General features: G+C 71.2%; 166 protein-coding genes and 3 tRNA genes (1 of these 169 running past the window's edge). 93 read left to right on the forward strand and 76 right to left on the reverse strand.

Annotated features, from left to right (window positions below):
- Positions 1-331 carry the final stretch of an alpha/beta fold hydrolase gene (locus EDF48_RS12740; protein WP_131880401.1) on the forward strand. Its footprint begins 812 nt before the window's first position, so 331 of the gene's 1,143 nt are visible here — the last part of the coding sequence; its start codon lies off the left edge, out of view; its stop codon occupies positions 329-331.
- A gap of 8 nt (positions 332-339) precedes the next feature.
- Positions 340-735 carry an ATP-dependent DNA ligase gene (locus tag EDF48_RS12745; protein ID WP_131880403.1) on the forward strand — a complete coding sequence of 132 codons (396 nt, stop codon included), beginning with the start codon at positions 340-342 and terminating at the stop codon, positions 733-735.
- 398 nt (positions 736-1,133) lie between these two features.
- Here the strand turns inward: EDF48_RS12745 and EDF48_RS12750 are convergent, their stop codons facing one another.
- The 3 genes from EDF48_RS12750 to EDF48_RS12760 form a co-directional block, all read right to left on the reverse strand.
- The gene (locus tag EDF48_RS12750) at positions 1,134-2,924 is read right to left on the reverse strand and encodes a flavodoxin domain-containing protein (RefSeq protein WP_131880405.1); all 1,791 of its coding nucleotides are present in this window, start codon (positions 2,922-2,924) and stop codon (positions 1,134-1,136) included.
- Positions 2,921-8,488 (reverse strand): glutamate synthase-related protein, encoded by a 5,568-nt coding sequence (locus EDF48_RS12755; RefSeq protein WP_131880407.1) that lies wholly within the window; start codon positions 8,486-8,488, stop codon positions 2,921-2,923. Before EDF48_RS12755 ends, EDF48_RS12750 begins: the two co-directional genes overlap by 4 nt.
- Positions 8,489-8,816: 328 nt before the next feature.
- Entirely contained in the window at positions 8,817-10,103 is a 1,287-nt protein-coding gene (locus EDF48_RS12760; RefSeq protein ID WP_243698102.1) for a bifunctional glycosyltransferase family 2/GtrA family protein, read from the reverse strand.
- Between the two features lie 131 nt (positions 10,104-10,234).
- Here EDF48_RS12760 and EDF48_RS19315 point away from each other — a divergent pair, with 131 nt between their 5' ends.
- Positions 10,235-11,065 (forward strand): helix-turn-helix transcriptional regulator, encoded by an 831-nt coding sequence (locus EDF48_RS19315; protein WP_131880411.1) that lies wholly within the window; start codon positions 10,235-10,237, stop codon positions 11,063-11,065.
- A gap of 56 nt (positions 11,066-11,121) precedes the next feature.
- Here EDF48_RS19315 and EDF48_RS12770 read toward each other — a convergent pair whose 3' ends face one another.
- The 9 genes from EDF48_RS12770 to EDF48_RS12810 form a co-directional block, all read right to left on the reverse strand.
- Positions 11,122-11,610: a hypothetical protein gene (locus EDF48_RS12770; protein WP_111084734.1), complete on the reverse strand. Its 489-nt coding sequence runs from the start codon at positions 11,608-11,610 to the stop codon at positions 11,122-11,124.
- 273 nt (positions 11,611-11,883) lie between these two features.
- A complete protein-coding gene (locus EDF48_RS12775) occupies positions 11,884-12,153 on the reverse strand; it encodes a hypothetical protein (RefSeq protein ID WP_123291791.1) in 270 nt (89 codons plus the stop codon).
- 108 nt (positions 12,154-12,261) lie between these two features.
- Positions 12,262-13,851, reverse strand: coding sequence for a HAMP domain-containing sensor histidine kinase (locus EDF48_RS12780; RefSeq protein WP_207906663.1), 1,590 nt, complete (start codon positions 13,849-13,851; stop codon positions 12,262-12,264).
- Entirely contained in the window at positions 13,848-14,570 is a 723-nt protein-coding gene (locus tag EDF48_RS12785; RefSeq protein ID WP_131880413.1) for a response regulator transcription factor, read from the reverse strand. The genes EDF48_RS12780 and EDF48_RS12785 overlap by 4 nt, the downstream gene beginning before the upstream one ends.
- 35 nt (positions 14,571-14,605) lie before the next feature.
- Complete coding sequence (locus EDF48_RS12790) at positions 14,606-16,765, reverse strand: glycosyltransferase family 39 protein (RefSeq protein WP_243698103.1); 2,160 nt, start codon at positions 16,763-16,765, stop codon at positions 14,606-14,608.
- Between the two features lie 210 nt (positions 16,766-16,975).
- Positions 16,976-17,788, reverse strand: a complete 813-nt coding sequence (locus EDF48_RS12795; RefSeq protein WP_131880415.1) for a fructosamine kinase family protein — start codon at positions 17,786-17,788, stop codon at positions 16,976-16,978.
- Between the two features lie 45 nt (positions 17,789-17,833).
- The gene (locus EDF48_RS12800) at positions 17,834-18,400 is read right to left on the reverse strand and encodes a PIN domain-containing protein (RefSeq protein WP_132099842.1); all 567 of its coding nucleotides are present in this window, start codon (positions 18,398-18,400) and stop codon (positions 17,834-17,836) included.
- Positions 18,401-18,428: 28 nt separating this feature from the next.
- On the reverse strand, positions 18,429-18,863 hold the full coding sequence (locus EDF48_RS19475; protein WP_131880417.1) for an excisionase family DNA-binding protein: 435 nt from the start codon (positions 18,861-18,863) through the stop codon (positions 18,429-18,431).
- A gap of 74 nt (positions 18,864-18,937) precedes the next feature.
- A complete protein-coding gene (locus tag EDF48_RS12810; protein ID WP_131880419.1) occupies positions 18,938-19,786 on the reverse strand; it encodes a LysR family transcriptional regulator in 849 nt (282 codons plus the stop codon).
- A gap of 71 nt (positions 19,787-19,857) precedes the next feature.
- On the opposite strand from EDF48_RS12810, the gene EDF48_RS12815 reads away from it, so the two are divergent.
- Positions 19,858-20,781, forward strand: coding sequence for a DMT family transporter (locus EDF48_RS12815; protein ID WP_111084731.1), 924 nt, complete (start codon positions 19,858-19,860; stop codon positions 20,779-20,781).
- Entirely contained in the window at positions 20,778-21,647 is an 870-nt protein-coding gene (locus EDF48_RS12820) for a UbiA family prenyltransferase (RefSeq protein ID WP_243692415.1), read from the forward strand. The genes EDF48_RS12815 and EDF48_RS12820 overlap by 4 nt, the downstream gene beginning before the upstream one ends.
- A 30-nt stretch (positions 21,648-21,677) precedes the next feature.
- Here EDF48_RS12820 and EDF48_RS12825 read toward each other — a convergent pair whose 3' ends face one another.
- Together EDF48_RS12825 and EDF48_RS12830 are read right to left on the reverse strand one after the other, a co-directional pair.
- A complete protein-coding gene (locus EDF48_RS12825; RefSeq protein WP_131880421.1) occupies positions 21,678-22,859 on the reverse strand; it encodes an NAD(P)/FAD-dependent oxidoreductase in 1,182 nt (393 codons plus the stop codon).
- 35 nt (positions 22,860-22,894) lie between these two features.
- Positions 22,895-23,467, reverse strand: a complete 573-nt coding sequence (locus tag EDF48_RS12830; protein WP_131880423.1) for a TetR/AcrR family transcriptional regulator — start codon at positions 23,465-23,467, stop codon at positions 22,895-22,897.
- 109 nt (positions 23,468-23,576) lie between these two features.
- Here EDF48_RS12830 and EDF48_RS12835 point away from each other — a divergent pair, with 109 nt between their 5' ends.
- Positions 23,577-24,482: an SDR family oxidoreductase gene (locus EDF48_RS12835; RefSeq protein WP_131880425.1), complete on the forward strand. Its 906-nt coding sequence runs from the start codon at positions 23,577-23,579 to the stop codon at positions 24,480-24,482.
- Between the two features lie 265 nt (positions 24,483-24,747).
- Here the strand turns inward: EDF48_RS12835 and EDF48_RS12840 are convergent, their stop codons facing one another.
- The 3 genes from EDF48_RS12840 to EDF48_RS12850 all read right to left on the reverse strand — a co-directional run bounded on the left by EDF48_RS12840 (position 24,748) and on the right by EDF48_RS12850 (position 27,212).
- Positions 24,748-26,046, reverse strand: coding sequence for an NAD(P)/FAD-dependent oxidoreductase (locus EDF48_RS12840; protein WP_111084726.1), 1,299 nt, complete (start codon positions 26,044-26,046; stop codon positions 24,748-24,750).
- Between the two features lie 103 nt (positions 26,047-26,149).
- A complete protein-coding gene (locus tag EDF48_RS12845) occupies positions 26,150-26,698 on the reverse strand; it encodes a dihydrofolate reductase family protein (protein ID WP_131880427.1) in 549 nt (182 codons plus the stop codon).
- Positions 26,699-26,717: 19 nt separating this feature from the next.
- A complete protein-coding gene (locus EDF48_RS12850; protein WP_131880429.1) occupies positions 26,718-27,212 on the reverse strand; it encodes a hypothetical protein in 495 nt (164 codons plus the stop codon).
- 83 nt (positions 27,213-27,295) lie between these two features.
- On the opposite strand from EDF48_RS12850, the gene EDF48_RS12855 reads away from it, so the two are divergent.
- Positions 27,296-28,042: an alpha/beta hydrolase gene (locus tag EDF48_RS12855; RefSeq protein ID WP_347812848.1), complete on the forward strand. Its 747-nt coding sequence runs from the start codon at positions 27,296-27,298 to the stop codon at positions 28,040-28,042.
- Between the two features lie 173 nt (positions 28,043-28,215).
- Here the strand turns inward: EDF48_RS12855 and EDF48_RS12860 are convergent, their stop codons facing one another.
- Both EDF48_RS12860 and EDF48_RS12865 read right to left on the reverse strand, forming a co-directional pair.
- Positions 28,216-28,602 carry a VOC family protein gene (locus tag EDF48_RS12860; protein WP_243698104.1) on the reverse strand — a complete coding sequence of 129 codons (387 nt, stop codon included), beginning with the start codon at positions 28,600-28,602 and terminating at the stop codon, positions 28,216-28,218.
- Positions 28,603-28,663: 61 nt separating this feature from the next.
- Positions 28,664-29,671: a LacI family DNA-binding transcriptional regulator gene (locus EDF48_RS12865; protein ID WP_131880431.1), complete on the reverse strand. Its 1,008-nt coding sequence runs from the start codon at positions 29,669-29,671 to the stop codon at positions 28,664-28,666.
- Positions 29,672-29,835: 164 nt separating this feature from the next.
- Between EDF48_RS12865 and EDF48_RS12870 the strand changes: the two genes are divergently transcribed.
- From EDF48_RS12870 to EDF48_RS12880, 3 genes are read left to right on the forward strand one after another with little or no spacing between them, the layout of a single operon-like run.
- Entirely contained in the window at positions 29,836-30,825 is a 990-nt protein-coding gene (locus EDF48_RS12870; RefSeq protein WP_235036018.1) for an ABC transporter permease subunit, read from the forward strand.
- Positions 30,822-31,748 carry a carbohydrate ABC transporter permease gene (locus tag EDF48_RS12875; RefSeq protein ID WP_123291805.1) on the forward strand — a complete coding sequence of 309 codons (927 nt, stop codon included), beginning with the start codon at positions 30,822-30,824 and terminating at the stop codon, positions 31,746-31,748. Before EDF48_RS12870 ends, EDF48_RS12875 begins: the two co-directional genes overlap by 4 nt.
- 5 nt (positions 31,749-31,753) lie before the next feature.
- On the forward strand, positions 31,754-33,376 hold the full coding sequence (locus EDF48_RS12880) for a hypothetical protein (RefSeq protein WP_131880433.1): 1,623 nt from the start codon (positions 31,754-31,756) through the stop codon (positions 33,374-33,376).
- 158 nt (positions 33,377-33,534) lie between these two features.
- Here EDF48_RS12880 and EDF48_RS12885 read toward each other — a convergent pair whose 3' ends face one another.
- Positions 33,535-34,188 carry a CatA-like O-acetyltransferase gene (locus EDF48_RS12885; RefSeq protein WP_131880435.1) on the reverse strand — a complete coding sequence of 218 codons (654 nt, stop codon included), beginning with the start codon at positions 34,186-34,188 and terminating at the stop codon, positions 33,535-33,537.
- Positions 34,185-34,877 (reverse strand): maleylpyruvate isomerase family mycothiol-dependent enzyme, encoded by a 693-nt coding sequence (locus EDF48_RS12890; protein WP_131880437.1) that lies wholly within the window; start codon positions 34,875-34,877, stop codon positions 34,185-34,187. Before EDF48_RS12890 ends, EDF48_RS12885 begins: the two co-directional genes overlap by 4 nt.
- 40 nt (positions 34,878-34,917) lie before the next feature.
- Here EDF48_RS12890 and EDF48_RS12895 point away from each other — a divergent pair, with 40 nt between their 5' ends.
- Complete coding sequence (locus EDF48_RS12895) at positions 34,918-35,472, forward strand: YbaK/EbsC family protein (RefSeq protein ID WP_131880439.1); 555 nt, start codon at positions 34,918-34,920, stop codon at positions 35,470-35,472.
- Here EDF48_RS12895 and EDF48_RS12900 read toward each other — a convergent pair whose 3' ends face one another.
- The 7 genes from EDF48_RS12900 to EDF48_RS12930 all read right to left on the reverse strand — a co-directional run bounded on the left by EDF48_RS12900 (position 35,473) and on the right by EDF48_RS12930 (position 46,069).
- A complete protein-coding gene (locus EDF48_RS12900; RefSeq protein ID WP_123292292.1) occupies positions 35,473-35,841 on the reverse strand; it encodes a VOC family protein in 369 nt (122 codons plus the stop codon).
- Between the two features lie 19 nt (positions 35,842-35,860).
- Positions 35,861-39,718 (reverse strand): ATP-dependent RNA helicase HrpA, encoded by a 3,858-nt coding sequence (gene hrpA / locus EDF48_RS12905; protein WP_131880441.1) that lies wholly within the window; start codon positions 39,716-39,718, stop codon positions 35,861-35,863.
- Between the two features lie 18 nt (positions 39,719-39,736).
- Entirely contained in the window at positions 39,737-41,581 is a 1,845-nt protein-coding gene (locus EDF48_RS12910; protein ID WP_131880443.1) for a DUF255 domain-containing protein, read from the reverse strand.
- Between the two features lie 90 nt (positions 41,582-41,671).
- Positions 41,672-42,211, reverse strand: coding sequence for an ATPase (locus EDF48_RS12915; protein WP_131880445.1), 540 nt, complete (start codon positions 42,209-42,211; stop codon positions 41,672-41,674).
- Positions 42,212-42,213: 2 nt separating this feature from the next.
- Positions 42,214-43,281 (reverse strand): NAD-dependent epimerase/dehydratase family protein, encoded by a 1,068-nt coding sequence (locus EDF48_RS12920; protein ID WP_131880447.1) that lies wholly within the window; start codon positions 43,279-43,281, stop codon positions 42,214-42,216.
- A gap of 31 nt (positions 43,282-43,312) precedes the next feature.
- On the reverse strand, positions 43,313-44,185 hold the full coding sequence (locus tag EDF48_RS12925) for a rhodanese-like domain-containing protein (protein WP_165932391.1): 873 nt from the start codon (positions 44,183-44,185) through the stop codon (positions 43,313-43,315).
- Between the two features lie 342 nt (positions 44,186-44,527).
- Positions 44,528-46,069: an MFS transporter gene (locus EDF48_RS12930; RefSeq protein ID WP_123291813.1), complete on the reverse strand. Its 1,542-nt coding sequence runs from the start codon at positions 46,067-46,069 to the stop codon at positions 44,528-44,530.
- Between the two features lie 169 nt (positions 46,070-46,238).
- Between EDF48_RS12930 and EDF48_RS12935 the strand changes: the two genes are divergently transcribed.
- On the forward strand, positions 46,239-46,901 hold the full coding sequence (locus EDF48_RS12935; protein WP_159574131.1) for a TetR/AcrR family transcriptional regulator: 663 nt from the start codon (positions 46,239-46,241) through the stop codon (positions 46,899-46,901).
- Between the two features lie 178 nt (positions 46,902-47,079).
- Here the strand turns inward: EDF48_RS12935 and EDF48_RS12940 are convergent, their stop codons facing one another.
- Complete coding sequence (locus tag EDF48_RS12940) at positions 47,080-48,711, reverse strand: phospholipid carrier-dependent glycosyltransferase (protein ID WP_123938396.1); 1,632 nt, start codon at positions 48,709-48,711, stop codon at positions 47,080-47,082.
- 66 nt (positions 48,712-48,777) lie between these two features.
- Between EDF48_RS12940 and rsmI the strand changes: the two genes are divergently transcribed.
- The 8 genes from rsmI (at position 48,778) to EDF48_RS12980 (ending at position 55,023) form a co-directional block, all read left to right on the forward strand.
- Entirely contained in the window at positions 48,778-49,599 is an 822-nt protein-coding gene (gene rsmI, locus EDF48_RS12945) for a 16S rRNA (cytidine(1402)-2'-O)-methyltransferase (protein WP_131880453.1), read from the forward strand.
- Positions 49,600-49,733: 134 nt separating this feature from the next.
- Entirely contained in the window at positions 49,734-51,311 is a 1,578-nt protein-coding gene (gene metG / locus EDF48_RS12950) for a methionine--tRNA ligase (RefSeq protein ID WP_131880455.1), read from the forward strand.
- The gene (locus EDF48_RS12955) at positions 51,308-52,216 is read left to right on the forward strand and encodes a TatD family hydrolase (protein WP_131880457.1); all 909 of its coding nucleotides are present in this window, start codon (positions 51,308-51,310) and stop codon (positions 52,214-52,216) included. The genes metG and EDF48_RS12955 overlap by 4 nt, the downstream gene beginning before the upstream one ends.
- The gene (gene rsmA / locus EDF48_RS12960) at positions 52,216-53,067 is read left to right on the forward strand and encodes a 16S rRNA (adenine(1518)-N(6)/adenine(1519)-N(6))-dimethyltransferase RsmA (RefSeq protein WP_131880459.1); all 852 of its coding nucleotides are present in this window, start codon (positions 52,216-52,218) and stop codon (positions 53,065-53,067) included. Before EDF48_RS12955 ends, rsmA begins: the two co-directional genes overlap by 1 nt.
- A 92-nt stretch (positions 53,068-53,159) precedes the next feature.
- Positions 53,160-53,432, forward strand: coding sequence for a hypothetical protein (locus EDF48_RS12965; protein ID WP_131880461.1), 273 nt, complete (start codon positions 53,160-53,162; stop codon positions 53,430-53,432).
- A gap of 2 nt (positions 53,433-53,434) precedes the next feature.
- Positions 53,435-53,968, forward strand: a complete 534-nt coding sequence (locus EDF48_RS12970) for a PIN domain-containing protein (protein ID WP_165932392.1) — start codon at positions 53,435-53,437, stop codon at positions 53,966-53,968.
- Between the two features lie 37 nt (positions 53,969-54,005).
- The gene (locus EDF48_RS12975; protein WP_131880465.1) at positions 54,006-54,545 is read left to right on the forward strand and encodes a hypothetical protein; all 540 of its coding nucleotides are present in this window, start codon (positions 54,006-54,008) and stop codon (positions 54,543-54,545) included.
- A gap of 52 nt (positions 54,546-54,597) precedes the next feature.
- The gene (locus EDF48_RS12980; protein WP_123291822.1) at positions 54,598-55,023 is read left to right on the forward strand and encodes a hypothetical protein; all 426 of its coding nucleotides are present in this window, start codon (positions 54,598-54,600) and stop codon (positions 55,021-55,023) included.
- A gap of 117 nt (positions 55,024-55,140) precedes the next feature.
- Here the strand turns inward: EDF48_RS12980 and EDF48_RS12985 are convergent, their stop codons facing one another.
- Positions 55,141-55,881, reverse strand: coding sequence for an SDR family NAD(P)-dependent oxidoreductase (locus EDF48_RS12985; RefSeq protein ID WP_131880467.1), 741 nt, complete (start codon positions 55,879-55,881; stop codon positions 55,141-55,143).
- A 102-nt stretch (positions 55,882-55,983) separates the two neighbouring features.
- Between EDF48_RS12985 and EDF48_RS12990 the strand changes: the two genes are divergently transcribed.
- From EDF48_RS12990 to EDF48_RS13010, 5 genes are all read left to right on the forward strand, one after another.
- Positions 55,984-56,826, forward strand: coding sequence for a helix-turn-helix transcriptional regulator (locus EDF48_RS12990; protein ID WP_111084701.1), 843 nt, complete (start codon positions 55,984-55,986; stop codon positions 56,824-56,826).
- Positions 56,827-57,005: 179 nt separating this feature from the next.
- Positions 57,006-58,004 carry an alpha-L-glutamate ligase gene (locus EDF48_RS12995; protein ID WP_123291824.1) on the forward strand — a complete coding sequence of 333 codons (999 nt, stop codon included), beginning with the start codon at positions 57,006-57,008 and terminating at the stop codon, positions 58,002-58,004.
- A 109-nt stretch (positions 58,005-58,113) separates the two neighbouring features.
- Positions 58,114-59,166 carry an LLM class flavin-dependent oxidoreductase gene (locus tag EDF48_RS13000; protein ID WP_131880469.1) on the forward strand — a complete coding sequence of 351 codons (1,053 nt, stop codon included), beginning with the start codon at positions 58,114-58,116 and terminating at the stop codon, positions 59,164-59,166.
- Positions 59,166-60,473 carry a PLP-dependent transferase gene (locus EDF48_RS13005; protein ID WP_131880471.1) on the forward strand — a complete coding sequence of 436 codons (1,308 nt, stop codon included), beginning with the start codon at positions 59,166-59,168 and terminating at the stop codon, positions 60,471-60,473. Before EDF48_RS13000 ends, EDF48_RS13005 begins: the two co-directional genes overlap by 1 nt.
- A gap of 9 nt (positions 60,474-60,482) precedes the next feature.
- On the forward strand, positions 60,483-61,415 hold the full coding sequence (locus EDF48_RS13010; protein ID WP_111084697.1) for a 4-(cytidine 5'-diphospho)-2-C-methyl-D-erythritol kinase: 933 nt from the start codon (positions 60,483-60,485) through the stop codon (positions 61,413-61,415).
- A 66-nt stretch (positions 61,416-61,481) separates the two neighbouring features.
- Here EDF48_RS13010 and EDF48_RS13015 read toward each other — a convergent pair whose 3' ends face one another.
- Entirely contained in the window at positions 61,482-63,134 is a 1,653-nt protein-coding gene (locus EDF48_RS13015) for a glycosyltransferase family 39 protein (RefSeq protein WP_131880473.1), read from the reverse strand.
- Positions 63,135-63,229: 95 nt separating this feature from the next.
- Here EDF48_RS13015 and EDF48_RS13020 point away from each other — a divergent pair, with 95 nt between their 5' ends.
- Genes EDF48_RS13020 through EDF48_RS13045 form a run of 6 tightly spaced genes read left to right on the forward strand, consistent with a single transcriptional unit; the run spans position 63,230 to position 68,518 of the window.
- The gene (locus tag EDF48_RS13020; RefSeq protein WP_165932393.1) at positions 63,230-64,300 is read left to right on the forward strand and encodes a HesA/MoeB/ThiF family protein; all 1,071 of its coding nucleotides are present in this window, start codon (positions 63,230-63,232) and stop codon (positions 64,298-64,300) included.
- A 53-nt stretch (positions 64,301-64,353) separates the two neighbouring features.
- A complete protein-coding gene (locus EDF48_RS13025; RefSeq protein ID WP_111084694.1) occupies positions 64,354-64,770 on the forward strand; it encodes a TOBE domain-containing protein in 417 nt (138 codons plus the stop codon).
- A complete protein-coding gene (gene modA / locus EDF48_RS13030) occupies positions 64,767-65,579 on the forward strand; it encodes a molybdate ABC transporter substrate-binding protein (RefSeq protein ID WP_131880477.1) in 813 nt (270 codons plus the stop codon). Before EDF48_RS13025 ends, modA begins: the two co-directional genes overlap by 4 nt.
- A 3-nt stretch (positions 65,580-65,582) precedes the next feature.
- Positions 65,583-66,383 carry an ABC transporter permease gene (locus EDF48_RS13035; RefSeq protein ID WP_123938382.1) on the forward strand — a complete coding sequence of 267 codons (801 nt, stop codon included), beginning with the start codon at positions 65,583-65,585 and terminating at the stop codon, positions 66,381-66,383.
- Complete coding sequence (locus EDF48_RS13040; protein WP_131880479.1) at positions 66,380-67,405, forward strand: ABC transporter ATP-binding protein; 1,026 nt, start codon at positions 66,380-66,382, stop codon at positions 67,403-67,405. Before EDF48_RS13035 ends, EDF48_RS13040 begins: the two co-directional genes overlap by 4 nt.
- Before the next feature lie 12 nt (positions 67,406-67,417).
- The gene (locus tag EDF48_RS13045; protein ID WP_131880481.1) at positions 67,418-68,518 is read left to right on the forward strand and encodes an ionic transporter y4hA; all 1,101 of its coding nucleotides are present in this window, start codon (positions 67,418-67,420) and stop codon (positions 68,516-68,518) included.
- A 117-nt stretch (positions 68,519-68,635) separates the two neighbouring features.
- Here EDF48_RS13045 and EDF48_RS13050 read toward each other — a convergent pair whose 3' ends face one another.
- The 3 genes from EDF48_RS13050 to EDF48_RS13060 are packed head-to-tail and all read right to left on the reverse strand — an operon-like array spanning position 68,636 to position 71,370.
- The gene (locus EDF48_RS13050; protein WP_123291834.1) at positions 68,636-68,875 is read right to left on the reverse strand and encodes a MoaD/ThiS family protein; all 240 of its coding nucleotides are present in this window, start codon (positions 68,873-68,875) and stop codon (positions 68,636-68,638) included.
- A gap of 3 nt (positions 68,876-68,878) precedes the next feature.
- On the reverse strand, positions 68,879-69,925 hold the full coding sequence (gene moaA / locus EDF48_RS13055) for a GTP 3',8-cyclase MoaA (protein ID WP_131880483.1): 1,047 nt from the start codon (positions 69,923-69,925) through the stop codon (positions 68,879-68,881).
- Between the two features lie 5 nt (positions 69,926-69,930).
- A complete protein-coding gene (locus EDF48_RS13060) occupies positions 69,931-71,370 on the reverse strand; it encodes a glycosyltransferase family 87 protein (protein ID WP_131880485.1) in 1,440 nt (479 codons plus the stop codon).
- 21 nt (positions 71,371-71,391) lie between these two features.
- Here EDF48_RS13060 and EDF48_RS13065 point away from each other — a divergent pair, with 21 nt between their 5' ends.
- The 4 genes from EDF48_RS13065 to pheA are packed head-to-tail and all read left to right on the forward strand — an operon-like array spanning position 71,392 to position 74,837.
- Positions 71,392-72,792, forward strand: coding sequence for a molybdopterin-dependent oxidoreductase (locus EDF48_RS13065; protein ID WP_185020889.1), 1,401 nt, complete (start codon positions 71,392-71,394; stop codon positions 72,790-72,792).
- Positions 72,789-73,253 (forward strand): hypothetical protein, encoded by a 465-nt coding sequence (locus EDF48_RS13070; protein WP_131880487.1) that lies wholly within the window; start codon positions 72,789-72,791, stop codon positions 73,251-73,253. Before EDF48_RS13065 ends, EDF48_RS13070 begins: the two co-directional genes overlap by 4 nt.
- A 28-nt stretch (positions 73,254-73,281) precedes the next feature.
- On the forward strand, positions 73,282-73,827 hold the full coding sequence (locus EDF48_RS13075; protein ID WP_123291838.1) for a MarR family transcriptional regulator: 546 nt from the start codon (positions 73,282-73,284) through the stop codon (positions 73,825-73,827).
- Between the two features lie 53 nt (positions 73,828-73,880).
- Positions 73,881-74,837 carry a prephenate dehydratase gene (gene pheA / locus EDF48_RS13080; protein ID WP_123338582.1) on the forward strand — a complete coding sequence of 319 codons (957 nt, stop codon included), beginning with the start codon at positions 73,881-73,883 and terminating at the stop codon, positions 74,835-74,837.
- Positions 74,838-74,959: 122 nt separating this feature from the next.
- On the opposite strand, the gene EDF48_RS13085 is transcribed toward pheA, so the two are convergent.
- Positions 74,960-76,036, reverse strand: coding sequence for a diacylglycerol kinase family protein (locus EDF48_RS13085; protein ID WP_123291840.1), 1,077 nt, complete (start codon positions 76,034-76,036; stop codon positions 74,960-74,962).
- 72 nt (positions 76,037-76,108) lie between these two features.
- Here EDF48_RS13085 and serS point away from each other — a divergent pair, with 72 nt between their 5' ends.
- From serS to EDF48_RS13110, 5 genes are all read left to right on the forward strand, one after another.
- Positions 76,109-77,371, forward strand: a complete 1,263-nt coding sequence (gene serS, locus EDF48_RS13090) for a serine--tRNA ligase (RefSeq protein WP_131880489.1) — start codon at positions 76,109-76,111, stop codon at positions 77,369-77,371.
- The gene (locus EDF48_RS13095) at positions 77,368-78,231 is read left to right on the forward strand and encodes an HAD-IIB family hydrolase (protein ID WP_123291842.1); all 864 of its coding nucleotides are present in this window, start codon (positions 77,368-77,370) and stop codon (positions 78,229-78,231) included. Before serS ends, EDF48_RS13095 begins: the two co-directional genes overlap by 4 nt.
- Positions 78,232-78,319: 88 nt before the next feature.
- Positions 78,320-78,407 (forward strand) — tRNA-Ser (locus EDF48_RS13100).
- Entirely contained in the window at positions 78,407-78,949 is a 543-nt protein-coding gene (locus EDF48_RS13105) for a GNAT family protein (RefSeq protein WP_131880492.1), read from the forward strand. The genes EDF48_RS13100 and EDF48_RS13105 overlap by 1 nt, the downstream gene beginning before the upstream one ends.
- On the forward strand, positions 78,946-79,509 hold the full coding sequence (locus EDF48_RS13110) for a GrpB family protein (protein WP_131880494.1): 564 nt from the start codon (positions 78,946-78,948) through the stop codon (positions 79,507-79,509). Before EDF48_RS13105 ends, EDF48_RS13110 begins: the two co-directional genes overlap by 4 nt.
- 42 nt (positions 79,510-79,551) lie before the next feature.
- Here EDF48_RS13110 and EDF48_RS13115 read toward each other — a convergent pair whose 3' ends face one another.
- The gene (locus tag EDF48_RS13115; protein ID WP_123938372.1) at positions 79,552-79,806 is read right to left on the reverse strand and encodes a hypothetical protein; all 255 of its coding nucleotides are present in this window, start codon (positions 79,804-79,806) and stop codon (positions 79,552-79,554) included.
- A 41-nt stretch (positions 79,807-79,847) separates the two neighbouring features.
- Positions 79,848-80,543, reverse strand: a complete 696-nt coding sequence (locus tag EDF48_RS13120; protein WP_131880496.1) for an SDR family oxidoreductase — start codon at positions 80,541-80,543, stop codon at positions 79,848-79,850.
- Between the two features lie 85 nt (positions 80,544-80,628).
- Here EDF48_RS13120 and EDF48_RS13125 point away from each other — a divergent pair, with 85 nt between their 5' ends.
- Complete coding sequence (locus EDF48_RS13125; protein WP_131880498.1) at positions 80,629-81,084, forward strand: helix-turn-helix domain-containing protein; 456 nt, start codon at positions 80,629-80,631, stop codon at positions 81,082-81,084.
- Between the two features lie 57 nt (positions 81,085-81,141).
- On the opposite strand, the gene EDF48_RS13130 is transcribed toward EDF48_RS13125, so the two are convergent.
- Together EDF48_RS13130 and EDF48_RS13135 are read right to left on the reverse strand one after the other, a co-directional pair.
- Positions 81,142-82,155 (reverse strand): LacI family DNA-binding transcriptional regulator, encoded by a 1,014-nt coding sequence (locus EDF48_RS13130; RefSeq protein WP_243692417.1) that lies wholly within the window; start codon positions 82,153-82,155, stop codon positions 81,142-81,144.
- A 74-nt stretch (positions 82,156-82,229) separates the two neighbouring features.
- The gene (locus EDF48_RS13135) at positions 82,230-83,465 is read right to left on the reverse strand and encodes a Gfo/Idh/MocA family oxidoreductase (RefSeq protein WP_123339021.1); all 1,236 of its coding nucleotides are present in this window, start codon (positions 83,463-83,465) and stop codon (positions 82,230-82,232) included.
- A gap of 197 nt (positions 83,466-83,662) precedes the next feature.
- Here EDF48_RS13135 and EDF48_RS13140 point away from each other — a divergent pair, with 197 nt between their 5' ends.
- From EDF48_RS13140 to EDF48_RS13155, 4 genes are all read left to right on the forward strand, one after another.
- Positions 83,663-84,640, forward strand: coding sequence for a sugar ABC transporter permease (locus EDF48_RS13140; RefSeq protein ID WP_228506149.1), 978 nt, complete (start codon positions 83,663-83,665; stop codon positions 84,638-84,640).
- A gap of 15 nt (positions 84,641-84,655) precedes the next feature.
- Entirely contained in the window at positions 84,656-85,597 is a 942-nt protein-coding gene (locus tag EDF48_RS13145) for a carbohydrate ABC transporter permease (RefSeq protein ID WP_123291849.1), read from the forward strand.
- 27 nt (positions 85,598-85,624) lie between these two features.
- Complete coding sequence (locus EDF48_RS13150; protein ID WP_123938368.1) at positions 85,625-86,998, forward strand: sugar ABC transporter substrate-binding protein; 1,374 nt, start codon at positions 85,625-85,627, stop codon at positions 86,996-86,998.
- Positions 86,999-87,095: 97 nt separating this feature from the next.
- Complete coding sequence (locus EDF48_RS13155; RefSeq protein ID WP_165932394.1) at positions 87,096-87,728, forward strand: ScbR family autoregulator-binding transcription factor; 633 nt, start codon at positions 87,096-87,098, stop codon at positions 87,726-87,728.
- On the opposite strand, the gene EDF48_RS13160 is transcribed toward EDF48_RS13155, so the two are convergent.
- Genes EDF48_RS13160 through EDF48_RS13180 form a run of 5 tightly spaced genes read right to left on the reverse strand, consistent with a single transcriptional unit; the run spans position 87,691 to position 92,384 of the window.
- A complete protein-coding gene (locus tag EDF48_RS13160) occupies positions 87,691-88,119 on the reverse strand; it encodes a BLUF domain-containing protein (RefSeq protein WP_123338593.1) in 429 nt (142 codons plus the stop codon). The two genes, EDF48_RS13155 and EDF48_RS13160, sit on opposite strands and share 38 nt — an antisense overlap.
- A gap of 12 nt (positions 88,120-88,131) precedes the next feature.
- Complete coding sequence (locus tag EDF48_RS13165) at positions 88,132-89,277, reverse strand: AI-2E family transporter (protein WP_123291852.1); 1,146 nt, start codon at positions 89,275-89,277, stop codon at positions 88,132-88,134.
- Between the two features lie 59 nt (positions 89,278-89,336).
- Positions 89,337-90,551 (reverse strand): MFS transporter, encoded by a 1,215-nt coding sequence (locus EDF48_RS13170; RefSeq protein ID WP_131880502.1) that lies wholly within the window; start codon positions 90,549-90,551, stop codon positions 89,337-89,339.
- 46 nt (positions 90,552-90,597) lie between these two features.
- Positions 90,598-91,218, reverse strand: coding sequence for a response regulator transcription factor (locus EDF48_RS13175; RefSeq protein WP_131880504.1), 621 nt, complete (start codon positions 91,216-91,218; stop codon positions 90,598-90,600).
- Entirely contained in the window at positions 91,215-92,384 is a 1,170-nt protein-coding gene (locus EDF48_RS13180; RefSeq protein WP_131880506.1) for a sensor histidine kinase, read from the reverse strand. Before EDF48_RS13180 ends, EDF48_RS13175 begins: the two co-directional genes overlap by 4 nt.
- A 150-nt stretch (positions 92,385-92,534) precedes the next feature.
- Here EDF48_RS13180 and EDF48_RS13185 point away from each other — a divergent pair, with 150 nt between their 5' ends.
- Genes EDF48_RS13185 through EDF48_RS13205 form a run of 5 tightly spaced genes read left to right on the forward strand, consistent with a single transcriptional unit; the run spans position 92,535 to position 96,415 of the window.
- A complete protein-coding gene (locus EDF48_RS13185; protein WP_131880508.1) occupies positions 92,535-93,668 on the forward strand; it encodes an ABC transporter permease in 1,134 nt (377 codons plus the stop codon).
- Positions 93,665-94,366 carry an ABC transporter ATP-binding protein gene (locus tag EDF48_RS13190; protein ID WP_131880510.1) on the forward strand — a complete coding sequence of 234 codons (702 nt, stop codon included), beginning with the start codon at positions 93,665-93,667 and terminating at the stop codon, positions 94,364-94,366. The genes EDF48_RS13185 and EDF48_RS13190 overlap by 4 nt, the downstream gene beginning before the upstream one ends.
- 10 nt (positions 94,367-94,376) lie before the next feature.
- Entirely contained in the window at positions 94,377-95,099 is a 723-nt protein-coding gene (locus tag EDF48_RS13195; RefSeq protein ID WP_131880512.1) for an MSMEG_4193 family putative phosphomutase, read from the forward strand.
- Between the two features lie 33 nt (positions 95,100-95,132).
- Positions 95,133-95,660, forward strand: coding sequence for a DUF3090 domain-containing protein (locus EDF48_RS13200; RefSeq protein ID WP_123291859.1), 528 nt, complete (start codon positions 95,133-95,135; stop codon positions 95,658-95,660).
- On the forward strand, positions 95,657-96,415 hold the full coding sequence (locus EDF48_RS13205; protein ID WP_131880514.1) for an SCO1664 family protein: 759 nt from the start codon (positions 95,657-95,659) through the stop codon (positions 96,413-96,415). The genes EDF48_RS13200 and EDF48_RS13205 overlap by 4 nt, the downstream gene beginning before the upstream one ends.
- 363 nt (positions 96,416-96,778) lie before the next feature.
- Here EDF48_RS13205 and EDF48_RS13210 read toward each other — a convergent pair whose 3' ends face one another.
- Both EDF48_RS13210 and EDF48_RS13215 read right to left on the reverse strand, forming a co-directional pair.
- Positions 96,779-98,779: a VWA domain-containing protein gene (locus tag EDF48_RS13210; protein WP_131880516.1), complete on the reverse strand. Its 2,001-nt coding sequence runs from the start codon at positions 98,777-98,779 to the stop codon at positions 96,779-96,781.
- Positions 98,772-100,157: an AAA family ATPase gene (locus EDF48_RS13215; RefSeq protein ID WP_123291862.1), complete on the reverse strand. Its 1,386-nt coding sequence runs from the start codon at positions 100,155-100,157 to the stop codon at positions 98,772-98,774. Before EDF48_RS13215 ends, EDF48_RS13210 begins: the two co-directional genes overlap by 8 nt.
- A 203-nt stretch (positions 100,158-100,360) precedes the next feature.
- Here EDF48_RS13215 and EDF48_RS13220 point away from each other — a divergent pair, with 203 nt between their 5' ends.
- The 4 genes from EDF48_RS13220 to EDF48_RS13235 all read left to right on the forward strand — a co-directional run bounded on the left by EDF48_RS13220 (position 100,361) and on the right by EDF48_RS13235 (position 104,697).
- Positions 100,361-101,815, forward strand: a complete 1,455-nt coding sequence (locus tag EDF48_RS13220) for an MFS transporter (protein ID WP_311316827.1) — start codon at positions 100,361-100,363, stop codon at positions 101,813-101,815.
- A gap of 170 nt (positions 101,816-101,985) precedes the next feature.
- The gene (locus EDF48_RS13225) at positions 101,986-102,666 is read left to right on the forward strand and encodes a GntR family transcriptional regulator (protein ID WP_123938362.1); all 681 of its coding nucleotides are present in this window, start codon (positions 101,986-101,988) and stop codon (positions 102,664-102,666) included.
- 170 nt (positions 102,667-102,836) lie between these two features.
- The gene (locus EDF48_RS13230; RefSeq protein WP_131880518.1) at positions 102,837-104,150 is read left to right on the forward strand and encodes an LCP family protein; all 1,314 of its coding nucleotides are present in this window, start codon (positions 102,837-102,839) and stop codon (positions 104,148-104,150) included.
- Positions 104,151-104,608: 458 nt separating this feature from the next.
- Positions 104,609-104,697: transfer RNA gene (locus tag EDF48_RS13235), tRNA-Ser, on the forward strand.
- Between the two features lie 141 nt (positions 104,698-104,838).
- Here EDF48_RS13235 and EDF48_RS13240 read toward each other — a convergent pair.
- On the reverse strand, positions 104,839-106,035 hold the full coding sequence (locus EDF48_RS13240; protein WP_131880520.1) for an MFS transporter: 1,197 nt from the start codon (positions 106,033-106,035) through the stop codon (positions 104,839-104,841).
- A gap of 171 nt (positions 106,036-106,206) precedes the next feature.
- On the opposite strand from EDF48_RS13240, the gene EDF48_RS13245 reads away from it, so the two are divergent.
- Complete coding sequence (locus EDF48_RS13245; RefSeq protein WP_111084650.1) at positions 106,207-106,656, forward strand: MarR family transcriptional regulator; 450 nt, start codon at positions 106,207-106,209, stop codon at positions 106,654-106,656.
- A gap of 64 nt (positions 106,657-106,720) precedes the next feature.
- On the opposite strand, the gene EDF48_RS13250 is transcribed toward EDF48_RS13245, so the two are convergent.
- Entirely contained in the window at positions 106,721-107,716 is a 996-nt protein-coding gene (locus EDF48_RS13250) for a LacI family DNA-binding transcriptional regulator (protein WP_131880522.1), read from the reverse strand.
- Between the two features lie 98 nt (positions 107,717-107,814).
- On the opposite strand from EDF48_RS13250, the gene EDF48_RS13255 reads away from it, so the two are divergent.
- The 5 genes from EDF48_RS13255 (at position 107,815) to EDF48_RS13275 (ending at position 114,874) form a co-directional block, all read left to right on the forward strand.
- Complete coding sequence (locus EDF48_RS13255) at positions 107,815-109,035, forward strand: Gfo/Idh/MocA family oxidoreductase (protein ID WP_131880524.1); 1,221 nt, start codon at positions 107,815-107,817, stop codon at positions 109,033-109,035.
- Positions 109,032-110,036, forward strand: coding sequence for a sugar phosphate isomerase/epimerase (locus tag EDF48_RS13260; RefSeq protein WP_131880526.1), 1,005 nt, complete (start codon positions 109,032-109,034; stop codon positions 110,034-110,036). Before EDF48_RS13255 ends, EDF48_RS13260 begins: the two co-directional genes overlap by 4 nt.
- A gap of 172 nt (positions 110,037-110,208) precedes the next feature.
- Positions 110,209-111,201: a MoxR family ATPase gene (locus tag EDF48_RS13265; protein ID WP_235035938.1), complete on the forward strand. Its 993-nt coding sequence runs from the start codon at positions 110,209-110,211 to the stop codon at positions 111,199-111,201.
- A complete protein-coding gene (locus EDF48_RS13270) occupies positions 111,201-112,532 on the forward strand; it encodes a DUF58 domain-containing protein (RefSeq protein ID WP_131880528.1) in 1,332 nt (443 codons plus the stop codon). The genes EDF48_RS13265 and EDF48_RS13270 overlap by 1 nt, the downstream gene beginning before the upstream one ends.
- On the forward strand, positions 112,529-114,874 hold the full coding sequence (locus tag EDF48_RS13275) for a DUF3488 and transglutaminase-like domain-containing protein (protein WP_131880530.1): 2,346 nt from the start codon (positions 112,529-112,531) through the stop codon (positions 114,872-114,874). The genes EDF48_RS13270 and EDF48_RS13275 overlap by 4 nt, the downstream gene beginning before the upstream one ends.
- Positions 114,875-115,017: 143 nt before the next feature.
- Here EDF48_RS13275 and EDF48_RS13280 read toward each other — a convergent pair whose 3' ends face one another.
- Both EDF48_RS13280 and EDF48_RS13285 read right to left on the reverse strand, forming a co-directional pair.
- The gene (locus EDF48_RS13280; RefSeq protein WP_159573171.1) at positions 115,018-115,626 is read right to left on the reverse strand and encodes a TetR/AcrR family transcriptional regulator; all 609 of its coding nucleotides are present in this window, start codon (positions 115,624-115,626) and stop codon (positions 115,018-115,020) included.
- 243 nt (positions 115,627-115,869) lie between these two features.
- Entirely contained in the window at positions 115,870-116,655 is a 786-nt protein-coding gene (locus EDF48_RS13285) for a trimeric intracellular cation channel family protein (protein WP_123291876.1), read from the reverse strand.
- A 69-nt stretch (positions 116,656-116,724) separates the two neighbouring features.
- Between EDF48_RS13285 and efeU the strand changes: the two genes are divergently transcribed.
- From efeU to efeB, 3 genes are read left to right on the forward strand one after another with little or no spacing between them, the layout of a single operon-like run.
- On the forward strand, positions 116,725-118,320 hold the full coding sequence (efeU, locus tag EDF48_RS13290; protein ID WP_131880534.1) for an iron uptake transporter permease EfeU: 1,596 nt from the start codon (positions 116,725-116,727) through the stop codon (positions 118,318-118,320).
- A complete protein-coding gene (efeO, locus tag EDF48_RS13295; protein WP_131880536.1) occupies positions 118,307-119,527 on the forward strand; it encodes an iron uptake system protein EfeO in 1,221 nt (406 codons plus the stop codon). The genes efeU and efeO overlap by 14 nt, the downstream gene beginning before the upstream one ends.
- The gene (efeB, locus tag EDF48_RS13300; RefSeq protein ID WP_131880538.1) at positions 119,524-120,825 is read left to right on the forward strand and encodes an iron uptake transporter deferrochelatase/peroxidase subunit; all 1,302 of its coding nucleotides are present in this window, start codon (positions 119,524-119,526) and stop codon (positions 120,823-120,825) included. Before efeO ends, efeB begins: the two co-directional genes overlap by 4 nt.
- Before the next feature lie 329 nt (positions 120,826-121,154).
- Here the strand turns inward: efeB and EDF48_RS13305 are convergent, their stop codons facing one another.
- The 3 genes from EDF48_RS13305 to EDF48_RS13315 all read right to left on the reverse strand — a co-directional run bounded on the left by EDF48_RS13305 (position 121,155) and on the right by EDF48_RS13315 (position 125,665).
- Positions 121,155-123,509: a bifunctional UDP-sugar hydrolase/5'-nucleotidase gene (locus EDF48_RS13305; RefSeq protein ID WP_131880540.1), complete on the reverse strand. Its 2,355-nt coding sequence runs from the start codon at positions 123,507-123,509 to the stop codon at positions 121,155-121,157.
- 66 nt (positions 123,510-123,575) lie between these two features.
- Positions 123,576-124,511 carry a sugar phosphate isomerase/epimerase gene (locus EDF48_RS13310; protein WP_131880542.1) on the reverse strand — a complete coding sequence of 312 codons (936 nt, stop codon included), beginning with the start codon at positions 124,509-124,511 and terminating at the stop codon, positions 123,576-123,578.
- A complete protein-coding gene (locus tag EDF48_RS13315) occupies positions 124,508-125,665 on the reverse strand; it encodes a Gfo/Idh/MocA family oxidoreductase (RefSeq protein WP_165932395.1) in 1,158 nt (385 codons plus the stop codon). The genes EDF48_RS13310 and EDF48_RS13315 overlap by 4 nt, the downstream gene beginning before the upstream one ends.
- A 76-nt stretch (positions 125,666-125,741) precedes the next feature.
- Here EDF48_RS13315 and EDF48_RS13320 point away from each other — a divergent pair, with 76 nt between their 5' ends.
- From EDF48_RS13320 to EDF48_RS13330, 3 genes are all read left to right on the forward strand, one after another.
- Complete coding sequence (locus EDF48_RS13320) at positions 125,742-127,163, forward strand: glucose-6-phosphate dehydrogenase (RefSeq protein ID WP_131880544.1); 1,422 nt, start codon at positions 125,742-125,744, stop codon at positions 127,161-127,163.
- A gap of 28 nt (positions 127,164-127,191) precedes the next feature.
- The gene (locus tag EDF48_RS13325) at positions 127,192-127,977 is read left to right on the forward strand and encodes a dienelactone hydrolase family protein (RefSeq protein WP_131880546.1); all 786 of its coding nucleotides are present in this window, start codon (positions 127,192-127,194) and stop codon (positions 127,975-127,977) included.
- 110 nt (positions 127,978-128,087) lie between these two features.
- Positions 128,088-128,160: transfer RNA gene (locus EDF48_RS13330), tRNA-Arg, on the forward strand.
- A gap of 97 nt (positions 128,161-128,257) precedes the next feature.
- Here the strand turns inward: EDF48_RS13330 and EDF48_RS19145 are convergent.
- A complete protein-coding gene (locus EDF48_RS19145) occupies positions 128,258-128,416 on the reverse strand; it encodes a hypothetical protein (protein ID WP_159572282.1) in 159 nt (52 codons plus the stop codon).
- 36 nt (positions 128,417-128,452) lie between these two features.
- Here EDF48_RS19145 and EDF48_RS13335 point away from each other — a divergent pair, with 36 nt between their 5' ends.
- Positions 128,453-128,827 (forward strand): HIT family protein, encoded by a 375-nt coding sequence (locus EDF48_RS13335; RefSeq protein ID WP_243698105.1) that lies wholly within the window; start codon positions 128,453-128,455, stop codon positions 128,825-128,827.
- 64 nt (positions 128,828-128,891) lie between these two features.
- On the opposite strand, the gene EDF48_RS13340 is transcribed toward EDF48_RS13335, so the two are convergent.
- From EDF48_RS13340 to EDF48_RS13370, 7 genes are all read right to left on the reverse strand, one after another.
- The gene (locus EDF48_RS13340) at positions 128,892-129,215 is read right to left on the reverse strand and encodes a DUF4190 domain-containing protein (RefSeq protein WP_165932396.1); all 324 of its coding nucleotides are present in this window, start codon (positions 129,213-129,215) and stop codon (positions 128,892-128,894) included.
- Positions 129,216-129,454: 239 nt separating this feature from the next.
- Entirely contained in the window at positions 129,455-131,581 is a 2,127-nt protein-coding gene (locus EDF48_RS13345) for an acyltransferase family protein (RefSeq protein WP_165932397.1), read from the reverse strand.
- A gap of 238 nt (positions 131,582-131,819) precedes the next feature.
- A complete protein-coding gene (locus tag EDF48_RS13350) occupies positions 131,820-132,911 on the reverse strand; it encodes an alkene reductase (RefSeq protein WP_131880555.1) in 1,092 nt (363 codons plus the stop codon).
- Between the two features lie 41 nt (positions 132,912-132,952).
- Positions 132,953-133,165, reverse strand: a complete 213-nt coding sequence (locus tag EDF48_RS13355) for a hypothetical protein (protein ID WP_173169183.1) — start codon at positions 133,163-133,165, stop codon at positions 132,953-132,955.
- Between the two features lie 52 nt (positions 133,166-133,217).
- Positions 133,218-133,658 (reverse strand): MarR family transcriptional regulator, encoded by a 441-nt coding sequence (locus tag EDF48_RS13360; RefSeq protein WP_111086213.1) that lies wholly within the window; start codon positions 133,656-133,658, stop codon positions 133,218-133,220.
- A 300-nt stretch (positions 133,659-133,958) separates the two neighbouring features.
- A complete protein-coding gene (locus tag EDF48_RS13365) occupies positions 133,959-136,634 on the reverse strand; it encodes an MMPL family transporter (RefSeq protein WP_131880557.1) in 2,676 nt (891 codons plus the stop codon).
- 75 nt (positions 136,635-136,709) lie between these two features.
- Positions 136,710-137,348 carry a TetR/AcrR family transcriptional regulator gene (locus EDF48_RS13370; RefSeq protein ID WP_165901448.1) on the reverse strand — a complete coding sequence of 213 codons (639 nt, stop codon included), beginning with the start codon at positions 137,346-137,348 and terminating at the stop codon, positions 136,710-136,712.
- 184 nt (positions 137,349-137,532) lie between these two features.
- Between EDF48_RS13370 and EDF48_RS13375 the strand changes: the two genes are divergently transcribed.
- The 6 genes from EDF48_RS13375 to EDF48_RS19150 all read left to right on the forward strand — a co-directional run bounded on the left by EDF48_RS13375 (position 137,533) and on the right by EDF48_RS19150 (position 142,480).
- The gene (locus tag EDF48_RS13375) at positions 137,533-139,014 is read left to right on the forward strand and encodes a mannitol dehydrogenase family protein (protein WP_131880562.1); all 1,482 of its coding nucleotides are present in this window, start codon (positions 137,533-137,535) and stop codon (positions 139,012-139,014) included.
- 107 nt (positions 139,015-139,121) lie between these two features.
- Complete coding sequence (locus tag EDF48_RS13380) at positions 139,122-139,829, forward strand: YafY family protein (RefSeq protein WP_131880564.1); 708 nt, start codon at positions 139,122-139,124, stop codon at positions 139,827-139,829.
- Positions 139,830-139,936: 107 nt separating this feature from the next.
- Positions 139,937-140,308, forward strand: coding sequence for a VOC family protein (locus tag EDF48_RS13385; protein ID WP_131880566.1), 372 nt, complete (start codon positions 139,937-139,939; stop codon positions 140,306-140,308).
- 38 nt (positions 140,309-140,346) lie between these two features.
- Positions 140,347-141,075 (forward strand): alpha/beta hydrolase family protein, encoded by a 729-nt coding sequence (locus tag EDF48_RS13390; protein ID WP_131880568.1) that lies wholly within the window; start codon positions 140,347-140,349, stop codon positions 141,073-141,075.
- A complete protein-coding gene (locus EDF48_RS13395) occupies positions 141,072-141,923 on the forward strand; it encodes an MBL fold metallo-hydrolase (protein WP_131880570.1) in 852 nt (283 codons plus the stop codon). The genes EDF48_RS13390 and EDF48_RS13395 overlap by 4 nt, the downstream gene beginning before the upstream one ends.
- A complete protein-coding gene (locus EDF48_RS19150; protein WP_165932398.1) occupies positions 141,920-142,480 on the forward strand; it encodes a TetR family transcriptional regulator in 561 nt (186 codons plus the stop codon). The genes EDF48_RS13395 and EDF48_RS19150 overlap by 4 nt, the downstream gene beginning before the upstream one ends.
- 105 nt (positions 142,481-142,585) lie before the next feature.
- Here the strand turns inward: EDF48_RS19150 and EDF48_RS13405 are convergent, their stop codons facing one another.
- Both EDF48_RS13405 and EDF48_RS13410 read right to left on the reverse strand, forming a co-directional pair.
- On the reverse strand, positions 142,586-143,152 hold the full coding sequence (locus EDF48_RS13405) for a GNAT family N-acetyltransferase (RefSeq protein WP_131880574.1): 567 nt from the start codon (positions 143,150-143,152) through the stop codon (positions 142,586-142,588).
- A 9-nt stretch (positions 143,153-143,161) separates the two neighbouring features.
- Positions 143,162-144,157 carry an alpha/beta hydrolase gene (locus EDF48_RS13410; RefSeq protein ID WP_131880576.1) on the reverse strand — a complete coding sequence of 332 codons (996 nt, stop codon included), beginning with the start codon at positions 144,155-144,157 and terminating at the stop codon, positions 143,162-143,164.
- A gap of 113 nt (positions 144,158-144,270) precedes the next feature.
- Here EDF48_RS13410 and EDF48_RS13415 point away from each other — a divergent pair, with 113 nt between their 5' ends.
- Genes EDF48_RS13415 through EDF48_RS13430 form a run of 4 tightly spaced genes read left to right on the forward strand, consistent with a single transcriptional unit; the run spans position 144,271 to position 147,981 of the window.
- Positions 144,271-145,182, forward strand: coding sequence for an ABC transporter ATP-binding protein (locus EDF48_RS13415; RefSeq protein ID WP_131880578.1), 912 nt, complete (start codon positions 144,271-144,273; stop codon positions 145,180-145,182).
- Positions 145,179-146,045 (forward strand): ABC transporter permease subunit, encoded by an 867-nt coding sequence (locus EDF48_RS13420; RefSeq protein WP_131880580.1) that lies wholly within the window; start codon positions 145,179-145,181, stop codon positions 146,043-146,045. The genes EDF48_RS13415 and EDF48_RS13420 overlap by 4 nt, the downstream gene beginning before the upstream one ends.
- On the forward strand, positions 146,042-147,328 hold the full coding sequence (locus tag EDF48_RS13425) for a histidine kinase (protein WP_165932399.1): 1,287 nt from the start codon (positions 146,042-146,044) through the stop codon (positions 147,326-147,328). The genes EDF48_RS13420 and EDF48_RS13425 overlap by 4 nt, the downstream gene beginning before the upstream one ends.
- Positions 147,325-147,981, forward strand: a complete 657-nt coding sequence (locus EDF48_RS13430) for a response regulator transcription factor (RefSeq protein WP_131880584.1) — start codon at positions 147,325-147,327, stop codon at positions 147,979-147,981. Before EDF48_RS13425 ends, EDF48_RS13430 begins: the two co-directional genes overlap by 4 nt.
- A gap of 27 nt (positions 147,982-148,008) precedes the next feature.
- Here EDF48_RS13430 and EDF48_RS13435 read toward each other — a convergent pair whose 3' ends face one another.
- Together EDF48_RS13435 and EDF48_RS13440 are read right to left on the reverse strand one after the other, a co-directional pair.
- Entirely contained in the window at positions 148,009-148,200 is a 192-nt protein-coding gene (locus tag EDF48_RS13435) for a hypothetical protein (RefSeq protein WP_131880586.1), read from the reverse strand.
- Positions 148,201-148,256: 56 nt separating this feature from the next.
- On the reverse strand, positions 148,257-149,627 hold the full coding sequence (locus EDF48_RS13440) for an NtaA/DmoA family FMN-dependent monooxygenase (protein WP_131880588.1): 1,371 nt from the start codon (positions 149,625-149,627) through the stop codon (positions 148,257-148,259).
- Positions 149,628-149,801: 174 nt separating this feature from the next.
- Here EDF48_RS13440 and EDF48_RS13445 point away from each other — a divergent pair, with 174 nt between their 5' ends.
- The 6 genes from EDF48_RS13445 (at position 149,802) to EDF48_RS13470 (ending at position 157,279) form a co-directional block, all read left to right on the forward strand.
- Positions 149,802-151,463, forward strand: a complete 1,662-nt coding sequence (locus EDF48_RS13445) for an ABC transporter substrate-binding protein (RefSeq protein WP_131880590.1) — start codon at positions 149,802-149,804, stop codon at positions 151,461-151,463.
- Positions 151,463-152,401: an ABC transporter permease gene (locus EDF48_RS13450; RefSeq protein WP_131880592.1), complete on the forward strand. Its 939-nt coding sequence runs from the start codon at positions 151,463-151,465 to the stop codon at positions 152,399-152,401. Before EDF48_RS13445 ends, EDF48_RS13450 begins: the two co-directional genes overlap by 1 nt.
- On the forward strand, positions 152,398-153,306 hold the full coding sequence (locus tag EDF48_RS19325; RefSeq protein WP_131880595.1) for an ABC transporter permease: 909 nt from the start codon (positions 152,398-152,400) through the stop codon (positions 153,304-153,306). The genes EDF48_RS13450 and EDF48_RS19325 overlap by 4 nt, the downstream gene beginning before the upstream one ends.
- Positions 153,303-155,021: an ABC transporter ATP-binding protein gene (locus EDF48_RS13460; RefSeq protein WP_207913265.1), complete on the forward strand. Its 1,719-nt coding sequence runs from the start codon at positions 153,303-153,305 to the stop codon at positions 155,019-155,021. The genes EDF48_RS19325 and EDF48_RS13460 overlap by 4 nt, the downstream gene beginning before the upstream one ends.
- On the forward strand, positions 155,018-156,223 hold the full coding sequence (locus EDF48_RS13465; RefSeq protein WP_131880599.1) for an acyl-CoA dehydrogenase family protein: 1,206 nt from the start codon (positions 155,018-155,020) through the stop codon (positions 156,221-156,223). The genes EDF48_RS13460 and EDF48_RS13465 overlap by 4 nt, the downstream gene beginning before the upstream one ends.
- Before the next feature lie 357 nt (positions 156,224-156,580).
- Positions 156,581-157,279, forward strand: a complete 699-nt coding sequence (locus tag EDF48_RS13470; RefSeq protein ID WP_243698106.1) for a pentapeptide repeat-containing protein — start codon at positions 156,581-156,583, stop codon at positions 157,277-157,279.
- Positions 157,280-157,293: 14 nt separating this feature from the next.
- Here EDF48_RS13470 and EDF48_RS13475 read toward each other — a convergent pair whose 3' ends face one another.
- The gene (locus EDF48_RS13475) at positions 157,294-158,223 is read right to left on the reverse strand and encodes an NADP-dependent oxidoreductase (RefSeq protein WP_131880601.1); all 930 of its coding nucleotides are present in this window, start codon (positions 158,221-158,223) and stop codon (positions 157,294-157,296) included.
- Between the two features lie 92 nt (positions 158,224-158,315).
- Here EDF48_RS13475 and EDF48_RS13480 point away from each other — a divergent pair, with 92 nt between their 5' ends.
- A complete protein-coding gene (locus EDF48_RS13480; protein ID WP_131880603.1) occupies positions 158,316-158,822 on the forward strand; it encodes a MarR family transcriptional regulator in 507 nt (168 codons plus the stop codon).
- Complete coding sequence (locus tag EDF48_RS13485) at positions 158,819-159,067, forward strand: hypothetical protein (RefSeq protein WP_123291903.1); 249 nt, start codon at positions 158,819-158,821, stop codon at positions 159,065-159,067. Before EDF48_RS13480 ends, EDF48_RS13485 begins: the two co-directional genes overlap by 4 nt.
- A 4-nt stretch (positions 159,068-159,071) precedes the next feature.
- On the opposite strand, the gene EDF48_RS13490 is transcribed toward EDF48_RS13485, so the two are convergent.
- The gene (locus EDF48_RS13490; RefSeq protein ID WP_131880605.1) at positions 159,072-159,311 is read right to left on the reverse strand and encodes a hypothetical protein; all 240 of its coding nucleotides are present in this window, start codon (positions 159,309-159,311) and stop codon (positions 159,072-159,074) included.
- A 62-nt stretch (positions 159,312-159,373) separates the two neighbouring features.
- Between EDF48_RS13490 and EDF48_RS13495 the strand changes: the two genes are divergently transcribed.
- Positions 159,374-160,330, forward strand: a complete 957-nt coding sequence (locus EDF48_RS13495) for a phosphotransferase (RefSeq protein ID WP_131880607.1) — start codon at positions 159,374-159,376, stop codon at positions 160,328-160,330.
- Here EDF48_RS13495 and EDF48_RS13500 read toward each other — a convergent pair.
- Positions 160,327-160,557: a hypothetical protein gene (locus tag EDF48_RS13500; RefSeq protein WP_123291906.1), complete on the reverse strand. Its 231-nt coding sequence runs from the start codon at positions 160,555-160,557 to the stop codon at positions 160,327-160,329. The genes EDF48_RS13495 and EDF48_RS13500 overlap by 4 nt on opposite strands.
- Positions 160,558-160,599: 42 nt before the next feature.
- Between EDF48_RS13500 and EDF48_RS13505 the strand changes: the two genes are divergently transcribed.
- Together EDF48_RS13505 and EDF48_RS13510 are read left to right on the forward strand one after the other, a co-directional pair.
- Positions 160,600-161,046, forward strand: coding sequence for an NUDIX domain-containing protein (locus EDF48_RS13505; RefSeq protein WP_131880609.1), 447 nt, complete (start codon positions 160,600-160,602; stop codon positions 161,044-161,046).
- A gap of 148 nt (positions 161,047-161,194) precedes the next feature.
- A complete protein-coding gene (locus EDF48_RS13510; protein WP_243698107.1) occupies positions 161,195-163,249 on the forward strand; it encodes a transglycosylase domain-containing protein in 2,055 nt (684 codons plus the stop codon).
- 99 nt (positions 163,250-163,348) lie between these two features.
- On the opposite strand, the gene EDF48_RS13515 is transcribed toward EDF48_RS13510, so the two are convergent.
- Genes EDF48_RS13515 through EDF48_RS13530 form a run of 4 tightly spaced genes read right to left on the reverse strand, consistent with a single transcriptional unit; the run spans position 163,349 to position 167,389 of the window.
- Positions 163,349-164,359, reverse strand: coding sequence for an ABC transporter substrate-binding protein (locus EDF48_RS13515; RefSeq protein WP_131880611.1), 1,011 nt, complete (start codon positions 164,357-164,359; stop codon positions 163,349-163,351).
- A gap of 11 nt (positions 164,360-164,370) precedes the next feature.
- Positions 164,371-165,240 carry an ABC transporter ATP-binding protein gene (locus tag EDF48_RS13520; RefSeq protein ID WP_123938321.1) on the reverse strand — a complete coding sequence of 290 codons (870 nt, stop codon included), beginning with the start codon at positions 165,238-165,240 and terminating at the stop codon, positions 164,371-164,373.
- Complete coding sequence (locus tag EDF48_RS13525; RefSeq protein ID WP_235035879.1) at positions 165,237-166,313, reverse strand: iron chelate uptake ABC transporter family permease subunit; 1,077 nt, start codon at positions 166,311-166,313, stop codon at positions 165,237-165,239. Before EDF48_RS13525 ends, EDF48_RS13520 begins: the two co-directional genes overlap by 4 nt.
- Complete coding sequence (locus EDF48_RS13530; protein WP_235035880.1) at positions 166,310-167,389, reverse strand: iron ABC transporter permease; 1,080 nt, start codon at positions 167,387-167,389, stop codon at positions 166,310-166,312. Before EDF48_RS13530 ends, EDF48_RS13525 begins: the two co-directional genes overlap by 4 nt.
- Before the next feature lie 28 nt (positions 167,390-167,417).
- On the opposite strand from EDF48_RS13530, the gene EDF48_RS13535 reads away from it, so the two are divergent.
- The gene (locus EDF48_RS13535; RefSeq protein WP_131880613.1) at positions 167,418-168,257 is read left to right on the forward strand and encodes a siderophore-interacting protein; all 840 of its coding nucleotides are present in this window, start codon (positions 167,418-167,420) and stop codon (positions 168,255-168,257) included.
- Between the two features lie 183 nt (positions 168,258-168,440).
- Here EDF48_RS13535 and EDF48_RS13540 read toward each other — a convergent pair whose 3' ends face one another.
- From EDF48_RS13540 to EDF48_RS13550, 3 genes are all read right to left on the reverse strand, one after another.
- A complete protein-coding gene (locus EDF48_RS13540; RefSeq protein WP_123938319.1) occupies positions 168,441-169,355 on the reverse strand; it encodes a carbohydrate ABC transporter permease in 915 nt (304 codons plus the stop codon).
- A 1-nt stretch (position 169,356) separates the two neighbouring features.
- Positions 169,357-170,328, reverse strand: a complete 972-nt coding sequence (locus EDF48_RS13545; RefSeq protein WP_111086244.1) for a sugar ABC transporter permease — start codon at positions 170,326-170,328, stop codon at positions 169,357-169,359.
- 84 nt (positions 170,329-170,412) lie between these two features.
- A complete protein-coding gene (locus EDF48_RS13550) occupies positions 170,413-171,768 on the reverse strand; it encodes an extracellular solute-binding protein (protein WP_111086245.1) in 1,356 nt (451 codons plus the stop codon).
- Between the two features lie 308 nt (positions 171,769-172,076).
- Here EDF48_RS13550 and EDF48_RS13555 point away from each other — a divergent pair, with 308 nt between their 5' ends.
- Positions 172,077-173,582 carry an alpha-N-arabinofuranosidase gene (locus EDF48_RS13555; protein WP_131880615.1) on the forward strand — a complete coding sequence of 502 codons (1,506 nt, stop codon included), beginning with the start codon at positions 172,077-172,079 and terminating at the stop codon, positions 173,580-173,582.
- A gap of 354 nt (positions 173,583-173,936) precedes the next feature.
- On the opposite strand, the gene EDF48_RS13560 is transcribed toward EDF48_RS13555, so the two are convergent.
- On the reverse strand, positions 173,937-174,971 hold the full coding sequence (locus EDF48_RS13560) for a LacI family DNA-binding transcriptional regulator (protein WP_131880617.1): 1,035 nt from the start codon (positions 174,969-174,971) through the stop codon (positions 173,937-173,939).
- A gap of 191 nt (positions 174,972-175,162) precedes the next feature.
- Between EDF48_RS13560 and EDF48_RS13565 the strand changes: the two genes are divergently transcribed.
- The 3 genes from EDF48_RS13565 to EDF48_RS13575 all read left to right on the forward strand — a co-directional run bounded on the left by EDF48_RS13565 (position 175,163) and on the right by EDF48_RS13575 (position 178,531).
- Positions 175,163-176,110, forward strand: a complete 948-nt coding sequence (locus EDF48_RS13565) for a sugar ABC transporter permease (RefSeq protein ID WP_111086247.1) — start codon at positions 175,163-175,165, stop codon at positions 176,108-176,110.
- Positions 176,107-177,096 carry a carbohydrate ABC transporter permease gene (locus EDF48_RS13570; protein ID WP_207913267.1) on the forward strand — a complete coding sequence of 330 codons (990 nt, stop codon included), beginning with the start codon at positions 176,107-176,109 and terminating at the stop codon, positions 177,094-177,096. Before EDF48_RS13565 ends, EDF48_RS13570 begins: the two co-directional genes overlap by 4 nt.
- 100 nt (positions 177,097-177,196) lie before the next feature.
- Positions 177,197-178,531, forward strand: coding sequence for a sugar ABC transporter substrate-binding protein (locus EDF48_RS13575; protein ID WP_173169216.1), 1,335 nt, complete (start codon positions 177,197-177,199; stop codon positions 178,529-178,531).
- The last annotated feature ends 149 nt before the right edge of the window (positions 178,532-178,680 follow it).

Consider the following 178,680-nt stretch of genomic DNA (forward strand, 5'->3'; position numbering starts at 1 on the left):
CGGGTTCGTCGTCGGTGCCGCGCTCCGGGCGATGGCGCTGCCGCTCGTGTGCCGCCTCGTCGGGCTCCGTTCACCCGTGGACGTCCGCGCGCTCTCCTGGTTGCACGCGCCGCGGAGCCTGCCGCCGACCCTGCTCATCCACTCGTCGGGGGACACCACCGTGCCGTTCGCCGTCAGTCGGGAGTTCGCCGACGCGCACCCCGACACCGTGACGTTGGCGGTCAGCGAGCCCGCCGAGCACGCCTGGGAGCGGAACGTCGACGCCGTCTGGTTCGACACCACCATCACGACCTGGGCGAGATCGCTCGACCACACCGGCACCATGGAGTAGAAGGGGCCATGGGTCAGCTCATCTACGACGGCCAGCCGCTCGACCTCCGCATCGACGACCGTGCCATGACACACCTGCAGATCGTGATCGTGAACATGCTCCGGCGTGATCACCGGTTCGCGTTCTCGTGGAAGGACGACGTCATCCACGGCAACGGCCGCAGCACGATCTGGCTGAACCCGAACGTCGGCCTGCACTTCAAGTTCTCCGGCAGCCGGGTGCCGTCGATCAACCGCAGTTGGCTCGAGGACCTCTACGCCTCGGCCACGTCCGGGTCGGGGCTCGTCCTGACGCCGGAACCGCCGGACACGAGCACGGCGGCCGACTCGGCGTGGTCGCGAGCGGTCGCACCGGGGGACGCCGACGACGCTTCGGGGACACCGAGCGGTAGCACGGCTGAGTGATTCCCGTCAACGGGTTCCGAAGATCCGCCGATCGTCGTAGCGTTTCTGTACCGCGGATCAGAGTCGTCCCTTCGGGCCGGCATCCAGGGAGCCGGTGACGGCAACGAACCGCGGCAGGAGGGGGACCCGAATGACCGTGACGCAGTGCGCGCCCGGCGCCGACCAACCATCGGCGATCGAGTGGCGAGCACGACGGGAGTCCCGGATCAGGAGACTCGTCGTCCAGGAAGCCGGGTCATCGCACCCGGGTCCTTGCGTCACGCCACTGGGCTCGTCGGTCAGGCCTCACTGACCGGCACCCTTCCACAGGACGCCCCGGCAGTCGGATTCGGGTTCCGCTACCGGGGCGTTCTGCTGCCCGGGCGTTCTGCTGCCCGGATCGGGCGGGCACTGCTGGCTCAGTAGACGTCGCGGACGTACCGCTTCGTGCGGCGCAGGTCGGCCAGGTACGACAGCGCGTCGTCCTCGTCGCGGCCGCGGCCGATGCGGATGACGTCGAGCAGCGCGGCCTCGACGTCCTTCGCCATCCGCGAGGCGTCGCCGCACACGTACACGTGGCCGCCGTCCTCGAGCCAGGCGAACAGCTCGGCGGACTGCTCGCGCATCCGCGTCTGCACGTAGACCTTCTCGGCCTGGTCGCGTGAGAACGCCAGGTCGAGGCGGTTCAGCACGCCCTGCTCCTGCAGCTCGGTGAGCTCGTCCTGGTAGACGAAGTCGGTGTCGCGGTGCTGGTCGCCGAAGAACAGCCAGTTGCGCCCCGTCGCACCGGCCGCGGCCCGCTCGTGCAGGAACCCGCGGAACGGGGCGATGCCGGTGCCCGGACCGATCATGATCATCGGTGCGGACGCGTCGGCCGGCACGCCGAACGACGCGTTCGGCTGCAGGTAGACGTCGACCGTACCGTCGGGGTCGACCCGGTCCGCCAGGAACGTCGACGCGACACCGGCGTACATCCGGTGCGGGTCGCCGTACCGGACGGACGCGATGGTCAGGTGGATGCGGTCCGGGTGCGCCAGCGGGCTCGACGAGATCGAGTACTGGCGTGCCTGCAGCGGGCGCAGGTTCGGCAGCAGCTCGTCGAGTCCGGGAGCGGCCGGTCCGGCGTCACGCAGCAGGTCGAGGACGTCACGGCCCCACAGCCACCGGTCCAGTTCGTGCTTGTCGCCGTGCGAGACGACCGCGGCGAGTTCGCTCGCCGGGGCGCGCTGCACGAGGTCCGCGATGAGGTCCTTCGACGGCGTGCGGACCTCGCGGTCGCTCCGCAGCACCTCGGTGATCGGTCGGCCGTCGAACGACTCGCCGCCGTTCGCGCCGACCTGCTCGAGCAGCTCCGCGACGAAGACCTCGTCGTTGACCGGCACGACCGCCAGGGCGTCGCCGGCGGCGTACTCGATGCCGGAGTCGCCGAGGTCGAACTCGTAGTGCCGGATCTCCTTCGCGCTGCGCGGCGAGGAGAGCAGCCGGTTCTCGGCCAGCCGCGACGGGTACGGGTTGCGCTTGTTCCACTGCGACCCCGGCCGGGAGGCACGGCCCGCGCCCGCCCCGCCGGTCACGGCGGCACCGCCGTCGGCACCACTGCCCGTGGTCGCGCCGGGTGCGCCCGTCGCGCCGGCCTCGGCAGCGAGCCGGTCGAGCACGGCGGCGCTCCAGAGTGCGGCGGCGTCCTCGAAGTCGACGTCGCAGTCCACGCGGTCGTGCACCCGGGTCGCGCCGAGCTGCTCGAAGCGGGTGTCGAGGAGCTTGCCGGCCTGGCAGAACTCGTCGTAGCTGGTGTCCCCGAGGCCGAGGACGGCGTACTGCAGTCCCTCGAGCCGCGGCACGGTGGACGCCTGGACCGCGTCCCAGAACAGGCCGGCGTTGTCGGGCATCTCGCCCTCGCCGTACGTCGAGGTGACGACGAGCACGTGGGTCATCTCGGCGAGCTGCTCCGGGGTGACGGCGTCGAGTGCAGCGGCACGGCCACCGAGCCCGCGGGCCTTCGCCCCGGCGACGAGCTCGTCGGCCAGGAACTCCGCGTTGCCGGTCTGCGTGCCGAACAGCACGTCGATCGTCGTCGTGGGGGCGGCGCCGGACGCCTTCTTGCCGGCGGCGGCGATGCCCGCGATGAACCCGGCCAGCCAGGACTCCTGGGCAGCCGAGAACGGTGCGTCGACGGGGATCAGCGATCCGGTCGGGGGGAGCAGGCTCACGCGGACACCGCCTCGGTCGGCGCCTGGGGTGCACGGCGGGCGATGTCCTCGAGCGCCGCGGTGGCGAGCAGCTCGTCGAAGCGGGCCTCGCGGACGCGGCCGTCGTTCTTGGCGTTCTGGTGCATGATCCACCCCGTGGTGCCCGGTGCGTCCATGCTGCGGTTGTTCCGCTGCGTGAGCGCACGCTTGTAGTCGTCGAGCCGCTTGATCGCGATGAGCGTCGCGAGCTGGTCGTCCGCGAACCGGTCGAGCGTGCCGCGCAGGTACTTCACGACGCGCTGCTTCACCGAGAAGTCCTCGGTCAGGACGAGGTTCTTCACCGCTTCGGTGACGCGGGGGTCGTTCGGACCCGCACCGGGGACGCGCTCGAGGGCGACGTCCTGGGCGACACCGAGCACCGTGTACGACGACAGCAGCGAGAACATGTCGTCGCCCTGGTCGCCGAGGGCCGGGGCCCGGCCGTCGAGGACGGTGCGCTGGTCGCGGTAGTCGACCTTGAACGCACGGAGCTTGTCCGTGGCGATCGAGGACGCGAGCTCGTCGAGCAGCTCGGAGCGGGTGGCCGCCGCGAGGATCTCGCCGGCGTCCTGCGAGAGCAGCAGGGCGCGCGGCATGCCGACGAAGACGTGCTGCCGGGTGGTCTCCCAGTCGGCGAGCAGCCGCTCGGCCAGCGCCGACCCGGTCGCCTCGAGATGCCACTCGAGCAGCAGGCGCGCGCCGGCCTCGTGGAACGCGCCGCGCTCGGTGTCGGTGACGGGGAACACGAGGAGCGAGTCGGTGCTGGCGCGCTGGGCGACCTGACCGGACGGGTCGTACTGGTACAGGAACCCGCCGGACATGCCGTTGCCGAGCCCCTTGCCGAACGCGCCGAGGTTGAACACGGCGCCGCCCGTCATGTACTCGCACCCGAAGTCGCCGACGCCCTCGACCACGGCCGTGGCGCCGGAGTTGCGCACGGCGAAGCGGTCTCCGGCCTCGCCCTCGACGAACGTGCGGCCGCCGGTGGCCCCGAAGAGCGCGAAGTTGCCGATCAGGACGTTCCCGCCCTGGTCGGCACTGCCGCCGCCCGGAGCGCGGACGATGATCCGACCGCCGCTCTGGCTCTTGCCGACGCCGTCGTTCGCGGTGCCGGTGTGCTCGAGCACGATGCCGTCGTTGTTGAACACGCCGTACGACTGACCGGCCGAGCCCTGGGTACGGATCGTGACCGCACCGTCGACCAGCCGGCGGCGCCCGCGGTCGTCGGTCGCCACGGCGGGCAGCCCCTGGACGTCCTCGGCGCGGAGCTCGTGGTTGAGCAGGCGCTCGACGTCGATGCCGAGCTGGCCGCCGACGGACTTGTCGCTGTTGCCGAGCAGGACCCCGTGCACGAGCACGTGCTCCTGGGCGTGGTCGACCAGCGCCGTGCGGATGCGCTCGAGCAGCGCGTCGTCGGTGTGGAAGTCCTTCTCCAGGTACTCCGGGTCCGTCACGACCTTCTCCGGCACCTGCGCGAGCAGGGCGCGGGCGTCCAGACGCCCGACGCTCGCCGGGTGGTCGAGGAGCTGCAGCAGGTCGGTGCGACCCCGTGCCTCGCGCAGCGAGCGCAGACCGAGGCGGGCGAGGATCTGCCGCACGTCGTGGGCGATGTTGAGCAGGTACTGCGCGAGTGCACGAGGGTCGCCCTCGAACGCCTCGGCGTTCGTGGTGAGGCCGGCCGGGCACTTCACGTTGCAGTTCTTCGCCATGACGCAGCCGAGCATCATGAGCGCGGTCGTGCCGAACTCGAAGCTGTCGCCGCCGAGCAGGGCGCTCGTCACGACGTCGGACCCGGTCTGGTGCGCACCCGAGCACCGGAGCGTGACCTTGGAGCGCAGGCCGTTCGCGACGAGGGCCTGGTGGACCTCGGCGACGCCGATCTCCGCCGAACGTCCCGCGTACTTCAGGCTCGTGACGGCCGCGGCACCGGTGCCACCGGTGTTGCCCGCGACGTTGATGACGTCCGCACCGGCCTTGGCGACGCCGACCGCGATGGTGCCGATGCCCTCGGAGGACACGAGCTTCACGATCACCCGGACACGGGCGGCCTTGCAGTCGTGGATGAGCTGCGCCAGGTCCTCGATCGAGTACGTGTCGTGGTGCGGCGGCGGCGAGATGAGCTCGACGCCGGGGGTGCCACCACGGGCCGCGGCGATGTCCACCGTGACCTTCGGCGCGGGCAGCTGACCGCCCTCGCCGGGCTTCGCGCCCTGACCGATCTTGATCTCGAGTTCCTCGAGCATGGGGTCGGCGAGGTAGCCCGCCCAGATGCCGAAGCGACCCGAGGCGAACTGCTTGATCCGCGAGCCGCGGATGGTGCCGTAGCGGGAGTGGTGCTCGCCGCCCTCACCACTGTTCGACATGCCGCCGACCATGTTCGTGCCGTGCGCCACCGCTTCGTGCGCGGTGGCGACGAGGGCGCCGTGGCTCATCGCGCCGGACGCCAGGGTCCGGGTGATCTCGTGCGCCGGCTGGACCTCGTCGAGCTCGACGCTGTCGGGCGCGCTCTCGAGCAGGGCGAGCAGCCCGACGGCCGCGCCGGTGGCGCGGAGCGTCACCTGGGTGGCGTCGACGGCGTCGACGTCGACCTGGCCCGGGTAGAGCAGCGCGAGGCCGTCTGCCAGGGCCTGGTGGCGCAGTGCACCCGTGGTCCCCGTGGACGCGAGGGCGAGGCGGAACCGCTCCGTGCCTCCCGGCAGGTCCTGGTCATCCGTCGGACGCGAGCCGGACAGCCCGCGCACGGTGACGCTGGCGTTGCCGGTCGTCGAGAACCGGCCCAGCTCGCGGGCGAAGTCCTCGGCCGTGTCGATGCCGGTGACGTCCGCGGGCAGCGCGAGCACGTCGCGGAGCGCAGCGGGACGGCGCGACCGCTCGTCGTGCGTGGTCTGCAGGAACGTGACGTAGCCCGGCGTGATCCGGTGCTGGTCGATCTCGGTGTCACTGAGGCGGTCGTAGCCGGTGTTGCGGTACGCGGCGTCGGTGATGCCGAAGGAGTCGTCGAGCTGACCGAGCGTCAGCAGGCGCAGTGCGTCCGAGTCGCCGGAGCGCTCGAAGGCCGGACGCTCCTCGGTCATCCCGCCGAACCCGCGGACGCTCGCGACGCCGAACGAGTGGCCGGCACCGTCCGAGCGCTCCTTGAACAGGCCGAGCAGGGGGACCTGGCCCTCGGCCGCGACCGAGCGGGCACGCTCGTGCCAGTCCGTCGCCGCCTGGGCGATGCGGGCGAAGCCGACGCCGCCCACGGGGGCCTGCATGTGCGGGAACACCCGCGCCAGGACGTCGTCGCCGGTGTCCAGGTAGTTCGGCTCGAAGAACGCGCCACCGATGTAGCTCTCGGCGGTGCACAGACCGACGCGGCCCATGGTCTTCGCCAGCGCCTTCTCGGCGGCCTTGCGGAACTGCTTCAGCGCGAGGTCCGTCGCGGTGAGCTCACCGGCGGGGGCCGGCGCGGCGGGGTACTTCTCCTCGGCACGCAGGCGCGCGCTCAAGCTGTACACAGCCGAGGCGCCGAAGCCCAGCGCCGTCGCCACGTGGTGTGACGATGGCAGCTGACCGCTCTCGGCGACGACGGACACCCGCAGGCGCAGCCCGGTCTCGATGAGCCGCTGGTTCACGGCGGCCACGGCCAGGATCACGGGCAGGGGCGCACTGGCCGACGAGACCTCGCGGTCGGTCAGCACGGCGATGCCGCCGGACGTCCCCGCGAACTGCTCCACGGCGTCGCACAGGGCGTCCACGGCGTCGCGCACGGCGTCGGCGTTCGCCTGCTCGTCGCCGAGCACCGGCACGTAGAGCATGTCGAAGCGCTCGAGCGGCACGATGTCCTGGTCGCGCAGGCGCACCATGTCCAGGTGGCCGAGGATCGGCGACTGCACGACGAGCTGTCGGCTCGTCGAACCCGTGCCGTCCGGCTTCGCGCCGAGCGCCACGCGCATGCTCATGCCGTCGGCTTCACGGATCGAGTCGAGCGGCGGGTTCGTCACCTGGGCGAAGCGCTGCGAGAAGTACTTCGCCATGCCGCCCTCGGTGTCGCTCAGGGCGTTGATGGCGTTGCCGTAGCCCATCGCCGAGATCCGCTCCGAGCCGTTCTGCAGCATCGGGTCGAGCATGAACCGGAAGCTCTCCTGGTTCAGCGAGTACGCCACGTACCGGCCGGCGAGCGACAGGTCGCCCTCGTAGCCCAGGGTGGTCGTCGTGCGCTCGTAGTCCGGAGCGGGCAGGTCGTCGAGGTTCACACGCGCAGCGTCGAGCAGCGTGCCGTAGTCGCGGCGGGCCGCGAGCATGCGCAGCACCTCGTCCGTGCGCATCCGGGTGCCGGTGCGGTGGTCGACGACGAGCATGCCGCCGGCCTCGATGCGGCCGCGGTGCACGACCTCGTCGGCGTCGAACGTGACCTGACCGGCCTCGGACGACACCATCAGGTACTCGGTGGTCTCGACGGTGCGCAGCGGACGCAGCCCCAGGCGGTCCAGGCGCGCGCCGACCACGTCGCCGTCGCTGAAGATCACGGCGGCGGGGCCGTCGTTCTTCTCCTCGTACAGCGAGAAGTACTCGAGCATGTCCCGCACGTCGGCGGTCAGCGTGCGGTCGTTCTCCCACGCCGGCGGCATGAGCGAGACCACGGCCTCGACGATCTCGAGTCCGTCGTCGAACACGCGGCTCTGCAGCGTCTGGTCGAGGCGGCTCGAGTCCGACTGCCCGGGCGGGCGGACGATGCTCCGGGTGCGGGCACGGGCGAGTGCCTCGTCCGACAGACGGTTCTTCCGGTCGGTGTTCAGCTCGCCGTTGTGCGCCATCAGCCGGAACGGCTGCGCCATCGTCGGGTGCGGCTCGGTGTTCGTCGAGAACCGGGTGTGGAAGTACAGCGTCCGCACCGAGTGACGCGGGTCACGCAGGTCCGTGAAGTACCCGATGACCTCGCCCGAGTTCAGGCGGCCCTTCAGGATCTGGGTCCGGGCGCTGAGCGACAGCGGGTACAGGGCCGCGTGCTCGGCGCGCTGCTCGGCGGCCTCGCCGTAGGACACCGACTCGATCGCGAGCAGGGCGCGGTTCGCCGCCGCGTCGACCTCGGTGCGGTCCCACTGCTCGGGCGCGCGGAAGACCCACTGCACGATCGGCAGCTGGTACTGCTCGGCCTCGGGCCGGGCGACGGAGTGGTCCACCGGGACGTCGCGGACGACGAGCAGCTCGAAGCCCTGCTGCTCGATGGCGTCCGTGACGGTCTGCCGCGCACGGGCGCGCTCGGCGTCCGCCGCCGCACCTGCGCCGCTCGGCACGAAACAGTTCGCGACACCGAAGTGACCGGCGCGGAGCTCCTGGCCGGTGATGGCGCTGAAGAACTCCACCGACAGGTCGATGCTCACACCGGCGCCGTCACCGACACCCTCGGCGGACTTGCCGCCGCGGTGGGGGATGGCGCAGAGCGCTTCGTCACCCTTGCGGATGACGTCGTGGTGGGGCGTGCCGTCGAGTCGGGTGATGAAACCGACGCCGCAGTCGCTCGATTCGCGGGCAGGGTCGTAGAGACCGAAAGATGTGGGGTTCACGTGTGCGGGTCCAGTGGGGCGTTGCCGGCAGCGGACGGCCAGGCTGCATCGATGGAGCGCTCGCCGCGGGCAGACCGGTGTTGGCAGTCGGGCCCTGTGGGGTTGTGGTGCGGTACGGCGATGCTACGGCGCGGTATACCGCCCACGCAACACCGCGCGGTGCGGCGCACCGTGCGCGCCTGTCCGGCTGGTGCGAGGTTGCCCGCTCGGTGCGCTGTTGTTGCGCTGCACGGAGCGTGCAACCTCGCACGGGATGGGCCACACCGCACGGTGCGACGGGCCGCGCGGGCCGAACGACCCCGCACCGAGTGGCCAGCCCGGCACGGTGTCAGGCCGCGCGCTCGCCGGTCCGTTCGTCGACGGCGATCGGCTCCGTCACCGCCGTGCTGGCGTCGGCGGCGGGGGTCGTGCCGGGGCAGATGAGCTCCGGGCGACGGCGGCCGCTGCGGAACACCCACGCCTTGAACAGCACGAACCGGACGCAGGTCGCGACCAGGTTGGCGGCCGTCAGCACCAGGATCTCGGCACCGTGCGACGCTCCCGGCGTCGTGCTGTGCAGCACCACGAGCGACCCCGACGTGATCGCCCAGGCGACGCCGAAGACCACCAGCCCCTGCACGTGGTGTCGCCCGGCTCCGGCACGCCCCCGCACACCGAACGTGAACCGCCGGTTGAGCGCGGTGTTGCCGATCGCCGTCAGCAGCAGGGCCAGGAAGTCCGCGGTCTGCGCCCCGATCGCCGGACGGAACAGTGCGTACAGCACCGCGAACGCGACGGTCGACAGCACCCCGATGGCGCCGAAGCGCAGCACCTGCCCGAGGAACCCGACGTGCGGTGGCGTGAACGGACGGCGGCCGATGGTCTCGTACACGGCACCCACCGGCACCCGCCCGCTGGCGATGCCCCGCGAGACGCGCCACATGCCCTTGAGGTCCTCGGTGGCCGTCGAGGCGATCTGCACGGACGAGTTCACGTCGTCGACCCAGTCCACCGGGACCTCGTGGATGCGCAGTCCCGCGTGCTCGGCGAGGACGAGCATCTCGGTGTCGAAGAACCACGCGTCGTCCTCGCACAGCGGCAGCAGCTGGTCGGCCGCCCGTTTCGTGACCGCCTTGAACCCGCACTGCGCGTCCGAGAACGACACCCCCATCGTCGTGCGGAGCAGCAGGTTGTACGAGCGGGAGATGAACTCGCGCTTGCTGCCCCGGACCACCCGCGACGAGTCCGCCAACCGCGTGCCGATCGCCAGGTCGGAGTGCCCGGAGACCAGCGGCGCCACGAGCGGCTCGAGTGCCGCGAGGTCCGTCGACAGGTCCTCGTCGACGTACACGAGCACGGTCGCCGGAGATGCACCCCACACGGCCTTGAGTGCCCGCCCACGACCCTTCTCGGGCAGGTGGACCGCGTGCACGCCGGGCAGCATGGCGGCCAGGTCGTCGGCGATCCGCGCGGTGTCGTCGGTCGAGGCGTTGTCGGCGATCGTGATCCGCCAAGAGTGGTGCAACGACGTCCGGCAGAACGTGTGCAGGCGTCGCACGTGGGCCGCGAGCGTGTCCTGCTCGTTGTAGCAGGGGACGACGATGTCGATGTCGAGGGTCTGGTTCGTCTCCGTCATGCCGCTCATGCTCGGCAGCGGGCACATGCGGACCGAGGCAGTGCGCTGTGCTCCCGGTAAGAACGGCGTTCGGCGACCGTTCACGTCACGGTCGAACACGACAGGTGTCGCGCGGATACGGTCGACGGACGATGACGACCGAGCGCGACGACGCACACCGATCGGCGGTGCTGCTCCCGGGGGAGCGGCTCGGCCTGGCGCTCGACGAGCGGTGTCCGGAGTTCGAGGAGCTCCTGCTCACGCCTCCGCTGCACGGCATCCGACCGGACGGCCACGACTGGCTGCGACGCCGGTACGCCGAGATCGTCCCGCTCGTGCTCCCCGCCGCGCTGCGTGCCGTGGAGCGCGGTGAACCCGTCGACCGCGAGTGCCTCGCCCAGCTGCGCGCGGTGGCGGCCGCGAGCGCGGAGGACCCCCGCGTCGACGTGTCGGTCGTGCTCCGCGGGGCCCTGCCGGCGATCCGGGTCTTCGCCCTCGTCATGCACACGGCCACCCGCGACCACGCCGTCACGCTCGACCACGCCGGCCGGACGATGCTCGCGATGAGCCGCGCCTCGCTCGTCGCCCATGAACTCGGCTCGTGCTGGGCCGAGGCCTGGGCCGAGCAGCGACGGCGATCGGCGGGCGAGTCCGCGGCGGCGGTCACCACCGGGGAGATCGACCTCGTCGCCCGTGCGCCTGGCCTCGACGAGACCGAGGAACAGATGCTCGCGCTCGCCGCGCAGGGGCTCTCCAACGACGAGATCGCGAAGGAGACGGCCTACAGTCGCCAGGCCGTCGCGTGGCACCTCGGACGGCTGATGAAGTCGTGGAAGGCGCCGAACCGGACGGCGCTGGTGTCGGTCGCCTTCGTGAAGGGGTGGATCCGTGCACGGCGCGAGGTCCGCGGTGCAGCACGGACCTGGCCCCCGGCGATCGAGCCCGCCGCCGAGCGTCCCGCCGCGCACGACGACGCCCCCTGAGACCGTGGTCCCCGGGGCGTCGGTGCAGCGCCGACGGACGGATCAGCGCTGGCGGATCAGCCGCCGTTCACGTGGATGACGTTGTCGATGCGTTCGATGTTGCCGAACGCACCCCAGTTCAGCCAGCCACCGTCACCGTTGTTCGTGATCGAGCCGGGGCCCTTGAACCAGTAGATGACGTAGTTGCCGCCCTTGATGTCGATCGACTGCGCGTCCGCGACGTCGCCGGACACCGTGATGTCCTGGTTCTTGTTGACCACCGCGACGGTGAGGCGGTCGGGGTTGCCCGCGTTCCAGTAGCCGACGTCGAGCGCGGCCTGCACGGCGCCGCCGCGGTCGCTCTGGTCGTTCACGGCGTCCTTGATCGCGTTGACGATCGCGACCGGGTCGAGGTTGACGTTGACGTTGCCGCCGACCGAGGCCGAGGTGCTCGGTGCGGGCTCGGCGGCCTGTGCGGGTGCCGCGACGAACGCCCCGGCGATGACGGCGCCACCGAGTGCGGTGCCGGCGAGGAGCTTGACGGACTTGCGCTTGAACGAGTTCATGATCGTGTTCCCATCTCTGCGGTGGTGACCCGTGTGGGTCGTCCAGCTCGGACAGGACCCAGCCTGCGTCGCCGGGTGCCGGGTTGCACGCGTTCGGCCCGGACGTTGGACGATCGTCTGATGATGCGGACGGTTGCGCCGGGCGCGTGCCATCCTCTGGCGCGGGCCCCATCCGGACGGTTGGGCGCTCGGGTCTTGCGCTTTCCCGGCGAGTTCTGCGGATCAGACGTCGACGTCCGTGACGACTGACCCGCAACGAGCACGCGGGTACCGTCAGGGTTGCAGCAGTATCTGCACGATCGCGATGACCGCGAGGACCGCGATCGGCACTCCCGCGATCCACATCCCTGCACGGACCTGGGTCCGGCGGATCGTCGGCGGCGCGTGGGAACTCCGGGCGAACTCGGTCGCTGCGACGAGCTCCGGTGCGGCCGCCGGCGGTGCAGGTTCGGGCTGCGGACGGTCGTCTTCGAACGCGGGCACTTCGACCACCAGTTCCGACGGGTCCGGGCGACCCGGCAGCTCGCCGTACTCCTTCGTCATGCGACCAGTATGCGTCGCCGTCGGGATCGGCGTCTTTCGTGAGCAGCAATGGTCGAGTCGCGCCAGAGGACTCGACCATTTCTGCTCACGAAGCGGGCGAGGCGGGCGTCACGAAGCGGGCGGCCCCGGCAGGTCCACCGTGAACGCCGTCCGACCGGGGCCGGAGGCCACCCGCACGCTCCCGCCGTGCGCCGACACCACGGCCTGCACGATCGCCAGCCCGAGGCCGCTCGTCCCCTGTCCCTGCGCACGGGTCCGCGAGGCCTCACCCCGGGTGAACCGGTCGAACAGGGTCGGCAGGGCGTCGGCCGGGATCGGCGGCCCGTCGTTGGCCACGACGAGGCGAGCGGCCGCACCAGCACCGGACGGTCCCACCCGCTGCAGCGACACCACCACCGCGGTCCCGGTCGGGGTGTGCGTCCGGGCGTTCGCGAGCAGGTTCGTCACGACGCGGCGCAGCTGCTCCGCGTCACCCGTCACGGTCAGCGGGTGGTCGTCGACGATCTGCAGGGTCCACCGGTGCCCGGGAGCGGTGGCGCGGGCGTCCATCGTCGCCTCGACCACGATCGAGGTCAGGTCGACGGGTTCGCGCACGATCGGGGACACCGGAGCCCCGGACGCCAGGGCCGTCGCGTCGAGCCGCGCGAGCAGCAGGAGCTCCTCGACGAGGTCGCCCATCCGCACGGCCTCCCGGCCGATCCGGTCGACGTTCCGGTGGATCGCGTCGAGGTCCGACGAGCGCGCGGTCAGCTCGGCGTAGGCCCGGACGGTCGCGATCGGCGTCCGCAGCTCGTGCGAGGCGTCGGCGACGAATGTCCGCATGCCGGCCTCGGCGTCGCGGCGCACCGTGAGCGCCCGGGCGACGTGCCCGAGCAGCCGGTTCAGTGCGGTGCCGACCTGCCCGACCTCGCGGTTCGCGGTGAGGTCGGCGTCGGCGACCCGCACCGGGATGTCGGTGTCGCCGCGTTCGAGGTCGAGGTCGGTCACCCCGGAGGCGACCGCGGCGACGCGTTCGAGCGGTCGGAGGGACCGCCGCACGAGCAGTGCGAGGGCCCACGCTGCGACGACGAGGCCCAGCACCGTGACGATCCCGATGACGAGCAACAGGCGGGCGATGGCGGCGTTCAGGTCGCCGAGGGGGAGTGCGGTGACGAACACGTCGCCGTCGTCCCCGACCGCCTGCACCCGGTAGGTGCCGAGCGAGCCGAGGTCGATCGTCGCGGGGGCGGCGCCGCTGTCGACCGCGGTGAGCGTCCGCCGTTGTGCCGACGAGAGCCCGTGCTGGTCGCCGTCGCTGTCGGTGTACCCGCCGAGCACCACGGTGCCGTCGCGGACGATCGCGACGACGGTGCCGGCGGACTGCCCCGGCGCCCCGATGAAGGCGTTGTCCGGATCCGGACGGTCCGACGACGATCCCGACGACGATCCCGACGACGATCCCGACGACGACCCGGGCGGCGGGCCGGTGGGTGCGTCCGCGCCGTCCCGGCCGCCGACGGTCCGGTTCGCCGCTGTCGACAGCTCCGCGTCGAGGCGGTCGACCAGGTACCCCCGGAACGCGACGACGGTCACCGCTCCGACGACGACGTTCGTCGCGACGAGCAGGAGCGCGACGGCAGCCACGACCCGCCACCGCAACGACGGCACCCGTCCGGCGCGGGTCGGACGGGCCCGGATCGCCTTCGTCGATCGGCTCACGTCGTCGGCCGCAAGACGTACCCTGCCCCGCGCACGGTCTGCAGCATCGGCTCGCGTCCGGCGTCGAGCTTCTTCCGCAGGTACGACACGTACATGTCGACCAGGTTCGACGACGACCCGAAGTCCATGCCCCAGACGCCCGCGAGCAGCTGTTCCCGCGAGAGCACCCGGTTGGCGTTCCGCGCCAGGTGCCGCAGCAGCTCGTACTCGGTCGGTGTGAGCTCGATCGGTTCGCCGGCACGGCTGACGGCGCGGGCGTCCTCGTCGAGGCGGAGGTCACCGACCACCACCTCGGCGCTCCCGCCCACCGCTGCGACCCGAGCGGAGGTCCGTGCGAGGATCCGCGCCCGGACGAGCAGCTCGTCGATGCCGAAGGGCTTCGTCAGGTAGTCGTCCCCGCCGCCGGTGAGTCCGGCGAGCCGGTCCTCGGGGGCGTCGCGCGCGGTGAGGAAGAGCACACGGACGGCGTCGCGGGAGTCGCGGAGCCGCTCGAGCACCTCGAACCCGTCGATGTCCGGCAGCATCACGTCGAGGACGATGACGTCGGGTTGGAACTCCCGCGCGGCGAACAGGACGTCGCGTCCTCGGTGCACCGCCCGCACGGCCCAGCCGTCCCCCTCGAACGCGAGGGCGACGGCGTCGGCCAGGGCGTGCTCGTCGTCGACGACGAGGGCGCGGACGGGTGAGCCGTCGGTGCGCTGCAGCGGTTGGCCGGTCACGTCCGCGAGCCTATCCACCGCGCCCTCGTCGTCGATCACTTCGTGCTGCTCAGGTCGTAGACGGTCTGCCCGCCGACCGTCGTCGACTCGTAGTTCGCCGCGACCCACTCCTGGATCGCCGATGCGGTGGACGACCCGCCGCCCATGCCGCCGCCACCGGAGCCGGAGCCGGAGGAGACGTAGTACCCGATGTCCCCGTCGGCGACGTACGCCTTGAACTGCGCGAGCGTGGGTGCCGGGTCGCTCGACCAGCCACCGATCGCCATGACGGCGGTGTCGGTGTCGAGTTCGAGCTGCGCGGCCGACTGCGATCCGTTGACGGCGGCCGCCCACTTCGCGTCGGACGCCTCGAGCAGCTTCTGCAGTGCCGACGAGGTCGACGCACCTTCGCCACCGCCCCCGGTCTGGAGGCCCGTCCCCGACCCACCCTCGGAGGTCGCGTCGTCCGTGCCGTCCTGGCCACTGCCCGGTGCCGTGCCGGACGTGCCGTCCGGCATCTCCGGCGCCTCGCCGGACGCGCCCTCCGGCGGGGTCCCGCCGGGACCCTGCTGGGAGTCGGACGTGCTGTCGGAGCCGCCGTCGTCGGAGCCGGAGGTCGACCCACCCGGTCCGCCCGTGCCTCCCGGGAAGCCGCCGGTGCCGCCGCCCATCCCACCGGAGCTGCTGCCCGCCGGACCGACGCTCGGGATCGAACCGGAGTGCGCGACGGTCGTCGTGGCGAGGGCGTAGGCCGTGGTGCCGATGAGCCCGAACAGGGTGCCCGCGAGGACGCCGACCGTGACCAGCTTGCGGAGCGACGGGACACTGCCCATCACCACGAGCGCTGCGGACAGCAGCCCGCCGGCCAGCATCACCCAGCGGAGCCACGGCAGCCACGTCGGGTTCTCATTGAGGAGGCACCAGCCCCAGAAGGCGGTGATGCCGATCATCGCGGCCAGGCCGAGCCGGCCGACGAACCGCGCTCGTGCGTGCCAGAGCAGCGCGCCACCGGTGCCGACGAGCCCGGCGATCGCCGGTGCCAACGCGACCGTGTAGTACGGGTGGATCGTGCCGGACATGTACGAGAACACCAGGCCGGTGACCAGGAGCCAGCCGCCCCACAGGACGAGTCCGGCGCGGGCCGGGTCGGCCAGGTGACGGCGTCCGACGACGACCAGACCGACCACCAGTGCGATGAGCGCTGCGGGCAGGAGCCACGAGATCTCGAGCCCCATCTCGGACGAGAACAGCCGGTTCAGGCCCGTCGAGCCACCGAAGGAGCCACCCGCTGTGCCGCCGGTCATGCCACCGCCTCCGCCACCGTTGCCCGAGCCGCCGAAGATCCGACCGAGGCCGTTGTAGCCGAACACCAGGTCGAGGACGGTGTTGTTCGTCGAACCGCCGATGTACGGGCGGGACTCGGCCGGCCACAGCCACACGGCGACGATCCACCAACCGGCCGACACCACGAGGGACCCAGCGGCGATGAGCAGCCCGATGACGCGCTTGCCCCAGGTGGTGCGGGCGGCGAACAGGTAGACGAGGCCGAAGGCCGGCAGGACGAGCAGCCCCTGCAGCATCTTCGTCAGGAACGCGAAGCCGAGGGCGACCCCGGCGAGGGCGATCCACTTCCAGCTGCCCCGCGGCAGTGCCCGGACCGTGCAGTACGCGCCGACGGTCATCAGGAACACGAGCATCGCGTCCGGGTTGTCGAAGCGGAACATCAGGGCCGCCGCCGGCGTGGCCGCGACGACGAAGCCGGCGAGCAGGGCGCCCACGTTCGCGGTGGTGGTGCCGACGCGGGCGAGGGTGCGACGGACCGTGCCCCACACCAGCGCGACCGAGCCCACGGCCATGAGTGCCTGGGGGAGCAGCAGACTGAAGCTCGAGAAGCCGAACAGCCGGGCCGACAACACCATCACCCAGAGCGACGCCGGGGGTTTGTCGACCGTGATGAAGTTCGACGAGTCGAGGGAGCCGAAGAAGAACGCCTCCCACGACTTCGTGCCGGCCTGCACGGCGGCGGCGTAGAAGCTGTTGGCGTACCCCGAGACGCTCAGGTCCCAGAGGTACACCACGGCGGTCACGGCGAGGAGCGCCCAGAACGCCGGCCGGAGCCAGCGGGCGTCCTCGCGCTCGCCGAGGAACAGGCGGGCGAGCGGCTTGCGACGCCGATCCTGCGCGTCGGTCAGCGCGGGGCCCCTTCGATCGGTCACGGGTATCGGGTACGTGGTCATGTCGATGAGCATCCGGGGCGTTCCCCGAGCGCGGCACTGCGCCGGCTGTGCGCGGCCTAAGGATGCACGGTGCGAGGTTGGCTGACTCGGCGCCGGCCGGGCTGGCGGGGCTGGGGCGGCGCACGGTGCGGCGCCGGTCCCCGGTCGAGCAACCTCGCACGGGCCGAGCGAGCCCGCACCGTGCGCGGGTCAGGCGTACCGCTGCGCCGCGTGCAGGGCCGCCCCCGTGTACGACCCACCGAACAGGAACACGTGCAGCAGCAGCGGCGCGAGCTGGTGGAGCTCGACGCGCTCCTGCCAGCCGTCGGCGAGCCGCGACTCCCGGTCGTAGGCGGCGAGCACCGTCTCCAACCGAGGCAGCCCGAACAGTCCGAGCAGCGCCAGGTCGGTCTCGGCGTGCCCGCCGTGCGCGATCGGGTCGATGAGCACCGCGCCGGTCGGTTCGGACGCGTCCGTCGGCCAGAGCACGTTGCCGGCCCACAGGTCGCCGTGCAGCCGCGCGGGCCGGTCCCCGACGAGTGCGGGCTGCGGCGACCCGAGCGTGCCGTCCTGCACCCGGTCGGCGACCCGCTCGAACACGGCCGCCTGGGCGTGGTCGAACCCGCCGGCGTCGACGATTCGGCGGACGAAGTCGCGGATCCGGTACTCGGCGAAGAACGCGCCCCAGGTACTCGGTGCATGCGCTGCGTCGACGAACGGGGTGCGGGAGCGTCCCATCCGGAGCGCGGAACCCGTCGTCCAGCCGGCGGGCGGTGCGCCCCAGTGGTCGGCGCCGGCGGCGTGGGTGTGCGCGAGGGAGCGTCCGAAGCGCTCGGCCTGTGCGGCGGTGGGGGAGCCGTCAGTGATCAGCTCGAGGTCGAGCACGGTCGTGGCCGGCCGGTCCAGCACCCGCGCGATCCTGGTGCCGCCAGCGTCTTCGGCCTCGGCGAGCCAGCCGAGGCCGGCGGCTTCGGCTGCCGCTTCGTCCGGGGTGGTGAAGGTCTTCACGTGCGTCTCGGCCATCGGTCCATCCTGCCGAGGGGTCCCCGTCGTCCGTTCAGCGCACGGTCATCCGGCGAGGAACCGCAGATGTCGTTCCACCCGCCCGGCGAACGTCGGACAATCGGCGTCACGGAGCGCCCCGGGCAGGCTCTTCCGTGCGCCGCGGGGACGGCTGGACCAGTACCGCGCCTGCTCGCGCACGACGTCGCGCACGATCCACGGCGCCGAGTCGTCGACCAGGCTGAAGAACTCGTCACAGCGGTACACCTCGTACATCGCTGCATCCGTCGCGCGGAGACCACGGTCCTGCGTGAGGAGGACGTGCGCCCCGCAGGCGATCGCGGCGGCGTGCACGTGCCGGTCGTCGGGATCGGTTCCGTGGTACTCGACCGTGGCGTCGAAGTCGTCGACGAGCTCGTCGATCGAGTCGAGGATCGCTGCTCGCAGCCGGGAGACGGCCGACCCCGGCCTGTCGGGGTGCAGTCGGCGGAGGGTGTGCGTGGTCTCGGCCAGTACGTCCTCGGTCGTGTGGAGCTGGAACATGCCGTCCGTGTGGAGTCGGAGCAGGCACGTCCAGTCTCGCAACGTCCGGCTGCAGAAGACGTTCGCGTCGACGAAGACCCGCTGAAGCATCACATATCAAGCCTACCTTGACCGGGTGTCAGTCGAAGGCCTCACCGGACTCGAGCAGTTCGCGAGCTGCCGCAGCGCGGGTGACCCGTCGTGCGTCTCGGGCTGCGAGGACGTCCGCGCGCCGGAGCCGGTGGTGGGTCCCGACAGTGTGTGCAGCGATCTCACCTCGGCCGATGGCCTTCATCAAGGTGGGTCGGGAGATCCCGATGACGTCGGCGGCGACGGTCGTCGTCATCTCGTCGGGGAGGATGCTCGTCGACACGCCAGCCCCGTCGGCCATGCTGCGGACGAGGTTCGCGACGAAGCCTCCGAGTCGCTCCGGGAGCACGAGTTCCGTGCCGTCGTCGAGGTGGAGCTCGACGGTCACGACCTGTCGATCGCCAGCGCGCTCGACGAGGTCGACGGCCTCGGCGCGAGCGACCTCGTCGACGCGGAGGGGCCGTGGCGTCGTGGTCTGGCGCATCGGGTCTCCGTCTCGCGTCCGTTGGTGGGCAACTGGCTCAACGGTACCGGGGTTGCACTTGCAAGTGCAACCCGTCAGACCGCGTCGACCAGCGCCCTCGCCAGCGGGTGCCACTCGCGCGACGACGGGCCGCTCAGCACCAGGGTCCGCTCGAGTCGCCGGGCCATCGGCACCATCACGAGGTCCGGCGGCAGCATCACCCGGCCGAGCGTCGGCACGATCGAGACGCCCTCGCCCCGTTCGATCATCCCGAACATGGTGCTCATCTCCCGCACGCGGTGGGCGTACCGGAAGGGGCGTCCGTCGAGCTCGTGCAGCTTCTGGATCTGGTACTCGCACCCGCCGCCGCCCGCGACCAGGCCGTCCTCGTGCAGGTCGTCGAGCGTGAGCGCGGGCAGCTCGGCGAGCGGGTGGTCGCGCCGGACGACGGCGGCCATCTCGTCCCGGGCGACGACGACGCCCCCGGCCGGCACCGGCGCGGGGTCGACGAGCACGGCAGCGTCCACGGTGCCGCTCTCGAGCCACTCGGGCATCTCGTCGTCGTCGCCCTCGTAGACCTGCACGTCGACGTCGGGCAACGTCACCGCCCACAGCTCGCGGAGCCGCGGCAGCAGGCCCTGGCAGACGGTGGGGACGGCCGCGAGTCGCACGGTGCCGCGCGCTGTGGCGGGCCGGACCACTGCCTCCAGGGCGTCGACCGAGGCGAGCACGCTGCGGGCGTGGGCGAGCAGGCGGTCGCCCAGGGGTGTCGGGACGGCGACCGCACCGCGCCGGACGACCGGCCCGCCGACCTCGCGCTCGAGCCCGGCGACGGCGTGCGAGACGGCCGACTGGCCGACGCCGAGCACGGAGGCCGCGGACGTGAACGACCCGGCGTCGAGCGTGGCGACGAACGCACGGAGCTGGGGGACCGAGACGGTCATGCGTGCTCCTCATGTCGGCATGAACCCCATGCGTTTGCCGCATGGGCGTTGGTGGTTCGACACTAGGCCACATGAACGCCCTCCTCTACGGTCTCGTCGCCCTCACCTGGGGCTCGAGCTTCCTCTTCGCGAAGATCGGCCTCGACGGACTCGCACCGCAGCAGGTCGCCACCGTGCGGACCGTCCTGGGCGGCGTGACGCTCGTCGTGCTGCTGCTCGCGACCCGTCGACGCTGGCCGCGGGAGCCCCGCGTGTGGGCGCACCTGGCAGTCGTCGCGTTCTTCCTGAACGCCCTGCCGTCGTCGCTGATGGCGTGGGCCGAGCAGACCGTGCCGTCCGGGCTCGCGAGCATCTACAACGCGACGACCCCGATCATGACGCTGGCGGCGCTCGCGGTGCTCGTGCCCTCCGAGCGGCTGCGGGGCCGGCAGGTGGCCGGGATCGTGGTCGGCATCGTCGGCGTGCTGGTGCTCGTCGGTCCGTGGGACCTGCTCGGCGACCCGGCCGTCCTGGCGAGCGTCCCGGGGCAGGTGGCGTTGCTCGGCATGACCGCGTCCTACGGCATCGGCCTCGCTTACCTGCGCCGCGTGGCGGTGGGCAGCGCGTACGACCCGGTCACGATCGCGACGGTGCAGCTCACGCTGGCGTCGGGCATGCTCCTGCTGGTCGCGCCCGCCATCGCCACCGGCCCGGTACAGCTGGACGGGAGGATCGTGGCCGCGATGGTCGCGCTCGGTTGCGTCGGCACGGGGCTGGCCTACGCGTGGAACACGCGCCTGGTCCAGGCGTGGGGCGCCGGTCGGGCGTCGACGGTCACCTACCTGACGCCGGTGGTCGGCGTGGCGCTCGGCGTGCTCGTGCTCGGTGAGCGCGTGCGGTGGAACGAGCCGGTGGGCGGACTGGTCGTGCTGCTCGGCATCGCGCTGGCCTCGGGGGTGCTCGGCCGTCGGAGTCTGCGTCGCCCGGCACGCCCCGCCCGTACGCTGGCCGGGTGACTTCCGGCCAGGACCCCCACGTGGTGCGACTGCTGTTCGCCTCGTCCCACCCCGGCCCGACCGTCACGGTCACGGTGCTCGCCGCCGTCATCGCCGCGGCGGTCGGACACCCGGTGTGGCTCGTGGTCCTGGTCGCGCTGACGGTGGTCGCCGGCCAGCTGTCGATCGGCCTGGCGAACGACTGGATCGACGCCGACCGCGACCGTGCCGTCGGCCGGAGCGACAAGCCCGTCGCCCGCGGGCTCATCGCGGTCGAGACGGTCCGCACGGCGGCGTTCGTGACCGCCGGGGTCGCCGTGGTCCTCTCGCTGTTCCTCGGGCCCGTCGCCGCCGTCGCGCACCTGGTGCTCGTCGCCGCGGGGTGGGCCTACGACGCCGGGCTCAAGCGCACCGTGTGGTCGGTCGTGCCGTTCGTCGTCGCGTTCGGGCTGCTGCCCGTGGTCGCGGTGTCCGCCGGTCCCGAGCAGCTGTGGCCGGCGTGGTGGGCGATCGCCACCGGCGCGGTGTTCGGCGTCGCGATCCACTGCACGAACGTCCTGCCCGACCTGGTCGACGACGCCGCCACCGGGGTCCGCGGGTTCCCGCACCGCCTCGGGCTCCGGGGAGCCGGGATCGTCGCGTTCGGGTCGCTCGTCGTCGCGGCCGGCCTGGTGCTCGGCGGACAGGTGCTCGGTGACGACCCGGTCCGCGGCGGCGGGGTCGTACTGGCCGTGGTCGGAGCGGTCGTCGTGCTGGCGCTCGCCGTGGTGGGGGTCCGGCTGGTGCTGGCGGGACGGGCGTCGCGGACCCTGTTCCGGCTCGTCATCGCGTCGTCCCTGGTGCTCGTCGTCGAGCTCGGTGTCGCCGGGGCGCGACTCGTCGCCTGACGCGAGCCGGCCGCGCGCCGACGCGAGCCGTCAGGCCCAGCGCATGGCGTAGAGCCGAGCCAGGCCGTGCGCGGTCGGCAGCGACAGGACCGTCCGGAGCAGCGCCTCCCGTCCGATGGTGGAGGCGGCACCGAGCGGACGACCGAGCCCCATGTTCGCCTCGGCCTGCCGGGCCGCACGGCGGGCGGCTGCCTGGCGGCGGGCGGCGTAGCCGGGCCACGGTCCGGCCACGCCGGTCCGGACCGCACCGGCGAGCAACGGCGCGAGCTCGGCCGCGTCGAGCCAGCCGAGGTTCATGCCCTGCCCGCCGATCGGGCTGATCTCGTGGGCGGCATCGCCGACGAGCACGACCCGGCCGACCCCGACGCGGTCGGCGACGCGGCGCCGCGCCCGGAAGCCGCTGAGCATCGTGCAGGAGGACGGATCCGGGACGACGCCGGTGCGTGCGGCGACGATCGCGGCCAGTCGTGCGGCCGTCTCCGGGTCGGGGGTCGCGCCGCTCGGGGCGAACGCCAGCGAGTCCGGCACCAGGGCGACGTACCGGCGCCGACTGTGCGGCAGGGGGAAGGACTCGACGACGCCTCCGGGGCCGACGTCCACCAGGGCCGCGGTCCGGGCGTCGGCGCCTTCGGGGTCGGCGAAGTCGCCCATCACGTAGCGGTCGGGGTAGTCGCGTCCGGTGGTGCCGATGCCGAGCAGGTCACGGACGATGCTCCGTGCGCCGTCGGCCCCGACGACGAACGCCGCTCGGACGGTGACCGGTGCGCCGTCTGGGCCGGAGCCGACCGCGTCGACGTGGTCACAGTGCCGGGACAGGGCGGTCACCGTCGTCCCGGTGCGCAGCGCTGCCCCATCGGCAGTGGCCAGCCGATCCCGCAGCAGGGACTCGGTGCGGTGCTGGTCGAGCGTCGCGACGTACGGGTGGGTGTCCGAGGCGCGGTCGAAGGTCAGCGTGCCGAGCGTCCGCCCGCGGCTCCGCGCGACGCCGGTGCGCACGAGAGTGGCCTCGGCGAGCACCGGGACGTCGAGCCCGATCGCGGCGAAGGCGTCGAGGGACGGCGGGTGGATGCCGATGGCGCGCGACCCCTCGGGTGGACCGGGGCGACGCTCCCACACCTGCACGGCGATGCCCTGCGCAGCCAGCAGCGCGGCGAGGAAGAGGCCGACGGGACCACCGCCGACGACGAGGACGTCGGTGCGCTCCGTGGTCACGGGCCGAGCCTACGGTCGGGCGTGCTCCGGGGCACTCAGCGAGCGGGGTGCACCAGCGTCGCCAGCGCGTCCAGCCGTTCGTGCACGATCGCAGCGAACGGACGCTCCTCACCCGGAGCGATCCACTGGGCGAAGGACAGGTGGAACACCGTCACGGCGGTCTCGGCGGCCATCGTCGCCGCTGGTTCGGGGACGCCGCGCTCGCGCATGACCTCGCCCAGGCGCGCCTTCAGGGTGGCGAGCTTGCCGAGCTCCCGTTCGCCGAGCGCTGCGTTCGCGTCGATGATCGTCTGCCGGGCCCGCGACCACGACCGGCGGTCCTCGGGGAAGAACCCGGCGGCGGCGTCGAGGGCGCGTCCGACCAGGTCGAAGGGCGCCGCGTCGGCCGGGGCGGCCGTGATCGGGTCGACGAACATCGCGAGGAAGTCGTCCTGGCCGGCGAACAGGACCTCGCGCTTGTCCGCGAAGTGCCGGAAGAAGGTGCGCTCGGTGACCTGGGCCTCGGCGGCGATCCGCGCGACCGTGGTGCCGTCGTAGCCCTCGGACGCGAAGAGCTGCAGCGCGACCGCCTGCAGTCGTTCACGCGTTCCGGGTTGCCAGCGAGCCATGTGGAGAGTCTACTGATCAGAACAACTTGATGACAGCGGCTGACATCGAGTGCTACGGTGATGTCAGTTCATGACATCACCGCCGTGGACGCCTGCGAAAGGACCACTCATGCACGTGTTCGTCACCGGGGCCTCCGGCTGGATCGGCTCCCACACCGTCGACGACCTGCTCGCCGCCGGACACACCGTCACCGGACTCGCCCGGTCCGACGCCTCGGCCGCAGCGCTCGACGCGAAGGGCGTCGACGTCGTCCGGGGCGACCTCGACGACCTGGACGCCATCCGCCGCGGCGCTTCCGAGGCCGAGGGCGTGCTGCACCTCGCCAACAAGCACGACTGGGCGAACGCCGCCGCCACCAATGCCAGCGAGCGGGCCGCCGTCGAGACCATCGGTGCAGCGCTCGTCGGCACCGACCGCCCGTTCGTCCTCGCATCGGGCGTCGCCGGGCTCGCCCAGGGCCGCCCCTCGACCGAAGGGGACGCCAACCCGTTCGTCGGCCCGGACAGCATGCGCGGCGGCAGCGAGAACCGCGGCTTCGACTTCGTCGGCCAGGGGGTACGCACGATCGCTGCCCGGTTCAGCCCCACCACGCACGGCACCGGTGACCACGGCTTCATCGCCGCGATCGTCGGCGCCGCCCGGCAGCGCGGCGTCTCCGGCTACGTCGGCGACGGCACCAACAGCTGGTCCGCCGTGCACGTCACCGACGCCGCCCGGCTCGTCCGCCTCGGTCTGGAGCAGGCGCCGGCCGGCACTCGGATGCACGCCGTCGCCGAGACCGCGATCCCGACCCGGGCGATCGCCGAGGCCATCGGCGAGGTCCTCGGGCTGCCGGTGACCTCGATCGACCCGGCGGACGCGGACGCGCACTTCGGGTTCATCGGCCGGTTCTTCGGCATGGAGATGTCCGCCACGTCCGACGCCACCCGCGAGCTCCTCGGGTGGGAGCCCACCGGCCCCGGACTGCTCGAGGACATCGCCGCCGGCGCCTACTCCGGCGTGCGGGTCGCGTAGGCGACCGGTCCCTGCGAGACTCCGAACGACGAGTTCGATGTCGCACGACGTCGACATGGTCGTTCCGAGTCGGCGCCAGCCCCACGCGCCCCGGCAACGGACGGGAGGCCCGTGGCGGCCCCGCCCCGCGCCTCCCGGCCGTCGCCGGTCCGAACCACGGCGCATGGTGAGCAGAAATGGTCGGGTTCAGTCACCGGACCCGACCATTTCTACTCACGAAGCGAACCGCGAAGCGACGCGCGACGCGCGAGCGCGTCGGCGCCGACTACTCGGACTTCTGCATCTGCCACGGCTCCGGCTCGCGGTCGCCGTTCGGGCGCACGGGCCGGACGTCGCCGACGATCGGGATCGCACGCTTCCGCATGAACCACAGGTAGCGGACGAAGAAGTGCGACAGCGTCGACAGCCGGTTGCCGTTGCCGAGCAGCGACGCGATGTGCACGGCCACCCACGCCAGCCACGCGACGGGCCCGACGAGCGTGATGCCACCCCGCAGCTGCGCGACCGCGGCGTTCGTGCCGATGGTCGCCATCGTGCCCTTGTCGAAGTACTTGAAGTGCTCGGTGGGCTTGCCCTCGAGCAGACGCTTGATCTGCTTCGCGACGTGCCGTCCACCCTGCAGCGCCGGCTGGGCCAGCTGCGCGAGGGCCTCGGACTGCGCCGCGATGTCGCCGGCCGAGAAGATCCGCTCGGCGCCGTTGACGCGCAGGTCGTCGCCGACCTGGATGCGTCCGCCGCTGGTCTGCGGCAGGCCCCAGCCCGAGACCTCCTTGTGGGCGGCGACGCCGGTGGCCCAGATGACCTGCGAGGCGGGGATGAACTCGCCGTCGGCCGTCATCACGCCGTCGGTCTTGACCTCGGAGACGCCGGTGTTCAGCCGGAGGACGACGCCGCGCTTCCGCAGGACCTTGGCCGCGTACCGGCGCAGGCGCGGAGCGAACGGCTTGAGCAGTTCGCCACTGCGGTGCACGAGGGTGATCGTGATGGCACCCTTGTCCAGCTCGGGGTACGCCCCCTCGAGTGCCTGGTCGCGGAGCTCCGCGAGTGCGCCGGCCATCTCGACGCCGGTCGCGCCGCCGCCCACGATGACGATCTTGATCTCGTCGGGGCCCTGGTTCGCGGCAGCCTCTTCCAACCGGGTGAACAGCTCGTCGCGGATCCGCAGGGCCTGCGAGCGGGAGTACATCGAGTACGCGTACTCGTAGGCGCCCGGGGTGCCGAAGTAGCTCGTGTTCACGCCGTTCGCCAGCACGAGGTAGTCGTAGTGCAGGTGCTCGCCGTCGGACATCTCGGCGATGCGTTCGTCGGTCCGGATGCCGGTGAGCAGGCCGTGCCGGAACTCGGCGTTGTCCTGCTTGGCGCGCAGGCTGCGGAGGAAGTACGTCACATCGCCGGCGTTCAGCCCGCCCGTCGCCACCTGGTACATGAGGGGCTGGAACATGTTGTAGACATGCCGGTCGACGAGCGTCACCCGGACGGGAGCGTCCGCCAGCTCGCGCATGGCAGCGACACCGGCGAATCCACCGCCGACGATGACGACGTGCGGGCGGGTGTCCTGGGGCATGCTGATCCGGCTTTCTTCGGTTCGTGAGGTGGTCACCCACGAGGGTACGCGCGCTGTGGACCGCTCCCGTCCACTGCCGACCGGGAGGCCCGGGTCGGCTCCGTCAGGCGTCGCGCCGTGCGTAGGTGCTCACGACGTTCCCCTTGCTCGTCACGGTGCTGTCGACCAGCCGCAGGCGCGTGGCCGGGTCGGTCGGCTCGAAGAGCTTCCGGCCGGAGCCGGCGATCGCCGGGTGCACCATCAGCTGGAGCTCGTCCAGGAGCCCCGCGAACAGCAGCTGCCGGACGACGCTCACGCTGCCGCACACCGCGATGTCGGCGCCGTCGCGTTCCTTGAGCTCGCGGACGAAGGTGTCGAGGTCGCCCGGGATCCTGGTGGTGTTCTGCCACGTCAGGTCGTCGCCGAGCGTCGTGGAGGCCACGTACTTCTCGATCGGGTTGATCCACTGCCCGAAGCCGTCGTCGGGGTGCGCCGGCCACCACTCGGACCACTCGAGGTAGCTGTTCCTGCCGAGCAGGACGGTGTCGGTGCGGGCCATGAACGCGCCCATCCCGGCCCCGAGCTCGTCGTCGAAGCTGTCGTACTGGAACGTGTACGGGTCCTGCACGACGCCGTCGACCGACGTGAAGAGCCCTGCGGTGACCTTGCGCATGGCCGGAGCGTACTGCGGATCAGCTGCCGGTGCCGCTGTCGCTGCTGCTGCCGTCCGTGCCGCTGCCGGATCCGTACCCGGGGAGCTGCCCGGTGCCGTTGCCCGGGAACTGGTTCGTGCCGCCGTTCGTCCCGGGCACCTGCGTGGTCGACTGGGACTGGTCCCCACCGATCGCATGACCGATGGCGAAGCCGATGCCACCCCCGACGAGCAGTGCTGCGAGTCCGACGATCGCAGCCAGGACGGGCCAGAACCACGGCGGCTTCGGTGTGCTCTTCCGGCTCGTCGGGGCCGAGGCGCCGTACCACGGGGTGGCGCCGTTCGGGTCGCCGGCGTTCCAGGATCCGGCGTCGGAGCGGTAGGGCTGCTGGGCGTACTGGTTCGGTGCGGGTGCGTCGAGGGTCGCCGTGGAGGTCGGCGTGGGTGCCGAACCCCAGCCGGCCGGTGCCGCTGCCGAGGGAGTGCGGGCGGCGTTGCCCGGCTCGTGGCCGTTCGTGGGAGTGGTGTCGCTCATGGAAGGCAGTGCACACCGCGCCCCTATGTGCAGCCGATGACGAGCCTGACGCAGTGCTGCGAACCGCCGCGTACCCTCGGGGCGTGCGCGATGAGCTGGAGACGGACCCGACCACGTTCCGCACGGAGCCGACGCGCACGGGTCGACCCGTGCCTCCCGGCATCCCGCTGGTGCGACGCGCGAGGTGGGCCGCACTCGACTGGTGGTACGCGATCTCGTGGCAGGTGCGGAGCCTCGGGCCCACCACCGCTGACGACTACCGGACCGGCGACGGCCAGCCCGTCGTGGTGATCCCCGGCGTCTACGAGACCTGGCACTTCATGCGGCCGCTCATGGACGCCCTGCACGACCGCGGGCACCCGGTGCACGTGCTGCCGGTGCTGCGGCACAACCTGCGGCCGGTGCCGGACTCGGCGCGCGACGTGTTCGCGTACCTCGAGGAGCACGACCTGCGGAACGTGCTCGTGCTCGCGCACAGCAAGGGCGGGCTCATCGGGAAGTACGCGATGACCCAGCTCGACGACCACGGCCGCATCGACCGCATGGTCGCCGTGTCGACGCCGTTCGCCGGGTCGGGCTACGCGCGACTGGCTCCGGTACGGCACCTGCGGGTGTTCCGGGCGGCCGACCCCGTGCTGGCCGGACTGGCGCGGGAGCTCGACGCGAACGCCCGCATCACCTCGGTCTACGGGGTGTTCGACACGCTCATCCCCGAGGGCAGTGAACTGTCCGGGGCGACGAACGTGCGGCTGCCGGTGGGCGGGCACTTCCGGATCCTCGGTGACGCCCGCACGCGCGCCGCGGTCCTGGCGGCCGCCACCCCGGCCTGAGCCGCGCCCGTCCCGTCTCTCCCCGTCCCGTCCCCGCGCCCGTCCCGTCCCCGTCTCGTCTCGTTCCCGAGGTTCCGAAATCTCGGCATGTCGGCGCTCGGATCGCCGCAGTTCGGAACCTCGACGGAGATCACCCGGCATGTTGTGGAACCTCAGAGCGCGGCCAACCTGCCTCAGGCCCCGGGCAGGAACAGGCAGAACGGGTGCCCGTCGGGGTCGAGCAGCACCCGGACGTCGTCCTGCGGTTGGAACGCGGCCTGTGTGGCACCGAGCTCCTCGGCGCGGGCGACGGCTGCCGGCAGGTCCTCCACCTGGAAGTCGAGGTGCAGCTGCATGCCGGGGGCGTCGGCGGTGCCGGGCCAGGTCGGCGCGACGTACTCGGGCTCGTACTGCACGGACAGACCGGGGCCCTCGGCGGGGCGGATGCGGGCCCAGGTCGGGTCGTCCTCGTACACGGTCCACCCGGTCAGGGCGCCGTAGAACCGGGCGAGGGCGATCGGCTCCGGGGACTGCAGGACGGTCGCGGCGAGCGTCGGCATCGAGGCGTCTTCGCTGGTCATGCGGCGGAGCGTACGCCGATCAGCGACCACCGATCAGCGGTCAGCGATCAGCGATCAGCGGTCAGCGGTCGGCGACGCTCGCGCGCTCGACGATGCGGTGCGGCACCACCACGGTCTCGGGCGGCAGGCTCCGGTCCTCGATCCGTCGGGTCAGCAGGTCGAGTGCTGCCGTCGCGAACGCCCGCCGGTCGAACGACACCGTGCTGAGCGCGGGGATCGCGTACGCCGCACCGTCGATGTCGTCGAACCCGATGACGCTGACGTCCTCGGGGACGCGGACACCTCGGGCGGCCAGGACGTGCAGCACGCCGAAGGCGATCGAGTCGGTGAACGCGAAAACGGCGTCGGGCAGGGGGTGCTCGTCGAGCCAGGCTGCGAACGCCGTCGCTGCCGAACTCGTCGTCCAGGACGGCAGCGGCACCCGCAGTGCGGGGTCCGGTTCGATCCCGGCGGTGGCGAGTGCGGCGAGGTACCCACGTTCCCGCAGCTCACTGGTGGCGGTGGGCTCGGACGCCCGGGCGGCACCGGCGACCGCGATCCGGCGGTGGCCCCGGGACACCAGGTAGGCGGTGACCTGCTCGGCGGCGGCCCGGCTGTCGACGTGCACCTGGTCGACGTGCTCGGGTTCGACCTCGCCGATCACGACGGTCGGCGGCAGCCCCTCGGTCGAGGCCAGGACGCTCGCGCTGAGCGAGACCGGGTTGAGCACGAGGCCGTCGACGAGGTGGGCGCGGGCTCGTGAGACGAGTTCGCGCTCGCGGGCCGGGTCGTTGCCGGTCTGGTCGAGCTGGACGACCCATCCGCGCTCGCGGGCGAGTTCGACGAACCACTGCGCGAGTTCGGCGGAGTAGGCGCTGGCCATCTCGGGAAGGGTCAGGGCGATCGCACCGGAGCGGCCGTTCCGCAGCCCGCGGGCGGACAGGTTCGGCACGTAGTCGAGTTCGGCGACGGCCCGTTCGACGCGCTCGCGGGTCTCCGGGCGCACCACCACGCCGCCGTTGATGACGTTGGAGACGGTCTTCGGCGACACCCCGGCGAGGGTGGCCACGTCCCGCACGGTTGCGCGCATCGGGACGAGCGTAGCGCGGCCGGTCTCCGGTGGAGTCGTCGTGCGGGGCTGCGGGTGTGCGCTCACTGGAGCGTTACAACGATGGAAACGTTTGGCAACGGATTGCCACGTTGTAACTCCGCACGCCAGGGTCGCTGCAGGAATCCAACGGAGGAGGCCACCGAGTGACGAAGCTCGACGTCCGCGCGACGACCACCGCGCACACCGCACCACCACCCGACCCCGGGCTCCGCCGACGGAGCACGTGGCAGCGGATCCGCCGCGACCGGGTGCTGCTGCTGATGGGCCTGCCGGGAGTCGCCCTGCTGCTCGGGTTCCACTACCTGCCGCTGCTCGGGAACCTCATCGCATTCCAGGAGTACCTGCCGTTCGTCCCGCTCGGCCGCAGCCCCTGGGTCGGGTTCGAGAACTTCTCGGTGGTGTTCGACGGCAACGGCGAGTTCCTCGGCGCGCTCCGGAACACCCTCGTGATCACCCTCGTGCAGGTCGTGTTCGTGTTCCCCGCGCCGATCATCCTGGCGCTCATGCTCAACTCGCTGCTGTCCGAGCGGATCAAGGGCGTCGTGCAGTCGATCCTGTACCTGCCGCACTTCCTGTCGTGGGTGATCGTCGTCGCGGTGTTCCAGCAGATCCTCGGCGGCTCCGGGCTCGTGAACAACGCGATCCGTGCCGCCGGCGGTGACGCGATCGACTTCCTCGGCAACCCCGACGGGTTCATCGCCCTGCTCACCAGCCAGGTGATCTGGAAGGACACCGGCTGGGCGACGATCCTGTTCCTCGCCGTCCTCAGCTCGATCGACGCCAGCCTGTACGAGGCGGCGAAGATGGACGGCGCCTCGCGCTGGCGCCAGCTGTGGCACGTCACCCTGCCCGGCATGCGCGGCATCATCATCCTGCTGCTCATCCTGCGGCTCGGCGACTCGCTCACCGTCGGCTTCGAGCAGATCATCCTGCAGCAGCAGGCCGTCGGTCGTGCCGCCAGCGAGGTCCTCGACACCTACGTCTACAACAACGGCGTGCTCGGTGGGCAGTGGGGTGTCGCCGCGGCCGTCGGACTCGTCAAGGGCGTCGTGGGCGTGCTGCTCGTGCTCGGCGCCAACAAGCTCGCGCACGTCTTCGGTGAAGCGGGCGTCTACCAGAAGGAGTCGCGATGACCGCCACGCACACCGTGACCGTCCCACGGGCGAAGAAGCGCAAGCGCGGTGGCCCGGACGCGGCTCCGCTGCCCGGACGGCTGCTCACCGGAGCGGTCCTGCTCGTGATCTGCCTCGTGGTGATCCTGCCGTTCGTCGGCATCGTGTCGACGAGCCTCGCACCCACCAGCCAGGTGAACGACGCCGGCGGGTTCGTGATGTGGCCGAAGGGCTTCGACCTCAGCGCCTACGAGAGCATCTTCGCCGGCGGTGTCGTCACCCGGGCCCTGGTCGTGAGCATCGGCATCACCACCGTCGGCACGCTCATCAGCCTGTTCGTGAGCGCGATGCTCGCCTACGCCCTCAGCCGTCCGGGCTCCTACGGGTCGGGCGCCGTGCTCGGCCTCGTGCTCGTCAGCCTGCTGTTCGCGCCCGGCCTCATCCCGAACTACCTCGTCGTCAAGCAGTTCGGGCTGCTCGACTCGTACTGGGCGCTCATCCTGCCCACCGCCCTGAGCGCCTTCAACGTCATCGTGATGCGGTCGTTCTTCATGGCGATCCCGCAGGAGCTCCTCGAGTCGGCACGCATCGACGGTGCCGGGGACTTCGCGGTGTTCTGGCGGATCGTGCTGCCGCTGTCGAAGGCCGTCCTCGCCGTCATCGGCCTGTTCTACGCCGTCGGGTACTGGAACGCGTTCTTCAACGCGCTGCTCTACATCAACGACACCGCGAAGTGGCCCCTGCAGCTGGTGCTCCGCACCTACGTGATCAACAACGCGCAGCTCGGCGGCGCCGACCTCGGGGCGTCCGCCGATGCCCTCCCACCCCAGGCCTCGATCCAGATGGCGATCCTCGTCGTCTCGATCGTGCCGATCCTCATCGTCTACCCGTTCCTGCAGCGGCACTTCGCCAAGGGTGTCCTGACCGGTGCGGTGAAGGGCTGACCAGCGTGACGAACAACGGAATCACCCGCCGCGCGCTCATCGCGGGCGGTCTCGGGGTCGCAGCCACGGGCCTCCTGGCCAGCTGCTCCACCGTGACCCGCTCGACCGACGTCAAGGCGATCAACCAGGCGGTCACGCTGCCGGACTACGTGCCGTGGGCCGGCGGGCCGGAGCCGGCGTTCCCGAAGACGAGCGCCCTCATGCCGAGCGCCTTCCGGAAGATCCCGGCGTCGCTCGTGCCCACCGACGGCAAGCCCGGCGACGGCTCGACCGTGCACGGCAGCGTGCCGACGAACTCGCCCGTGCCGCCCTCGAAGGGCAGCAACCCGTACTGGCAGGGGCTCGACCAGCGGATGGGGATCGACCTCGACCTCACCATCACGCCGAACGCCGACTTCGGCAACAAGTTCGCCACGCAGGTCGCGGGCGACACCCTCGGCGACGTGTTCACGGTGTTCGGGTCGTTCCCGTACCTGCCGCAGTTCCTCGAGGCCAAGGCCGCCGACCTCAGTCCGCACCTGTCCGGCAGTGGCGTCCGCGACTACCCCTACCTCGCCAACCTGCCGACCGCGTCGTGGCGCGGCACCGTCTTCTCCGGCGGCATCTACGGCGTCCCCGTCCCGCGCGGACCGTTGACGTCGCAGGCCCTGTACCGCCGGCAGGACCGGTTCGAAGCCCTCGGCGTCGACCCCGCGTTCTCGAGCGTCGACGAGTTCGTGCAGGTCTGCCGCGACGTCTCGGACCCGCACAGCAACCGGTGGGCGCTCGCCTCGGTGCCGACGAACATCCTCGGTCCGATGCTCGGGCTGCCGAACCAGTGGCAGGTCGAGGGTGGCCGGTTCACCCACATGTACGAGCTGGACGAGTACCAGGACCTGCTCGAGGTGTCGCGGAAGCTCATCGCCGAGGACCTCGTCCACCCGGACAGCATCACCGCCTACAACGGCAAGGTCTGGTTCGTGCAGGGCTCCGCCCTCATGCTCTCCGACACGTACAGCGCCATCCCCGGACTGCTGCAGCAGGCCACCCCGGGCAGCGGTTTCGAGCTGACGATCGCCCCCTTCGTCGGACCGTCCGGAGCGGAGTCGAAGCCGTGGCTCGGCGACCCGAACAACGCGATCGCGGCCGTCGCCGCCGGTGGTGAGGACCGCGTGAAGATGCTCCTCGAGGTCCTGAACTGGTGCGCGTCGCCCTTCGGCACCGAGGCCTGGATGTACCGCAAGTTCGGCATCGAGGGCCGCGACTTCGAGTACCGCGACGGATCGCCGGTCCTCACCAAGACGGGCAACAGCGAGACCGCGCTCGGCGAGTTCCCGTTGCAGTACTTCACCGAGTGCCCGTTGCCGCTGTACTACTCGGGCAACCCGACGATGACGGACACCGTCTACGAGTCGCTGTCGTCGTGGGTCGACCGCGGGCTTCCGAACCCCGCCTACGGCCTGTACTCGCCGACGAACTCGACGACCGGGCCGGCCCTCGGCACCTTCGCGACGAACGCGATCAACGACGTGCTGCTCGGGCGGGCGAAGGTGTCGTCGTGGAAGGGGACCGTGCGAGAGTGGCGTCGCCGGGGCGGTGACGCGATCCGCCGCGAGAACCAGCAGGCGTCGGCAGCGCGGTCGTCCTGACGCGCTCGTCGTCGCGTGGTGTGGCGCCCAGACGCCGCGCCGTTTGCCGGCGTCTCGCGCACACGACGGCGTCCTGCGCGGCCCTGGACTCGGGGCGAGCGGACGGGAGGCCCGTGGCGGGGTCCGCCACGGGCCTCCCGTCCGTCAGCGCGGCGCGCTCACACCAGCCACGACGGATCGGCGAACAGGTCCTCGAGCTCCTGGACCAACCGCGAGGTGTGGAAGCCGTCGGCCGCCGCGTGGTTGATCTGCAGCGCCAGCGGCATCACGGTGCGGTCACCCTCCGTCCGGTACCTGCCGAGCGTGATGATCGGCAACAGGTGGTCGTACCCGTCGCGGACGTGCAGCGCGAACCCGGTGAACGACGTGCGGGGGAAGGTGGAGACGTCGAACACGTTCCGGGGCCGGTCGTCCTGCGGGAACATCCGGACGTCGTCCCGGTACCGCTCCATCGTGTCGACCGCGGCGGCGTGGAACCGGCCGGGGTCCTCGTCGTAGGGCACGACCAACGCCGAGAAGGTCTCCGTGTCCGGGTGGAACACCGTGAACATCGGGTGCACGACGTCCCAGACGCCGGGGGAGCCGTCGTCGAGCAGCTGCATCCGGAACTCGGCGTGGCGGTTGACGACGGTCGCGATCGCCCAGATCTGGGACGCGTAGGTCTTCGCCGCGCTCGTGCGGACCGCTGCGACGAAGGCCGTGACGTCGACGTCGACGGTCACCTCGTAGGTGCACTGCACACGCTGCCGGTAGTGCTCGAAGTGCTCGCGGCGGGGCCAGGTGTCCAGGTCGATCGGTCGGATCTCCGTCATGGCACCAGTCTGGTCGCGAGTGCGGCGTCGAGTGCTGCCCGCTCACCGTCGATCGTCAACGCGACCTCGACGAGCGCCCGTCGCTTCCACAGGAGGAGCAGCACGTCCTCCGCCCGACCAGTGACGATGACGGCGGCGTCGCCACCGTCCGCGCCGTCGAGCGAGGCCTCGCCGGGTGCGTCGGAGAACGCGAACACGACGGTCCGCGCCAGCGCCGCGATGCGGCCGAGCCGCACCTGACGCGGGTACAGGTCACCGACGACCTCACGAACGCCGTCGGTCGCCAGCTCGACCGGGAGGCCCGGCTCGACTCCCAGCGCCCGCTGCGCATCCCACAGGTGGATCGCGGTCTCGTGCGCCTGGCGACGTGCCCAGGTCGCGGCCGTGTCCGGCGGGTAGATCGCCGAGCACGGGGTGTCCGAGGAGCGTGCCCGGAGCGCCGCGACGAGTTCGTCGGCTCCCGTGCGGAAGCGGTCCGCGAGGTCGTCGTGCGCGAGCGGTGCGGGCTCCGCACCGGTCAGCTGCCCGAGCGCCCACCGGTGCACGTCGGTCAGATGGACCCCGAGGTCCTCGACGGACCAACCAGGGCACGACGGCACCGGTGCCGCGCGGTCGCCGGACCGCAGGACGTCGTCGAACCGTTGCGCTGCTCCGGCGAGGGCGGTGAGGTGGGTGTCGTACGTCGACATGGAGCCAGCATGGTCACGAGGTGCTCCCTAGGGTGGAGCCATGCCGACGCTCGAACGGGTTCCTGCCCTGACCGCCCCGGAACTGCTGGCCGCACCGGTGGCCGCAGCGCTCGCCGCGTTGCCCGCCGATGTCGCCGCACGGATCGAGGCAGCTCCGATCGACCCCGACCTGGCCGACACCGCCGCGTTCTCGGAGGCCTACGGCTTCCCGCTCGACGGCGGGGCGAACTGCATCGTCGTCGCGGGCAAGCGCGGCGAGGACGTCCGGTTCGCCGCGTGCGTCGTGCTCGCCCACACCCGCCTCGACGTGAACCGTGTCGTCCGGAAGCTGCTCGACGTGCGGAAGGCGAGCTTCGCGCCGATGGACCAGGCCGTGGAGCTGACGGGCATGGAGTACGGCGGGATCACCCCGATCGGGCTCCCCTCCGACTGGCCGGTGTACGTCGATTCCCGCGTGCTCGATGCACCGGACGCGGTGATCGGAGCCGGACGACGCGGCGCGAAGGTGTTCCTGCCCGGCACCGTCCTCGGAGCGCTGCCGGGTGTGCAGGTCGTCGAGGGCCTGGCGACCGAGGGGCTCGCGACCGAAGCCTGATCAGTCGTTCGGGCGGATGAGGCAGAACGGGTGGCCCGCCGGGTCGAGGTACACGCGGAACGTCGGGGTCGCCGAGCCCGTCGCGGTCGCACCGATCGCCAGGACCGCTGCCTCGCCGTCGTCGAGGTCCTCGACCTTCACGTCGAGGTGGCTCTGCTGCGGGACGAGCTGGCCGGGCCACTCGGGTGCGCGGTAGTCCTCGACCTGCTGGAACGCCAGGAGCGGCCGCTGGTCGGTGAAGGGGAGCGCGACCTCCGCCCAGTCCTCGTCGAAGCCGACGATCTCGCCGCCGAGCAGCTCCGCGTAGAAGCGCGCGAGGCCGCGAGGGTCTGCGCAGTCCAGGACCACCATGTCGAGTGTGCCGATCATGGCCGTCACGGTAGACCGATCAGCGCGCTGCGGTCAGGGCCTTCGTGATCCGCTGCAGCGACACCGTCTCAGCGGTGCCGAGTTCCTGCGCGAACAGGCTGAGGCGGAACTCCTCGAGCATCCACCGCGCGTGCACGAGCTCGGGGTGCGAACCGACCGACGGCGGGAAGGCCCCGCCAGCGTCGACGTAGCGGTCGGTCGCGACGGTGACCTCGCGCATCCACGTGGCATCGCGCCCGGGGTTCTGCAGCAGCTTCTGCACGCGCGCCTCGATGCCCTGCAGGTAGACCCGGATGCGCCGGAGCCGGTCGGTCCCGGCGACGGAGACGAACCCCGGGGAGACGAGACGCTCCATCTGCTGGCGCATGTCCGTCAGCGCACCGAGCAGGGACATCGAGTTCGCCTGCTTGAGTGCTCGTTCGGCGGACCGTTGGGCGAGGAGCACGGCAGCGAGCTCGGACACTGCCGTGAACATCGTGTCGACGACCGTCGCCGACACGGCGTCACGAACCGCTTCGAACGCGGCCTTCGTGAACACGAGCCCGTCCGGGTGAGCGCGACGGATCACCGCGTCGACGACGGCCGCGAGCACGTCGTCGAAGAGTGCGTTCGTGGAGACGTACGGGCTCGCCGCGAGTGCGAGCTTCTCCTGCGCGGTCAGGTGCGACTGGATGTACGACACCGGCGACGGCACCGCGAGCATCACCAGGCGACGGACCCCGGCGGGCATGCGCACCTGCCGGTCGGACGGCGTCGCGAGCAACTGCACGCCGACGGTCGCCTTCGGGCCGGAGCCCTCCTCCACCAGGGACGGGTAGGCGCGGATGACACCACCGGCCTGCTTGGTGTCGAGGGTCTGCGGCAGGTCCTGGGCCGGCCACGTGGTGAGGCCGGACTGTTCCACCCCGGCACCGCCACCGGCGGCGGCGACGCGAGCCGCGCCTCCTGGCTGTCCCGCAGCCCGCACCGTGGCGGAGGCGACACTCTGCTGCGTGCGGTCCTTGAGCTTCGTCTGCAGGACCGACAGGTCCTTGCCGGCCTCGACCCGCCGACCACGTTCGTCGACGACCGCCCAGGTCGGCAGCAGGTGCGACGGCACGCGGGCCAGGTCGAAGTCGGACTCCGACACCGGGACGTAGGTCATACGCTGGATCGCCTTGGCCAGGGTCGCGCGGAACGACTCGGTCGGCTCGGTCGGGGCGTCGTCCGGCAGCTCGGCGACGATCTTCTCGGCCCAGTCGGCGGCGGGTACGACGTTCTTGCGGATCTGCTTCGGCAGCGACTTGATGAGAGCGGTCACGAGCTCCTTGCGGAGGCCGCGGACCTGCCAGTCGAAGCCCTCTTCGCGCATGCGGGGGAGCAGCGCGAGCGGCACCTGCACGCTGACGCCGTCGTCCTGCGCGCCCGGCTCGAAGCGGTACTGGATCGCGAGTCGCTGGTCGCCGCTCCGCCACTGGGTCGGGTACTCGACGTCGTCCTCCGCTGCCTCGGCAGCGGATTCGTCCAGGAGGTCCGCCCTGCGCATCGTGAGCAGGTCCGGCTGGTCGCGGCGCGTCGTCCGCCACCACCCCTCGAAGTCGCGGGTCGTCGCGATGTCGGCGGGGATGCGGGCGTCGTAGAACTCGTAGACGTTCTCGTCGTCGAGCAGGATGTCGCGCCGGCGCGTGCGCTCCTCGAGCTGCTCGAGTTCCTTGCGGAGCTTCCGGTTGGCACGGTCGAACGCCTGCTGCGACTCCCACTCGCCCTCGACCAGGGCGTGGCGGATGAAGAGCTCGCGCGAGTGCTCCGGGTCTATCCGGGCGTACTGCACGCGGCGCCGCTGCACGATCGGGACGCCGAACAGGGTCACCCGCTCGTAGGCGACGACCGCGCCCTGCTTCTTCTCCCAGTGCGGTTCGCCGTAGGTGCGCTTCAGCAGGTCACCGGCGAGGGGCTCGACCCAGGCGGGGTCGATCCGGCCGACGGTCCGTGCGAACAGTCGACTGGTCTCGACGAGTTCGGCCGCCATCACCGCGTCGGGCTGCTTCTTCGCGAGCACACTGCCCGGGAACACCACGAACCGGGTGTTCCGCGAGCCGAGGTAGTCGCGCTTCTCGCGGTCGCGCAGCCCGATCTGGCTGAGCAGACCGGCGAGCAGGGACCGGTGCACCGCGTCGCCGTCCTCGGAGCGGGACTGCCCCACGCGGACGTCGACCTGCTTCGCGGCGCGGGAGAGCTGGCGGTAGAGGTCCTGCCACTCGCGGATGCGCAGGTAGTTGAGGAACTCGGCCTTGCAGAGCCGGCGGAACGCGCTCGACGACAGCTCGTCCTGCTTGTCCTCGATGTAGTTCCACAGCGCGAGCAGGGTGAGGAAGTCGCTCGTCGGGTCGGCGAAGCGGGCGTGCATCTGGTCGGCGTGGGCGCGCTTCTCGAGCGGGCGTTCGCGGGGGTCCTGGATGCTCAGGGCACTGACGACGGCGACGACCTCGCGACCGACGCCCTGGCGCCCGGCCTCGAGCACCATCCGGCCGAGCCGCGGGTCGATCGGCAGCCGGGTGAGCTGTCGTCCGGACTTGGTGATCCGGCCGTCCTTGTCGACGGCACGGAGTTCGCGCAGCAGGTCCAGGCCGTCCTTCACGCCGCGGGAGTCCGGTGGCTGCAGGAACGGGAACGACTCGATGTCGCCGAACCCGAGCGAGATCATCTGCAGGATCACCGCGGCGAGGTTCGTCCGCAGGATCTCGGGGTCGGTGAACTCGTCGCGACGCTCGAAGTCGTCTTCGGAGTAGAGCCGGATCGCGATGCCGGCGCTCGTGCGGCCCGCTCGACCCGAACGCTGGTTGGCGCTGGCCTGCGAGATCGCCTCGATCGGCAGCCGCTGCACCTTGGCGCGCGGGGAGTACCGCGAGATGCGCGCGGTGCCGGTGTCGATGACGTACTTGATGCCGGGCACCGTCAGCGAGGTCTCGGCGACGTTGGTGGCGAGCACCACGCGTCGGCGGATCCCCGGCGTGGTGCGTCGGTCGAAGACGCGGTGCTGGTCGGCGGCGGAGAGCCGGCCGTACAGGGGCAGGACCTCGGTGCCCTGGTAGCGCTTGCCCTCGATCGCGTCCTGCGCGTCGCGGATCTCGTTCTCGCCGGACAGGAACACGAGCACGTCGCCGGGTTCTTCCCGCGCGAGTTCGTCCAACGCGTCGGTGATCCCCTGCAGGGTGTCGCGGTCGTCGGCGCCGTTCGCCCCGCCGCGGTCGGCCGTGCGCGAATCGGTCTCGTCGTCCTCATCGGTGTCGTCGGCGTCCTCGGACACGAGCGGGCGGTACCGGATCTCGACGGGGTAGGTCCGCCCGGAGACCTCGATGATCGGGGCGTCGCCGAAGTGCTTCGAGAAGGACTCGGGGTCGATCGTCGCGCTCGTGATGATCAGCTTGAGGTCGGGTCGCCGGACCAGGAGCCGCTTGAGGTAGCCGAGCAGGAAGTCGATCGTGAGCGACCGCTCGTGCGCCTCGTCGATGATGATCGTGTCGTACCGCTTCAGGTCGCGGTCGAAGTGGATCTCGTTCAGCAGGATGCCGTCGGTCATCAGCTTGATGCGGGTGTTCGACGACACCTTGTCGGTGAACCGGACCTGGTAGCCGACGAGGTCGCCGAGCTCGCTGCCGAGCTCTTCTGACACGCGCTCGGCGATGGTGCGAGCGGCGATCCGGCGGGGCTGGGTGTGCCCGATGTGCTCACGCCCCAGCTCGAGGCAGATCTTCGGCAGCTGGGTGGTCTTGCCCGAGCCGGTGGCACCCGCGACGATGACGACCTGGTTGTCACGGATGGCAGCCGCGATGTCGTCCCGCCGCTGCGAGACCGGCAGCTCGGGCGGGTACGTGATGACTGGCGGCGTGGGAGACATGAGCATTCCAGGATACCGTCACGCCGCCGGTGCTGCGAGCCCGGCGGCCAGGTCTCCTGCGGACCGAGCGGGCAGGGCGCACACGCGGTCGTGGCAGACGTACGCAGCCGGGTCGAGTGCGTCCCGTGCCTCGAACAGTTCGAACCCCGCAGCTGACCACTCCGCAGCCTGCGTCGGGGTCACACGAGCGATGACCGTGCCGGGTCGGCGCGCGGCGCGGACGGCATCGCGGAGTGGGTCGTGCGGGTCCGACGTCACGACCACGACCTCGCGCGAGGGCCGTTGCAAGCCGAGTGCGACACCGAGGGCGTCGGCGTGCCCGAGCGGTCGCTCGGTACCCGTCGTCGCGCGGTCGGCCACCAACCGCGCCGCCGCTGTCCGGTACGCGGAGTCCCCGGTCAACGCCGCGAGGCCGGCTGCCGCTGCGGCCAGCGCCACCGTGCCGGAGCGCATCGCGGTCTGCGGCTGTTCCCCGGTCGCCGTGCCCGCTCCGGCGAGCACGGCGTCGACGTCGAACCGGTTCGCCAGGCCGTCGTCGACCAGGGAACGAGCCGTCACGGCGTAGGTGACCTCGCCGGTCACCAGGGCGAGCTCGAGCAGACCCTCGGCCAGCAGTCCGACGTCCTCGATGGTCGCCGGTGCTGCTGACGCGCCGCGAGGCGTGCTCGAGCGGACCACGACGTGCCCGTCACGCACGTGCGACCGCAGCAGCGCATCGGCCGCATCCCGGGCGAGGCAGATCATCTCGGGGTCGTCATGGCGGTCACCGGCGATCGCGAGTCCGCGGATCGCCAGGCCGTTCCAACCGGTCAGGACCTGGTCGTCGAGTGGTGGCGGCTCGAGGAGCGCGCGCTCCGACAGCGGCCGCCGGTACCACTCGCCCTCCACCCGCTGGCCGTCGATCGTGGACTCGCTGTCCTGCGCGGCGACGAACGCCCCGTCGTCCTGGCGCAGGGTGTCGCGCAGGAAGTCCGCGATGCCGCGCGCCTGTTCGGCGCCGGCGACCGCGAGGAGTCCGGCGTTGTCGTAGAGCATCCGCTCGTAGTGCGGCACACTCCAGTCGCGCTTGGTGGCGTACCGGAAGACACCGCCGTCGGCATCGGTCAACTCGGAGGCCCGGATCGCGTGGAGCGACCGGTCCAGCAGGCCGTCGGCCTCGGCATCGCCGTCGCGTGCTGCGTCGGCGAGGAACTCCAGCAGCGGCGTGCTCGGGAACTTCGGAGCACCGCCGAAACCACCGTAGGTGGTGTCCTCTGCCTGCGACAGCTGACCGGTGACGGCCCGGATGCTGTCGGCGGACGGGAGGCCCGTGGCTGCTCCGCCAGCACCCTCGCCAGCGCGGGCGGTCGCGTCCGCCTCGGCCCCCTGCCGGATCGCCGTCGCGATGGCCGCGGCGTTCGCGTCGACCTCGTGCCGCCGCTCGGTCCACGCATCGAGCACCGCCGCCAGGATCTGCCGGAACGCGGGCACCTGACCGACGGGGGTCGGCGGGAAGTAGGTGCCGGCGAAGAACACGTGGCCTTCGGGCGTCAGGAACGTCGTCAGGGGCCACCCGAGCTGCTGCGTGAACGCGCTCGCGGCGGCCATCAGGCTGGCGTCGACGTCGGGACGTTCTTCGCGGTCGACCTTGACGGCGACGAAGTCCTGGCGGAGCAGTGAACCGATCTCCGGATCGGCGAAGCTCTCACGCGCCATGACGTGGCACCAGTGGCACGTGGCGTAGCCGACCGACGCCAGGACCGGGACGCCGCGCTCACGTGCCTCGGCGAAGGCTTCGGGGCCCCACTCGCGCCAGTCCACGGGGTTGTCGGCGTGCAGCCGGAGGTACGGGCTGACCGAGGTGCCGAGTCGGTTGTCGTTCATGGCTCCAGCGTGCCCCGTGGCGACTGAGCGGGCCAGCGACGGAGGCGATCTGTGGACGGATCGCGGAGTCCACAGGCCGCAGCGGGACGGTCAGCGGGGGAGCCACCCCGTCAACGCGGCGAGACGCTGTGCGACCTGGGTGGGGGTGAGACCGTCCGTGTCCACCCGGGTGACCGTGTCCCCGGAAGCCGAGTCGAGCCTCCCGGCCGTCCGCGTGCTGTGCGCGAGCTGCGCCTGCGGGACCTCGCCACCCGACCGTCGGGCCAGCCGCTCGGCGGTGGGACCGTCCGCCGCGCGCAGCAGGACCGTCGTGACCACGGGGTCGTCGCCCATGGCGGCCGCCAGACGCTCGTGTTCGAGCACGGAAACGGTGTTCGTGTAGACCAGCCGGTGGTGGCCGAGCTCGCGGTAGGACGTCCACAGGGCGGCGAGGTTCCGTTCCGCGAGCCGCGCCTCGGGGTGCTCGACGTGCGGTGCCGGGTGCGCCAGGTCGAGCAGGTCGCCCTCGATCACCGCGTGGCGCACGTCCGCGGCGACGAGCAGGTCGTGCAGCGCCTCGGCAGCGGTGGACTTGCCGACACCGGACCGCCCGCCGATGAACAGGACCTCGGAGCGGGGCGTGCTCGGCACCGTCACCCGAGGCCCAGCGACAGGAGCGCGAGGGCAGCGTCCTCGGGGCCGTAGTCGAACATGCGCTCCCAGAACGGGTCGTCGGCCCACGGCACGTCACCGTCAGCCGGTGTGGACTGCGCCGTCTCCACCAACCAGTCGAGTTCGGGCAGGACCGCGGCCGCGAAGGTCGGCGGCTGCCACCCGAGCGCGCGTGCCGCCGTCGTGTCGAGGACGAACGGTGACGGCGACGACCAGGGGGTGGTGCCGACGAAGGCAGGGGCGTCGGCGTCGAGCAGGACCTCGTCGAACCGGTGGTCGAGGTGTCCAGCGATGGTCCGCACGATCTCGAGCGCCGTCGGAGCGGTGTCGTCGGCGACGTTGAGGATGCGCCGGTCCGGAGCGTCCGCGACCAGTCGGACGAGCGAGCCGATGCCGCTCGCCGCCGTCGTGTGGTCCACACCGCGGCCGTGGTCGGCGAGCAGGATGCGTTCCCGGCCGTCGAGGACCCGGCGGACCACGAACCACTCTCGCGGTCGACCGATGCCGACGCCGTAGACCTTCGACGGGCGCAGCACCGTGACCGGGGCGCCGTGGTCGAGCAGCACTTGCTCGGACGCCACCTTCGCCGCGCCGTAGCCGTCACGGCTGGTCGGGTCGCCGTCGCCCGCCGTGACGGTCGGCTGGATCTCGGTGACCGCGGCGCCGAAGACCGGCTTGTCCGTCGAGTTCGCGTGCCGGCCCTGGTCGTCGACGTAGACCGCACGCGAGGAGACGAAGACGCTGGAACCGACGTCGTCGAGGAACGGCAGGAGCTGCGTCGCGTCGTCGCGGGTCAGCCCCACGGTGTCGACGAGCAGGTCCGCGCCGGGGCGGAGGAGGTCGCGCAGGGTGCTCGTGTCGCGGCGGTCACCCGCGGTGAAGGTCGCGCCGCGGGCGGTGAGGGAATCGGCTGCCGGGCCACCGCGGCGCGCGATGACGTCGACCTGCCAGTCGTCGCCGCCCCGCCCGGAGGCGTCGAGGAGTTCACGCGCGACGGCCGAACCGATCCCGCCGGTACCGCCGAGGATGACCGCGCGTCTGGAGCTCATGCGCCAACGCTAGCCGGGGCGCGCGTCGTCGTCAGGACGCCATGGCCTCGGGCTCGTGCCGCCACCAGTCCAGCAGCGAGCCGTCGTACACGGTGACCTTGTCGTGGCCGAGCACGGTCAGCGCCAGGGCATCGACGCACGCGGCGCTGCCGACCCCGCAGTACGTCACGATCTCGTCCTCGCCGACGACCGCGGCGAACGCCTCGGCGAGCTTCGGCCCGCGCAGGTACGCGTTGGTGTCCGGGTCGACCAGGGTGTCCACGGTGATCGGGGTGCTCCCCGGGATGATCGGCGGGTGGTCGTCGCCGAGGGCCGCTGCGGGCGCCGCGAACACCAGTGCCGCGGGCTGTTCACCCGTCACTGCTCGGCGGACACGGGCGTGGTCGGCCCAGAGCGGGCGTTCTTCACCGGCGAGGAAGGCGCTGTCGTCGTCGGGCGCCTTCGCCGGCGATGGTGAATGGCGCAGTGCACCGACGCGGACCGGCCGGCCCTCGTCGCGCCACTTCGTGAACCCGCCGTCGAGGACCGCGACGGAGTCGAAGCCGAACGACCGGAAGATCCACCACAGCCGCGCCGACCACTCGCCGATGCTGTCGTCGTAGACCACGACCGTCGAGGTGTTCGTGACGCCGAGGTCGCCAGCAGCTGCCTCGAACCGCTCGGCACTCGGGCGGGTGAAGGGCACCTCGGCGCCCGGCGTGGAGAACGCGTCGACGAGGTCGGCGAAGCGGGCGCCGGGGACGTGCCCGCGCTGCTCGTAGGAGGCGACCGCGGAGTGCCACATCGTCTCGAGGCCGGTCCCCACCGTGTGCACGGAGGCGTCGAGGACGACGAGCTCGTCACCACCGAGGTGGTCGGCGAGCCACTGCGTCGACACGAGCGGCGAGGTCAGGACGGGGGCCATGCCGCACACGATAATGCGGACCACTGACGGGTGACAGGGAAACCGACACACTGCGCAACCGGGGCGCGTGTGGTGGCTGGTGCGTGCGCATGTTCCGCCGATCCACGAGTTGTTCGACCGGTGGTTCGTCGCAACATGCACACGCAATGACTGCGGGTGCATGTTCCGACGATCCACGCGTTGAACGACTCGTGGAACGTCGCAAAACCCGCGCGACCCGGCACCCGCCCCGCACGCACCCGCCGGCGCCCCGCCCCGCCCCGCCCGCACCCCGCCCCACACACACGCACGAACGGCCCGCCCCGGCAGAACCAGGACGGGCCGTTCGGACGAGCTGACGCGTCAGTGTGCGGCGGCGGGGATGCTCCCGGTCGTCGTGGACGCGGCGTGTGCGAGTCGGTCGAGCCGCACCGACTGCCGGTTGATGAGCAGGCCACCCGCGAGGGCGACGAGCACGAGCACGCCGGCCGAGATGCCGAACGCCACGTGGTAGCCGTCGAGCGTGGCCTGCGCCTGCTGCAGCTTCGTGGGTGCCGCCGACAGCCCGGTCAGGCTGTTCTTCACGACGTCGGCGAAGATCGTCGACAGCAGCGCCGTGCCGATCGAGCCACCGATCTGCTGCATGGTGTTCACCGTCGCCGAGGCCACACCGGCGTCGGCTCGGGCCACCCCGGTGGTCGCGGTGTTCATCGCGGACGAGAAGATCGTGCCCATGCCGAGCCCGATGACGATCAGCGCCGGCAGGACGGTGCCCGCGTAGGAGCTGTCCAGGTCGGTGCGCAGCAGCAGGAGCAGGCCGATCGCGGCGACGAGGCCACCGGCGAAGATCAGGATCTTCGGGCCGATGCGCGGCAGCAGTCGCCCACCGATCTGCGTCGCCGAGATCATGATCGACAGCGGCATCGGCAGGAAGGCCAGACCGGTCTGCAGCGAGCTGAACCCGAGGGTCTGCTCGAGGTAGTAGGTCAGGAACAGGAAGATGCCGAACATGCCGATCGCCACCAGGCCGATCGCGATGAACGACCCACCGCGGTCACGGTCGAGCACGACCCGCAGCGGCAGCAGCGGGTGCGCCACACGGGTCTCGATGAACACGAACGCGGCGATCAGGACGACGCCACCGGCGAGCATCGCGATGGTGACGGGGGAGTCCCAGCCGTTGGTCTCGGCGTTCGAGAACCCGTAGACGACGCCGACCAGACCGGCGGTGATGGTGATGACGCCGGCGACGTCGATGCGCGGGCGATCGACCTTCGGCGGCTTCTCCATGAACACGAGCGCGCCGATCACGCCGAGCACGGCGAAGACGACGTTGACGTAGAGGCACCAGCGCCACGACGCGTACTCGGTGAGCACGCCGCCCAGGAGCAGGCCGATGGCCGCACCGGAACCGGCGATCGAGCCGAAGATGCCGAACGCACGACCGCGCTCCTTCGGGTCGCGGAACGTGGTGGTCAGCATGCCGAGCGCGGACGGTGCGAGCAGGGCGCCGAAGACACCCTGGAGGGCGCGGGCCGCGACGAGCAGGCCGAACGAGTCGGCGAGGCCGCCGAGCACGGACGCGACCGCGAAGCCGACCAGTCCGATGATGAACGTGTTCTTGCGGCCGAACAGGTCGCCGAGGCGCCCGCCGAGCAACAGGAGCGAGCCGAACGCCAGCGAGTACGCGGTGACGATCCACTGGCGTTGGTCGGTGCCGAACCCCAGGTCGGCCTGGGCCGAGGGGAGCGCGATGTTCACGATCGTGGCGTCGAGCACGACCATCAGCTGGGCGAGGGCGATGACCGCCAGGGCGATCCAGCGGTGGTTGCTCTTGGCGGGGGTGGTGCCAGAAGTCGTGGGTGCTGCCCCGGTGGGGGTCGGCACGGTGTGTTCTGCCGTCACGGCAGCCTCCTTCGAGAAGGTTGGAGGGGGAGCACGAAGCGCGCACCGTCGGGCGTTTCGAAGAGGGGAGGTGTCAAACGGATGCGCGGCATCCGTTTGTCGACAGTGTAGACCGAAACGGAAGGTCCGCATCCACTTATTCCCAGAAAGTTCAACTAGGTTCGGCATCGTGAGCACCACCGAGTCCGCGCCCGACCTCGAGCGCCCGCTGCGCGCCGATGCGGCACGCAACCGCGAGCTGATCCTGCAGACCGCTCGCAAGTGCTTCGCGGAGCGCGGGCTGTCGGTCACCCTGAACGACATCGCGCACGAAGCGGGGGTCGGTGTCGGCACCGTGTACCGACGTTTCGCCGACAAGGACTCCCTGATCGAGGCGCTGCTCGCCACCAAGTTCGAGGCGATGAACGACGCAGCAGCCCGCGCCGCCGACGTCGTCGACCCGCGCGAGGCCCTGCGGGTCTACCTGACCGGGGTGTTCGAGTTCCGCGCCCGCGACCGTGCGCTCGCCGACGCCATCGTGCGTGCCGGCAAGGCGCGTCCGTCGATCGTGCAGGAGCGTGACCGGCTGGAACGCCAGGTCTCCGCGATCATCGGTCGGGCCGAGACCGCCGGGGTGGTCCGCGCCGGCTTCGACTACCGCGACCTCCCGATGCTCACCGCCATGGTGGGGGCCGTCGCGGACGCCACCCGCGAGCACGACCCGAACGCCTGGCGCCGGTACGCCGAACTCCTCATCGAGGGCGTCCTGCCGCAGACCCGGACCGCGCCGAGCATGGTCGGCGACCCGCTCGACCGTGAGTCCATCGAGCGCGCGCTGCACGCGCAGTCCTGACGCGTCCCCGCGGACCGCGCGCGGCTCCGGTGCCAACCGACTGCGGATTGGAGGCCCGTGGCGGAGTCGACCCGTGCCTCCCGTCCGGCGGTCTGGTCGCGACCAGTGCGCCGGGCCGGTCACGACCAGGGCGCCGGGCCAGTCGCGACCAGCGCGACGGGCCGAAACTCGACGCGCGTTACAGCCAGCTCGGCAGCCAGTAGTGCGACCGGATGAAGTCCCACGGCACCTGGATCGCGGTCCACATCGGGTACCAGTACGCCGACGCGAGCACCACCACGACCAGGTACACGCCGACCCACACGATCGCCCGGGTCCGTCGGGGCCGTGGATCGGTCCGTGACCCGAGCACCAACCCGATCGCCGCCGCCAGCGCCATCACCATGAAGGGCTCGAAGGCGATCGTGTAGAACTGGAACACCGTCCGGTTGACGTACATCAGCCACGGCAGGTAGCCCGCGGCGACGCCGAGCAGGACGAAGCCGTACTGCCACTGTCGGCGCAGGATCCAGAGCACGAGCAGCGCCACGGTCGCGATGACCGCCGCGTACCAGATGAACGGGTTCGCGACGCCGGTGATCGCCTCGCCGCAGCGGCTCGCCGAGCAGCCGTCCTGGCCGGCATCGGTCCCGACGTAGAACATCGACGTGGGCCGCTGCATCACGAGCCAGAGCAGCGGGTTCGCCTGGTACGAGTGCGGCGTGTGCAGCCCGATGTTGAAGTTGTAGATCTCCGACTGGTAGTGCCACCAGTTCTGCAGACTGTCCGGCACCCACCGGAGCAATCCGGTCCAGCGTTCGCCGCCGGAGGCCAGCCAGTTCCGGTCCCAGCCGTCCTTCGACACGAACCAGCCGGTCCACGACGCGACGTAGGTGACGGCGGCGATCGGCACGGTGAGCAGGAACGACACGGGGGCCTGCTGCAGCAGCGCGCTGGACGACCAGAACTCGACCCCCGCACGGCGGCGCATCATCATGTCGCTCAGCACGGAGTACACGGCGAAGAACGCCAGGAAGTACATCCCCGACCACTTCGTCGCGGTGGCCAACCCCATCGTCAGCCCCATCGCGAACAGCCACGGACGCCACCAGAGCACGGGCCCCCACAGGGTGTCCCGGCCGGCGGCGACGCGCTCGGCGACCCAGTCGTCGAGCCGCCGCTGACTCCGGCGCCGGTCGAGCAGGAGCGCCCCGAACCCGAGCACGACGAAGAACGTCAGGATCCCGTCGAGCAGCGTGACGCGGGACATCACGATGGCCTGGCCGTCGATCGCGAGCAGGCCGCCGGCGAGCGTGCCGACCAGGGTGGAGCGGAACAGCGACCGGGCGATCACCGCGGTGAGGAACACCGTCGCGATGCCGAGCACGGCGACGGCGAACCGCCAGCCGAACGAGTTGTCCGCCCCGAACAGGAGCATGCCGAGCCCGATCAGGTACTTGCCGAGCGGCGGGTGCGCGATGAACTCCGCGGCGCTGGTGAAGATGTCCGTCTCACCACTCGAGAACCGGTCGTCGGTCGTCGGGGCGGAGTCGCTGCTCGGGTTCGCCGGCCAGGTGCCCTCGTAGCCGAGGTGGACGATCGACCAGCCGTCCTTGACGTAGTAGGTCTCGTCGAAGACCAGGGAGTGCGGGTTCCCCAGGTTCGCCAGGCGCAGCACGGCGGCGAGCAGCGTCACCGCGATCGGTCCGGCCCAGCGCCACACCGCGACGCGCTGGGCGGTGGAGAGCACCCGCCCCCACCAGTCGTCGAGGCGCGAGCCGACCGGCCCGTCGGACACGGCCGTGCGGTCGTCGGTCAGCTCGCTGGTCATCGTTGAGCATCCTACGGATCGACCGCATGTCCGCGCTGCGACCCCGCTGCGACGACAATGGGTGGCGTGATCGTCCTCGCAGCAACCCCCATCGGCAACCTCGGGGACGCCTCGCGCCGTCTCGTCGAGACCCTCTCCAGCGCCACCGTGGTCGCGGCGGAGGACACCAGGACCGCCATCCACCTCATGCGTGCCCTCGGCATCGAGAACCGTCCGCGGCTCATCGCCCTGCACGAGCACAACGAACGGGCGAAGGCGTCCGAGGTCGTCGAGCTCGCTCGTGACGAGGACGTCGTGGTCCTCACCGACGCCGGCATGCCCGCGATCAGCGACCCCGGCTTCCCGCTCGTCGAGGCAGCGGCAGCCGCTGGCGTCACGGTCACGGCACTGCCCGGCCCGTCGGCGGTGCTCATGGCGCTCGCCGTCTCCGGACTGCCGACGGACCGCTTCACGTTCGAGGGGTTCCCGACGCGCAAGGGCGGGGAGCGTCGCCGCGCGTTCCAGGCGCTCGCGGGGGAGCAGCGCACGATGGTCTTCTTCGAGTCGCCGCACCGGTTGGCCGAGACGCTCGCCGACATGGCCGTCGGGTTCGGGGGCGACCGTCGTGCCGCGGTCTGCCGTGAGCTCACGAAGCTGTACGAAGAGGTCAGGCGCGGTCCGCTCGACGAGCTCGTCACGTGGGCATCAGAGGGGGTCCGGGGCGAGATCTGCATCGTCGTCGCCGGTGCCGCCGAGGCCACCGAGGAGGCGACGCTCGACGACGGGGTCCGCCTCGTGCTCGAGCGGGTGGCCGCCGGCATGCGCATGAAGGAGGCCGCAGCGGCGGTCGCGGACGCGACCGGGCTGTCGAAGCGGGACCTGTACGAAGGGGCGCTCGCGGCGCGCTGAGCGGGGCTCGTCACGTTCGCGTCGGCCGGTCTGGAGGCGCGGGGCGGGCCCGCCACGGGCCTCCCGGATCCGGTTTTCCACAGTCCACCGCCGCGCGCGTCATCCGGGTTCCGCGCGCCCGTAGGATGGTCCGCATGTCCGCCGGGTCCTCGTTCAGCATCACCACGCCGATCTTCTACGTGAACGACGTGCCCCACATCGGGCACGCCTACACCGAGGTCGCCGCGGACGTCCTCGCGCGCTGGCACCGGCAGCGGGGTGACGACACCTGGCTGCTCACCGGCACCGACGAGCACGGACAGAAGATCCTGCGCACCGCCTCGGCGAACGAGGTCACGCCCCGGGAGTGGGCCGACCGACTCGTGACCGAGGCGTGGAAGCCGCTGCTCGACACCGTCGACGTGGCCAACGACGACTTCATCCGCACCACCGACGAGCGCCACGAGCGCGGTGTGACGGCGTTCCTGCAGAAGCTCTACGACGACGGCTTCATCTACGCCGGCGAGTTCGAGGGCTTCTACTGCGTGGGCTGCGAGGAGTACAAGCAGCCGAGCGACCTGGTCCCCGGCACCGGTGCGTACGAGGGGCAGCAGGTCTGTGCCATCCACTCGATCCCGGTCGAGGTGCTGTCCGAGCGCAACTACTTCTTCCGCATGTCGGACTTCGAGCAGCGCCTGCTCGACCTGTACGAGTCGAACCCGCTGTTCATCCAGCCGGAGAGCGTCCGCAACGAGATCATCTCGTTCGTGAAGCAGGGCCTCCGCGACCTGTCGATCTCGCGGTCCAGCTTCGACTGGGGCATCAAGATCCCGTGGGACAGCGACCACGTCCTGTACGTGTGGTTCGACGCCCTGCTCAACTACGTCACGGCGCTGGGCTACGGCACCGAGGACGACGAGGCCTTCAAGCGCCTGTGGCCGAGCGTGCACATCGTCGGCAAGGACATCGCCCGCTTCCACGCGGTCATCTGGCCGGCGATGCTCATGGCTGCCGGCCTGCCTGTACCCGAGCGCGTCTTCGGTCACGGCTGGCTGCTCGTCGGGGGCGAGAAGATGTCCAAGTCGAAGCTGACCGGCATCGCGCCGTCGGAGATCACCGACACCTTCGGCTCCGACGCCTTCCGCTACTACTTCCTCCGCGCCATCACCTTCGGGCAGGACGGCAACTTCAGCTGGGAGGACATCTCGGCGCGGTACCAGGCCGAGCTCGCGAACGGCTTCGGCAACCTGGCCTCGCGCCTGGTCGCGATGCTGCAGAAGTACTTCGACGGCGCAGTGCCGGCGCGCGGCTCGCTGACCGAGTCGGACCAGGCGATCGATGCCCTGGCGGTCTCGGTCACCGAGCGTGCCGACGCAGCCATCGCCGCGTTCGCCCCGCACGAGGCGATCGCCGCCGTCTGGGAGCTCGTCGATGCCCTGAACGGGTACATCACCGAGCAGCAGCCGTGGGCCCTGGCGAAGGACGACGCGAACCGCGAGCGGCTCGGCACCGTCCTGACCACCGCGCTCCGTGGGCTCGGCACCGTCGCGGTCCTGCTCTCCCCGGTGATGCCGAAGGCCACCGAGAAGCTGTGGGCGTCGATCGGTGCCGGCGGCTCGATCGCCGAGCAGCGAGTCGATCGTGCCTTCGAGTGGCAGGGTGCTTCGCACGTCGTGGCGCTCGAGAGCGGGCTGTTCCCGCGCATCGAGCAGGCGGAGCAGGGCGCCGCGTGACCGACGCCCACCTCCGCTCCCGTGGCGACGGGGACGGCTCCAAGCGCGACCTGACCTACCCGCCCCTGCCCGAGGCGCTCGTGGTCCCGGTCTACGACAACCACACGCACATGGAGATCGCCGACGGTGGCGACGGGGCGCTCGACTACCGCGAGCACCTCGGCCGTGCCTCGAGCGTCGGCGTCCGCGGTGTCGTGCAGGTCGGCACCGACCTCGCCACTTCGCAGTGGTCCGCGTCGATCGCCGCCCGTGAACCCCGCGTGCTCGCAGCGGTCGCACTGCACCCGAACGAGGCGCCGTCGCTGCAGGAGCAGGGGCTGCTCGACGAGCACCTCGCCGGGATCGAGGCGCTGGCAGCGTTGCCCCGCGTCCGGGCGATCGGTGAGACCGGGCTCGACTTCTTCCGCACCGGTGAGGACGGGCGCGACGCCCAGATCCGTTCGTTCGAAGAGCACATCCGCATCGCGAAGGAGCACGGCCTCGCGCTGACCATCCACGACCGCGACGCGCACGACGCCGTGGTCGAGGTGCTCGACCGCGTCGGGGCTCCGGAGCGCACCGTGTTCCACTGCTTCTCCGGCGGACCCGACCTGGCTCGGCTCTGTGCCGAGCGCGGTTGGTACATGTCGTTCGCCGGCACCGTGACGTTCAAGAACGCGGCACCGCTCCGCGAGGCCCTCGTCGTCGCGCCGCGGCACCTGATCATGGTCGAGACGGACGCGCCGTTCCTGACCCCGACGCCGTACCGCGGCCGGCCGAACGCCCCGTACCTGATCCCGATCACCCTGCGGTCGATGGCGGAGACCCTCGGCACCGATGCCTCGATGCTCGCCGCGCAGATCGCGTCGAACACCGAGCTCGTCTACGGTGCGTGGGACGCCGAGCCCGTGACGGTGGACGAGTAGTGGGCGCGCTGCTCGGCCCGGCCGAGATCCGGGAGCTCGCCGCCGAACTCGACGTGACCCCGACGAAGAAGCTCGGGCAGAACTTCGTGCACGACGCCAACACCGTCCGGCGCATCGTGTCGGTCGCCGGCGTGACGCCCTCGTCCCGGGTGCTCGAGATCGGACCCGGCCTCGGCTCCCTGACGCTCGGGCTCACCGAGACCGGTGCCCCCGTCACCGCCGTCGAGATCGACAAGCGGCTCGCGGCGCGGTTGCCGTCGACGGTGAGCGCGATGCAGCCGGAGGCCTCGTTGACGGTCGTGCAGCAGGACGCGATGACCGTCGCCGCTTCGGACCTCGACACCGAACCGACGCACCTGGTCGCGAACCTGCCGTACAACATCTCGGTGCCTGTGCTGCTGCACCTGCTCGCGACCTTCCCGTCGATCGAGCGGTCGCTCGTGATGGTGCAGGCCGAAGTCGGGTACCGCCTCGCGGCGGGCCCGGGCAGCAAGGTCTACGGGTCGCCGAGCGTCAAGGCCGCCTGGTACGGCTCGTGGAGCACGGCCGGGCTCGTCAGCCGACAGGTGTTCTGGCCCGTCCCGAACGTCGACAGTGTGCTCGTGGCGTTCGACCGGCACGAGCCCCCGGGGGACGAGCGGCTGCGGTCGCGGGTGTTCACCCTGGTCGATGCGGCGTTCCAGCAGCGTCGGAAGATGCTGCGGCAGAGCCTGTCCGGTGTGCTCGGCGGCAGTGCCCACGCCTCCGAGGTCCTGACGGCGGCGGGCATCGACCCGACGGCGCGGGGCGAGGCGATCGGGGTCGACGACTTCGTGCGGCTCGGTCGGACGGTCCTGGCCGCTGCGGAGTAGCTCGTCTCCCGTCTCGGATCGGCGAAATACGGAATGTTTGTTACCGTCCGTTCGGTGCTCCTACGGTTGATCACATCGACCAAGGAGACACCATGCAGCCGACCGAACCACGCCGACCGAACCGCCGCGGCCTGACCGAGGAACAGCTCACAGCGGGACGTCGTCGCGCATTGCTCAGCGCGGATCCCGGTCGGCAGCGGGGGCCGAAGATCTTCACCGAAGCCGAACGGCAAGCGCTGTTCGCTCGGACGCCGCGACCTGAAGGCACGTTCGAAGAACGTCGCGAGCGCCGACGGCGCGCGATTGAGTCGATCGATCCGGACTTCTGGGTCGAGCCGACCGTCTCGTTCCACACGCATCCCTGACCGTGTTCGAGCGACTCACGCCCGAGCATTTCGACCAGCACCGGGTCCTCGAGTTCAACGACTGCGCCGCCCGCCCGGACGCCGTCCTCGTCGAGTCGAGCTTCATCCGGAGCGCGCTGCGCCGGACCGATCGTCACAAGGTGGAGGCGGTCGCGTTCCTCGACCACCTCGACCTCGCAGGTACAGAGATGATGTACAGCGCCTACACGGAGTTCGAGGTTCTGCGAGCTGCTCACGGCATGGCCACGGAAGCCGCTCGTCGCCATGTCGCCGCATGGCGAGAACTGTTGCGGTCGACGCAACTGCACTGGGTCGGGATCGATGCCGTCAGCGATGAGGTCCCAGATCTCATGGAAGAATTCGGCCTGACCGTCTCGGGTGCATTGCACGTCGCAACAGCTCGGCATTGGGAAGTCGACGGCTTCGTGACGGTCGATCCTGCGTTCGGGGTCGTCGACAAGGAGCGCCTCCCGCTGATCATCGACGCCGAGGGTGCTCAGCTCGCGCGTCGCCTGCGGACCGGTTCCCAGCGCTGATCCGCGAGGGCGCTGTCCTCCGGCCTACGATGACGGCATGACCGACGGAACGGTTCGCTCGCACGCGCAGGGGATGGCGCCGGACCGTGTCCTCGCGGCGACGGGCAAGTCACCGGACGAGTGGCACGCGCTGATCGACACGGCGGGCGGAGCCACCATCGGGCACGCTGCGATCGCTTCGTGGATCGTGGATCAGGGCGTCGAGCCGTGGTGGGCGCAGGGCATCACCATCGGGTACGAGCAGGCTCGTGGGCTCCGCATCCCCGGTCAGCGCTCGGACGGCACCTTCGCGGTGTCGGCCTCGCGGCAGGTCCACGGTGAGCGCGAGGCGGTGCTCGATCGGATCGTGCCGGTGTTCGCGGCCGCACTCGGGTCCACGCCGACGTCCGAGCGCCGCGGCGGCAAGCGCCCGTCGGCGCGGTGGACCTTCCCCGACCGCGAATCCGTGCTGCTGAACACCGAGGACGGTCCCAAGCCCGACACGGTCCGCATCTCGGTGCAGCGGGAACGGCTCACCGGCCCCGAGCGGATGCCCGACGCCAAGGCCGAACTGCAGCAACTGCTCGCCGGACTCTGAGCCCGCGAACGGGGGAGCGCGCGCAGGACCCGCGGACCCCTACGATCGGCGGGTGCGTCGCATCACTCTTTCCCAGTGGCTCGCGATCGTCGCCGTGCTCGGCGGGCTCGTCATCGAGTTCTTCGCCGTACCCGCTGTCGTGCGGGACCCGGCGAACGACGCGGCGTGGGCGGGTGCGGTCCTCGGGGTCGCATTTCCGGTGTTCGGTGTCGCGGTCTCGGCGTTCCGAGACGATCCGAGCGACGTCGATGACGACTTCCGGCCGCCGATGCGCCTCGACCGGCTGGGCCGGGTGGCCGAGGGGGCACTGGCCGTGACGGCGTTCACCGCCGCCTGGGCGGTGACACGGCTGCACCACAAGCCCCTCGACTCGGCGTTGTACAGCGCGGTGATCGCCTCGGCGCTTCCGCTCGCGAGCCGTGCCCTCGATCGGCTCGCCCGTCGCCGTGGTGAGCAGGCCGACGGCGCTGACGACTGACGCGCTCCTCGCACCGTGCGAGGCACACCACGCGTGGTGCGAGGTTCCGTGGTCGGTGCGAGCCGAAGTGCCTCGCACGGAACGCGGAACCTCGCACCGTTCGAGGCGTCGCCCGGGTCAGTGCGCGCGCGACGCCATCGCCTCGAAGATCTGCTGGTGCGTGCCGTCGCGCTCGGCGAACCGGAGCGGCAGCACGTTCTGCACCAGGATCTCGGGCGAATCGCCGGCGGACAGCAGCCCGATGACCTCGTCGGCGAAGGCGTTCAGCGGCATGCCACCGAAGTCCGCTCCGCCCATCAGGTCGGTCGACACTGCCGGGGGAGCGAGTTCGAGCACCGACACCGGGGTGCCGAGCAGCTGCTGACGGAGCGACTGCGTGTACGAGTGGATGCCGGCCTTGGTGGCGTTGTACGTCGGCGTCGCGGTGAGCGGGACGAACGCGAGGCCGGACGAGACCGTGACGATGGTCGAGGTGGGCTGCGCCAGCAGGTGCGGCAGGAACGCGTCGATGAGGCGGATCGTGCCGACCAGGTTGGTCTGGATGATCTCGAGCGCGTCGTGGATGTGGTCGGGGGAGCGCAGGTCCTCGTTGCGCATGATCCCCGACATGGTGACGAGGGCGTCGAGCGACGGGTACGCCTCGAGGACGGAGGCGGCGGCCTTCTCGATGGATGCGGCGTCGCTCACGTCGATCTGCACGGTGCCGAAGCCGTGCTCGGCGGCGAGCGAGTCGAGGAGCGACTGGCGACGCCCGCCGATGACGACGGTGCTGCCCGCGGCCTGCAGGCGCTGGGCCAGGGCGAGGCCGATGCCCGAGGTCGCGCCGGGGATGAAGACGGTGGAGTTCGTGATGTCCATGTCCACCACCATGCGCCTCCGTCGGCAACCCATCCAGACCTCGGTCATCGGGGGATCGGCGATCCCTGGCACGGCGGCGCGAACCGGACGACAATCGGGACCATGGACCGCGCTGCACTCGCCGACTTCCTCCGCCGTCGCCGCGAACTGCTGCGCCCCGAGGACGTCGGCCTCGGTCAGGGACCACGACGCCGGACGCCTGGTCTCCGGCGCGAAGAAGTCGCTGCGCTCGCGGGCATGTCGGTCGACTACTACACACGCCTCGAACAGCAGCGCGGACCGCAGCCGTCGGAGCAGATGATCGCCGCGATCGCCCGGGCGCTCCGCTGCAGCCTCGACGAACGCGACCACCTGTTCCACCTCGCCGGACAGAACGCCCCGACCCGGTTGCACCGCGCCGACCACGTCGACCCCGCGATCCTGCGGGTGCTCGACCGGCTCGAGGACACCCCCGCGATCGTGGTCAGCCACCTGGGCGAGACGCTGGTCGAGAACCGGCTCGCGGCGGCGCTGCTCGGGTCGTCCGTCAGCCTGCCCGGCAACGAGCGCTACCAGGCGTGGCGGTGGTTCGTGACCGGCGACGAGCTCGCGAAGTACGCGCCGGAGCAACACGAGCGACTGGCCCGGGTCGTGGTGGCGTCGCTGCGGGCGGCAGTGGGGCTGGCCGGACCGGGGGACCGTCGGGCCACCGAGCTGATCGCCGAGCTCGAGACCCGCAGCCCCGAGTTCCGCGAGCTCTGGGCACTGCACGAGGTGACGAGTCGCTGGTCCGACAACAAGACGATCGTGCAGCCGCAGCTCGGCCGGATCACCGTCGACTGCCAGGTCCTGCACACCGACGACCAAGCCCAGGCGCTGTTGCTGTTCACCGCGCCCCCAGGGTCCGAGGACGCGCAGAAGCTCGAGCTCCTCGGCGTCGTCGGTCAGCAGGCCTTCGCGGGCTGACGCCCCGCACGGTGCGCGTCCGTCCGGCTCGTGCGAGGTTGACCACTCGGTGCCGCCCTACAGGCCGGCACCGAGTGACCAACCTCGCACCACGCGAAGACGCACCCGGACGCACCACACGGAGCAACCGCGCGTCACACACTTGGCCGCGTGCGGTATACCGTGCCTAGGGTGGGCGGGTGAGCACTCCCCGCGTGTACGTCATCCACGAGAACCCCGAGTGGTTCCCGCCGCTCGCCGCAGCCTTCGAGGCCGAGGGCGTCCCGGTGCAGGAGATCCTGCTGACCGAGGGACAGATCGACCTCGGTGCCGAGCCGGAGCCCGGTGTGTACTGGTCCCGCATGTCGGCGTCGAGCCACACCCGCGGCCACGAGCACAGCAAGGAGTACACCCGCGCGGTCCTCGGCTGGCTCGAACGAGCGGGTCGCCAGGTTGTCGGCGGCAGCCACGTGCTCGAGCTCGAGGTCTCCAAGGTGGCCCAGCACGGGCTGCTGCAGCACGCCGGGTTCGACGTGCCCCGCACCACCGCCGTGTTCGGCACGACGACGCTCAAGCAGGCGGCACGGGACTTCACGAACGGCCAGGACGTCCCGTTCATCACGAAGCACAACCAGGGCGGCAAGGGCCTGGGCGTCCGCCGGTTCGACTCGCTCGCCGAGTTCGACGCCTACGTCGACTCGCCGGAGTTCGAGGCGCCGGTCGACGGCATCACGCTGCTGCAGGAGTTCCTGACGGCCCGTGAGCCCTTCATCACCCGCGTCGAGTTCGTCGGCGGCGAGTTCGTGTACGCCGTCCGCGTCGACACGAGCGCCGGCAGCTTCGAGCTGTGCCCGGCCGACGCGTGCGAGGTCCCCCAGGTCATCGCCGGAGCGGTCTGCGACGTGCCCGGAACCGAGACCGCCGGAGCACCGCCGGCGTTCAGCGTCCGGACCGAGGTCACGGCCGAGCACCCGCTCGTCCAGCAGCTCCGCACGTTCCTCGCCGACCAGCGCGTCACGATCGCGGGCGTCGAGTTCATGGAGACCACGGACGGCCGCACGGTCGTCTACGACATCAACACGAACACGAACTATAACCCAGCCGTCGAGGAGTCCGCGCCGGCCTCCGGCCCGCGCTCCATCGCGCGCTACCTCGGTGGCCTGCTGGAGACGCAGTACGCGGCGCAACTCACGGCCTGAGCACGCAAGAACCACCGGACTGGAGGCCCGTGGCGGGCCCCGCCACGGGCCTCCCGTCCGTTCCGCGCCCCTTCCCGGGCACTCCCCACCTCCCCAAGGAACTCACCCCGTGCGATTCGGATACTGGACCCCGCTCTTCGGCGGCTGGCTGCGCAACGTCGACAACGAGAACATGCCGGTCACCTTCGACTACGTGAAGCGGCTGGCGCAGCGCGCCGAGCGGATCGGCTTCGACCTGACGCTCGTGCCGGAGCTCAACCTCAACGACATCAAGGGCACGGCCGCGCCGTCGCTCGAAGCCTGGTCGCTCGCCGCGGCCATCGCGGCGACGACCGAGCGCCTCGAGATCATGGCGGCCATGCGCCCCGGCTACCACCTGCCCGCGGTGACGGCGAAACAGGCGGCGACGATCGACGACATCTCGTGCGGTCGCTTCACCTTCAACGTGGTGAGCGCGTGGTGGGCGGAGGAGGCCAAGCAGTACGGCGGCATCTTCTCGGAGCACGACGACCGCTACAAGCGGACGGCGGAGTTCGTCGAGGTCATGAAAGGGATGTGGCGGGAGACGCCGTACTCGTTCTCGGGCGAGTACTACGACATCGAGAACGCGCACCTCGAGCCGAAGCCCCGCGTGACCCCGCGCATCTACGCCGGCGGCGAGAGCGAGGCGGGCAAGGCCGCGATCACGGGGTACGCCGACGCCTACGTGACCCACGGCGGCACGGTCGAGGAACTCCGCACGAAGATCGCCGAGATGAAGCAGCGCCGCATCGACGCCGGACTGCCGCCGTTCGAGGCGTTCGGCATGGCCGCGTACGTCATCGTCCGCGAGACCGAGGAAGAGGCGCAGGCCGAGCTCGCACGGATCACCGACGTGCAGCACGGCAACGCGTACGAGTCGTACCAGGACTTCATCTCGAAGTCGCAGCTCGAGCACGTCCCCTCGCTCGAGGACTACTCGGTGTCGAACCGCGGCCTGCGCCCCGGGTTCGTCGGAACGCCGGCGCAGGTCGCTGCCCGGATCAAGGAGTTCGAGGACGCCGGGGTGGACACGCTGTTGCTGCAGTTCTCGCCGCAGCTCGAGGAGATGGACCGCTTCGGCGAACAGGTCATCCCGCTCGTCCGCCCGTCGGTGGTCGCGGCGTCCGAGGCGGTCGTCTGATGGGCACGACCGAGGAGGAGTGGGCGTTCGAGACCCGGCAGATCCGCGCGGGCTTCAAGGCCGACCCGGGGTTCGGTGGCAACGTCCCGCCGATCGCCCAGACCGCGGCCTTCGTCTACCCGTCCGGTGAGGACGCGGCGGACCGCTTCATGCTCAACGCCCCGGGGCACACGTACTCGCGCGTGAACAACCCGTCGGCGGCGGCGCTCGAGCGGCGCATCGCGGACCTCGAGGGCGGCGTCGGCGCGCTCGCGCTGGCGTCCGGCCAGGCGGCCACGTCGTTGGCCGTCCTCGGCGTCGCGCGGGCCGGTGACCACGTCGTGTCGAGTGCCTCGCTGTACGGCGCGACGTACACGCTGTTCGCGTCGACGCTGCACGACCTCGGCATCGCGTTCACCTTCGTGCAGGACCCCACGGACCTGGACGAGTGGGCTGCCGCGGTGCGTCCGGAGACGAAGGCGTTCTTCGGGGAGTCGATCCCGAACCCGCGCGGTGACGTCCTGGACTTCGCCGGGGTGGCCGGGGTCGCGCACGACGCCGGCGTCCCGCTCATCGTCGACAACACGATCGCGACGCCGTACCTGGTCCGGCCGATCGAGCACGGCGCGGACATCGTCGTACACTCGGCGACGAAGTACCTGGCCGGCCACGGCAGCGCCATCGCCGGACTCATCGTGGACAGCGGCAACTTCGACTGGGCGGCTCTTCCGGAGCGGTTCCCGCAGCTCGCGACCGCCGAACAGTCCGGGTTCGCGAACACGGACTTCGCCGAGAAGTTCGGGCGGCGCGCGTTCATCCAGCGCACCCGGTCGAAGCTCTCCGCCGACCTCGGTCCGGCGATCGCCCCCTTCAACGCCTTCCTGGTGCTGCAGGGCATCCAGACGCTCTCCCTGCGGATGGAGCGGCACGTGTCGAACGCGGCCGCCGTCGCGTCGTGGCTGGACGCGCACGACCAGGTGCTCGGCGTGCACTACGCGGGACTGCCGTCGTCGCCGTGGCACCACCTGCAGCAGCGGTACGTGCCGAAGGGGCCGTCGGCGGTCCTGGCGTTCGACCTGGACGGCGGGGTCGAGGCCGGACGGCGGTTCGTGGCCGCCCTCGAGCTGTTCGACCACGTGTCGAACATCGGTGACGTCCGGTCGCTCGTCGTGCACCCGGCGTCGACGACCCACGTGCAGATGACGTCGTCGGAGCGGGCTGCGGCCGGTGTGGGCGACGGGCTCATCCGGCTGTCGATCGGCCTCGAGCACATCGACGACGTCCTCGCCGACCTGGCGCGGGGCTTCGCGGCAGCCGCAGCGGGATAGGTTGGGGGCATGACCACGTTGGCCGCCCCGACCCGCGTGCGGACGCGCGCCCCCGGCAAGATCAACGTGTTCCTGTCCGTCGGTGCGCTGCAGGACGACGGCTACCACGACGTGGCGACCGCGTACCAGGCCGTGTCGCTGTACGAGGACGTCACGGCCGAGCACGCCGACGACTTCTCGGTGACCTTCACCGGCCCGATCGACACGTCGAACGTGCCGGTCGACGAGTCGAACCTGGCGATCCGTGCGGCCCGGCTGGTGGCCGACGCCGCTGGGCACCGGGGCGGAGTCCGGTTGACGATCGACAAGCAGGTGCCGGTGGCCGGCGGCATGGGTGGTGGCTCGGCGGACGCCGCGGCCACGCTGCTCGCCGTGGACACGCTCTGGGGCACCGCCCTCGGGCGTGAGGAACTGCTCCGTCTCGCCGCGCAGCTCGGCGCGGACGTGCCGTTCGCCTTCGCCGGTGGCACGGCCGTGGGCACCGGCCGCGGCGACGAACTCAGCCCCGCACTGGCGAAGGGCGAGTTCCACTGGGTCCTCGCGCTGAGTGACGACGGCCTGTCGACCCCGGCGGTGTACCGTGCGCTCGACGAGCACCGGGAGCGCTACCGCGCCGACATCGCACCGGCGCCGTCCCACCCGGTGGTGGAGTCGAACGTGCTGCAGGCGCTGCGCGCCGGTGACCCCGACCTGCTCGCCGACTGCGTCCACAACGACCTGCAGGCCCCGGCCATGCGGCTGCAGCCTGGACTCGCGTCGACCCTCGAACTCGGCGAGAAGGCCGGAGCGCTCGCGGGTCTGGTGTCGGGCAGCGGTCCGACGGTGGCGTTCCTGGTCGGTGACCGTGACGCCGCGCTCGAACTGCAGGTCGAGCTCAGCGCCGCCGGCCTGGTCGCGCTCCGTGCCACCGGACCGGTGCACGGCGCCCGCCTCGTGCACTGACCGTACGACAGACGCTGACCGTACGACAGACGCTGACCGTACGACGAACGCTGACCGGCCGTCAGCTCAGCGGCTGTACTTCCACAGGATGACCGTGTCGGTGTGCCAGTACCGCACCACGTGGAAGCCCTGGTCCTTGAGCGTCTCGGAGACCTCGGGGCGGATGTTCCGCGACTTGGCGCCGACGAACCAGACGGTGTCGATGTCGGCCAGGCGTGCCGGCACGGTCGTGGCGATGTCGCCGTTCACGTTCCAGAGCTCACCACGCTGCGCACCCGTGCTCGCCACCGCCAGGTCCCGCATGCCGCTGAAGGCCTCGGGGTAGGCGTCGGCGATGACCTGCGCCGTCGCGGTCGGGTGCTCCCACACGCTGCCGTAGATCACCCCTTCGTCGGCGTCGGTGGTCACGTTCCGCTCGCGTTCGATGATCGCCGCCGCGTTCGCCCAGTGCGAGGACTGCTTGGCGTGCGGCAGCCGCACGATCGTCGACGTCGGCACGGACACCAGGAGCATCGCGACGACCGCGCCGGCGATCCAGCGCCGCGGACGGAGGGCCGTGATCGCGAGTCCGATCAGGAGCGCCACGAACGGCAGACTGATGCTCGCGTACTTGGGGGAGTACAGGTGCTCGCCGGCGGCGGTCGCGGCGACCAGCAGCGCGGTGGGCACGATCGTCAGAGGCACGGCGACCCGGACGGCCTGCATGCGGAGCACGTCGCGGGCGGCCGGCGACGGGCGTCGGGCCGCGCGCACCGCCAGCACGACGGCGACGATCATGAGCAGCCACCCGAGGGCGGCGTACGGGTAGACGACCCCGAACCACGCGGTCGCGAACACCTGGCGCAAGGTGGCCCAACCGATGCCGGTGATCCACCCGACCTGCTTGGCCTGACCGGCGGCGAGTCCGATGAACGGCAGGACGACCACGGCTGCGGCGGAGGCGGCGACGGCCCAGCGGACGACGACGGCGCGGTCCACCATCGCCGAGGGCACCGTGCCGCTGCGATCCGTCACCGTGGCCTGCCGTCGGGCTGCCCGGTCGGCGACGCCGGTCCACGCGAGCACGACGCCGTGCGCCACGACGGCGAGGGACAGGTAGACGTTGAACAGCACGGCCACGGCCGCCAGCACGCCGTAGACGACCCACCACCGCGTCGCGTGGTGCCGCACCCGCGTGCGACGGACCGCGGTCAGGCCGACGAGCGTGAGCAGCGCGGCGAAGGTGGTGACGGTCGCGTACGGGCGGCCCTCGGTGCCGGCCCAGGCGACGCGGGGCAGCAGCAGGAAGACCAGACCGGAGACGACCCCGAGCCGGACACCGCCGAGCCGCCGGCCGAGCGCCACCACGAGGGCGGCGGCGATCCCGATCGCCAGGGCACTCGGGAAGCGGAGCGTGAACGGGGAGTAGCCGACCAGCGCGAGCCAGACGTGCATGAGCGCGTAGTACAGACCGTGCACGGCGTCGACGTTCTGCAGCTCCGCCCAAAGCGCCGGCCAGCTGCGCTGCGCACTCGTCAGGGTGGCGGCTTCGTCGTACCAGACCGACGGCACCCACGTGAAGGCGGCGGCGACGACCACTCCGACCACGCCGACGGTGATCTCCGGCGCACGCACCAAGGTCCGCACGGTCGACAGGGCGAGTGCCCGGAGCCGTGCGCGCGTCGACGCGTCCGACGTCGTGCGTCGGACCGTGACGGTGCCGGTGCGGGGAGAACTCACGCCCGCGACCGTACCGAGCGGCACTGAGCATCCGCCGCGTCCACCCGCTGAGCATTCACATGCAGGGATTCGGTGCGACCGGCCAGAATGACGGGATGGACCCCCTCGTCGCCCCCGTCGCAGCGCTCTCCCCGTGGCGGACTCGGCTCGGCTCGCGGACCGCTGCCCTGTCCGACGTCGGCGGCGTCGGGCTCCGCCGGCTGGCCGCTTCACGCGTCCTGGTGGTCGGCGCCGGCGGGCTCGGCGCGCCCGTCGTCGCGTACCTCGCCGGGGTCGGCCGACTCACGGTCGTCGACCCCGACGTGGTCGACGCGTCGAACCTCGCACGTCAGACGCTCTTCACCGCGGCCGACGTCGGATCGTCGAAGGCCGAGGTCGCCGTCGCCCGCGCCCGCGCCGTCGACCCGGAACTCGACGCCGTCGCCGTGGTCGGCTCCTTCACCCCGGAGCTCGTCGCCGGGCACGACGTGGTCGTCGACGCGGCGGACTCCGTCCTGGTCACCCGGGCGGTCTCGGACGCCTGCGCCGACGCCGGCGTGCCGTTCGTCTGGGGCACGGTGCTCGGTCACGACGGCCAGGTCAGCGTGTTCCGCGACGCCGGACCGGACGGCGTCGACTTCCACGACCTGCACCCCGAAGCCCTGCCCGACGAGGGCTCCTGCGCCCTGGACGGCGTCGTGCCGGCACTGTGCGGCGCCGTCGGAGCGGTGATGGCCGGACAGGTACTGGCCCTGGTCACCGGCACCGGCGAACCGCTGCTCGGACGCGTCCTGACCGTCGACGCGCGCCGCTGGCGGTGGAGCGAGAGCCTCGTCCGGCGCGGGCCGGCATCACGCCGACCCGTCGTGGTCGCTCCCGCTCGGACCGACCGCATCGCCCCGTCGGCGCTCGCCGCGCGCCTGGCCGACCCCGCGGACCCGGTCGTCGTCGTCGACGTGCGCACCGACGCCGAACGGGCGGACGGTGTGGTCGCCGGAGCCGTCACGGGCGACGCGGTCACTGGCGACGCCGAGGCGGCGGACGTGGTCGTCTACTGCGCCCGTGGTCCGCGTGCGGACGCGTGGGCTGCCGCACAACCGGCCTGGAGGCACGTGGCGGTCCTCGACGGCGGGTTCGAGGCCTGGCGCCGCGAAGGGCTGCCCGTGGTGAACGGGCTGATGTCCTGATCCGACACTGATCGGGTCCAGAGCGCCGCTTCCGCGGCTAGGATCGTCGTATCATGACGCAACTGCGGATCCGCGATGCTGCTGCCTTCCTCGGGGTGAGTGACGACACCGTGCGTCGACTCGTCGACGGGGGCACCTTCGACCGGGCCACCGACGACGCCGGTCGCGCCGTCGTCGACGGTCGACAGGTGGCCGAGTACGCCCGGGCGCGGAGCACCGAGCTGGCCGCCCCGGACACCGGCGTGAAGAGCTCGGCACGGAACCGCTTCGTCGGCATCGTCACCGACCTGGTCGTCGACACCGTCATGGCGCAGGTCGAACTGCAGTGCGGCCCGCACCGCGTGGTCTCGCTCATGAGCGCCGAGGCGGTGCGCGACCTCGGGCTCGAGGTCGGGTCCGTCGCCGTGGCGTCCGTCAAGGCCACGATGGTCACCGTCGAGGCGCCCACCCACCAGGAGGACCCCCGATGACCCGTCGTTCCCGCTCGCTGCTCGTGCCCCTCGCCGTCGTCGCGGCCCTCGGCCTGGCGTCGTGTTCCACCGCCGACGCTCCGGCGGGGTCGTCGTCGCCGTCGCCGTCGTCGTCGAGCGCGGACGCAGGCGTGTCGGGCTCGATCACGGTGTTCGCGGCGGCGTCGCTCCAGAAGACCTTCACCACGCTCGGCAAGGACTTCGAGCTCGCGAACCCCGGCGCCTCGATCGAGTTCTCGTTCGCGGGATCGAGCGACCTGGTCACCCAGATCCAGAACGGCGCCCCCGCCGACGTGTTCGCCTCCGCCGACGAGGCGAACATGGCGAAGCTGTCCGCGACCGACCTGGCGAGCGGGTCACCGGAGGACTTCGCGACGAACGTCCTCGAGATCGCCGTCGCGCCGGGCAACCCGAAGGCCATCACGAGCCTCGACGACCTGACCGGCTCCGACGTCCAGCTCGTCACGTGCGCCGCCCCGGTGCCGTGCGGTGCCGCAACGGCGAAGGTCGAGTCCGCCTCGGGCGTCGACCTGCAGCCCGTCAGCGAGGAGCAGTCCGTCACCGACGTGCTCGGCAAGGTCGAGTCCGGTCAGGCCGACGCCGGGCTGGTCTACGTGACCGACGTGCAGGGTGCCGACGGCAAGGTCGACGGTGTCCCGTTCGACGAGTCGAGCAAGGCCGTCAACACGTACCCGATCGGCGTGCTCAAGGCGTCCGAGGACCCGGAGCTCGCGCAGGCGTTCTCCGACTACGTCCGGTCCGCCACCGGCCAGAAGGTGCTCACCGCCGCCGGGTTCGGGAAGCCGTGACCCGTGGCCTCGCGGGCTGACGGACGGCCACCGGTCGCCTGGTGGCTCCCGCTGCCCGCGGTGCTGGGCGGCCTGTTCGTCGTCGTCCCCGTGCTCGCGATGCTCGGTCGGGTCGACTGGTCGTCGTTCGTCGCCCTCGTCACCTCGACGGCGTCGCTCACGGCCCTCGGGCTCAGCCTCGGCACCGCGCTGACCGCCACGGCCGTCGCGTTCGTGCTCGGGTACCCGCTCGCCGTGCTGTTCGCCCGGTCCCGGTCACGGTGGGTGGGCGTCGCCCGCGCCGTCGTGCTGCTGCCGCTCGTGCTGCCGCCCGTCGTCGGCGGGCTCGCGCTGCTGGCGGCGTTCGGTCGCCTCGGGGTGGTCGGGTCGTTCCTCGACGACCACGGGCTGCACATCGCGTTCACCACCACGGCGGTCGTCATCGCGCAGACGTTCGTCGCCATGCCGTTCCTGGTGTCCTCGATCGAGGGTGCGCTCCGCGTCGAGGGGGACCGGTACGAGCGGGTCGCCGCCACCCTCGGCGCCGGTCCCACCCGCACGTTCCTCACCGTCACGACCCCGAGGGTCCTGCCCGGCATCGTCTCCGGACTGGTGCTCTGCTTCGCGCGAGCACTCGGCGAGTTCGGTGCGACCCTGACGTTCGCGGGCAGCCTGCAGGGGGTCACCCGGACCCTGCCGCTGGAGATCTACCTGCAGCGCGAGGTCGACCCGGACACCGCTGTCGCACTGGCGGTCGTGCTCGTCGTGGTCGCCGTCGTGGTCATCGGCGCCTCGTCGCTCCGGACCCGGGGCGTGGCAGCGTGAGCGGGGTCACCGCACGCATCGTCGTCGAGCGACGCGGGGTCGACGTCGCCATCGAGGTCGCGACGGGGGAGTGCGTGGCGGTCATCGGGCCGAACGGCGCGGGCAAGTCCACCGTGGTCGAGGCCCTCGCCGGCCTGCTGCCGATCGACGCCGGACAGGTGGCCCTCGGCGGCACCGTGGTGTCGGACCAGCGGCGGACCGTCCCCGCCCACCGCCGCCGCATCGGACTCGTCGCCCAGCGGCCCGACCTGTTCCCGTTCCTCGACGTCATCGGCAACGTGGCGTTCGGCCCGCGGGCAGCCGGCGTCCGACGAGCCGCGGCCCGTGCCCGCGCGCTCCGTGCCCTGGCGGCCGTCGGCATCGACGACCTGGCGGGACGGAGCCCCGACGCACTGTCCGGCGGGCAGGCCCAGCGCGTCGCCATCGCCCGGGCGCTCGCCACCGACCCGGCGGTCCTGCTGCTCGACGAACCGACGTCGGCGCTCGACGTCGCCGCGCGCGACGACGTGCGGGCAGCGCTCCGGACCGCGATCGCCGGACGTCCGAGCGTCCTGGTCACGCACGACCCGGTCGAGGTCGTCGCCCTGGCCGACCGGGTGGTCGTCGTCGAGCACGGCCGGGTCGTCGAGGACGGCACCCCAGCGGCCGTGCTCGGACGGCCGACGAGTGCCTTCGCGGCGGCGTTCTCCGGACTCGCGCTGGTGCGCGGGACCGCCACCGCGGGTGGGATCGCGACCGACGGCGGGGGCGAGTTGGCGTCGGGGACGCACGCCGTGCCTCCCGGTCGGCCAGCCCTGGGCGCCTTCCACCCGACGGCCGCCGTGCTCACGCGGGACGGCGCCGGACCGGCGCGCACCGTCACGTCGCTCGAACCGCGGGACGGTCTGGTGCGGGTCCGCGCCGGCGACCTGGTCGCGGACCTGACCCTGTCGCGCGTCACGGCACTCGGCATCGGGCCTGGCGACGCGGTCCACGTGGACGTTCCCGCGTCCGAACTGGCGGTGTACGCGCCGCGCGGTTGAGACAATGGACGGATGACCTCCTGGTTCCCCAAGGCGTGGCCCGTGGCCATCCCGATCCTGGCGGCCGTCGTGCTCGCGTTCTCGTACGGCCGCTACGGACTCGGCACCGTGGTCGTGGCGATCGTCGCGGTCGTGCTCGCCGCCACCGTGCTCGCGGCGGTGCACCACGCCGAGGTCGTCGCGCACCGGGTCGGGGAACCGTTCGGGTCACTCGTGCTCGCCGTGGCGGTCACGATCATCGAGGTCGCGCTCATCATCTCGCTGTCGAGCTCCGGCGGCGCCCAGGCCGAGACCCTGGCGCGCGACACGGTGTTCTCGGCCGTGATGATCACGATGAACGGGCTGGTCGGTCTCGCGATCCTGATCGGGACGCTCCGGCACAACACCGTGCGCTTCAACCAGGAGGGCGCGAGCGCCGCGACGATGACGGTGGCCGCGCTCGCGGTGCTGACCCTGGTGCTGCCGACGTTCACCACCGGCACCGACGACGCGTCCTTCACCGGGACGCAGCTCGTCTTCGTGGCCGTGGCGTCGATCGTGCTCTACGGGCTGTTCGTCGTGACGCAGACCGTGGCCCACCGGGACTTCTTCCTGCCCGTGAACCGGTCAGGGGGTGTGCTCGCCGAGTCCGAGGACGCCCACGCCGCCCGGCCGACCGGTCGCGCGACGATGATCTCGCTCGCACTGCTCGTCGTCGCGCTCGTCGCCGTCGTCGGGCTCGCCAAGGTCGAGTCGCCCGCGATCGAGGCCGGCGTGGCCGCGGTCGGGTTCCCGCCGTCGTTCGTCGGCGTCGTGATCGCCCTGCTCATCCTGCTGCCCGAGGGCATCGCGGCGTCGAAGGCCGCCGCCCGCAACCGGATCCAGACGAGCCTGAACCTGGCGATGGGGTCGGCGATGGCGTCGATCGGTCTGACGATCCCCTCCATCGCGGTGGCGTCGCTGTTCATGCCGGGCACGCTGCTGCTCGGGCTCGGGTCGTCGCAGATCGTGCTGCTCGCGCTGACGATCGTCGCCGCGGTGCTCACCGTGCTGCCGGGTCGGGCGACGCGACTGCAGGGCGGGGTGCACCTGGTGATCTTCGCCGCGTTCATCGTGCTGTCCGTCTCGCCGTAGGGGGTGCTGTTACCGCGTACCTGGTCGGATCGGGCGTACCTGGTCGGAAGTTCTGCCCCGGTATGCCCGGAAACACCAGGCATCGCGGGCGTCCTGGGAAAGAACGAGCGGGGGCGCTCAGCCGCCGGCGAAGGGGGGCATGACGTCGACGACCGCGACGCCGGACAGCGCAGTGGCTCGGTCGCGGGTGGTCACGCCGTCGACCAGGTACGAGCACCGCTCCTGCAGCGCACTCCATCGTGATGGGTCGGTGGCGGTGACCTCGCGCAGCGCCTCGTCGAGCGTGCCGGCCGCGGTGGTCAGCGTGTCCGCGCCGACCGCTGCCCGGGCAGCGGCGAAGAACCGGATCGTGGTCATGTCTCAGCCGCCGATCGCGCTCATGCCGCGCGTCGGGTGCACGAGCTCGTCGCTGTCGTCGCCGTGGTCGCGCGGCTTCGCCCACATCGCCCGGCGCCACAGCTCGGCCAGGTCGTCGTCGGAGACCCCCGCGCGCATCGGGCCGAGCACGTCGGTCTCGGCGTCGGAGAACAGGCAGCTCCGGACGTTGCCGTCGGCGGTCAACCGGGTGCGGGTGCAGTCGGCGCAGAAGGACTCGGTGATGCTCGCGATGATGCCCACGGTGCCGAGTGACGCACCGGAGCGCGCGTCCTGCACCCGGTACCGCTCGGCCGGGGCGCCGTCGCGCGGTGCCTCGTCCGGCGTCAGCACGAACGACGACGCCAGCAACGCCCGGGTCTCGGCAGCGGTCACCATCTCGGTGCGGTCCCAGGCGTGGTCGGGGTCGAGCGGCATCTGCTCGATGAACCGCAGCTCGTAGCCGCGGTCGAGGCACCAGCGCAGCAGCTCCGGCGCGGCCTCGTCGTTGATCCCGCGCAGCAGCACCGCGTTGACCTTGATGTCGAGGCGGGCGTCGTGGGCGGCGGACAGCCCGGCGATGACCTTGTCGAGGAACGGGCGGCGGGTCACGGTGGTGAACACGTCCGGGTCGACGGTGTCGAGCGACACGTTCACGCGCCGCAGCCCGGCGTCGTACAGGGCCTGGGCGCGGTGGGCGAGACCGATGGCGTTCGTGGTGAGCGACAGTTCCGGGGCGTCGGGCAGCGCGGCGCACCGGGCTATCACGTCGACCAGGTCGTGCCGGAGCATCGGCTCGCCGCCGGTGAACCGCACCTTGCGCACGCCGAAGCGCGACGACCCGATCCGGACCAGCCGCTCGATCTCGGCGGCGGTCATCAGGGCATCGTCGGGGGCGAACGGCAGCCCGGCGGCCGGCATGCAGTACGTGCAGCGCAGGTTGCACCGTTCGGTCAGCGACACCCGCAGGTCGATCGCACGACGCCCGAAGCGGTCGACGAGCCCGGCGGACGCCGGGTCCACGGTCGTGCCGAGCAGGGTCGCGGGTGCCATGCGGCTCAGCGTACGTGTTCGACGCGCCGGAACGACAGCCGTTCCCACCAGCGCCGCCAGTCCGACCGGCTCGTGCGCAGGAGCGTGACCACCACGATGACGGCCACGGCGGCGAGCAGCCACCACCGGTAGGCGTCCGTCGACGGCCACACCCCGCGCAGCGCGATGGCGAGCCCGATCGACAGCCACTCCCACCGGCCCGACAGCACCACGAACGGGATGAGCAGCAGCGCGTACCAGGGGTAGCGCGGCGTCACGGCGAGGAACGTGACGCCGATCATCAGGACCTCGCCGGACCACGGCCGCGACGGGTCGGACAGCCGCCAGGCCACGAAGGCGGCGAGCAGCACGGCGAGCCCGACCACGACGGTCGCGGCGTCGCCCCGGAACACCAGCGACACCAGGGCGAAGCGCGAGCCGTCCTCGTAGCCCTCTTCGTTCAGGTAGCCGGGCAGGTACCCGAGCACGTCGAGCCCCGTCGTCAGCACGTACGGCACGTAGAGCAGGCCGAACACGGCGATGCCGACCGGGATCGCCCACCAGGAACGCCACCGGCCGAGCAACGGCGGGTACACGATCGCGGGGATGAGCTTGGTGGCCGTCGCCGCTCCGAGCGCGATCCCGCCCCAGATCGGTCGACCGAACGCGACGAGGACGGCACCCGCGGTCGCGAGCGCCGCGCCGAGGGCGTCGACGTGCGAGTTCGTCACGGCCTCCGACGCCACGAGCGGCGACCAGGCCCAGAGCGCTGCCCACCACGTCGGGCGGCCCGTCTTCCGCAGCACCACGACGAGGGCGACGGTCACGACCAGCGAGAGGAGCAGGCCCGCCACCTGGAACGGCATGTACTGCGCGGTCGCCGGCACGAACGCACGGACCGCGGCGAACCAGAGCTGCGCCATCGGCGGGTAGATCGTCGTCACGTCCGGCCGGTTGATCGCGGTGCAGTGGCCGTCCGCGCCGTCGCCGAGGCCGCGGAACCGGGGCTTGAGGTCGTCGCACGTGCCGTTCACCTTGTCCGGGAACAGCCAGTCGGGCCGCAGACCGGACAGTGCCGTGGACTGGGGGGTGTGCGCGTACGGTGAGACTCCGGCATGCTGGACGATGCCGTCCCACGCGTACCGCGCCGAGTCGGTGCTCGTGCTCGGGGGGCCGACCAGCGCCGCGAGACCGACCACCACCGCCCCGACCATGACCACGGCGGTCATCCACCGGGCGGGCACGAACCGCAGCGCGAGCACGGCGATCACGAACACCGTCCAAGCGATCAGCGTCCACGCAACGAATGACGAACGAGTGTCGGATCGGAGGAACCCCAGATGCGTGACGCCGAAGGCGATGACGCCCGCGAGGGCCAGTACCCCGACGACCGCGCCCACGACGGCGAGGCGGGCACCGGGTCCGACGGCGGAGGACGGTCGGACGGCACGCAGTCGGTCGCTCATGGTCCGTCGAGGCTAGCGGGCGTGCGGCACCTGCTGTTCGAGGCGCGGGCCGCACTGGCCTCGCCGAACCGGAACGCGCGCTCCGCGGTGGTGCTCGGACGACTGCTCGGCATCGCCTTCGTGGTCTGCTTCGGCACCGGTATCTACAGTCACCTGTTGCAGGAGCCCCTCGGCTGGATGCGGTTCCCGACCCGACCGACGCAGCTCTACCAGTTCACCCAGGGCCTGCACATCACCACCGGCATCGCGATCATCCCGCTGCTGCTGGCCAAGCTCAACACCGTCATGCCCGCGCTGGTGCAGGTCCCGCCGGTGCGCGGCGTGCTGCACCTGTTCGAGCGGCTGTCGATCGCCGTGCTCGTGTCGGCCTCGATCATCCAGGTCACGACCGGCCTGCTCAACACGTACCAGTGGTACCCGTGGCCGTTCCCGTTCCGCCAGGTCCACAACGCGATGGCGTACGTGATCATCGGGTCGCTCATCATCCACATCGCGTCGAAGCTGCCGGTGATCGCCCGCTACTGGCGGAAGCGCGACTCCTACGACGAGCAGGGCCGGTTCATCGTGGACCCCGCGTCCGGCAGTGAGCTGCTCCCACCCGTCCTGGAGGCCCGCCCGGCGTCCGCACCGCAGGCTGCGGGTGCCGAAACGACCCAGTCCACGGCCCCCGGCCTGCTCGGCCGCGTGTTCCGCTGGATCGACGGCGTCGACGCGGTCAAGGCTGTCGAGGCGGTCGACGCAGCCCCGGACGAACCGACGGCCGATGCGCCGGAGCCGACCCGGGCCTCCCGGTCGGTCGAGGAGCGCGCGCAGGGCCGACGCCAGCGGATCGCACGACGCGGGTTCTTCGGCGGTGTGACGGCCGCGGTCGTCGGCGTCGTCGCCCTGACGGCGGGGCAGTCCTCGAAGCTCGCCGAACCGTTCAACGTGTTCGGCGCGCGCCAGCGCGGTCTCGGCGCGAACGGCCTGCCGGTCAACCGCACCGCCCGCGCGGCGGGGGTGCTCGCCAGTGCGACTGCCGCGGACTGGACGCTGACCGTCGTCGGACCCGACGTGACCCGGACCTTCGTGCGCGCGGAACTCGTCGCGCTCGGTACCACCGAGGTCGACCTGCCGATCTCGTGCGTCGAGGGGTGGAGCCAGATGGGCAGCTGGAAGGGCGTGCGGATGCGCGACCTGCTCGGCGCCGTGCAGGCCGAACCCGGATCGCACGTGCGCGTCACGAGCCTGGAACGGCACGGCGGCTACCGGATCATGGACATGGGGCCGGAGTACGCCGAGGACCCGACCACCCTGGTCGCGCTCGAGCTGAACGGTTCGACGCTCGACCTGGACCACGGGTTCCCGGCGCGGATCATCGCTCCGGGGCGACCGGGCGTGCTGCAGACCAAGTGGATCGAGAAGATCGAGGTGCTGCGGTGAAGGCCGCGCGGATCGTGCTCGTCGTGCTCGGCGTGCTGGTGATCGCGTTCGGCGCCTACGTCCTGGTGACGTCGGTCAAGCCGAACCGGATCGGCGGGCTGGCGACCTGGCTGCTCGGCGCGGTGATCCTGCACGACGCGATCCTGTCGCCGTTCGTCGTCGGCGCCGGACTGCTCCTGCGTCGGGCGGGGCGGTCGCTCCGGGCGTGGGTGCTCGTCGTGGTGCAGACGGTGATCGTGCTCGGCAGTGTGCTCGCCCTCGTGGTGCTGCCCGAGATCGCGGCGAAGCGGCACGGGCAGAAGAACCCCACGATCCTGCCGTTCGACTACGGCACGCGGTTGCTGATCGTCGAGGGGGTGCTGCTGCTCGCGGTGGTGGCGGTGCTCGTCGTCGGGGTGGTCCGTGCGCGGCGGACGCGTTCCGGTGGCCCGCGCGCCGACGGTGCGCGCGCCACTGGTTAAACCGACAACCATTCGGTAGGATGGAGACATGACCGACGAGACCCCGTGGCTCACCCGCGAGCAGCTGCGCGCGTGGATGAAGCTCGTGGCCGTCATGGAACTCCTGCCGGCGGCGCTCGACCAGCAACTGCAGCGTGACGCGGACCTGACGCACTTCGACTACATGGTCATCGCGATGCTCTCCGAGACCGACGGTCGCACGCTGCGCATGTCGGCCCTCGCCTCGGCGACGAACGCCTCGCTGCCCCGGCTGTCGCACGTGGTGTCCCGGCTCGAGAAGCGCGGGCTCGTGACGCGCTGCCCCTCGACCTCTGACCGCCGTGCGACCGACGTCCGGCTCACCGACGCCGGGTACGCCACGATCGTCGAGGCCGCTCCGGACCACGTCCGCACCGCACGCCACGTCGTGATCGACGCCCTGAGCGACGAGCAGGTCGTCCAGCTCGATGGCATCGCGGCCGCACTGCTCACACGGCTCGACCCCGAGGGGCGGTTCGCTGCCCTGACGTACCCGCGGGACGACGACGACACCGCGATCTGCGAGGCCCGGCTGACCGGCGCCAGCACCGACTGAACGGCGCTATGCGCCCGCGTCTGCGGGCTCGGCCGTTGCAATAGGCTCGGCCCATGACCGACCCCGCCGCGCCGTCCGACACCTACTCCTACCTCGGACCCGCCGGCACCTTCACCGAGGCGGCCCTCAAGCTCGTCGAGGCCGCGGCCGGCAAGCCCTGGCGGAGCGTCAACAACGTCGGTGAGGCCCTCGACGACGTCATGTCCGGCCGCTCGGTCGGCGCGGTCATCGCGATCGAGAACAGCGTCGACGGCGGCGTCAGCGCGACGCAGGACGCCCTCGCCCGGATCCCCGGCGTGCGGATCGTGGGGGAGTACCTCGTGCCGGTCGACTTCGTGCTCGTCGCGCGCCCCGGCACCGTGCTCGCCGACGTCCGCACGGTGAACGCGCACCCGGTGGCGTACGCGCAGACCCACAACTGGCTCGAGGCGAACCTGCCCGGCCACGGTCACATCCCGGCGTCGTCGAACGTCGCCGCCGCGCTCGCCCTGCTCGAGGCGAACCCCACCGCCGACGCCGCCGTCGCACCGCCCGGCATCACCGACCACCACGACGTCGTCGTGCTCGCGTCGTCGATCGGCGACAACGCCTCGGCCGTCACCCGCTTCGTGCTCGTGTCCAAGACCTTGGCGCTGCCCGAGCCGACCGGTGCCGACAAGACGAGCGTCATCGTCGAGCTGCCCGCCGACCACCCCGGCGCCCTGGTCGACATGCTCGAGCAGTTCGCCACCCGCGGCATCAACATGGGGCTGCTGTCGTCGCGGCCGATCGGCGACGAGCTCGGCCGCTACCGGTTCGTCATCGACCTGGACGGGCACGTGCAGGACGAGCGCGTGGCCGACGCCCTGCTCGGTCTCCGTCGGTTCAGCCCGCGCGTGACGTTCCTCGGGTCGTACCCGCGAGCCGATGGCGCGCAGCCCGAGGTGCCGGCGCGCTACTCGGACGCCGCGTTCGTCGAGGCGCGGGACTGGCTGCGTGCGATCGTGTCCGGCGAGCCCGACGCGGGCTGACGCGCGGCGGTGTGCTCGTCGGTCGGTGCTGCCCGGTGCGAGGTTGATCACTCCGTGCGCCCGAACAACCTCGCACCGAGTGAGTAACGCCGCACGGGCCGCACCGCCGCCCCGCGCGCCGCTCAGCGCTTGCGGCCGCGCACCCAGCTCGGCCGCGGCTCCACCGTCGGCACCTTGACCGTCAGCGAACCGGGGTCGATCCGCGCACGGAACGCCGTGATCTCGCCCACCGGGTCGCCGTCGATCTCGAACTCGTCGGGCTTCTCGAGCCGCAGCGTGAACTCCTCGCCGCGCATGTAGCGCAGCGGACGCTCCTGCTTCGCCGCCGTGGTGATGCGTCGACCGATCAGCGTCTCGGACAGCGCCGAACGCCGGAACCAGCGCAGGATCCCGTTCTCCCAGAACACGCGGGCACCGATCCGCACCCAGCCGAAGAAGCCGCGGGGGCGCATCACGACGATGTCGAACACGCCGTCGTCGATCTCGGCGTCGGGCAGCAGCATCGCGTTCGCCTGCAGCATGCCGCAGTTGCCGACGATGACCGAGTGCGCGCGCACCGAACCGTTGCGAGCCGACTCGTCGAGCCGGTACTTGAACTCGAAGCCGTCGGTGTCCCGCACGGAGCGGAGCAGCGAGTCGAGGTACGCGAGCCACCCGACGCGCTTCTTCAGCTCGGGCCGGGTGTTCGCGATCATCCGGGCGTCGAGCCCGAGGCCCGCCATCACGACGAAGCCGAACTGCTCGCGGGCGCCGTCCGGCCGCTCGATGCCGATGAGGCCGAAGTCGATCGCCCGCTCGTGGCCGGAGAAGATGGTGTGCGCGCTGCTCGCCAGGTCGTCGAGGGGGAGCTTCATGTTGCGGGCGAGCAGGTTGCCCGTCCCGCTCGGCAGCAGCGCGAGCGAGGCACCGGAGCCGTGCACGACCTCGGCGACCGCGCGCACGGTGCCGTCGCCACCCGCGGCGGCGACGACGTCGGCCCCCGCCTCGAGCGCTGCGCGGGCCATGCCCCCGCCCGGGTCTTCCTCGGTGGTCTCGAACCAGAGCGTCTCGGCCCAGCCGGCTTCCTGCTGGTGCTGTTCCACGGTGGCCTTGAGGGTCGGCAGGTGGACCTTGACCGGGTTGTAGACCACGGCAGCCGTCCGGTGCTCGGTGGGGAGGGCGTCCTGGTCCGCGGGCGCGGTCTCCGAAGGGGTCGACATGGGATCAACGGTACCGATCGGACGCTGCGAGCGGCGGGTTCCTCCCCATGTCGCCGCCTCTAGGATGGAGCGGTGATCGATCCCCAGCTGCTTCGTGACAACCCGGACGTCATCAAGGCCTCGCAGGAGTCCCGCCGCGCATCCGTCGCCGTGGTCGACGAGGCCGTCGCCGCCGACGCCGCCCGACGCAGCGCGATCACCGCGTTCGAGTCGCTCCGCGCCGAGCAGAACGCCTTCGGCAAGACCGTCGCCAAGGCCCCGAAGGACGAGAAGGCCGCGCTCGTGCAGCAGGCCCAGGCGCTCTCGGCCCGGGTGAAGGAAGCCCAGGCGACCGTCACGGCGGCCGAGGAGACCTTCAACTCCGTCGTACGCGCCATCCCGAACGTCGTGCTGCCCGGCGTCCCTGCCGGTGGCGAAGAGGACTTCGTCACCCTCCGCACCGTCGGCACGAAGCCCGAGTTCGACTTCGAGCCGAAGGACCACGCCGACCTCGGCGAGCACCTCGGCATCATCGACATCCCGAGGGGCGTGAAGGTCTCCGGCTCGCGCTTCTACTTCCTGCGCGGCCTCGGCGCCCGGCTCGAGATCGCGCTCATGTCGCTCGGCCTCGACCGCGCCATCGCCGCCGGGTTCGAACCGCTCATCACCCCGACGCTCGTCCGCCCCGAGACGATGGCGGGCACCGGCTTCCTCGGCGAGCACGCGGCCGAGGTCTACCGGCTCGAGGCCGACGACCTGTACCTGACGGGCACGAGCGAGGTCGCACTCGCCGGCTTCCACGCCGACGAGATCCTCGACATCGAGAAGACCGCGCACCGCTACGCCGGCTGGTCGACCTGCTACCGGCGCGAGGCCGGCTCGGCGGGCAAGGACAACCGCGGCATCCTGCGCGTGCACCAGTTCAACAAGCTCGAGATGTTCGCGTACGTCCACCCGGACCAGGCCGAGGCCGAGCACGAGAAGCTGGTGTCGTACCAGGAGCAGATGCTGCAGGACCTCGGACTGCACTACCGCGTGATCGACGTCGCCGCGGGTGACCTCGGCACGAGCGCGGCGAAGAAGTACGACATCGAGGCCTGGGTCCCGACGCAGGGCACGTTCCGCGAGCTCACCTCGACGTCGAACTGCACGACGTTCCAGGCCCGTCGCCTCGACATCCGGTACCGCACCGAGAGCGGCAAGACGGCCCCGGTCGCCACCCTGAACGGCACCCTCGCGACCACCCGTTGGATCGTCGCGATCCTCGAGACGCACCAGCAGGCCGACGGCTCCGTCGTCGTGCCCGAGGTGCTGCGCCCCTACCTCGGTGGCGTCGAGGTGATCGAGCCCCGATGAGCACGCAGGGGCGGTTCGTAGACGGTGCGGCGCAGGGCGCGGGCGCCGGTGCTCCCGCCCGCACGAAGCGGTGGCTCGTCGCCCTCGACATCGACGGCACCACCATGCGCGAGGACGGCGTCATCACGGAGGCCGTGGTCGCCGCCGTGCGCGATGCCGAGGCCGCCGGGCACGAGGTCATGCTCTCCACGGGCCGCAGCGAGGGCATGACGGTTCCGCTGCTGGAGACCCTCGGCATCGAGCCGAAGTACCTCGTCTGCGCCAACGGTGCGCTGACCCTGGCCCGTCGTCCGGACGGGTCCTACGAGCGTGTCCACGTCGAGCACTTCGACCCGAGCGACGTCCTGCAGACCATCCGAGGCGCCCTCGAGAACGCGGCCTTCGGCGTCGAGGACGAGACCGGCCACTTCCGGTTGTCCGAGAACTTCCCCGCCGACACCATGACCAACGCCGGCGAGCTGGTGCCGTTCGAGCAGCTGCTCACGGTCGAGGCCACCCGCGTCGTCGTGATCTCGCCGGAGCACGGGCTCGAGGAGTTCTTGCAGATCGTCGAGGACATGGGCCTGCACAAGGTCTCGTACACGGTCGGGTGGACCGCGTGGCTCGACATCGCACCAGAGGGCGTGACGAAGGCCACCGCGATGGAACGCGTGCGCGAGTGGCTCGACATCCCGCGGTCGCGCGTCTTCGCTGCGGGGGACGGCCGCAACGACATCGACATGCTCCGGTGGGCATCGACCTCCGGTCGTGGCGTCGTGATGGGCCAGGCGCCCGATGACGTCGTGGACGCCGGCAACGAACTCACCGGCGGCGTGTCCGACGACGGCCTGGCAGCGGCGCTCGACTCCTTGCCGCGCTGACCCCGGCATGCGCTGACGCGCACGGCGGACGGGAGGCCCGTTAGACTTCCCGGGACGCGGTCACGTCTCGCCACGTGGTCGCGTCACTGGAGGGTTGTCCGAGCGGCCGATGGAGCCTGTCTTGAAAACAGGTGGGCAGAGATGTCTCGTGGGTTCGAATCCCACACCCTCCGCCATGGACACCCGGTTGCGCCTGCTCCGCGTCGACGACGCGGCGACGCTCGCCGCCGTCATCACCGCGAGCGCCGAGCACCTGCGCCCGTGGGAGCCGTCCCGGGCGCCGGCGTACTTCACCGAGCAGGGCCAGCACGACGTCATCGTGCAGTCGCTCGCTGCAGAGCGCGCGGGCAACGCGGTCCCGTTCGTGATCGAGTCGACGGACGGTGAGCTCCTCGGGCGCATCACGCTGAGCGGCATCACCCGCGGCGCCCTACAGTCGTGCGCGATGGGGTACTGGATCCGCGCCGACCGACTCCGCCAGGGCCACGCCTCCCGCGCCGTCGCCGCTGCCGCCGGCCACGCGTTCGACGTCCTCCGACTCCACCGGGTGCAGGCCGAGACGCTGCCGGAGAACGTGGGGTCGCAGCGTGCCCTCGAGTCCGCGGGGTTCAAGCGCTACGGATTCGCTCCGGAGTACATCACGATCAACGGCGCCTGGCGCGACCACGTCATGTTCCAGCTCCTCGCACCCCCTCCTGCCACACGGCGCACTCGATGATCGAGGTCGTCGAGTACCAGCCGTCGTGGCCCGTGCGGTTCGCGGTGTTGCGGGACGCGTACGCCGCAGCCCTCGGCGCCGCCGGTGCGCCCTACCGCAGCATCGAGCACGTCGGCAGCACGTCGGTGCCCGGCCTCGCGGCGAAGCCCGTGATCGACGTCGACATCGTCGTCGATGCCGGCGCCGTCGCGGCGGCGGTCGCAGCGCTGGCCGTGATCGGCTTCGAGCCACGGGGAGACCTCGGCGTCCCCGACCGGCAGGCCTTCCGGACACCCGAGCGCTTCGCCCCGAGCAACACCTACGTCGCCACCGCCGGCTCGCTCTCGCTCCGGAACCACCTCGCCGTCCGCGACGTGCTGCGCGCCGACCCGGCCCTGCGCGACGAGTACGCCGCCGTGAAGCGCTCAGCGGCTGCGGAGGCCGAGGACATCGACGACTACATCGAGCGCAAGAGCGACGTGCTCGGTCGTGTCCTGGCCGCGGCGGGCATCTCCGCCGAGGAGCGCGCCGCGATCACCGCCGTCAATCGCGACATCACCGATCGCGGTGCCCGCGGTTGACGGTCCTGGTTCGGGAACCGCGAGGTTCCCGAACCAGGACCGTCAACCGGCCCGGTCTTCGACGTCGCCGTGTTCGCGCTCCCACTCGTCCTTCCGCGCCACCGCCTGGTCGAGCTGCTGGTTCCTGACGGCACGCTCCGCCGCGGTCTGACCGACGTAGCCAGCGACGGCGAGCAGCGCCGAGCCGACCCCGAGCAGGATCTTCAGCAGCTCGCCGTCCGACGTCGCCAGCAGCCAGAGCGCGAGCGCGCCGAAGCCGGTGATCGGGACTCGGAGGGCGGACGCCAGGAACTGCACGTCCTCCACCGTACGGCGGACGCCGCGCCCGCGACCGGGCCTCAAGCGGTCGCGAGCGCCGGGTACAGCGCCGTCAGCGGCGCACTGAGCCCGGCGCGGACGTCACGGCTGACCTGGTCGGCCAGCACCTCGTGCTCACCGGCCTCCACGGCGTCCCAGATGAGCCGGACGATGTCGGCCGGGTCGGACTTCTCGACGTCGAGCCCCGCCGTCATGCCGGTGTCGGTGTAGCCGAGGTGTGCGCCGACGACCTGGGTGCCCTGGGGTGCGAGCTCGAGGCGGAGCGAGTTCGTGATCGACCAGAACGCTGCCTTCGACGCCGAGTACGCGCCGGCGAGAGCGACCCAGCTCAGAGCCGAGTGCACGTCGATCAGTGCGCCGCCGCCGATCGAGGGGGCGAAGGCCTTGGCGACACGGAGCGCGCCGAAGACGTTCGTCGCGAAGATGCGCTCGACCTCCGCGACGGAGGTGTCGACGAGCGGGTCGGCGCCGGCGATCCCGGCGTTGTTCACCACCACGGTCACGTCGGCTGCGGCACGGGCTGCGGCATCGACGCTCTCCTGGCTGGTGACGTCGAGGGCGAGCGGCACGATGCGTTCGTCGTCCCACGTGCGCGGGGTGCGGGCGGTCGCGTAGACCTTGGCGGCGCCGCGGTCCAGGGCCTGCTGGACGAACTCGGCGCCGAGGCCGCCGTTCGCTCCGGTGACGAGGACGATGGCGTTGGTGAGGTCGGTCATGAGGGGCTCCAGACGAGAGAAGTTGAGTACGGAAACCGAACCTAGCACGTTGTGTCCGGATATCGAACCCAGCTAGGATGAACGCATGCTCGGCATCCTCGGCGGCGACGAGCGCTGCCCCATCGCACGGTCCCTCGACGTCCTCGGCGAGAAGTGGACGCTCATGATCGTGCGTGACGCCCTCGCCGGTTCCACGCGCTTCAGCCAGTTCCAGCAGAGCCTCGGCGTCCCGCGCGAAGTCCTGACCGCGCGACTGGCCTCCCTCGTCGACGGGGGAGTGCTCGAGCGCACGACCTACAAGCCGGAGGGTGCCCGGGCGCGCGAGGAGTACGTCCTCACCGACGCCGGCCGCGATCTCTCGCTGGTGCTCCTGGCGCTCGGCGGCTGGGCGGATCGGTACCGCCCCACGGAGCTGACGTCGGACCTGCGCTTCGTCGACACCGATTCCGGCGAGCCGGTCGAAGCGGTCGCGGTGACGCAGGAGTCCCAGCAGCGTGTGCCGCTCCAGCGGCTCACCGCCGTCATGGACCCGGCCACCTGACGGACGGGAGGCCCGTGGCGGCCCCGCCCCGCGCCTCCAGGACGGTTTGGTGGTGCGTCAGCGACGCACGTCGCACCCGCAACTCGCGCCCAGGACCAACTCGGCGGGCACAAGGTCGCGGTGCCACTGGTTGTCCGCGTCGAGCCCGAGCACACGGTCGACGGCGGCGGTCGCCATCGTCTCGATCGGCTGCCGGACCGTCGTGAGCTGCGGGTTCGTGTAGTCGGCCTCGGCACCGCCGTCGAACGACACGATCGCGACGTCCTCCGGTGCGCGCAGCCCGAGTTCCCACAGTGCCCGCAGCACACCGACGGCCTGCATGTCCGAGCTGACGAAGACGGCGCGAGGTCCCGTCCCGTCCGCGAACATGCGCAGGCCGGCCTCGTACCCGCCCCGCCGGGTGAAGTCGCAGCGCACGATCGGGCCGTCCGGCAGCCCGGCGTCGCGCAGGGCCCGCATCCAGCCCTGTTCGCGGAGCTCCATGGAGCCGGCGTGCCCCATGACCAGGCCGATCGACCCGTAGCCGTGCTCGACCAGGTGGCGGGTGCCGTCGTATGCGCCGCGCAGAGCGTCGACGCCGATGCTGGCGTACTCGGGCACCTCGAAGAAGGTGTTGAGCAGGACCATCGGGATGCCCGGGTCCGACACGGTGGACAGGTCCGGGTGGGTCATGATGCTCGTCACGATGATCCCGTCGACCTGGCGGGCGGACAGGCTGCGGAGCCGCTCGCGCTCCTGGCTGGCGTCGCCGTCGCTGTTGGCGAGCAGGACGTCGTAGCCGCGGGCTGCTGCGGCGTGGGTGACCTCCACGGCGAGCTCGGACCAGAAGGGGTTGTCGAGCTCGGGCACGATGAGCCCGAGCATCTTCGACGACCCGGTGCGCAGGGCCTGGGCGCTGGCGTTCGGGCGGTACCCGAGGACCCGGATCGCGTCACGGACCCGGGCGGCGGTGGCCGCCGCGACGGGGCGGGGGCCGTCGTGCACGACGTAGCTGACGACGGAGGTGCTCACGCCGGCGTACCGGGCGACGTCGGCGCGGGTGACCGCCCTCGGGGTCGTCGGGACGCTCACGGGTGCCACCTTCGTCGGCTCGGAAGTCGCGTTCGGGTGCCGGCCCGTGTGGACCGACACCCGAACACCACTTGCTATTCGCTGGCGATACTAGACGAGGGCACCGCCGAGGTCGTCTCCGGGGCGTCCCCGAAGTCCGGCACCTCGAGGCGTGCGCCGCCCTGCAGGGCCGACTGGTGGGCGATGATGCCGGGCAGCGTGAAGCGAGCGGCGGTCCAGGCGTTCACCGGCGGCAGCGTCCGGTCGACGACGGCGCGGACGAAGTCGTCGGCGAGGAACTGGTGCGAGCCCTCGTGCCCGGTCGGCACGCCGGCGTACTCGGCGGGCAGGCGGTCGGTGTCGTGCACCTCGGCGTACCCGGACACGAACGCGTCGCGCAGCGAGGGGTCGACGCCGGCGAGACGCGGGTCGTCGAGGTCCATCGTCGCCTGCGTGTTGATCTTGTCGCTGATGTCGTGCGAGTCCTCCTTGTCCTGCCAGACGCTGGTCTTCGCGAGCTGTTCGAAGCTCGCTTCGGTGCCGAAGTAGCGGAAGCGGGACTCGCGGATGTGCGACGGGTAGCCGACACGGCGCATCTCGTTGATGCGCATGACGCCGCCGTTGTCGAGCTCGAACAGGGCGGTGGCGTTCGAGAAGTCGTTGTCGAACTGGCTGACGTCCTTGTCGAAGACGCCGTCGCCCCGGTCGTCCTTGACGCCGATGCAGCTGACGCTGACCGCGTGTCCGGGGATGGCGCCGAGGACGCCGCCGACCGAGTGGGTCGGGTACAGCATGGGCGGGTAGCTGGCGGTGCGCTTCCAGTCCTCGCCACCGCTGAACTGGTACGCGGCGTAGAACCCGAGGTCCATGTCGTGCACGTAGTCGCCCTCGGAGTAGAAGACCCGGCCGAAGGCGCCGTCGGCGACCTGCTTGCGGGCGAACACCGTCGCGGGGTTGTAGTAGCTCGTCTCGCCCATCATGTAGGTGAGCCCGGTCTCGCGGACGGCCTCGATGATGTCGCGGATCTCGTCGACCGAGATCGCCATCGGCACCGCCGAGTAGACGTGCTTGCCGGCGCGGAGCGCCTTGACGACGAGCGGACCGTGCGTCCAGCGCTGCGTGAAGATCGCGACGGCGTCGACGTCCGAGGCGAGCACGGCGTCGAAGTCGGCGAACGTTCCGTCGAGGTGCTGCGACTCGACGAGCTCCGACGCGCGGTCGTCGACGAGGTCGGTCACGAAGACGCGGTCGACGTCCGGGTGGAGCTTGAACAGCTTGGCGAACTGGGGGGCGAACTGGCCCGCGCCGACCATTCCGACAGAGATCATCAGTGACCTTTCCAGGGTGAGGGATGCGTCGCCGGGCAGGTCGCGCCGATGCGATCGACCGCCATCCTGACACGATTGTCTACACGTGACAACCCCGGATTCGGAGCGTGAAAGAGACTCTTGCTACCCGGTGTCACCACGTGTAGATTCCCGGCTCACGGACTGCTGCACGTCAGTCCACCGCAGACGAAGGAGTCGCGATGGCCACCGAGAGCCCTGTGTCGTCACCCTTGACGACCGCCAGCACGAGACGGAGGAGTCGGGCAGCCGACCTCCCGCTCGCCCGTACCACCGTCCCACGCCGCCGCCGTCCCCGGAACGACCTGTGGCTCGCGCTGCTGTTCATCGCGCCGGCCGCGATCGGCTTCGTGGTGTTCCTCGCCTGGCCGACCGTGCGGGGCATCTACCTGAGCTTCACGTCCTACAACCTGCTCACCGAGCCGGAGTTCACCGGGCTGCAGAACTACGCGCGGCTCGTGCAGGACTCGATCTTCTGGCACTCGATGGTCGTCACGATCGAGTACGTGCTCATCAACATCGTCATCCAGACGGTCGTCGCACTGTTCATCGCCGTGATGATGCACCGCCTGACGAAGTCGACCTTCGTGCGCGGCATCGTCCTGGCGCCCTACCTGGTGTCGAACGTCGTCGCGGCGCTCGTCTGGCTGTGGATCCTCGACACCCAGCTCGGCATCGGCAACGAGATGCTCGCGGCCCTCGGCCTGGACCGCATCCCGTTCCTGCAGAGCGACGTCTGGGGCATCCCGTCGATCGCGCTCATCAACGTGTGGCGGCACGTCGGCTACACGGCGCTCCTGATCTTCGCCGGACTGCAGTCGCTGCCCGAGACGGTCTACGAAGCCGGCCGCATCGACGGTGCGAGCGAGTGGAAGATGTTCTGGCGCATCACGGTGCCGCTGCTCCGCCCGATCCTGTCGCTGGTGCTCATCATCACGGTGATCGGGTCGTTCCAGGTGTTCGACACCGTCGCCGTCACCACGCAGGGCGGCCCCGCGAACGCCACGAACGTCGTGCAGAACTACATCTACAACCTGGCGTTCGGCCGGTTCCAGTTCGGCTACGCGTCCGCGGTCTCGGTCGCGCTCCTCATCGTCCTCAGCATCATCACGATCATCCAGTACCGCCTCACCCGCTCGGGTGAGTCGGACCTGGACTGAACGGAGCGCCGCACCATGACCACGACCCTCACCCGTTCCGTCACCACGAAGCGTCCGCCCCGACCCGGAGCCGGCCACCGTCGCCGTCCGTCGGTCGGCCGCGTCCTCGCCTGGGTCGCGATGATCATCGTCATCGTCGTCACCCTGTTCCCGTTCTACTGGATCCTGCGCACCGCCCTGTCGTCGAACGGTGCGATCAACTCCGACCCAACGTCGCTGCTGCCCGTCGGGTTCAGCCTGGGTGGGTTCGAGCGGGTCCTCGGCCTGCAGTCCACCGAGGAGGCCCTCGCCCAGGGTGGCTCCGGCGCTGCCCTGAACTTCTGGCGGTACCTGCTCAACTCGGTGATCGTGTCGACGCTCGTCACGGTCGGCCAGGTGTTCTTCTCGGCCGCTGCCGCGTACGCCTTCGCCCGACTGCGCTGGCCCGGACGCGACAAGGTCTTCGGGGTGTTCCTCGCCGGCCTGATGGTGCCCGCGATCTTCACGCTGCTGCCGAACTTCACGCTCATCAAGCAGCTCGGGCTCGTCGACAACCTGCTCGGCATCGCGTTGCCGACGATGTTCATGACCCCGTTCGCGGTGTTCTTCCTGCGGCAGTTCTTCCTCGGCATCTCGAAGGAGGTCGAGGAGGCCGCGCTGATCGACGGCGCGGGCAAGGTCCGGGTGTTCTTCCGGCTCGTCATCCCGATGGCCGCTGCACCGATCGCGACGCTCGCCGTGCTGACGTACATCACGAGCTGGAACGACTACTTCTGGCCACTCATGGTGTCGTACACCGACAGCTCGCGGGTGCTCACCGTCGCACTCGGCGTCTTCAAGTCGCAGTCCCCGCAGTCCGGCACCGACTGGGCCGGGCTGATGTCCGCGACCCTCGTGGCGGCGCTCCCGATGATCGTGCTGTTCGGCGTCTTCGCCAAGCGGATCGTCAACTCCATCGGCTTCTCCGGGATCAAGTAGCCCCGGCTCGGACAGGACCACCACACCATGACGAACAACCTCTCCCGCCGCGCACTGTTCGCGGGCGGCGCTTCAGCCCTCGCCCTCGGTGCGCTCGCCGCCTGCTCGTCCCCGAGCCGTGGGACCGCGTCCAAGAGCGGCGCCCGCACCGTGAGCTACTGGCTCTGGGACTCCAACCAGCTGCCTGCCTACCAGCAGGTCGCGAAGGCCTTCCACCGCGAGAACCCCGACATCACGGTGCAGATCACCCAGCTCGGGTGGGCGGACTACTGGACCAAGCTGACGGCCGGGTTCATCGCCGGCACCGCGCCGGACGTCTTCACCGACCACCTGACGAAGTTCCCGCAGTTCTCCGACCTCGACGTGCTCTACAAGCTCGACGAGCTCGACGCGACGAAGTCCATCAGCGACGACGACTACCAGTCCGGCCTCGCCGAACTGTGGAAGGGCCAGGACGGGCACCGCTACGGCTCGCCGAAGGACTGGGACACCATCGGGATGTTCTACGACCGGAAGGCGATGCAGAAGGCCGGCGTCTCCGACGACGAGCTCGCCACGCTCGAGTGGAACCCCGACGACGGCGGCTCGTTCGAACGGATGCTCGCGCACCTGACCATCGACTCCAAGGGTCGGCGGGGTGATGAGCCCGGCTTCGACAAGGAGAACGTCGAGGTCTACGGCATCTCGTCGAACGGGTCCGGCGGCGACGGCTTCGGCCAGACGCAGTGGTCGCCCTTCACCGGGTCGACCGACTGGTTCTACACGAACGAGAACCCGTGGGGCGACAAGTTCCGCTACGACGAGAAGACCGTGCAGGACACCCTCGCCTGGTACTACCGCCTGGCCGACAAGGGCTACATGGCGAAGTACGGCGTCTTCTCGACGACGACCGGTCCGGACGTGCAGCTCGGCGCGGGCAAGTGTGCGCTGTCGTTCAACGGTTCGTGGATGATCGGCACGTACCTGAACATGAAGGACCTCGACATCGCCGTCGCCCCGACGCCGATCGGGCCGACGGGCAAGCGGGCGTCGATGTTCAACGGGCTCGGCGACTCGATCACGAAGCAGGCGAAGGACCCGGAGGCGGCGGCGAAGTGGGTCGCGTTCCTCGGCAGCGACACCGCCCAGGAGATCGTCGGCCGCGCAGGCGTCGTGTTCCCGGCCCGTCCCGCCGGTACCGAGGCGGCGGTCGCGTCGTTCCGGAAGCGCGGGCTGGACGTGTCGGCGTTCACCCGGCAGGTCGAGGAGAAGACCACGTTCCTGTTCCCCGTCACCCGCAACCCGGCGGACGTGCAGGCGCTGCTGCAGCCGGCCTTCGACAACGTCTACGCGAACGGCAAGCCGATCTCGACGTTGACCGGCATCAACGAGCAGGTCAACAACCTGCTGGCGCTCACCTGAGCGCGCGGGTCGCCTGACGCGGTCTGACGCGACCACCCCTCGGTCTGGAGGCACGGGGCACGCCCGCCCCGCGCCTCCAGACCGTCAGACTGGTCACGTGGAACGACGTGAGCAGATCCTGGTGGCCGCTGCGGAGGAGTTCGACCGCGTCGGCTTCGCCGCCGCGACGATCGCGGCCATCGCCCGCGGGGCGGGCGTCTCGCAGGGGGCGCTGCACTTCCACTTCCCGACCAAGCTGGCCCTCGCGCTCGGTGTGATCGACGAGCAGAACGTCCGGACCTTCGACGTCGTGAGCCACACCGAGCAGTCACCAGCAGCTGCCCTGGTCGGCGCCTCGCGAGCCATCGCGGACCTGCTGCGGACCGACCCGATCGTGCGGGCGGGCATCCGGTTGTCACTGGAGCGCGGCGAGTTCCACGCGGCGACGGTCAGCTTCTACGAGCAGTGGATCGGCGGGATCGTCGACGTGTTCCGGCTGGCGATCGCGAGCGGCGAGCTCCGCACCGACCTGACCGCGGAACAGCTCGGCGCCACCGTCGTGCCGTACTTCACGGGCGTGCAACTGGTGTCCGACGTCCGCACCGGGCGGGCCGACCTGTTCCCCGCGGTCGCGACGATGTGGCGGGTGGTCCTGACGGCCACGGCGGACCCGGCACACCGCGACCGGCTGCTCGGGGTCGTCGACGACGCGTTCAGCGGTCGTGGAGTTCGCGGTCGCGGAACCACTTGAGCAGCCACGCGGCGCTCGTGCGGTCGAAGGACCGCGGGAAGTCCGTCTCGCCGGACAGGAACGGACTGAAGCCCGGCTCCGCCTGGACGTCCGCGTCGTCGAGCGAGCGGTAGGCCATCGACCAGCCGTCGAAGCGTCGTCGCTCGATGTCCTCGCGGATGAGCGACTTCACCTCGCCGTGCCGCGGATCACGGCTGATGGCGGCGAACCGGTCGTCGACGCTCCACGCGGGGCCCTCGAGCAACTGCATGAAGCGGCCGCCCTTCACGACGAGCAGCCCGGAGACACCGAGCGCCTCGTTGCGGAGTCGTGAGCCGTCCAGCAGCGTCGCCAGGTCGCCGTCGTCGAAGGGGACGACGGCGCGACTCATGTAGACGATGGAGACGAGCACGGGTCCATGGTGTCAGTCGGCGGGGAGTTCGTGGGCCGTGACGTCCTCGTTGCGCTTCTTGCGCCACGGACGCGCGGGGGTGTTCGGGCCGTCCCAGACCAGGATCGCGCCCCACGCGGCGGCCAGCAGCGGCACCGAGATGATGGCACCGGTGATGCCGGCCAGGACGGTGCCCGCGGTCAGGCCGATGAGGATGACCAGGCCGTGCAGCTTGAGGGTGCGTCCCATCAGCACCGGCTGGAGCAGGTTGCCCTCGAGCTGGTTCACGAGGATCACGATCCCGACGACGATGAGCGCCTGGACCGGTCCGAGGGCGACGAGCGCCACCAGCGCGGCCAGGATGCCGGCTGCCGTCGCACCGACGATCGGGATGAAGGCCGTGATGAACACGACGACGGCCAGGGGGAGTGCCAGCGGGACGCCGACGATCGCGATGCCGACACCGATGCCGATGGCGTCGACGGCGGCGACCGTGGCGGTACCGCGGACGTACCCGCCGAGGGTCGAGACGACGCGGTCGCCCACCCGGCGTGCTCGGTCGTAGCGCTCACCGGTGAACGGGCGGAGCAGGAACTCCCAGATGCTCGGGCCGTCCTTGAGGAAGAAGAACAGCACCACGATCATCAGCACGAGGCCGGTCAGGAAGTTCGCGGTGGCCGAGGCGCCGGCCAGGGCGCCGGAGCCGAACTGCGCACTCGTGATGAAGTCGGTGACGGACGCCACGGCGTCGTCGACCTGCTTGTCCGAGATCGAGATCGGCAGGTTCTTCGCGAAGTCCTGCAGCTGCTGGAACCCGTCGACGGCCGACTTCTGCAGCTGCGACCACTGGTTCTCGACGGCGACGACGATGAGCCACCCGATGAGCCCGAGCACCGCGAGGACGCCGATGAGCACCGCGAGGGTCGCGAGGACCGACGGCACCTTGTGCTTGCGCAACCAGGACACGATCGGGTGCATGGCCGAGGCGATGATGAGCGCGAGGAGCACCGGGATGGTGACGACGCTCAGCACGCTGCCGGCGTAGACGACGCCGGCGATGACCACGACGACGATGATCACCTGCAGGCACCGCGTTGCCAGGCGGCCCGTCGAGTCGGACCACGCCGCCTGGATCTTCGAGGGGGTGGTCGGCTGGGGGCTGTCGCGGAAGAACGGCATGGGATCGACCGTACTGATCCGCGGGGCGGCGCGCCCGGACCCGCGCCCGGCGTCGCGGATCAGGTGGAGACGGTCCGCCGGACGTCGACGTCGTGGGAGTCCCGTGCGGCGGGCGCGACGACGAAGGCGGCGACGAGCAGCACGAGGGGCACCAGCATCGCCGCCTGCAGCCCGAGGTGCTCGCCGACGAAGCCGAGCAGGGGCGGTCCGACCAGGAACGCGATGTAGCCAGCGGTCGCGACGACCGACACCCGGCGGTCCCCGTCGGTCGGGTGGTCACCCGCTGCCGAGATCGCGAGCGGGAACCCGAGCGCGATGCCGAGCCCCCAGATGCCCGCGGCGATCGCCGTGACGACCGGACTCGGCGAGACGACCACGAGCAGGACCCCGATCCCGCCGACCGCGGCACAGAGCCGGACGACCGGGCCCCGCCCGAGCCGCGTGACGAGCGGGGTGCCGGCCGACCGGCCGATGAGCATGGCGAGCGCGAACCCGGTGAAGACCAGCGAGCCGACCGCTTCCGGGGCGTCGTGGTCGGTCGTCATCAGGAGCGGGAGCCAGTCGCTGGCGGCACCCTCGGCGAAGGCCATCGCGAGCGTGATCACCGCGATGAGCGCGAGCTGCACGGTGATGACGGAGCGGCGGGTGGCCGTGGTGACGCGGGACGTGCCGGCGGCGTCTGCGGTGTCGGCTCCCTCCGTCTGCACTCCGGTACGCGGCAGCGGCTGCAGGTTGAGGGCAGCGAACGCCGCGAGTGCCGCCATCACCGCAGCCCCCACGAGCAGGTGCACGAGCACCGGTGTCCTGGCAGCCGTCATCGCGATGCCGACGACACCGCCGACGACGGTCCCCAGGCTGAAGCAGGCGTGCAGCACCGGCACCACCGGGTGGCCGATGCGCCGCTCGACCGCGGCGGCCTCGACGTTCAGCCCGATCTCGGCGACCCCCGACCCGAACCCGATCAGGAACAGCCCCGCCCAGACACCCGCCGGCACCTGTGCCGGGGCGAGCAGGGCGACGAGGACCATCCCCACCACGGGCAGCGCGCCACCGAGCAGGATCAAGGGTCGTGTCCCGAGCCGTCGGACGAGCGCACCGGCGCCGAGGATCCCGATCATCGACCCGATCGACAGCCCGAGGAGCACGAGCCCCATCGCCTCGATCGACGCCCCGAGTTCGTCGCGGATGGCGGGCGTCCTGGTCACCCACGTGGCGATGCCGAAGCCGGTCATCGTCGACGTGGCGAACAGGGCCCCTCGAGGGTGCCGGGTCATGTGACCATCTGATCGGTCCGCCGACGGCCCGTCAAGGGTGCGGTCGTCAGCGGAGCATGCCGAGGGCGCGGGCCTCGGAGACCGCGGCCGTGCGCGAGGACACCCCGAGCTTCGAGAACACGTGCACCAGGTGCGACTTCACGGTGGCGTCGCTGATGTGCAGGCGCGCGGCGACGGCGCCGTTCGACGCCCCCTCGGCGACGAGGCGCAGCACCTCGAGCTCCCGCGCCGACAGGCTCACCGACGGGGCGCGCATCCGCGCCATGAGCCGACCCGCGATCGTCGGCGCGAGGGCGCTCTGTCCGGACGCGGCGGCGCGGACGGCCGCGACGAGTTCGTGCGGGGGCGCGTCCTTGAGCAGGTACCCGCTCGCGCCGGCCTCGACCGCACCGAGGATGTCCCCGTCGGAGTCGTAGTTCGTCAGCACGAGCACGTACGGCGCGGCGTCGAGCGCGCGGATCCGTCGCGTCGCGTCCGCCCCGGTGAGGTCCTGCCCGAACTGCAGGTCCATGAGCACGAGTTCCGGTGAGAGCCGGATGGCGAGGTCCACGGCCTCGTCCGGGGTGGACGCCTCACCCGCGACGACGATGCCGTCCGTGCCGTCGAGGAGTGCTCGGAGCCCGGCGCGGACCACCGGGTGGTCGTCGGCGATGAGGATGCGGATCACCGGACCTCCAGGGTCGCGACGAGCGTCGTCCCGCGGCCAGGGGCCGAGTCGACCTCGAGCCGGCCGCCGAACTGCTCGACGCGCTCTTCGGTGGCACGCAACCCGAACGAGTCCGTCGTGCCCGACCGGTCGTGGACGGCGACCGGGTCGAAACCGACGCCGTCGTCCGCGATGGTGAGCCGGGCCTCCTGACCGTCCACGGTGAGTGACAGTCGGACGTGGGTGGCCGCGGCGTGCTGCACCACGTTGGCGACGGCGCCCTGGGCGATGCGGAGCAGCGCGGTCTGGACGTCCATCGGCAGCGAGTCCTCCGCGACGTCGACCGTGACGTCGAGGCCGTCGCGCGACCACTGGGAGCCGGCCAACCGTTCCAGAGCTGCTCCGAGTCCGCGTTCGAGCGCCGGTGGTGCGAGTTCGCGGATGAACCGCCGGGTGTCGGCGAGGCCCTCGGCAGCGGTCTCACGGGCGAGCCGGATGTGCTCCGTCCCCGGACGCTCCCCGTCCGCGCGTTCGGCCGCGTGCAGCAGCATCTGGATGCTCGACAACCCCTGCGCGACGGTGTCGTGGATCTCACGGGCCAACCGGGCCCGCTCAGCGAGGACGCCCTGCTCGCGTTCGGTGACGGCCAACCGGTCGCGCGTGGCGAGGAGCTCGGCGACCAGGGCCTCGCGTTCGACCGCCTCGCGCGCGAGCGCCCGGTACCCCAGTCCGATGAGCAGTGCGACACCCGCTCCGACGAGCGGACCGACCACACCACCGACGGTGAATCCGCCGTGCAGTCCGAGGGCGACGACGGCGACCAGGGTCGCGGCGATGACGGCCACCGGTCCGACGATGCGCGGCAGGACGTGCAGGTACAGGAAGAAGAGCGGGAAGACGAGGTAGGCGGCCTCGGGGACGCCGACGAGCAGGGCGATCCAGACGAGGGTCAGGGCGACGAGCCAGACCGCACCGGCGACCGTCCGACGGCGGCCGTCGCCGCGCGCGACGACCGCCCCGAGCAGGTACACGCCCGCGAACACCGCAGCCAGGGCCAACCGCACCCACGTGCCGGCGCCACCGTCCACGAGCACCCGCACGACGACCAGGGCGAGCAGCGCGGCCGACAGCACGTGCAGGCCGGTCCGCAGACCGACGAAGACCGGGGTGAGGGTGCTGTGCGCCATGTGCTCCCCAGCGTACGGAGGCGTCGGCCGGTGGGGATCAACCGAAAGTTCGATCGGAGGACCGAACCCTCCGGCGATGCCGGGTGGGAGCACCGCGGCGAGGCTGGGAGTCGTGGTCGCGGAAGGTCTGCGACCCGGGAAGGGAACCCCGTGTTCGTCGCTTGGCGCGATCTCCGGTTCGCCCGTGGCCGGTTCGTCCTCATCGGCTCCGTCGTGGCACTCATCACCCTGCTCGTCGGGTTCCTCGCCGGGCTCACCGGCGGCCTCGCGTCGCAGAACGTCTCCGCGGTGCTCGACCTGCCCGGCGACCGCCTGGTCCTGCAGCAGCCGTCCACCGGGCAGCCGTCGTTCGGCGACTCCACCATCGGGCAGCGGGCCGTGGACGGCTGGCAGGCGGCCCCCGGGGTCGACGACGTGGTGCCGGTGGGCATCGTCCAGGGCCGGGCGACGGCACCGGGCGCGGGGTCCGGCGCTGCGGGGTCGGGCGCTGCGGGGTCGGGTGCTGCGGCGTCGGGCGCGGCCGTCGGCGTCGCGCTGGTCGGGCTGCCGACGGGAGCACGGTCGACCCCCGTCACCGATCTCGCACCCGGTCGCGACGACCAGGTCGGGCTGTCGTCCGGTGCTGCGGCCGACCTCGGCGTGCAGGTCGGCGACCGCATCACCGTCACCGGGACGGACTACCGCGTCGCCGTCGTCGGCGGTGACGCCTGGTACAGCCACACACCGGTGCTCGCCATGACCCCGGAAGCGTGGGCCGCGGCCGACCGGCGACTCGGCGGCGACGGCGCGCCGACCGTCCTGGCCGTCAGCGGCAGCCCGGACTGGGACACTGTCGCAGCGTCCACCGGCACGTCCGCCGCGTCGCCGCTCGGGTCGCTGACCGCCCTCGAGACCTTCCGGTCCGAGATCGGGTCGCTCGGCCTGATGATCGTCATGCTCTTCGGGGTGTCCGCGCTCGTCGTCGGGGCGTTCTTCACGGTCTGGACCATGCAGCGAGCCGGCGACGTCGCCGTGCTCAAGGCCCTCGGCGCGAGCACCGGATCACTCGTCCGCGATGCGCTCGGACAGGCGCTCGTCGTGCTCGTCCTGGGGATCGGCGTCGGGATGCTGGCCGTCGTCGGACTCGGCGCGCTCGCCGGCGGTGCACTGCCGTTCCTGCTCAGCCCGGTCACCACCGTCGTGCCGGCCGCCGCGATGGCCGTCCTCGGACTCGCCGGCGCCGCCGTCGCGCTCCGCACCGTCACCTCCGCCGACCCCCTCACCGCACTCGGGAGCAACCGATGATCACCCTCGACGACGTCACCCTGACCTTCCCCGACGGCGACCGGCGGATCACCGCGGTCGACCACGTGTCCCTCGTCGCCCGGCCCGGCGTCGTGACCGGCATCACCGGCCCCTCCGGATCGGGCAAGTCGTCGCTGCTCGCGGTCGCCGCGACGCTCATCCGGCCGGACTCCGGTCGTGTGCTCATCGGCGACGTCGACGCGGCCGCGCTGTCCCGGGACGAAGCCACCGCCCTGCGGCGTGCGCACATCGGGATCGTGTTCCAGCAGTCGAACCTGCTGCCGTCGCTGACCGCACGGGAGCAGGTGCTCGTGATGGCGCACCTCGGCGGCCGGCACCCCGCCGGAGGTCGTCGCGCGGGAGGGCTCCGGGACCGGGCCGACGACCTGCTGGACGCCGTGGGGCTGTCCGACCACCTGGACAAGCGGCCGGCGCAGCTGTCCGGCGGGCAGCGGCAGCGCGTCGCGATCGCCCGGGCACTCGTGCACGAACCCGACGTCCTGCTCGTGGACGAACCGACGAGTGCGCTGGACCAGGAGCGCGGCGCGGCGATCATGGAGCTCATCGCCAAACTGACGCGCGAGCGGGACACCGCGACGATGCTGGTCACCCACGACCTGGTGCACCGCGGGACCCTCGACGAACTCGTCACGGTGGGGGACGGTCGGCTGGCCGGGGCGCCGGTGATCGCCGCCTAGGATCGGGCACATGGCGACCGTCCTCCTCGTCCGACACGGACGCACCACCGCGAACGCCACGGGCGTGCTCGCCGGACGAACCGCCGGCGTGCGACTCGACGCCGTCGGCCGGAAGCAGGCCGACCGGACCGCGGAGCGCATCGCGGCCGTGCCGGTCGTCGCCGTCGTGTCGAGTCCGCTCGAGCGGTGTCGGCAGACGGCCCGGGCGATCCTGGAGCGACAGCCGGGCGACCCCGTGTCGGCCATCGAGCGGGCGATCACCGAGGCGGACTACGGCGAGTGGCAGGGGCGGAAGCTCGCCGACCTGGCGAAGGAGCCGCTGTGGCGGACGGTGCAGGCGAACCCGAGCGCCGTGGTGTTCCCCGGTGGCGAGTCCATGCAGACCATGCAGTCCCGGGCGGTGTCGGCCGTCCGGCGCATCGACGCCGAGGTCGAAGCGGAGCACGGGCCCGGAGCGGTCTGGGTCGCGGTGAGCCACGGCGACATCATCAAGTCCGTCCTGGCCGACGCGTTCGGCATGCACCTCGACCTGTTCCAACGCATCGGCGTCGGGCCCGCGTCGGTGTCGGTCGTGCGGTACGGCGAGCACCGGCCCGAGGTGGTCGCGACGAACACCGAGTCCGGCGATCTGTCGTGGCTCGCGACCGCTCCGGCGCCCAGCGGGGACGCAGCGGTCGGCGGCGGAGCCGGACATCCGGAGGCCCCGTCCGAGGCAGGCCCTGCCAGACCCTGAACGGGCGCAGGCCCGCACTCCTACAATGCGGGTATGCCCTCCATCGTCCACGGCTTCGACTGGCCGGACCGCCTCGTCGTCGGCACCATCGGCCGTCCGGGCGAGCGCGCCTTCTACTTGCAGGCCCGCTCCGGCAAGCGCGTCACGAGCGTCGCCCTCGAGAAGGAGCAGACCGCCGTGCTCGCCGAGAAGATCGACGAGCTGCTGGACGAGGTCGCCACGGTCGAGGCGAACCGCTTCAGCGTGCCGGACACCGCCCCCGTCGAGCTCCGCGACCCGGAGCCGCTCGACCAGCCGGTGGAGCCCGAGTTCCGTGCCGGTGCCCTGAGCCTGGGCTTCGACCCGTCGACGGCGCAGGTGGTCATCGAGGCGTACCCGATCGACGACGACGTCGAGATCGTGTCCGAGGAGAGCGAGGACGGCCTCGAGATCGAGGCGGTCGTCGAGATCCCCGAACCCGACGAGCTCTTCCAGGTCAAGATCCCGGTCGGCACCGCACGCGCGTTCGTCGAACGCACCCGCGAGATCGTCGCCGCCGGCCGTCCGCCCGGCGACGCATGAGCGACGGCTCACTGAGCATCACGGCGCGGATCCGCGAGGCCTCGAACGCGACGTTCCTGGCCGAACTGGACGGCGAGGCGGTCGTCTACAAGCCGATCGAGGGGGAGCGCCCGCTCTGGGACTTCCCGGACGGCACGCTCGCCGGCCGCGAGGTCGCGGCCCACCTGGTGTCCGAGGCGTTCGGTTGGGGCATCGTGCCACCGACGTGGCTCGGTGACGGCCCGTTCGGCCCCGGGATGGTGCAGCGCTGGCAGACGATCGACCCGGACCAGGACGCCGTCGACCTCGTCACCCCCGAGACCGCCGAGGCGGAGGGTTCGCCGTGGCTGCCCGTCCTCGAGGCGATCGACGAGCACGACCAGCCGGTGACGCTCGTGCACGAGGACTCCGAGGCGTTGCGCCGCATGGCCGTCTTCGACGTCGTCGTGAACAACGCCGACCGCAAGGGCGGGCACGTGCTGGCGATGCCCGACGGACACCGGTTCGGTGTCGACCACGGGCTGGCCTTCCACGTCGAGCACAAGCTCCGCACGGTGCTGTGGGGCTGGATCGGCGAGCCGCTCGGACCGGACGAACTCGAGGGGCTCGATCGGGTGTCGGAAGCGCTCCGCGGTGCCCTGGGCGACGAACTCGCCGAACACCTGACGCCGGAGGAAGTCGACACGGTGCGCGCGCGGTGTGCGGCGCTGCGGGCCGTCGGCATCTTCCCGCCACCGCCGGGGCACGGCCCCGCGGTGCCGTGGCCGTTGTTCTGACGCACCCGTCGTGAGCCGGCGCGCCGGCCCGGCCTGCCGTGGCGACCCCGGCCGGCCGTGGACGCCCCGGTCCGGGACGGTGGGGCCCGTCGGGTCCGGACCCCACCGACCGGTCCGCGTCCGTGATCCGTGGACGCGGAGACCCGTGGCGTCCGGTGGAGTGCGCCGTTGCACTCCGGGACCCCGCGGGAGTCGACCGGTCGAGAACGGATCAGGTGCACTCGGCCGACCGCTTCCGGCACGCCGACGAGGTCAGCGCGGGAAGAACGATCACGGCGGCCGGGGTCTGGGGCAACTGTGGTGGCGCTCAGCATACGACCGTGGAACCCCGCGCAACAGCCCCTTTCGGGATCGACCCGGCGGCTAGTCGAACAACGACGGCCCGCCGCGGCGCGACCCCAGGTACGACCCCACGACGGCGACACCGAGGTCGTCGTTCTCCGGAGCGACGACCGAGCCGTCCACCCGCTTCGCCATCGCGTCGATGAACCGTGCGAGCCCCGGGTCGTCGCCGAGGCGGAAGAACGTCGTCTGGGCACCGAGACGACCGGCGTTCTCGAGCTCCCGAACGGTCAGTGCGATCGTCACGGGGTCCGGCGGGTAGTCGAACCACACCTGTCCGTTCGGCTCGAGGTGCGACGTCGGTTCCCCGTCGGTGACGATGAGCAGCACGGGTTGGGCGGTCGGGTGCTTCCGGAAGTGCCGGTTGGCGAGGAGCAGCGCGTGGTGCAGGTTCGTGCCCTTGTCCCACATCGCGTCGAGACCCACGAGCTGCTCGATGTCCACGACCTCGGCCTCGCGTCCGAACGCGATGAGCTGCAGGTCGTCGCCGCGGAACCGCGTCGAGACGAGCGTGTGCAGCGCCAGGGCCGTGCGCTTCATCGGCACCCAGCGGTCCTCCATCGCCATCGAGAACGACGTGTCGACGAGCAGCGCCACGCAGGCCTGTGTGCGGGACTCGGTCTCCTGCACCTCGACGTCGTCGATGGTCAGGCGGACGCCAGGGCCCACCCGCCCGTCGGCCGCGGTCCGGGTCAGCGCGTTCGTGATCGACCGGGTGACGTCCCACGGCTCGGTGTCGCCGTACGCCCACTGCCGGGTCGCGCCCGAGGGTTCGCCGGCCGCGCCGGACTGCCGGATGTCGCGGGCACCCTGTCGGCCGGACATCCGCTCGGCGACGTCACGGAGCAGGCTCTTGCCGAGCTGCCGCATGGCCTTCGGGGTGAGCCGCAGCTGCCCGTCGGCACCGCGGCGCATCGCCCCGGAGTTCCGCAGCGCCTTCTCGAGCTGCTGCAGGGTCTTGGCGTCCACGGCGGCCTCGGCGCCGAGCTGCCGGGTCAGGGCGTCGATGTCCAGGTCGTCGAGCTCGGAGCCGGGGCCGGACTGGGCGAGTTGGTCCGCGAGGGCGTCGAGGTCGGCGATGTCCTGGAACACCCCGGTCCCGTCGCCGAGTCCGAGCCCCTGGTCGCCCTCCATGCGCTCGGACCCGCCCCAGTCCTCGCCGGGCCGCAGGGACCGCAGGTTGCCGTCGAGCTGGGACAGCTGCCCCATCAGGTCGGGGGAGCCGAAGGCCTGCTGGGCGAGGGCGTCGAGTTCGTCGCGCTGCTCCTCGGTCATCGAGTTCCGCATCCGCTGGGCGGCGGCGGCCCGTGCCGCGAGGTCGTCGAGCAGCTCGTCGACGTTCGCGGGGTTCGACGGGAAGTACTCGCCATGCTCCGCCATGAACGCGTCGAACTGCTCCTGCGAGTCGGTGCCGGCGCGGTGGTCCTCGAGCAGCTGATTGAGGTCCTGCATCATCGCGCTGACCGCCGCACGGTCTTCGTCCGTGGCACCCTCGAGTGCCTGCTTCATGCCCGCGAAGCGCTGGTCGAGCACCTCGCGACCGAGCAGGTCCTTGATCTCGTCGTACTTCTGCCGGGCCTCGCGGCTCGTCCAGTCGTACCCGCCGAGCTCCTGCACCGCGGCGGCCGGCGACGGGGACAGGCTGTCGAGCTGCATCTCGGCCAGGGCGCGGTCGCCGTCGTCGAGCTCGACGTTGCGGGCGAGTTCGCCGCGTTCGGCACGGAGCGCCTGGTCGAGCAGTTCGCGGACCTGCTGCAGGGTGCCGTCGAGGTTGTTCTTCGCGGTGAGTTCGCGGCGCCGTTCCGCGACCTTGCGCGCGAGGTCGTCGAGTCCGCGCTGCGTCCGGCCGCCTCGGCGCAGGAACTCCCGCATGGCACGCTCCGGTGAGGTGCCGGCCATCACGTCCTGCCCGATGGCGTCGAGCGCTTCGGCGAGGTCGGCGGGCGGCGCGAGCGGATCCGGTCCGTCGGTGTATGCCCCGTACCGGGTGTCCCGCGTCAGTCGTCGGTTCTGCCTAGCCATAGACGGCTTCGCCCCCGCCGGACTCCTTGCTGATGCGGCGGGCGAGGAAGAGCCCCTCGAGCGCGAGTTCGATCGCACCCGCGCGCTCGCCGTCGTTTGTGGCACCGAGACGCTCGCACACCTGGTCGTACAGGTCGGACTCGCCGATCGACGGCAGACCTTCGAGGAACGCCCGTGCGCCGACCTGTTCGCCCGTCGTCACCATCGTCCCGCCGTCGAGCGCCTCGACGAGCACCCCGAAGTCGAGTCCGCGGAACCGGGCACGCACCGTCTCGGCCGTGGCGGTCCGCAGCAGGTGCTCGAGGACCTCGTCCGCGCGGTCCTCTTCGCCGTTCTCGAACTCGATCTTGCCGCCGAGCACGTCGACCGCCGTCTCGAGGTCGATCGGTCGCGCGACGGCCTCCGGCTCACCCTGGCGTGCTGCACGGTGCACGGCCGCCGCGGCGACCGTCTCGGCGCCGGCGATCGCGAACCGGGCGCTGACACCGCTGCGCTGGTCGACCGCGCTCGACCCGCGCAGGGCACGGGTGAAGCGGGCGAGGATCTCGACGATCGCGTCCGGCACCTCGGCGGTGAGCTGCGCCTCCTGCCGGATGACCGCGATCTCGTCCTCGAGTTCGATCGGGTAGTGGGTGCGGATCTCCGCGCCGAAGCGGTCCTTCAGCGGCGTGATGATCCGGCCGCGGTTCGTGTAGTCCTCCGGGTTCGCGCTGGCCACCACGAGCACGTCGAGGGGGAGCCGGAGCACGTAGCCACGGATCTGGACGTCGCGTTCCTCCATCACGTTGAGCATCGCCACCTGGATGCGTTCGGCCAGGTCGGGCAGCTCGTTGATCGCGACGATGCCGCGGTGGCCGCGGGGGACCAGTCCGAAGTGGATGGTCTCCGGGTCGCCCAGGCTGCGCCCTTCCGCGACCTTCATCGGGTCGACGTCGCCGATCAGGTCGGCGACGCTCGTGTCCGGCGTCGCGAGCTTCTCGACGTAGCGGTCGTCGCGGTGCCGCCACGAGATCGGCAGGGCGTCGCCGAGGTCGTCGGCTCGGCGGGCGCTCGCGGTGGTGATGGGCTCGTAGGGGTGCTCGCCGAGCTCGGAGCCGGTGATCACCGGGGTCCACTCGTCGAGCAAGCCCTGCAAGGTGCGGAGCAGGCGGGTCTTGCCCTGGCCGCGCTCACCGAGCAGGACGACGTCGTGACCGGCGATCAGGGCACGTTCGAGTTGCGGGATCACGGTCGTCTCGAACCCGTGCAGGCCGGGCCAGGGGTCGTCTCCCGCGCGCAGCGCGGTGAGCAGGTTGTCGCGGATCTCGGCGCGGACCGTCTTCTGGACGTGGCCAGAAGTGCGGAGCTCGCCGACCGTGCGGATGTCGGGTCGGGTCACGTTCTGGACGTTACGCCGTTGCGGACGGGAGGCACGGTGCCAGCTGGCACCGCGCCTCCCGTCCGCTTGTGGGTTTCCATAGCAACCGCAATGATTGAGGCTCCGGCATCGGAGCCGGATTCGATAGGGGGATCCGGCTCCGAGCCGGCCCCGTCGTACCGAATGTGAACCATCTCGCCGATCTCGGCGTAGGTTCCCCTCTCGTGAGCAGCACGAACGGGGCGATCAAGAGCCTGGTCCCCGCCAGGATGGACAGACTGCCGTGGACGAGGTTCCACTGGAGTGTCGTCGTCGGACTCGGGGTCTCCTGGATCCTGGACGGTCTGGAGATCCAGATCGTCTCCAACGCGGGCTTCCAGGCCGACCTGAACCTGTCGACGCAACAGGTGACCTCCCTCGGCACGATCTACCTGGTCGGCCAGGTGGTCGGAGCGCTGGTGTTCGGGCGCATGTCCGACCGGCTCGGGCGGCGCAAGCTCTTCATCCTGACGCTCGCGATCTACCTGATCGGCTCGGGCGTCGCCGGTCTCGCCCAGGACTTCTGGTTCCTGGCCGCGTTCCGGTTCGTCGCCGGTCTCGGCATCGGCGGCGAGTACGCGGCGATCAACTCGGCGATCGACGAACTGATCCCGGCGAAGTACCGCGGCCACGTCGACATCGCCATCAACGGCACCTACTGGGGCGGCGCCGCGCTCGGTGCCTTCGCGAACATCTACCTGCTCGACACGGCCAACTTCTCGGAGAGCATCGGCTGGCGCATCGGCTTCTTCCTCGGCCCGGTGCTCGGCATCGCGATCATCTTCCTGCGGCGGCACATCCCCGAGAGTCCGCGCTGGCTCATGACCCACGGGCGCGAGGAAGAGGCCGAAGCGACCGTCACCCAGATCGAGGAGGCGGTCGAGAAGTCCACGGGCAAGCGGCTGCCGGACGTCGACGAGTCGAAGGCCATGACCGTCACGCCGACCGACCGCGTCGGGTTCCTGACCATCGCGCGCGTGCTGCTCAAGCAGTACCCGACGCGCACCCTGGTCGGTGCGTCGATGATGATCACGCAGGCGTTCCTCTACAACGCGATCTTCTTCACCTACGCGCTCGTCCTGACGAACTTCTTCGGCCTCAAGACCGCGCAGACGTCGATCTACTTCTTCCCGTTCGCGATCGGGAACCTGCTCGGACCGATCATCCTCGGTCGGTTCTTCGACACGTGGGGCCGTCGGCAGATGATCTTCCTGACGTACCTGGTGTCGGGGCTCGTCCTGGCGACCTCGGCGTTCCTGTTCCGCGCCGACGCGATCTCGGCGACGGTGCAGGTGGCCTTCTGGTGCGTGTCGTTCTTCTTCGCCTCCGCCGGTGCCTCGAGCGCGTACCTGACGGTCAGCGAGATCTTCCCCCTCGAGCTGCGGTCGCAGGCCATCTCGTACTTCTTCGCCCTCGCGCAGATCTTCGGTGCGGTCGCACCGCTGATCTACGGCGCCTTCATCGGGGACGGGTCCTCGCGTGAACCGCTCTTCTGGGGGTACCTGCTCGGGTCCGCGGTGATGATCGGCGGTGGGGTGATAGCCCTGGTCTTCGGGGTCGATGCCGCACGGAAGGGGCTCGAGGACGTCACCCAGCCCCTGTCCGTCCTGACCGGGGACGCGGAACAGCAGCGGCGCTGAACAGCAACGGCGGCCATGCAACATTCTGTATTCAGAGTGTTTAGCACGGCCGTCGTCGTGGTGTCACGGTGCTGGCATGGCACTCCTCCACAGCGCGACACCCACCACGACGATCCACGACGGTGCCGGTGCGGTCGGCCAGGGTGACCGCCGTGCGTGAGGCTGGCGCGATGGAGCAGTCACCGATGCGTGTCGGCCGGGGCGACCGCGACCCCCACGGCCTCCGGCGCAGTCTGTTGCGCGACGCGGTCTTCCTCCGCCTGCTCGACAGCGTGCTGCGCGGCGAGTACCGCCGCGGGCAGCGCCTGCGCCTCGACACCATCGCCGAGGACATGCGGGTCTCCCGCACGCCGGTGCGCGAAGCCCTCGTCTCCCTCGAGTCCCATCAGCTCGTCACCGTGCAGCGGTACGTCGGCGTGGTGATCACGCAGTGGTCCGTCGGGCAGATGACCGAGCGCCTGCGCATCGCCCGGGCGCTGGTCGTCGACCCGCCGGTGAGCGGCACGGGCCACGACGACCGCTTCGACCCGGCCTGGCTCCGCGAGTGCTGGACCGAAGCCGGGGCCTTCGTCGAACTCGCCGCGTGGTTCCTCCGGCGGCGCGGCGCCTCGGTCAGCGCCGACTGGATGCTGTCGCAGCGCACCGTGCTCGACACGTTCTTCACCGACGACATCGCACTGGCCAACGGGATCGACGCCGTGGTCGACCGGGCGCGGCGACTCGACCTCGTCGACCAGGCCGTGCGGGCAGCGGAGCGTGACGCGCTCGACGACTGCGCCGTGGTGCTGCTCGAGCTCGCGGCGGCGCTCATCGCCCTGCCGGACCGGTTCCGGGTGGCCGTGGCCTCCTGAGCCGTCCCGGCTGCGGGTTCGTACAGGTCGGCGCCACGGCGCACGGATCCGGGGGTCGACGGTGGCCCGGTGGCCTCGCTCCGACGTCGTTCGCACTGGATCGCCAGGGACCTCCGTGGCAGCCTTGACCGGTTGCCACCCCGGCGCGTCCACCGACGACAGGAGAGCCCGTGAACGACGTCCGCGATCGCTCCCACCGTCTCAACCGAGCCGACGGGATCGCACGGCACGGACGTCTCCGTCGGTCCGGACCCTTCCGGACCGTCGCTGCGCTGGTCGCGAGCGTGGCCGCAGTCGCGCTCGTCAGCACCGCTTCGGTCGCCGCGATCGCCGCGAAGCAGGTGACCGACGACCTCGGTGACGGCGTGCAGATCGAGGGCCAGCCCGCGCCGCGGTCGAACGGCACCAAGGCGCCGTCGCTCAGCGCGTACAAGGGCGGCTTCAACATGCTCGTCGTCGGGACGGACAACGACCCGGACCAGTCCGCGGAGTTCGGGGAGCGCGACGCCACGCTCAACGACGTCAACATCCTGCTCCACGTGTCGGCGGACCACACCAACGCGACCGCGGTGAGCATCCCCCGTGACCTCGTCACCCCGATCCCCGCGTGCAAGAAGACCGACGGCTCCGGCACCGCACCGGCCATGGCCGCGCAGCCGATCAACACCTCGTTCAGCGACGGCGGGCTGAACTGCGTGACCCAGACCGTGCAGGGGCTCACCGGCCTGGACATCCAGTACTCGGCCGCGGTCTCGTTCAACGGCGTCATCGAGATGTCGAACGCGATCGGTGGTGTGCCGGTCTGCGTGGCGCAGCCGATCGAGGACCCCTACACCGGGCTCGACCTGCCCGCCGGCACCTCGACCCTGCAGGGCGACGAAGCCCTCGCGTTCCTCCGGACCCGGCACGGCGTCGGTGACGGTTCCGACCTCGGCCGGATCTCGAGCCAGCAGGTGTTCCTGTCGTCGCTGCTCCGGACCGTGAAGTCGAACGACACCCTCACGTCGCCGCCCACCCTGTACAAGCTGGCCCGCGCCGCGGCGTCGAACATGCAGCTGTCCCAGAGCCTGAACGACATCGGGACGATGGTGCAGATGGGTCGGGCGCTGCAGGACCTCCCGCTGTCGCAGGTGAACTTCGTGCAGTACCCGGGCACGACCGGCGGCACCGGGGTCTACGAGGGCAAGGTCCAGCCGACGACGTACCTGGCCGACCAGTTGTTCGCGAAGATCAAGGCGGACCAGTCGTTCTCCCTGGGGGAGGACAGCACGGGCATCGGGTCCGAGGCGAACGCGGCGCCGTCGGCAGCGGCCTCGTCGCCGGCTGCTGCGGCGCCGTCGGCTCCGGCGTCCTCACCCGCGGCTGCTGCGCCGTCGTCGCCTGCCGCCGCTGCTCCGACGGCATCCGCGACGCCGGAGACCATCGACGGGCTCGAGGGGCAGTCCGCCGACCAGGAGACCTGCTCCAAGGCCTTCGGCTACTGACCCGGCGGCTCAGGCCCCCGCCCCGCGTCTCGCGAAAGCGACAGTCTGCCGCCGAACATCCGCGGCACACTGTCGCGCTGACGGCACAGACCGCGGGCCGTGCCGGGACACTGTCGCTTTCGCGTACTGGTCGGCCGCCATGCCCGGACGCAGAAACGGGGGCGCGGTGGTGGACCGCGCCCCCGGAAGCCGCTCCCCGAGCGGGCGCCAGGCAACCGGGCGCGCCGGGCCCGGCTCGGAGAGCGACGTCGGTGCTGTGTCGCGACTACGGGGACGAGCCCCGGAATGTGATCGCCGCGTCTCGATGATGCTATTCACCGGGGTACGTCGGGACAACCCCGAGGTGTCCCCACTTCGGGGGACCCGCGTTCCGCGACCGTGCCACGCGCGGGGGTGCGGTCGGGTCGAGAGTGGCCCGGTCCTCCTGTATGGTGGTCGGAGCGCTCGCGAGAGTGCTTGGAGACGTCGCATAGTCCGGCCGAGTGCACCACCCTGCTAAGGTGGAGTCCCCTTTAGGGGACCGAGGGTTCAAATCCCTCCGTCTCCGCACTCCATGAAACCCCGGTCCGATCGGACCGGGGTTTCGTCGTCTCCGTGCTGGTCTGCACGCCGCGTGAACCAGGTTCCGGACACGACACCGCGGAACGGCGTGGTGCTGTGTCCGGAACCTGGTTCCGCCGGGCTGCCGTCAGGCCGTCGCGACGCTCCCTGTCGAGGTCAGCTCGCCGGCCCCGCGCGAACGCCCACGCCGCACGGCACCCATGGCGACGAGCGTCAGGGCCACGGCGGCCAGGGTGATCCCGGCGCCCGCCCAGATCGGCGAGGTGTAGCCGAGCCCGGCGGCGATGGTGAGCCCACCGATCCAGGCACCGAGCGCGTTGCCGAGGTTGAACGCCGCGATGTTCGCCCCGCTCGCCAGGGTCGGCGCGTGGTCCGCGTACTGCATCACGCGCGTCTGCAGGGCCGGCACCGTAGCGAACCCGAAGGCGCCCATGAGCACGAGTGCGATGACGGTCAGCACGGGCGAGGTCGCGACGAGGGCGAACAGTCCGAGCACCACGGTGAGGGCGACGAGCACGACGAGCAGGGTCCGGTCGATCGAGCGTGCGGCGAGCTTGCCGCCGACGAAGTTCCCGACGAACAGCCCGACGCCGAACACCACGAGCAGCCACGGCACCGCTGACGACGGGAACCCGGACACCGAGGTCAGCGTGTACGCGATGTAGGTGAACGCCCCGAACATCCCGCCGTAGCCGAGCACGGTCATGCCGAGTGACAGCCACACCTGGCCGGAGCGAAAGACGCCGAGCTCGCGGGCCAGTGACGGCGTCTCGGCCTGGCGGACGGCGGGGACGAGCACGAGGACGCCGACCAGGGCGACGACTCCGATCGCGACGATGGCCCAGAAGGTCGAACGCCAGCCGAGCGCCTGGCCGAGGAACGTGCCGAACGGCACCCCGAGCACGTTCGACGCCGTCAGTCCCGTGAACATCAGGGCGACGGCCGAGGCGCGCTTCGAGCGCTCGACCATGTTCGCGGCGACGACGGAGCCGATGCCGAAGAACGCTCCGTGGCAGAGCGCCGCGATGACGCGTCCGGACATCATGACCTCGTAGGTCGGTGCGATCGCCGACAGCGTGTTGCCGATGATGAACAGCACGAGCAGCCCGAGCAGGACGGGCTTGCGGGGGAGCCGGGTGGTGGCGGCGGTCAGGCCGAGGGCGCCGACGATGACGGCGAGTGCGTAGCCGGTGACGAGCCAGCCGGCCGTGGTCTCGGTGACGTCGTAGTCGGCGGCGACCTCGGGCAGCAGGCCGGTGATGACGAACTCGGTCAGTCCGATGCCGAATCCGCCGAGTGCGAGGGCGATGAGTCCCGCGGGCATGGGGGTTCCTTCCGTTGTGCGGTGGCGCTGTGCCGCGTACGCTGGTTGTTGCAGACGCGCGGTATCGATAGTTGCACACGCGGGGTATCCGCGCAAGCAACTTCACGCGCCCGCAACGACCGCGGCGACCGACCGCAGCGACCGACCGCGCAGCCGACCAGAAGGAGCCCGATGTCCGTCGACGACACCTCCACCGCTGTCCGTGCCCACGGCTGGCGCACCCTGGCGGCACTGCACGGCCTGATCGAGACCCGACTCGAGCGCGCGCTGCGCGACGTCGACCTGTCCGTGGTCGAGTACACCGTGCTCGATGCGCTGCGCCGGCAGGACGGCTTCCACATGCGCATGCAGCAGCTCGCCCGCGCAGCTGCCCTCAGCCCGAGTGCCACGACCCGGCTGGTCAACCGACTCGAGGAACGTGCGCTGCTCACCCGCGTGCTCTGCGCCGACGACCGCCGCGGGCTCTACACCGAGCTCACCCACGCCGGTCAGCGGCTGCTGGATGCGGCCACGCCGATCCACGCCGCTGCGCTCGAGGGGGCGCTCGCCGAAGCGCGCGAGGTCCCGGAACTCGAGGAACTCGCGGTCGCGGTCGACCGGCTCGAGGGTGCCACGGTCTGATCCGTCGGCCGGGAGGCCCGGATCACCGCCGCCCCGCGCGCTGCGGTCGCGGGGTGGTGGCGGCTCAGGCCCGCGGCGGCGCCGTCGTGGACCGCACGACGAGCGACGGCGGCACCAGGACCCGGCTCGGAGCGGGTCGTTCGGCCGCGCCGACGAGCTCCACGAGCCGGTTCGCCGCGAGCCGCCCGACCTCGTCGTTGTGCGGGTCGACCGTGGTCAGGCGCAGCAGTGGTGAGGCGGCGAGTGGGGTCTCGTCGTTGCCGACGACCGAGACGTCCTCGGGGACCCGGAGTCCGGCTTCGCGCACGGCGGCGATCGCGCCCATCGCCATGACGTCGTTCGCGGCGAACACCGCCGTCAGGTCCGGGTGGTCCCGCAGTGCGCGGCGGGTGCCCTCGTACCCGGTCGTCTCGGACGTCGGGCCGTCGCCGTAGACCAGCGGCGCGATGCCGGACGCGACCATCCGCGCGACGGTGCTCTCGCGGCGGACCGCAGCCGGGCCTCCCGAACCGGTGACGTGGACGATGCGGCGGTGACCGAGCCCGATCAGGTGATCCGCTGCCAACCGGCCGCCGGCGGCCTCGTCCGAGGCGACGACGTCGAGTCCGCCGGGCACGTCCGCGCGGGCGCCGGCGACGACGACGGGGGTGTCGGCCGGCACGACGAGGTCGGGGAAGCCCTCGGCGGCGAGGACGACGCCGTCGACCCGCAGTGAGACGAGGTCGTCGAACGGCGAGGAGTCGAGGTGGGCGTTCGCACGGGTGTCCGCGAGGGTGAGCCGCAGGCCGTGCGGTGCGAGCGCGTCGCGGATGCCGTCGAGCAGGGGGACGAACCACGGGTTGCGGAAGTCGTCGACGATGACGCCGACGGTGCGGGTCCGGGTGCCGGCGAGGATCGCGGCGGCGCGGTTGGGGCGGTAGCCGAGCTCGGCGGCGGCCGCGAGCACGGCCGAGCGGCGTGCGTCGGAGACGCCCGGGTCGTCGCGGAGCACCATCGAGACGAGTGACTTCGAGACGCCGGCACGGGTCGCGACGTCGATGATCGTCGGGGGTCGTGACACGCGGCTCCTTGACAGGACATGGGGTGGTCGGGCTACAGTCTACCGACACGTTCTGGAACGTTCCAGAATCGGCACCGGACTTCTCGAAGGAGAGAACCATGAGCGACAGCATCGGCGTCGCCGTCATCGGGGCGGGCATGGCGGGCAAGGCCCACATGGCCGCGTGGCGGAACGCACCCTCACTCTTCGCCCCGACGCTGCCGCCCGTGCGGCTCGTGTCGATCGGCGACGTGTACGAGCCGTTGGCGGCCGAGGCTGCACAGCGGTTCGGCTACGCCCGCCACGACACGGACTGGCGAGCCATCGCCGAGGCCGACGACATCGACGTCGTGAGCGTCGTCGTCGCGAACAAGCTCCACCGCGAGATCGTCGAGGGGCTGCTGGCCGCCGGCAAGCACGTCCTGTGCGAGAAGCCGCTGTCGGACTCGCTCGAGGACGCACGGGCGATGGCCACCGCGGCCACCGAGGCATCGCAGCGCGGGCTCGTCGCCCGCGTCGGCTTCACCTACCGCCGCGCCCCGGGCCTCGCCGCGATCAAGCAGCTCGTCGAGGACGGCACGCTCGGCCGCGTCCTGTACGTCTCCGCCCGCTACTGGACCGACTACGGCTCGTCGCCCGACGTGCCCTTCTCGTGGCGCTTCGCGGGTGCCCCCGGCACCGGAGCCCTCGCCGACGTCGGCTCGCACCTGGCGTACGTCGCCGAGTTCCTGGCCGGCGAGGTGCAGAGCGTCAACGGCGGCATGTTCACCACCGCGATCACGAAGCGCCCGATCGCCGCCGGGTTCGCCCTGCGCGGCCAGGCCGTCCCGCTGACCGGTGAGTTCGCCGACGTCGAGAACGACGACTACGCCACCTTCAACGCACGCTTCGGCGACGGCTCCGTGGTGGGCTCGCTCGAGGTGTCCCGGGTCGCCACGGCGCACCCGAACGGCCTGGTCATCGAGGTCTTCTGCGAGAACGGTGCAGCGCGCTGGGACCAGGAGCGCGCCTCGGAGATCGGCCTCGCGCTGCAGTCCGACGGCTCCCGCCTCGGTGGCTACCGCCAGGTCGTCCTCGGCCCGGACCACCCCTACGTCGCCGGTGGCATGGCGATGGACGCGCCGGGTGTCGGCTGGGGACAGAACCAGATGTTCGAGTACCAGGCACGCGCGTTCCTCGACGAGGTCGCCGGCGTCGCCGACCCGCTGCCGGCCAACGCCACGTTCGACGACGGCGTGCACAACATGGAGATCCTCGACGCGGTGGCACGGTCCGCCGGGGCCGGTGGGGCCTCCCTCGACGTGCCGTCCGTCCGCACCACCGAAGGAGCGCACGCATGAAGCTCGGCCTGTACAACGCGATCTTCCACGACCGACCGCTCGCCGAGGCACTGACGGCCATCGCGGGCAACGGCCTGACCGGCATCGAGCTGAACACCGGCGGGTTCCTGCCGCCGGTGCACGTGCCGGACATCGACGCGATCCTCGAGGACGACGCAGCACGTGACGCCTTCCTCGCCCGGTTCGAGGGCACCGGGGTGTCCATCGCCGGCCTGAACTGCAACGGCAACCCGCTGCACCCGAACCGAGCGATCGGCCAGGCCCACGCGGAGGACATCCGGCGCAGCATCCGCCTCGCCGCCCGCCTCGGGCAGGACCGCGTCGTCACGATGTCCGGGCTGCCGGCGGGCGAGCCCGGCGGCGCCCGACCGAACTGGATCGTGAACGCCTGGAACTCCGCCGCGCTCGACGTCATCGAGTACCAGTGGAGCGTCGCCGTGCCGTTCTGGCAGGAGATCGACGCCCTGGCGCGGGAGCACGGGGTCAAGGTGGCGCTCGAGCTGCACCCGCAGAACGTGGTGTTCAACCCGGCGACGATCCGCGAGCTCGTAGAACGTGGTGGCCTGACGAACACCGGCGTCGAACTCGACGCGAGTCACCTGTTCTGGCAGCAGATGGACCCGGTGGCGGTCGTCCGCGACCTCGGCGACCTGGTCTTCCACGCCGCCGCGAAGGACGTCCGGATCAACCCGCACGCGGCGATCAACGGCGTGCTCGACAACTCGTTCCGTCGGCTGTCGCCGGACGAGCCGCGCACGAACCTCGGTGGCGACGAGTGGGCCAACGAGTGGCCGAAGCCGTCCGCGTGGGACTTCGTCGCGCTCGGCAAGGGCCACGACGAGGCGTACTGGTCGGCGTTCCTCGAGGCCCTGCGCGAGGTGGACCCGGACATGTGGGTCAACATCGAGCACGAGGACACCGAGCTCGGTCGCGAAGAAGGGGTCGCGGTCGCCGCGAAGGTCCTGCTCGCAGCCGACACGGCGCTCACGACGCGCGCGTGAGTCGCGTCTGAGACGCACCACGTGATCCGGACGGGAGGCCCGTGGGACGTGCGCTGATCGGCGCACGTCCCACGGGCCTCCCGTCCAGTGCGCATGCGTGACACGCCCACCGGGCGCTGTCACCGGACCGATGTAGCATGCACGACACCTGTCCCGAGACGAGGAGCCCTGCGTGCCGGAGCCGACCGACCCCGCCTTCCCCCTCGAGCGCATCCGAGAGGTCGGCGACGCCATCGTCGCGTCCGTCTCCACGGTGATCGACGGCAAGACCGAGGCGATCCGCACCGCCCTCACCGTGATGCTGGCCGAGGGACACCTGCTCGTCGAGGACGTCCCTGGCGTCGGCAAGACGGTCCTGGCGAAGGCACTCGGCGCCTCGGTGGGCGGCTCGGTGAACCGCATCCAGTTCACGTCCGACATGCTGCCGTCGGACGTCACCGGGGTGAACATCTTCGACCAGTCCTCGGGCACGTTCCGGTTCTCACCGGGGCCGGTGTTCGCGAACGTCGTCATCGGTGACGAGATCAACCGCACCAGCCCGAAGACCCAGTCCGCCCTGCTCGAGGCGATGGCCGAGTCGCAGGTCACGGTCGACGGCGTGACCCGGCTGCTCGACCGCCCCTTCATGATCGTGGCGACGCAGAACCCGATCGACATGGAGGGCACCTACCCGTTGCCCGAGGCCCAGCGTGACCGTTTCATGGCGCGCATCACGATGGGGTACCCGAGCGTCGACGCCGAACGGCAGATGCTCGCGAACCGCGGCGGCGGCGACCCGCTGTCGCACCTGCGACCGATCGTCGACGTGACCACGCTGCGCGGGATCATCGAGGCCGTGGCGAACGTCCACATCGCCCCCGACGTCGAGGCGTACGTCATCGCGATCGTCCGCTCCACCCGCACCCACCCCGACCTGGTGCTCGGCGCCAGCCCCCGCGCCACGCTGCACCTGGCCCAGGCTGCCCGTGCCCACGCGGCGTTGCTCGGCCGGCCGTTCGTCACGCCGGACGACGTCGCCGCGCTGGCACCGATCGTGCTCGCCCACCGGCTCGTGCCGGTGGCGCGCGGACTCGGTGGCACGGGCGAGGACACCGTGCGCGAGATCGTCGTCCGCATCGTCTCCGACACCGCCGTGCCGTTCACGGCGACCCCCGTCCGCTCCTGATGCCCGGCCGATCGGCACCGTCGTCGCTGCTGCGGCGCACCGGTGCCGCGCGCTCGACGCTCGGGCGCTTCGGCCGCCGCGGGCTGTCCCTGCTCCGGCGCACGCCGTTCCCCCGTCCGACCGTGCGCGGCTGGACCGTCATCGCGATCGGCATCGGGCTGATCGGGGGCGGGCTCGTGGGCACCACCAGCGTCGCCGTCTCGGCCGGGCTGCTGCTGCTCGTGCTCGTCGTGCTCGGCATCGTGATGGCGTTCGTGGTCGCCGCGCCGCTCCGGGGCAGCCGGAGCACGGCCCGCGCGATCGTGCAGGTCGGCGAGGTGTACCGCGAGCGGATCACCCTCGGCAGCACCAGCCTGCCGATCGGCCCGCGGTCGACCCTGCTCGTCCGCGAACAGCTCGAGGACGCCTTCGCCAGTGCGTCCGAGGCGGAGACCTACGCGCTCGTCGGCCCGGGCCTGCCGCCAGCGGTGCTCGACGTCGAGGCGCTCGCGATGCACCGCGGCCGCACGCTCGTCGGACCCGTCACCATCCGGGTCGAAGACCCCTTCGGCCTGCTCCGCATCGACCGCCCGGTGGTGCCGGCAGAAGAGGTCGTCGTCGTCCCCGCGAGCGCACCCCTCGCCGCGATCGACACCGGCGCCCTCGCCGGGGCCGTCTCCGCCGACGAAGGACGGGTCGGGCAGGGCGGGTCCGCCGACGACAGCGAACTCCGGCCGTACCGTCCCGGCGACCCGATCCGTCGGGTGCACTGGGCGCAGAGTGCTCGCCGCGGCGAACTGCACGTCCGGCAGACCACGCAGGCGCAACCACCCGAGGCCGTCATCGCGCTCGACGTCCGGCGCGAGTCCTACCAGGGCCTCGGGCGTGAGGACCTGGCGGAGCTCTCCGACCTGGGCGGTGACCAGGCCTTCGAGCACGCCGTCGTCGTCGCCGCCAGTGTCGCCCGCGCCCTCGCCGCCCGGACCTCGCGCGTCGTGCTCGTGAGCGACGGGCCGTCCGGCAGCACCCGGCACGCCGGTGACGTCGGCGGCCTCACCGACGTGCTCGTCGGACTCGCGGACGTCCGGCTCCGCAGCGACGCTCGTCCGGTCACCGATGTCCTGCCCGAGGTGCGTGGGCGGGACGTGCACGGCATGACCGCGGTGGTCACCGGCAACTGCACCGCCGAGCAAGCGGCTGAACTCGTGACGGCGACGAGCGGATCGAGCCGCGGGATCATGGCGACGATCGTGCCGCCGGACCCGGTGGTCCGCGGGATCCTCGACCGCGGTGGTTGGCGCACCCTCGTGGTACCGGTCGCCGGGGCGACCGCGTCCGGAGCCGCACGGTGAGCGGCACCGCTGCGTCGTCGCGTCGGCCCGTCGACGTGCGTGAGGTCCTGGACCGCGACGACGACACCCGTGACACCCCGAGCACCTGGGTCGTCGCGCTCGCCCCGGTGCCCGTGCTCATCGCCGCGCTCGCGATCCGCCCGCTCGTGCAGGGCACCGCCTGGTGGGTGTCCGGCGTCGTGGTCGTCGCGGTGCTCGTGGCCGTCATGCTCGCGGTGCGTCGCCGGGCCCCCGGGGTCCGGTTCGTGGCACTCGTCGCCACCCTCGTGCTGTGCTCGTGCGCCGCCGCCCTGGTCAACGACGTGCAACCCCTCGGCTGGCTCGACGCCGACGGAGCGCTGGGCGAGACGCTCGCCGCCATCCGCCTGAACCCCGCGCCGCTGCCGCAGACCGACGCGATCCGACTGGTCGTGACCGTGTCGATCGCCTGGGTGGCGGGCGTCTCGTTGTTCCTCGCCGCGATCGCCCGGATCCCGTCGCTCGCCGCCGCGCCGGCACTCGTCATCCTCATCGTCCCGGGGATCATCACCGGACAGCCGGCGGGCACCGCACTCGTGATCACCACGGCCGTCGCCTTCCTCGCCCTGCTGTGGCTGTCGGTCCGACCCGTGCAGCGTGCGGTCCCGGCCGCGGTCGTCGGTGCGATCGGGCTCGTCGTCGCGATCGGCCTGCCCGCGATCGTGCCGCTCAACGCGAGCTGGCTGTCCGGCGTCACCGGGGCCATCCAGTCGCCGATCCAACCCGGGCGACCCGGCACCCTGCTCGAGCTCGGCAACGACCTGCGGCAGCCGAGCGAACTCGAGGTGCTCCGCTACCGGTCGTCCGACGGCCAGCCCGAGTACCTCAAGCTCGCCGACCTGGACGAGTTCGGCACCGGGGACTGGGTGCCGACGGTGACGAACGCCGCCGAGGCCGACACCGCCGACCAACAGCAGTGGGCCGAGGGCGTGAACCCCCGCCTGGCGACCCGCGGCGACGTCACGGTCCGGATCACCGGGCTGTCGAGCACGTACCTACCGGTGCCGTCCGGGGCGGTGTCGATCGAGTCGCGTTCCACCAACCTCGACCTGTCGCAGTGGCGCTGGATGGGGTCCTCGAGCACCGTGCGGTCGACCGGTCCGGCCACGCCGCGCGGTGCGACGTACGAGGTCTACGGTGCCTCGACCTTCGCGAACGCGTACCTCGACGCCGTCGCGGCCTCGGGTGTCCTGTCCCGTGCCGACGGCCGGGGGTTCCGCGAGCCGAGCGGCGACCAGCTGCAGACCGACCTGACGCTGCCGAAGGACCTGCCCGCGAACATCACGTCGACCGCGGAGCGGGTGGCCGGGGCCGCGTCCGATGACTACGCCCAGGCCCGCGCCCTCGAGCAGTGGTTCCGCAGCGACCTGTTCACCTACTCCGAGACGGCCCCCGTCGAGCAGGGCTACGACGGCGACAGCATGGACGTCGTCTCGACCTTCCTGCAGGTGCGCGAGGGCTACTGCGTGCACTTCTCGTCGGCGATGGCCGTGATGGCCCGGACGCTCGGCATCCCGTCCCGCATCGCGGTGGGGTACCGGGCCGGGGCGGCGCAGCCCGACGGTGAGTACGCGGTGTCGAACCGGCAGCTGCACTCCTGGCCCGAGCTGTACATCAAGGGGGCCGGCTGGGTCGCGTTCGAGCCCACGCCGGACTCCGACGCGGCAGCGCAGCCCTCGACCGAACCCACGGAGACCCCGACCGCCGCCACGCCCGAGTCCCCGCTGCCCGCGCCCGAGCAGTCCGCACCTGCCGAGTCCTCGGCGACGCCGACCCCCTCGGCGTCGGCGCAGCCCGGTGCGGCCGGTGCCTCGGGCGGCAGCGGTCCGGCCGGCCTGCTGCTCGGCGCGGCGCTCGTGCTCGCGTTGCTCATCGCCCCCGGACTCGTCCGAGCGCTCCGTCGGCGGTCGCGGTTGTCCGCCGTCGCCGCTGGTCGCTCACCCGCGGTGAACGCCTGGCGTGAGGCCCTCGACGACGTCGCCGACCACGGCTACGCCCCCGGGCTGGCGCCACCCGGTGACGCAGGGGCTGCGGCCCGGACCGCCCGGGCCGTCCTCGGACGCCTCCGTCCGGTGCTGCCAGCCTCGGCGCTCCCGCACCTCGACGCCGTGGTCGACGCCGTCGACCACGAACGGTTCGCGGCCGGCGGGGTCGCAGCGGTCGACGGCGAGGCGCTCGTGCAGCACGTGCAGCAGGCGCGGGAGGCCCTCGACGCCTCGGTCTCCGGTGGACGGGTGCTGCGGTCGCGCCTGCTGCCGCCGAGCCTGCTGCCGTCGTCCGCGTGGTCGCACGAGGGCCGTCGGCGCTCCCGTCGCCCTGCCTGACCCCGCCTGACCCCGGAGTCTCGGCTGGTGCGAGGTTGGCCACTCGGTGCGGCGCAACAAGCTCGCACCGAGTGGTCAACGCCGCACCACGCCGCAGCACCATGCCAGAGCGCCATGCCGCCGCGCCGTGCGCCGCCGCTCGGTCAGCGGCGGCGGACGACCGCCTCGACCAGGGCGGCGATGACCTCGCCGGGGTCGACCCCCGGCAGCGCGGGCCCGTCGAACACGACCCCGACGTTGGCGGCGACGAGCGCCGTGGCGAAGGCGTCGAGCGGCATGCCGGCGTCGACCTCCGGGTGCGCCCCGAACCACAGTCGCACCAGCTCGTGCACGCCGTCCTGCAGCACCCGTCGCTGCCGCACGAACTCGGGCAGCAGATCGGTGTGTCGGATCGCGTAGGCGCGGAACTCCGACAGCAGGGCGAACTGCGCGCGCTGGTCGTGCCGTCCGAAGGCTGCCCGCACGACGTCCGCGATGTCCGCCGCGGCGATGTCGGCACGGATGAGCTCCTGCAGCGACCCGAGCACCAGGTTCGTCCCGCGCTGCATGACCTGCGCGAGCAGGTCCTCCTTCGACGAGAAGTTCGAGTAGACCGCGCCCTTGCTGAACCCGGCGCGTGCGGCGACCTCGTCGAGACGGGCTCCGTGCACGCCCTGTTCGGCGAAGACGGCAGCGCCGGCGATGAGGAGACGTTCTCGGACCTCGGCCCGTGGTGTCCGCGGCGTGGGGGAGTCGGAGACGTCGTCGTTCATCGTTCCTGCCGGGGCGGGGCACCGGGGCTGGAACCCGGGCGGGCGAGCTGGGGGCGGGCGAGCTTGGGGTGGGAGACCTGCCGCGCCGCGCGTCTGATCACGCGCGGCATCAGCGAAGCCCCCATCACCACGTCTGCGCGGAACCGCCGCGTTCGGGTCGCGTCGGTTCGGTGCGGACGACATGAGCCGGGTCGATACCCGACGGTAGGGATGCTACGCCGGAGCACTGACAGATGACACCCCTCAGTCGTCGAACGAGGAATCCGTTGCCGTGTCGTGTTCTTCGCGGACACTGCCCGCTCCCGTGCGCCGTCCGGGGCGTCGGAGCAGCCGGAGTGCGTCGGGTCGCAGGCTCCGCCCGCGCCGCAGCAGCGAGCCGAGCGTCGACTTCGGCTGCCAATCACGACCGTTGGGCAGTCCCCAGCCGCGGCGGACCGCACCCCAGCGCAGACCGAGCGACAGCGCGATCGCGGCCACGATCCCGATCGACGGCGACCCGAGGGCGGACGCGACGACCATGACCACCGACGCCGCGACGGCCACGGTGGCGTACAGCGCGTTCCCGCCGAACACCGCTGGCACTCGGCGGAGCAGCAGGTCCCGCATCGCGCCGCCGCCGACCGCGGTGATCGTGCCCATGATGATCGCGGCGGGCCACTCCAGGCCGGCGTCGTAGGTGCGCTGCACCCCGACCACCGCCCAGAACCCGATCACCGCGGCGTCGAGCACGGTGAACAACCGGTCCCAGGTGATCTCGGAGAACGACACGAAGAAGGCGATGAGTGCCCCGGCCAGGGCGACCGGCACGTAGAGCGGGTCGACGAGTGCGACCGGGGGGCCGTTCTGCAGCAGGGTGTCGCGCAGCATGCCGCCGCCGAGCCCCGAGACGAAGCCGACGACCAGGAACCCGAACAGGTCGAAGTCCATCGCGCGGGCGATCGATCCACCGAGGAGGGCGGACGCGAACACCCCGGCGAGGTCGAGCACGTTCGTGACTGACGCCAGGCCATCGACGGACAGCAGGTTCATGAGAACCATCAAACCCCACGCCGAACGACTGGCGGGCCGAACGGCGGTTAGGTTAGCCTCACCTACGTCATGCTCGCCACTCTCGTCATCGGCCTCCGTGAAGGCCTCGAAGCGACGCTCATCGTCGGCATCATCGCCGCGTTCCTGCGTCGCAACCGTGTCCCCCTCGCCCCCATGTGGTTCGGCGTCGGGGTCGCCGTCGTGCTCAGCATCGGCGTCGGGTTCGGCCTGCAGGTCGTCGAGCAGGCCCTGCCGCAGGCGCAGCAGGAGGGCATGGAGGCGATCATCGGCATCGTCGCCGTGGTCTTCGTCACCGGCATGATCGTCTGGATGCGCACCCACGCGCGCACCCTGACCAAGGAACTCGAGGCGAGCGCGACCGAGGCGCTCGGCCGCGGCACCGCGTGGGCACTGGCCGGCATGGCCTTCCTCGCCGTGCTCAAGGAGGGCTTCGAGACCGCGGTCTTCCTCCTCGCGACCTTCCAGGCGTCGTCGGACACCGGTCTCGCCGCCCTCGGCGCGGTCATCGGCATCGCGGGCGCCGTCGTCATCGGCTACGGCATCTACACCGGCGGCGTCCGGCTGAACCTGTCGAAGTTCTTCACCGGCACCGGCGTCTTCCTGGTGTTCGTCGCCGGCGGGCTCGTGCTGACCGTGCTCCGGCGCGCGCACGAGGCCGGGTGGATCGTCATCGGGCAGCAGCGGACCGTCGACCTGTCCTGGCTCGCCCCGAACGGGTCGGTGCAGGGTGCGCTCGTCACGGGCGTGCTCGGCATCCCGCCGGATCCCCGGGTCATCGAGGTGCTCGGCTGGGTCCTGTACGTCGTGCCCGTCCTCGCCCTGACGCTCTGGCCCCGCGCCTGGCGTCCGTCGGCTGCACGCGTCCCGATGGTCCGCGCCACCGTCGCCGGAGCCCTCGCGGTGGCCGCAGCCGCGCTGGCGATCGCCGTCCCGACGGGCGGCGTCGACCTGCCCGGCTCCGCCACCGTCCGCGGCGACGCCACGTCCGTCTCGGCGGACGTCCACGGTGCGTCCGGCGTCCTCCGCGTCGCCGGCACCACCACCGGCCAGGAGGCACGGCTCACGTTGCCGACGTCGGCCCACCGCCGCGTGACCCGCGCGGGCGTGGCCGCCGACCGGTGGCGGATCCGCACGTCGGCCACCGCCGCGGACCGCCCGGCGACGCTGACGCTCGACGACCTCGTCGACTTGTTCGGCCGGATCCCCGTCGGCGTCTCGCCGTCGACGAACCCCGGCCCGTTCACCGCCCGCTGGGCGGTGCGCGACACCGTGACCCTCTGGACGGTCCGTGGTGGGGTCCTGGACGCCACCCGCGATGAACGCACCGTGCTGACGCTGAGCGGTGGGGGCCTCCCGTCCGCTCGCACCACGACCCTGGACCGCTCCGTGTGGTCCGTCCCCGACTCCCGCGTCGAGCAGGCAGCCACCTCGGTGGCGGCCGCGGACACGCGGGCTGCCGAGCTGCTGCTCTGGAAGGCCTGGTTGCCGATCGCCCTCGGCGTCGCAGCTGCCGCCCAGGCGCTGCTCGCGCTCCGTGACCGCCGTCGTCGGACGGCACCCGTGAACCCCACCCCCGAAACCGTCCCGACACGCGGCCCACCCGCCGGGGACCCTGCAAGGAGCAACGACTATGCCGTTCGGTAAGCCCGTTCGACCCCTGATCACCCTCGGCGCCCTCGGCGTCGTCACCGCCCTCGCACTGACCGGCTGCGCGAGCTCCGACGGTGCCTCCGACAGCTCCACCGACGCCGCGAAGGTCTCGCGCGTCACCATCACCCTGACGAACGACGGCTCGGACCAGTGCAAGGTCTCCGAGACGAAGGTCCCCGCCGGGCCGGTCACGTTCTCGGTGAAGAACGAGTCCTCGACCGCCATCACCGAGGTCGAACTGCTGCAGGACCAGCGGATCCTGGGCGAGAAGGAGAACCTCGCACCCGGCCTCGACGCCGTGCAGTTCACCGCGACCCTGACCGGTGGGGAGTACCAGGTGTACTGCCCCGGAGCCGACACCGAGCTCACCGACTTCACGGTCACGGGCAAGGTCACCTCGACCGCGAACAGCAGCGCCGCCACCCTGCTCGACGAGGGCACGAAGGGCTACGCCGACTACGTCGACGGCCAGGTCACCGACATGGTCACCGCGGTCGAACTGCTGCAGAAGGACATCGACGCCGGCGACCTCGACGCCGCGAAGACCGACTACGCGAACGCCCGACCGTTCTACGAGCACGTCGAGAGCGACGTCGACGGCTTCGTCAAGAAGGGCCACAAGGCGACCGACAACGCCGGCAACCTCGACTACCTGATCGACATGCGCGCCTCGAACCTCGACCCGGCCGTCGGCTGGAACGGGTTCCACGCCGTCGAGAAGGACCTGTTCCAGGCGGGGGAGATCACCGCGTCGACCAAGAAGACCGCGGCCGACCTGACCGAGAACGTGCAGCTGCTCGCGAAGCTCGTCCCGACGCTCGACTACAAGCCCGAGGACCTGGCGAACGGCGCCGCCGGCCTGCTCGAGGAGGTCCAGTCGAACAAGGTCACCGGTGAGGAAGAGGCGTACAGCCACATCGACCTCGTCGACCTCGCCGCCAACGTCGAGGGTGCCCGTCAGGCCTTCGCGTACCTCAAGCCGGGCCTGACGAAGCTCGACCCGACCCTGACGAAGCAGATCGCGAAGCAGTTCGACGCGACGAACGCGATGATGGACGGCTACCGCAACGCCGACGACCTCGGCGGCTTCGACACGTGGGACGCAGGCACCAAGAAGTCCGACGCGAACCGCATCTCGCAGCAGATCCAGGCCCTGCAGGACCCGCTGTCCCGCCTCGCCGAGAAGGTCGCCACCGCGTGACGCAGCCCGACGACGACCGTGCAGCCCGCACCGGGGTCTCCCGGCGCGGGCTGTTCGGCGCGGGGCTCGCCGCGGCCGGAGCCGGGGCGGGCGCCGCGGTCGGCATCGGCGGCGCGACGGCCGCGACGGGGGTCAACCCGTTCACGGCGGCCGCCAACGGTGACGAGTCCATCGACCTGTCCCAGAGCCACCCGTTCTACGCGACCGCCGCACGGCAGCCGCAGGGCGGGGTGCAGACCGCCCCCCAGCGGTACTGCGTCTTCATGACCTTCGACCTGTCCACCAGCGTCGCGACCGAGCTGCAGGTGCTCCTCGCCCGCTGGTCCGCGGCGATCGCGCAGCTGCAGGCGGGCAAGACCGTCGGCAGCGTCGAGCCCGCGCACGGTGACGGCGTCGGCGCGGACACCGGTGAGGCGCTCGACCTCGGCCCGGCGTCCCTGACGGTCACGGTGGGGTTCGGCCCCGGCGTGTTCGACGAGCGCTTCGGTCTGGCCGACAAGCGTCCGGCTGATCTCGCCGACGTGCCTCGGCTGCCGAGCGACAACCTGCAGGCCGGACTGACCGGCGGCGACCTGTCGTTGCAGGCCTGCGCCGACGACCCGCAGGTGGCGTATCACGCGGTCCGCGACCTGGCCCGGATGGCGCGGGGGACGGCCACCGTGCGGTGGACCGTGCTCGGCTTCGGTCGCGCGTCGGCCGGCCCGCACCAGACGACGCCGCGCAACCTGATGGGCTTCAAGGACGGCACCAGGAACATCACGACGGACGAGGACCACGACCGCTTCGTGTGGGTCGACGACCCGGGCGACGGTGCGGGGTGGATGACCGGCGGCACCTACCAGGTGGTGCGGAAGATCCGGATGAACATCGAGATCTGGGACGCCGACGTCGTCAGCGACCAGCAGCGCGTGTTCGGTCGGACCAAGATCGAGGGCGCACCGTTGTCCGGTGGGACCGAGCACACGACGCCGGACTTCGCGGCCACGGGGAAGGACGGTGCAGCGAAGATCGACGTGACGTCCCACATCGCCCTGGCCGCCCACGAGGCGAACGGCGGCGTGAAGATCCTGCGTCGTCCGTACAACTACACCGACGGCCTCAACGAGTACGGCCAGCTCGACGCCGGGTTGCTGTTCCTGGCGTACATGAACGACCCGGAGCACTTCACCCGGCTGCAGCGGAAGCTCGGCGCCTCGGACCGCTTGAACGAGTACATCTCGCACATCGGGTCCGCGGTGTTCGCGATCCCGCCGGCACCGCGCAAGGGGTCGTACATCGGCGAGCAGCTGTTCCGCTGACGGTGTCCGGAGCGCGCTGACGCCGCTGGGGGAGAGGGCGCCCTCCGCCGTTTCCCTGGAGGCGGAGGGCACCCGCGCCGCGGGGTCTCGTCGAACGGAACCACCGCCGACCTGAGAGGCGACCCGGCGCGACGCGTCGCGATGCGACAGCCCCGAGAGTACCCCGCCGGTCCCCGGATCCGCAGTGCGAGCGCCGCTATGGGACAGGGAGCGCGGCAGCGGATCGGCGCGCGGTGCGCGCCGGACGCGATCCGTGCCTCCCGGCGTGACGGAACGGGCCGCCTCACGGTGGTGAGACGGCCCGTTCGTGTCGGACGGGAGGCGCGGTGTCAGTCCGTCTGGACGCTCGCGTCGGTCCGTGCGCGCTTCCGACGCACGGCGACGAGTGCGGTGATGCCTGCCAGCAGGAGCAGACCCGCTGCGATCCCCGGCACCGTCAGGTCCGCGCCCGTGTAGGCGAGGTCACCGCCGGCGTTCGTGGAGTCGGCGGGGTCGCCCGCCAGGTCCGTGCCGGTGCCCGTGTCCGTTCCCGGAGCGTTGCCGTTGCCGTTGCCGGCACCCGGGGCGTCCCCGTTGCCCGCGCCCGGGTCAGCCGGGTCCGTGGGGTCGGTCGGGTCCGTGGGCTCGGTCGGGTCCGTCGGGTCGACGGCCGCGGCGAGCGGGATGGTCACGGCGAGCGTGATCGTCTGGCCGCCCGGCAGGGTGACGACGAGCGGCTCGTCCGTCGTCGCGGCGGCACGGGCAGCCGTCCGGACCGTCGCTGCGTCGGCCGACGACTCGACGGTCGGCACGGCGAAGGTCAGCGTCGCACGACCCTGCTCGTCGTTCGTGTCGACGATCGTCGGGTCGATCTCGGCGGTGGCGAGCTCGACGTCACCGGCGCTGACCGACACGGTGCCGGCTGCAGCGGGGTCGTCGCTGCTGAACACGAGCGACGACAGGTCGATGCTGATCTCGTCACCGGGCTGGAACCCGCCCTCGGGGGTCGGCGTGACCGTGGTGCCGACGGCACGCTGGTCGGACGGCGGGGTGACCGTCGGGTTGGCCAGGAAGTAGTCGACCTGCGCCTGCAGGTCGACCTGGCCCGAGTCGGCGATGTTCGCGCCGGTCGCGAAGGCGGCGAAGTTGTCGCCACCGGTCGACAGGAACGAGTTGACCGTCACCTTGAGGGTGTCGTCGAGGGCGATCGACTCGCCGTTCAAGGTCATGCCGGTGATGCGCTCGCCACGGCCCTTCGCGGGGTCGTAGGTGTACGCGAAGCCGTCCGAGACGCCGAGCTTGAGGAACGGACGCGGCAGGCCGTCCGGCTGCCACTGCTGCTCGAGGGCGTCCTTGATCTGCTGGCCGGTCATGTCCTCGGTGACGAGGGTGTTCGCGAACGGCTGGACGAGCGCGGCCTCCTTGTAGGTCACCGTGCCGTCCGGGTCGCCGGCACCGCTCGACGCGTAGACCATGTCCGTGCGCAGCCCGCCGGGGTTCATGAAGGCGATCTGCGAGCCGTTGCGCTCGGTCGCGGAGCGCTGCACCTCGGCGATGTAGTTGCCCAGGACGGACTCGCCGCCGCGGTTCTCGGTCGTGCGGTCCGACTGCACCGCACGACGCAGGTCGCCGGTGATCTCGCCGAGCTTCTTGCTGCCCTCGACGTCGGCGACGGCCTTCGCAGCCGTCACGATGTCGGCCACCGCGTCCACCGAGGTGGAATCGGCCGGCACGCGGTTCTCACCGTTGACCGACTTGACCTCGGACGTGATGCCGGTGAGCTGCTTGTCGGCGTCGACGGTGAGCTGCAGGTGTCCGTAGTTCACGCCGTAGGAACCGGTCTGGATCACCGGGCGGGTCGTACCGTCGGGACCCGCGATCTGGTGGTTGTAGGTCGCGTGGGTGTGTGCGGAGACGATCGCGGACACCTTCGACGAGACGCCCGAGGTGATCGTGCCGAACACGCCGGACCCGGTCGCGTCGGCGAGGGCGTTCGTGGGAGCACCCTCGTGCACCAGCAGGACGAGCACGTCGGCCTCGCCGTTGCCGTCGACACCGTCGGTGAGCTGGTCGGCGTACTTGTTGACCTGGCTGACGATCGGGGCCATCGCGAGGCCCTCGACACCGCCGGGGCTGACGAGCCCCGGGATGAGGTCCTCGGTGGTCGCGCCGATGAAGCCCACCTTCACGCCGCCCTTCTCCACGATGGAGTACGGCTCGAACGCGGGGTCGGTCGTGCCCTGCTTGACGATGTTCGCCGAGACGTAGGGCCAGTCGGCCCGGTCCTCGATGCGCCCGGTCAGGTCGTCCTGGCCCTTGTCGAGCTCGTGGTTGCCGATCGCGCTGACGTCGAGGTCCATGGCGTTGAGCGCATCGATCGTCGGGGCGTCCTGCTGGATCAGCGAGGTGAACGTCGAGGCACCGACGTTGTCGCCGACGCTGGCGAAGATCGTGTTCGGGTTGGCCTCGCGGTACGACTGCACGACACCGGCGAGCTTGGCGGCACCGGCGGCCTTGTCGACGGCGGTGCCCTCGGACTCGATGCGGCCGTGGAAGTCGTTGACGTCGATGATGTCGATCGTCGTGTCGCCCTCGGCGGCGACGGCGGTGGAGGGGACGGACAGTGCGACGAGCACACCCGCGGTGGCGAAGGCCGCGCCGCTGATGATGCGCCGTCGGCGGCGCGGAGAGGAGTGGAGGTTCATCGTCGGAGAACCTATGAGGACGCACAGCCGACCCGCCAGTGTCGGGTCGAAGTCGTCACACGACGTTCACATGAGCTGGGGGTCCTGTGCGATGAGGGGTCGGAGCGTGCGGTGGGCGATGCGCAGCCCTTCGAGGACCTTCTCGTCCGTGCCGCCCCAGAGCGGGTCCTCGTGCTCGACCGACAGGGTGCCGTCGAACCCCGCTTCGTACAGGCGGTCGACGACGTGCGGCCAGTCCACGACGCCACGGCCCGGCACCCGGAAGCGCCACCAGCCCATGTCCCACGGGTCGTCACCCTTGTCGACCTTGCCGAAGAACCCGTACGCGTCGCGCTTCCGGGGGAACAGCTCGAGGTCCTTCGCCTGCGCGTGCACGATGTGCTCGGCGAACGGCAGGATCGTCTCGACCGGGTCGATGCCGATCCAGGTCAGGTGCGACGGGTCCCAGTTCAGACCGAAGCCGAGGCCGGTGACCCAGCCCCAGAGCTCGGGGGAGTACGCCAGGTTGCCGGGGTAGCCGTCCGGGTGCCAGCCCTCCATCACGCAGTTCTCGATGATCAACCGCACGCCGCGCTCGCCGGCGTAGTCGACGAGCTCGGGGAGGACCCGGTCGCCGATCCGCATGTTGTCGACGACGCTGCGGCTCATGTCGCGGCCGATGAACGTGCCGACGTACGGCACGCCGAGCACCTGCGCGGCATCGATCGCGTGCTTGAGGTGGGTGCGGACCTCCTCGCGGCGGTCGAGGTCCTGGTGCAGGTTGTTCTCGTAGTACGCGAGCGCCGAGATCTCGAGGCCGTTGCGGTCGAGCAGGTCACGGGTCGCCGCAGCGTCCTCGTCGGTGAACGTCGCCACCGGCAGGTGCGCCGCCTCGAAGTCGCGGCCACCGGTGCCGGGCCACACGCCGACCTCGAGCCGCTCGTACCCCTGCTCGGCGGCGAAGTCCGCGATGCGGTCGAGGGGCCAGCCGGGCAGGCAGGCCGTCAGCATGCCGAGCTTCACCGGATCTCCCGCCACGTGGTCTCGGCCGCGCTGGTGATCACGGCGTCGATGATGTCGGCGGAACGTGCGCCGTCCGCGAAGGTCGGCAGGCCGTCGGGGGCCACACCGGTGCGGACCGCGGTGTAGGTGTCGGCGACGAACGCGGCGAAGGCGTCGAGGTACCCCTGCGGGTGCCCGGACGGCACGATCGCCAGACGCCGCTGGTCCGGGTACCCCTGCGACGGGTCGCGCACGACGATCTGCGCACCACGCTCGTTGCCGAACCACGCGGACTCGGGCTGTTCCTGGTCGAAGGCGGCGCTGCCCCGGGTGCCGTCGACCTCGAACCACAGGCGGTTCTTCCGACCGGACGCCACCTGCGAGATCACCACGTTGCCGATGCGCCCGGTGCCGGTGCGGAACGTCGCGACCGCGGTGTCCTCGGTGGTGACCTCGGCCCGTTCCGCAGCGTCGGCGACCGGGTCGGGGTCCGGCGAGCCGGAGAACGAGGGCCCCGAGGCCGCGGGCCGGGTCGGGTAGACGATGTCGGTCGCCGCGGACACCGAGGTGAAGCGCTCACCGGTGACGAACTCGACCAGGTCGCACCAGTGCGAGCCGATGTCGGCGAACGCGCGGGACAACCCGCTCGAGGTCGGGTCGACCCGCCAGCTCGAGGCGTCCTCGTCGAGCATCCAGTCCTGCAGGTAGTGGCCGTGCACGGCGAGCAGTCGACCGAGGTCCCCGTCGGCGATGCGTGCGCGGATCTCACGGATCATCGGGTGGTAGCGGTACACGAACGGCACCGTGGCGACGACACCGGCACCCGCCGCCGCGGCGACGAGTTCGGCGGCCTGCGCCGGGTCGATCGCGAGGGGCTTCTCGCACACCACGTGGATGCCCGCGGCGATGACCGCCATCGCCTGCGGGTGGTGCTGGTCGTTCGGCGTGCAGATGTGCACGACGTCGGGGGCGTCCGCGATGACGTCGTCGAGCGAGGCGTACCCACGAGGCAGGTCGAGTTGCGCCGCGACCTGCTCGGAGCGCGATGCGTTCCGGCCGAGCACCCCGAGCACCTCGGCACCGGCGGCCCGGGCCGCGCGGGCGTGGACCCCCGCGATCATGCCGGTGCCGATCACGACGACGCGGAGGCGTCGTCCTTCGTACCCACTGCTCATGGTGCTCCCTCGCGCCGAACTGTCACCACCGTAGCGGCCCGGCCGTCCACCGGGGCCGATGAGTACGGTCGGAGGCATGTCGAGCCTCCAGACCAGCCTGCTCATCCTCGGAGCCAGCGGCGACCTGTCCAAGCGCCTGCTCCTGCCGGGTCTCGCGACCCTGCTCGAGGTCAAGGACGACTGGGACGTCCAGCTCATCGGGGCGGGTGTCGAGGACCTCTCCGACGCCGACTGGAAGGTGCAGGTGCGCGAGTCCTTCGAGAACGCGCAGGCCTCGAAGAACGAGGGCGACGAAGGCGCGGAGGGCGAGTCGTCGCTGTCGGAGCGGCTGCAGGCCGTGATCGACGCGTCCTCGTACCGCAAGGCCGACGTCACGAGCGCCGACGACCTGCGCGCGCTGCTCGGAGCCTGCGACCACGACCCCGCGATCTACTTCGCGCTGCCCCCGGCCGTGACCGAGAAGAGCTGCGAACAGCTCGCCCACCTCGACCTGCCGAAGCGCACCCGCCTGGCGCTCGAGAAGCCGTTCGGTACCGACGCCGCCAGCGCCGAGCACCTGAACGACCTGCTGCACTCGTTCATCCCCGAGGAGCGGATCCACCGGGTCGACCACTTCCTCGGCCGTTCGACGGTGCTCAACCTGATCGGACTCCGCTTCGCGAACCGCATCATCGAGCCCCTGCTGTCCTCGCAGCACGTCGAACGCGTCGACATCGTGTACGACGAGACCCTCGGGCTCGAGGGCCGTGCGCGTTACTACGACAAGGCCGGTGCCCTCACCGACATGATCCAGAGCCACCTGCTCCAGGTCATGGCCGTCGTGGCGATGGAGGCACCGGCGTCGATCGACGCCGACGACCTGCGCACCCAGAAGGAACTCGTGCTGCGCGCCGTGCGGCCGTGGGGCGGCGACGTCGTCGCCGCCGGCAAGCGCGCCCGGTACACCGCGGGCACGGTCGGCGACCGCAAGCTGCCGTCGTACGCCGACGAGGACGGCGTCGACCCCTCGCTCGGCACCGAGACCCTCGCCCAGCTGACCCTCGAGATCGCGAACTGGCGATGGGCCGGCGTCCCCTTCACGCTGCGTTCCGGCAAGGCGCTCGCGAAGCAGCGCCGCGAGATCGTCATCACGTTCAAGGACTCCCCGCAGGTGCCCGTCGGCCTGTCCGGTGCCGCCCACCCGGACCGGCTCCGGATCTGGATCGCCCCGGACGAGATGCAGCTCGAGCTGAACGTCAACGGGCCCGGCGACCCGTACACGATCGACCGCACGAGTCTCGAGACGACGTTCAACCCCGGACGACTCAGCGCCTACGGCGAGGTCCTGGCCGGTGTGCTCGAGGGCGATGCGACGCTGTCGGTCCGCGGTGACAGTGCCGTGCAGGGCTGGAAGGTCGTCGGACCGTTCCTCGAGGCGTGGAAGGCCGGCACGACGCCGCTCGACGAGTACCCGGCCGGGTCGAGCGGTCCTGAGGACTGGGACAACATCGACGCCTGAGCCGGACGGCGGCGTAGCGTCGGACGACGTGACCACCATCGACGACGTCCTGCAGACCGTTCCCGAACCCGCCGGCGCCGACATCCGTGTCGAGCCCGTCCACTACGACCACGAGGGCACCGACCTGCTCGGCGTGCTCGCGAAGGACGCTGCCGTGGCCGGACCCCGCCCGGCCGTCCTGGTCGTGCACGACTGGCACGGCGTGAACGAGCACGTCGAAGCGCGCGTGACGATGCTCGCCCGCCTCGGCTACGTGGCGTTCGGTGCGGACATCTACGGCGCCGGCATTCGGCCCGGTGACGACACCGCCGGCCAGGTCGCCGGGTCGTACTACCAGGACCTGCCGTTGCTCCGGGCACGTGCGACCGCCGGACTCGAGCGGCTGCGACAGGACCCCGACGTCGACCCCGCCCGCATCGTCGTCATCGGCTACTGCTTCGGCGGCTCCACCGCGATCGAGCTCGCACGCACCGGCGCGGACCTGGTCGGAGCGGTGTCGTTCCACGGCGGCCTCATCACGCACGACCCCGCCGACGCCTCGGCGATCCGGGCGAAGTTGCTCGTGCTGACCGGGGGAGCGGACCCCGTCGTGCCCGACGACGCCGTGCACGCCTGGCAGGACGAGATGCGCACCGAGCCCGGCGTCGACTGGCAGGTCGTCACCTACGCCGGGGCCATGCACGCGTTCGCCGTGCCCGGGACCGACGCGCCCGACCACGGCGCCCAATACCAGGAGCGCGCCGATCGCCGATCGTGGCAGGCGCTGCGGGTGTTCCTGGCCGAGGTCTTCGACGAGGAGGCCGCGGCGCTGTGACGTCGGGGGCTCGGCTGTCGCCTCGCGACACGCCGGGTGGAGCGGTCGGGCGGCCTCGATTGGCGCCCGGGCCGGAGCTGTTGTAGAGTCTTCCACGGCCGCAAGGCCACGCGCTCGTAGCTCAATGGATAGAGCATCTGACTACGGATCAGAAGGTTGGGGGTTCGAGTCCCTTCGAGCGCACAGTGCCGGTTGAACGGCATGACACCGAACAGATGAAGGGCCCCGGCGGATTCCGCCGGGGCCCTTCGTCGTTGGTGGTTCGTGCGCGAGTCGTGTTTCACCGACGCTGACGCCCGAGCAGCGCGATCCCCAGCACGACCAGCGCCACGACGACGAGCCCGACGACGACGAGCAGGGGGAGCAGGTCGATCGACGCGGTGTCGTGGCACTCGACGGTTCCCACGGCACAGGAGGCGAGGACGGTCGTCGTGGTCATGGTCCGAGTGAAGCACGGCGAGGTTGGATGGGGAACATGACGACGACGTCCGTGTTCGAACTGGTACCACGCACGCAGTGGGTCGCGGAAGACGAGTTCATCTTCGCGATCCTCGATGCACACCCGGTGTCACCTGGTCACACGCTCGTCATCCCGAAGCGGCGGATCACCAGCTGGTTCGATGCGACCGAGGGAGAGCTCGCCGGGATGACCCGGATGGTGGCGCTGCTGAAGGCCCGGCTCGACGAGCAGCACCACCCCGACGGCTACAACGTCGGGTTCAACGACGGATCGGCCGCTGGCCAGACCGTCTTCCACGCCCACCTGCACGTCATCCCGCGCTTCGACGGCGATGTCGCGGCGCCGGCTGGCGGGGTGCGGCACGCCGTCATCGGGCGCGGCCACTCCTGAGCGCGGTGGCCGGTGGTCAGTGGCCAGTGGCCAGTGGCCAGTGGCCGGAGGACGGGGCGACGAGTCAGCCCCAGAGGTGGATCGTCGAGTCGATGACGCCGGACAGCGCGAGGGCTCCGGGGACGAGCACGCCGAACAGCGTGAGCGTCGCGCCGATCAGGATGGCCGCGAACGCCAGTCCGTCCCCGCGCTCGCCGGTCCGTCGGACTTCGTGCCGCGCGATGAACCCGACGACGACGCCGCCGATCGGGGCGACGAAGGCGAGCGCGATCGCCACGACGGCGAGCAGGCTCAGCGGCGCGAGTCCGGGCGTCCCGTCCGTGCTCGGGGCGGAGGCGGTCGGTGCGGAGGCGGCCGGCGCGGAACGCTCGGGGGCGAGGTCGGTCACGGGAGTCTTCCGTTCAGTCGGCGCACGTGGCGAGCTGCGGGCGTGCGAGGTCCGCTCAAGAGTAGAGCGACGGCGCCCGGAGCGGAGGCCCGCATTCGGGGTCCAGCTGCCCGGTCGGGCGACTTCGTGAGCAGAAATGGTCGGGTTCATCGACGGGACTCGACCATTTGTGCTCACGAAGCGCACGCGCTCACGAAGCGCATGGCTCACGAAGCGCACGCGCGTACGCGCTCACGCGCTCAGCGCCCGAGCGCCGTGAGCTGCTTCTGCAACCCGCGCTCGAGGTACGGCTCCAACGACGTCGCCCACGTCGCCGTGATGTGCGTGGTGTCCCGGTAGACCAGCACGCCGCCGATCACCGCGGGGCAGGTCGTCTCGGTGCAGTAGTAGTCGGTCAGGTCGATCACCCCGGCTCGTCCTCCGGCGGCCTTGAACGCCCGCACGGCCTCGATCGAGGAGTCGGTCTGGGCGAGCGCCTCGGAGCGGGGCCGGTCGCACGACGTGTTCGTCGGCCCGGACATCTTGCTCACACAGGCGATGACGTCGGGCCGGGGGACCGGGTTGTCACGGATCGCGATGACGGGGAGTTCGTCGCCGGCGGCCTGCTCCCAGGCGTCGACGAGGCCGTTGCGGGTGGCGATGTCGCGTGAGGCTCCGGCCGGCAGGCTGACGGGCATCTGCGTGGCGGAGTGGGTGACGACCAGGGCGTCGGCGTCGCGGTGGGCGCGGACGTAGTCGATGGCCGCGTGCTTCCACGCGTTGCAGCCGCGCAGCGCGCCGGCGTTCACCGAGTTCTGCTGCGCCGTGGTGAGGTAGCAGCCGCCGATGCCGGCCATGTCGATGCGCCACCCGTTTTCTTCGGCGATCTTCTCGTAGGCGCCGAGCAGGGCGTTGCTGTGCGAGTCGCCGATGACGATCAGGTGCTTCGACCAGCCGGTCGCCTTGCCGAGCACGCAGGTGCGGAAGGTGCCGCTCCAGCACTCGGGGCGGTTCGCGTCGTCGTCCTCGGCAGCGGCGGGGTCGGGGACGCGCGTGTCGGCCAGCGCCGGGTCGACGCAGGGGTCGGCGGAGCTGATCCGTGCGGCTGCGCCGATGCAGGACTCGTCGTCCTGTGCCCGTTCGGTCGCGAGCCGCTTCGTGAGCTGCTCGGTGGCGCCTTCGGCGTGGACCTCCTGCACGTAGACGGCGGTCAGGGTCGAGGCGCCGAGGGTCACGACCGTGAAGGTGCAGATGACGCCGAGGGCGACGACCCCGCGGGGCCGCAGGTCGCGCAGCCAGGTCGAGAAGCGGACGGGTTCCTCGAACCAGATGGTCGTGACGGCGGCGAGTCCGACCGACACCAGGAGCACCGAGGTGCTGGTCGCCCAGTCGAGCGGGCGTCCGAGCATGATCGGCAGGATCACGACGAGCGGCCAGTGCCAGAGGTACAGCGCGTAGGAGATCCGTCCGGTGAACGCGACCGGTCCGAGCGCGCCGATCGACTCGAACACGGTGCGTCCGCCGAACAGCACCACAAGGGTCGCACCGGCGACGGGGAGCAGCGCGGCGATCCCGGGGAACGGCGTCTCCGCCCCGATGACGAACAGGGACAGGACGAGGGCCACGGCGCCGATGCTCGTCAGGATCATGCGCACCCGCCGGGCGACCTCGGTGCGGACCTCGGGCAGGTGCACGGTCGCGGCGAGGCCGCCCAGTGCGAACTCCCACGCGCGGGTGCCGGTGGAGAAGTACGCGACGCCGGGGTTCGTGCTGGTCTGCACGATGCTCCACACCAGGGACAGCACGACGACCGCGCCGAGCAGCAGGCGTGCGGTGGTCAGCGTCGAGAGGCGCCCGCGCACGGCCACGGCCAACCCGATCAACAGCAGCGGCAGGACGATGTAGAACTGCTCCTCGACCGACAGCGACCAGAAGTGCTGGAACGGCGAGGGGTCGTCCGCCGAGGCCAGGTAGTCGACCGAGTTCGCCGCCAGCTCCCAGTTCTGCAGGTAGACGGTCGACGCGATGAGCTCGCGGCCGTACTGCCCCCACAGTGCGCTCGGCACGGCGACGAGCACCGCTGCGCCGGTGGTGGTGATGGTGAGGAACGCGGCCGGCAGCAGGCGTTTGGCCCGGCGGGACCAGAACCGACCGAGGTGGATCGTGCCGGTGGCGAGCTGTTCGCGCAGCAGGAGTCCGGTGATGAGGAACCCGGAGATCACGAAGAAGACGTCGACCCCGACGAACCCGCCCCGCAGGGCGTGCGGCCACAGGTGGTACACGACGACGGCCAGCACCGCGAACGCGCGGAGAGCCTGGATGTCCCACCGCGTCGTGTCGCGCGCGCGGTGCGCGGGGCCCCGCTCGCCCGGCGTTGCAGTGTTCACTGCGACGATCCTACGAGAAGCGCGTCACGCCCTGGGACGGCACGCGAGAAGACGGGAGGCCCGTGGCGGTCTCGCCACGGGCCTCCCGTCCGTCGTTCGCTCGCCCCCACCCCGTGGGGTTCCGAGACCTCGGAACCTCGCGGGCACGCACCGTCCTGATCGGAACCTCGACGGAACGCACGCGGGGTGTCGTGGAACCTCGACGCAGCGCGCGTCGCGTGTCGATCCGCGCGCAGCGTCAGACGCTCGCGCGCACCTCGGCCAGCGACGGGTAGTCGGTGTAGCCCTCGGCGCCCGCGCCGTAGAAGAGCTCGGGGCGGGGCTCGTTCAGCTCCGCGTCCTGCTCCCAGCGGTGGGCGAGGTCCGGGTTCGCGATGGCGGGACGACCGACCGCGATCGCGTCGGCGATGTCCTGGTCGTGGACGACGGTGATCGCTTCCTCACGCGTCGTCATCGCGCTGAAGCCCGAGTTGACGATGAAGGGTGCGCCCGCGGTGCGGCGGACGTGCTGCACGAGGTCGCCGGTCGGCTCGGCGTGCAGGACGTCGATGAAGGCGAGTCCGAGCGGCGCGAGGCCCTCGGCGACCGCGGTGTAGGTCGCGCGGACGTCGGCCGCGTCGTCCTCGATGACGCCCTGGATGCCGTGCTCGGGCGACAGGCGGATGCCGGTGCGGTCCGCGCCGACGGCCTCGGCGACGGCGGTCGTGACCTCGATCGCGAAGCGGGCGCGGTTCTCGGGGGAACCGCCGTACTGGTCGGTGCGGGTGTTGGACACCGGGGACATGAACTCGTGCACCAGGTAGCCGTTGGCGCCGTGGACCTCGACGCCGTCGAGTCCGGCGGCGATCGCGTTGCGGGCAGCCTGCGCGAAGCCCTGCACGGCGTCCTGCACCTCGGCGGTGGTCAGCTCGTGGGGGACGGGCATGTCGGCCTTGCCGGTCGCGGTGTGGGTCTGACCGGGAGCGGCGATGGCGCTCGGGGCGACGATGCGCGGCGTCTGCGAGATGTCGGGGTGCGAGACACGGCCACCGTGCATGAGCTGCATCACGATGGTGCCGCCCTCGGCGTGCACGGCGTCGGCGACGCGGCGCCAGCCGGCGATCTGCTCGTCGGTCTCGATGCCGGGCTGCCCGGGGTAGGAGCGGCCTTCCTGCACGGGCCAGGTGCCCTCGGTGATGATCATGCCGAGGCCCGCACGCTGACGGTAGTGCTCGACGAGCAGGTCGTTCGGGATGCCGTGCTCACCGGCGCGGGTGCGCGTGAGCGGGGCCATGACGACGCGGTTCGACAGGCGCAGGGCGCCGAAGGAGGTGGGTTCGAAGAGCTTCACGAGGGAGTGGAACGTCGTGTTGCTCGGTGCAATTCCCGCCGTCAGTCGCGCGGGCAGACCAGGGTCGACGAACGGACCTGGCCCTCGGGGCGGATCACCTGGTGCAGGGAGAGGGGCTTGCCGCAGATCGGGCAGCCGCGGTCCACTGACCGGTCGTCGACCCCCTCGGGGTGTCCGGCGCCGATCTGCGACGGTCCCATCTTGTTGATGAGCGTCGTGTTCCACCGTTCGTACCACTTGCCGAAGCGCCCCACGGTGTGTCCTTTCGTTCGTGCACGAACCATTATGGCACCATCGGCCCCGGGATCACACCTGGTCGACCCGCTCCAGCAGTTCCGTCAGGTCGTCCTTGAGCGCTTCGAGGCGTTCCAGTGGCCACCCGAGCCGGTCCGCGACCGCCAGGGGGACCGCTCGTGCGCGGTCGCGCAGGGCCCGCCCGGCCGTGGTGAGCGAGACCTCGAGCTGCCGTTCGTCGGCGGCGCTGCGGGTCCGGCGGACGTAGCCGGAGGCCTCGAGTCGCTTGAGCAATGGGCTGAGGGTGGCTGAGTCGAGCCGCAGTTCGCCGGCGATCTCGCGCACCGACCGGGGATCCTGCTCCCAGAGTGCGAGCATCACGAGGTACTGCGGATGCGTCAGGCCCATCGGCTCGAGCAGGTCGCGGTACAGCCCGATGACGCTCCGGCTCGTGGCCGCGAGGGCGAAGCAGAGCTGCCGGTCGAGCGCGAGCGGGTCGGGTGCGGAGGTCATGCGCCCACGATACCGTTCGCCCACGAAGTGTTCCGGGGTCCTCTCACGATGCCGCGCGGGCGCTTCCATGCGTGAGCAGGATCCGACAGAACACCAGTCGATCAACGCGTGTTCTGTCGCACGTTGCGGCCGCATCAGATGCGTGCGCATGTTCCGACGTTCCACGCGTCGATCAACGGGTGGATCGTCGGAAGGTGCGGACGCATGCGTCCGGCCGCCGGGCGCGGGGTGGGCGCACGCACGGGAGGCCCGGTGCCGGTCTAGTGGACCGGCCCCGGGCCTCCAGGCTGGGTGCGTCGACTACGCGCGGTGCGCGGGCGGGTGCCCCGACTCGTGCGCGTTGGCGTCCGGCGCCACGGGGAGGGCGTGCGACCCCGTGTGGGTGTCCTCGTGACCGGGCTGACCGGGCTGGCCCGGCTGACCGGCGACCGGGTGCGACCGCTCGAGCTTCGCGCCCTCGACGTCGACGTCCGGCACGATCCGGTCGAGCCACTTCGGGAACCACCACGCGCTCTGGCCGAGCAGGTGCATCGCAGCCGGGATCAGCAGCATGCGGACGACGAACGCGTCGATGAGCACACCGAACGCCAGCCCGAAGCCGATCGGCTTGATGGTGGAGGAGTCCGAGAAGATGAAGCCCGCGAACACCGAGATCATGATGATCGCCGCTGCCGTGACCACCGCGCGACCGGCGTGCAGCCCGCGCTGGACCGCGACCTTCGCCGAGGCGCCGTGGGCGTAAGCCTCACGCATGCCGGACACCAGGAACAGCTGGTAGTCCATCGCCAGACCGAACAGGATGCCGATCTCGATGATGGGCAGGAAGCTCAGGATCGGCGCCGGGTCGTGCACGCCGAACACGGAGCCGAGCCAGCCCCACTGGTAGATCGCGGTCAGGCCACCGAAGGACGCCATCACGGACAGGATGAAGCCCGCCGTCGCCGTGATCGGGACCAGGAAGGACCGGAACACGATGATCAGGATGATGAGCGACAGGCCGACGACCACCACGAGGTAGAGCGGCAGGACGTTCGACAGCTTCTCGGACACGTCGATGTTGGCGGACGCGTTGCCCGCGACTCCGAGCGTGACCGTGCCGTCGTCGGTCGTGACGGTCTGCTCGCGCAGGTCCTTGACCAGGTTCTCGGTGGAGATGCTGTCGGGACCGCCGCCGGGCTTCACCTGGAACGCGATGATGTCGCGGTCCGACGAGGTGCCGATCGGCAGGACGGCCTTGACGTCGTCGTTCTTCGCCAGGGCTTCACCGATGGTGACCTCGGTCGCGGTGACGTCCGACTTGCTGATCGACTCGGGCAACGTCGCGACGACGAGCAGCGGGCCGTTCTGGCCGGCGCCGAACTCCTCGTCGAGGGCCTTGTACGCCTTGTACTGGCTCGAGTCGACGGACTCGGACGCACCGGTCGGCAGGCCGAGGCGCATCTGCGTCGCGGGGAGTGCGATGACACCGAGCACGGCGACACCGGCGACGAGCGTGACGATCGCGCGCCAGGTCTTCATCGGCTTGTTCGGCACCCGGGTCGAGCCGGTGTTGCCGATCTTCGCGCGCTCCTTCTTCCGCAGGATCCGCATCCCGATCAGGGAGAGCAGCGCCGGGGTGAACGAAGTGGCGATGAGGATCGCGAAGAACACCGCGACCGCACCGACCGTGCCCATCAGCCCGAGGAACGGGATGCCGGTGATGTTCAGCGCGAGCAGCGCGACGATGACGGTCGCACCGGCGAACACCACGGCGTTGCCCGAGGTGCCGTTCGCGAGGCCGATGGACTCGTGCACCTGCATGCCCTGCTTCAGCTGGGTGCGGTGTCGGTTCAGGATGAAGAGCGAGTAGTCGATGCCGACCGCCAGGCCCAACATCACCCCCAGCACCGGCGTGACCGAGATGAACTCGACCAGGCCGGAGAACGACAGCGAGGCAAGTGACGCCACGCCGACACCGAGCACGGCGCTGACGAGTGGGATCGCCGCACCGATGACGGTGCGGAGCATCAGGAAGAGCACGAGCGCGGCGATGATGACGCCGACGATCTCGCCCGGGCCGAGGATCGACGGCACGCCCTGCGCGATGTCGTTCGACACGTAGACGTTCACGCCGCTGATGTCGGCCGAGTCGGCGTCGTCCGCGATGGCGGTCTTCGTGTCGGCGGGGACCTCGTAGGTCGACTTCGTGAACTGGACCGTGCCGATGGCGGCGCTGCCGTTCGACGACACGAAGCGGACGTCCTTCGACAGGTCGAGGAGCTTCGAGCCCTGCTCCAGCTCGTCGGCGCTGTCGTCGAGCTTCTTCGTGTTGGCGTCGATCGTCTTCTGCGCGTCGGCGATCTGCTTTTCGCCGGCGTCGATCTGCGCCTGCTGGGCGTCGATCTGGGCCTGCGCCTGCTGGAGCTGTGCCGCTGCGGCCTGCGCCTGCGCTGCGGGGAGCGCTGCGCCGGCGGCCTCGCCCTGGGCCTTCTGGGCGTCGAGCTGCGCCTGGGCGTCCTCGATCTGCTGCTTGCCGGAGGTCAGCTGCGCCTTCTGGGCGTCGAGCTGGTCCTGGCCGGTCTCGAGCTTCGCGCGGCCGTCGGTGATCTCCTTGCGGCCGTCGACGATCTTCTGGCGCTGCTCGTCGAGCTGGTCCTGGGTGTCGAAGCCGCTCGTTGCGCCCTTGACGCCGTCGAGCTTCTCGACCTTGGTCAGGAAGTCCGCGACCTCCGACTTCTGCGCGTCGGTGAACGCCTTGCCGTTCTTCGTCTCGAAGACGATCGTGCCGTTGCCGCCGTTCGCCGACGGGAACTTGTCGGCGAGCTCGTCCTGCACCTGACTGGTCTTGGTGTTCGGGATCGAGATCGCCGACGAGATCGTGCCCGAGAAGAGGCTGTAGGTGACGCCGGCGACGGCCATGATCACCACCCAGGTGATGATCACGAGCCAGTGGCGTCGTGCGGAGAACCGTCCGAGACGGTAGAGGAGACCGGCCATGCGGTTGCCCCGTTCCTTTCGTTGCAGGTGCTGTGTGGAGCGGGGTGCGCCGGTGGACCCCTGGGGAGGGAAGTGTCAGTCGGTGGGCATGTAGCCGCTGCGGACGCTGTGCACGAGTCGTGCCAGCAGGGCGTCCCAGTCGGCGACGGACTGCTCGTCGATCGCGGGGCCGGAGGTGGCCAGCCAGTGTTCCGCGATCACGACGATGCCGCTCATGAGCGACTCGACGAGCAGGGCGGCGTCGAGGGGATCCGCCGCCGGGTAGCGGCGTGCCACCTCGTCGCGGAGTCGTTCGGTGACCCGCGAGAACGCCGTCTGGGTGAGGACCGCGGCCTTCGGGTCGTCCTTGCCCGGGTCGCCGAGGATCCGGTACATGCTCGAGATCGCGGCTGCCAGGTCGGCTCCGCGTGCGGCGGACTCGAGCTCGTCGAACATCGAGGCCCGGCTGCCGTCGCCGACCGGGGTGCGTGCCATGTCGGCGAGGAACCGGTCGATGATCACGGACAGCTCCTGCTCGCACACGGCCAGCAGGACCTCGTCGAGCGAGGCGAAGTGGTTGAACACCGTCCGCCGCGCGATGTCGGCCCGTGCTGCCAGGTCGTCGACGCTGAACTCGCGGCCGCCGCGTTCGTCGACCAGGTCGCGTGCGGCCTGCAGGATCGCCGCACGGTGTTTCGCCTTGAGGGCGGCGCGGCGGTCGGTCGTGAGGGTCACGAATGAGAACACTAGGTGCATCGATGCACTCGGTGCAACGACTACGAGTGCATCCTCAGGTTCGTACCCCGCGGTGGAAACTCGGTTCTGAACAGATGTGCGCGTGGTTGACTGCACCCAGCACGACCGCCGGTGCGACCGGCGGCGTGACCGCCAGAACGACCGCCGTACGAAGGAGTACCCGATGCCCGTCCGCCTGTCCCCGGAGACCCTCGACGAGATCGCCGCGAGCGGTGTCGCCGTCCCGACCTACGACCGCAGCGGGATCACCGCCGGCATCGTGCACTTCGGCGTCGGCGGTTTCCACCGCGCGCACCAGGCGATGGTGATCGACCGGCTGCTCCAGCAGGGCGAGGCGCGCGAGTACGGCATCTGCGGCGTCGGTGTCCTCGAGCAGGACCGCCGGATGGCCACGGCCATGGCGGAGCAGGGCGGGCTCTACACGCTCGTCCTCAAGCACCCCGACGGCACCCGCGAGTCCCGCGTCGTCGGCAGCATCGTCGACTACCTGCTCGCCGTCGACGACCCGGACGCCGTCGTCGAGAAGATGGCGCACCCGGACACCAGGATCGTCAGCCTGACCATCACCGAGGGCGGCTACAACTTCGACCACGTCACCGGCGAGTTCGTCGCGGACGAGCCCGGCGTCGCGGCCGACCTGCGCGGCGACGGACCACCCCGCACCGTGTTCGGCCTGGTCGTGGCAGCGCTGCAGCGGCGCCGGGAGCGCGGGCTGGAACCGTTCACCGTGATGTCGTGCGACAACATCCAGGGCAACGGGCACGTCGCCCGCGACATGTTCAACGCCTACGCACGCCTGCAGGACCCGGCGTTCGCCGACTGGATGGACGAGCACGTGTCGTTCCCGAACTCGATGGTCGACCGCATCACCCCGGTCACCGCCGACGAAGACCGCGCCTGGGTCCGCGACGAGCTCGGCATCGAGGACGCCTGGCCCGTCGTCGCCGAACCGTTCTTCCAGTGGGTGCTCGAGGACGACCACCCCGCCGGACGTCCGCCGTACCAGGACGCTGACGTGCAGATCGTCGAGGACGTCGAGCCGTACGAGCTGATGAAGCTCCGGTTGCTCAACGCCTCGCACCAGGGCCTGTGCTACTTCGGGTACCTCTCGGGGTACCGCTACGCGCACGAGGCCACGCAGGACCCCGCGATCGCCACGTTCCTGCGCCGCTACATGGACGAAGAGGGCTCGCCGACCCTGCACCCCGTGCCCGGCATCGACCTCGAGGACTACAAGTCCACCCTCATCGAGCGCTTCCAGAACCCCGAGGTCCGCGACACCCTGGCCCGGCTCTGTGCCGAGTCGAGCGACCGGATCCCGAAGTGGCTGCTGCCGGTGGTCCGCGACAACCTCGCCGCCGGCCGGCCCGTCACGCTGTCCGCCGGCATCGTCGCGTCGTGGGCGCGCTACGACGAGGGAACGGACGAGTCCGGCGAGCCGATCCAGATCGTCGACCGGCTGGCCGAACCGCTGCACCGCATCGCCCTCACCCAGCGCGACGACCGGCTCGCCTTCATCGCGAACCGGCAGGTCTTCGGCGACCTGATCGACGACGAACGGTTCGTCGCGGCGTACCGCGACGCCCTCGACGGGCTCATCGCCGACGGCGCCCACGCCACGGTCGAACGCTTGTCGCGTTCCTGACGCGAGTCGCGCTCTGCGCGTGACCCGACGGCGGACGGGAGGCCCGGTGCCAGCTGGCACCGTGCCTCCCGTCCGGTGCCGGTCGCGTCACGGGCTATGGTCGCGTCGTGAACCGGACCGACCGCCTGTACGCGCTCGTCGAGGAGCTCCGCGCCGCTGCGCCCGCGCTGCGGAGCGCGCGCCGACTCGCTGAGCGGTTCGGGGTCAGTGTGCGCACGGTCGAGCGGGACCTGCTGTCCCTGCAGCAAGCCGGAGTGCCGATCTGGGCCGAGCCGGGGCGGACCGGCGGGTACACGATCGACGCCCGTGCGACGCTCCCGCCGCTCGGGCTGACCGTCGACGAAGCGCTCGCGGTGGCGATCGGCCTCGGCACGCTCGGCTCCAGCCCGTTCCGCGACGCGGCGCGCAGCGCTGCCCGCAAGGTCACTGCGGTGCTCGCCGAGGACGACGCCCGACGGGCAGCGCGACTCGCGAGTCGCGTGCACCTGCTGGAGTCAGGGGAGCGCACGCCTGCTCCCACGGCGCTCGCCGGTGCGCTGACCGGCGGGCGCGTCGTCCGGATGCGGTACCGCGACGCAGCGGGCGCGGAGACCGATCGCGTCGTCGAACCGCTCGGCTACATCGGGAAGGGCGAGGACTGGTACCTGGTCGCGTGGTGCCGGTTGCGCGACGGCGTCCGTGCCTTCCGCGGAGACCGGGTGCTGGCGGTCGAGGAGACCGACGAACAGGCCCCGCCTCGGGTGGTCCACCTCGACGAACTCGACATCCCGCACGGCGTCCTGCGCCCCGTGCTCGGAGACCTGCTCGGGGACTGAACCGCCAGATCCGCCTTGTGGTTCGCCGAAACACCGACAGGACGGTGTCGCGGTGGTCGCGCATGCTCGACGAGTCCGGTCACGGTGGCCGGCCAGGAGGGCTCACCATGCAGTTCGCATCCATCCGGATCATCACCGACGACCTCGACGGGATGGTGCGGTTCTACGAACGCGTCACCGGGACCGAGGCGCGGCGGCCCGCACCCGTCTTCGCCGAGATCGTGACCGGCGGCGCCGTGCTCGCCCTCGCGACCCCGGTGACCGTGGCGATGCTCGGACCGGCCGCGCCGGAGCCCGGCACGAACGGCAGCGTGTTCCTCGAGTTCGTGGTGGACGACGTCGACGTCGCGTTCGCGGGATTGCGTGGTGGCCTCGACGACGTGGTGCTGCCGCCGACGACGATGCCCTGGGGGAATCGATCGGCGCTGTTCCGTGACCCTGACGGCAACCTCGTGAACCTCTTCAGCCGCCCCGCTTGACCGTGTATTCTGTCAGTCACTGACAGAATCGAGTGCACATGCAGCTCCACGACGAGACCCACGGACGCGGCCCGGTCCGGGTCGGACTCGTGCACGGCATCCTCGGTTCGGCGCTGGTGTGGCGCGACCTCGTGTCCCACGCCGACCCGGACCGGTACACGTTCCTCGTGCCGGACCTGCGGGGTCACGGCGAGAGCGACCGCGCGGCGTCGTACACGCTCGCCGCGTTCGCTGACGACCTCGCCGAGACGCTGCCGCAGGGGCTCGACGCCGTCGTCGGACACTCGCTCGGCGGACGGGTGCTGTTCGACGCCGTCGACCGGTTGCGCCCGGCCCGCGCGGTGTACCTCGACCCCGGCTTCCACCTGCGGGCACCGGGTCGGGGTGTGCTCGGGCGGGCGTTCTGGGCGCTGCCCGGGCTGCAGCCGCTGCTCGTGCAGGCCTACGACCGCACCGATCCGCGGTGGGGGCCGGCGAACGTCGCCCGGGCCGAGGAGAGCCACCGGCACTGGGACCGCACGATGCTGCGCGACGTCCTGCGAGCGGTCGCGACGACACCGGTCGCTCCGGCGGCCCCGTTCGTGCCGTCGACGCTCGTGCTCACCGACGACGGTCGACACGTCGTGCCCGAGGCCGAGGTGCCGGTCTACGAGCGCCTCGGGTGGGACGTCGAACGGGTGCACGGCGTGCACCACGACCTCGCGATGGAGGACGCCGCGCGCACGATGCGGCTCCTCGACGACGTGCTCGGCGGGGCGCACGCATGAGCGTCACCACGGTGTTCGGCGGGGTGTCCAACGTCCTCGTCTCCGACGGCACGACCTCGCTGCTCGTGGACGGCTTCTTCAGTCGTCCCTCGTTCCCGCGGCTGATGCTCGGCCGGCTCCGACCGGACGTCACCCGGATCGAGGACGCACTCGCACGGTTCGACGTCGACCACCTCGATGCCGTGCTCGTCTCGCACTCGCACGCCGACCACGCCCTCGACGCGCCCGTGGTCGCGGACCGGACCGGGGCGGAACTCGGCGGCTCGGCGTCCACCCGGATGATCGCCACCGGGTACGGGCTCGACCGCGTGCCCTTCCGGGAGCTCCACGACCGAGAGTCGTTCGCGGTGGGGGCCTTCACGGTCACGCCGCTGCGCGCCCTGCACAGTGACGGCGACGCGGTCCCGGGCGAGATCACCGAGCCGGTCACCCTGCCGGCCCGGATGCGCGACTTCCGTACCGGCGGGTGCTCCTCGTTCCTGTTCGAACACCCGGACGGATCGGTGCTGGTCCACCCGACGGCGAACTTCATCCCCGGAGCGTTCGCGGGGCTCCACGCCGACACCGTCTACCTGGGTGCGGGCGCCGCCGGTGCGAAGCCGACGACCTGGATCGAGCAGTACTGGCAGGAGACCGTCGGCGCCCTGCGGCCGAGCGTCGTCCGACCGGTGCACTGGGACGCGTTCTGGCGTCCGTTGACCCGTCCGCTCAGGCCGCTGCCGAAGAAGCTCGACCGCCTCGACGTCACGATGCGCGCGTTCACACGCCTGGCGGATGCCGACGGTGTCGACCTCCGGCTGCCGGAGCTCTGGCAGCGGGAGACGGTCTCCACGCGGTCCGCGTCGTGACCGGGGTCCGGGCGCAGCACCGCCGGGCGACGGAGCGTGCCGTCGAGGACGCCGCGGTCGCGCTGGTCGGCGCGCGCGGGTTCGACGTCGTCACCGGGGCCGAGATCGCCACCGCGGCCGGCATCACCGAGCGCACGTTCTTCCGGTACTGCGCCGCGAAGGTCGACGCGTTCCTGTTCGTCCCACGCGACGTCCACGACGCCGTCACCGTCGCGGTGACCGCCCCGGTGCCGTTCGATGCGTTGACCGAGGTGATCGCCGAGGTGCTCGCGACGTTTGAACGCGACCGCCCCGACGACCTCGACCGCCTGGTCCGGGTGCGCGCGCTGCTCGTCGCCGATCCGGCACTGCTGTCCGCCGTGCTCGAGCGGGACGCCGCGCAGATGCTGGAGCTGCAGTCGGCGTGGCAGGGCGCCGATCGGTTCGCGGTGCCGTTGGCGCTGCTCGCGCTGCGCGCCGCGTTCGACGAGTGGGCGGAGCGCGCCGCGGGGGAGTCGCTCAGCGCGGCGTTCCGGCGGACCTGCGCCGCGCTGCGGACGGCGGCGACTGGCGGTTGATCGCGCGTCACGCCCTGGACGCATCCACCGGGCGGACGGGAGGCCCGTGGCGGGCGTGACCCGAGCCTCCCGTCCGCTCTGGACCGCGATGCGAGACGCGCCGCGTCAGTCGTCCGGAAGCACGTCGTCGTCCCACGGCACCGGCGTCGTTTCGCCCGTCTCCCAGTCGTGGCGCAGCATCCCGTACCCGACCGACGCGACCGCGCGGCCGCCTTCGATCGGCCACCCCTCGCGGTAGTGCGCCTCCTTGACCCACCCGGCACGCACGAAGACCCGGCGCATCGCCGTGTTGTCCTCGCGGGTCTGGCCCTCGAAGCGGGTCACCGACGGCAGGGTGCCGAAGACGTGGTCGGTGACCGCGCGAAGCGTCGGGACGCCGAGTCCGCGGCCGCGGAACGCGCCGGCGATGCGCAGGTCGAAGAGCGGGACCGGGTCTTCCAGATCCTCCAGCCGGACGAACCCGATGCGGCCGTGCTCCGTGTGGTCGACCCAGTACGAGTCGTGCTCGTCGTCGCGGTAGGAGCCGGAGTCCACGGCCTGGACGGCTTCTGCACGGCTCCACGTCCGCCGCACGTGGAACGGGAAGTCCTCGGTCGACAGGAAGTCGACGAGTGCGTCGTGGTCGATCCCGGTCGGGTCGAGCCGGGTCAGCCGGACGGAGCGCTCGGTCATCCCGTCACGCTAGCGGGGGTGCAGCGTGGTGGCCCAGCGTCCGATCGCGTCGTACGCCTGCTCCCGCACGTCGGGCGCGGACAGCACCACGTCGTGCACGGCTCCCGGCAGTCGGCGGACCGTCACCTCGTTGCCGAGTGACAGGGCTCGGTGGGCCACCGTGTCGACGTTCAGCGCGACGTCGGCGTGTGCCATGCCGGGGTCCCACCGGGGTTGCAACATGCTCTTGTCGCTGAGCATGACCAGGACGGGGACCTGGATGTCGAGCCCGTGCTCGACCGTCTCCTGCCCCGCGAAGACCGCCGCGAGCCAACCGGGGTGCAGGGGGAACCCGCGTTCCGGCCGCCACTGCTGGTCGTACGTCCAGGAGCCCTCGCCCGCGGCCGACACGGTGCGCGTGTAGAAGCCCGGGTCGACGGCAGGCATCGGGGCGAGGGGGTTCCGCTTCGCGCCGAGCTTGATGACGGGCGCGACGATCGCCCGGCCCACGGCGGTCGCCTGGAACTCGAGCCAGGGACTGTTCAGGATGATCCCGTCGACGAGTTCCGGGTGCCGCGCAGCCCACAGCGACAGCGTCAGACCGCCGGTGGAGTGCCCCATCAGCACGAGTCGCCGCTCACCGGGGCCGGGGTGCTCGGCGGACACCGCGTCGAGCGCTGCGGCGATGTCCTCGTCGTACACCGCCAGGTCGTCGACGTTCCCCGGGGTCTGCTGGGGGCGGAGGCTCCGGCCGTACTTCCGCAGGTCCAGTGCGTGGAAGCGGGCACCGAGCCGTTCGACGCGCTCGGCGAGCTCCGTCTGGAAGAAGTAGTCCGACCACCCGTGCACGTACAGCACGTCAGCGCCGTGCAGCGGTCCGCGCCCGTGCAGCAACAGGTCGGTCGGGGTGTGGCGACGACGGACCAGGGTGGCGACGACGGGCCCCTCGGAGTCGGTGCCGAGCGGGAGTTCGAGTCGCTCGTAGGGCGCCCCGAGGACGTCCTCGTGCCAGCGCTGGACGACCATGTCCCCACCGTATCCGGCACCGCTGCGGGTGGTACCGGGGTACCACGGTCGCTCCGCGGAGATCGTCTGCGACGGCGATGTGGCGGACCCGGTCGTCTCCGTACCGTTGCCGCATGATCGAGATCCAGAACCTCTCCAAGCGCTACGGCGAGAAGGTCGCCGTCGACGACGTGTCCTTCACGGTGCGCCCCGGCGTCGTCACCGGCTTCCTCGGTCCGAACGGCGCGGGCAAGTCCACCACGATGCGCGCCGTCGTCGGACTCGACCGGCCGACCTCGGGCACCGCCCACGTCGACGGACGCCCCTACCGCGAGCTGCGCGACCCGCTGCGTCGCGTCGGCGCACTGCTCGAGGCCAAGGCGGTCCACAAGGGACGCAGCGCCTTCGACCACCTGTCGGCGCTCGCCGCGACGCACCGGATCCCGACGGCCCGGGTGCACGAGGTCATCGGGATGACCGGTCTCGAGAACGTCGCGAAGAAGCGCGTCGGCGGGTTCTCGCTCGGCATGGGGCAGCGGCTCGGGATCGCGGCGGCACTGCTCGGTGATCCGCAGACGCTGATCCTCGACGAGCCGGTCAACGGCCTCGACCCCGAGGGCGTCGTGTGGGTGCGTCGACTCGCCCGCAGCCTGGCCGCCGAGGGGCGTGCGGTGTTCATCTCGAGCCACCTGATGAGCGAGATGGCCCTGACCGCCGACCGCATCGTCGTGATGGGTCGCGGCCGGGTGCTCGCGGACATGGACATCGCGGACCTGGTCGCCGCCGCCACGGAGCGGTCGGTCACCGTGCGGACGCCGGAGCCCGAGCGGCTCCTCGACGCGATCGCCGGACCGGACGTCACCATCGGCTACGAGGGCGACGGGTCGCTGCAGGTCCGTGGCCTCGGCGCCGAGCAGATCGGCGAGGCGGCGGGTGCTGCGGGGATCGTCCTGCACCAGCTGGCCACCACCGAGGCGAGCCTGGAGCAGGCCTACCTCGAACTCACGCACGACCAGGTCGAGTACCGATCGGAGGTGGCCCGATGAGCGCGGTCACGAGCAACGCCGCGCCTCGGCACGACGGAGCCGGCAGCCACACGTCCGGCGTCCACTTCTCCGGCGTCCTGCGCTCGGAGTGGATCAAGCTCCGCTCGCTGCGGTCGACGGCGTGGAGCTTCCTGCTGGTGCTCGTCCTGCCGATCGGCATCGGTGTGCTCCTGGCGGCCTTCGCGGACAACGGCGGTCAGGGGCTCTCGGGTGACGCGGCTCGGAACGCCCTCGTCCTCTACAGCACGAGCGGCACGATGCTCTCCTCGCTGATCGTCGCGGTGATCGGCGCCCTCGTCGTCACCGGCGAGTACGGCACCGGCATGATCCGCTCCTCGTTCGCGGCGGTCCCACGGCGGTCGGTCGCACTGGCGGCGAAGGCGATCGTCCTCGCCGTGGCCGTCTTCGTCACGAGTGCCGTGAGCGTCTGGGCCACCGCGTTCACCACCCTGCCCATCGCCGCGGGACGGAACGTCGAGGCGTCGCTGGACGTGAGCGTCGCGATGCCGCTGCTGGGTGCCTCCGTCTACCTGACGCTCATCGCGCTGCTGGCCTTCGCGGTCGGTGTGGTCCTGCGCTCCACAGCCGGCGCGATCGCCGGAGTCCTCGGCCTGATGCTGGTCGCCCCGGTCGTCGTGCAGCTGGTGCAGTCGTTCACCGGAGCGGACTGGCTCGGCACGCTGACGAACCTGCTGCCGCAGAACGCCGGCCAGCCGCTCATGCAGTTCGGCACCGAGGTGACGTCGGGGTGGCACGACGGCGTCCTAGCCTTGGGTGGATGGAGCGGATTCGCGGTACTGCTGGCCTGGGTGGTCGTCGCCTCGCTGACGGCGCTCGCCCTGGTCGAGAAGCGGGACGCGTGACCCCTGCCGACCTCGCCCCCGGTGCCGTCCAGGACGGTGCCGGGGGCATCGCCCTGCCCGACGCACCCGGCCGGCTCCGGCGGTTCTGGGCACGCCACCCGGTCATGACCGACGCGCTGCTCATGGTCTTCTGGGGTGCGATCGAGGTCGTCGTCGCGTTCCGGAGTGCGTGGCAGGTCGACGGGAGCCCCGTCGCGCGGGTCACGGTCGTCGTCCTCGTGGTCATCGCCGTCTCCGGCATCCCGCTCCGGCGCACGCACCCCGCGGTGACGGCGGTGCTCGGGCTCGCGTCCGTCGTCGCGATGACGTGGACGGAAGCGGGGTACTCGCCGGTCCTCTTCACCGTGTACGCCGCGACCGTGTGGTGGTCGCGTCCCGCCGGGTGGTGGACGGCCGCGGTCGCCGTCGTGCTGGCCGCGGGGGCGACGGCGCTGCGCGTCTTCGTGGTCGCGCCGGGGTCCGGAGGACTCGCGGACGTCCTGTACCCGCAGCCCACGACGTTCCTGCTGGCAGCGGTCCTGATCGGCGTCAACGTGTCGAACCGCCGTCGCTACACCCAGGCCCTCATCGACCGCGCGCACCAGCTGGCCCGGGAGCGCGACCAGCAGGCGCAGCTCGCCACCGCCGCGGAGCGGGCCCGGATCGCGCGGGAGATGCACGACATCGTGTCGCACTCGCTCACGGTGATGGTGCGGCTGGCCGAGGGCGCGGCGGCCGGGGCGTCCGCTGGTGCACCCGCCGGTTCGGCGGGGTCCGCTGCCGCTGCCATGCGCGGTGTCGCCGACGTCGGCCGTGGCGCGATGGGCGACATGCGCCGCATGCTCGGGGTGCTCGGAGGCGACGGCGAACCCGCGCTCGCGCCGCAACCGGGCATCCACGACGTCCCGCAGCTCGTCGACCGGTTCCGCGCGCTGGGCGCCCCCGTCGCCCTCGAACTGGTCGGCGTCGTCCCCGACGACGACGCCCTGCAGCTCGCCGTGTACCGGGTCGTGCAGGAGGGCCTCACCAACACCGCCCGGCACGCGCAGCACGTCCGATCGGTCGACGTCCGCGTGGCCGCGTCCGCCACCGAGGTCACCGTGGTCGTCACCGACGACGGACGGACAGGAGGCCCGACTCGGCCGGGCGGATCGGCCCACGCCCCAGCGGGGTCGGGTCGAGGGCTCATCGGGATCGACGAGCGCATCCGTGCGCTGGGTGGGCAGGTGCGCGCGGGCTCCCGCGACGGCACCGATGGTTGGCAGATCCGGGCGACGATCCCGGTCAGGACGGAGGACCGGTGATCCGCGTGGCGATCGTCGACGACCAGCAGCTCATCCGGACGGGCTTCCGACTGCTGCTCGAGGCACCGTCCGACATCGAGGTCGTCGGTGAGGCCGGCGACGGCGGTGCGGGTGTTCGGCTCGTGCGTGCCCTGCGTCCGGACGTCGTGCTGATGGACGTCCGGATGCCCCACGTCGACGGCGTCACGGCGACGGCCGCGATCGTCGAGCAGGTCCCCGAGACCCGGGTGCTCGTGCTGACGACCTTCGACCTGGACGAGTACGCGTTCGGTGGCCTGCGTGCCGGGGCGAGCGGGTTCCTGCTCAAGGACGTCAGCGCCGCGCAGCTCCTCGACGCCGTCCGGTCCGTGGCAGCGGGAGAGGCCGCCGTCTCACCGCGGGTGACGCAGCGGATGCTCGAGCTCTTCGGCTCCGTGCTGCCGGACGACCGGCCGGCGGGTCCGGACCCGCTGGAGCCCCTGACCCCGCGGGAGCGCGAGGTGCTGCTCGCTATGGCCCGCGGGTTGTCGAACCCCGAGGTCGCCGCACACCTGGTGACGAGCGAGTCCACGGTCAAGACCCACGTCGGGCGGGTGCTCGGCAAACTGGGCCTGCGCGACCGGGTGCATGCGGTGATCTTCGCCTACGAGCACGGTCTCGTGCCGCGGTCCTGACGGGGCGCCGATCGTGTGGTGGCGCGGTCAGCTGCGGGGTGCGCGCGAGAAGAAGAGGGTGATCGCGCCGAGGGCGATGGACGCGACGATCAGCACCCAGGCGAGCACGGGGATCAGCCCGTCCCACGGGGTGAACAGGAGCACGATGCCGATCACCAGCACGGCGGCGGCGGCGATCAGCACGAGGCGGTGCGGTCTTGCCGGATGGGTTCTGGTCACACGTGCACCGTACGCGTCGGGACTGCGGACGGGCGGGACGCCGATGCGCCCGGCGATCAGGCTCGGGCGTCGACTCCGCGGCGGTGCCGTGCCGCAGGGTGGCGGCTCGGCAGTCGTGCCGGCCCGCCGCCCTGGACGCGCTGGCGAAGCGTCTCACCGTCGGTGTACCGCTCGGGCAGTCGGCCGCGTTCCCGCAGCAGTGGGGTGACGTGGGTCGCGAAGTCGCGCACGGTGTCGAACGAGTGGTACTGCCGCAGGTTGATGCCGTCGATCCCGTCGTCGTCCAGCCAGCCTTCGATCTGTTCGGTGACGGCCTCGGGGACACCGGCGGCCCAGAAGGCGCCGTGCCAGGCCTCGTTCACCCGGTCCAGGAGCTCTCCCACGGTCTGGTCCAGGGCAACGCGGCCGACCAGCCGCTCGCCGCCCTCCACCCCTTCGGCATCGAGTGCGTCCCGGACGGAGCGGGTGCGCGGGTGCGCGAGGGCGTCGAAGGGCACGCTCCCGTGGATGAGGGGGCCTTCCTCGCTCTGGAACGCGCGGTACTGGGCGACCTTGTCGTCGACGTCGCGCTGCGTCGGCGCGGTGATCACGGCGGCCTGCGTCACGAACTTGACGTCGTCACGGTCACGGCCCGCCGACTCGGCGGCGGCCCGGACGGCGTCAGCGGTGCGCTCGACGCCGTGCCCGCCGGTGAAGACGACCTCGGCGTGCCGGCCCGCTCGGGCGATGCCGGCCGGCGAACCGGTCGCCAGGAACAGGGTCGGGGTGCGCTGCGGCGACGGCTCGGACAGGTGCGGGCCGGCGACCCGGAAGTGCTCACCGACGTGGTCGATCCGGTGGACCTTCGCGGGGTCGGTGTAGATCCCGCGTTCGGCGTCCCGCAGGACGGCGCCGTCCTCCCAGGAGCCCTCCCACAGCTGGTACAGCACCTCGAGGTACTCGTCAGCGATCTCGTACCGGGTGTCGTGCGGGATCTCGGTCGCCAGGCCGAAGTTGCTGGCCGCGTTCGGGAGGTAGCTCGTGACGACGTTCCAGCCGACGCGGCCGTTCGTCAGGTGATCGAGCGTCGACATCCGTCGCGCGAACGCGAACGGTGGCTCGTAGCTGGTCGAGAAGGTGATGCCGAAGCCGAGGTGCTCCGTCACGGCCGCCATCGCCGGGACCACGAGCATCGGGTCGTTGTTCGGGATCTGCAACCCCTCGCGCAGCGCCGGTGCAGCGGAGCCGCCGTACACGTCGTAGGCCCCGAGGACGTCGGCGATGAACACCGCGTCGAACTGCCCGGCCTCGGCGGTGCGCGCCAGCTCGGTCCAGTACCGGATGTCCGTGTAGCGCTGCCGGTTGTTGCCGGGCAGGCGCCACAACCCGTGGGTGATGTGGCCGACGCAGTTCATCTCGAACACGTTGAGCAGCAGGCGTTTCGGCATCCCCCGAGCGTAGGAACCGACGCCGGATCCCCGGTGTTCGTGACGGAGTGCTACGTGCGTGGCGACGTCATCCGACGGCACAGAGCGGACCAGGTGTGACGCCGGATGTCCGTCCGTTGCGGGGTGTTGCCCGGCGCTCGCGGCCGACGGACCCCGGCCGTACCGTCCTTCCCCATGGTTCGTCTCTCACTCCGACCGTTCGTGGTCGCGGCCTCGGTGGTCGCCGTCGTGACGCTGCTCGCGGGCTGCGCCGACGGGTCGACCGGCGCGGGCCGCGACCGGGGCCCGGTCCGCGGCGGCACGCTCGTGTACGCCACCGACCGCGAACCGACCTGCCTCGACCCGCACAACTCCGGGGACATGCCGCAGACGTACATCGCCAGGCAGTACCTGGACTCGCTCGTGTCGCTGCAGGAGGACGGCAGCGTGCAGCCGTGGCTCGCGTCCAGTTGGACGATCTCGGACGACGGCAAGCAGTACGACTTCACACTGAAGCAGGGCGTGCGGTTCACCGACGGCACCCCGTTCGACGCCCAGGCCGTGGTGGACAACTTCACGCAGATCCTCGACCCGGCGACGCAGTCCTCGACCGATCTGCTGTACTTGACGGGGTACTTCGACAAGGCCACCGCGATCAGTGACCACGTCGTCCGGGTCTCCCTGAAGCGGCCGTACTCCCCGCTCCTCGCCGCGCTGTCGCAGGCGTTCTTCGGCATGGAGTCGCCGAAGGCCATGGCACGGGGACTCGCCGCGAACTGCGAGTCGCCGGTCGGTACCGGGCCGTTCGAGGTCACGAAGTGGAACCACGAGCGGGACGTCGAACTGATCCGGAACGACACGTACAACAGCGCGCCGGACGACGCGAAGCACCAGGGCCCCGCGTACCTGGACGGCATCACGTGGAAGTTCCTGAAGGACAACACCACTCGGTACGGCGCACTCAGCTCGGGCGAGGCGGACGTCATCTTCAACGTGCCGCCGGAGAGCGAGGGCCTGGCGAAGTCGGATCCGTCGATCGAGCTGCAGTCGTTCGTGCACTCGGGATCGCCGTTCAGCCTGGACATCAACACGCAGAGCGCGGTCTTCAGCGACATCCGCGTCCGCAAGGCGTTCGTGCACGCCTCGGACGCGAAGGAGGCCGTCGAGAGCGCCTACAACGGCGTGTTCCCGTACGAGGGCAACAACGTCTCCTCGGGCACACCGCACTACGACGCCGCGCACCACGAGCCCTTCCCGTACGACCCGGCAGCGGCGAAGGAACTCCTCGACGACGCCGGCTGGAACGGCCGTGACGCCGACGGCTACCGGACGAAGGACGGACGGACGCTCACGGTGAAGCTGCCGTACAACGCGGACTCCGCCGAGACCCCACCGGCGGACGTCACGATCCTGCAGGACATCCAGGCGATGGAGAAACGCGTCGGGATCAAGGTCGTGCTGCAGGCGCTCGACTCCTCCTCGATGAACGCCGTGTGGGGCGACCCGAAGGCCTACGACCTGCTCGGGAACTACTGGAACAGCCCGACCCCGCACGTCATGTACATCAAGTACTCGAAGGCGACCTACGACGTCGACAACGGGCAGAACTCGGCCTTCGCCTACGACGACGAACTCGACCGGCTGCTCATCGAGGGCACGGCGACGACCGACCCGGCGAAGCAGGCGACCGCGTACTCGAAGGCGCAGGCACTGCTGTCGTCCAAGGCCTGGTCGCTGCCGCTCTACCCGATCCAGACCCGCCTCGGGATCTCCGAGCGCGTCAGCGGCGTGTGGATCGAGCCGAGTGAGGGCGAGCCCGTCCTCTCCGACGCCTACTTGATCGACGGAGGCAAGTGATGGTCGTCCGAGTCACACGGCGCCTCGTCGAGGCGGTGGTCCTGCTCCTCGCCGTCGGCACCATCGTGTTCTTCCTCGAACACGCGGTGCCCGGTGACCCGGCGGTCGCGATCCTCGGTGGTGCCGCCGCTCACCCCACGAAGGAAGCCGTCGCCGCCGTCACGGAGCAGTACGGTTTCGACCGGCCGCTCATCGTGCAGTACGGCGACTTCCTCGGCGGGCTGTTCCGGCTCGACTTCGGGGAGTCCTACACACTGAAGCAGTCCGTCACGACCGTCGTCGCGGGACAGATCGGCCCGACCCTGGCGCTGACGGTGTCCGCGCTCGTCATCGCATGGTTGCTCTCCATCGCCTCGACGCTCGTCACTGCCGGACGTCCCGGAATGGTCGGACGCCTCGGCTCGGTCGTCGAGACGGTCGCGGCCGGACTCCCGCAGTTCTGGCTCGGCCTCGTGCTGCTGCTGGTCTTCGCGGTCCAGCTGCACTGGTTCCCGGTCATCGGGTCGGGCGTGCTCGGCATCGTCCTGCCGGCGCTGACCCTGGCCATCCCGCTCGCCGGGTTCCTCGGGCAGGTCACCCGCGACGAGTTCGAGGACAAGCAGCAGCAGCCGTTCGTCCTCTCCGCCCGCAGCCGTGGTCTGTCCGACCGTGCGATCCGCGGGAAGTACGTACTCCGGCACGCGGCGCTCCCCGGAGTCACGCTGTCCGGCTGGGGGCTCGGATCGTTGGTCTCGGGAGCCGTCATCGCCGAGGTCGTCTTCGCCCGCCAGGGCATCGGGCAGGTCCTGGTCACGGCCGTGAGCGCGCAGGACCTGCCGCTCGTCATCGGCATCACCTTCGTCGTGGCACTCGTCTACGTCGTGGCGAACATCCTGACCGACATCGCGTACGTCCTGGTGGACCCGAGACTGCGCCACACGAGCGGAGCCGCAGCATGACCACCGCAACGATCGCACCCAGCGAACCCCGTGCCCTGCAACCAGACCCGGCACCGGCCGAGGCCGGTGTCCGCACGGTGCGTCGAGCCTCCCACCCGTTGCGCCGCGTCTCGTTCTGGGTGGCCGCCGCCTTCATCGCGCTCGTCGCGGCGGCGGCCCTCTGGCCGTCCCTGCTCGCACCACAGGACCCACTCGCCATCGACCTGGGCAAGAGCTTCGACGCACCCAGTGCGCAGCACGTCTTCGGGACCGACCAGTCCGGCCGGGACGTCTACTCGCGTGTCGTGCACGGGGCCGGCCAGTCGGTCCTGATCGGGGTCGGCGCGACCGCGCTCGGCCTCGCCGGGGCCGTCCTCCTCGGCGTCCTCGGCGGACTCGGCGGCCGAGCGGTCGACGCCGTGGTGACGCGTGTCATCGAGGTGCTCTACGCGTTCCCGGGCATCCTGCTCGCGCTCATCCTGATCGCCGTCTTCGGGTCGAGTGCCGGGACACAGATCCTGGCCGTCGGCATCGCGACGATCCCGGGGTACGCCCGGATGGTGCGTGGGCAGGTGCTCGCGGTCCGCGGGGCCGCGTACGTGCAGGCCGAACGCGCGCTCGGGCACTCCTCGGCGCACGTGCTGTTCCGGACGCTGCTGCCCAACGCCTTCCGGCCGCTCACCGTGCTCGTCACGCTCGGCATCGGGCAGGCGATCGCCTGGGCGTCCGCGCTCGGGTTCCTCGGCATGGGCGTGCAGCCGCCCGCCCCGGAGTGGGGCGCGATGCTCAACGCCGGCCGGAACTACCTGCAGCAGGCGTGGTGGCTCGACTTCTGGCCGGGCGTCGTGATCGTCCTGCTCGCGCTGTCACTGACCGCCGTCGGTCGCGCCCTGCAGACCCTGACCCAGCCTGGAGGCCCCCGGTGACCACCGCATCGCAGCTCACGTCCGCCACGGCGTCCGTCCCGTTCCGTGGTGGCGACGATCCCGTCGTCGACGTCCGAGGTCTCTCCGTCGCCTTCGGCGGCCGCACCGTCGTGCAGGACGTCTCCTTCACGCTCGAGGCCGGACGCTGCGTGGCGATCGTCGGTGAATCCGGCTCCGGCAAGAGCGTCACGGCCCGGTCGCTGCTCGGGCTGAACGGTCCGACGTCGACGACCACGGCCTCGACGCTGTCGCTCGGCGGACGCGACCTGCGCGACCTGTCCGACGCCTCGTGGCGGAAGGTGCGCGGGAAGGAGGCCGGGTACGTGCTGCAGGACGCCCTCGTCTCGCTCGATCCGCTCCGGAAGGTCGGGGCGTCCGTCGCCGACGCGCTCCGGGTGCACGGCGTCGGACCGCGGGCGGAGCGCGAACGGCAGGTGCTCTCGCTGCTCGAGCGCGTCGGGATCCCGTCGCCGTCGTTGCGTGCGCGGCAGCTGCCCTCGGAACTGTCCGGCGGGCTCCGGCAGCGCGCGCTCATCGCCGCGGCGATCGCCCTCGACCCCGCGGTGCTCATCGCCGACGAGCCGACGACGGCGCTCGACACCACCGTGCAGGCGCAGATCCTCGCGCTCCTCGACGAGCTCCGTGCAGGCGGGACCGGGCTCGTGCTCATCAGCCACGACCTCGGCGTCGTCGAACGACTCGCGGACGACGTCGTGGTGATGCAGCACGGTGTCGTCGTCGAGCAGGGGCCGGTCGGCGCCGTCCTCGGCGACCCGCAGGACCCGTACACGAAGCGGCTGCTCTCGGCGATCCCCGCAGCGCACGCGCCGGGCACACGGTTGTCCGACGCTCCCCGTGCCACCCTCGCGCCGCGGCCGGCCTCGCGGCCGGTGCCCGTCGCCGGATCGGTGGTGCTCTCCGTCTCGCACGTCAGCAAGCGCTACCGCGGCCCCGACCGGGTCGTCCGGACCGTGGTCGACGACGTGTCGTTCGACCTGCGCGCAGGGGAGACGCTCGGGATCGTGGGGGAGTCCGGCTCCGGGAAGTCCACGACGGCTGCCATCGCCCTCGCGCTGACCGCGCCGTCCTCGGGCTCCGTCACGTTGGAGGGACGGCCCTGGTCGGCACTGTCGGAGCGTGCTCGTCGCGGTGATCGACCGCGGATCGCAACGGTGTCGCAGGACCCCCTGTCGTCGTTCGACCCGCGCCGCAGCGTGGGTGAGCTGATCCGTTCGGCGCTCACCGGGGCGCGAGCCGCCCGTGGCGCACCCGAGGACGGTCGTTCCGACACCGCTCGCACGGAGGAGCTGCTCACCGGCGTCGGACTCGACCCGTCCATCGCACGCCGGCACCCGTCGACGCTGTCCGGCGGGCAGCGACAGCGCGTCGCCATCGCCCGCGCGCTCGCCACCGATCCAGACGTGCTCGTCCTCGACGAGGCCGTCAGCGCGCTCGACGTGTCCGTCCAGGCGCAGGTGCTCGACCTGCTCGCCGACATCCAGCAGGAATACGGAACCGCTGCGCTCTTCATCTCGCACGACCTCGGTGTGATCCACCACGTCAGCGATCGCGTGCTCGTGCTGCGCGACGGTCGTGTCGTCGAGGAGGGAACGGCCGACCAGGTGTTCCGCTCGCCGCGCGACCCGTACACGCAGGGGCTGCTCGACGCGATCCCGGGCGTCAGCGCCCACCGGAAGTTCCAGGAGGAATCATGACCACCACGACACTGCCCACCCGCACCTCCCTGCTGGAGCGCTTCGCGCCGGTGTTCGAGCGGATCGCGGCCGGGGCGGTGGAGCGCGAGCAGAGCCGTTCCCTGCCGCACGAAGCGGTCAGGTGGCTGGCGGATTCGGGCTTCACAGCCGTGACGGTGCCGACGTCCTCCGGCGGCGCGGGTGCGTCGGCGACCGACCTCTTCGCGCTGCTCATCCGTCTTGCGGAGGCCGACTCGAACATCCCGCAGCTCCTCCGCGCGCACTTCGCGTTCGTCGAGGAACTGCTGCTCGAACCCGACGTCGTCCGCCGTGACGAGTGGTTCACCCGCATCGCCGCGGGCGAGGTCTTCGGCAACGCCAGCCACGAGCGCTCGACCGCCGCGGTCGGATCCCTGTCGACGCACATCGTGCCCGACGGCGACGGCTGGCGCCTGCACGGTGAGAAGCACTACAGCACCGGCACGATCTTCGCCGACTGGACGACCGTCTCCGCGCGCACACCGGACGGGCACACCGTCGGGGTCACCGTGCGGGTCGACGACCCCGGTGTGGAGGTCCGCGACGACTGGAACGGCTTCGGGCAGCGGCTGACCGGCAGCGGCACGACGAGGTTCGACGGCGTCCGCGTGGAGCTCTGGCAACTCCGACCCGAGCGTGCGGAGCGGCGAACCGTGCTGCCGGCGTTCCTGCAGACCGTGCTGCTGGCGTCGCTCGCCGGGGTCGGCGCCGTGGCCGCCCGCGACGCCGCATCGTTCGTACGGTCACGGACCCGGCACTACCAGCACGGAGTCGGGGCGACCGCGGCCACGGACCCGCTCGTGCAGTCCGTCGTCGGCCGCATCGCATCGGACGCGATCGCCGCCGAGGCCCTCGTCCTGGACGCCGCCGCGGCCATCGACGCTGCGCACGGCGCGATCGAGTCCGGTGATGACGGAGCCGACGCGCTGATCGATGCGGCCGAACTCCGGACGATCGCCCTCCAGGGAGTGGTGGTCGAGATCGTGCTCCGGGCGGCGACCACGCTCTTCGAGGTCGGCGGGGCCAGCGCCACCGACCGTGACCGTTCCCTCGACCGGCACTGGCGGAACGCGCGGACCCTGTCGTCGCACAACCCGGTGGTGTTCCAGCAACGGGTGATCGGCGACCACCTGGTCAACGGCTCCCCGCTGACCTACTTCTGGGCCACGGGTGAGACCGGGTGATCACGCCGGCCGACATCGTGCGGAGCTACGCTGGCGGACAGTGACACGTCCTCCCGCTCTGTGACCCAGAGCACACCCAGCGGCACCGGTTCGCTCCTCGGACGAGGGGCGGTGGTCTCGTGCGCCCGGAACGGGGACTCCCGACGGAGTTCCCCAGCGCCCCGGCGCCCTGTCGAGACCACTCCAGAGGGAGCGTTCGTCCATGTCATCGTCTTCTTCTTCTTTTCCTCCTCCCTCTTCTCCCGCCGAACGCTCGGCCCTCCGCGCTTCGTGCGGTGACTGCTTCGCGCTCTGCTGCACCGCCTTCGGGTTCCAGCGGTCCAGCGACTTCCCGATCGACAAGGCCGCAGGGACTCCGTGCCGCAACCTGGCCGACGACTTCTCCACCAGGCCCTCCGTCCACGGGGGTTCACCGGATGCACCACCTTCGACTGCTTCGGGGCCGGCCAGTACGTCTCGCAGGTCCTGTTCGACGGCACGAGCTGGGTCGACGAACCCGACTCGAAGCCCGAGATGTTCCGGGCCTTCGCCGTCGCCCGGCAGCTCCACGAGATGCTCTGGTACCTGGCCGAGGCGGTGTCCCGATCGACCGTTCTGGGGTCTGCGGAAGCACCGACCGTGCTCGGGCGCCGCATTCAGCAGGTCCTCGACGGCGAGCTGGCCGACGTCATCGCGGTGGACGTCGAGTCGCTCCGGTTCGACGTTCGTTCCGTCCTGATCGACGTCAGCGCCGAGGTTCGAGGTGGGTACCCCGCCGCCGGTGAGGCGGTCGGTGACCTGCACCCGTCGGCTGACCTGGCCGGCCGCGACCTGCGATCTCGCGTCCGGGTCGGCGCCGATCTGCGCGGTGCGGTCCTGATCGCCGCGGACCTGCGGGGAGGCGACCTGTCTGGCGTGGACCTGCTCGGGGCGGACCTGCGCGATGCCCGGCTCGGGGGAGCGGACCTGTCGAACGCGCTGTTCCTCACCCAGCCGCAGGTGAACGCCGCCCAGGGTGACGCATCCACGGTGCTGCCCGACGACCTGGACCGCCCGTCACACTGGTCGCTCCGGTGATCCGGTGATCCGGGTCAGGGCAGAACGATGACCTTGCCGGCGATCCTCCCGGCTGCGCCCTCGGCGTGCAGTGCGGGGAGCTCGGCGAGCGGGATGCGCCGCGTGACCTCGACCGTCAGTGCACCGTCGTCGACCAACGCGACGAGCTCCGTCAGGCGTTCGCGGTTCGGCAGGACGAACACGGTCGCTGCGCGCACGTCTCGGGACTCGTCACCCGGGGTGGCCATGAACGCCGTGGTGCTCACGACGACCCCGCCGTCGCGGACCGCTGCGACGTCCGCCGCGAACTGCTCGGGCTCGATCGGCGCCAGGTTGAGCAGCACGTCGACCTGACCGTCGAGGGCGTCGAGCAGGTCGACGTCGGTGTGGTCGATGACCTGGTCGGCACCGGCCGCGCGCACGGCATCAGCACTGCGGGGGCTGGCGGTCGCGATGACGTGTGCTCGGGCGCGCTTGGCGAGCTGGACGGCGTACTTGCCGACGACCCCGCCGGCACCCACGACGAGCAGCCGCTGTCCGGCGGTGAGCCGGCCGTCGTCGAACAGGGCCTGCCAGGCGGTCAGCGCGACGGACGGCAGCGCGGCCGCGTCGGCCAGTGGGATGCTCGTCGGCGCTGCGACCACGGCGTCCGCCGGTGCGATGACGTACTCGGCTGCCCCGCCGTCGCGGTCCATCGGCAGGAACGCGATGACCGCGTCGCCCACGGTCAACCCGGTCACCCCCTCGCCGATCGCGTCGACCGTGCCGGAGACGTCGTAGCCGGGGACGTGCGGCAGCTGGATCGGGATCGGCAGGAAGCCGGCCCGCATGCCGTTGTCTGCGGCGTTGTACGCGGACGCCGCGACGCGGAGCCGCACCTGACCCGCTGCCGGGGTCGGCTGCTCGACCTCGCCGTACTGGAGGACCTCGGGCCCGCCGACTTCGTGGAACTGCACTGCCTTCATGATGCTGCCCTCTCGTAGTTGCTTCGAATTCGAAGCGCTTGTCGGAGACGTTAGCACTGCTTCGAACTCGAAGCAACAGGTAGGATGGCTGCATGAGCGACACCCCCACCGCACTGACCCCGACACAGCTCGGCGCCTACTTCGCGCTGACCGAGGTGAGTGCACTCCTGCGCCCCGCGGTCGAGAAGCAGCTCCGCGACGTCGGCGGGTTGAGCACCGTGCAGTTCCAGCTCCTGGCGCGCTTGGGTGACGCTCCGGAGGGGCACCTGCGCATGACGGACCTGGCCGACGGTGTCGTGTACAGCCGCAGCGGGCTGACCTACCAGGCGCAACTGCTCGAACAGCGCGGGCTCGTCACGAGGTCCCCGTCGCCGGACGACGAGCGCAGCACCGTCGTCGCGATCACCGACGCGGGGCGCGAGGTCCTTGCCGAGGTGTTCCCCGGCCACATCGGCACCGTGCACGGACTCCTGTTCGCACCGATCACGGACGACGACGCGACCGACCTCGGCCGGATCCTCGGACGCATCAGCGAACACCTGCGAGCGAACCCACCGCGGTCGGCGTCGCGACGATCCGTGAAGGGGGCGTCCGCGTGACCGTCGGAGCGCGCGCTGCTCGGTGGATCATCGTCGGCTCGGTCGTCGTCGGACTGGCGCTCACCGTCTACGCGACGTCGTACTGGCTGTTCCCGACGTCGTTCCAACTCCAGGAGCGGTTGCCCGACGGATCGATCAACCCGCGCACGTGGGCCGACCTGCTCGTCTCGTACGTCCTCGCGCTCGGGTGCTTCGCGGTCGCCGGATGGGTGGGCGTGCAGCGGCTCCGCGCTCGCCGCCGCTGAGGCGTCAGCTGCGCGTGCGTGACCGTCGCTGCGACACGGTGGCGACGACAAGTGTGGCGACCCCGAGCGCGATCCCGATCAGGCCGAGCAGGTAACCGAACAGCATCAGGATGCCGCCGCCGATGTTCGCACCGCCCCCGGTGTCGTTCGCGAGCGACCACCCACCGATCCCGACCGACAGGAAGGCGCCCAACAGGAACACCGTGCACATCACGTGCAGGACCCTCGTGCTCTGGGAGGTCATGGCGGCTCGCTTCCGTGGGTGGACCGGTACCGGATGGTAGCGCGACCTGCGAGGGTGGAGCGATGACCCTCGAGATGCTCTGGGAACGTGCCGATCCCGCCCAGGTGCTGCGGAGCCGCTTCGGGTTCACGGACGTCGCCGCTGCCGAGGACTGGGTCATCCGGACGCTCGACCGGTGGTGGAACGTGCACGTCGTCGTGTGCGAGCGCATCGTGATGAGTGACCACAACGCGCTCGCCTGGGTGTCGACCGCTGACGGCCGGATGCTCCTGAAGTGGTCCATCGCACCGGAGGGGTTCGAGCGCTTGGCGTTCGCGGCGGACCTCACGACGTGGCTCGCGGAGCGCGGCCTGCCCGTTTCCGCCCCGGTGCCGACGCCCGACGGACGGGTGCAGGTCGAGGAAGACGGGGTCTCGATGGGGCTCCAGCACGTCATCGGCGGAACCCTGCTGGACGTCCGCGATCCGGCACAGGTCCACGCGGCCGGTGCGACGCTGGCCCGCATCCACGACGCCCTGCGCGACAGCCCCGATCGGGCGCGCGCAGCCGGTGTGCGCCCACCGCCGACCCCGCTCGTGCAGCAGGTCGCGGGATGGCTCGAGGCTGCGCCGATGCACTTGCCGGAGCGTGTCCAGCGGACGCTTCGACGCCGGCTCGGGGCCGCGCCCTCCGACGACTTGCCGGTCCAGATCGTGCACGGCGACTACCGAGCGGCGAACGTCCTGTGCGCTGACGCGGACGTCGTCGCCGTCATCGACTTCGAGGACCTGCGCCTCGATCACAGGATCGTCGAGCTGGCACGCTCGGCCGTCCTGCTCGGGACGCTCTTCCACGACTGGGGGCCGGTCCCCGGAGCGGTCCACCGGCAGTTGCTCGACGGCTACCGCTCGGTGAGCGCGCTCACTGCCGACGAGCTCGCGTGGTGGGACGTCCTGGTGCTCTGGAACACGATGCTGTTCATCCCGTCGGGGGATGACCCCACCGGGTGGGGCGCTGCTGCCGAGGCGCTCGCCGGTTAGCGGCCGAACCGCTTCGCCGCCCGGGCGACGGCCACGAGCGCGGCGACCCCGAGTGCGATCCCGGCGATGCCGACGACCATGCCACCCATGTACATGAACCCCGCGGCGAAGTTCACGCCGGTGCCGTCCGGGGTGAGGATCGTCCAGACCGAACCACCTGCGGTGAGCAGGAAGCCCAGACCGAGGAAGACGATCGCGAGGGTGACGATCGAGCGGATGTGGTGCATGGTTCGAACCTACCGAACCCGCGCCGGTGGCAGAGTGGCGTGATGGGGAGCATCCGGAACATCTCGGTCGGGCTGCCGACCAAGGACGGCCACGTGCTGCTGTCCGAGTCGTTCGACAGCGTGCGGGACCTCTTCTTCCACCGTGCAGTCGGCGGCGGCATCGAGTTCGGCGAGACCGCGGTCCAGGCGCTCCGTCGCGAGTTCCGCGAGGAGCTCGACGTCGCCCTCGACGAGGTCCGGCTGCTCGGCGTCCTCGAGAACCTGTTCGAGTACGAGGGGCAGCCCGGGCACGAGTACGTCCACGTGTTCGCCGTCCGGTCGGCGGAGCTGGACGCGGTGCCGCTGGACGCTGAACTCGTGGTGCTGGACGAGGGCAGCCCGGTGCGCTGGGTACCCGTCGACACGGACGTCCCGGTGTTCCCGGACGGCGTGCTCGACCTGCTCGCAGGCACCATCCCGGCGACGCAAGGTGACCACTCGACCCACTGACGTCACGATCCCGTCACGACGGGCGCATTCCCAGCGGACACGGCGGTGTTCCGCGGCGAAGTCCCGGCGACCGCCCGAGATCGGCTGGGACGCTCCCGAACTACCGCACCAGATCGATGCGGTGATGCACCACGGGGGATCCAGAGCGATGACGATGAGACGTGCAGGGGGAGCCGCGCTCGGCTTCGTGGGCGGCAGTGTGCTCGCAGGGTTGATGGTCGGGGTCGGCGTGACGCCGATGATCGCGGTCGCCGGAGTGAGCACGACGTCGGCGATCGGGGTGTTCGAGTCGCTGCCGGAGCACATCGAGATCGGGGACCTGCCGCAGCGCAACCAGGTCTGGGCGTACCGCGGTGGCGAACCGGTGCACCTGGCGAACGTGTGGGCGCAGGACCGGCAGGAGCTGTCGTTCGACCAGATCAGCGACCAGCTGAAGCACGCTGCGGTCGACGGCGAGGACAAGCGGTTCTACGAGACCGGTGGTGTGGACGCGACGTCGATGGTCCGCTCCCTGGTGAGCGTCGCCGCGTCGCAGGGCGAGGGCGGATCGGGTGGCTCGACGCTCACGATGCAGCTCGTGCGCAACATCAAGATCCAGCGGGCGATCGAGCTGCCGACGCTCGAGGAGCAGAGGGCCGGCTACAAGGAGGCGACGAAGCGGTCGCCCCAGCGGAAGCTCGCCGAGATGAAGCTCGCGATCGGCCTGGCGAAGAAGTACACCAAGGAGCAGATCCTGACGGCGTACCTGAACATCGCGTACTTCGGCGACCAGACCTACGGCGTGCAGTCGGCCGCGCAGCACTACTACGGCAAGTCCGCCACCGACCTGACCCCGGCCGAGGCGGCATCGCTCATCGCGATCGTGCAGTGGCCGGAGCGCCGCGACCTGTCCACGCCGGACCACTACCGCGACAACGCCGCGCGGCGGAACGTCATCCTCCGTTCGATGCACGAGCAGGGGCATCTGACGACCGATGAGTACCGCACGGCACGGTTGTCGCGGCTGGCCGACTCCGTCCGGATCACCGCGCCGCAGCAGGGGTGCGAGGCCGTCGAGACCGGGGCGGAGTTCTTCTGCGACTACGCCAAGCGCGTCGCCGCACGTCTGCCGCAGCTCGGCGCGACGAAGCAGCAGCGCGCCGATGCTTGGCGGACGGGTGGGTACCGCATCCAGACGACGCTCGACCTCGACCTGAACGCGAAGCAGAAAGACCTGCTCGACCGGTACGACCCGAAGACCGAGACTCGTCTCGCGCTGGGCGCGACGCTGAACACCGTCGAGGCGGGCACCGGCCGGGTGCTCACGATGGCGCAGAACACCGACTACGACCGGTCGGAGCAGGCGCCACCGACGGCGACGTCGCTGAACTACGCCGTCGACCAGGCCGACGGAGATTCGACGGGCTTCCAGACCGGCTCGACGTACAAGATGTTCACGCTGCTGGCGTGGCTCGAGGCCGGCCGCAGCCCGGACACGGTCGTGAACGGCACCCCGCACCCGCAGAGCACGTGGACGGCGTGCGGCGAGCAGACGACGGCCTTCTGGCAGCCGAAGAACGACTCGCCTGGCCAGAAGGGGCCGTACTCGGTCCGCTCGGCCACGGCCCAGTCCGTGAACGCCGCCTACCAGTCGATGGCGGCGCAGCTCGACCTGTGCGACATCCGCGACGTCGCGAAGCGCCTCGGTGTGCACCTGGCCGCCGGCGGCGAGCTGCCGTGGAACCCCGCGTCGCTGCTCGGCACCGAGAGCATCGCGCCGCTGACGATGGCGGCGGCGTACGCGGGTGTCGCGAACGGTGGTCGGTACTGCGCGCCGGTCGTCATCGACCAGGTCACCGCACCGGACGGCACGGAGCTCGGCGGGCAGCCGCGCACCTGCTCGCAGGCCGTCTCGCCGCAGACCGCGGCGACGGCCTTCGAGGTCATGCAGGGCGCGTTCCGGGGCGGCACGGCGAGTGGCGGCCAGACCCCGGACGGCACCACGCTGTTCGGCAAGACCGGAACGGCCGACGCCGCCGACCAGGTGTGGTTGGTCGGCGGGAGCTCGCGTGCTGTGACCGCGTACTGGCAGGGCAACACCGACGGCGGGAAGCACAACCTGCGGTACTACTCGAACGGTCAGGGCGGCACCTACGCGGGGTCCCGCGCAGCGGTCTGGCGCGATGCGCAGACTGCGGTGAACGCCGCCTTGCCGGTGGGCTGACGACACCAGGCGGGGCACGTGCACGAGAACGCACCACGGACAGACGGGAGGCCCGTTGCCAGCTGGCAACGGGCCTCCCGTCTGATCGTCGGTTGCGTTCTAGGACAGCTTCTTGCTGTCCTCGAGCCAGCCCGCGAGCTCCGTCATGTAGCCGGCCTGCGAGGCGTAGTCGAGCGCCGGGAAGGTGAAGCTGTGCACCTGGCCGGCCTCGAGCGCCGCGTTGTCAGCGAAGGTCGGCTGCTTCTCGAGGTCCGCGACCTGGTAGCCCTGCTGCGACAGCAGCAGCACGTCGGCCTTGATCTGGCCCGCGTTCTCCCACGAGTAGATGCCCCAGTAGAAGCCCTTCGGCTTCGGGTTCACGAAGTCGACGCCGAACGACGAGTACATCTGCAGCAGCGGCTCGTCGGTCGGGCGGGTGACGTAGGCGCCGTCACCGTCGGCGTACATGGAGACGACCGACAGGTCCTGCTCCTTCGCGACCTTCTCGAGCTCGTCACCGGCGGTGTCGAAGCGCTTCTCGGCGGCCTCGATCGTCGACTCCTTCGCGCCGAGGGACTCGCTCAGGTCGGCGATCTTCTCGATGACGTCCTCGCCCTTGCCGCCCCACTTGACCTGGACGACCGGCGCGATGGCCTCGATCTGCTTCTCCTGCTCGTTGTCCTTGAAGCCGTAGCCGGGCTGCGTCTCGTCGAGCGTGCCCTTCTCGTCGGTCGGGTAGACCGAGGTCACGACGAGGTCGGGCTTCAGCGCTGCGAGCTTCTCGAGGTCGACGTCGCCGTACCCGGTACCGAGCTGGGTGATGCCGTCGGTGTCCAGGTCATCGAAGCGGGCGTCCTTCGCCATGGTCAGCTGGCCGAAGGTGCCGACCGGCTTCAGGCCGTACTCGATGAACGAGATCGCGATGTCGTTCAGCACGACGACGCGCTTCGGCGTGTGGTCGACCTTGACGGTCGTGCCGGTGGCGTCCTCGTAGGACCAGGCCTTCGACGCCGCGGTGTCACCGTCGGAGTCGTTCGAGTCGGTGCTCGAGCAGCCGGCGAGGAGGAGGGCCGAGACGGCCACGGAGGTCAGGAGAGTGGCTCGGAGGGAGCCGCGTCGGGAGAGCTTCACGTTAGGAGAGGCTAACCTAAGTGCGCGGCTCCCGCCAGTTCGACGTCCGGTTCGGCATGCGGCGCCGGGTCGTGCTCGTCGGCCTCGGGCACGATCATCGGGGCACCGGTCACGGGGTCCGGGAACACGCGCGCGTGCAGCCCGAAGGCGTGCTCGAGCAACGCGGGGGTCAGCACCTCGTGCGGTGCGCCGTCGGCAGCGACGCCGCCGTCGTGCAGGACGACGAGCCGGTCGGAGAACCGGGCCGCGAGCGACAGGTCGTGCAGGACCATCACGATGGTGGAGCCCTGCTCGCGGTTGAGTCGGCGCACCAGGCGCAGGACCTCGAGCTGGTGCGCGAGGTCGAGGTAGGTCGTCGGTTCGTCGAGCAGCAACGTGTCGGCCTGCTGCGCCACCACCAGGGCGATCCATGCACGCTGTCGCTGGCCACCCGACAGGCTCGCGACGTCGCGGTGGGCGACGTCGGTCAGCCCGGTCGCCGCGATGGCCTGCTCCGCCACGTCGGCGTCGTCCGCGGTCCACGGCTTCGCCCACGACTGGTGCGGGTTGCGGCCGCGCATCACCAGGTCGAGCACGCTCGTGCCCGCGGGTGCGACGGGGGACTGCGGCAGGATCGCGAGCTTCCGCGCGACCTGGCGGTTCGGTTCCTTGCGGATCGGGGCACCGTCGAGCAGGACCTCGCCGGACTGCGGCTTCAGCACGCGCCCGAAGGCCTTGAGCAGGGTCGACTTGCCGCAGCCGTTCGCGCCGAGGAACGTCGTCACGGTGCCGCGCTCGATGCGCAGGTCGAGATCGGTCAGCACGGGGTGCCGGTCGTAGCCGACGGACAGGCCGCGGGCTTCGAGGACCGGGGTGGACGGGGGTGTCGACGGGGGAGTCATCGGGACATCTCCTTGCGGTGACGGATGAGGAGCCAGATCAGGTACGGGGCACCGATCACGGTCGTGATGATGCCGACGGGCACCTGCCACGGGAACGCCGATCGGGACAGCAGGTCCGCGGCGAGGACGAGCGCTGCGCCGAGCAGACCGGCGAGCAGCAGGGGCGGACGGTTCGTGCCGGCCAGCCGGAGTCCGACCTGCGGTACCACGAACGCGACGAAACCGACCGGTCCCGCAGCGGCGACGGCGGCGGCGGTGAGCACGACGGCCAGGGCGATCACGAGCAGGCGGTGCCGCTGGACGGCGAGCCCCACCCCGGTCGCGACCTCGTCACCGAGCTGTCCGATGCCGAGCGCCGCACTCGTCGCCAGGGCGATCGGCACCGCGACCGCGGCGACGATCAGCAGCGGCCAGACGCTCGACCACGAGGTGCTCGACAGGCTGCCGACGAGCCATTGCGACGCCGCGGTCGCGATGGTGATCTTGGCGCGGACGAGCAGGTAGCTCGTCACGGCGTCGAGGGTCGCGCTCACGCCGATGCCGACCAGGATGAGCCGGTAGCTCTGCACCCCGCCGCGCCAGCCGAGCCCGTACACGACGGCGGCGGCGACGAGCGCACCGATCGTCGCGGCCACCGGGATCCCGCCGCTGAGCACGATCGAGGACACCGAGTACGTGCCCCCGCCGAGCACGATGGCCGCCACGGCGCCGACGCTCGCGCCCGACGTCACGCCGATGATGTCCGGGGTGCCCAGGGGGTTCCGCGTGAAGGTCTGGGTCAGTGCGCCGGCGATGCCGAGGGTCAGCCCGACGAGCGCTCCGGTGAGGACACGGGGCAGTCGGAGCGTGGTGATGATGAAGCCGTCCGGGCCGGTCTCGAGCCCGACCAGGGAGCGGAGCACGATGCCCGGGGCAATCCAGGTCGAGCCGATCGCGACACCGAGGACGACGAGCACCAGGACCAGACCGAGCGAGGCGGCCGTGTACCAGAACACCCGCGGGCGCCAGGCGAGGCCGATCGGACCGATGCGGACCCCGGTCCGGCCGGGCGCACGGACCGCTGCGCCCGTCACAGGGACACCAGCGATCGGCGACGGGCGACGGCGACGAAGACGGGGCCGCCGATGACGGCCAGGACGATGCCGACCTCGACCTCCGAGAACCCGCCGATCAGGCGTCCGACGACGTCGGCGAGCAGCACGAGCGCCGCTCCGACGAGCCCGGAGACCGGCAGCGTCCACCGGTGCCCGGTGCCGACGAGGGCTCGGGCGACGTGCGGCACCGTCAGGCCGACGAACCCGATCGGCCCGGCGGCGGCGGTCGCTCCGGCTGCGAGCAACGTGATGGCCCCGAGCCCGACGAGCCGCGCGACGAGCACGTTCTCGCCCAGGCCCTTGGCCAGGTCCGAGCCGAGCCCGAGCGCGTCGAGGGCCCGGACGTTCAGGATCGCGAGCACCAGCCCGGCGACCAGGAACGGCCACACCGCGCCGAGGATGTCGAGCTGCCGTGCGGCGAGGGAGCCGACGACCCACAGCCGGTACGCGTCGAGCGAGTCCTGGTCGGTCAGGACGACGAACGAGGTCAGCGCGCCCAGCAGGGCCGAGACGGCGGCACCCGCGAGGGCGAGGGGGACCGGGCTGGCCGTCCCGCTGCCCGCGATGGTCACCGAGAACACCACGACGCTCGCGACCAGCGCGCCGCCGAGTGCGAACCAGACCGTCGCGCCGGTGCTCGTGACCCCGAACACGTAGACGCCGAGGACGACGGCGAGCCCGGCGCCCGACGAGACCCCGAACAGTCCGGGGTCGGCGAGCGGGTTGCGCGTGTGCCCCTGCATCAGGAGCCCCGCGATCCCCAGGGCCGCACCGACCGCGGCACCGATGAGCGTGCGCGGGACCCGGGAGCCCCAGACGATCGCCTCATCGGTGGTCGACCCGGTCCGGAACAGGCCGTCGAGCACCCGGTCGACGCCGATCCGGTTGCTGCCGAGGAGCATGCTCGCGACCGCCACCAGGACCAGCACGACGACCAGTCCGGCGATCACCAGGACGCGGCGACGGACGGCGGTGCGGTGGACACCGAGGGCTGCTGACGCATCGGCGGTGCGGGCCTCCGAGACGGAAGCCAGGGCGGGGGAGGGGGCTGGCACGGAGAACATCTTAGGTTAGCCTTGCCTCATGGCGAAGACTCCGCGGCTCCTGCCCGAGAATCCCCGGCTCTTCCGTGCCCGGGTCCTGCGCACCGAGCGCACGACGCCGTCGATGCAGCGTGTCACCGTCACCGGCGACGACCTGCACGAGTTCCCGTTCCTCGGCTTCGACCACTGGTTCCGCCTGTTCACCGGGCGTCCGGACCAGGACGCGTTCCGGATGCCGGACCTCGACGGCAAGAAGTGGTGGCCGACGTTCCTGGCCATCCCCGAAGACGTCCGCCCGCACTGCGCGAACTACACCGTCGCCGCCTTCCGCCCGATGCCCGACGGCACCGCCGAGATGGACATCGACTTCGTCGTGCACACCGACGCCGCCGGCGAGCCCGAGGGCCGTGCCGCGATCTGGGCCTGCGGTGCCCGCCCCGGCGACCAGCTCGCGATGCTCGACCAGGGCTGCATCTTCGACTGCCCGGACGACACCAGCGAGATCGTCATCGCGGCCGAGGAGACCGGCCTGCCCGGCGTGCTCGGCATCGCCGCGTCGCTGCCCCGGAACGCCGTCGGCCGCATCATCCAAGAGGTCCCCACCGCTGGCGACGTCCGCGAGATCGACGCACCGGCCGGGGTCACGGTCACGTGGATCGTCCGTGACGAGGTCGACCACCTCGCCGTCCCGGGCCGCGCGGCGCTCGCCGAACTGCAGCGGCACGTGCCCGTCGACGACCGTGGGTACGCCTTCGTGGTCGGCGAGTCGACCCTCGCCACCGAGGGCCGCCGGCACCTGCACCGTGCGGGTCTTCCGAAGGCGCGCATCACGTTCTCCGGCTTCTGGAAGCACGAGGCCAAGGAGTCCGTCTCCGCCTGAGCGGTGCCCGTTCCTTCCCATGACGCGTGCGATGCCTGGTGCTTCCGGGCGTACCGTCACGAAACTTCTCGGCAGGTACGCCCGTTTCTGCCAGGTACGCCCGCGCCTGAGACGCGACCAGCACGACGGACGGGAGGCCCGGTGCCAGCTGGCACCGGGCCTCCCGTCCGTCGTGGGGTTGCGTCAGCCCTTGAGGCCGGAACCCGTCACGCCCTCCACGATCTGCCGCTGGAAGATCAGGTAGAGGATGATCAGCGGCAACGCCGCCAGGATCGCTCCGGCCTGGATGTCCGCGTAGCGCTGACCGAAGCTGCCCTGGACCGTGGCGAGCCCGACCGGGATCGTCATGAGGTCCGGGTTCGACAGCACGAACAGCGGCAGCAGCAGGTTGTTCCAGACACCGACGAAGGTCAGGATCGTCACCGCGGCGATCACCGGACGCGACAGCGGCAGGATGACCGACCAGTAGATCTTCCAGATGTTGGCACCGTCGATGCGTGCCGCTTCCTCCAGCTCCTTCGGGATCCCGTCGAAGAACTGCTTGAAGATGAACACCGCGATCACGGCCGGCACCTGCGGGAAGATGACCGACCAGTAGGTGTTCAGCAGGCCGACGGCGTTGAGCTCCTGGAAGATCGGGATGATCAGGACCTGCGTCGGGATCATGATGCCGAGGATGATGAGCAGGAACGCGATGTTCCGACCGCGGAACACCAGGCGGGACAGCGCGAACGCCGCCATCGAGGCGAACATGACCGTCAGGACGGCCGTGATCACGCTCGTGATGGCGCTGGCGAGGTACCAGTTCCAGATGTCGCCGGCCTGGAACAGTGCCGCGTAGGAGTGCAGCGTCGGGTTCCAGTTCGACAGGATCGAGTTCGCGCCGAGGGCGGCGACGCCGTTGTCGGACAGCGACGTCTTCAGGGCGAACAGGCTGGGGATGAGCCAGATGATCGCGAAGACGATCAGGATGATCCCGGCGACCAGGTTGAAGCCCTTGCCGGAGACGCCGATCTTGGCGGCGTTCGCGGGGGCGGCGGCCGAGACGCCGGTGCGGAGCTTGGCGCGGCCGGTGGTGATGCTCTCGGTGGCGGTCATGTCAGGCCCCGATCTCTCGCTTGGCGGCAGCGCGCTCGACGAGCTGCCGGATGACCGCGATCGCGACGATCACGATGAACAGGAGCACCGACGCTGCCGAGGCGGCACCGAGTCGGTTGTCGGTGAAGCCGACGCCCGTGATGAGCTGCAGCGAGACCTGGGTGGAGATGCCCGGTCCGCCGTTCGTCATCAGGTACACCTGGTCGAAGATCTTCAGGCTCGCGATGATCTGCAACAGGATGACCAGCGTCGTGGTGCGGCCGAGCAGCGGCAGCGTGATCGACTTGATCTGCTGCCAGTTCGACGCGCCGTCGACGGCGGCCGCTTCGTACAGTTCGCGCGGGATCTCCTGCAGACCGGCCAGGTAGAGCACGAAGTTGAAGCCGAGGGTCCACCAGACGGTGGCGATCGCGACACCGATCATCGCGGTGTTGGGGCTGGACAGCATGCCGGAGCCCGGGGTGAGGCCGATGGCCGACTGCATGCTCGCCCACAGGCCGGTCGCCGGCGTGAAGATGAACACCCAGATGAGCGAGATCGTCGCCGACGGCAGGATGAAGGGCAGGAAGAACGCCAGTCGGAAGAACCACTGGCCGCGGTTCATCCGGTTCGTCAGGACGGCGAAGACGAACGCCAGGATGACGAGCGGCGGCGTCGTGTACAGCGTGAACTGCAGCGTGTGCCAGAGCGACGACCAGAAGTCGGAGCGTCCGAGCATCTCGGCGTAGTTCGCGAACCCGGCGAAGCTGCCGAGGCCCGTGCGGACGGTCGAGGTGTTGAAGAAGCTCGAGACGATCATCCAGACCGTCGGGCCGAGCAGGAAGGCCGCGTAGAACAGGCCGAACGGGGCGAGGAAGAGCCAGCCGCTGCGGCCCTGGCCACGGGTGAGGCTGGTGCCGTAGGTGCGGTTCCGGCGCGGACGCGACGCGGTGGCCGCGTCCGTGGGCCGGTCGAGGACAGGTGCTGTGGTCACGTCATCGTGCCTTTCGCGCGGTGTTCACGGCGATCGCGTGGGTCGTGTGCCCGGAGCGTACGAGCCGGGCGGTCGTGTGCCCGGTCACAGCGGGCTCGGGGTGTTCAGGTAGGTCGCGAGCTGCGACTTGATGGCACTGAGCGCCTGTGCGGGCGACGAGCTGCCCTGCTGCACGAGTGCCAGCTGGGCGCCGACGGTGCCCTCGAAGGTCGAACCGGAGCCGCCGTACCAGGCGGGGTCGTCGAACACGGCGGTCTCGGCTGCGGCCGCGTAGTTCGACTGGGGCTTGAGCTCCTTGTAGGCGCTGCTGTCGAAGGTCGGGATGTAGGCGGGGACGTGTCCGCCCTCGGCCCAGGTCAGGCTCTGCTCGAGCATCTGCTTGATGAAGAGCATGTGCTGCTTGCGCTGCTCGGGCGTGCGGTCCTTCTTCGGCAGCACGAAGGTGTGCGAGTCCGCCTGCGTCGCGGGCTTGTCGTAGAGCTGCGGGATCGGGGCCATGCCGAACTTCAGTCCCTTGATGGACTGCGCCGTGCTGATCTCCCACTCGCCCTGCATGAAGAAGCCGGCCTTGCCGTCGAACATCAGGGACTGCGCCGTGGCGTAGTCGAGCGCCTTGTTCATCCAGCCCTGCTTGACCCACTTCTGGGTGCGGCTGGTGACCTCGTTGTAGGCGTCCTCGTTGACGGTGAGCTTCGCGCCGCCGTCGCTGATGAACGGGGTCGCGTCGTTGATCTGGTTGTACATCGTCCAGAAGAAGCGCCACGGCGTGGCGGTCTCCGGCACGACGTTGGCGACGTTGAGCGCGGTGCCGCCGGTGACCTTCGCGACGGCGGCGAGGGCGCTCTCGAACGTGTCCATGCCGGACAGGTCCTTGAGGTTGCCGTCACTGTCGAGCAGGCCCGCCTTCTTGCACACGTCAACGTTGTAGAAGAGCACGAAGGGGTGGGTGTCGAGCGGGATGGCGATGTTGTTGCCGTCGGTCTTCTGCGCCGTCCACGCCTTCTGGTTGAAGTCGGCGGCGCTGAGGCCGACGCTCGCCAGGTCCTCGGACGTGATCGGGTCGAGCAGGTCGCCGTCCCACAGCGGCTTCGCGCGGGTCAGGTGGGCGACCGCGACGTCCGGCGGCTTGTTCCCGACGGTGGCCAGTGTCAGCTTCGAGTAGTACGGGTTGCCCCACGCGAACGTGGTGGCCTGCAGCGAGCTCGATCCGCCGTGCTGCTTCGCGTAGCCGTCCTCCATCGCCTGCATGCGGAGGCCGTCACCGCCGCCGAAGAGGTTCCAGAAGACGAGCGTCTCGGGGTTGAGCGCACTGCCGGCCAGGCCGGCTGCGATCGGGCTCGAGCACGCGGCGAGCGGGAGCACCGTCGCGGCGGCCGCTCCTGCGGCGAGGAAGCCGCGGCGCGAGAGGCGCGACGCGGGTGTTGCTGGGCGGTTCGGCATGGCATCACTCCATCGGGATGGGCCGGGCTCGGGAACAGGGTCGGTGCTCCCGCCGGAGCATCGCTGCTCCGTTCGCGGAACACTGCTGCTCCGTGCACGAGAGCCGTGGGTCGGTGCTCCGTGAGCGCTCACATTAGCGCTCGCGAAGATCATCCGCCACCCCTTTCGCGTCGCCGTGGAACCCGGTAGCGTTTCTGTCAGGTGAGCGCTCACTTTCGTGACGGTCCGCTTCGCTACCCCTGGCGCCGGACCGAGCACGCGCACCGCACGACCCGCAGTACCCGCTCTCGCACGATCGAAGGAGATCCATGCCCCGCACACACCTCGTCCTCGACGCCGCGTTCACCGTGGGGCCGGTGCGACGTCGCCTGTTCGGCGGGTTCGTCGAGCACCTCGGCCGCCACGTCTACGACGGCATCCACGAGCCCGCGCACGAGACCGCCGACGAGCACGGCTTCCGGAAGGACGTCGTCGAGCTCGTCAAGGAACTCGGCGTCTCCGCCATCCGCTACCCCGGCGGCAACTTCGTCTCCGGCTACAAGTGGGAGGACGGCGTCGGCCCCGTCGAGCAGCGCCCGAAGCGCCTCGACCTGGCCTGGCACTCGACCGAGACCAACGAGGTCGGCCTGCACGAGTTCCAGCACTGGCTCGACCAGGTCGGTTCGGAGCTCATGCTCGCCGTGAACCTCGGCACGCGCGGCACCGCCGAGGCGATCGAGCTGCTCGAGTACGCGAACATCAACGCCGGCACCGCACTGTCCGAGTACCGCAAGTCCAACGGCCGACAGGAGCCCTTCGCCATCAAGATGTGGTGCCTCGGCAACGAGATGGACGGCCCGTGGCAGCTCGGCCACAAGAACGCCGAGGACTACGGCAAGCTCGCCGCCATGACCGCGAAGGCCATGCGCCAGATCCAGCCCGACCTCGAGCTGGTCGCCTGCGGTTCGTCCGGAGCGTCGATGCCGACGTTCGGCGAGTGGGAGCGCACCGTCCTCGAGCACACCTACGACGACGTGGACTACATCTCCGCGCACGCCTACTACGAAGAGGACAACGACCTGCCGTCGTTCCTCGCCGCCGGCGTCAACATGGACCACTTCATCAAGACGGTCACCACCGCTGCCGACCACGTGCAGGCGCAGAAGAAGTCCGACAAGCGCATCGACATCTCGTTCGACGAGTGGAACGTCTGGTCGATCACGAAGTGGCACGAGCAGGCCGCCGAGTTCACGCTCGACGAGTGGCCCGTCGCCCCGCGTCTGCTCGAGGACGTCTACACCGTCGCCGACGCCGTCGTCGTGGGTGGGCTGCTCATCTCGCTGCTCCGCCACGCGGACCGCGTCGCCTCGGCCTCGCTCGCGCAGCTCGTCAACGTCATCGGCCCGATCATGACCGAGCCCGGCGGCCCGGCCTGGCGCCAGACGACGTTCTTCCCGTTCTCGGTGACGTCGCGCCTGGCGAACGGCACGTCGCTGCAGGTCAAGGCCTCGGGTGACACCGTCGACGGCGGCAAGTACGGCGAGGTGCCGGTCGTGGACTCGGCCGCCACCGTGACCGAGGACGGCAAGGCGGCGGTCTTCCTGATCAACCGCCACCCGTCCGAGTCGACCACCGTCACGATCGACCTCGCGGGCCTGGCGGCCTCGGGCGACGTCCGTGCCGAGGGCGTCTGGGACGACGACATCCACGCCGTGAACGACCTCTCGTCCACCGAGCGCGTCGGGCTCCGCACGAACGAGACGGTCAGCCGCGACGGCGACACCATCACGATCGAGCTGCCGCCCGTGTCCTGGACCGCCGTGTCGATCGGCTGAGACGCCTCGGCGTTCGCTGCGGCGGGCGTCGAGTGAGCACAGAGGACGTCGGGCGCTCGCGCCCGACGTCCTCTGCTCGTTCGTGCGGGGCGCGGGGCGCCGGCCGCGACTTCACGGGCCGGGCGACAGTTCACGGGGCGCGGCGCGCGTGAGGTGTCGCTGGGCACGAAACGTGCGCGGCTGGCGGACGGGAGGACCGTGGCGGGCTGGCGCCGGGCCTCCCGTCCGGCGCGTGCGCGAGATCACGGGCTGGGCGACAGTTCACGGGGTGCGGCGCGCGTGAGGTGTCGCTGGGCACGAAACGTGCGCAGCGCGCAGCGCAGCGCAGCGCAGCGCGGCGCGCAGCGCAGCGCGTCAGCGCGCGGCGGGCGGCGGCGCGGTGCTCGCCCGCTCCACCAGGCGCACGGGCACCAGATCGGGGGCGGAGGACACGGACTCGCCGTCGATCTGGGCGAGCAGGTTCGCGACGGCTCGGCGCCCGACCTCGTCGAAGGACTGGTGCACGGTGGTGAGCGGCGGCCAGAAGGAGTCGGACTCGGGGGAGTCGTCGAAGCCCACCACGCTGAGCGACGACGGCACGGACCGCCCGAGCTCGTGCGCGGCGCGGAGCACTCCGAGCGCGGTCTGGTCGTTGGCGGCGAAGACGGCGGTGATGTCCGGGCGTGCGGCGATGGTCAGGCCGGCGCGGTAGCCGGAGTCGGTGCTCCAGCCGCCGTGGAACACCGGCGGGACGAGCCGACCGGCGCGCTCGAGGGTGTCCTGCCATGCGGCCAACCGGCGTGCGGCGGAGTACGACGAGGTCGGTCCGGCGACGTGCCAGACGGTCTCGTGGCCGAGGTCGAGCAGGTGCTGGGTGGCCTGGCGCGCGCCGTCGGTCTGGTCGGTGTCGATCGCCGGGTGGTCGGTGCTGCCGGTGGAGTCGATGATGACCATGGGCACACCGTCGGGCAGCACGACCTCGGCCGTGTCGATGATGTGCGACTCGATGATGATCACGACGCCGTCGACGGCCTGTTCGTGCAGGCGGGAGAACGCGGAGCGCACGCCTTCTTCGGTGCGCGAGGCCATCGGCAGCAGCGTGATCGTGAAGTCCGCTGCCCCGGCGGCGTCGGCGATCGCCTCGAGCGTGCGCATGTTGCCGAAGGACGCGAGCGTGAACATGATCACGCCGATGGTGCGGAAGCGCCCCGATCGGAGAGCCCGTGCGGCACGGTTGGGCCGGTAGCCCAGGGTGTCCATGGCGCGCTGCACGCGGTCGCGGGTGTCCGGGCTGACGTTGTCGAACCCGCGGGCGACGCGCGAGACGGTCTGCATCGAGACCCCGGCGGCGTCGGCGACGGCGGCCATCGAGGGGGAGCGGCGGGTGCCGGCGGGGGACTCGGTCGTCATCGGCTCGAGCTCCTTCCGTTGCGGGATCACGCAGTCTGCGTTCCCGGACGCTAGCGCATGTTGACGTTGCCATGCTATCGTCCTGACGTTCGATGTTGACGTCAACATCTGCGACCGCCAGAGCGCCCGTCACCGGGCCCGGGTCGCGGCCGAGACACCGGACACCCGAACGCAGCAGACGAAGGAGTCACATGAGCACGCTCGCAGCGCGGCCCGGCGAGGCAGCCGCAGCGCAGCCGGCAGCCCCCCGCCCGGCAGGTCGCCGGACCAAGGCGCGGGGGCGCTACACCGGCTGGCTGTTCGTCGGCCCCTTCGTGGTCGTCCTGATCGCCATGCTCATCGTCCCGATCGGCTACGCCCTCTGGCTCAGCCTGTTCCGCGACCAGCTCATCGGCGGCAACCAGTTCGTCTGGTTCGCCAACTACGTCCAGCTCTTCCAGGACGCCAAGTTCTGGTCCGGCTTCGGTCGGGTCGCGATCTTCCTGGTCGTCCAGGTGCCGATCATGCTCGGGCTCGCACTCGTCGCCGCCCTCGCACTCGACAGCGCACGGCTCTGGGGCACGTCGTTCTTCCGCATCGCGGTGTTCCTGCCCTACGCCGTCCCCGGTGTCGTCGCGGCCCTGATCTGGGGCTTCATCTACGGCAACCAGTTCGGCCTGACGGGCGCCGCGAACGACGCGCTCGGCATCGACCTGCTGCAGCCGTTCAGCCCGAGCTGGGTGCTGACCTCCATCGGCAACGTGGTCACGTGGGAGTTCCTCGGCTACAACATGCTGATCTTCTACGCCGCACTCCGCACGGTCCCCGGTGAGCTGTACGAGGCCGCCGAGCTCGACGGCGCCGGCCCCCTGCGCACGGTCTTCTCGATCAAGCTCCCGGCACTGCGCGGCCCGATGGTCATCGCCACGATCTTCTCGATCATCGGCAGTTTCCAGCTCTTCAACGAGCCGAACCTGCTGAAGACCCTGGCCCCCAACGTCATCGGCAGCGCCTTCACCCCGAACATGTACGCCTACTCGCTGTCCTTCAGCGGCCAGCAGTTCAACTACTCCGCCACCGTCGCGATCGTGATGGGCGTGATCACCGCGGTGATCGCCTACGTCGTCCAGGTCCGCGGAACCCGCCAGGAGAACCGATGAGCACCATCCAGCACCCCGCGACCGGCGCCGCCGGACCGGCCACGGTCACCGAGGCGACCACGACGCAGCGCGACCCGGGCACCCGCTCGACCCGGGCCTCCAGGAAGGCCGAGCGGAAGGCCGAGCAGCACGTCGACGGACGCAAGCCGAAGCGTTCCGGCCTGCTGACCGCGGTCATGGTCGTCTTCGTCGTCTACTCGTTCGCGCCGCTGTTCTACCTGCTCGTGAACAGCACGAAGACGCAGGCGTCGCTGCTCTCCACCTTCGGGCTCTGGTTCGGCGGGGACTTCAACCTCTGGCAGAACATCGTCGACACCGTCACCTACAACGACGGCATCTTCCTGCAGTGGTTCGGCAACACGTTGCTCTACGTGGTCGTCGGTGCCGGTGGCGCCACCCTGCTCGCGACCGTCGCGGGCTACGGTATGGCGAAGTTCCAGTTCCCCGGACGCCGCGCGGTGTTCGCCATCGTGCTCGGTGCCATCGCGGTCCCCGGCACGGCCCTGGCGGTCCCGACCTTCCTGCTCTTCTCGCAGGTCGGCCTGACCAACACCCCGTGGTCGATCATCCTGCCGTCGCTCATCAGCCCGTTCGGCATGTACCTGATCTGGACCTACGCGGTCGACGCGATCCCCGCCGAGCTCCTCGAGGCCGCCCGCATGGACGGTGCCGGCGAGTTCCGGATCTTCTTCACCATCGCGCTCCGCCTGCTCGCTCCCGGTGTCGTGACCGTCTTGCTCTTTGCGGTCGTCGCCACCTGGAACAACTACTTCCTGCCGCTCATCATGCTGAGCGACCCGAAGTGGTACCCCCTGACGGTCGGCCTGAACCAGTGGAACGCCCAGGCCACCGGGTCCGGTGCGCAGCCGATCTACAACCTCGTCGTCACGGGATCGCTCCTCACGATCATCCCGATCGTGGTCGCGTTCCTCTTCCTCCAGCGCTTCTGGCAGTCCGGCCTCGCGGCCGGGTCCGTCAAGGCCTGATCCGTCGGACGGGAGGCCCGTGGCGACCTCGCCACGCGCCATCCGGTCCGGAACGCAGCAGCCCTACCCCCCTCTCCACGAAGAAGTGAAAGGCACCCCCATGAACAAGCGTCTCCGGCGCGGGCTCAGCGCCCTCGCCATCGGCGTCACCGCCACGATCGCCCTCGCCGCCTGCGCGACCGGCGGCTCGTCGTCCGGTGGCTCGTCCGACGACATCACCAAGGCACTGAAGGACGGTGGCACCCTGACCTACTGGTCGTGGACCCCCTCCGCCAAGGCCCAGGTCGCCGCGTTCGAGAAGCAGTACCCCAAGGTGAAGGTCAAGCTCGTCAACGCCGGCACCGGCGCCGACCAGTACACCAAGCTCCAGAACACCGTGAAGGCCGGCTCGGGCGCCCCCGACGTCGCCCAGGTCGAGTACTTCGCGCTGCCGCAGTTCGCCCTGTCCGACTCGCTGCTCGACCTGTCCGGCTACGGCTTCGACTCGCTCGAGGACAAGTTCGCGAAGAGCACCTGGAGCTCGGTGTCGATCGACGACAAGGTCTACGGCCTGCCGCAGGACTCCGGCCCCATGGCGCTGTTCTACAACAAGACGGTCTTCGACAAGCACGACATCGCCGTGCCGAAGACCTGGGACGAGTACGTCGCCGCCGCGAAGAAGCTGCACGAGGCCGACCCGAACGCCTACATCGCGGCCGACTCCGGCGACGCCGGCTTCACCACGAGCATGATCGCCCAGGCCGGCGGTACCCCGTTCACCACCGACGGTGACAAGGTGACCATCAACCTGCAGGACGAGGGCTCGAAGAAGTGGACGAGCACCTGGAACGAGCTCGTCGAGCAGGGCCTGCTGTCGAAGACCGTCGGCTGGACCGACGACTGGTACAAGCAGCTCGGCAACGGTGAGATCGCCACGATGATCACCGGCGCCTGGATGCCCGGCAACCTGGAGTCCGGCGTCGCCCAGGCCTCGGGTGACTGGCGCGTCGCCCCGATGCCGACCTACGACGGCGGCACCGCCCAGACCGCGAACAACGGTGGCAGCGCCGAGGTCGTCATGAAGCAGTCGAAGAACCCGGCCCTCGCCGCGGGCTTCCTGAAGTGGCTGAACTCGTCCAAGGAGTCGACCGGCGTCTTCATGAAGTCCGGTGGGTTCCCCTCGACGACCGCTGACCTCGACTCGTCGGCCTTCCTCGACGAGAAGCCGTCCTACTTCGGTGGGCAGCAGATCAACAAGGTGCTCGTCGACGCGTCGAAGTCCTCGGACAACGACTTCACCTACCTGCCGTACCAGGTGTACGCGAACAGCGTCTACGCCGACACCGTCGGTCAGGCGTACGAGAACGGCACCTCGCTCGACGCCGGCCTCGAGGCCTGGCAGAAGGCCCTCGCCAAGTACGGCAAGGACCAGGGCTTCACGGTCTCGACCAAGTAGCACCGGCACCAACTCCCCGGGGTCGGGGGGGGGGGGGGGGCCCCCCCCCCCCCGGGGGGGGGGGGGTAAAAAAGGGGGAGACCAACGCGGGCCCCCCCACACCAACGCAGGCGGGCCCCCCCCCCCGGAGGGGGCGGGGGGGGCAAAAA

Origin of the sequence: Curtobacterium sp. PhB191 (assembly GCF_004346515.1) — a bacterium.
GTDB lineage: Bacteria > Actinomycetota > Actinomycetes > Actinomycetales > Microbacteriaceae > Curtobacterium.

What these genes read in the sequence shown, in the direction of transcription:
- EDF48_RS13415 (WP_131880578.1), top strand. Translation starts at nt 144,271, where the DNA reads ATGATCGAGATCCAGAACCTCTCCAAGCGCTACGGCGAGAAGGTCGCC.
- EDF48_RS13190 (WP_131880510.1), top strand. Translation starts at nt 93,665, where the DNA reads ATGATCACCCTCGACGACGTCACCCTGACCTTCCCCGACGGCGACCGG.
- EDF48_RS13205 (WP_131880514.1), top strand. Translation starts at nt 95,657, where the DNA reads ATGAGCGACGGCTCACTGAGCATCACGGCGCGGATCCGCGAGGCCTCG.
- EDF48_RS13210 (WP_131880516.1), bottom strand. Translation starts at nt 98,779, where the DNA reads ATGGCTAGGCAGAACCGACGACTGACGCGGGACACCCGGTACGGGGCA.
- EDF48_RS13060 (WP_131880485.1), bottom strand. Translation starts at nt 71,370, where the DNA reads ATGAGCGACCGACTGCGTGCCGTCCGACCGTCCTCCGCCGTCGGACCC.
- EDF48_RS13405 (WP_131880574.1), bottom strand. Translation starts at nt 143,152, where the DNA reads ATGACCGAGCGCTCCGTCCGGCTGACCCGGCTCGACCCGACCGGGATC.
- EDF48_RS13245 (WP_111084650.1), top strand. Translation starts at nt 106,207, where the DNA reads ATGTCCGTCGACGACACCTCCACCGCTGTCCGTGCCCACGGCTGGCGC.
- EDF48_RS12795 (WP_131880415.1), bottom strand. Translation starts at nt 17,788, where the DNA reads ATGGCCGAGACGCACGTGAAGACCTTCACCACCCCGGACGAAGCGGCA.
- EDF48_RS12920 (WP_131880447.1), bottom strand. Translation starts at nt 43,281, where the DNA reads ATGAGCTCCAGACGCGCGGTCATCCTCGGCGGTACCGGCGGGATCGGT.
- EDF48_RS12800 (WP_132099842.1), bottom strand. Translation starts at nt 18,400, where the DNA reads ATGCTTCAGCGGGTCTTCGTCGACGCGAACGTCTTCTGCAGCCGGACG.
- EDF48_RS12895 (WP_131880439.1), top strand. Translation starts at nt 34,918, where the DNA reads ATGCCGACGCTCGAACGGGTTCCTGCCCTGACCGCCCCGGAACTGCTG.
- EDF48_RS13315 (WP_165932395.1), bottom strand. Translation starts at nt 125,665, where the DNA reads ATGAGCAGTGGGTACGAAGGACGACGCCTCCGCGTCGTCGTGATCGGC.
- EDF48_RS12770 (WP_111084734.1), bottom strand. Translation starts at nt 11,610, where the DNA reads ATGAACTCGTTCAAGCGCAAGTCCGTCAAGCTCCTCGCCGGCACCGCA.
- EDF48_RS13335 (WP_243698105.1), top strand. Translation starts at nt 128,453, where the DNA reads ATGACGACGACGTCCGTGTTCGAACTGGTACCACGCACGCAGTGGGTC.
- EDF48_RS13255 (WP_131880524.1), top strand. Translation starts at nt 107,815, where the DNA reads ATGAGCGACAGCATCGGCGTCGCCGTCATCGGGGCGGGCATGGCGGGC.
- EDF48_RS13445 (WP_131880590.1), top strand. Translation starts at nt 149,802, where the DNA reads ATGGTTCGTCTCTCACTCCGACCGTTCGTGGTCGCGGCCTCGGTGGTC.
- EDF48_RS13095 (WP_123291842.1), top strand. Translation starts at nt 77,368, where the DNA reads ATGAGCACGCAGGGGCGGTTCGTAGACGGTGCGGCGCAGGGCGCGGGC.
- EDF48_RS13440 (WP_131880588.1), bottom strand. Translation starts at nt 149,627, where the DNA reads ATGCCGAAACGCCTGCTGCTCAACGTGTTCGAGATGAACTGCGTCGGC.
- EDF48_RS13550 (WP_111086245.1), bottom strand. Translation starts at nt 171,768, where the DNA reads ATGCCGAACCGCCCAGCAACACCCGCGTCGCGCCTCTCGCGCCGCGGC.
- EDF48_RS13500 (WP_123291906.1), bottom strand. Translation starts at nt 160,557, where the DNA reads ATGCACCACATCCGCTCGATCGTCACCCTCGCGATCGTCTTCCTCGGT.
- EDF48_RS13150 (WP_123938368.1), top strand. Translation starts at nt 85,625, where the DNA reads ATGACGAACAACCTCTCCCGCCGCGCACTGTTCGCGGGCGGCGCTTCA.
- EDF48_RS12900 (WP_123292292.1), bottom strand. Translation starts at nt 35,841, where the DNA reads ATGATCGGCACACTCGACATGGTGGTCCTGGACTGCGCAGACCCTCGC.
- EDF48_RS13410 (WP_131880576.1), bottom strand. Translation starts at nt 144,157, where the DNA reads ATGGTCGTCCAGCGCTGGCACGAGGACGTCCTCGGGGCGCCCTACGAG.
- EDF48_RS13450 (WP_131880592.1), top strand. Translation starts at nt 151,463, where the DNA reads ATGGTCGTCCGAGTCACACGGCGCCTCGTCGAGGCGGTGGTCCTGCTC.
- EDF48_RS13505 (WP_131880609.1), top strand. Translation starts at nt 160,600, where the DNA reads ATGGGGAGCATCCGGAACATCTCGGTCGGGCTGCCGACCAAGGACGGC.
- EDF48_RS13565 (WP_111086247.1), top strand. Translation starts at nt 175,163, where the DNA reads ATGAGCACGCTCGCAGCGCGGCCCGGCGAGGCAGCCGCAGCGCAGCCG.
- EDF48_RS12890 (WP_131880437.1), bottom strand. Translation starts at nt 34,877, where the DNA reads ATGTCGACGTACGACACCCACCTCACCGCCCTCGCCGGAGCAGCGCAA.
- EDF48_RS13045 (WP_131880481.1), top strand. Translation starts at nt 67,418, where the DNA reads ATGACCTCCTGGTTCCCCAAGGCGTGGCCCGTGGCCATCCCGATCCTG.
- EDF48_RS13360 (WP_111086213.1), bottom strand. Translation starts at nt 133,658, where the DNA reads ATGACCTCCGCACCCGACCCGCTCGCGCTCGACCGGCAGCTCTGCTTC.
- EDF48_RS13020 (WP_165932393.1), top strand. Translation starts at nt 63,230, where the DNA reads ATGGACCCCCTCGTCGCCCCCGTCGCAGCGCTCTCCCCGTGGCGGACT.
- EDF48_RS12985 (WP_131880467.1), bottom strand. Translation starts at nt 55,881, where the DNA reads ATGGACATCACGAACTCCACCGTCTTCATCCCCGGCGCGACCTCGGGC.
- moaA (WP_131880483.1), bottom strand. Translation starts at nt 69,925, where the DNA reads ATGGCACCCGCGACCCTGCTCGGCACGACCGTGGACCCGGCGTCCGCC.
- EDF48_RS13125 (WP_131880498.1), top strand. Translation starts at nt 80,629, where the DNA reads ATGCTCGGCATCCTCGGCGGCGACGAGCGCTGCCCCATCGCACGGTCC.
- EDF48_RS12840 (WP_111084726.1), bottom strand. Translation starts at nt 26,046, where the DNA reads ATGCCCCAGGACACCCGCCCGCACGTCGTCATCGTCGGCGGTGGATTC.
- EDF48_RS13575 (WP_173169216.1), top strand. Translation starts at nt 177,197, where the DNA reads ATGAACAAGCGTCTCCGGCGCGGGCTCAGCGCCCTCGCCATCGGCGTC.
- EDF48_RS13140 (WP_228506149.1), top strand. Translation starts at nt 83,663, where the DNA reads ATGGCCACCGAGAGCCCTGTGTCGTCACCCTTGACGACCGCCAGCACG.
- EDF48_RS12850 (WP_131880429.1), bottom strand. Translation starts at nt 27,212, where the DNA reads ATGAGCGACACCACTCCCACGAACGGCCACGAGCCGGGCAACGCCGCC.
- EDF48_RS13395 (WP_131880570.1), top strand. Translation starts at nt 141,072, where the DNA reads ATGAGCGTCACCACGGTGTTCGGCGGGGTGTCCAACGTCCTCGTCTCC.
- EDF48_RS13510 (WP_243698107.1), top strand. Translation starts at nt 161,195, where the DNA reads ATGACGATGAGACGTGCAGGGGGAGCCGCGCTCGGCTTCGTGGGCGGC.
- EDF48_RS13305 (WP_131880540.1), bottom strand. Translation starts at nt 123,509, where the DNA reads ATGAACCTCCACTCCTCTCCGCGCCGCCGACGGCGCATCATCAGCGGC.
- EDF48_RS13145 (WP_123291849.1), top strand. Translation starts at nt 84,656, where the DNA reads ATGACCACGACCCTCACCCGTTCCGTCACCACGAAGCGTCCGCCCCGA.
- EDF48_RS13260 (WP_131880526.1), top strand. Translation starts at nt 109,032, where the DNA reads ATGAAGCTCGGCCTGTACAACGCGATCTTCCACGACCGACCGCTCGCC.
- pheA (WP_123338582.1), top strand. Translation starts at nt 73,881, where the DNA reads ATGACCGACCCCGCCGCGCCGTCCGACACCTACTCCTACCTCGGACCC.
- EDF48_RS12860 (WP_243698104.1), bottom strand. Translation starts at nt 28,602, where the DNA reads ATGACCAGCGAAGACGCCTCGATGCCGACGCTCGCCGCGACCGTCCTG.
- EDF48_RS13475 (WP_131880601.1), bottom strand. Translation starts at nt 158,223, where the DNA reads ATGAAGGCAGTGCAGTTCCACGAAGTCGGCGGGCCCGAGGTCCTCCAG.
- EDF48_RS13375 (WP_131880562.1), top strand. Translation starts at nt 137,533, where the DNA reads ATGCCCGTCCGCCTGTCCCCGGAGACCCTCGACGAGATCGCCGCGAGC.
- EDF48_RS12990 (WP_111084701.1), top strand. Translation starts at nt 55,984, where the DNA reads ATGGACCGCGCTGCACTCGCCGACTTCCTCCGCCGTCGCCGCGAACTG.
- EDF48_RS13385 (WP_131880566.1), top strand. Translation starts at nt 139,937, where the DNA reads ATGCAGTTCGCATCCATCCGGATCATCACCGACGACCTCGACGGGATG.
- EDF48_RS13540 (WP_123938319.1), bottom strand. Translation starts at nt 169,355, where the DNA reads ATGACCGCCACCGAGAGCATCACCACCGGCCGCGCCAAGCTCCGCACC.
- EDF48_RS13320 (WP_131880544.1), top strand. Translation starts at nt 125,742, where the DNA reads ATGTCGAGCCTCCAGACCAGCCTGCTCATCCTCGGAGCCAGCGGCGAC.
- EDF48_RS12965 (WP_131880461.1), top strand. Translation starts at nt 53,160, where the DNA reads ATGCAGCCGACCGAACCACGCCGACCGAACCGCCGCGGCCTGACCGAG.
- EDF48_RS13285 (WP_123291876.1), bottom strand. Translation starts at nt 116,655, where the DNA reads ATGAACCTGCTGTCCGTCGATGGCCTGGCGTCAGTCACGAACGTGCTC.
- EDF48_RS13390 (WP_131880568.1), top strand. Translation starts at nt 140,347, where the DNA reads ATGCAGCTCCACGACGAGACCCACGGACGCGGCCCGGTCCGGGTCGGA.
- EDF48_RS13555 (WP_131880615.1), top strand. Translation starts at nt 172,077, where the DNA reads ATGCCCCGCACACACCTCGTCCTCGACGCCGCGTTCACCGTGGGGCCG.
- EDF48_RS13180 (WP_131880506.1), bottom strand. Translation starts at nt 92,384, where the DNA reads ATGGCGCACAGCACCCTCACCCCGGTCTTCGTCGGTCTGCGGACCGGC.
- EDF48_RS12775 (WP_123291791.1), bottom strand. Translation starts at nt 12,153, where the DNA reads ATGACGAAGGAGTACGGCGAGCTGCCGGGTCGCCCGGACCCGTCGGAA.
- EDF48_RS12835 (WP_131880425.1), top strand. Translation starts at nt 23,577, where the DNA reads ATGCACGTGTTCGTCACCGGGGCCTCCGGCTGGATCGGCTCCCACACC.
- EDF48_RS13535 (WP_131880613.1), top strand. Translation starts at nt 167,418, where the DNA reads ATGGCGAAGACTCCGCGGCTCCTGCCCGAGAATCCCCGGCTCTTCCGT.
- EDF48_RS12875 (WP_123291805.1), top strand. Translation starts at nt 30,822, where the DNA reads ATGACCGCCACGCACACCGTGACCGTCCCACGGGCGAAGAAGCGCAAG.
- EDF48_RS13010 (WP_111084697.1), top strand. Translation starts at nt 60,483, where the DNA reads ATGACCACGTTGGCCGCCCCGACCCGCGTGCGGACGCGCGCCCCCGGC.
- EDF48_RS13165 (WP_123291852.1), bottom strand. Translation starts at nt 89,277, where the DNA reads ATGCCGTTCTTCCGCGACAGCCCCCAGCCGACCACCCCCTCGAAGATC.
- EDF48_RS13050 (WP_123291834.1), bottom strand. Translation starts at nt 68,875, where the DNA reads ATGACCACGATCCGGTTCTTCGCCGCTGCCCGGGCAGCGGTCGGCGCG.
- EDF48_RS13480 (WP_131880603.1), top strand. Translation starts at nt 158,316, where the DNA reads ATGAGCGACACCCCCACCGCACTGACCCCGACACAGCTCGGCGCCTAC.
- EDF48_RS13225 (WP_123938362.1), top strand. Translation starts at nt 101,986, where the DNA reads ATGGAGCAGTCACCGATGCGTGTCGGCCGGGGCGACCGCGACCCCCAC.
- EDF48_RS19475 (WP_131880417.1), bottom strand. Translation starts at nt 18,863, where the DNA reads ATGCGCCAGACCACGACGCCACGGCCCCTCCGCGTCGACGAGGTCGCT.
- EDF48_RS13490 (WP_131880605.1), bottom strand. Translation starts at nt 159,311, where the DNA reads ATGACCTCCCAGAGCACGAGGGTCCTGCACGTGATGTGCACGGTGTTC.
- EDF48_RS13465 (WP_131880599.1), top strand. Translation starts at nt 155,018, where the DNA reads ATGACCACCACGACACTGCCCACCCGCACCTCCCTGCTGGAGCGCTTC.
- EDF48_RS12885 (WP_131880435.1), bottom strand. Translation starts at nt 34,188, where the DNA reads ATGACGGAGATCCGACCGATCGACCTGGACACCTGGCCCCGCCGCGAG.
- EDF48_RS12815 (WP_111084731.1), top strand. Translation starts at nt 19,858, where the DNA reads ATGAACGCCCTCCTCTACGGTCTCGTCGCCCTCACCTGGGGCTCGAGC.
- EDF48_RS12760 (WP_243698102.1), bottom strand. Translation starts at nt 10,103, where the DNA reads ATGACGGAGACGAACCAGACCCTCGACATCGACATCGTCGTCCCCTGC.
- EDF48_RS13495 (WP_131880607.1), top strand. Translation starts at nt 159,374, where the DNA reads ATGACCCTCGAGATGCTCTGGGAACGTGCCGATCCCGCCCAGGTGCTG.
- efeU (WP_131880534.1), top strand. Translation starts at nt 116,725, where the DNA reads ATGCTCGCCACTCTCGTCATCGGCCTCCGTGAAGGCCTCGAAGCGACG.
- EDF48_RS13520 (WP_123938321.1), bottom strand. Translation starts at nt 165,240, where the DNA reads ATGACTCCCCCGTCGACACCCCCGTCCACCCCGGTCCTCGAAGCCCGC.
- EDF48_RS12975 (WP_131880465.1), top strand. Translation starts at nt 54,006, where the DNA reads ATGACCGACGGAACGGTTCGCTCGCACGCGCAGGGGATGGCGCCGGAC.
- EDF48_RS12865 (WP_131880431.1), bottom strand. Translation starts at nt 29,671, where the DNA reads ATGCGCGCAACCGTGCGGGACGTGGCCACCCTCGCCGGGGTGTCGCCG.
- EDF48_RS13240 (WP_131880520.1), bottom strand. Translation starts at nt 106,035, where the DNA reads ATGCCCGCGGGACTCATCGCCCTCGCACTCGGCGGATTCGGCATCGGA.
- EDF48_RS13420 (WP_131880580.1), top strand. Translation starts at nt 145,179, where the DNA reads ATGAGCGCGGTCACGAGCAACGCCGCGCCTCGGCACGACGGAGCCGGC.
- hrpA (WP_131880441.1), bottom strand. Translation starts at nt 39,718, where the DNA reads ATGTCTCCCACGCCGCCAGTCATCACGTACCCGCCCGAGCTGCCGGTC.
- EDF48_RS13170 (WP_131880502.1), bottom strand. Translation starts at nt 90,551, where the DNA reads ATGACCCGGCACCCTCGAGGGGCCCTGTTCGCCACGTCGACGATGACC.
- EDF48_RS13280 (WP_159573171.1), bottom strand. Translation starts at nt 115,626, where the DNA reads ATGAACGACGACGTCTCCGACTCCCCCACGCCGCGGACACCACGGGCC.
- modA (WP_131880477.1), top strand. Translation starts at nt 64,767, where the DNA reads ATGACCCGTCGTTCCCGCTCGCTGCTCGTGCCCCTCGCCGTCGTCGCG.
- EDF48_RS13075 (WP_123291838.1), top strand. Translation starts at nt 73,282, where the DNA reads ATGACCGACGAGACCCCGTGGCTCACCCGCGAGCAGCTGCGCGCGTGG.
- EDF48_RS13105 (WP_131880492.1), top strand. Translation starts at nt 78,407, where the DNA reads ATGGACACCCGGTTGCGCCTGCTCCGCGTCGACGACGCGGCGACGCTC.
- EDF48_RS12830 (WP_131880423.1), bottom strand. Translation starts at nt 23,467, where the DNA reads ATGGCTCGCTGGCAACCCGGAACGCGTGAACGACTGCAGGCGGTCGCG.
- EDF48_RS13195 (WP_131880512.1), top strand. Translation starts at nt 94,377, where the DNA reads ATGGCGACCGTCCTCCTCGTCCGACACGGACGCACCACCGCGAACGCC.
- EDF48_RS12940 (WP_123938396.1), bottom strand. Translation starts at nt 48,711, where the DNA reads ATGACCAGCGAGCTGACCGACGACCGCACGGCCGTGTCCGACGGGCCG.
- EDF48_RS13200 (WP_123291859.1), top strand. Translation starts at nt 95,133, where the DNA reads ATGCCCTCCATCGTCCACGGCTTCGACTGGCCGGACCGCCTCGTCGTC.
- EDF48_RS12845 (WP_131880427.1), bottom strand. Translation starts at nt 26,698, where the DNA reads ATGCGCAAGGTCACCGCAGGGCTCTTCACGTCGGTCGACGGCGTCGTG.
- EDF48_RS13570 (WP_207913267.1), top strand. Translation starts at nt 176,107, where the DNA reads ATGAGCACCATCCAGCACCCCGCGACCGGCGCCGCCGGACCGGCCACG.
- efeO (WP_131880536.1), top strand. Translation starts at nt 118,307, where the DNA reads ATGCCGTTCGGTAAGCCCGTTCGACCCCTGATCACCCTCGGCGCCCTC.
- EDF48_RS13110 (WP_131880494.1), top strand. Translation starts at nt 78,946, where the DNA reads ATGATCGAGGTCGTCGAGTACCAGCCGTCGTGGCCCGTGCGGTTCGCG.
- EDF48_RS13005 (WP_131880471.1), top strand. Translation starts at nt 59,166, where the DNA reads ATGGGCACGACCGAGGAGGAGTGGGCGTTCGAGACCCGGCAGATCCGC.
- EDF48_RS19145 (WP_159572282.1), bottom strand. Translation starts at nt 128,416, where the DNA reads ATGACCACGACGACCGTCCTCGCCTCCTGTGCCGTGGGAACCGTCGAG.
- EDF48_RS13270 (WP_131880528.1), top strand. Translation starts at nt 111,201, where the DNA reads ATGCCCGGCCGATCGGCACCGTCGTCGCTGCTGCGGCGCACCGGTGCC.
- EDF48_RS12910 (WP_131880443.1), bottom strand. Translation starts at nt 41,581, where the DNA reads ATGAACGACAACCGACTCGGCACCTCGGTCAGCCCGTACCTCCGGCTG.
- EDF48_RS19325 (WP_131880595.1), top strand. Translation starts at nt 152,398, where the DNA reads ATGACCACCGCAACGATCGCACCCAGCGAACCCCGTGCCCTGCAACCA.
- EDF48_RS13365 (WP_131880557.1), bottom strand. Translation starts at nt 136,634, where the DNA reads ATGGCCGGTCTCCTCTACCGTCTCGGACGGTTCTCCGCACGACGCCAC.
- EDF48_RS13025 (WP_111084694.1), top strand. Translation starts at nt 64,354, where the DNA reads ATGACGCAACTGCGGATCCGCGATGCTGCTGCCTTCCTCGGGGTGAGT.
- EDF48_RS13085 (WP_123291840.1), bottom strand. Translation starts at nt 76,036, where the DNA reads ATGTCGACCCCTTCGGAGACCGCGCCCGCGGACCAGGACGCCCTCCCC.
- EDF48_RS13560 (WP_131880617.1), bottom strand. Translation starts at nt 174,971, where the DNA reads ATGACGACCGAGTCCCCCGCCGGCACCCGCCGCTCCCCCTCGATGGCC.
- EDF48_RS12925 (WP_165932391.1), bottom strand. Translation starts at nt 44,185, where the DNA reads ATGGCCCCCGTCCTGACCTCGCCGCTCGTGTCGACGCAGTGGCTCGCC.
- metG (WP_131880455.1), top strand. Translation starts at nt 49,734, where the DNA reads ATGTCCGCCGGGTCCTCGTTCAGCATCACCACGCCGATCTTCTACGTG.
- EDF48_RS19315 (WP_131880411.1), top strand. Translation starts at nt 10,235, where the DNA reads ATGACGACCGAGCGCGACGACGCACACCGATCGGCGGTGCTGCTCCCG.
- EDF48_RS12745 (WP_131880403.1), top strand. Translation starts at nt 340, where the DNA reads ATGGGTCAGCTCATCTACGACGGCCAGCCGCTCGACCTCCGCATCGAC.
- EDF48_RS12810 (WP_131880419.1), bottom strand. Translation starts at nt 19,786, where the DNA reads ATGACCGTCTCGGTCCCCCAGCTCCGTGCGTTCGTCGCCACGCTCGAC.
- EDF48_RS13120 (WP_131880496.1), bottom strand. Translation starts at nt 80,543, where the DNA reads ATGACCGACCTCACCAACGCCATCGTCCTCGTCACCGGAGCGAACGGC.